A 230,686-nucleotide genomic window follows, 5' to 3' on the forward strand; every position below is an offset into this window, starting at 1 on the left:
AGCACTGTCGTTCTTTTTCAGCGCACCAATGGATGCATTACCTGCAATGGTTACACCATACGCACTACCGATACCTGACAAACCAACCATAATCGCAATGCCAATGTAGGCAATCAAAAGATTCATTTCCATAATAATTATTTGTTTTTTAGTTTTTAATTACTTTGTTATATTAATTCTTGAAAGGTTTATATTCCTTTCCTCCTCCTTCGTACCCAGCATTCTTGAAGAATTCCACGAAGGTCAGACGCATCGGATGCACCATGGCACCCAACACATTCATAAAGATATTGATGGCATGGCCGATGACAAATATCAGTACCATGACGATAGGACCGGCAATCACATTGTCCGGGCTCATTCCGACAGCCAGACTGTTGAATACACTGGCCAGAATGCCACCGGAAAGGCCCAAAGCAAACAGACGGACATACGACAAGACATCACCCAGCAAGCCGGTAGCCATATTGTAGCTGTCCCACAGCCCTAAACCGATATTGACAAACACATTCTTATCCGGACTATTATACAGATAAGCCATCAGTACGCCAATACCCAGAAAGACCAGATGCAGCGTACCTCCCATTGCCATTACGCCCGGAGCCGCAAAAGCAACCGCCGTGCTGACCAGAATCAAAATCCATCCGATAGTGGAAATGGCATATTTCACACCAAACTGAATGGTCTGATTAACAGCTTTCAAAATCATACCGAAAATAATCTGCACTCCTCCCAAAATCAGTGAAAGATTGAACATCTGCTGGTTATCCAGCGAAATGGATTCTTTCAAAGTCTGGAAAAACGGCAGTTGGATATCATACAGATTAAATCCGAAACAGGTACCCGTCAGCAAACCGCACACCATGGTCGAAGCGCCCAGAATCTGCACCAAAGTCAGAATCGGCTTCATGGATACGCTTAGTTTCTTGGCAAACAAACGATACAATGTAACGGCCAGCAACATGAACAAGCCATATCCGGAATCTCCCAGGCAGAGACCGAAAAACAGCATAAAGAACGGAGCAAAGAACGGTGTCAAGTCCAGTTCGTTGTACTTCGGCAACATATACAGCCGCATAATCGGCTCAAACAACCGGAAGAAACCTTTATTCTCCAAAAGGATAGGTACATCATCTCCCGGTACAGGGGCAGCTGTCTCATAATAGACTTCCTGCGAACGGAGATACTCGGTCATTTCCGCTACACGCTCCGTTGGAATCCATCCTTCCAGCAACATCAGCTTATTGTCGGCCAATACGTCGGTACTCAATACTACCTTCGAGAACTCAATCTGCGAATGTACCCGATGCTGGGCAGCCTGCAAATCCGGAATTACAGTTCCGGCCAGTTCCTTCAATTTATTTTGAAGCGTTTCCTGCTGCGCCTTCAAATCGGTGACGGTTTGTTGCAAGACGGAAAGTGAATTTTCCGGTAACTTGGCTGTTTCCACTTCCAGTTCCAGCACAGCATCACCTTTCGTAATCGTTACAAAATAGAGTTTCGAACCAACCCGGTTAATGACCGTAGCATGATACAAGTCCGTCCATTCCGGCTTGAACTGCTTTTCCGAACAGATATAAAAACCTGTCTGATAACCGGCAGCCTGTAAGCGGGAAATATTTTGAGGGTCGAAATCGCCCCATGGTTCCAATACGGCCGTCTCTTTTTCCACCGCCTGAAGGCGATGGGCAAGTTGCTGTGACTGATGAAGCAATTCTTCCGTTTGCCGCAAAGCTTGTTCTCCACTATCCGCGTTCCCTTCACAGGCTTCAACAGAAGGCACTCCCATTCCCTGCAACAATTTGATGGCAGAAGCATATCGGGCCGACAAGCGGATACTTTCCTGTAAGGAAGCATTCTCGGCCCCTCCTTGTGCCTTTGTCACCACATGTACGACTCCCAGGTCACGGATACTTTTCAAAAAACAATCATACTCTTTATGGTACACCAAAAAAGTAACCTTTGTCATTTTTGCAATCATACTTCCGCCTCCTTTCTTTTCTCCTGAATAGACTTCAAAATCTTCTGAGAGGATTTTGACAAGTTCTCCTCATCTTCCATAAAGCGTTTGATTTTCCGCAGCGCATCCTGATAACCCGGTATCTGCACCTTTTCAAACAAGTTCACCTTCTGAGTGGTTTTCTTTCGTGCATGTTCCAACAAATCGAGTTTAGCAAGCGTAAACTCTCTTTCGATAGCTGTTTCGGCAAGTTTCTTCAACAGATGAATACCGTCGGCATACCACTTCGGGCTACAGAATAAGCTAAATGGCCGGATATCAAACTCCACCTCATCCAGCAACGGAACACGGACACCTGCAATCTTCCGCACACCCAGATGCACATCTTTTACCCTTACCAATGAGGCATCAAACTCATTCCAAAGGGCATGCATGTGCTCGTATGAGGAGATTTGCGCTTCCAGTCGTTCCTCCAGCCCGGCAGCTTCTTCCTTACAGCGTTTCACTTCCATGCGCAAGGCACTCTCCTTATTCTTAATGATAGGGAGCGTACGCACACGGACCTTCAACTGCTTTTCAAGCTGTTGCAAAGAGGTCTTGTTATACTGAAATTTTATTGCCATTTTAAAGTCTTATATTTTTATTTCTTCCAATACTGATCTACGAATTCTTTCTTGATGTTCACCTCTTCCGGCTTGAAATATTTCCGGAACAGTCCCCAAGTCACATCCAACATTTCGGTCGTGTTCAGGTTCACATCGATGGCCAGCAACTGGTTGGCATAATCCTTGGCAAAAGCCAACGCACGTTCATCGTAATTGGTCAGGTCGAAACCGTTTTCCATCTTGGTCTTGGCATTGGCTGCATCGGCATACAGACGTACGGCGGCATTCATCACCTGCGGATGATCTTTACGGGTCTTCTTACCGCTTACCAGCTGTTTCAAACGTGACAATGAACGGAACGGATCGACAATTACCTTACCAATGTCGCTGTCACGACGCAAGAAGAGCTGACCTTCCGTGATGTAACCTGTATTATCCGGCACTGCATGCGTAATATCTCCTCCCGAAAGGGTGGTCACCGCAATAATCGTGATAGACCCTCCACTCGGGAACTGTACAGCTTTTTCGTAAATTTTCGCCAAGTCGGAATAAAGTGAACCCGGCATAGAATCCTTCGACGGAATCTGGTCCATACGGTTGGACACGATAGCCAACGCATCGGCATACGAAGTCATATCCGTCAGCAATACCAATACCTTTTCATTGTGCTCCACTGCAAAATATTCGGCAGCAGTCAATGCCATATCCGGAATCAGCAGACGTTCTACCGGCGGATTCTCCGTGGTATTCACAAAACTGATGATACGATCGAGAGCACCTGCGTTCGAGAATACATTCTTAAAATAAAGGTAGTCATCGTTTGTCATACCCATACCACCCAAAATAATCTTATCGGTCTGCGCACGCAGGGCCACATTGGCCATTACCTGATTGAAAGGCTGGTCTGGGTCGGCAAAGAACGGAATCTTCTGTCCGGACACCAGCGTATTGTTGAGGTCGATACCGGCAATACCCGTTGCAATCAGCTCTGAAGGCTGCTTACGACGGACCGGATTCACCGACGGACCCCCGATTTCCACTTCCATACCTTCCACCTCCGGTCCTCCGTCAATCGGTTCACCGAAAGCATTGAAGAAACGTCCGGCCAGCTGCTCGCTCACTTTCAGTGTAGGAGACTTACCTAAGAAAACGACCTCTGCATTGGTCGGAATACCTTCCGTACCTTCAAAGACCTGCAGGGTCACCTCATCTCCGGCAATCTTCACCACCTGCGCCAGCTTGCCGTTTACCATAGCCAGTTCATCATAACCTACCCCCGTCGCTTTCAGCGAACAAGTGGCCTTGGTTATCTGGCTAATCTTTGTATATATTTTTTGAAAAGCTTTTGTCGCCATTTTCTACCCATTTATTGATTTCACTTATTTTACTTTTCGTTCATCCACCAAATCCTGCAACTGTTTCCGGAACTCCGTGTACTGAGGAGAACGGAACGGTGAATAGTTCATCTGCTTGCAGATATTGATCATCTTCTTGAAGTAGTCCATTACTTCCACAAAATTGTCGAAGCTGAAATCCGTATGACAAATATCAATCACCATATTCACGATTTCTTCCTGACGTTCCATCGGAGTCACTGCATCCACCTCGTCAAACGCATCCTGCTGCAAAATCACAAAGTCAATCAGTTCCGATTTCCAGAAAATCACATGATATTCCACCGGTACACCGTCATCACCCAAGATGTTAATCTGCTCGGCGATTTCCTTACCACGCAACAGACGAGTCTTCAGTTCTGTCACCTTGCCAATCCATTCTCCATTGATATGCTCTGTGATATAGGACTCAAATTCAGGATATTCCAGATACTTTGAATAAGAATCAATCGGGTTTACAGCCGGATAACGCTTACGGTCGGCACGTTCCTGCTCCAAAGCGTAAAAACAGCGGGCCACCTTCTTCGTATTTTCGGTCACTGGTTCCTTCAAGTTACCTCCGGCCGGTGATACCGTACCGATAAAAGTAATAGAACCCGTCTGTCCATTGTTCAGGTGTACAAATCCCGCACGACCGTAAAAGTTGGAGATAATGGCAGAAAGGTCCATCGGGAACGCATCCGGTCCGGGAAGTTCCTCCATACGGTTGGACATCTCACGCAAAGCTTGTGCCCAACGAGAAGTAGAGTCGGCCATCAACAAGACCTTCAGTCCCATGGCACGATAAAATTCAGCCATCGTCATAGCCGTATACACAGATGCTTCACGGGCAGCTACCGGCATATTGGAAGTATTGGCCACGATAATTGTACGCTCCATCAGCTTCCGTCCTGTATGCGGGTCTACCAGCTCCGGGAACTCTGTAAAGATTTCCACTACCTCATTGGCACGTTCACCACAAGCTGCAATAATCACGATATCCGCCTCAGCCTGTTTGGAAATCGCGTGCTGAAGCACCGTCTTTCCTGTACCAAACGGTCCCGGAATAAATCCCGTACCTCCTTCCACAATCGGGTTCATCGTATCAATGACACGTACACCCGTTTCCAGCAATTTATATGGACGCGGCTTCTCCTTATAATTGGTCATCGCCTTCTTCACCGGCCATTTCTGAATCATATTCACCGGAATCTCGTTGCCTTCCGCATCCGTCAAGACTGCGACTGTATCTTCTATCGTATATTCACCTTCCGCTACAATGGATTTCACCTTATAAGTGCCCTGAAGCTGGAAAGGTACCATAATCTTCAATGGCTGATGGTTCTCTTCCACTTCGCCCAACCAAGCAGAAGGGCCCACTTCATCACCGGCTTTCACAATGGGTTTGAATAACCATTTCTTCTCCTTGTCCAGCGGATAAGTGTACTGGCCACGTTTCAAGAATACCCCCTCCATTTTGTCAAGGTCATTCTGCAAACCATCATAATTTTTCGAAAGCATGCCCGGTCCTAATGTCACTTCCAGCATGTGGCCCGTAAATTCGGCTTCCGCACCCACTTTCAGTCCACGTGTACTTTCAAAAACCTGTACATACACATTTTTTCCCACTACTTTGATGACCTCAGCCATCAGGCGGTCGCCTCCGGTCGAAATGTAACAGATTTCATTCTGTGCCACCGGACCGTCGACTGTCAATGTAACCATATTGGCGATTACGCCTATCACAGTTCCTTTTGTTGCCATTCTATTTTATTTTTACTATTTTCTAAACTCTTCCGGAATCTGTACTTCCTCCTTCAAATGCTGAATCATCTGACGGAACAGTTCGCTTCCCTTTTCTTTATCCAGTGAAATCCAGCGTTCAATCATCTCCAGCTGTAACAAGAAGACAAACAAACGCTCTACCGTGAAATAATTGAAGAACGACTCGTCTTCCAGCCACTTCCAAGCCAACAAATCTGTTTTCTTTTCCCGGTCCACCAGTTCATCCATTTCTGCAATACGTTGCAAGTCTTCCATATACTCCAACTGCTCGCCCAAGCCGAAATCACGCGCATTCGACATTCTCAACAGTTCACAGACCTCGGTATCTCCCACTATTCGTGGAGCTACTTCCAGTTTATATTTACGAGAGATAAAAGCAGAAAGGATATTGTTCACATTCAGACTGAACTCAAACCAGCGGCTCACAAAGCGATTACCACATTTCATGGCATACGCATAATAGGCAGCCGCAAGTGCCTCCTCAGCAACGAAATGTTCTTCACCTGCATTCTGAAGATACAATGCTACAAAATCATACAAATAAGAAGGGAATTTTTTCTCACGAGCATCCCCCTGCCGAACGGCCTCTATCAGGAGAAGCAAATCTTCGGCAGAAAAATTTCCTCGCCCGTCCACTCCCGAGTCCTTATCCTTTAATAATTTGAGTAGATTTATATTATCAAATTTCAGGTAAAACAAATCAATCAGTTTTTTGTCCTTATTAGACAACGAAGGATAAAGTTCAGATTTAAAGTTTTCAACGGTATAGCTCAGCTTGCCATCGTCTAAAGACAAAGAAGGCAAACCGGCTACCAAGTAATAATAGCTGCTCATGCCATTGGATTAAAACAACATTTTAACTAACTGAGGACGAAGGAATTCTTTAAAATAATTTTCAAACTCTTCCTCTCCGAAATTCACTTTATAAGAGCCATCCGCAGGCGAAATAGAGAACAGCATCTTCATTCCATTCACCTGGTTAATCGTAACCCCCTTATCCAGCAAAGCCTTAGCCTTTACGGTGAAATATTTCTTCAAATCCTCCGCATCTTTCACTGAGATTTCAATAGGCTCATTGGCAGACCATTTTTCAGCCAATGTCAAAATAAATTTATAAAGGAATTCTTTGTCCGTAGTAAAACCTTTCACTGCCTCTTCCACTGTCTGGTTAGTCAGCAGATTAGCGACTTCGGTCCTTAACGCATTCAACGCCTGACCTGCAAAAAGTTTTAACTCCGATTTCGTGTTTTCAGTCAATTCATCAGCTGATTTTTTTGCCTCGGCCAGTATCGATTCGGCCTGTTTCTTCGCATCTTCAATCAACTTCTCCGCCTGAGCCTGAGCTTCACTTACCAAGCGTTGAGCTTCCTCATTTCCTTTCTCTACCCCTTCACGGTAGATTTTATCGGTTAGCTCTTGAATCTTGTTTTCCATGATGATATATATTTATTAAAGTTTACTGCTAATATAAGATTTTTTTCACAGTCCAAATATAGCAACTTTTTTATTCAAAGCAATTATATTCATCATGAATATTTGACTGAAATATCTCTAAAAAAGACCAATACAGAATATCCTACCAGACTTTGTAAAGAACTGAACAGGACACAAAATAAAGCCCCGAGATATTGCTATCTCGAGGCTCTCTGTAAAACGGCGACTACCTACTCTCCCACTTGTACGCAGTACCATCGGCGTGGCGAAGCTTAACTTCTCTGTTCGGAATGGGAAGAGGTGGAACCTTCGCGCCATAGTCACCTTAATATCCTTTCAATTAATAATGAATAATGAATAATGAAAACCTATCCATTCTCCTTATCAATCATATTTTATCATGACTCACAAGCAAGCAATCTCAGCACTCGGCTGAACGTATATATCATCCTTTGATGCTTTTTCCATCCGCCCTGCGCGGATAAGGAAAGCCTTCGGGCAATTAGTAATGCTCGGCTTTGCTGTCTCCAGCTTTACACCTGCATCCTATCAACGTTGTCGTCTTCAACGACCCTGAGAAATCTAATCTTGTGGCCGGCTTCGCACTTAGATGCTTTCAGCGCTTATCCGATCCCGACTTAGATACCCGGCGATGCGCCTGGCGGCACAACCGGTAAACCAGAGGTCGGTCCAACACGGTCCTCTCGTACTAGTGTCAGAGCCACGCAAATTTCATACGCCCACGATAGATAGAGACCGAACTGTCTCACGACGTTCTGAACCCAGCTCGCGTGCCACTTTAATGGGCGAACAGCCCAACCCTTGGGACCTTCTCCAGCCCCAGGATGTGACGAGCCGACATCGAGGTGCCAAACCACTCCGTCGATATGAGCTCTTGGGAGGGATCAGCCTGTTATCCCCGGAGTACCTTTTATCCTTTGAGCGATGTCCCTTCCATACGGAAACACCGGATCACTATGCTCTAGTTTCCTACCTGCTCGACTTGTCTGTCTCCCAGTCAAGCGCCCTTATGCCATTACACTCTGCGGACGGTTACCGATCGTCCTGAGGGCACCTTTAGAAGCCTCCGTTACGCTTTTGGAGGCGACCACCCCAGTCAAACTACCCACCAAGCAATGTCCTCCTGCCTGGAGTTAGAACTCAAACAAACGAAGGGTCGTATTTCAACAGCGGCTCCACGAACACTGGCGTGCCCGTCTCAANTTGCGCGCTCCGACCGCTTGTAGGCGCACGGTTTCAGGTACTCTTTCACTCTTCTGTTCGAAGTGCTTTTCACCTTTCCCTCACGGTACTGGTTCGCTATCGGTCTCTCGGGAGTATTTAGCCTTGCCGGATGGTCCCGGCGGATTCACGCAGGATTCCTCGTGTCCCGCGCTACTCAGGATACCGCTACGCTTCCTCTCGCTTCATGTACCGGACTCTCACCGTCTTCGGTCTGATTTTCCAAACAGTTCCATTCACGAGATTTCTTGCGATGTCGCGGTCCTACAACCCCTCAGATGCCGTAACATCTGAGGTTTGGGCTANTGAGCCTTAGGACCCGACTTACCCTGATCCGATTAGCGTTGATCAGGAAACCTTAGTCTTTCGGCGAGGGGGTTTCCCACCCCCTTTATCGTTACTTATACCTACATTTGCTTTTCCATACGCTCCAGAGTGGCTCACGCCACGCCTTCGACGCTGAATGGAATGCTCCCCTACCAACCATTGCTGNTCCATCTGAAGATGGATGTTATCTCTTCAAGATAACGGGTTGTCCCATTCGGAAATCCGCGGATCAAAGGTTATTTGCACCTCCCCGCGGCTTATCGCAGCTTATCACGTCCTTCATCGCCTCCGAGAGCCAAGGCATCCGCCATGCGCCCTTTCCTACTTTCCTTATCACGTGCACACTCCGTTTTTCAACGGGTGCGGGATGATATATACTTTTAGCTTTCGTACTAAAATTACTTTTTGCTTGTTACATCATGTCATAGACCGTTTTTCAGTTAAAAGTTAATAGTTAACAGTTAAAATCACTTTTAATTTTCAACTCTTGCCTTTTAACCCTTCAAGTGGAGAATAACGGATTCGAACCGTTGACCCCCTGCGTGCAAAGCAGGTGCTCTAGCCAGCTGAGCTAATCCCCCAAGATTCATGCTTCATTTTTTTCAAAGCGGCTGCAAAGGTAGTCATTTCCTTTCAAACCTGCAAATAAAAAGCGAAGTTTTTTCTGAGGTAGTCCCAGGCAGAGTTGAACTGCCGACCTCTACATTATCAGTGTAGCGCTCTAACCAACTGAGCTATAGGACTGTGTCAGTTAATAGTTAAAGGTTAACAGTTAAAAGCGAAAACCAAACTATTGACTGTGTGATTCAGTTCAACCTCGTCCGTTCCGACTCGGCTTCATCTTTCTCTCTTCTTATATCGAAAAACAAACTCATCTGCAGTACAAGGCAAGAACCTTCGTCGGTTCCTCTCCAGAAAGGAGGTGTTCCAGCCGCACCTTCCGGTACGGCTACCTTGTTACGACTTAGCCCCAATTACCAGTTTTACCCTAGGGCGCTCCTTGCGGTTACGCACTTCAGGTACCCCCGGCTTTCATGGCTTGACGGGCGGTGTGTACAAGGCCCGGGAACGTATTCACCGCGCCGTGGCTGATGCGCGATTACTAGCGAATCCAGCTTCGTGGAGTCGGGTTGCAGACTCCAGTCCGAACTGAGAGAGGCTTTCGGGATTGGCATCCGGTCGCCCGGTAGCTGCCTTCTGTACCCCCCATTGTAACACGTGTGTAGCCCCGGACGTAAGGGCCGTGCTGATTTGACGTCATCCCCACCTTCCTCACATCTTACGATGGCAGTCTGTCCAGAGTCCTCAGCACTACCTGATAGTAACTGGACACGAGGGTTGCGCTCGTTATGGCACTTAAGCCGACACCTCACGGCACGAGCTGACGACAACCATGCAGCACCTTCACAGACGCCTTGCGGCTTGCCTGTTTCCAAGCAATTCGTCTGCAATTCAAGCCCGGGTAAGGTTCCTCGCGTATCATCGAATTAAACCACATGTTCCTCCGCTTGTGCGGGCCCCCGTCAATTCCTTTGAGTTTCACCGTTGCCGGCGTACTCCCCAGGTGGGATACTTAACGCTTTCGCTAAGCCGCTGACAGTCTATCGCCAACAGCGAGTATCCATCGTTTACCGTGTGGACTACCAGGGTATCTAATCCTGTTTGATACCCACACTTTCGAGCCTCAACGTCAGTCGCGGCTTAGCAGGCTGCCTTCGCAATCGGGGTTCTTCGTGATATCTAAGCATTTCACCGCTACACCACGAATTCCGCCTGCCTCAACCGTACTCAAGGACGCCAGTATCAACTGCAATTTTAAGGTTGAGCCTCAAACTTTCACAGCTGACTTAACGACCCGTCTACGCTCCCTTTAAACCCAATAAATCCGGATAACGCTCGCATCCTCCGTATTACCGCGGCTGCTGGCACGGAGTTAGCCGATGCTTATTCATAAGGTACATACAAACACCCACACGTGGGTGACTTTATTCCCTTATAAAAGAAGTTTACAATCCGTAGGACCTTCATCCTTCACGCTACTTGGCTGGTTCAGGCTCGCGCCCATTGACCAATATTCCTCACTGCTGCCTCCCGTAGGAGTTTGGACCGTGTCTCAGTTCCAATGTGGGGGACCTTCCTCTCAGAACCCCTATCCATCGTCGACTAGGTGGGCCGTTACCCCGCCTACTATCTAATGGAACGCATCCCCATCGCTTACCGATAAATCTTTAATCTTATTTGCATGTGCGCTTAAGATACCATCGGGTATTAATCTTTCTTTCGAAAGGCTATCCCCGAGTAAGCGGAAGGTTGGATACGCGTTACTCACCCGTGCGCCGGTCGCCATCAAACTTAGCAAGCTAAGTTCATGCTGCCCCTCGACTTGCATGTGTTAAGCCTGTAGCTAGCGTTCATCCTGAGCCAGGATCAAACTCTTCATTGTAAAATATTTTTCACTCTTTCGAGCATTGTTGTCTCTGTTTCAGGAAACCGATTTCTATATCCTTTTCAGGTTATTGACGGTTCTTGTTTCATCCCATATATACATTATATATAAGACTACTTCTTGTACTACATCTTCGTTTGTTTATCTAAAGTCTTTCAAAGAACTATCTTTCTTTCGTGCTCCCGTTTCAGCGGGAAAGCGTTTGCAAAGGTAAGGCGTTTTTTCTTTCCCTCCAAATTTTTCCGGAAGTTTTTTTTCGAAAAAGTTTTTCAGGGTGACCTCGCGGGGCTTATCCCTTTCTCGCTCCCTTGCGTTCTTGCAAGGTAAGATACTCGGGTGCAGCGCCTTTGAAAGTCTGCCTCTCTTCACCAGTCTGTCATCTTCAGCGGCTCTCCCTCTCGAAAGCGGTTGCAAAGGTACGCACTTTTTCCGCTTCCGCAACTTTTATCACACTCTTTTTTTCAAAAATTTTTGAAGATTTTTATAAGTCACTGAAACAGAATGTGTTGCAGGACATATTTTTCCGACGCCTCCGGAAACGGACGGGAACATGCCTACATTATGTATTTCGCGCGGGCGCGAGCGTATACATTTGATATGTATAAACCTATGCTGCATATAAACCGAACATCTTCCTAAAGAAAGGAATACATATATACATAAAGAAGAGCGCACAAGAAAATCCATGAAGACTTTTGAAGACTTTTGACACCCACAAAAAAACGCACTTGCGTTTCAACTAAAACGCCAAAGAGTTTTGAGTCAAACACACTTGCGTTTTAAATCAAACGCACTTACGTTTTGAGTCAAACTCAAATACAGTTTCCCAGCCTATAGGGAAAAACCTATAACAAATTGATATACAACATATTTCAAAATGACAGGATTTAAACTTGCCCATTAGGAAACAACCAGACATTGACAATACAATATCTTATGATAAACTCCTCTTTCTCAACAAAGGCACCTTCTTTTCAAAAAAGGCTTTTATATTATCTGATATAGCGTAAACTCGTATATCTTTGCAGAAAAATATAAAACAATGAGAAAAACACCCTTAATCGCACTCGCAGGACTTTTAATAATAGGCAGTACATCCTGCGTAACCAAGAAAAAATTCCTTATCGCCGAAAACGGCAGAATAGAAGCCCTTTCTAGAGGAGATAACCTGCAAGGCCAGCTGAATGAATGCCACAATGAAATGGAAAAGATGCGTGAGCAAATAGACAAATTGCAGCAAGACACCAACCGCCAGGGAAACTCCATCCGGCATTATCAGCAGCTGTTGTCCAGCAACATGAACGAACAGGAAAAGCTGAATTCTCTGCTAGGAGAAAAACTGAAAGAACTGGACGAACGGGAAAAAACCATTCAGCAACTTCAAGGAATGATTGACCAGCAGAATGCCAAAGTACAAGACCTGCTCAGCAGTGTAAAAGATGCATTGCTCGGCTTCAGCAGTGACGAACTGACAGTACGGGAACAGAACGGGAAAGTGTATGTAGCCATGTCGGACAAACTGCTGTTCCAGTCCGGAAGTGCCAAACTGGACAAACGAGGTGAAGAAGCCTTGGGGAAACTAGCCGAGGTATTGAACAAACAGACGGAAATAGACGTATACATTGAAGGACATACTGACAACAAGCCCATCCACACTGCACAATTCAAGGACAATTGGGACTTAAGCGTTATCCGAGCTACCTCCGTAGTGCGTATTCTGATTGAAAAATACCAAGTCAATCCACTTCAGATACAACCCTGCGGACGTGGTGAATTCATGCCTGTTGCCGACAACGAAAGTGCTGAAGGACGGGCAAAAAACCGCCGGACAGAAATTATCATGGCCCCGAAACTGGACAAACTGTTCCAGATGCTGCAAAAATAAAACTACAAAACATATCACTCATAAATAAGCTGAAAGTCCCGCCCCCTTCCCAAAGAAGCCTGCCGGGACTTTTCAATTCTCCACATTATCATAGACTCCTCACCCACAGCCATCACCTTTCCAATATTAAAGAAGCTCTCCCCCCTCCCGCACACTATAAGACAACAAGTAAAAGCCGGGGAAACTGCAAAAACCCACATAAACTCCCCTACTTCCCTCCCTTAAAAGTTAAAACCGGAAGAGAAACAAAAAAAACGAAGAAACATGCTCTAAAACATGAGAATTTATTAGTGTAATTTTACACTTATCCGTAATATTGCAGTCGAATTAGTGTTACTAATACACTTTGAAAAACAAATGAAATAACAGGAACTTTTGATAGCCACGGAATCAATACACAAATCATTAAAATACTTACAATTATGAATTGGAATTCAACTGAGTTTATTTGGCTCGACTGGCTGGTTCTCGCCGTCGGGGTCATGGCTATTGTATGGGCTGTTTACCGTACAATCAAAAAAGATCATGAAAAGATGAAAGGTGCCGACAGTCAGGATTACCTTTTCGGAAAAGGAGAACCTTGGTATATCATCGGTGCTGCCATTTTTGCAGCCAACATCGGCTCTGAACATCTGGTAGGATTGGCTGGTACAGGCGCAAAAGACGGTGTGGGAATGGCACACTGGGAGATGCAAGGCTGGATGATTCTTATCCTTGGATGGCTGTTTGTTCCTTTTTACCAGTTGTTGAATAATAAAATGGGGAAAATTATCACCATGCCGGACTTCCTGAAATTCCGCTATACCCAGCGCACCGGTTCATGGTTGTCCATCATCACTCTGATTGCCTACGTGCTGACAAAAGTATCCGTAACAGCCTTCACCGGCGGTATCTTCTTCGAATACCTGCTCGGACTTCCATTCTGGTGGGGTGCACTCGGTCTTATCTTCATTACAGCCGTATTCACAGTTTTCGGCGGCATGAAAGGAGTCATGACACTATCTGCCATCCAGACCCCGATATTAATCATCGGCTCATTTCTCGTTTTATTCCTGGGTTTGAACATGCTCGGTGACGGCAGTATTTCGGAAGGATGGTCACAAATGATGGCCGCATGTAACGCCGCACACGACGGTTTCGGTACAACCCACATGTTCCACACCGACCCTGCCGACCCCATGTATCCGCAGTTCCCTGGCTACGTAGTATTCCTCGGAGCATCCATCATCGGTTTCTGGTACTGGTGTACTGACCAGCATATCGTACAACGTGTACTCGGACAAACTAAAGGAGAAGACAACCGCAAAGTCATGGCCCGTGCACGCCGCGGTACAATCGCAGCCGGTTATTTCAAACTGTTGCCTGTATTCATGTTCCTGATTCCGGGTATGGTGGCTTTCGCACTCTCTCAAAAGACCGGCAGCAGCATCGTCATGGATATCACCAACACACACGACACAGACGGCGCTTTCGCCATGATGGTAAAGAATATCCTGCCGGCCGGTGTGAAAGGTATCGTAACCATCGGTTTCATCTGTGCCCTTGTAGCTTCTTTAGCTGCCTTCTTCAACAGCTGCGCCACCTTGTTCACAGAAGACTTCTACAAGCCGATGAAAAAAGGCATGAGTGAAAGCCATTACGTAATGGTAGGACGTATCGCTACCGTCGTAGTCGTACTTTTGGGACTGGCTTGGATGCCTATCATGATGAACATGGGTAACCTGTATTCTTATCTCCAAGATATCCAATCACTGATTGCTCCTGCCATGGTGGCTGTATTTACCCTTGGTATCTTCTCGAAGCGTATCACTCCGAAAGCCGGAGAATGGGGACTTATCGGTGGCTTCCTTATCGGTATGGTACGTTTGCTGACTAATGTAATCACCGACTCAGGCAAAGCTGTCATGGACGGTGCATTCTGGGAATACACCTCTTGGTTCTGGCAGACCAACTGGCTGATTTTCGAAGTGTGGTTGCTTGTATTCATCGTCATTCTGATGTACGTGGTATCCATGTTTACTGCCAAACCGACATCTGAACAGATTGCTGCCATCACGTTCACAGGCGACTACAAGAAAGCCATCCGTGAAAGCTGGAATATGTGGGATGTCATTGCCACATTGGGTGTTGTAGTCCTGTGTGCATTGTTCTATGCATATTTCTGGTAATCCGAAAAACAACGGCTTATAATGGAAGAGGATATGCAGGAAATTGTATATCCTCTTCCACGTTTATAGGGAAACTACCGAAAAACATGCATTCTATGTTGAAAAACATTTGAAAAAATGAACAAGTAATTGTTTTAAGTGTTACTTTTACACCATACAAATAATATTAAAGATAAATTTATGAAAAGCATGAAGAAATCACTTCTAGGCATGAGTGCTGCATTGATTTTTTTCTGCGGATGCAGTCAAAAGCAGGAAGCTCCCAAACTGACCTTATCGGGTTTGGACCCAGCTAATTTTGAAACGCTTGTAGATAGTGTAAAACCTGTAAAACTTTACACTTTAAAAAATCATCAAGGGATGGAAGTCTGTGTCACCAATTTTGGAGGACGACTGGTTTCCATTATGGTTCCAGACAAAACCGGCAAGATGACCGATGTAGTTCTCGGCTTCGACAGCATTGCTGACTACCAGCATATTCCGAGTGATTTCGGTGCAGCCATCGGGCGTTATGCCAACCGAATCAACAAAGGTAAAATCACTCTTGACGGACAAGAAATCCAACTTCCGACAAACAACTTCGGTCACTGCCTGCACGGCGGTCCTACCGGATGGCAATATCAGGTATATGAAGCCAATCAAACCAATGACAGTACCCTTGTGCTGACCATGAAATCACCGGACGGAGACAATAACTTCCCGGGCAACGTAACGGCTCATGTAACCTATTCCCTGACAGCCGACAATGCCATCGATATCCAGTATGATGCCACTACCGACAAGACGACTGTCATCAACATGACCAACCACTCGTATTTCAACCTGAGCGGTGATCCTTCAAAACCGGCTACTGACCACGTGCTTTATGTGGCTTCCGACAGCATCACACCGGTAGACAGCACCTTCATGACCACCGGCGAAATGATGGCAGTAAAAGATACTCCGTTCGACTTCAACACGCCGAAGACCATCAGTCCGGATGTCACAGACTTTACCAACGAACAAGTGAAATTCGGTAACGGATTCGACCATAACTGGGTATTGAAGACCAAAGGTGACATCAACCAGCTGGCTGCCAAACTGACTTGTCCTACCACAGGTATCAGCCTGGAGGTCTACACCAATGAACCAGGTATCCAGGTGTATACAGGAAACTTCCTGGACGGAACGGTGAAAGGAAAGAAAGGCATCGCCTATCCGCAGCGGGCTTCCGTTTGTCTGGAAACACAACACTATCCCGACAGCCCCAACAAGCCCCAATGGCCTTCTGTTATTCTGGCTCCAGGACAAACTTACCAGAGTCACTGTATCTTCAAATTTACAGTGGAGAAATGACAGGCCCCACAAGAAACCTAGTTGAAAAGAACAAAAAGTCAAAAATTGAATGACCACTTACTATAATCATAATCCCAAATTCTACGTCGGCATCGACTGCATCATTTTCGGATTCGAAAAAGGAGAACTGAACTTATTGCTGCTGAAACGAAATTTTGAGCCGGCAATGGGCCAATGGTCTCTGATGGGAGGATTCATCCAGGAAAATGAAAGTGCGGACGATGCGGCCAAACGGGTACTGAGCGAGCTGACGGGTCTGGAAAATGTGTACATGGACCAGATTGGAGCCTTCGGTGCCGTAGACCGCGATCCGGGAGAACGCGTAATTTCACTGGCCTATTATGCGCTTATCAACATCAACGAATACGACCGGGAACTGGTGCAGCAGCACAATGCGTACTGGATAAACATCAATGAAATTCCCGAACTTATCTTCGATCACAACGAGATGGTGGAGAAAGCACGTGCCATCATGCGCCAGAAGGCATCGAGAGCCCCCATCGGCTTCAACCTGCTTCCCGAGCTGTTCACCTTGACTCAGCTGCAAAGCTTATATGAAGCCATCTACGGAGAACCGATGGACAAGCGCAATTTCCGCAAACGTATCGCAGAAATGGGATTTATTGAGAAAACTGATAAAATAGATAAAACAGGATCCAGAAGAGGCGCCTCTCTTTATAAATTTAATGACAAGGCATATCAGAAGGACCCGAAATTTAAACTTTAATCACATGTTAGAAGCACTAAAAGAAGAAGTTTTCCATGCAAACCTGGATTTGGTAAAGCACGGACTGGTGATTTTTACGTGGGGAAATGTGTCTGCCATCGACCGTGAAAGCGGACTGGTAGTCATCAAACCTAGCGGAGTGTCTTACGATGAAATGAAAGCTGAGGATATGGTAGTAGTCGATTTGGAAGGAAACGTGGTGGAAGGCAATCTGCGCCCTTCAAGTGACACCCCTACCCATCTGGTTCTCTACAAAGCTTTCCCTGAAATCGGCGGAGTGGTACACACCCACTCTACTTACGCCACTGCCTGGGCACAGGCCGGATGCGACATTCCGAACATCGGTACCACTCATGCAGACTATTTCCACGAGGCAATTCCCTGCACAGCCGACATGACAGAAGAGGAAGTGAAGGGTGCCTACGAACTGGAAACGGGAAATGTCATCGTGAAACGCTTCGAGGGCATGAATCCGGTACATACTCCGGGAGTACTCGTAAAGAATCACGGACCTTTCTCATGGGGTAAAGATGCACACGATGCCGTACACAATGCCGTAGTCATGGAACAAGTGGCAAAGATGGCCAGCATTGCTTACGCTGTCAACCCGCACCTGACCATGAATCCGCTGCTGGTAGAAAAACACTTCAGCCGCAAGCACGGTCCGAACGCTTACTACGGACAAAAGAAATAACAACAAAGCCAACCAATTAATTATAAAATACAATCACTATGAACACATTTGACCAATATGAAGTATGGTTCGTAACCGGAGCTCAGCTCCTTTACGGAGGCGATGCAGTCATCGCAGTAGACGCACACAGCAACGAAATGGTAGCAGGTTTGAACGCCAGCGGCAAACTGCCTGTGAAAGTGGTATATAAAGGAACAGCCAACTCTTCAAAAGAAGTAGAAGCCGTATTCAAAGCAGCCAATAATGACGAAAAATGTATCGGTATCATCACTTGGATGCACACTTTCTCTCCGGCCAAGATGTGGATTCACGGTTTGCAGCAATTGAAAAAACCGTTGCTCCACCTGCACACTCAGTTCAACAAAGAAATTCCATGGGACACAATGGACATGGATTTCATGAACCTGAACCAGTCTGCTCACGGCGACCGCGAATTCGGTCATATCTGCACTCGCATGCGTGTCCGTCGCAAAGTGGTAGTAGGTTACTGGAAAGAAGAATCTACTCAGAAGAAGATTGCTGTCTGGATGCGTGTATGTGCTGCATGGGCTGACGCTCAGGATATGTTGATTATCCGTTTCGGCGACCAGATGAACAACGTAGCCGTTACCGACGGTGACAAAGTAGAAGCAGAACAGCGCATGGGATACCATGTAGACTACTGCCCGGTAAGCGAACTGATGGAATACCACAAGGCTGTAAAAGACGAAGATGTGGATGCATTGGTAAAAACTTACTTCAGCGAATACGACCACGACGCAGAACTGGAAGACAAATCTACAGAAGCCTACCAGAAAGTATGGAACTCAGCCAAAGCTGAACTGGCTCTCCGTGCCATCCTGAAAGCAAAAGGCGCCAAAGGTTTCACGACTAACTTCGACGACCTGGGTCAGACAGACGGCAGCCACTTTGACCAGATTCCGGGATTGGCTTCTCAGCGCCTGATGGCAGAAGGATATGGTTTCGGAGCAGAAGGCGACTGGAAATCAGCTGCTTTGTACCGTACCGTATGGGTAATGAATCAGGGCTTGCCTAACGGATGCTCTTTCCTGGAAGACTACACACTGAACTTCGACGGTGAAAACAGTGCCATCCTGCAGGCCCACATGCTGGAAGTTTGCCCGATGATTGCTGCCAAGAAGCCTCGTCTGGAAGTACACTTCCTGGGTATCGGTGTCCGCAAGAGCCAGACTGCACGTCTTGTCTTCACTTCCAAAGTAGGTACAGGATGCACAGCTACTGTAGTAGACCTTGGCAACCGCTTCCGTCTGATTGTAAACGATGTAGAATGCATCGAACCGAAACCGCTGCCTAAATTGCCGGTTGCTTCTGCCCTTTGGAAACCGATGCCTAACTTCGAAATCGGTGCTGGTGCATGGATTCTGGCTGGTGGAACACACCACTCTTGCTTCTCATACGACCTGACTGCAGAATACTGGGAAGACTATGCTGAAATCGCCGGTATTGAAATGGTACATATCAACAAAGACACTACCATCGGTGAATTCAAGAAAGAACTTCGCATGAACGAAGTATACTACATGCTGAACAAAGCACTCTGCTAATACTTTGTCAGTTTCATTAAAAGTGCTGGACAGAAGATTTCTTTCTGGCAGCACTTTTAATTTTTCCTATCGCTTTATTTCTTAACTTTAAATTGTTGATTTTGATATGAAATCAGATGCTAAGTCAACCATTGAGGCAGGCAAGGCCATTCTGGGTATTGAATTCGGTTCCACCCGAATCAAAGCTGTCTTGATTGACCAGGAAAACAAACCCATCGCACAAGGTAGCCACACGTGGGAAAACCAGCTGGTAGACGGACTCTGGACCTACAGCATTGAAGCTATCTGGGCTGGCGTGCAAGATTGTTACGCCGATCTCCGCGCCAACGTAAAGAAACAATATGGCATAGAAATAGAAACGCTTGCAGCCATCGGCATCAGTGCCATGATGCACGGCTACATGGCTTTCAACAACAAGGAAGAGATTCTGGTACCTTTCCGCACTTGGAGAAATACCAACACGGGAAAAGCTGCTGCCGAACTGTCTGAACTGTTCGTCTACAACATTCCTTTGAGATGGAGTATCTCTCACCTTTATCAGGCCATCCTGAACAAGGAAGAGCACGTAAAAGACATTACGTTCCTTACCACACTTGCCGGCTACGTACACTGGCAGATTACCGGTGAAAAGGTACTGGGCATCGGCGATGCTTCCGGTATGCTTCCTATCGACCCTGCCACAAAGAACTATTCTGCCGAAATGGTAGCCAAGTTCGACAAGCTGGTAGCTCCTTACGGATTCAGCTGGAAACTGACCGACATCCTGCCCAAAGTCTTGCTGGCCGGTGAAAATGCCGGTTGCCTGACCGAAGAAGGTGCCAAGAAGCTGGATGTATCAGGCCACTTGAAAGCAGGCATACCCGTATGTCCTCCGGAAGGAGATGCCGGCACTGGAATGGTAGCTACCAATGCTGTCAAGCAACGCACGGGTAACGTATCGGCAGGTACCTCTTCCTTCTCCATGATTGTATTGGAAAAAGACCTGTCAAAACCGTATGAAATGATTGACATGGTGACTACCCCCGACGGTAGTCTGGTAGCCATGGTACACTGCAACAACTGTACTTCCGACTTGAATGCATGGGTCAATCTGTTCAAGGAGTATCAGGAACTGATGGGCATGCCGGTAGACATGGATGAAATCTTCGGCAAACTGTATAACAACGCGCTGACAGGCGATGCAGATTGTGGCGGACTGATTTCTTACAACTACTTCTCAGGCGAACCTGTGACAGGACTGACAGAAGGACGCCCGTTGTTCCTGCGTACAGCCAACGACAAATTCAACCTGGCCAATTTCATGCGGGCCCACCTGTATGCTTCTGTAGGCGTACTGAAAATTGGGAATGACATCCTCTTCAACGAAGAGAAAATCAAAGTAGACCGCATTACGGGGCATGGCGGTTTGTTCCGCACCAAAGGCGTGGGACAAAGAGTACTTGCCGCTGCCATCAATTCTCCGATTTCTGTCATGGAGACAGCCGGTGAAGGTGGAGCATGGGGTATCGCCCTGCTGGGTTCTTACCTGGTAAACAATGACAAGAAGCAGTCGCTGGCCGATTTTCTTGACGAAAAAGTATTCGCAGGCAATGCAGGCGTAGAGGTATCACCTACGGCAGAAGACGTAGCCGGATTTAACGCCTATATTGAAAAATACAAGGCTTGTCTGCCTGTAGAAGAGGCCGCAGTAAAATACAAGAAGTAAAAAAATGTAAAATAAATAACTTACTTCCACTTTGTAATTTACATATAAATGTCATACCTTTGCTCATAATTTCAAGAAGCAGGCACCCATAGCGGTGTCTGCCTTATGTAGCATACAAATTAAAAAATTAATAATATGAACAGTAAACAAGTAATGAACCATGCCGCTGACAATATTCGTATTTTAGCTGCATCAATGGTTGAAAAAGCGAAATCCGGTCATCCCGGAGGTGCAATGGGTGGAGCCGATTTCATCAATGTACTGTACTCTGAGTTCCTGCAATATGACCCTCAGAACCCGAAATGGGAAGGACGCGACCGTTTCTTCCTTGACCCGGGACACATGTCTCCGATGTTGTACTCACAATTGGCACTCATTGGAAAATTCACATTGGAAGAATTACAGCAACTGCGCCAATGGGGTTCTCCTACTCCGGGACATCCGGAAGTGGACGTGATGCGTGGCATTGAAAACACATCCGGTCCGCTGGGACAAGGTCACACTTTTGCCGTAGGTGCCGCTATCGCAGCCAAATTTCTGGCAGCCCGCACAGGCAATCCTACCTTTGCAAAAGAAACCATCTATGCGTATATTTCAGACGGAGGTATTCAGGAAGAAATCTCTCAGGGTAGCGGACGTATTGCCGGATGCTTGGGACTGGACAACTTGATTATGTTCTACGACTCCAATGAAATCCAGCTGTCTACAGAGACTAAGGACGTAACCACGGAAGATACAGCCATGAAATACCGCGCATGGGGATGGAATGTCATCGAAATCAACGGTAACGACTGTGAAGAAATCCGCACGGCCTTGAATGCCGCCAAGGCAGAAAGCAAACGCCCGACCCTGATTATCGGTAAATGTATCATGGGTAAGGGTGCCCGCAAAGCAGACAACACTTCTTACGAGCACAACTGCAAGACTCACGGAGCTCCGTTGGGTGGTGATGCTTACAAGAATACCATACTCAACTTGGGAGGTGACCCGGAAAATCCGTTCGTTATCTTCGACGACGTAAAAGAAATTTACGCCAAACGTGCAGAAGAGCTGAAAGCCATCACAGCTGCCCGCCACGAAGAAGAAGCTGCATGGGCTGCCGCCAATCCGGAAAAAGCCGCACAGCTGAAAGAATGGTTCAGCGGTGCCGCACCGAAAGTTGACTGGGCTCACATCCAGCAAAAGGCAAACGATGCAACCCGTAATGCTTCGGCTACCGTATTGGGCGCATTGGCACAGCAGGTTCCCAATATGATTTGTGCATCTGCCGACTTGTCAAACTCTGACAAGACCGACGGTTTCCTGAAACAGACTCACGCCTTCACCAACGGTGACTTCAGCGGTGCCTTCTTCCAGGCCGGAGTAGCTGAGCTGACCATGGCTTGCTGCTGCATCGGTATGGCTTTGCATGGCGGTGTGATTGCTGCTTGCGGTACCTTCTTCGTATTCTCCGACTACATGAAACCAGCTGTACGTATGGCTGCTCTTATGCAGTTGCCAGTGAAATTCATCTGGACACACGATGCATTCCGCGTAGGAGAAGACGGACCGACACACGAACCGGTGGAACAGGAAGCACAAATCCGTTTGATGGAAAAACTGAAAAACCATCACGGAAAGAACTCCATGCTGGTTCTCCGTCCGGCCGATGCCGAAGAAACGACTGTATGCTGGAAACTGGCTATGGAAAATACCGACACTCCGTCTGCCCTGATTCTGTCACGCCAGAACATCAACATGTTGCCGGAAGGCACAGACTACGCACAGGCTGCCAAAGGAGCCTACATCGTAGCTGGTTCTGATGAAAATCCGGATGTCATCATGGTAGCTTCCGGTTCTGAAGTTTCTACCCTGGTAGCCGGAGCTGAACTGCTGCACAAAGACGGTATCAAGACGCGCATCGTATCTGTCCCGTCGGAAGGCTTGTTCCGCAGCCAGAGCAAGGAATATCAGGAAAGCATCCTTCCTGCCGGAGCCAAAGTATTCGGTCTGACCGCCGGTCTGCCGGTGAACTTGCTCGGACTCGTAGGTGCCAACGGCAAAATCTGGGGGCTGGAATCATTCGGTTTCTCTGCTCCTTACAAGGTGCTGGATGAAAAACTGGGATTCACCGCAGAAAATGTGTATAACCAAGTAAAAGAAATGCTCTAATGAAAACAATAGGACTTGCATCCGACCATGCCGGATTTGAATTGAAACAATACGTAAAAAAATGGCTGGAAGCTAAGGGATGGGAATACAAGGATTTTGGTACTTATTCTACTGAAAGCTGCGATTATCCCGATTATGCACACCCATTGGCGTTGGCCGTAGAAAAAGGTGAGTGCTATCCGGGGATTGCCATCTGCGGAAGCGGAGAAGGCATCAGCATGACGCTGAATAAACATCAAGGTATCCGCGCGGCACTTTGCTGGATTCCGGAAATCGCCCATCTGGCCCGTCAGCACAACGATGCCAACGTATTGGTCATGCCGGGACGTTTCATCGACGAGGCCACTGCCGACAAGATTATGACGGAATTCTTTACGACCGACTTTGAAGGCGGACGTCATCAGGCAAGGATTGACAAGATGCCGGTTCGGTAACCATTCTTCTGAGGTTATTCAGAGAAATCTTATTCATTGAGACAAAATAGAAAATCCCGTTTCCATCCGATTTGGAAACGGGATTTTTTCATTTCTCCGGTTGGTTCCGCCGAAAAAAATCCAACAATTCCTGATTGGCCCGGCTATCAAGAGCAACTTCTTGCTTCTCTTTGAAAATATCCAAGGTGGTAGGACACTCTCCACAGATATCAACACCTATCACCTGCTCCTGATGAAGCACCACCGACAGCAGCTGCTCCAGTTCCGGCAGCGACAGCTCCCCCTGATCCCAGTTGGTCGCAGCAGAATGTGCATCCAACACATCCTTATCAATTGACAAGTACACCGGCCCCTCCACATGTTGTGCAGAGAACCGTTTCCAAGCCTCTTCATGCGAAAGTTCCTTCTCGCCATAAAAAATCACCCGCTCCCGATAAGCCTCCGGAATAACCTCCTTCAATTTTTCCGACACCCCTGCCAGAATCACATTCCGTAAGTAAGGATTGGTATCCATCACATCCTTCACCCATCCTCCACAAGAGATTACACCTTCAAACAGCGGAGGCTGCATGTCAGGATGATGGTCAAACACCACCAATGAGAAAGGCTGCCGAATCTTGTCGGTCCAGAACTTTGTCAAATAATGATAGTTGCCGGAATCAATAAAATGAATGGCTTTGACGGGATAATCGGCTATCAATTGCTTCAAAGTGTCGGCCCCTTCTTTGTCACAATAACATTCCATACCCTTCAGATGCGTGCAATCCACCCACGTGTAATTCCTTTCATGGGAAAAACGTTCCCAGTCGTACACACCCGTGAAATTCATAATCACCACTCTTCCGTCGTTTGCTGTATTCATATCACTCAAAATCTTTTTATCCTGACAAATTCCACAAATATCATACCTAGCGCACAAATGACAGAATGACAGCCGTTCACAAAAAAAATGATAAGAAATCCTATTCTAGTCTTTAAGAGAAAAAAAATGGCTATCTTTACAAACAATATGGCAGGCATTACCATATTCAGCCAACGAAATTAAACTGTAAACTAGTATACGAATCATGAAAAAACTGTTATTCATTCTATTGACCTGTCTGCCCTTGCTCGGCATGGCCAAGGATAAAAAAGAAAACTCCGACCCAAAGTATCTGGCGGGAGCCATTACCCTGGAAGAGGGAAAAGTGACTTTCACTCATGAAATCAAGGCTCCTTCTCTCTCCAAAGAACAACTGTACCAGCAAATGCTTGACTGGGCCAACAACCGCTTCAAACCCGATGGAAAGCTGCAGAGCCGGGTGGTTTATACGAGTGAAGAAGAAGGTGACATTGCCGCTTCGGCTGAGGAATACATTGTGTTCTCCTCCTCCGCCCTTTCACTGGACCGCACCCGTATCTATTATCAGTACCTTATCCATGTGACCGACGGCGTATGCCAGATGACCATGACCCGCATCCGCTACTGGTATGACGAAAACCGTGACGGAGGACAGAAATACACAGCCGAAGAATGGATTACCGATGACATGGCACTGAACAAGAAGAAAACGAAACTTGCCCCCATCTGTGGAAAATTCCGCCGCGAGACCATCGACCTGAAAGACCAGCTTTTCCAATCGGCTACCGATGCACTGGGACAAAAAGTACTGGCTAACGAGGCAACTCCTGCCACAACCGTACCTGCCACCCCACTGGCTCCGGCACTGACCGGCGAACTGAAAGATGTGGATGTGACAAAACTTACTGACAATTGGAACAGCCAGCTGCAGAACGGACGCATTACCCTGACGGCCAATGAGGAAGAAATCGAAATCAAACCGGAAAACTGGGGAGGCTTCGGAAAAATGTTCAACAAGAACGTGGCCTACCTGCTGATTGCACAAGACCGCATCGCCCTCAGCGCCCTGATGGAACAGTGCACGGAATATAAGATTACCTTCTACGCACAGGGAAGCACCCAACCGGCTGCAGTGATTGAGTGCAAGAAGTCCATGAGCCAGAAAATGACGGCTGACGACCTGAAATCACTTAATATCCAAGCAGATAGCAGCAAATCATACACCATGTACACTGGTGAAATCACACGTACGCTGCTCCGCCAGTAACCCCATAAAAAAACGTCCTTACGTTTTACTCAAAACACAAGGACATTTTATCTAAAACGCAAGGACGTTTTAAAGAAAACGCAAGGACATTTTTTTTCAAACGTCCTTGCGTTTTTTTTATGCTATTTCCCCGCAAAGGTTCATGGTTTCTGAAGCTGGCGGTTCATGGCTGCTGCCGCACGACGTCCGTCGCCCATAGCCAGAATCACGGTAGCTCCACCGCGTACGATATCCCCTCCGGCATAGATGGTCGGGATGGACGACTGCATGTCCTCGTTCACTGCGATGGTACCCTTACGTCCCAGTTCCAAGCCCGGAATGGAATGAGGTACAATCGGATTCGGCGAAACTCCCACACTGACGATGGCCATGTCAATGTCCAATGTCACCGTAGCCCCCGGGATGGGTACCGGACTGCGACGACCAGAGGCGTCGGGCTCGCCCAACTCCATTTTCTGCAACACCACTTGTTTCACCCGACCCTTCTCGTCGGCAATGTATTCAATCGGATTGTGCAGGGTCAGGAATTCCACACCTTCCTCCTTGGCATGTTTCACTTCCTCCAGACGGGCCGGCATTTCTGCTTCCGAACGACGGTAAATAATCATCGCCTTCTCCGCTCCCAGACGGCGGGCCGTACGCACAGAATCCATAGCCGTATTTCCACCTCCAATCACAGCTACCCGCTTACCGAAGGTCACCGGAGTGTCGGCGTCCTCACTGGCCGCATCCATCAGATTCACACGGGTCAGGTATTCGTTGGACGACATGATGTTGATGGAATTCTCGCCCGGAATGTTCATGAAATTAGGCAATCCGGCACCCGAAGCTACAAAGATTCCCTTGTAACCTTCGTTCTCCAAATCGTCCACACTGAGGGTCTTCCCGATGATGCAGTCCTTCACAAAAGTGACACCCATCTTCGACAGGTTATCGATTTCCACGTCCACAATCTTGTTGGGCAGACGGAACTCCGGAATACCATATTTCAACACACCGCCAATTTCGTGCAGGGCCTCGAACACGGTCACGTCGTACCCCATCTTGGCCATGTCGCCCGCAAACGACAATCCCGCGGGTCCCGAACCGACCACCGCCACCTTGATACCATTCTTGGCCGCAATTTCCGGGACCGAAACCTGTCCGCTTTCCCGCTCGTAATCGGCTGCAAAACGTTCCAAGTAACCGATGGCCACTGCTTCGTGCCCCATCTTCAAGTGGATACACTTCGACTCACACTGCTTTTCCTGCGGGCAGACACGTCCGCACACAGCCGGAAGTGCACTGGTTTTCTTCAACGTACGCGCCGCCTCCAAAAATTCTCCACGCTCAATGTTCTTGATGAAGCCCGGAATATCAATACCCACCGGACAACCTTCCATACAGGAAGGATTGGCACAGTCCAGACATCGCTTGGCCTCCGTCAGCGCCTGTTCTTCGTTCAGCCCCAAGTTCACTTCCTCCTTGCGGCTGTGTGAACGGTATTCCGGGTCCAGTTCGTTCATCTTCACCCGCGGAATCAGGGTACGTTCTTTCGGCTTCATCCGCTTGCGCAACGCTTCGCGCCACTCCGCATTCCGGCCCGAAGCACTCTGTTCCGCTTCACATACTGCAGGATGCTCGTCCAGCTTATGGATTTCCTCCCGTTCGATGTCCTTGAAAGCACCCATACGCTTGAGCATCTCGTCAAAGTCCACCTGATGGCCGTCAAATTCCGGACCATCCACACACACGAACTTCGTCTTTCCTCCCACGGTGATACGGCAGGCACCACACATACCCGTTCCATCCACCATGATGGTGTTCAGAGACACATCGGTCGGGATGTCGTATTTCTTCGTCAGCAGGCAGACAAACTTCATCATAATGGCCGGACCGATGGCAAAGCATTTGTCCACCTTCTCGCGCTTGATGACCGCTTCCACTCCTTCCGTCACCAGTCCTTTCTGTCCGTAAGAACCGTCGTCGGTCATGATAATCACTTCGTCGGAGCTTTCCCGCATTTCCTTTTCCAGGATAATCAGTTCCTTGGTACGTCCGGCCAATACGGTAATCACCCGGTTGCCGGCAGCTTTCAATGCCTGTACGATGGGGAGCATCGGAGCCACTCCCACTCCTCCTCCGGCACAGACCACCGTACCGAAATTCTCAATATGAGTAGCTTTTCCCAACGGACCAACCACATCCGTAATATAGTCGCCTACATTCAGTTCGCATAAACGGGTGGACGAAAGCCCTACCTCCTGTACCACCAGTGTGATGGTTCCTTTCACCGGGTCGGCCGCAGCAATGGTCAGCGGCATGCGTTCTCCCTTTTCCCCTACACGGACAATCACAAAATGCCCGGCCTTGCGCGATTTCGCAATCAAGGGAGCCTCAATGACCAGCTTAAAAACTTTTTCGGAAAAATGTTCCTTCTGAAGAATTCTGTTCATGATTTTATCTGATAAAGTTAATTATTAGTTGTTTCTTTATGAATAAATTGCCACAAAGTTAAAAGAAATAACGACACTTTCAAAGATTTTTCAACCTTTCAGGAAGATTCTGACAAGAAGTCAAAAGAAAAGCCTCATCGGCTTCCGCCTTGCAAATGGTTGATTATGCATCTTTTTCAGATGAAACAAAAACAAGTAACATATATACATTTGATTATCAGTTAAATGCAATTACTCAAAAAAATTTTTTTCAGAAAAAAATGCTATTTATTCCGCAAAAATGACGCTTATACCAAATTAAAGACTATCTTTGTGAGGTTACAATATGATATAAAAGCTCATGAATGAACGACTGAATCACATCAGACAACTGATAAATGAAGGAAATGTAGACACCGCTATATCCTGCCTGAATGATTTACTCCTCACGGCTTCTTCCCCCCTTCCGGAAGCTTATTATCTTCTGGGAAACGCCTTTCGGAAAAAAGGCGACTGGCAAGGTGCGTTGAACAATTATCAGGAAGCAATCTCTTTGGACCCGGAGAGTCCGGCATCCGAAGCCAGAGCAATGATGATGGATATACTTAACTTTTATAACAAAGATATGTTTAATCAATAAGATATAAAACTATGGCTAAAATGAAAGGTGTGGTTGTAGTAAATACAGAACGATGCAAAGGATGCAACCTGTGCGTGGTAGCTTGCCCGTTGCACGTGCTGTCACTCACCCCAAAAGTAAATCAAAAAGGATATAATTTTGTACAGCAGGTAGTGGAAGATACCTGCAACGGATGCTCTTCGTGCGCCATTGTGTGCCCGGACGGATGTCTCACCGTATACAGAGCAAAATGTGAAGAATAAAAAATGCCCAACAAGCAAAAATTAAGAATTATGGCAGAAGAAGTTGTTCTTATGAAAGGTAACGAAGCTATAGCCCATGCCGCCATCCGTTTCGGCGTGGATGGTTACTTCGGTTACCCTATCACTCCCCAATCTGAAGTATTGGAAACGCTTGCCGAACAGAAACCTTGGGAAACCACCGGAATGGTAGTGCTTCAGGCCGAAAGTGAGGTAGCGGCAATTAATATGGTGTATGGAGGCGCCGGTAGCGGAAAAATGGTCATGACATCCTCATCCAGCCCTGGTGTCAGTCTGAAGCAGGAGGGCATCTCCTACATTGCAGGAGCCGAACTGCCTTGTCTGGTGGTGAACGTCATGCGAGGCGGTCCGGGCTTGGGTACCATCCAGCCGAGTCAGGCCGATTATTTCCAGACCACCAAAGGTGGCGGACACGGTGACTATCACCTCATCGCACTGGCTCCGGCTTCCGTACAGGAAATGGCCGACTTTGTAGGTCTGGCTTTCGACCTGGCATTCAAATACCGCAACCCGGCCATGATTCTGGCCGACGGCGTCATCGGTCAGATGATGGAAAAAGTGGTGCTTCCGGAATTCCGCCCCCGACGGACAGAAGAGGAAATCCTGGCACAATGTCCATGGGCTACCACCGGCTGCAAAGGACGCAAGCCAAACATCATCACTTCGCTGGAACTTGACCCGGCGGTAATGGAACAGCGTAACCTGCACCTGCAGGCCAAATACGCGGAAATCGAAGAAAAAGAAACGCGCTATGAAGAGCTGGACGCAGAAGATGCGGAATACCTGATTGTAGCCTTCGGTTCGTGTGCCCGTATCGCCCAGAAAGCCATGGAACATGCCCGCGAAGAGGGAATCAAGGTCGGTCTGTTCCGCCCGATTACCCTGTGGCCTTTCCCCAGCAAGGCTTTGAAAGAAAGAGCCAAACAAGTGAAAGGTATCCTGACCGTGGAACTGAACAGCGGACAGATGATTGAAGACGTCCGTCTGGCCGTAGAATGCAAAGTACCGGTAGAGCACTTCGGACGCTTGGGCGGTATCGTTCCCGATCCGGATGAAGTAATCGAAGCCATTAAAGAAAAACTGATCAAATAAGTTATGGATACCGACAGAATAAGAGCCGTCTTAAACGTGTTGTTTATGATCGGTGCACTGATTTCCGTAATTCTCTACTTCACTTTGGGCGACGACAAGACCGTATTCTTCTACGTGTGCGGTGCCTCTCTTTTCCTGAAGATGATGGAGTTCGTGTTCCGTTTCTTTCTATGATAAACTACAGGAGAACCAATTATGACAAAAGAAGATATAATCAAACCTGAAAATCTGGTTTATCAGAAGCCTCGATTGCTGAACGATAACCCGATGCACTACTGTCCGGGATGCAGCCACGGAGTAGTCCACAAACTGATTGCCGAAGTCATCGACGAAATGGGTATGGCCGAGAAAGCCGTCGGAGTAAGTCCGGTGGGATGCGCCGTATTCATGTATAACTACCTGGACATCGACTGCCAGGAAGCCGCACACGGACGTGCGCCTGCCTTGGCCACCGCCATCAAACGCCTCTGGCCCGACCGCTTGGTATTCACTTACCAAGGCGACGGTGACTTGGCCTGCATTGGTACGGCAGAAACCATCCACGCATTGAACCGTGGCGAACACATTACGATTATTTTCATCAACAACGCCATCTACGGTATGACCGGTGGACAGATGGCCCCGACCACACTGGTGGGAATGAAGACCTCCACCTGCCCTTACGGACGTGTGCCGGAAATCCACGGCTACCCGCTGAAGATGACGGAAATTGCCGCTACCCTGCAAGGAACGGCCTACGTCACCCGCCAGTCCGTACAGTCAGTGGCTGCCATCCGCAAGGCAAAGAAAGCCATCCGCAAAGCCTTTGAATGCTCCATGCAGAAAAAAGGCTCCAGCCTGGTAGAAATTGTGTCTACCTGCAACTCCGGATGGAAAATGTCACCCGAAGCCGCCAACAAATGGATGGAAGAGAACATGTTCCCGTTCTACCCGCTGGGCGACCTGAAAGATACTACAGATATTAAATAATCATTCGCATACCTATGAAAGAAGAAATTATCATCGCAGGATTTGGAGGACAAGGGGTACTTTCCATGGGAAAAATCCTGGCATACTCCGGGTTGATGGAAAACAAGGAAGTGACTTGGATGCCTGCCTACGGTCCCGAACAGCGTGGAGGTACGGCCAACGTCACCGTCATCGTCAGCGACGAACGTATCTCTTCCCCGATTCTCAGCAAATACGATACAGCCATCATTCTGAACCAGCCTTCGCTTGCCAAGTTTGAGAGCAAGGTAAAACCGGGCGGCGTACTGATTTATGACGGCTACGGCATCATCAATCCCCCGACCCGCAAGGACATCCATGTGTACCGCATCGATGCCATGGACGAGGCAAACGAACGGAAAATGGCCAAGACCTTCAACATGATTGTGCTGGGTGGCCTGCTCAAGATACGCCCTATCGTATCCATTGACAGTGTAATAAAGGCACTTCGCAAGACGCTGCCCGAACGTCACCATCATTTGATTCCGATGAACGAAGAGGCCATCAAAATCGGCATGGAAATCATCAAGGAAGTCTGATTTCCCTCGGAAACCGATATATCTCTGAAACCAAAAGGCTGCAAAGAAATTTACCTGTAGAATTTCCTTGCAGCCTTTTGGTTTCCTTGCAGCCTTTTGGTTTCCTTGCAGCCTTTTGGTTTCCTTGCACCTTCAGAATCCACCCGACTCACCTACTTTTTGAAAGATACAACCGTCCGTTTTCGCTTTTTTATTGTATCTTTGTCCCATTATGAAGAAAATACTTTTTACAGCCATACTCCTGTTTCTGTGCGGCACATTGTTCGCTCAGAACACCATTTCACAATACGGACAAGGAATGTCTGCCACGGGAATGGACAACAACAGGTATGACCGGAATGGAAACCCGATAGATACAACCTCCGTCATCGACGCCAATACGGTACCGGTAGGATTGAATGCCTGGAAAATTGACACACGCTTCGGCGAAATGACTCCAGTTCCAGTAGATACACTGCAACACGGATTCCAGAACTCCAACGACACGGGAGGACCTACCGGACACTACACTTATCTGGGTAACCTGGGTTCTCCACGTATCTCGCACGTGTTTTTTGAACGGAAAGAAAGCAGCCAGTTTTTCTTCACTGATCCGTACGATTTCACCGTAAGGAAGCCAAACGACGTGATTTATACCAACACCAAATCCCCATTCACCAATCTGACCTATTTCAAACAAGGCGACGGTCGCTATGGAGAAGAACGTTTCAAGGCGTATTTTGCCGTCAATGTCAACAAACGGATGGGATTCGGCTTCGACATCGACTATACCTACGGACGTGGTAAATATGCCAGCCAATCGACTGCCCTGTTCAACGGCAACCTTTTCGCCTATTATCACGGCGACAAATACGACATGCACTTCAGTTTCATCAATGACAACCTGAAAGTGGCTGAAAACGGAGGTATCACAGATGACCGTTACATCACCAACCCGCTGGAGATGGCAGAAGGAAACCGTACGTATGAAACTTACTCCATCCCGACCAACCTGTCGGACATCTGGAACCATAACACGGGATATCACGCCTTTCTGACCCATCGCTACAACTTAGGGTTCTATCGTGACGTAACCACGGAAAATGATACCATCACCAAAACAGAGTTTGTTCCGGTGACCAGCTTCATCCATACCGTCAATGTGGATATCAACCGAAGAAAATACATTTCTTACAATACCACTCAGAACGAGGCGTATTTCGAGCACAACTATCTGGGAAAGGATTCGCTGGATGTCACCAAGAACTTCTCCATCAAGAACACCGTGGGTATCGCCCTTCGGGAAGGATTCAACAAGTGGGCCAAGGCCGGACTGACGGTGTTTGCCAGCTTCGAACACCGTAACTTCACCTTGACGGATACTATTACGGGAACAGCGGGCCGGCGTATTCCTACCAGCCACAAGGAAAACGTGCTCTCCATCGGAGGCCAGCTCATCAAGTCACAGGGAAAGACACTCCACTATAATGTGCTGGGCGAAATCGCCATGATTGGCGAGGATGCCGGACAGTTCAGCGTGGAGGGACAAGGCGACCTGAATTTCCGCCTGTTCAATGATACGGTACGCTTGGAGGCCAATGCCTACATCAAGAACCTGAATCCGACTTTCTACTATCGTCATTTCCATTCCAAACACTATTGGTGGGACAATGACCTGAGCAAAATCATGCGCACCCGCATTGAAGGCAAACTCAGTATCGACCGCTGGCGGACCCAGCTGAAAGCCGGAGTGGAAAACATCACTAATTATACTTATCTGGACAACACATCGGTGAAATACACCAACTCCAATGAGGTGACCAGTTATAAGAACAACATGGGCGTAAGCCAATATTCCGGAAGCATCCAGGTGTTCAGCGCCACCTTGCGGCAGGATTTCAAGCTGGGTATTCTCCATCTGGACAATGAAATTACCTACCAGAAAACCAGCAACGAAACCGTACTGCCTTTACCGGAGCTCGTGCTTTACCATGACCTGTACCTCCAGTTCGGACTGGCCAAGAACGTACTTCAGATTGAAATGGGAGCAGACATGCGCTACTTCACACAATACTATGCTCCCGACTATGCACCGGCTATCGGACAGTTCTACCTACAGAACCCGGATACACGCTACAAGGTGGGAGGCTATCCGCTTATCAACGGATACATCAACCTGCACCTGAAGCGTACGCGTATCTTCGTGCAAATGTACAATCTGCTGCAACGCACCGGCGAGAAGAGTTATTTCCTCGCCCCTCACTATCCGCTCAACCCTCGTATCCTGAAGGTGGGCATTTCATGGAACTTCTTTGATTAATGCCCATGAAGAGAAGCAAACTTGTTTACCTGTCTGTCGGAGTCGTCATCTTGCTGGTCCTGATCCGTCTCTGTTCGCACCACGAACCTCATCCGGAGTTCACTCCCCGTGATTATCCCGACATTCTCCGTTCGGGCGTTCTACGTGCGGTAACAGAGTATAACTCCATCAGCTACCATGCCGACCAGGACAGTATTTCCGGCTTCGACTACGAACTTTTAAATGCCTTTGCACAAGCCAAGCATCTCCGGTTGGAAATTACTCCCGAAATGAGTTTTGAAGAACGCCTGAAAGACCTCACCGAAGGGAAATATGACCTGATAGCTACAGGAACCGTCGTCACCACCCGTTCGAAAGATACCTTGCTCTTCACCCACCCCCTGCTGCTGAGCAAACAAATCTTGGTACAACGCAAACAAGAGAAAGGGAAAGACAGCCTGTACATCCACAACCAACTGGAACTGGGTGAAAAAACGCTTCATGTAGTCAAAGGTTCTCCGGTTTTGTTGCGTCTTCACAACCTCATCAATGAAATAGCCGATACCATCTATATACAGGAAATCGACCAATACGGCCCCGAACAGCTCATGGCGATGGTTTCAGGAGGAGACATCGATTATGCCGTGTGCGATGAGAATATCGCCAAGGCCAACATTGAGCTGTATCCTAATCTGGATATTGACACCGATATCAGCTTCACTCAGTTTTATGCCTGGGGAGTGCCCAAACACGCCCCTGTACTGCTCGACAGTCTGAACGTATGGCTCGACCAGTATATGAAAAGTGAAGACTACCGGAAACTATACAAAAAGTATTTTCATTAAAAACACTCATCTATGATCAAACTGGATAAAGTAAACTGGGGATTCATCGGATGCGGTGAAGTCACCGAAAAGAAAAGCGGCCCGGCCTTCAACATGATTGAAGGTTCCAAAGTGGTAGCAGTCATGAGCCGTGAAGAAGAGAAAGTGAAATCCTACGCCATACGCCACCAGATTCCCCGGTGGTACACCGATGCGCAAGAACTGATTGGAGATGAAGATGTGAATGCCATCTACATTGCCACACCTCCCTCTTCGCACGCCACTTTTGCCATCATGGCCATGAAAGCCGGAAAACCGGTCTACATCGAGAAACCGATGGCCGCCAGTTACGAAGACTGTGCCCGCATCAACCGTATCTCCAAGGAAACAGGTGTGCCTTGTTTCGTAGCCTACTACCGCCGCTACCTGCCTTATTTCCAGAAAGTACGGCAACTGGTCGATGAAGGAGAAATCGGTAACGTCATCAACGTACAGATTCGTTTTGCACAACCGCCTCGGGCACTGGATTACAACAGCAAGAACCTGCCATGGCGTGTGCAGCCCGATATTGCCGGCGGAGGGTACTTCTACGACCTGGCTCCCCATCAGCTGGATTTGCTGCAAGACATGTTCGGCTGCATCCTCGAAGCAGAAGGCTACAAGAGCAACCGCGGCGGACTGTATGAGGCGGAAGACACCATCAGTGCCTGTTTCAAGTTCGATTCCGGTCTGCCCGGTTCCGGTTCCTGGTGCTTCGTGGCACACGAGTCGGCCAAAGAAGACCGCATCGAAATTATCGGAGATAAAGGCATGATTTGTTTCTCTGTCTTCACCTACGACCCGATAGCCTTGCACACCGAACGTGGACGCGAAGAGATACTTCCTCCCAATCCTCCTCACGTACAGCTTCCACTGATTAAAGCTGTAGTGGAACATCTGCAAGGCAAAGCCGTCTGCACCTGCGATGGAATCAGTGCCACCCCCACCAACTGGGTCATGGACCGCATTCTGAACAAACTGTAAAAACAAACTTATAGAGTGAAACAACTCTCCTTGTTGACCATACTGCTTGTTTTTCTTCTCTACCCGTCCCATCTTACGGGCCAAGTAGAGAAGCAAGACAGTGTGGGTATAACCGAACCTACTCCAATATCTGCACCACGACTTTCATTGAGCAGCTTGACCGACGGTATTGTACGTACCATCAAACTGACCGGACAAGAAATCAAAAAAGCCGGCATTAAACTGAATACGGTAGATACCACCTACATTTCTCCCAACAAATATAATCTGGCCTTCATGCTGGAACAAAGTTCCTGGTATGAACATTACCGCTTGGGAAGCAACGATGGACAAAGCTTGAGTTTTGCTCCTCACATCAACACCAAACTGGGGGTCTATTTCGGATGGAGATGGATTTTTCTGGGAGTCTCCTTCGACATCAAAGACCTCTTGGGGAAAGGAAAGAACAAGGCTCCCCGAAAGGAGTTTGTATTCAATCTGTATAGTGCCAAATTCGGAGTAGACATTTACTACCGGAAAACAGGCAGTGATTTCAAAATTTCTTCGTACGAAAATTTCAGTCTGAGCAAGGACTATACAAACACGCAGTTCAACGGCTTCCAAAGCAACATCAAAGGACTGAATGCCTACTGGATTTTCAATCACAAACATTTTTCCTATCCGGCAGCCTACAGCCAGTCAACCAACCAACGCAAAAGCTGTGGCTCTCTGCTGGCCGGATTCTCTTACTCACAGCATAACATTTCTTTCGACTATACCCAGCTTCCCGACGAGATGCAGCAACAACTCAGCTCTTCCCTGCAATTCCACAGCCTGCGTTACACTGACTACAATCTTAGTGTGGGATATGGTTACAACTGGGTCTTTGCCAAGAACTGCCTGCTGAATGTGTCTCTGCTCCCGGCCGTAGCTTACAAGAAGTCACGTATCAACGACCAGCCCACCCAGAGCGGTACCAGCTGGGCACAATGGATTAGAGACATTAACTTCGACCTGATTACCCGTGCCGGCATCACGTGGAACAACAGCAAATATTATGTAGGAGCTTCACTCGTACTCCACACCTATGATTACCGGAAACCCACCTTTTCCATGACCAATTCCTTTGGCAGCCTGCGTATCTACATGGGATTCAATTTCTGGAAAAAGAAAGAATATCGCGACAAAAAAGAATAAAAAAAGGAGCTGCCCCAGTGAATAAAAGCAACTCCCTATTAAAATAAAACAAACACAATGAACGCTTAGAAGTGAACGCCTAGCGTAAGCAACAGCTGATGACGTTCGTTGGTGACCTTTGTAACAGGTAAAGCCTCAGAACTGAAGGCATAAAAGTCAGACTTATACACATCATATTTATAAGCCAAATCCGTATAGAACCATTTTCCTCTATAGCCTAAACCTACAGTGACCGTATTGCGGGAAAGGTCATTCATATATTCTGTATCGGTACGTATATCGTTTGCATTCAGGGATTTGTATGCCCCGTCCTTAAACGCTGAAGTAGAGAAGTTATAACCCGCTCTTACACTGAAAGCAGAGGCAATACGCGCTTCCGCCCCAATACGTACCGTATGTTGTCCTTTCAGGATAGACTTGGTGTACTGATTCTGGTTCTCCATTGGAGTCCCGTCATTGTAAGACATCCGACAAGCGTTATAACCGGCATACTCATATTCCGCACCCAATGCCAATGCACTTCCCAAAGTAGTTCCCGCACTGACATTAAATTTCCACGGAGTCACCAAACGGTAATCCTGCAAAGACTCTCCTGCATAAGTCGTCGTCCGTTCATCAGCCTTGAACTGCATATTGTCAGCTTCATCCTCGAATTTATAATTCAGTTCCGAATAAATCTCCGAAGAATGTTTGTCAGTCAAACTGTACCAGGTAGGTGTATGAATGGCCAGACCAAAACGGAACGGAGAATCTTCTATCGGACGGAAAATAGCACCCAGTTTCAAGTTCAATCCAGTTCCTTCCGTACGGAATGCATTCCGCAATTCATAATAACCTGAATGATTCCCATCATACACATCTTCCGAATAATAGGTACTGCGCGTATAGTTTACATCGTTCACACCCAGCGTGATACCGAAATACATCCGGTCCTCCACATTAAAGGCCACGTTGAAATCATACTCATTGATTCCACCTTCTTCCCGGCTGCGGAAACCGTTTGCATTACCGTTCCAGCCCATCGGTGCTTGCTTTCCATTGGACAATGTTCCCACTCCGACCAGTTCCGTACGGATACCCATGACGCCCAGATACGGATAATTGGAATAATAAGGATCATACGGATTCGAAAGACCACTATGCCCTTCCAGCCCATAATTATAAATATCATCCATATCACTGATGGAGTGGATGGAACCACCTACCAGATTGGCCATCTGCTGCGTCTGTGAGAGTCCGCCCAGCATACCTCCAGCTGCAAGCACACGGTTGAAGTTCCGACTTTTATGATAGTTAAAACCAAAATTCAAATAACGGAGTGTCGTCCGGTTTCCGATTTTCGTGGAATACACGAAACCAATCTGGTCAAACGAAGCCTTATTCCGTTTGTCATTCATCACACTCCCATTAAAGTCACTTTCCGCCTTTGTGATATTCATCCCGAAAGACGTAGACACATCGTGGCCTCTGAAAAGACCGATACCTGCCGGATTGGTACCAATAACCGAAATATCTGCCCCCAAGGCACTCATGGCTCCACCCATTCCGACAAAACGAGCGGTACCATTCAATTCATCACCTGCATAGCGGGCCGCATCATACGCAGTCTGCGCCATGGCCTGTGCACTGCACAGCACTGAACAGGCCACCGCATACATATATCTCTTTTTCATCTTTAATTTCATTTTATTTACACATTTATCTTCTGCGAGCGCCACCGCCGCCACCGGTACTTACACCTCTGGAAGAACTGCCGCCACCCGTAGTGGAACGATAGCTACCTCCTCCAAAATTACTGTAGCTCCTGACAGAAGAATTTGAATTTGTCCGTGAATTATTGAATCCGTTCGTCCGGTTCGAGTTCTGATTCATCCGATTGAACACATCCGTATTACGATAGGAATTCGGACGTGTGCTGCTGGGACGAGAATAAGTGGACTCACCTAATCCCTGCGACGGACGCGTATATCTTGTGCCCGTACTCCGCACTCTGGAAGCACCATCCGGACGGATAGAACGTATACCGTCAGTACCGGTTACGACACGACCTCCCGTTCTTCCATTACGGTCGAACACAGGGCCTACAGTACCTCTCCGTGCTACATTCTCCGCACGACGGTTGTTATAGGAATAAGGACGCCCCTGATAAGCACTACCCCATCCATAATGCGGATAATGGTGATGCCCGACGGCACCCCAATAACCACCCCAGTAACCTCCCCAATAGCCACCATACCAATAAGGAGAATACCATGGAGAGTACCAGCTGCTATAGTACCATGGAGAATACCATCCCCAGCCAAAGCTCGGTCCGGCAATGCTCCAGTTCCATCTCCAATCCCACCACAACGGATTGCTGTAAGTAGGGAACACGTATGCATACAGTCCGTCGTCATATACGTTCCAGTCCCAGGAAGGGAAGGCTCCGTATACCACGTCCCAGTATAAGGGGCTGCTCACCGGAATGGCATAGCGCGGGCTCCGGAAACGGACGATGCGCATGGCATACTCATAATCATCTTGTGAACCTTCAAAGCCGTTCACCCATTCTCCCCGCTCTCCATACGGTTTTTCCTGTATGTAAAGCGTATCGTTCTGCATGGAGAACGTGTTCTCCCGTGAAGTGTACCGACGGTTGTACTCGTCCACATCACGCGTATTTCCTGCCGCATCCTTCACCACCACCGGAGTGGAAGTAGACGATGCAGAATATACCGCTGTCCCCTGATTCTGCTTCGGGGCTACTACGGTCTCCTTCTTCGTTTCTGCCTTCTTCTTAGGCACGAAGTAAAGGTCGTCGTTACTCTGGGCCGCCACAAAAAGCGGTAAACTTGCCCATATCAACGAAGCAAATACTTTCAACTTCCTCATAGTCATATCTTTTAACGGTTTTACCTTTTTATTCTGGTACAAAAATAGGAAGATATTTCTCCCCATCAAGCAGGAAATCCCTATTTCAAGGTAGGGATTTCCCTAAACTTGCCGTTCAAGGAGCATCACGCTCCACTTTTCTTTTCTGCCCAGTACACCCCGCACAAAATACAAGCTGCCCCCACTGCCGAAGTGAACGTCAGTACTTCCCCTAAAATCAGCATGGAAGCGCCCAGCGTAACCAGCGGACTCAGGTAAATATAATTGGAGGTATGCATCACCCCTATCTTTTTCAGCGCAACGTTCCAAGCCACAAAACAGACCAGCGAGGCCACCAGCGCCAGAAACAACAGATTCATCCACACAGCCGGTTGTGACAATATCCCCACATTGCCACGAAACGGAAAGATAGCGAACATCGGCAAGATAGTGACCAATCCGTAGAAAAACACTTTCCGGGTGATGAACGACACCGGATAATGCGACAATCTGCGAATCACCAGACTGTAGCAGGCCCATGAAAAAGCCGCCGACAGTATCAGCAAATCTCCCCATGGAGACACTTTCAATCCTTCTTTTCCTCCGAAAACAATCAGACCGACCCCACACAAGGCCAGTACCGAGCCCGCCAACAGGTGTACTCCCAGACGTACCTCTTTGTAATAAGCCGCCGAGAGAAAAGCCGTCAGCAAAGGAGCCGTACACAGCAAAAAAGCCACATTCGATGCCTGCGTCATTCCCAACGCCGTATTCTCCGTATAAAAATAAAGCGACCCGCCAAAGAAACCGGCCAATGCCAGCAACCCCTCTTCCTTCCAGCTATTAGCCAGCAACCGACGAGGAGCAATCAGCCAGATACCTGCATACGCCACCAGAAAACGGTAGAAAAAGATTTCATGCGGATGCAGCCCATGCTGAATCAGTACCTTGGTCGAAATATAGGTCAGCCCCCATACCACCACCACGGCAATAGCCAGTAAATGATAATACCCCTGTTTCACTTTCTTCCTTTTATTTATTACCTAAAAACGGAATCACCACGAACTCTGCTTCCGGATATTCCCGTTTCAGCAAATCGCGCATGTATTCCTCCGTATCCCGACGGATAATTTCATCGTCTTCCTCCGGGAAAAGATTGTAGGCCAGCGTATGCAGACGGATGCCCCGGCGGCTCATCGCCTCCAAGCTCAGCAACGTATGGTTGATGCTTCCCAGTCGTCCGGAAGTCACGAACACCAGCGGATACTGTTTCTGCGCTACGTAGTCAATGGTCAGCAGGTCGCGCGTCAAAGGCACCATCAGTCCCCCGGCCCCTTCCAGCAGCACCGCATCGTAACGCTCACTCAACGCCTGCGTAGCCCGTTCAATCTTGTCGAAGTCAATCGAACGCTTGTCAATCTCTGCAGCCAGGTGCGGAGAGCAGGGATAAGAAAAAATCTCCGGCATCGTCAACCGTTCCTTATCCTCCGGCAACAAGCCTGTACCCATAATCCGACGGTGCAGCTCGATGTCTTCCGACAAGTCCGTATTGCCCGTCTGAATCAGTTTCTCCGTAATGGTGCGAATACCCCGCTCGTTCCATGTCTTGGCCAGATAGGCCGTGGCATAACTCTTTCCGATGTTCGTGTCGATGCCACTCACAAAATATACATTTTTTTTCATTTCCGTATCGCTTTTAGTATTTTATTTTCTACATATCATATAAATAGGATGAAAGGTGAGATACACCCTGCCCCGCTCATCCGAAAACCGCTCCGTATAATTCCGGCAAAACTCCTGCAGCCTGCCACGCGTCCAGGCCTGTGCCGCCGTACCCGTCACTCCCGTCTCTTTCAAGTGCCGCAACACCTCCAGCGGGGAAGCGAACGAAAGGCGCAACTGCTCCTCGTGGGCATACACCACCTCGTAACGGGCAGCCAGCATCTTCCGCAGTGCCTCCAACGACGGATACGAAAGCCCCGCCGAAGCCAGCGTCGCCACCTCCTCCGTGTTGTGAGGGCCGAAAGTACTGAAAGCCAGGTAGCCCCCCTCGTGCAGCAGCCTTCGGCACCCTGAAAAAAAACGCGGCAGGTCGTCAAACCACTGCACCGCCGAGCACGACACAATCAGGTCCTGCCCTTCCGGGAAAGCCAGCGTCTCCGCATCCTTCGCCACGAAATGCACCTTCTCACCCAGCACATCGGCCAGATAGGGTTTCACCTCCGGACAAAGGTCGTTCAGCCACATCTCTTCCGGAGTTGCCTGTTTCAGGTACATCCGCGTGAACATGCCCGTGCCGCAACCAATCTCCAGCACCCGTTCCGGTACGTCTGCCGGAATATAACGGCCCGTCAGTTCCGCCATCCGCGACGCCACGTAACGCTGCACGTCAGCCTTGTCCAGGTAAGTACCCACGGCCTTCGCAAAACGCCGACTGATCAGGGTCTTGTCCATAAACTACTTTCTCCGCTCAGCAACTGCCGGAACAGCTCCTCGTCATAGTGTTCCACATCTTTCTCTTCCACCGGTACGCCTTGCCAGGCTTCCCGCTGGTTCTGCGGCGGGAAAATCTTGTCCGAGGTCCCGACAATCGCCTTGTCCCAGCTCCACTCCCACACCGGAAGGGCCTTCACCATCGTCCATTCGTCTGCCAGTTCCTGCTGCAAATCGTCCAACGTCCGATAAGGATGATGTGCCAAAAACAGTTTCACCTGCGCCGCCGACCCGCAAATCCGCCGACGGAAACGTACCAGCACCGGTTCCGAGAAATTCTCCAGCGTTCCCCGGAAGATGGCTTCCGGAATCCCTTTGGTGTCATGGATGGGATAAGGGGTACCGTTCACAGCCAGCCTCATCCCGTAGGGATAATCCTTCCCTGTCAATGTCTGGCAGGCCACCCATACGCCCATAGACCAGGCCAGGACCCGTATCTCCTGATAGCCGTCCAACAGGCTGTAGTCAAAGTCCATATTCTTGTAATCAAAACACAGCAAGTAATCGCACCCTTCCGGGACCGGACTGCCAAACAGGTTTTCGTCCGAACCCCAGCCCGCAAAGAAAAGCAGCAACACCGGGTTTCCTTCCTTCTTGATAAACAGTTGTTTCATACCTTCAATTCTTTCCGATTCATTCCTTCAATTCGTGACACAAACGCGCCACTTCATCCTCTTCAATCAACGCGGTCAGCGAGAAACGTAACCGTGCCGTCCCTTCGGGTACCGTAGGCGGACGCACGGGCAATACATAAAAGCCGTGTTCCTGCATCTGCATGGCCTTCCAGATGGCCTTCTCGTTGGCTCCTACCACCAAGGGAATGATGTGGCTTTCCGACGGGCAATCGGCCCCGCTTTCACGGATAGCCGCCCGCAGAAGCCCCGAAATCTGTGCCAGGTGCTCCCGCCGTGCCTGCATCTCCTCCAAGCGCGACAAGACGAAGCGCGTCCAAGCCACGTTGAGAGGAGGCAATGCCGTAGTGAAAATCAACGTCCGCATCCGGTTCACCAGGTAATCCCGAATCACTTTCCGGCACACCACATACGCCCCGACAGAAGCCATCGCCTTGCCGAAGGTACCGCACAGGAAATCAATCTCCTTCAGGCAGCCTTGTTCCTCGGCCACCCCCAGTCCGTGCGCCCCCCGCACCGCAATGCCATGCGCCTCGTCCACATACAGGATCACGTGGTCATAACGACGCTTCAGTTCCACCAGGCGGTCGAGCGAAGCCACATCACCGTCCATGCTGAACACACTTTCTGTCACGATGATAATTCGGTGATACGAACCGTGATACTTAGCCAGCAGATTCTCTAACTGTGCATAGTCCTGATGGCGGTAGCGGATGCACTTGGCCGCCGACAGGCGGATGCCGTCAATCAGGCTCGCATGCACCAGTTTATCGGCCAGAATCAAGGTATTCGCATCGGTCACCGCCGGCAGAATCCCCGTATTCATGTGATACCCGCTGCTGAACACCAGTGCACTCTCCGCCCCGAAGAGCGAAGCCAGCAACGTTTCCAATTCCCGATAAGCAGGGAAGTTGCCCGTCAGCAACCGTGAGGACGAGGAAGAAAAGCACAAGTCCCTCTCCTTCACCGTCCGCAGAAATTCCTCGCGCAACGCTTTGTCCGAAGCCAGTCCCAGGTAATCGTTCGACGACAGGTTCAGCATCCGCCGTCCGTCGGCTTCAATCCATTTCCCGTCACAGCAGGTTTCCGGCAACACACGCAAATTGCCGCACGCCTCCAGCTGTTCCAGTTCCTGCTGGAAATCCCTTTCCCATCCGGGTTGTATTTCATTTTCCATGATGTTTCTCCTTGTTTTTATTCCGGCATTTCGCCCACAATCTTACACAAACCGCTCGTCAGCTTGGTCAGCTGCTCCGGACGGATGATGAAAGGCGGCATAATATAGGCCAACCGTCCGAACGGACGTACCCAGATACCTTCTTCCACAAACCGCCGCTGCATCCAGCCCATGTCGACCGGCTTCTTGGTCTCAATCACCCCGATGGCTCCCAGTACCCGGACGTCAGCCACCTGTGGCAACGCAGCCGCCGGTGCCAGTTCCTCCTTCAACTGTGCCTCGATGCGGCGCACCTTCTCCTGCCAGCCAGACGACAACAACAGCCGGACAGAAGCCAGTGCTACGGCACACGCCAGCGGATTGCCCATGAACGTAGGCCCATGCATGAAAGCGCGCGGTTCCTTGGAAGAAATGCAGTCGGCCACCTTTTCCGAAGCCAGCACCGCCGAGAAGGTCATGTACCCTCCGGTCAGTGCCTTGCCGATACACATGATGTCCGGTTCCACCTGCGCATGTTCCCACGCAAAGAGCTTGCCCGTACGCCCGAAGCCCGTGGCAATCTCGTCAAAAATCAGGAGCATACCGTGCTCCCGGCAGAGGCGTGCCGCCTCCCGCAAATACTGCGGATGGTAGAAACGCATCCCTCCGGCTCCCTGTACGATTGGTTCCAGAATCAGGGCCGCCAGCTCGCCGTGGTGCTGCGTGATGACTTCCCGCAACGGCTCGATGTCTTTCTCGTCCCATTCCGCGCCGAAACGGCACTGCGGGGCCGGCACGAAATAGCGTATCGGAAGGGCCGAGCCGAACAGGCTGTGCATACCCGTCACCGGGTCGCATACCGACATGGCGTTCCACGTATCTCCGTGGTACCCCGAACGGATGGTCACGAAATTGTTCTTCTCCGGATGGCCGGCTGCAAACTGATACTGTACCGCCATCTTCAAAGCCACTTCCACGGCCACCGACCCACTGTCGGCATAAAAAATATACTCCATGCTGGGAGGTACGATTTTCAGCAGTTCCTTTCCCAGTTCAATGGCCGGTTCATGGGTCAGTCCCCCGAACATCACATGCGACATCCGGTGGAGCTGTTCCTCCACCGCCCGGTTCAATACCGGATGATTGTATCCATGCACGGCACACCACCACGACGACATACCATCAATCAGCTCCGTGCCGTCGGCCAGGGTCAGCGTACAGCCCTCTCCCCGCTCTACCTTGTACGTCGGCAGCGGATTCGAGGTCGAAGTGTACGGATGCCACAAGTGGTCCCGGTCAAATTCGTCAAACAGTTTCTCACAATTCATATCCTGCTCCTTTTATACGTTCTTTGTCTTTTGATACTTTGGAACCAAGGGTAGTCAGCAAATCGCCCACAATGGCCGAATTGATGCCCACATACAAGGCACGGTCTACCGTCTCCTCACTCAGCTGCGAACGTCCTCCGGCAAAACGGAGGAAAGCCGTCGGGTTCACCATGCGGAACATGGCTACCGTACGCAACACCTCTTCCGCCGTCAGCGGTTTCGCATGTTCCAGCGGTGTTCCCTTGATGGGCTGCAACAGGTTCAGCGGGATGGACTGTACCTCCAGTTCCCGCAAGGTCAGCGCCAGTTCCACCCGCTGGGCCGGCGTTTCTCCCATGCCGATGATGCCTCCGCTACACACGTCCATACCCACCTTTCGGGCTGCCTGCAACGTGTCTATCTTCTGGGATTGGGTATGCGTGGAGCACAGGTTCGGGAAAAACGAAGGCGCCGTCTCCAGGTTACAATGATAACGGCTCACTCCCGCACGGTGCAGCGCCGCAAGCTGTTCCTCCGTGGCCAGTCCCAAAGATGCACACAACTTGATGCCGCTATGCGCCCGCACATACTCAAAATGCGCACACAATTTCTCCAACTCTCCTGCCGAAGGTCGGCGTCCGCTGGTCACCAGCGAGAAGCGCGATACCCCCTGGTTTTCGTTCATCTGTGCCTGACGTAAACATTCTTCTTCGCTCACCAGTCCATATTCCTCCACGCCCGTGTGATGATGTACCGACTGGGCACACCATTTGCAGTTTTCCGGGCAACGTCCCGACTTGGCATTGATAATGGAACACATGTCAAACTTCCGGGAAGCGTATGCCACCGTGATGCGATGGGCCGTTTCACACAATGCGTCAAAAGGTGCTTCCTCCAACAGCCACAAGGCCTCTTCTGCGGTCAGCACCTGTCCTTCTTTTATTTTCTCTTCCAGTTTCTGTAATCTTTCCATACGTATTTATTTAAAAAAAGAAGGGGTGTACCCGCTTCAGTAAAGTCTGTCAGACTTTACCTGAAACGGGTACACCCCTTCCGGTTATTGTTATTTTATTTAGTTCATCTAAAAGCAGCGGCGCAGACACTTCTTCTCTTTGCGGCACCAGCAGACACCACAATCCTTTCCGGTCCATCTCGAATAAACTTCCTCCGAGTCCCGGTCCTCCGCTTCCAAAGAGTGCATCCTCCTCTGAAAAACCAGTCCATGACATCCCTTCCGTTTTCTTTCCCTCGCACACTGCCGTTTTCTGCTTGCCCAGTGAGGCATCCGCAATTCCCCGTCCCACCTGTCCGATGGTGACATGGCGATGCAGGCTCACGAACGCAGCATATTCCTTCCGGCTCCAACGACGGAAACGAAGCATGACTTTGCGTGAATAGGAAGCGATACGATGCATCTGTTTTTCTCTTTGTTTAAATGTACGGCTGCAAATGTATATAAAAATCTACAGAAAATGCAAGGATTTTGGAGAATCCGGTTTGATAACAATCAGGCTGAAGTGTTTATTTCAGATGCTTGTCAAGAAATTTCTCCATGGCACGGTAGAAGTCGAACTTATTCTCTTCATTATAGAATCCGTGTCCTTCATTTTCCTTTACCATGTATTCCACTTCCACACCTCGTTTCTTCAAAGCTTCTACCATCTGGTCAGATTCGGCTTTGTTGACGCGCGGGTCGTTTGCACCCTGGGCGATGAACAGCGGAGCCTTAATCTGGTCTACATGGAATACAGGCGAATATTTTTCCATCATTTCTTTGTCGGTTGCGGGGTCGCCCACCATTTCGTGCATCATGTCGAGCAACGGTTTCCAGTAGGGAGGAATCGTATTCATGAACGAGAGCAGGTTGGACACTCCTACGTAATCGACGGCGCAGGCATACAGGTCGGGAGTAAAGGTCACTCCTGCCAGGGTAGCGTAACCTCCATAGCTTGCTCCATAAATGGCCACCCGCTTCGGGTCGGCTATCCCTTTCTTGATCAGCCATTCTACTCCGTCGGTAATGTCATTCTGCATGGTCTGTCCCCATTGTTTGTAACCCAGTTCGGTAAACTTGCGGCCGTATCCAGTTGAGGCACGGAAGTTCATCTGCAGTACGGCATAGCCACGGCTGGCAAGGAACTGTACTTCCGGATTGTATCCCCAGGTGTCGCGTGCCCACGGTCCTCCATGCGGATTGACCACAACCGGCAAGTTCTTTGCATTTTCCATGGTATAACCTTTCGGCAGGGTCAGGTAACCTTCTATGGTGAGTCCGTCACGGCTGGTATAGGTAATCGGGTTCATGGCGCACATTTCCTCTTCTTTGATCCAAGGCGCTATGTCGGCCACCTTGGTGAGTTTGTTTTCCTTCACATTATAGAGGTAGTAGCTTCCGTATGTGCGGTCATTGCCGGCATGGATCAGGCGGATATTCTCGTCTCTGCTCTGGCTGGTGATACTGACGTTATAGCCCGGAAGCTGAGCTTCCAGTTTCTTACGTATCCCCTCTTCTTCTTTGTCGAAATAGTGGCGAATCATGTCCTTGTGCCCTTCACAGGCTACTACTGTCAGCCGGTTCTTCTTTTCGGAGTAGCTGAAGCCCGAGATGTCGTACTTGTCGTTCATGTACAGGACCTCCTTCTCTTCGCAGGTTTTCGGATCCATCAGAACCAGTGCGGTCTTGTCGCGTCCGACGTTGGTCAGTGCATAGACCATCTTGTTGTCGGGCGTAAAGACAGCGAAACCGACGGTTTCCTTAAAGTTGGTGGTCAATACCGGTTGGAACGGCTGGCCTTCCGTTTCACGGTATAGTATCTGCTTATTGACCCCATCTACTATGGCAATGGCTACACGCAGCTTGCCGTCGTGGTCGGTCATCCATCCCTGTATATTGCCTGGGTTCTCGGCCAGCAGGGTCAGTTCTCCTGTGTTCAGGTTCAGGCGATACGGGTCGAAAACCTGAGGGTTACGTTTGTTCATGCCGATGATGACCAGTGAATCGATTTTTTCCAGCGGGTCGATAATATTGGTTCTGACTTTCGGAAAATTGGTGTACGATTTCAGGTCAGAACCGTCGATGTTCACGCCATAGAGCTGGTAATTCTCGTCGCCCCCCGTATCCTTGACGAAAAGGATGCGGTTATTGCCGGCCCACATGCTTGCGGCGATGTCACGTTCCGTTTCAGATGTGATGCGGATGGTCGTATCCGATCCGATTTTCTGTACAAAAAGGTTCATGCGGTTCTCGTAGGGAGCCATGAATGAGAAGTAGGTCCCGTCGGGCGATACCTGATAGTCTATCTTTTCCGGGTTCTTGAAAAAGTTTTCCAGCGGAATCTGTGTCTGTGCGCCGGCAGTAAAGCAAATTCCGGCCATGAACAGACCGGCTGCCAGCATGTTTCTTAGATTTTTCATTATGTCTTATTTTTGTTTATATTAATGTACGGCTGCAAATGTATAGAAAAATCTACAGAAAATGCAAGGACTTGGAGAATACGTTTTTTCGGTCTACAGATTCGCTTTTATCTTCTTTTCAATCTCCGTGTCTGTTGTCTTTTCTGCATAGCCTTGAAACTTTGCAATTATCGTGCGGTCTTTACCTATCAAATAAAACTGCGGAACTCCGCTACCAGCCTGATAATCATTTATAAGTTTAGCTATTGTTTCCTTCTCGGCAGTCAGAAAACTGTATTCTATTCCCTGGTTTTTCACATAGGCTTCGCAAGACGACTTCGACCTTCCCCACGTTTCCACAGCCAGCACTTCAAGCTCGTTCACTGCATATTCTTTTTTCAACCTGTTCAAGAAAGGAATCGAAATCTTACATGGTCCACAGCCTATCCCTGTGAACTGCAACAAGATGACCTTCGACTTTATACCGCTTAAAGAAACCTTCTGACCCTTCATATCAGTAAGCGTCCAGTCTGGAGCTTTTTTACCCGTCATATCCACTGTCGCCTTCTGAGAATTCTCTCCTTTTATACGCCGCACATAATCTGCCGGATAATAATCTTCCGCTACAATTTTTCCCTTTCCTGCAGGATTATACACAAAATCGGAACAAATATTCTCACTGATGCTATGCTGCATCTCCCTGCGATAACGATAAGGCATGTCATCTTCTTTTGAAATCCAGATTTTGTAAATAGATGTCGGATCATATATATACGGATTCTCCGGCATGTAACAAGCCTTACCAAAGAACTCCACCTGATACGGTGTATGGATACTCAATTCCATCAGATAATCTTTCCCCTCATCCTTCAAGCTAAGGACTATGCTATCCTGAGTATTCAATGCATACTCAAGAATGGATTTCATGCAACCAAAAGCTTGCGGCATAATAACTCTGAACGGAAGGGGACTTTTCTGAGTGAAATCATCTATCCGTACTTCTTTTTCCTCTTTCTCTATGTAAGCAAACACAGTTCCGTCATATACCCAAAGCGGTTGCCTGAATTCCTTATCCGAGGCACACAAGAAAGAATACCCCACAGCCGTATCCTGCGGATTCACATGCTCATAAATTTCTCTTGGCACACTGTACACCGGCTCTGTGTCTCCCGGTTCCCATGCCTTTATCACACAATGATAGGTCACCGATTCCACGGCATTCATTTTCTCCAGTACATGCGACAGATAGTCCGTCTCTCTATTTTGTCCGTAACCCGGCAAAGCCAATAAGATAGAGGAAAATAATATTGCGGTAATTTTCATGGTATTCTATTTTTATAAAAATGAGCCCGCTTTCAAATGCGGTTTCTTCCTTTCAACTTCTCTCAGAAGTACATAAAGCATACGTAAAACCCATTTGAAAGCGGACTCAAAAAAGCAAATTACTGAAGCTTGAACGCAACAGGCACGGTGTATTTCACTCTTACGGCCTCTCCCCTCTGCATGCCCGGTTTCCACTTAGGCATGGTCTTCAGCACGCGCAAAGCCTCTGCATCCAAATCCGGATTCACCGCACGAACCACATTGAACTCGGTAGGGGTTCCGTCTTTTTCTACCACAAACTGCACGATTACCCGTCCCTGCAAATTGTTCTTCATGGCACTTTCCGGATATTTCAGGTTATCTTGAAGGAATTTCAACAATTCCTTCATTCCTCCCGGAAATTCAGGCATCTGTTCCGCTACCATAAACACTTCGTCCTTTGCCACGCTGTCAGTAGGAACTGCTACCACGGAATCCGGTGCGACGGTTTCTTCTTTGGCATCCTGTTTTTCGGATGCTCCCTGCGAGCAGGAGATGTTTCCGGCAACGAGTAGAGCAAAGGCCGGAACCATGAACAGTGCATATTTGATACGCCCTGTTCCGTTTGATTTTTTCTTGTTCATCATAATGATACGTTTTTTAAGATGAGAGAAATTGAAATTATTGGATAATCCATACTTGTGGCCATAAGCCAACCCAAGCAGGTGATATTGATAACTCTTGGTGGCGAATCCCGCTTCCACGACTCTCTTGTCGGCCAGGAACTCCAGATTGAGCCGGACTTCCCGTTTCAGCAGCCAGGCAAAAGGGTTCATCCAGCAACAGATGCTGACCATCTCGGCAAGAAGCACATCGACGGAATGTCGCTGCTTTACGTGCGCCATCTCGTGCGTCAGGATTTCGTCCAGTTCGTCTTCCTTCACCGTCGCCGGATTCAGGAAAATCCACCCAAAGAAAGAGAAGGGTCCGGACGAGCCATTCAGGCATTTCACACGGATGCCGTTTATCGTCTTCTCCGGTGTACGCAAGATCAGATGCCACAAACTGCACGCTTGCACGAGAAACCGGGCAGACAGCACCAGCACTCCGGCGAGGTACAGGTATTTCACCCAATCAGTCAACACCCACACGCCGTTTCCCGCTTCCGCTGTTTCACTTCCCACCACTATTTCCGGCAACACTACCGAATAGTCAAAATGCGTCAGCATGATCAGGCTGCCACGACTTTCCAGCCATTCCCGCACGTCGACCAGCGGCAACACGAAAGGCAACACCAGCGCCAGCAGCAGAATGAATCTTCTGGAACGGAAAAAGGTGTCCCGCGTACATACCAGCTTGTACAAGGCGTAAAACAGGACCAGTCCGAAATTGACTTGAAGAAGATATAGCATAATAAAAAGGAATTTAAAAGGTGAGTAAATATAATTCTAAAATGCCCTATTTGTCTTTCCGCTTCTCAATCAGGTCGATAATCTCGTTCAGCTCGTCCTTGGAGATTTTCTGCTCCTTGGCGAAGAACGACACCATCTCCTTGTAAGAGTTGGCGAAATAGTTGCGCACAAGATTGCCCACCGAATTGCGGGTATATTCCTCCTGCTCCACCAGCGGCGTATAGCGGTAAGTGTTCCCAAACTTCTCGGCCTTCAGGTAGCCTTTCCGTTTCAGGTTGTTCACAATCGAAGCCACCGTGGTGTAAGGCGGTTTCGGCTCGTCATAACGGGCCACGATTTCTTTCACAAAACACGGACCCAAATGCCAGATGAAGCGCATGGCCTCTTCTTCCTGATAAGTCAGTTTTTCCATATCGAATCAGTTTTTTCTACGAACTTTTCGCAAATCTACGAATTTATCGTAAACCTTATCCATTCAAATGGTTAATTTATTTAAAAAAGGAAACATTACCATACATTCAGACTTAGAATGCCATATTATTTATTCAGAATACGCCCGTTTGTTTTCAGAAGAACGCCATAGATTCTTTTTACGTTTCCCTTCCCCAAAACGTACGTTTTCCGCCCCGGAAACCTATGTTTCTCAATTGCGAGACATAGGTTTCCGGGGCGGAAAACATAAAAAACTCTTCGGTATGAAAATCTTTTCTCCAAGAGAATCTGGAAACAAAGACAACCTCCAGGGGGGTCTCTTTTTCCTTATCTGCCTTCCCTGTCAGTCGCCTCTGTAATAGTAGAGCAATGAATGGCGGGCTATGAAGTCAGCATTCAACTTCACCAGCATCTTCTCTCCCACCTCAGGCAATTCGGCATCCGGCAACAGGTTCTCACAGATACAGTACGTCAGCAAATCGGGCGGACATAGCATTTCTTCGGTCAGCATACGGAAAGCATTGTGCGAAGCCTCTTCCTGATTGTAAAACGGATTCTCCGCATCGGCAATATACTCACACACATCCTTTGCCAGCAAAAGCCCTTTCTGCTCATCTACCATCAACACAAAATTACGGTTGGCCTTCATCTGTGGCAAAGTGTGATTCTCATCGTCCGGCCATTGGAGTATTTCTACCAGAAAACGCTTCAATGAATCATATCCATTCAGATAGATAATCCGTCTACCACCTGTCCACAACGTAAACAGGCGGTAGATTTCCGCATTCTTTTCCAATACCGCATCCGGTACAACCGGCTCTTCCGGATACAGCCCCGGTATGGATGCCCATATTTTCGAATTCTTGCCGGCCAGCAGGTCAATCCATTCATGCAAGAACAACGCCAAAGGCCCCACCGGCACAATAAAGCGGTCGGTCGGTGTCACCCGGTCGATATACGGCCACATGGAAGGTTCCGTGAGATACGTATGCCCGAACAGCCAGGTCAGTTTCCGGTCGGCTTCTTTATCATCCGTATACCCCGCAAAATACGCTTGCAGCCACTCGTTCTCAGGAGCCTGCTCATAAGCCTCCTCCATCAGCGGCAGAAAAGCCTTTGCCTGCCGCAAAATACGTCCATCCAGCGGATTCACATACGGATGTTTGAACAAAGCCTTCTGCCACGTGTTCCAAATCAGGAAACAGAGGTCTTCTTCATTGACCTCCCCCTTCACATAATTCTTCCCGATGGGATAAAAAGGAAGACATCGTCCATACAAACGGGTGTGAGCCGTCAGGAAAGCCTGCCACAGGCCCAATCCCGACACAATATCTTCCAAATACGCAGCCGCATACAGACATATTTTCTTCCGGTACGACTCCGGCACCTCCTCCAAATCACACACCGTATAAAGCCGGTTGGCCAGTTCCACATAGAACCCGTCCGAAGGACACACAGTCGTATAAGGATGGATAGCCAGCCAGTCGTTCAGATAAATCACATTCTTTTTCATCTTACATTTCTCCTATTAAAGTCAATTCCGGGAAAAGAGCGTAATCAGCAGAGACACTGCCGCCAGCCCGATTCCAGCCCCTGTCACTCCCGCCCAGCCAAATGCATGCCAGCATGTCCCGGCCAGAAAAGTCCCCAGTGAGCCACCCACGAAATATGTTGTCATAAAAATCGTATTCACCCGATTGGTCGCTTTCGGTGCCAACGACAGGGCACACGTCTGATTGCTTATCTGAATGCATTGCATACCAATATCTATCACCACAATGCCCACGATAAAGCCCAGATAGAAATTTTGGAAGACATACATCACCGCCCAGGCCAGCATCATCAGCACACAACCCAGATAAGTGAAGAAACGTACCCCCAGCTTATGCACCAGACTGCCCACAAAAGAAGCCGTCAGCGCTCCCGCAATGCCACACAGTCCCAGCATTCCAATCACATTGTTTCCGGCATGAAAGGGTTCCCCACTCAACTTGAAGGCAAGGCATGCCCACAAAGCCAGAAAACTTCCGAAGCAGAAGCCGGCCCGCGCAGACACCATCCGGATGGTCGGATGGTCACGGTAGAGTGTAAACAACGACTTCATCAGGCCGCCATAAGTACCTTTGAAATTCGACGGCATGTCGGGCAATACCCGGAGCACAAGAAAAATGCACAGCAACATAAGAAGGGCCGCAATATAATACATGGTACGCCATCCCCAGTATTCGCCTACAAATCCGCTGACCACCCGTGAGCCGAGAATCCCTGTCAGCAGACCGCTGACCATCATACCCACGTTGCGAGCCTTATTTTCCGGGAGTGAAAACTGTGCCGCTATCGGAATAAAGATTTGCGGCATCACCGAACAGATACCCGTCACCAGCGAAGCGGCCAGAATATAAGCCACGTTCGTGGAAGAAGCGATGCTGCACGTGGCCGCCACCAGCAACAGAAAGTTCACCACAATAATATGTTTTCGTTTATACAAATCGCCCAGCGGAATAATGAACAACAGTCCCAAGGCATAACCAATCTGGGTAGTCATCGGTATCAGGTTCGCCGTAAATTCCGAAATCGCCAGATCCTCACTGATACGGTTCAACAACGGCTGGTTATAATACAAATTAGCCACCGACAATCCGGATATAATAGCCAACATCCACAACAAGCCTGCCGGTATCCCTTTATTTTCCTCCAATTTTTGCCTCATGTTCCTATTCATACCTTTTTCTTTCGCTCGCAAAAATACGCAAAAAAACAAAAGTCAGAAAAACTGGCTTATAAATTCAAACGAAAAGTAAATGCGGAATCTATACAGTAACACGATATATAGGACTCCGATTAATTAAATAAATTACAAAACAATTACAAGCCCATCTCCCAACGTAATTCTCACACAATCAACAATAGAAAAAGAAGAGTTCATCGCAAGCACCCTCTTTTCGAAAACAAAAAAGTTAATTATGTATTGACCGATTTGTTAAAACGCAAACATAGACTCTACGGGTTGAAAAGATTTTTTAACTTTGCAATCGAAAAGTTCTGACAATCAGACTTTATTTAAGCAGAAACAACAAGTATTAAACTGACAAACACTAAAGATAGATTTACATTTTTTATTTAATTAAATTTTTATGGTACATCATTCCAAATTCCTGTTTTCAGCATTGGTCGTTTCAGCCGTAGCGGCAGGCGCAAATGCTCAGGTAACCACTTCTGCTATCAGCGGAAAAGTTCTCGATGAAACCAAAGCACCGGTCATTGGCGCTACAGTGGTAGCCATTCACGAACCTTCGGGTACGCTTTACGGTGCAGTCACGAACGTAGACGGACGTTACACCATCCAAGGTATGCGTACCGGTGGTCCCTACAAAATTGAAATCTCCTACGTAGGCTACAACAAAACAACCTACACAGGTATTTCCCTCGAACTGGGTAACACTCTCAGCCTGAATGCTGAAATGAAGCCAAGTTCAGAACTGCTGGACGAAGTAGTAGTGGTAGCCGATGCCAAGGCAAATGCCGGAGCAGCCCATAACTTCTCGACACAGAAAATCGAAAACACTCCGACAGTCGACCGTAACGTGTACGACATCGTGAAGAACATGCCGATGGCCATGACTTCCAAGAACGGAGGTATCACATTCGCTGGTTCAAACAACCGCTACAACAGTTTCCAGATTGACGGTACGGTAAGTAACGACGTGTTCGGTCTGTCTGCATCCGGAACCAACGGCGGTCAGACGGGGGCCAACCCGATTTCAATGGATGCCATCCAGGAAATCCAGGTGGTTGTAGCTCCCTTCGACGTACGCCAGAGCGGATTTACCGGAGGTGGTATCAACGCCATCACCAAGCAGGGTACCAACACCACACACGGTTCAGCCTACACTTACTTCAACAACCAGAACATGTATGGCAAGTACAGTGCCGTACGTGATTATGAAAAATCTCCGCTCACCCAGCAATACACCCGTACCTTCGGTGGAACATTGGGCGGCGCCATCGTGAAAGACAAACTGTTCTATTTCGTCAGTGCAGAAGCCAAGAAGGAATCGTATCCGTCAAGCATTTATCCGGGATACACCACTTCTTATCTGACATCTGAGCAGGCCAAACAGATTGCAGACGCGTATTACGACATGACAGGTTTCAGCGATGGATATGGACAGCGCAACATCGACAACAAATCTTTCGGTTTGCTGGCACGTATCGACTGGAACATCAACCAGAACCACAAGCTGGCTCTGCGTTACCAGCACAACAATTCATACGATGACAACTATGGCGTAGGCTCTACCAGCTACATGTTCGAAAACAGTGGTTACCGCATGAACAACAAGACCAACTCTATCGTGGCCGAATTGAACTCTCATCTGGGACAGAACCTGTACAACGAACTCCGTGCTTCTGCCAGCTTCATCCGTGACCACCGTGACGTGGCCTATCAAGGACCTACCGTCCAAATCAGCAACATTCCGGCACCGGATGGCACCAACATCACGGCCAACATCGGTACGGAATATTCTTCCGGAGCCAACTACTTGGATCAGGACATCTATACCTTCGAAGACAACCTTTCCTGGTATCTGGGTAACCACACGCTGACCTTCGGTACACACAATGAAATCTACCGGATGAAAAACCTGTTCATCCAGGCTTCCAACGGTTCATGGTATTACAACTCACTGGAAGACTTCATTGCCGACAGACCGTACAAATATTCGTACAAATATACCGACCCGGCACTGACTGGCGGTGATACCAAATGGGCTCCGGCCATGAAATCCGGACAGTTCGGATTCTATGCACAGGACAAATGGGATATCAGCACAAACTTCAACCTGACTTACGGTCTGCGTATCGATATTCCGGTCATCTTCAACAACCCGACTACAAACGAAACCTTTAACGAGTTTGCCGAAGCACAACACTTGAACGCCCGTGTGGGAGAGAACCCAAGTGCAAAGGTATTGTTCTCACCGCGTGTAGGTTTCCGCTGGTACACCGACGATTCACACAACACCCTGATTCGTGGCGGTGTCGGAATCTTTACCGGACGTGTGCCGTTCGTATGGCTGTCGAATGCCTTCAACAACACCGGTATGGAAAGTAAAGGAACAACCATCACACCGGAAGATAAAGATGGAAACTACACTTACGACGCACCGAAACTGGGACAATATGCAGACGACCCGCTGGGTGCAGCCAACTCACAAAGCGGAGCTGCCGCAAAACCTGATATCGTAACCGTAGACAAAAACTTCAAATACCCGCAAGTGTTCCGTGTGAACCTGGCATGGGAACAGAAACTGCCAGGCGACGTGAAGATGACTTTGGAAGGTATCTACTCAAAGACCATGAACAACGTCTTCTTTGAAAATCTGGCATTGACCCAGAGTGGGAACAAGGTATATGCCGTAGCCGGCAATGAAGCTTCTGCTGCTCCTTACTACCAGTTCAACTCAGGAAACTACTACAGCATCATCAACCTGAAGAACACCAACAAGGGATATACTTACGCATTGTCTGCCTTGCTGGAGAAACACTTCAACTTCGGTCTGGACTTGTCTGCATCTTATACTTTCGGACATGCCAAATCTGTAAACGACGGTACAAGCTCTGTAGCCTACTCTAACTGGAAATACAATTATTCAGTAGACACCAACTCTGGAAACGAACTTGGTTTCTCTAAATTTGATATTCCTCACCGTGTAATGGTTCAGGCTTCTTACAACAGCCCGAAATACTGGAACGGATGGACCAGCACTACTATCTCTGTCATCTACAACGGATTCTCCGGCAGCCGCTACAGCCTGACCATGAACGAAAAGTCTGATTACAACGGTGACAAATGGTCTGGTAACTCACTGCTCTACATCCCGACCGATGCCGAATTGAGCAAAATGAACTTCGTAGACATTACCGACAAAAATGGAAATGTAACCATGAGTGCAGAACAGAGCCGTCAGGCCTTTAAACAGTGGATTGAAAACGACAGCTATGCCAAGAACCACAGAGGCCAGTATGCAGAACGCAACTCTAACCTGAGCGACTGGGAACATGAAATCGACTTGCACCTGGCTCAGACCATTTACAATGTGCAGGGTGTCGGCAAACTGGAATTCACTTTCGATATCATCAACTTTGCCAACATGCTGAACAAGAAATGGGGAGCAAGCTACAGCTCAGCCTACAACTTGTCACCGTTGACAATGAACGGCCTTTCTACTGATGCAGACGGCAACAAGATTGCCTCTTTCTCTTACAATAAGGCCGAAATCCAGAAGAGTGACATCAGCTCACGCTGGCACTGCCAGGTGGGTGTAAGACTGACTTTCTAATGAAAGACTGACCCTTCTCATAAAAGGTGTATTGCCCACAAGGAAAAGGCAATACACCTTTCTTTTTTCATTCTCAAACAAAAAACAGATTCATGAAAAAATTCATCTCCCTGTGCATCGCTTGGTGTTTCTGCCTCACTCTTTGGGCCGGCAAACACTATACCGTGATTGTTTCCCTCGACGGCTTCCGCTGGGATTATCCTAAAATGTACGACACCCCGTTCTTCGACCAGATGGCCCGTGAAGGGGTGAAGGCCACCATGATTCCTTCTTTCCCGTCGAAAACCTTCCCCAACCATTACACCATGGCCACGGGACTGGTGCCCGACCACCACGGCATCGTGGCCAATACGTTCTGGGACCCGGAACGCAAGGAACTTTACAAAATGACCAAGCCGGAAACCCGCAACAACCCTGCCTACTACGGCGGCGAACCTATCTGGATTACGGCACAGAAGCAAGGCATCAAGACGGGCAATATCTACTGGGTAGGCTCCGACATCGCCGTCAAGGGGCAGCACCCCACCTACTACCGTGTGTACGACCAGAAACCGCGGCTCACACAGACTGAACGTGTGGCCGAGGCATTGAGGTTACTGAAATTGCCGGAAGAAGAACGGCCTCAACTGATTATGATGTACTTTGAAGATTCCGACACGTATGGCCACAGCTACAGCCCGCACAGTAAGGAAACACGCCGCTGCATTGAAGAGCTGGACGGACTCATGAGATACTTGTGGGAGGGATTGCAGAGCCTGCCTTTCGGAAAGGACATCAACCTGATTGTGACAGCCGACCACGGCATGGCCACGGTAAGTGCCGACCGCTTTGTGCCCATCAAGCACCTGCTGAACGAGAAATGGTACATGCTGATTGACGGTAACCTGCCGGCACAGATTTATACGAAACCGGAATACCGCGACTCGGTGTATCAGGCCTTGCAGGGACTGGACCACGTGCGGGTATGGAAGAAAGAAGAGATTCCGGCTTACCTGCACTACGGCAGCAATCCACGGGTGGGCGACGTCCTCGTGCTGCCCGACTTGGGCTGGCTGGTGGAAGAAGGTACCCGGACGCTCCCGGGAGCCCATGGTTTCGACCCGACCTACGATGACATGCAGGTGATGTTCCGGGCTTGCGGACCCGACTTCAAGAAAGGCTATGAAGCCCCGAAGTTCCGCAACGTATCGCTTTATTCCCTGCTGGCCCGCCTGCTGCACGTCACTCCCGAAAAAACGGACGGCAGTCTGGAAGAAGTGGAAAACATGCTGGTTCAGTGAGGTTTACCCACCGCCCCAAAACGCACTTGCGTTTGAGCTTAAACGCAAGTGCATTTACACAAAAACGCTTCGACGTTTCATCCCGAACGTCGAAGCGTTTTTATACATTATATAAACAGCTGAAAATCAGTCTTCCATCAACTTGCGGTAGCGCACGCGTTTCGGCTCTACATTGCCCATGCGCTTCATCTTGTTTTCCTCGTATTCCGTATAGGAACCTTCGAAGTAGAACACCTGACTGTCTCCCTCGAATGCCAGGATGTGCGTACAGATACGGTCGAGGAACCAGCGGTCGTGGCTGATGACCACGGCACAACCGGCGAAGTCTTCCAAACCTTCTTCCAGCGCCCGGAGCGTGTTCACGTCAATGTCGTTGGTCGGCTCGTCGAGCAACAGCACATTGCCTTCTTCCTTCAGGGCCATGGCCAAGTGCAAACGGTTACGTTCACCACCCGAAAGCATGCCGCAAAGCTTTTCCTGGTCGGAACCGGAGAAATTGAAGCGGCTCAGGTAAGCACGCGCGTTCACGTCGCGGTTGCCCATACGAATCAGGTCGTTGCCTCCGCTGATAACCTGATACACACTCTTGTTCGGGTCGATGTCCTTGTGCTGCTGGTCCACGTAGGCAATCTTGACGGTATCACCCACCTCAAACTCGCCCTTGTCCACCGTTTCCAGTCCCATAATCAGGCGGAACAGTGTGGTCTTTCCGGCACCGTTCGGACCGATAACTCCCACAATGCCGTTAGGCGGCAACATGAAGTTCAGGTCGTCAAAGAGCAGCTTGTCGCCATACGCCTTGGCCACGTGCTTGGCCTCGATGACCTTGTTGCCCAGACGCGGACCGTTCGGAATGAAGATTTCCAGTTTCTCTTCCTTCTCCTTCACATCCTCGTTCAAGAGTTTGTCGTACGAATTCAGACGGGCCTTACCCTTGGCCTGACGGGCCTTGGGAGCCATGCGCACCCACTCCAGCTCGCGTTCCAGCGTCTTGCGACGCTTGCTGGCCGTCTTTTCCTCCATCTCCATGCGCTTGGTCTTCTGCTCCAACCAGCTGGAATAGTTTCCCTTCCAAGGAATACCTTCACCACGGTCGAGTTCCAGAATCCATCCGGCCACGTGGTCCAGGAAGTAACGGTCGTGTGTTACCGCAATCACCGTTCCCTCGTACTGCTGCAGGTGCTGTTCCAGCCAGTCGATGCTTTCCGCATCCAGGTGGTTGGTCGGCTCGTCGAGCAACAGGATGTCGGGCTTCTGCAACAGCAGACGGCACAAGGCCACCCGGCGGCGTTCACCTCCGGAGAGATTTTTCACCAGCTGGTCTTCCGGCGGACAGCGCAGGGCATCCATCGCCCGCTCCAGCTTGCTGTCGAGGTTCCACGCATCAGTAGCATCAATGATATCCTGCAGTTCAGCCTGACGCGCAAAGAGGGCGTCCATTTTTTCCGGATCTTCGTAATACTCCGGCAAACCGAACTTCTGATTGATTTCTTCGTATTCGGCCAGCGTGTCTACCACCTGCTGCACCCCTTCCATCACGACCTCCTTCACGGTCTTCGTGTCGTCGAGCTGGGGCTCCTGTGCCAGATAGCCGACACTGTATCCCGGCGAGAACACCACCTCGCCCTGGTAATTCTTGTCGAGTCCGGCAATGATTTTCATCAACGTAGACTTACCGGAACCATTCAAACCGATGATTCCGATTTTCGCGCCATAAAAAAAGGATAGGTAGATGTCTTTCAATACCTGCTTGTTGTTCTGGAATGACTTGCTCACTCCCACCATTGAAAAGATAATTTTCTTGTCGTCTGCCATATTCTTTATATTGGTTAAGTTATCTGTTTTTCATTCGTCGCACGAAATAGCGGTGAATAGCTACCTGATAGACCAGCAGTCCCACCATGCAGACCAGCAAGGCCAGCAGGTACTGCCGTTTCATGGAGTCCTCCACGTATTTCCCGAGCACTACGCCCAGCATCACGCCCGACTCCCACAAAAGCTGGTAAGTGTGGTAACCCGTCCCCCGCTCACAATGCAACGGAAGATAAATCATCATCCGCAGGAACTGCAACAGAGACAGTCCCATGCCCAGTCCGAGCAGGAATCCGGCCCCCCACAGGGAATCGCGGCCGTCCGAGAGGTAAAGCATCAGCAAGGCAAGGCCCATCAGCACAAGACCTGCGGCATTCAGGAAGCGTCCGTCGGCCTGGCTGCGGAACATCCGGTCGAGCAACAGGAAGACCACAAATCCGGCCATTGCACAAATGTAGAAAAAACTATCGAATATCGTGCTGAATACCACCCCCAAAATGAAGGGAACCACCATCATGTTCAGTCCCGGAAGCAGGGTACGGAACAACAGAAAGCGGTCGAACGACATCAGCGGCAAATCCAGCGGCGCACGGAAACAGACTTCCACCATCGATACCAGCAGGATAGGTATCACACACAGAATGGCAAACAGGTACAGTTCGTGCTGGAAGGAAAGGAAGTCCCCCAGACTGTATCCACCCCAGATGCCACACAGCATGCCAAGTACACCCGACCAAGTGAAAGTGAGGTTGGCCCTGTTCCTACAATGGCTGGGCGTCACGTCGATGACCAGCGTACTTCCCATCGACATCAGCACAACCCCAAACAAGGCTCCCTGCAATACCCGAAGGCAGACGATGGTCCCTATTCCCGGAGAATAAGGATAAATCAGTCCCACCAACGCCAGCAACAGGATACTGCGTGTGCATACAGCTTTACGCTTGAACGTATCGACCAGATAATTGTTGAAAACGCCGAAGATGTACAAGGAAATTCCGAAAATGGCAATGGTACCTCCGGCCTGAAGGTTGGTATAGCCTCCCTCGCCCACCATCCACCGATGCAGCACCGGGAAAAGCATATACACCGCCGTGTACAGGAAAAAATTCGCTGTAAGTAAAAGATTAAAATTACGATTCCACATTCTTTTTTTCTTTTCTCGTCTCTATCTTGTCTAAAACACAGATGCACAGACTGTACCACCTGCCGGAAACTGACCGCCCGGTCCTACAGTCCATGCACCTTTATGCTTTGTCAAAAAACAACAGGCTTAATACTGCTCCGACTCATTGGGGAAGTCGCTCGACTTCACATCGGCTACGTAATGCCCGATAGCATCCGTCATCACCGTATTCAGGTCGGCGTATCGCCGCAGAAAGCGCGGGCTGAATCCTTTGGTCATACCCAGCATATCGGTCACCACCAGTACCTGTCCGTCAACTCCACCTCCGGCACCGATACCAATCACGGGAATGGTCAGTTCCTTGGACACACGGGCTGCCAGTTCGGCCGGAATCTTCTCCAGCACCAGTGCGAAGCAGCCGGCTTCTTCCAGCAGACGGGCGTCTTTCATCAGTTTCTCGGCCTCAGCCTCTTCCTTGGCCCGCACGCCGTAGGTACCATACTTGTTGATGGACTGCGGCATCAGCCCCAGGTGTCCCATCACCGGCATACCGGCTCCGATGATGCGGCGAATCACATCGATGACTTCTTCTCCGCCTTCCAGCTTCAACGCATCGGCATGCGTCTCTTTCATGATACGGATGGCATTGCGTACCCCGTCGAACGGGTCGGCCTGGTACGAGCCAAAAGGCATGTCCACTACCACCAGTGCGCGCTTCACGCCGCGCATCACCGATTTGCCATGATAAATCATCTGGTCCACCGTGATAGGAAGGGTGGTCACATTCCCGGCCATCACATTCGAAGCCGAATCTCCTACCAGAATCACGTCCACTCCGGCACCGTCTACAATCTGCGCCATGGTATAGTCATAAGAGGTCAGCATGGAGATTTTTTCACCTCTTTGTTTCATTTCAATCAAACGGTGAGTCGTCACTTTGCGAGTATCACCTGAAAGATATCCTGCCATAATTCTTTTTCCGATTTAGTAAAATTTCCGCAAAAATAGCCGATTTTTCTGAATCAGACAAGTGTTACAGCAAGTTCATCATGGCCTCGTAGGTAAAATGGCGGAAATCCGGAATCACCAAAGCGCACTGATTCTGAATGGCTTCCGCCGGATTGGTCGTGCTCAGCCCCACGACAGCCATCCCTGCGGCATTTCCGGCCTGAATGCCATGGAACGAGTCCTCAAAAACGACACAGTTCTCCGGTACCGTCTCAAATACCTCTGCCCCCAGCAAGAAGCAGTCGGGTTCCGGCTTCGACTTATGGAACATTTCGGCCGTCAGAATCCGGTCGACCAATCCCTTCAGTTCGGGATGTGAGGCATAGACGTTAGCCATCTTCTTCTCGTTCGAGCTGGTCACGATGGCAATTTTCACGCCATGGGCACGCAGGCTGCGCATGAACGCTTCCACTCCCGGCACGTATTCATACTTCATCTCCGTCTCAAAACGGTTCAGACGGTCGGTAATTTCAGCCTGTTCCTGCTCCATACCCTGAAAATGGCGGTCGTAAATCTGCTTGAGGGTCTGTCCCTTGATAACCCGTCCGAATTCTTCATATTCCGGATGATATTGTTTCCCTACCTTGTTCCAAAAAAGACTGTACTGCGATTCGGTATCCATCACCACCCCATCGAAATCAAAAAGGGCGGCTACACATTTCGTTATGTCCATTCGATGTTTAGTTTGATTTAACGGTGCAAAGTTCTGAAATATCGGTTCATATTCCTAACTTTGAGAATTAAAATAAACAAATTTCGCATGAAAGAGAACAATCCGCATATCCTGGGAGAGGCTCCCATCGGGAAACTGTTGCTGGAATATTCCATCCCGGCCATCATCGGCATGACGCTGACCTCGCTCTACAACATCATCGACAGTATCTTCATCGGACACGGTGTGGGGGCACTGGCCATCTCGGGACTGGCCATCACCTTCCCGCTCATGAACCTGCTGGTGGCGTTCTGTACGCTGGTGGGTGTGGGAGGTGCCACACTCTCCTCCATCCGTCTGGGACAGAAAGACAAGAAAGGGGCCGAAGACATTCTGGGCAATGTGGCGATTCTCTGTGTCATCAATGCCGTGTTCTACGGGGGATTGGCGTTCATCTTTCTGGAACCGATTCTGTTTTTCTTCGGGGCCAGCGAAGCGACCATGCCCTATGCCCGCGACTTCATGCAGGTCATCTTGCTGGGCAGTCCCATCTCGTATGTCATGATCGGACTCAACAATGTGATGCGGGCCACGGGCTATCCGCGCAAAGCCATGCTCTCATCCATGCTGACGGTGGGATGCAACATCATCCTGGCCCCCATCTTCATCTTCGTGTTCGACTGGGGAATCCGGGGAGCGGCACTGGCCACAGTCTGCTCACAGTTTTTCGGCATGATTTGGGTGCTCTATCACTTCTGCAGCCCGAAAAGCTATATCCGTTTCCACCGGCCCAACCTTCGCCTGCAAAAGAAAATCATAGGAAATATTTTTGCTATCGGCATGTCGCCTTTTGTCATGAACGTGTGTGCCTGCTGCATCGTCATCTTCATCAACAACCGCCTGCTCAACTACGGGGGTGACATGGCCATCGGGGCTTTCGGCATCCTCAACCGCATCCAGATGCTGTTTGTCATGATTGTGATGGGTATCACCATGGGCATGCAACCCATTACGGGCTATAACTACGGAGCCCGTCATTTTAGTCGGGTGAAACGTACCTTGAAACTGGGTATTACAGCGGCTTGTATCATCACCACCGTAGGATTCGCCTTGGGAGAACTGTTCCCCGGACTCTTCGTGGGAATGTTTACCGACAGCCAGGAATTGATGGACGACGCCATCCTCGCCTTGCGAATCGGTATTCTGGCCTTCCCTGTGGTCGGGGCACAGATTGTCATCACCCAGTTCTTCCAGTCCATCGGAAAAGCCCGGATTTCCATCTTCCTGTCCCTCTCCCGCCAACTGCTCTTCCTGCTTCCGGGACTGGCATGGCTGCCGCCTGTCTACGGACTGAAAGGGGTATGGTTCAGTATGCCGCTGTCCGACGGACTGGCCTTTGCGGTAGCCGCCCTCATGCTGATGTATCATTTCAAAAAGAAAATGATGGAACTCGCTCCACACGAAGCCTAAGAAATATTCACGAAAACAACAGTGCAAGGTTCAGCACTGACACCACCACCGCCATGGTATAGAGTACCCACGTACTCCAGCGAGAATTGACATACGAACCCATTACACGCCGGGAGGAAGTCAGCCACACTTGCAAAAAAATGGTAAACGGCAACTGGATGCTCAACACCATCTGTGAGAGAATCAGTCCCTGAAACGGGTTGTCAATGAACAGAATCACCACCAAGGCTACTCCCAGGGAAAGCAGGATACCTACCCGCGAATGGATGTCTTTCACGTGATACGACTCGCCGAACATCCCGGCAAAGATGGAACCTGCTGCCATACCACTCGTCACCGTCGACGAGATACCGGCCATCAGCAGGGCCAAGGCAAACACCAGGGCCGCCTGACTGCCCAGCAAGGGTTCCAACAGACTTTTGGCCTGCTGCAGTTCTTCCACTTCCACCCCATGAGCAAAGAACGTAGCCGCCGCCAGCAGAATCATCGCACTGTTGATGGCCCAGCCCACTCCCATGGAGAACAGAGTATCATAAAATTCATATTTCAGCAGCTTGCGGATGGAAGCATCGTCCTGCTTGTTGTACTCGCGGCTCTGCACCACCTCCGAATGTAAGAACAGGTTGTGGGGCATGACCACTGCTCCCAATACGCTCATAATGACCAGCAGACTCCCTTGGGGAATGGAGGGAACTACCCACGAACGGGCCGCCAGCGGCCAGTCAATCTCCACCAGCAACAGTTCATAGAGAAAAGACAATCCGATGACGGAAACAAAGGCTATGATGGATCTCTCAATCCGTTTATAAGAATTGGTGAAAAGCATGATGACGACAAACACCGTTGTCAGCAAGGCTCCCCAGATGATGGGGATATGAAACAGCATTTCCAAGGCGATGGCCCCTCCCAGAATTTCAGCAAGGGAAGTGGATATGGAAGCCAGCACCGCCGTGCCCAGCACGGGGCGCGACACCCATTTGGGCGTGTATTTCGTGGCTGCCTCGCTCAGGCAAAGCCCAGTAACGATACCCAAATGTGCCACATTGTGCTGAAGCACAATCAACATAATAGTAGATAGGGTAATGACCCACAGGAGCGAATAACCAAAATCGGCCCCTGCCGCAAAATTGGAGGCCCAGTTGCCCGGGTCGATGAAACCGACGGTCACGAGCAAGCCCGGACCGATGTATTTAAAGAAATCTAGTCCACCCAAGTAACGCGGGTGGTCTTTCCGACGTAACTCTTTGATAAAATTCCACATAACGATAAATCTGCTTAAACTATAAAAACAAATTTAGCACACAGAAAGTTTACACAAAGCGTCAAGAAGTCAGCAATTATCAGGTTAGTTCAAGGCATCCCAGCCTGCCGCACGATACCAAGCGATAGATTGTGTATAGTAACTGTTCCAAGAAGTTTTATTCGTCACATATCGATTATACTCTCCCGGAATGTACATGCCGATTCCACAGAAACGAGTATCGTCTATCACCACCCCATCAAACTCATACTCAGGCCCTGCCAGACATTCCTTAGCAATCACCGCCTGATTCAAAGCGGTCTGTACAGAAGCAATTTCCGTATTCAAATCCATTTCAGCCACTCCATGTTTCCGGCCCAATTCCCGAAAGAAATCAAGCACATCGTATGAGAAATACCGATAACTGTTCACCCCATACTGCTGCACATTTTCCAGACCGACAGAAGGTAAGGCATCCTGCCATTCTACCAATTTATTCTTTACCGCCTCGGCCAAGTTTTCCATCTGGCTGCAATCGACTGCCGCACAGGTTCCCCACAGGTTATTAATCTTATTAAAGGAAATAAACTCATGACATACAGCCGAATAATCCACGTCGTCTGTATATAAATAAGAAAGCAGCTGGTCGTAAGGGAATCCATAGACAGGAGTCTCCAAAACAGAAGCCACACAATGTGAAGTCACGTCTTTTAATTCGTAACACACTTCTGCAGTACCCATCATGCAGGCATCAAACAGTACAAAATCAAGTTTCTTCGCAAAACTATTTTTCAGAACATCTGCCAACTCCGGTATATTAATATGATAGCCACTATCGTCGCCAAAAGCTTTGGTCGGCACCGAATTTCCCTTCATCCAGCCGGTACCATGTGAACCGAAAATCACCCCGTAACTGTCGGAAGGAGCTACTGCCTGCATATCCTTAAATACTTCTTCCATCATTACAGGATCAGTAGCTATCTGACTGTTCATCGTATATTCCTTTTTCTCTGCTACCTGACAGATACCAAAAAAGGTCAGACTCTCCCCTGTCAATGCCGGCACATTATTGATATTTCCACGCCCGTCAGTATAAAAACTCATTAAAGTAGGATTGCCCAAGGGAGTATCATTCGAATTAGGGCGATAAAACACCAACAGCGTACACGATTCATTCATATTTCCTAACGCCGTGTACATATCTATCACATTATTGCGCAGGTAAGTATCCAAGGAACCTGACTGATTGTTCGATATCAGATAAGCCAGCACAGTACGTCCAGAATGCTTGGCCGGCTGTTGTTCCGGTATCTCATTGGAACATGCTACCAGAAAGACTACCAACAGGCCATACAGCCATTTCTTCATCTGCCTCATTCCACGTCGGGTTTTTCAAACTTAAACTCCGGATTTACCTCCTGAAGGAACAGCGAACCTCCCTTGGTATATTTTTCCTTCAGTTTTTTCAGTTCTTTCTGCACGTTTTTCTTCTTCCGGCTAAAGAACATAAAGCAAGTACGATTCTTCCCGTTCTGTTTCTGCTCCAGATAATCTTTCAACTGGATGCTGTATAAAGCACGCCCCACCAGCATGTCCTTGTCATCCACAGCTGCGCTGTCCAAAAACTGCACATCAGTGAAATACACCAGCGAGTCCGTAAACGAAGCAGAAACACCGGCCAGATATACCCCATACTTTTTTTTATCTTTCGGCTGCTTGCTGAATGCCGAAGCAGCAAATACCATCATAAACAGGAAACAGAAAAATTTTGTGTAACGCATAATTCATCAATTTATGTGGGCAAAAGTACACAATTATGCGTAAAAACAGAAAGAAGACATATAAATTAACAAAGAAAAAGCCTTTATACATACAAAAAGAGATGTATCAAGACTGAGCCTATCTTCATACATCCCTTCTGTTTTTTCGGAAATCAATCTCTACCTTATCCCAAATAAGATTTGAGCAGCTTACTACGAGAATTTTGTCTTAATCGTCTAATTGCCTTTTCCTTAATCTGGCGAACACGCTCACGGGTGAGCCCAAACTTGTCGCCGATTTCTTCCAACGTCATTTCCTGCGTGTTAATACCGAAAAACATCTGGATGATATCCTTCTCCCTTTCGGTCAACGTAGAAAGTGCCCTGTCAATTTCCCTCGAAAGTGATTCATTCACCAAAGAGCGGTCGGCCATCGGAGAATCATCGTTCACCAGCACATCCAGCAGACTGTTGTCCTCTCCTTCCACAAAAGGAGCATCCACGGAAATGTGGCGACCGGAAACCTTCAGCGTATCCGAAATCTTGTCTACCGGAATTTCCAGTTCATCGGCCAGTTCCTCCGGCGACGGACGACGTTCGTTTTCCTGTTCGAACTTAGAGAATGCCTTACTGATTTTATTCAATGAACCAACCTGGTTCAACGGCAGACGCACGATACGTGACTGTTCTGCCAATGCCTGCAAAATGGACTGACGAATCCACCAAACGGCGTAACTGATGAATTTAAAACCACGGGTTTCATCAAACTTTTCAGCGGCCTTAATCAAGCCCAGGTTACCTTCATTAATCAAATCCGGTAAGCTCAAGCCCTGGTTCTGATACTGTTTGGCTACAGACACCACAAATCGTAGGTTGGCACGTGTAAGTTTCTCTAATGCCGCACGGTCACCTTTACGGATACGTTGAGCGAGTTCTACCTCCTCTTCTACAGTAATCAAATCTTCACGACCGATTTCCTGCAAATACTTATCCAAAGAAGCGCCCTCTCGGTTAGTGATACTTTTAGTAATCTTTAACTGTCTCATTCTATATAAAATGATTTGGGTACAAAAGTACATAAAATTTTTTATTCTGACAGCGATTTTCCGAAGAAAGAATCTATAAATTTCTTAAACCTGCCTTCATTCTCTCTTTTTGTCAACCGCGCGTCAAAAAGGAAACAGAGCAGACGGTCCGATTGTTCATTCCACGTACGGATTGTCCGCTCCTATAGCCAGAAGCCAAAGAAGGCGCTTCGGAGGTTCGAAGCGCCTTCATGTGGAAAAATCTTTCTACCTTAATTATGTTATTCTGCCTGTGACAAATCTACAGCATAGTTGGCACGTTTGCCTGACGGATATACACCTGTCATGAACAGTACCTGATCGGCTGACTGGGAAGCGGCTTTCATCACGTTTTCCAAATCCTGTACGCTACGCAACTGCTTGCCATTGGCTTTCAGGATAATAAATCCTTTGCGGATACCGCTGTCTTTCATTCTTCCGTCACTGACACCGGTTACTTCCACCCCATAGCCCAGGTTCAACTGTTCCTTCAGTTCTTTCGGCACAGCACGGAAGGCAGCACCCAGGATTTCCATATCTGCCTGTTTTACTACTTTAGTCGTTCCCTGAGAATTCTTCAAGGTAATGGTAAAGGTCTTTTCTTTCTTGTCACGCAAAACAGTCACCTTCACTTTGTCACCCGGACGATACTTAGCCAGCATACCTTGCAGGTCGGCCATGGTCTTCACCTTGCTGTCATTCAGCTTCAGGATAACATCGTTCTTCTGCAAGATTCCGTCGGCTGAACCGCCTTCGGTTACTTCTACCACCTGTACACCTTCGGTAGCACCCAGCTCCTTCTGTTCCTTACGGATTTCATCCGGATAAACCTCGTTACCCATGTCACGACCGCCGATACCCAGCAATGCACGCTGTACGGTACCATATTGCTTCAAGTCGGTTACCACCTTGGTCATGATGCTTACCGGAATGGCGAAACCATAACCGGAATACGCTCCTGTCGGAGAATACAGCATGGCGTTGATACCTACCAATTCACCCTTGGCATTGACCAGCGCACCTCCACTGTTACCTTGGTTGATGGCGGCATCTGTCTGGATGAAGGATTCCACCTGATTGGCACCCAAACCACGGGATTTCGCACTGACCACACCGGCGGTCACTGTAGACCCCAGATTGAACGGGTTACCGACTGCCAGTACCCACTCACCTACTTTCAGGTTGTCGGAGTTACCGACCACGATAGCCGGGAAATCATCTCCTTCAATCTTGACCAATGCCAAGTCGGAAGTCGGGTCCGTACCGATGACACGACCTTTCATCTCGCGTCCGTCGTGCAGCTTCACGTTGATTTCATCCGCTCCGTCAATCACATGGTTGTTGGTCACGATGTAACCATCCTTGGAGATGATGACGCCTGAACCGAAACCTCTCTGTTCCGGAGTCTGAACTTGTTGCTGGCGGCCTCGTCCGTCACCAAAGAAGAAATCGAATATATCGGGCTGTTGAATTGTCTGAATCTTGCTACGCTGAATAGACATGATATGTACCACGGAGTTCAACGTGCTTTCCGCCGCTTTTGTCAAATCGACCGGCTGCATGCTGGATGCGTCGAACGCTGCCGTACGCAAAGGAGATGCAGTGTCAAAAGCTTCATAAAAAGACGCGTTTGCCTGATTTTTCTCCATCATGGCATACGCCGTAACGCCGGCCACTCCGGCACTCAGTGCAATGACTGCTACTGAACCTATCGCAAACTTAGTTGTTGTTTTCATATCTTCTATTGTTTAAAATGTTAATTTCGATATTGTTTTAACTTTTCATTTGCTAAAGTAGAACAAATTCCATACGAGTGTACTCTTCCCCGGTTCTTTTTTCCGTCTTTTAACAATGCCTAGAAAAGCATTAACCGCAGTTAACTGCCAAATCTGCCAAATTTACATTCATTACCAGTGGAATAGTGACACCGCTGACAAATCGTCCTGCCCGCCAGATTCCATTCAGAAGGGTCCAAATGAAAGAATCCCGCCAATTATAGCACAAATTCCGTTTATTTGCGTACCTTTGCACAGAGAAAGCAGCTGGTCGGTCTGTCGCTGATACTATATATAGGTAGAAGAGGAAAGTCCGGGCAACACAGAGCATCCTACTTCCTAACAGAAAGCCGCCTGCAAAGGCAGAGTAATGCAGAAGAAAATAACCGCCTCCACCCGGAGGTAAGGGTGAGAAGGTAGGGTAAGAGCCTACCAGCCGTATAGTGATATGCGGGCTGTGCATCTTAGGAGTTGTAAGGTCATGTAAACCGGCATCAACGAGGGTTGCTCGCCCCACGTCGGAGGGTGGACCGCTAGAGCCTGCCGGTGACGGCAGGCGTAGATAAATGACAGGCTCCCCTGCACCTGCAGGGTGACAGAACCCGGCTTATAGACCGGCTGCTTTCTTTTTCACCATAAACACACGAACCATGAATGCCCGAATTAAAGCGCTGATTCATTTCCTCGACGATGGAATATGGCGCATCCGAGAAGATGAGGTGTCTCACCTCCAGTGGAAACTCTATACTTATCTCAAGATTGTCTATCTTTCCATCATCCAGTTCATCAACGACCGCATCGTGGTACGTGCCTCCGCACTGACCTACAGCACCCTGCTTTCCATCATCCCCATCCTGGCCCTGCTGTTTGCCATCGCCCGCGGCTTCGGATTCGACACCCTCATCGAGTCGCAGTTCCGGAGCGGAATGACCGGTTCGCAGGCCGAACTGATTATCAGCTGGATCAATTCCTACCTGGAACACGCCCAAAGCGGTGTCTTCATCGGCATCGGCCTCATCATGCTGCTGGGCACCATCCTGCTGCTGATTGACAATATCGAGCGCAGCTTCAACGCCATCTGGCAAGTCAAGAAACCCCGCAGCGTATTCCGGCAGATTACCGACTACTTCTCCATGATTCTACTGCTTCCTATCCTGCTGGTAGCCTCCAGCGGCCTCACTATCTTCATGACTACCTACGTGAAGGAAATGCAAAACTTTATGGTACTGGCCCCGATACTGAAATTCTTTGTCCGCCTCATCCCCTACGCTCTTATCTGGGGAATGTTCATCGGACTCTACACTTTCATGCCCAACACGAAAGTCAAACTGACACACGCCTGGCTGCCCGGCATACTGGCCGGAAGTGCGTTCCAAGCCTTCCAGTACTTTTACATCAACAGCCAGATATGGGTATCGAATTACAATGCCATCTACGGAAGTTTCGCCGCCATCCCTCTATTCCTGCTGTGGACACAGATTTCCTGGAGCATCTGCCTGTTTGGCGCCGAAATGAGCTACATCAGCCAGAACGTCTCCACCTTCAATTTCGGAAAGGAAACAGCCCACATCAGCCGCCGCTTCCACGACTTTTTCTGCACCATCATCCTGAGTTCCATCTGCAAGCGGTTCGCCACGGGCGGCAGACCTTACACGGCAGAAGCCCTCAGCAAAGAACATAAAATCCCCATCCGGCTGACCAAAAGCATCTTATACGAGCTTCAGGACATGCGGCTGATTTACGAAGCGGGGGCCGGAGGGGAAGAAAAGTCGCGCGAACCTCAATACCTCCCCGGCATCGACATCAACCAGCTGAGCGTAGGCACCCTCCTCAGCCAGCTGGATGCCAACGGGGCCGAGGATTTCAAGGTAGACCCCACCCATTATTCGGCTGCCTGGAAAACCCTGATAGACGCCCGCAAGGAGTTTACGGAAAAAAACAGTCAGATTTTACTCAAAGACCTATAAACGATTCAGGCGCAGCTTCCGGAAGTGCTCCGGGAACTGCGCCTGAAAAGCAAGAACCTCACTGGCCCTTATTTCGTGAGCTGCATCATGCGACTCAAATACTTTCCGATAATATCGAATTCGATGTTCACCACACTGCCCACCTTAATAGTATGGAAGTTGGTATGCTCGTAAGTGTAAGGAATGATGGCTACCTGAAAACTGTCGGCCGTCGGGTTGCAGACAGTCAGGCTCACCCCGTTCACCGTGACGGAGCCCTTGTCTACCGTAAAATAGCCGCGCTTGGCCATTTCCTTGTCAAAATCATACTTGAACGTGAAGTACCAGCTACCCTGCGCATCGTCGATGGCCGTACAAACCGCCGTCTGGTCTACATGCCCCTGCACGATGTGTCCGTCCAGCCGTCCGTTCATCATCATGCTGCGTTCCACGTTCACCTTGTCACCCGGAACCAGCAGGCCGATATTGGAACGTTCGATGGTTTCCTTCATGGCCGTCACCGTGTAAGTGCCGTCCTGAATGCTCACCACCGTCAGGCACACGCCGTTATGAGACACACTCTGATCAATTTTCAACTCGTCGACAAACGAACACTTCAGCGTCAGGTGGAGGTTTTCCTGATCCTTTACCACCTTCACCACTTCCGCATATTCTTCTACTATTCCAGAAAACATAAATTCTTATGGTTTTAATGATATACTACACACGTTCTCACTTTTTCTTGGGCGGTATCGGACTGCTCCATACCACTTCTCCATCGGACGCCACAACCGAGATTGTACCCCCGGCATAATCGTCAATGTAACTGTTGCCTTTCACCAGCATATCTTCCGCCATGTGGATGGCCTTTTCGGGAGTCTTGATGGAAAACCCCTTATTGTCGCTCGAACTTCCGTCCGAGAAATAAATATCATACGTTTTCATGACTTTTTCCTTTTTCTGATTGTAGGCGCAAATATATCAAATTCCTTATAATACCCGCAATAGATATTCAAAAAAATCCACACTAGAAAACGCATAAAAAAAGAGAAAACAACTGGCGCTGTCTTCTCCTCCGAGCGGAAAACGAGACTCGAACTCGCGACCCTAACCTTGGCAAGGTTATGCTCTACCAACTGAGCTATTTCCGCAAATTTTCAGTAAACAAATTGGAGCGGAAAACGAGACTCGAACTCGCGACCCTAACCTTGGCAAGGTTATGCTCTACCAACTGAGCTATTTCCGCAATGTAGTGCCCAGAACAGGACTCGAACCTGCATGCCTCTCGACACACGCACCTGAAACGTGCGCGTCTACCATTCCGCCACCTGGGCATTACGGCCTTTCGACCTTCTCGCATCAAAAATGCTTGAGCGGAAAACGAGACTCGAACTCGCGACCCTAACCTTGGCAAGGTTATGCTCTACCAACTGAGCTATTTCCGCAATTTCTGTGAAGGAAATGAGACTCGAACTCACACGACATAAACTGTCACCACCCCCTCAAAGTGGCGCGTCTACCAATTCCGCCATTCCTCCAAAAAGAAAAAGAAAAGAATTGTTTTTTCGTGGTGCCCAGAACAGGACTCGAACCTGCATGCCTCTCGACACACGCACCTGAAACGTGCGCGTCTACCATTCCGCCACCTGGGCATTTGCTTAGCGCAACTCTTTTCTTTTTCACTGAGCGGAAAACGAGACTCGAACTCGCGACCCTAACCTTGGCAAGGTTATGCTCTACCAACTGAGCTATTTCCGCATCATTTCTACAACCGTTCATCATTTTCCCGATTGCGAGTGCAAAGGTAGTCCTTTTTTTGAAACTACCAAAACAATCGGGTATCTTTTTTTGAAAAAAGTGATATTTTTAAGTGAAGGCATTTTGCCGTTCCAAGGTACTCCTGCCTTATTTCCGGTCGGAAGAAGTTGGAAATGAAGACTTTTTGAAAGGAAAAAGAAAGGTTCTCCAACCTACAAAAAAAACGCAAGGACGTTTGAACGAAAACGTACTTGCGTTTCAATCCAAACGCACTTGCGTTTTGCTTCAAACGTAAGTGCGTTTGAAGCAAAGCGTCTAAGCGTTTTCCAACCAACGCCTAGACAGACTCCACAACAGACTCAGCACATGCGGTCGCGATAATCCTCGTAATGGAAGGTGCGATACACCTCCAGCTCGCCGTCGGTATGCAGAATGGCAATCGACGGGTGATGAATACCATTAAACATATTCGTCTTGACCATAGTATAGTGAATCATGTCTTCAAACACAACCCGCTCACCCACCTGCAGCTCATGGTCGAACTTCCAGCTGCCCATGTAGTCACCGCTCAGGCAACTGTTACCGCCCAACCGGTACACATGCTCTTCTTTCGAAGCGGTTTTTACGGCATCGGCAGGTAACGATTCTGCATCACGCACCCGTGGCTGATAAGGCATCTCCAGGCAGTCGGGCATGTGGCAGGTGAAGCTGACATCAAGAATGGCTGTCCGTATGCCCCGGCTTTCCACCACGTCGACCACCGAAGCCACCAACGGTCCTGTCTGCCAGGTGAAGGCCGAGCCTGGTTCCAGAATGATTTTCAGGTGCGGATAGCGCGACCTCAACCCTTGCAACAGGCGAATCAGATGGTCCACATCATAATCGGCCCGTGTCATCAGATGGCCTCCTCCCAGATTCAGCCATTTCAGCTGCGGAAACCAGCGGCTGAATTTCTCCTCAATGTGCTGAAGCGTGCGTTCCAGTTCGTACGAGCTCGATTCGCAATGGCAATGGCAATGAAATCCTTCGATTCCTTCCGGCAACTGCTCCGGCAGCAAATCGGCCGTCACGCCGAAACGGGTACCCGGTGCACAAGGATTGTACAGCTCCACCTCCACTTCCGAATATTCGGGATTGACACGGATGCCGCAGGACACCGGTTCCGGATTCGCCTTGGCCATCGGATAGAACCGTTCAAACTGTGACAGCGAGTTGAAGGTGATGTGGCTGCTGTATTTCAGGAAAGCCGGAAAGTTCTGTGCCGTATAGGCGGGTGAATAGGTATGTGCCTTGCTACCAAACTCTTCGAAAGCCAGACGGGCCTCGTATTCGGAACTGGCCGTAGTGTATCGGATGTATTCCCGGAAAATCGGGAATGATTTCCACATGGCGAAGGCCTTAAACGCCAGAATAATTTCCACCCCTGCCGTATCGGCCACGTGCTTAATCAATGTGAGATTCTTTCTCAGCAATTCCTCCTCCATGACATAGCACGGAGAGGGTATCTTGTCCCAGTCTTTTATCATTGTCTTTCTTATTTATTTTGTTTCATCGATTACTTTAAAACGGGCGAACTTCAGCAAGAGCTGCTTTACCCCGGCATGCTGGAACTGCACCGTTGCCTTGCAGTTGTCTCCACTGCCTTCCACCTTGGTCACTTCTCCCTTGCCGAAACGTTCATGCTCTATCCACATGCCGGCCGACAGTTCCCCTGCCGACGGACTAGAAGAAGCAGTGGAAGGAGTAGCATCCGGAATACGGCGCAACGTGCGAGGAGGCACAAAACGATGGGGCTCTTCCGGCATCGGGCCTCCGTCGAACATCGACGGTCCGCTTTCACGAGGCTCTCGTTCGTAGGAAGCGCGACTGGCCTCTTTCCGGAAACGGCTGGCCTTTTCCTCGATGCGCCCGACCATCAGTTCCTCCTGCGGCAGTTTCAGGTAACGCACATCGATGTCTTTCAGGAAACGGCTCGGGTTGCAGAACTCCATCTTACCATACTTGAAACGGCTCTTGGCATACGACAGGTAGCAGTGGTCTTCCGCCCGGGTGACGGCCACATAAAACAGGCGGCGTTCTTCTTCCAATGCCCGATAGGAAGCCGACGACAGCGGACTGGGAAACAGATTCTCTTCCATCCCCACCACAAACACGTTGCGGAACTCCAGTCCCTTGGCCGAATGGATGGTCATCAGTGTCACCTTCGACTGCGTTTCTCCCTTGTCTTCATCCTGGTCGGTGAGCAGGGCAATCTCCGACAGGTAATCGGCCAGCAGCAGATGAGGATTCCCCTCTTCCTGCCGTCCCTCACAGAAATCACGCATGCCGTTCACCAGTTCCTCGATGTTTTCCTGTCGGCTCAGATTCTCGGGCGAGCGGTCCTGATACACTTCCGCCATGATGCCCGAACGGCGCACCAGTTCCATGCCCACCGTATAGGCATCCTTTTCCTGGGCCATCGTCACAAACTCCGCAATCAGGTCACGGAAGCCCTGCAACTTGGTATGGATACCCTTGTTCAATGTCAGCCCGTAGCTCAGCGGTTCGCACAACACCTTCCACAGACTCACCTGAAAACGGCTGGCAGCCTCCGCCAGTTTACCCAGCGTCGTATTCCCGATGCCGCGCGCCGGATAATTGATGACCCGCTTGAAAGCCTCTTCATCGTTCGGATTCACTACCATCCGAAAATAGGCCACGACGTCTTTCACTTCCTTGCGCTGGTAGAACGACAGTCCCCCATAGATACGGTACGGAATACCGCGCTTGCGCAACGCCTCTTCGAAGATACGGCTCTGGGCATTCGTACGGTAAAGGATGGCACAGTCGTGATAGGCATAGTCTTCCTTCGCATGCAACTGCACAATCTTATTGGCCACAATCTCTCCTTCTTCCACATCGCTGTAGGCTGCAAACACCCCAATAGGCTCCCCTTTGTCCTTTTCTGAAAATACATCCTTCCGAATCTGGTCGCGGTTTTTCGCAATCAGGCTGTTGGCCGCGTTGACAATGGTCTGCGTGGACCGGTAATTCTGTTCCAGCTTGAACAGACGGGCATCTTTATAGGTACGGGTAAAATTCAGGATGTTGTCGATGTTGGCCCCACGGAAGGAATAGATGCTCTGTGCATCGTCGCCCACCACGCACACGAACTGCTGTTTCTGCGTAAGCTGGAGCACAATGCTATGCTGGGCGAAGTTCGTGTCCTGATACTCATCCACCAGGATATAACGGAAACGTGCCGCATACTTGTCGCAGATGTCCGGACGCGTGTGAAACAACAAATAGGTATAAAGCAGCAGGTCGTCGAAATCCATGGCGTCACTCTGCCGGCAACGGTTCCAGTAGCGCGCATAAATTTCCCGCACCAACGGCACCTTCGCCGCCTGGTCCGCCTCCACCAGCTCTGCATTTGCCGCGTATGCCTCCGGCAGTACCAGATGGTTCTTGGCCTGACTGATGCGTCCCTGCACCATGCCCGGCTTGTACACCTTGTCGTCCAGATTCATTTCCTTGATAATGGTCTTCACCAAGCTCTTGGAATCCGTCGCGTCGTAAATCGTGAAATTGGACGTAAAGCCCAACGCCTCAGCCTCCGCCCGCAGAATACGGGAAAAAATGGAATGGAAAGTCCCCATCCAGAGATAACGGGCCCGCTCCGGCCCCACTTGGCGGGCGATACGCTCCTTCATCTCGCGGGCTGCCTTGTTGGTAAAGGTCAATGCCAGAATGGACCACGGCTCATACCCGTTGTCCAGCAGATAGGCTATCTTGTAGGTCAGCACGCGCGTCTTTCCAGAACCGGCTCCTGCAATCACCAGGGAGGGTCCCTCGTTGTACATCACCGCCTCGCGCTGACTGTCATTCAGTTCATTCAAATAATCCGTCATACAGGTCAAAATATTTCCGTCGCAAAGATAGCACAAATCCGGCAGTGTCCTAGCACTTTTTCTGCCCTCCGGCAAAACATTTTCCGCCTTCAGTTGTTATATGTAAAGAGTAAATACAATTACCATCGTATTAAGGTTATAAGAGAAAGGGAGGCTCAACGGTTGTCCAACCGGCTGAGCCTCCCTCTTATCTATCTGTTTCGATTTCAATATCAGTTCTTGAAGCTATGAATCGGTGCCGGAATCCGTCCGCCACGGTTCACGAAAGCCTCACAGCTGTAACGGTTGACCGGCATTACGGGTGCATAACCCAGCAAGCCGCCGAATTCCACCGTATCGCCCACTTCCTTGCCTACCACCGGAATCACGCGCACCGCCGTGGTCTTCTGGTTCACCATGCCGATGGCTGCCTCGTCGGCGATTACCCCCGAAATGGTAGCGGCAGTTGTACTTCCCGGTATGGCTATCATGTCCAGCCCTACTGAGCAGACACACGTCATGGCCTCCAGCTTCTCAATGGTCAGAGCACCTGCTTCAACGGCATCAATCATTCCCTGATCTTCACTTACCGGAATAAAGGCACCGCTCAGTCCCCCCACATACGAAGACGCCATCACGCCTCCTTTCTTCACCTGGTCGTTCAACAAAGCCAAGGCTGCCGTCGTTCCCGGAGCCCCCGGATATTCCAATCCGATTTCCTGCAGAATTTCGGCCACACTGTCGCCCACCGCCGGCGTCGGAGCCAGTGAAAGGTCGATGATACCAAACGGCACATTCAGACGTCGTGAAGCCTCCTGAGCCACCAGCTGTCCCACACGTGTAATCTTGAATGCCGTGCGCTTGATGGTTTCACAAAGCACTTCGAAACTCTTTCCGCGGATTTGCTCCAAGGCATATTTTACCACGCCCGGACCGCTGACACCCACGTTAATCACTGCATCCGGTTCGGATACGCCGTGGAAGGCACCTGCCATAAAGGGGTTGTCATCAGGGGCATTGCAGAGCACCACCAGCTTGGCACAACCCAACGAGTCGCGTTCCTTGGTCATTTCGGCCGTTTCCTTGATGATTTCACCCATCAGTTTCACCGCATCCATGTTGATACCCGTCTTGGTAGAACCTACGTTCACGGAACTACAGATACGCTCCGTACAAGCCAGCGCTTTCGGAATAGAACGAATCAGCAATTCATCGCTGCGGCTCATTCCTTTAGAAACAATCGCAGAATAACCGCCGATAAAATTGACCCCCAGTTCTCCGGCCACCTTGTCCAAAGTTTTGGCAATCTGCACATAATCATCCGGCGTCTTGCAGGCCGTTCCCCCCACCAATGCAATCGGTGTGATGGAAATTCGCTTGTTCACGATAGGAATACCAAATTCCTTGGAAATGTCCTCTCCCGTTCTGACCAGGTCTTTTGCCAGTCCGGTAATCTTATTGTATATATTCTGACAAAGCACCTCCAGGTTGCTGTCCGCACAATCCAACAGGTTGATACCCATCGTAATGGTACGCACATCCAGGTTTTCCTGCTCTATCATCTTATTGGTTTCCAGAACCTCTGTTATATTGATCATACCGTTTCTCCTTTTCGTTAGATACGATGCATTTTATCAAAGATTTCCTCGCGCTGGCACTTAATCTGCACCCCGATTTCCGCACCGACATTGGTCAGCTCGGTAACAACCTCTTCAAAAGGTTTTTCCAGTTTGGTCATATCCACAATCATCATCATTGTGAAATATTCCTGTACGATGGTCTGAGAGATATCCAGAATGTTCACCTTATTCTCTGCCAGATAAGTACACACCTGGGCAATGATACCCACGGTATCCTTGCCTACGACTGTAATAATAGCTTTGTTCACCATTTCCTTTTTTTAAAATTTTTGTTTATGTTTCGCAAAGGTAGAAAAATCTTTCAATATGTTATTCTTTCAGAAAGATATTTTTCCAGAAACGTCCAATCACATTAAAAGAGCAACACTTTGAAACACATTGCAGGTGCATTCCCTTGTCAGAGACCTTTCGCCTTTGCTTCGTTCCAGATGGCATCCATCTCTTCCAGCGACATATCGTTCAGGTTCTTCCCTTCCTTGATGGTATGCGCTTCCAGGTAATTGAAACGGCGGATAAACTTCTGGTTGGTCCGCTCCAGCGCATTGTCCGGATTGATTTTATAGAGCCGGGCTGCATTAATCAGGCTGAACATTACGTCGCCAAACTCGGCTTCCGCCTTGTCCTTGTCCATCTGTCCTACTTCTGCCTCGAACTCTCCGATTTCCTCTTTCACCTTGTTCCACACCTGCTCACGTTCTTCCCAATCGAAGCCTACGTTGCGAGCCTTGTCCTGAATACGATAGGCCTTAATCAGGGAAGGAAGAGCCTCAGGCACACCGCTCAAAACCGACTTGTTGCCGTCCTTTTCCTTCAGTTTAATTTGCTCCCAGTTCTCGGACACCTGTTCCGCCGTATCGGCCTTGACTTCCCCAAACACGTGCGGATGACGGAATATCAATTTGTCGCACAACTTGTCGCACACGTCCTTGATGTCAAAATCACCGGTCTCACTGCCAATCTTGGCATAGAACACCACGTGGAGCAACACGTCGCCCAATTCCTTACAGATGTTTTTCTTGTCGTCCTTCATCAGGGCATCACAGAGTTCATACACCTCTTCAATGGTGTTCGGACGCAAACTTTCGTTAGTCTGTTTGCGGTCCCACGGACATTTCACCCTCAACTCGTCCAGCACGTCGAGCAGACGTCCGAACGCTTCCAGTTTTTCTTCTCTTGTATGCATGATTTAAATCCTTTCTGTTTTTGCTCTGCAAAGGTACGACAAAAAAACAAAATCTGCGATATATTCTATTTCATCACTTCTTCATCACTTCCACCTGCCAGTTCACCTCCAGCGGATTGTTTGCCATCCGCCAGATGATGGGCAACGACGGATTGTCCCATATCCACATTTCTCCGCCCTCGTAACGGTCGACCACGTGGAGCAACGGACGTCCGGCATTCTTCTCCGACGCATCTTCCACCCGGTCATAGGTTGTGTGGTTAAAGTCCATGCTTCCCGTCTCCTTCAACTGTTTCAAGACGTTCTGCGGCACTACATACACGGTTTCCGCATCCGACAGCTGCAAGTGGTTTCCATCGTCCGGCTGCAAGAAACACAGCTGACTTCCGCTTTCCAAGGCCTTCGGAGTCATGGTGTAACTGCCCGACTGCCAGTGCATATTACGCTCTATACCCCAGTTCATCCGTAAACCACCATCCTGTTCACAGAAAACCACCTGATAACGGCGGGTCTGTCCGTGCAACTTAAACACGAACTTCAATGTGTCTGACACTACAGTCTGTGCCGGCAGCATGCCCGTACCCAGCAGGCATGCCGCAAAAAAACCGATAAGATATTTCTTTTTCATACGCGTTCCTCTATTTATCCAGTCCCATTTCCTTTCCCCAGTTTCCGGGTTTCTTTCCCATTTTCAATACTAGTTCACCACCGGCAATGATATCCTTGTGGCGCAACGTAGAATACGGATAATCCTTTCCGTTCAGTGTCACACTCTGAATATAACAGTTTTTATCGGAAAGTCCCTGTGCCACAATCTTAAAGTCCTTCCCGTCTGCGAGATGGAAAGTAGCGGAAGCCAGTAGCGGCGTGTGAATCAGGTAGTAATCCTGTCCGGCATTGGGATACAAGCCTACCATGTGGAAAGCCAGCCAGGATGACATAGCACCCGAGTCATCGTTGCCCGGCAATCCTACCGGACCGTCATTGTAATTCTTTGCAATGATTTCGCGGATACGGTCGCTCGTACGCCATGGCTTTCCGAGCCAATGATACAGACAGGAAGTCAGGAACGAAGGTTCGTTGTTGACATTGAAGAAGTCCTTGTCGAAGAAAATATCCAAGCGTTTCTCAAAAGCCTCAGCTCCCCCGCATTTTTCAATCAAGCCCGGCACATCGTGCGGAATGCTCAAGGAATATTCCCACGAACTGGCTTCATAGAAAAACATGCTCCACCACTTAGTGTACCACGGCCCTTCGAAAATGACCGGTGTATATTTGAATTTCGGCTGCACCCGGGTGGAGTGTCCGAATGGAATGGAATCCAGCCAGTTGCCGTCCTTATCGCGCGGCATGATGAAACCTTTGGCACCTGCATGCTCGTAATCACTGCGCCACAGATTCTTCCAGTTCTCAGACTGTTTCATATATTGCTGATACAAGTCTTCCTTACCCAGCCCCTTGGCCACCTGTGCAATGGCATAATCACAATAAGCATACTCGATGGTGCGGTTGCCGGCACGGTCAATACCGTGAGGAATGTAGCCCAATTCCAGGTAAGGAATCAGTCCCCCACGTCCTTCGGCTTCTTCGTTATCGCCAGGAGGAACCGTGGCATCCTTCAGCATGGCCTGCAAGCCCAATTCGTAATCAATCCCCTTCAATCCTTTTACAAACGCATCTGCAATCACGATTTCCGCATTGGAACCTCCCTGCGTACGTCCGTTGCTGTTTCCGCTACGAGAATCCGGCATGTAACCGTCACGTTTGTAGATATTAATCAACGAGCGTACGATATCCACCTGACGCTGCGGGTCAATCAATGTAATCAACGGGAACGAGCTGCGATACGTATCCCAGATGGCATAAAAATCATCGTAATAAGGTTCCGGATCGCTCCAGAGCGGGTTTTCCCCCGAACGGTCTACCGGCATCAGCATGGTGTGATACAAAGCGGTGTAGAACATACGTTTTTTCGCTTCTGGAGCAGACGGGTCGATTTCTATTTTCTGGAACAACTTTTCCCACTGCGCCAGCAAACCGTTATGTACCTCTTCGAACGACCAGTGAGGAATTTCTGAGTGAGCATTGAACCTGGCCTTCTGGCTGCTCAGGAAAGAGATACCCACTTTCAGTTGTACTACTTTGTCGGATTTCGCAAAACGCAGCAAAGCCCCAGTTTTTTCTGCTGAATCATACTGCGACTGTGCATCGGTGATGCGGTTGCCTTTCCACGTGAGCGACTGCACAAACGGACGGTCGGTTTCCGCATAGAAATACACCGTGTACGCCTTTCCATTGTTCCACCCACCACGGATACGGGTATAACCAGCCACCTCATGGTCAGACAACACCTGTATTTCGGAACCGACAAACTGCTGTGCTTCCCGCTCGTCGGGTATCGGACTTTCTCCCAGGAAGAAACCGGCATCCACCGCCAATGATTTCAAGGAATCCTCCGGATACGTGAAACGATAGAAAGAAGCCCGGTTCGACGTGGTGATTTCCGTACGGATGCCACTCTGCTTGAAACGGGTATCATAATATCCCAGCTGAATCGTTTCATACTCGCGGTAATCAATGTGACTTACACGGTCCATACCGTCACTAAAGGGAGTCACCAACACATTCCCGTATTTCGGTCCCCCTCCGGTACCGCTGACGTGCACCTGCGCAAAGCCGTCCACCCGTTCAGGCATCGGCAGCCATCCGCTGTTGGGCGAAGGCGTACAATCCGGCGAAGGTTTCACCATTCCAAACGGACACGACGGTCCGACAAACACACGCCCCAGCCCTTCCGACCCGATGCGCGGGTCGACGTATGAAGCGTATTCAAAAGAATCTCCGGGAGCCTGTCCTCCCGCTGTTCCCATACAGACTAATCCTAACAGAAACAGCCACACTGATTTCGTGTTCCACATAAGCAATTCATATAAAGTTTAACATTCTATATAGAGACGAGCAAAGCTCCAGATGGTCAAATGTCATCTGGAGCCATTGCTATTCATCTTTTTCTATCAATAACCCGGATTCTGTTTCCAGTTGGTATTGTTGTTCAACGCATCGATACTCAACGGCCACAAGCGGTATTGAGGATTCTTTGCATTCGGGTTAAACTGGTCCTTGAAGCCCCAAGGCTCTTCAAATTTTCCGAAACGGATCAGGTCGTTACGACGCCAGTGCTCGTCGAGGAATTCACGTCCACGCTCATCCAGGATTTCCTGCAGGCTCGGGTCGTGGTCCAGCAGCGGAGCGTTCACATACGCACGGATCTGGTTGAACAGGCTCATCGGGGTATCGCCGTTAGTAGCTGTACCACCACGGACAATAGCTTCACATTTCATCAGGATAATGTCTGCATAACGGAAGATTGGCACGTCGTTGTCCTGGTTACGGCTGAAGTTGTTATAGTCGTTGATGTCCGGGAAGAACTTGATGGAACGGTAACCCTGTGTCCAGCCCTTCAGGTCCGCACCGCAGTTCAGGTCGGCGTTAGGCACGATGGGAGGATTGGCTGTCAGGTCTTCCTTCAAGGTGATGGCCTTGGTGAAAGTCACGTTCTCACCACCATACGTGTTGCGGATGTTGGTCGGGTCACCGGTGGCATTGTCATACTGGTATACGTCGAAGGAAGGCAGTCCGATGTTCTCACCGGTACTACCGGCAATCACGTCGTTACGACGGTCACCCGGCAGGCAGAACAATTCTACGAATTCAGGAGTCAGTGCCATATTACCACCCACTGAGTTACTCATTTCGATGCTGTAGAAACCGTTGCTGTTCTGACCACGACGCCATGTACGGAAACGGGCGAAGGTCATACCCTGAACTGTTTCTGCATCATACGGCATGGCGTAGATGAAGTCCTTGATCTGTGAGCCGTTGGTATACATGAACTTGGTCTTGTAGTCGTCGCTCAGGTCAAAATGGCCGGAAGCGATGACACGGTCGCAGGCTTTAATACACTCATTCAGTTTCTCATTCTTGTCATTGGCGTTCCAGCTTGAACTGGTCACGTCCTTGGTATAGACGTTCCAGTTGATGTACAGCTTGGCCAGCAGGGCATCCACCATCCAGCGGGTCGGCTTGCCATAAGTGGAGGCATCCACGTTCTCGTAGCAGTTGTCGCGTACGGCAAGCAGTTCCGATTCAATCCACTTGGCCACGTCGGCACGCGGGGAACGGTCAATCTTTTCGTCGTCGGCCAGCAGGTGGTCGATGATAGGAGTATCACCCCAGTGGTCCATGATCATGAAGTGGTAGAAGGCGCGCACGGCACGTACCGGAGCCAGGTCCTCGTCGGACACACCGCCGGCGCTCAGGTCGAACAGGACACGGTTACAGTTGGTGATGGCACTCTGCAGCTCATCGAACACGTTCAGCTGGTTCTTTGAGTTGGTCGGGTCGATCATGTGCAGTGAGAAGTTTGCCATATCACGACCGTTCAGGTAGTCACCGTCGAAGCTGACGGCTGTGTACTCATCCGAGTTGCAGGATACGCCCTCGTCGAAACGGCGGCCAATGGCGTTGCGGAATCCATAGAAAGCGTTGCTCATCTGGGCCTCTATGGCGATTTCCGAATTGGGCATCTCGGTATATTGGGATTCAATATTAACGTCCAGATCGGTACAACCGAATGCGGTAAGTGCCAGANGTTTGAGTTACGGGTAGCACCCAAGATACGGTATTGTGAGGAAGTACCGTTGGCATCCACGTAAGTGAACCAGCCGGTAGAACCGTAGATAGGACGGGAATAGAAGGCATCGAATCCCAGTGAGTTACCGCTGACACCGTAGCCGACACGCAGCTTCAAGTCATCGAACACGCTCTGGTTCTTCATGAAATCCTCTTCCGTGATACGCCATGCGGCAGATACAGAGGGGAAGGTACCCCAGCGGTTGTTGACACCGAATGCGGAAGAACCGTCACGACGTACAGTGGCCTGCAACAGGTATTTGCTGTTGAAACTGTAGTTGACACGTCCGTAGAAGGAAATCATACGCAGGGTGGACAGGTTGTTGCTGATCACATCGTTGATGGAGATGTTGTTGGCCACGCCCAGATTGTGATAAGTCAGGTCATCGTTGTAGAAGTTGTACACCTTCAAACCGAAACCGTCGCTGTTGTCGGCCTGTTCCCAGGAGTAACCCAGCATGACGCCCACCTTGTGCGCATCGGCAAAGGTATGATTCCAGTTCAGGTAAGTTTCCATTTGCTTACGAGTGTTTTCCAATGTACTGCGGTCAGCTTGGCCATTACGTGAAGCCACGCTCGGCAATTCAGTCTTGCTGCTGTTGTAGTTGCTGTAGATGTACTGCTGGTTCTGGTAAGACAGGTTCAGGTTCCAGTCCAGACCGTCGAGGATGTGGAGTGTGGCCTGTGCCGTTCCCTGCAGCAGCTTCTCTTTCGTGTCATAGCGGTCTTCGCTGATCATGCGGACCGGGTTGAAGTTCTGTGAAATCTGTGTGTTGCCATACCAGGAACCGTCCGCATTTTTGACGGGAACCAGCGGGCTGNAAGGCACCAGTCAATATATTTCTTGTTTTCATATCTTAAAATCTCCTGTGTTAAGGGTTAGAAATTCACGTTTACGCCCACCATGAAGGTACGTGTACGCGGGTAAGTGGTATTACGCCAGTCCATACCCGGTTCCAGGCCGCCCAGACTGATTTCAGGGTCTACACCTTTGTAACCGGTGATGGTGAATACGTTGTTGCAAGTGGCATACAGGCGCAGGTTGTTGACCCAGTTGCCCAGTTTGCCGAAGTTATAGCCTAAAGTCAAGGTAGACAGACGGAGGTAGGAACCGTTTTCCAGGTAGCGGTCGGACGGAGCCTGTGCACGTGAGTCGTGTGCGTTCTGTCCTTCAGCCACTTCTGCCAGCACGTTCTTACCGTTGCTTACCAGGCTCACGTTGTTGTAGTAGCAGCGGGTGGCGTTGAAAATCTTGTTACCGGCCACACCCTGGAAGAAGGCGGTCAGCGTCCAGTTCTTCCATGTGAAGTCGTTGTTCCATCCGTAAGTCAGTTTCGGCTGGGCTGATCCGTGAGGACGGCGGTCTTCGTCTGCCGGAGCGTCTGTAGTACCGATCAGGTTGCCGTCGGCATCGTAGTCGTTGAAGATGGAGCCTCCGTTTTCATCATAGCCGGCCCATTCATACAGGTAGAACTGTCCGAGCGGGGCACCTTCCATGATACGCTGTACCTGTGTGCTGGTGTAACCACCTACATCCGGATTGGCACGGTCGCTGTATTCTACAGAATATGTGTCGTTTGAAAGTTTCTCTACCACGTTCTTGTTGTGAGACAGGTTAAGTGTGGTGCTCCATGTGAAGTTGTGTGTCTTCACCGGAACGGCGTTAATGGTGATTTCCACACCTTTGTTGCTGATGTCACCTACGTTGGCAGTCATCCATCCGTAAGGATAACGGTTGGTGGAAACCGCATAGTCGAAAATCAAGTCGCTGGTACGCTTGTCATAATATTCGATGGTACCGGTCAGCCGGTTGTTCAGGAAGCCGAAGTCCACACCGATGTTGAACATGCCGGTGGTTTCCCATTTCAAATCCGGGTTTGAGTTACGGGTAGCACCCAAGATACGGTATTGTGAGGAAGTACCGTTGGCATCCACGTAAGTGAACCAGCCGGTAGAACCGTAGATAGGACGGGAATAGAAGGCATCGAATCCCAGTGAGTTACCGCTGACACCGTAGCCGACACGCAGCTTCAAGTCATCGAACACGCTCTGGTTCTTCATGAAATCCTCTTCCGTGATACGCCATGCGGCAGATACAGAGGGGAAGGTACCCCAGCGGTTGTTGACACCGAATGCGGAAGAACCGTCACGACGTACAGTGGCCTGCAACAGGTATTTGCTGTTGAAACTGTAGTTGACACGTCCGTAGAAGGAAATCATACGCAGGGTGGACAGGTTGTTGCTGATCACATCGTTGATGGAGATGTTGTTGGCCACGCCCAGATTGTGATAAGTCAGGTCATCGTTGTAGAAGTTGTACACCTTCAAACCGAAACCGTCGCTGTTGTCGGCCTGTTCCCAGGAGTAACCCAGCATGACGCCCACCTTGTGCGCATCGGCAAAGGTATGGTTCCAGTTCAGGTAAGTTTCCATTTGCTTACGAGTGTTTTCCAATGTACTGCGGTCAGCTTGGCCATTACGTGAAGCCACGCTCGGCAATTCAGTCTTGCTGCTGTTGTAGTTGCTGTAGATGTACTGCTGGTTCTGGTAAGACAGGTTCAGGTTCCAGTCCAGACCGTCGAGGATGTGGAGTGTGGCCTGTGCCGTTCCCTGCAGCAGCTTCTCTTTCGTGTCATAGCGGTCTTCGCTGATCATGCGGACCGGGTTGAAGTTCTGTGAAATCTGTGTGTTGCCATACCAGGAACCGTCCGCATTTTTGACGGGAACCAGCGGGCTGTAGTAGTACATGGCATCCAATACGCTCTGGCCTTGTCCGCCGGTAGGACCTGTAGAGCTGTTACGTACGCTGGCATTGACGCTGAAGGCCAGTTCCAAGCGGTCGTTCAGGGCCTTTGTCTGTACGAAAGAACGGGCATTGAGACGGTCCATGCTGGTGCCGCGTACCACACCCTGGCGGTCCATGAAGTTGATGGAGGCGCTGTAGCTGGTCTTCTCGTTACCTCCGTTGATGGATACGTTGTGGTTATGGCTGAAACCGGTGCGGAGCACTTCGTCCTGCCAGTTGGTATTGGCCGGGTTGTTGACGTCATAATACGGAGACAGGTCGATGTTGTTCTTGCTTGCAAAGTCCAGCAGCTGGTCTGCCGACATCATGTCGAGAGTGTTCATCGTCTTGTCCCATGCCACGTAGCCGCTGTAGCTTACGCTGGTATGTCCGTCCTTCTTTCCTTTCTTGGTTGTCACGATGATTACACCGTTGGCTGCCTTCGAACCGTAGATGGCGGTGGCAGAGGCATCGCGGAGCACATCGATGCTTTCGATGTCATCCGGGGCGATGAGTGACAGGCTGGCGCCCGGCACACCGTCGATTACATAGTACGGCTCCATGGCTTCACCTGCACGCAGTGAGGAAGCACCACGCAAAGAGATGGAAGCTGAACCGTTCGGGTCACTGGTGTTGGCCACTGTCAGTCCCGGAACTTTACCTTGCAGCATCTGTGCAGGGCTGGTTACGACACCCACGTTCAGGTCTTCTGCCTTTACGGAAGTGATGGAGCTGGTCACATCCTTACGCTGCATGCTACCGTAACCGATGACTACCACTTCATCCAAGGTTTCCGTATCATCTTTAAGCGTTACATTTACCACGTTTGAATTTACTTTTATTTCTTGTGTTACAAACCCGATAAAAGAAAACACCAGTGTTTTTCCTTTCGGTACATTTACAGTATATTTTCCGTCAATGTCTGTCACCGTACCGTTGGTGGTTCCTTTTTCAAGTACATTCACCCCGATCAAAGGCTCACCAGTCGGGTCGGTTACGACACCTCTCACCTGGTTCTGAGCAAATGCCAAGGTACTACTCAATAAAAACAACACAAAGAACAAGCCTTGTGTCAATGTTCTTTTCCTTTCTGATTGTACATTAAGCATAATACAAATTTTTAGTTAGAAATAATCTATTTTTTCGACGGCAAAGGTAAACCGACGGTATTACAAAAATATTTCCAGACGATTAAATTTGTATTTAATAAGCTAGTATTCAGCAATTTACATACACAACCATCCCTACCTTATTACTTTACAATGATAAGGAACGGTCAGATTCATTCGGGACTTTCCCTAATGAACCTGACACAAAATTAGATAAACGTAACGTAACAAAAGAGGAAAATAATGCAAACCAGGAGGGAAATAGTACACTTTTCGGTCTATTCCGCTTCTATTTCCTCATTTTTCAGGTTAATCCGGAAATTCACGCACGGTTCCCCGTTCAGGAATGCCTGGAACAAGACCGACAAATCCCGTACATATTCCACCGCTGGTGAAGCCGATGCAGAGGTCTGCGTGCGGTCAAACAAATAACGATAAGCAGCCAAACGCTCTGACGGAATATCTCTCAAGGCAAGCCGGTCGGCATAACGCAAGCGATAAAGGTCGAGAATCATGTCTTCCATGCGCCATTGCGTCCATTCGGCCTCCGCCGATTTGTCCTCCCCGGTCACTTCCTGTAGCAAGCGGGCCCCCGTAAACTTCAAGTAAGGCTTCCAGCTTTCCGGCAAATCGCGCGGAATGAAACGCACACGTACCAAGTCACGGAACTGATAATCGCAAAATTCACGATATGTGCAGGAAGAAAGAATTTCTTTGTTCCACACCGGCGAACGGCCTTTCAAGGAATCCGAACGGTATTCAGCCTGATACAAAGGAAACAACTGAGCGAATCCTGCCACCGAATCGAGCGTCACCGTTTCCACCCGGAACTCTTCCGGATGCTCAATGGTCAGAATTTTGTAGGCCGGCATATAGGTAGCCAGCGAAGGTATCTGTATGTTATAAAGTTTCTTTCCATCCTTTCCTTCCCAGATGCCCGTGTCATTCACGTGCATGTGTCCGGCAAAATGCAGACGAATACCCGCTTCCAGAAAAGCTTCGCTCACCTCCGCTTCCGGCACACGATCCAAGTCGAAACGACGGTTGCCCCATATCTTCTTCACGTAGTCCGACACACCGTCGTTGAAATCCACCAGCGGATAATGTGAGAAGGTGACCAGCGTTTTATGCAATCGCCGGGCTTCGGCCACCACCTTCCGTACCCACGGCAATAAAAAGGCTTTATGTGCCAGTACATTATTATATCCTATACTGGAACCTTGGTACACCATCTTTCCCTCTTTCATACCTTTCGGCAGATAGGCTCCCCCGTCGATGGCCAGCAACCAGAGTCCGTCTACCGGCTCCACCAGATAACTGGCATCTATTGCAGTCAGCGAATCGCACAAGGTATAGGTTCTTCTTTCGAGCCCCCCTTCCTTTTGCGCCTCTTTATAGCTGTATTTTTCATACGTGTAGGAAGTAAATGGGGTTTCCCAATATCGGTATTCCTTTTGTGGGAAAAAGCCGAAGGTCGCGTAACACTTCATCTGGTCGGCATAGCCGGCACATGAATCTTCCCGCGTTACTCGAGTGCCGTCGGCAGCCAGATAGTTCACATTCTTCTGTTTCAGTCCAAACGGAAGCGCCGGATCATGATTGCCGGTGGTGACAAAAAACCGCATTCCCTTCCGACGAGTATAACCGTCGAGAATCTCTTTCATCTTTTGCTGGTTGAAAAACTGCCCATTGTCGGTCAGGTCACCCGACAAGACCACCAGACGAATGTTTCTCTGGGCTACGTCGTTCAACGCAGTCAGAAAAGCATAATAATTTTCATTGAACAAACGAGTAGACTGTACCTGTACTTCCATGGAACGTACCCGTTCGGGATGCCCGTCAATATCCTGAATATGTGCGTCCGATATAAACGCAATCTGTGTCTGCGCGTTGCCCGTCAGCGTCATTCCCCCTAAAACGGCTGCCAGCAACAAGAAAATAATCCTATTCATAAAAGCATGATTGAAAATCAATCACAAAGATACGAATTTTCCGGGATGTGAAACCACCGCTGCTTTCTTTTCATCATCCCCGCATTTTCTTTTAAATGCTCATAAGGATTCTCTGTTCCACAGTTTGGAATTTATATCCCACACTGTGAAATATATATCCCACACTGTGGTTTTTGTATTTCACAGTGTGGGACAGAGAAATTTCCCCTTCATTTCATCTTAAATGAAAAGGGGAAAAAATTAATGGTGTGCGCACTGATGCGTTTCTCCTTCATGATGATGCGCACATTCCACTCCGGAATCCTGTATTTTTCCAGCCAGGTAATCTTCGGCTACCTGCATCACCGAACCCTGACAGCCTCGGATGACCGTAATGCCACAAGCCGAGAGCTTGGCCAGTGCACCGGCCCCCATGTTTCCTGCCAGCATCACCGTCACTCCGTCGGCCTGCAGTTTGGACGCGATATCCGACTTGCAGCCACATCCTTGCGGAGAAGGAAGCACCTGCGTACGCGTGATGCGGTTCTCTTCGTCCACCGTAAAAATCGTATAAAACTCACAATGAACGAAATGGTCGTCTACTACTCCGTTCCGAGTAGGTAAAGCTATTTTCTTCATTTTATTGATTGTTTAAAACATTCTCTATGCAAAAGTAAAGAATTATCCGATGATGTTTCCCCAAAACCACACATATCCAGCCACCATCAAAAGCACCATCCCCCCTTCGGCCAACCGGTTGATACAGATAGCCCGACGCATGTCGTCACTATTTACCGGACGAGGATTGCTGCCGATGAAAGGCTTGTAGACTGTCTCCCCGAAATACTCGTGCGGCCCGCCAAAACGACAGTTCAGGATACCGGCCAAAGCCGCTTCCGGATAACCGGAATTGGGACTGGCATGCATCCGTCCGTAATGGGCCACAAACTTCAGCAACGACCAGCGACCGGACACCAGTACCATAAGCAGGGCGGTCAATCGGGCCGGAAGATAATTGGCTACATCGTCTATACGGGCAGCCCAACAACCGAAGTCCTTGTAACGTGCGTTCCGATAACCAATCATGGAATCGAGGGTATTCACCATCTTGTATGCCAGCATACCGGGCACACCCAGCAGGAAATACCAGAAAAGAGGGGCAATCACCCCGTCGCTCAGGTTCTCGGCCAAGGTTTCCAAAGCTGCCGTACGTACCTCTTGGTCCGACAAGGCAGAAGTATCTCTACCTACGATGCGCGACACCTGTTTCCGTCCTGCTTCCAAGGAGATGTCGGCAGCTTCAAATACCCTCCGCACCTCGTCTATCAACGTTTTCCCAGCCAGACAATAGAACACAGCCACCACCGAAAGGATTACCTTTAACCAGGGATGTACCCGATTAGCTCCTTCCAGCAGGCACCAGCTTACCAGAAAGACCAGCAGAATCAGGACTACGGCTGTCAGCGCTCCGTTCCGCTTGCGATGTACCCCCTGATTACCCCGCCGTTCACACCGGACTATCAGTTTCCCAAATCCTACCACCGGATGGGGCAGCCACAAAGGGTCGCCCAATAACTTATCAAGCAAGCATCCTCCCAACAGGGGAATCAGTCCCATTTCTATCCACGTATCCATTCGCGTATGCCTTCAATTAATAAATTGTTTTCTTCTTCTGTCTGTATTGCAATGCGGAAATAACGGGTGTCCAGTCCTTCAAAGTTGGATGCATCCCGAATGAGCAGCCCATGACGTTCGGCCAAATAGGCTTTCAGGTCGGGCGCACTTCCCTTCCGCAAACGAGCCAGGAAATAGTGGGTATCCGAAGGGAGCACCTCCACCCCACCCGTAGCTTCCAACGCCTCGGCCACCCGTTTCCGTTCTGCCAGCAAGGCCGGTACCTCCATCCGGTACTCCTCCAAGTGACGCAACAAATACTGTCCGGCTTCCACGGCCAACGCATTCACCGACCATGGCATGCGGCAGCCCCGTATCCGCTGAAGAAGGTCTTCGTTTCCCGTCACAGCACCCAGTCTCAGTCCCGGTACCGCAAAACATTTGGTCATGGAATGTAACAGCAAGACATTGGGACAGGCAACAGTCTCGTCCACGGGAAGTACCTCTTTCTCCGTAAAAAGCGCATACGACTGGTCGATAACAAACAAGGTCCGGGGATACTGCATAATCAAACGACGCAGCGTATCCGCCTCCCACGTCTGTCCCGTCGGGTTGTTCGGATTGCATAGCCAGCATATCCCTTCTTCCTCCGTCAAGGCCTCCACGCTGGAAATACCTTCTATCCGATGGGCGTGCAGACGACAGGCGTCGGCATACTCGCTGAATGTAGGTATCCATACCTGGGAACGACTGCCCCGAAAAGCCTGCGCGATGAGGTAAATGGCCTCCGTAGCTCCGTTGGTCACGCACACTTCCTCCGGACGCACCCCATACAGCCGGGCCAATTCCGCCCCCAGCGTATAGGGCTCCGGTTCCGGATAGGAACGGATGCACGAGAGCCGTTCGGCCAGATAGCGGTTCAACCCGTCATGATTCACCCGGTGATACACATTCGAGCTGAAATTGGCCCGAATATGCGCATAGCGAAAGGCGTCGTCTCCGTGTCCGTTAATCATTTTTCGTCAGTATTTGGTAAAGCAACGGCAGGTTCAGGTGCTTCCGCACATAGTCTGCCAGTTTGTTGTATTGTTCCTCCTTAAAAGCGGCATAATCCAACGCCGGCTGTGCCAGCTTCTCGGCATAAGGTGCCAACAGCCACTCGATGACTGCCGGATTATCCAGTATCCCATGAATGTAGGAGCCTGCACATTTCGGGTCTACCACACATCCGTCCGGAGTTCCATCCTCCAGATAAACCAATGGAGCCACTGGTGCCCCGTCTACCGCCGAGGTACGCCCCATGTGGATTTCATACCCCGTACAGTCCGGCGTACCGGATTCCAGGAAAGAAAAACGCACCTGCCGCGTCACTTTCTCTCCCTCCATGACCGTTTCCACCGGCAGTAATCCCAGTCCCGGCAACTGACAGACATCGCCTTCCATCCCGTCGGGATCGGCAATGCGTTGTCCCATCATCTGGTATCCGCCACAGATTCCCATGACGGTTGCCCCGTTGCGGCGGGCCTGAAGAATGGCCTGTGCCACCCCGTTACGGCGCAATTCGTACAAATCGCCGAGGGTATTCTTGCTTCCCGGCAACAGGATGATATCGGCTTTCAGCAAATCCTCCACGTTGTTCGTGTAGTACAGATTCACCCGTGCGTCATGCTCCAGTATATTGAAATCGGTAAAATTGGACAGGTGACGGAGCAAGACCACCGCCACATTGACCTTTCCCTGCACCGCTTTCCGCTGCTTCAGGGAAAGTTCCACCGAATCCTCTTCCTCAATGTAAATGTCCTGATAATACGGTATCACGCCCAGTACCGGAATGCCGCAAATCTCTTCCAACATCTTCACACCCGGCTCAAACAGACGAAGGTCGCCACGGAACTTATTGACGATGATTCCCTTGATGCACTTGCGGTCTTCCGGAGTCTGCAGTGCCACCGAACCGTAAGCACTGGCAAACACACCTCCCCGGTCGATATCGGCTACCAGAATCACATCGGCGTTAGCATGACGCGCCATGGGAAGATTCACCAAATCGGTATCCTTCAGGTTGAGTTCCGAGATACTGCCGGCCCCCTCCATCACTATCGGATTATAACGGGCTGCCAGCCGGTCAAAGGCCTGATTGACTTCCCGACGCAACTCCTCACGCCCTTCAATACGGAAATATTCATACGCACTCCGGTTGCCGATGGGTTTGCCGTTCAGCACCACCTGGGTAGTCCGGTCGGAAGTGGGTTTCAGCAACAAGGGATTCATATCGGTATGACACGGGATACCCGCCGCTTCAGCCTGCACCGCCTGTGCCCGACCAATCTCCAGTCCTTCGGGAGTGGCATACGAATTGAGCGCCATGTTCTGGGCCTTGAACGGAGCCGGATGATACCCGTCTTGCAAGAAAATACGGCACAAGGCCGCAGCCAGCACACTCTTCCCCACATCACTGCCCGTACCGGCCAACATGACCGGATGCAAGCGGGGAAGCGGCAAATCGATTTCCACCATTCCCCCGTAAGGAGGCAATGCCTGCATGGCATCTTCCAGTCTCACCTTTCCCGCATAAACCTGCGCAGCCACCAGCACCCCGCCATGGGCAAAAATCAGCACCGGACCTGAGGTACGTTCCAAGTGATCCAGAAAATCAGATACCCGGGCCAGCACGTCCATGAAAGACTCTCCGCCTGTAGTACGTACCCGCAGGTAATCCTGGTACCACTCCTGAATACGCGGGTCGGTGATTTCATCAAACCGCTGCATCTCCCACTCGCCCATGTGCATCTCTTTCAACCGGTCGTCACGTTCCGCATCCGGGAAGCCGCAATAGGCGGCCAAGCGCGTGCAACGGGACAACGGACTGGCATACACACGGGTAAAGTCGATACCGATGCGCCGGATGGCTTCCCTGCACACCGCCGCTTCTTCTTCAAACGAAGCTCGCAGAGGCACATCAGTCTGACCGTAACACATACCGGAAGGCACATCGACCGAAGTATGTCGAACCAAATATACTTTCATCTTCTATTTATCCTTAAAAATTATAAGTAATCGCCACCGCTCCCAGCCAGCACACCAGCTCACACAACAGGAACAGGGCTCCGCAACAATCGCCGGTATATCCTCCCAGCCGACGCTTGAGCAAACATACCAACACGGCAAAAAGCACACAGGGAAACAACAGCATCCCCCAACAGGCAGCTGGTAGCAAACACAGAGGCAACAGTCCCCCTACCGCATTGGCCACCCACTCCGAAGTACTCATGCGGGTATAGACCACCTTGGCCTTGCTTTCTTCCACCTTCCGGGCATAGGGCAGGAACACCAGCATAAAACTGCACACAAACTTGCAAAAGGGGTCGGCCACCCACAACATCCAAGGGATAACCTGCACCGGCAAAGAAACAAGCAAGGAATACGACAACAGGTAATACAGAATCAGTCCCAGCACTCCGTAACTCCCGATGTGGGAGTCCTTCATGATACGAAGAATCCCTTCCCGGTCACGTCCTCCGCCAAAACCGTCGAAGAAATCGGCCAAGCCATCCTCATGCAGGGCACCCGTGAGGAAAAGACGGGCACACAGTGCCAGCAATACCGCTACGGGAAGCGGAAACCACAGAGAAAAAAGCCAGAAAGCAAGGGCCATCACCCCACCCGTGAGCCATCCGCACAGGCTCCAGTAACTCACCACGTGCCGAAAACACTCGGACGGCACGGAGCAAATCCGCCAGAAAGGCAAACGAGTGAAAAACATCAAAGCAGCCAACAGATTATGCATACGCTCAGAAATATTTGGTAATGGAAGCATGTGCAAAGGTGTCCATCTCGTTCAACATCCGTACCGCAGAATCGAGTATCGGATAGGCACAGACCGAACCGCTTCCTTCTCCCAAGCGCAATCCCAGGTTCAATAACGGACGGGCATGCAGATAGTCCAACAAGAGTTTGTGGCCACTCTCATCGCCCTGATGTCCGTACACGGCATACGAAAGCACTTCCGGATACAGGCGGGAAGCTGCCAGCATGCAGTTGGTCATGATGAATCCATCTACCAGAATGACCATGCGCAGCTCGGCCGCACGCAGCATGCCGCCTACGGCCATCATCATCTCATACCCTCCGAAACGGCACAGGATTTCTTCCACCGTATGCTCTCCAGGGAAATGTTGAAGGGCCTGCTGAAGCACCTTGAATTTATGGGTCATGGCTTCGCCATACAAACCGCTACCAGCACCGACGCACTGTTCCAAGGGGATTCCCGTCAGGCAGCTCATCCACAAAGAGGAAGCGGAAGTGTTTCCCACTCCCATCTCGCCAAAACTGAGGACGTTGCAACCAGCTTCCTTCACCCGGTCCACACATTGTGCACCTCGCTCCAGACACAAATCCATCTCTTCGGGAGTCATCGCATCGCCATACAGAAAATTGCGGGTACCCCGGCGCACCTTCATATTCACAATCCCTTTTTCATAAGGCAAGTCATAATCCACTCCGGCATCGACTATCACCAGTCGGAAACCGTGCTGGCGACACAGGAAATTGATGCCTGCCCCTCCGTGAAGGAAATTACTGATTTGCTGCCAGGTAATTTCTTTAGGAGATGCACTGACGCCTTCTTCCACAATGCCATGATCGGCTGCAAAAAGCAGATTGTGCGGACATTTTAAGGAGGGTGACAAAGTCTGCTGTATCATACACACCTGCAAAGCCAGTTCTTCCAAACGTCCCAGAGAACCCTTGGGCTTCGTCAGGTTGTCAATCTTTTCACGAGCTGCCTGTTCCAACTCCGGACAGGCTATAGGGGAAATAGTAAATTTACGCATGATTTATCCTTTCACTTTAAGCGGAATGCCAGAAACCATCAGTACTACCTGGTCAGCTTTGGAAGCGATATATTGATTCATCCAGCCCTGCAGGTCGGTAAACCGGCGCTGCACCTCGTTGGGGGAAACGCCTCCCATTCCAATCTCATTGGTAACGAAGATAAACGTCGCCTCCTGCGCGGTAAAGCGGTCGAATTCCCGCTTCAAGGCCTCCAAGGCTAAGGCTACATCCTGCTGCTCCACAAAATAATTCGTACACCAAAGCGTCACACAGTCGATTACTGCTACCCGGCCGGTGATGTCGTGACGGCTCAGCTCCTTTTCTTCCTCGATATTCGTCCATTCGGGTCCACGATTCTGCTGATGACGCTCCACTCGCTTCCGAAATTCCTCATCCCAGATTTTCGCTGTGGCCATATACACCGGCGATGAGGTCAGCTCATGAGCCAGCCGTTCGGCATAACTGCTTTTTCCTGAGCGTTCACCGCCTGTAATCAATATAATCTTTTTCATATCTTCCTTACTGTCGTTTGAGGCTTCCGGGGTATATAATAAAACTGCCTCAGGACAAATGCCGCACTCCGTAGCCGGAACAACGCATCCGTTTGTCCTGAGACAGTTCACATTCTTCTCACCGTACGCCGAAAAGCCGTACGTATTTCCGTTTATTCGGCCGCTTTTTCTGTTTCTACAAAATCTGTTTCTCCGTTTGAAACCAGCAGATTATACCACTGAATCAATTTCTTGATGTCGCTGGTATGTACACGGTCACGGTCGTAGTTCGGCAACACTTCTGCCATAAACGCATGCAACTCTTCTGCAGAAGCTTTCTTGTAGTCCAACGCAGTCACGTTACCGTTTTCTTTTTTCTTGACAGATTCCAGCACTTCACTCAGAGGTACTTCCTCCGCATCTGTGTACATGGCGATATCGCCCAATGAAATCACTTTATCGCTGGCATAAACTGGAACTCTTTTCTTTTCTGCACTGACAGTTTCCACAATCAGCATATTCTTTGCCTGAGAAATCAGTTTGTACAAACCAGGTTTTCCAGAAATAGCTAAAATAGTCTTCAACATAGTCTTTTCTCTATAATTAAAATTTGATTACGAGTGACAAAAATACAACGGACGAACGACATACACAAACTATCTACCCGTTTTTCTACTGGCAAGCCATGCTTCCAATGCAGCAATCTGCATCTCCAACGACATTTTTTCATCATTAAAGAGAACATAATCGGCTCTTCTTCTCTTTTCCTCGTCGTCCATCTGCGCGGCAATGCGTGCTTTTATCTGCTCTTCGGATGCTGAATCGCGAAGCATGGCCCGCTTTATACGCAAATCCAAAGGAGCATATACCATCACCACATAATCTACTGCTTTTTGGAAACCCGACTCAAACAAAATGGCACTTTCCATCGCTACAACCTCTGCCCCACTGGCAGCCTGACGGTCCGCCCACGCAAGGAAGTCCTTGAACACACAGGGATGAATAATTTGGTTGATATGCCCGGCATGCTCCGAAGAAGAGAACAAGTAATTAGCTACCAAAGGCTTGTTCAAGGTTCCATCCGCTCGATAAACCTCCGTGCCCAGCAAAGCCGAAAGCTCCTTCCGTATCTGAGGATGCGTCACAGTCAGCCGTTTGGCCTCCCGGTCAGTATCATACAACGGAATCCCTCTCTGTTCCAACAGATGGGATATGTATGATTTTCCGCTACCAATTCCTCCTGTAATTCCAATCTTGATCATTTTTCTGTTTTCTCTTTGACCTCGGCTCCTACTGTTTCCTGTTCTATCAGATAATCAACGGATGAAGGACTGATTCGGATATGTGTAGCCACATCCGGATACTGCTTTAGCATCAGTGTCAGTTTGTCGGATTTATTCTCTACCACATCCGAATAGGGAACTCCCACCAAGAAATCATGTGCTCTTACCGACTTGAAATTCTTCAAACCCACTTGAAAAGTGACTTGTACTTTTGATGGAAAAGTACGCAACACTTTTCCCTTTGGAAAGCCAATGCCTACCACGGGAACCTCAAGGGTCTTTTCCGAATACATATCCACACACGCCATCACATCTACCGAGGAGGGAACGAACTTCACCCCATGCAGTTTTTGCAAATTAAGGTGTTTTCTCAAAGTATCTGTCACATTGGTCCAATGAAAAGGCTGTGTATAAGCTGTCAGCACTGTGTTCAATACACCCTGAGGCGCATAAACCACTACCGAATCGGGAATCACACGAATCTCCGACACATAGTATTGCCTTCCAGCCGAGACCTCCCCTCCTACTGCTACCGGAACCTTTTTGGCTATCCCCTTGGAATAGATGTAATCCAACGTATCCGGATGGACAGAAAGCAACTGGGTGGAATTGTTCAACTGGGCACTGATTTTTTTCAGAACTTCTTCCTGCGGAATTCGCACATAAGGTCCCCTTTCCTGATAATCCTCAAAATTAAATGTCAGCGGAAAGAACGTTCTTCCTAGCATATAATTCAACAGAACCGTACCCCGGTCTTCTACTTTCACCCGAATCTCGCTTGGCAATTCAGAGGTCATCACCACCTCCTTGGGCACGTTTTTCAAACGGACGGGTATCTTAAATTCCGTCTGATACGTGTCGTTCATGGTTTGCAGGAACCAGAAACACAAGGACACGAAGACAAAAAACAGAAAAATCAGGAACTCCCTGCTCTTGGTACTGAGCAAGAAGTTCCTGATTTGTCGTACAAATATCAAGTAATATCTCTTTATGTTCTTTCTATCGAACATATCCATTGACAATTATTTCGCAGGCTGAGCCTGTGCGTCTGCATAAATAGAGTTCTTATCTACTTTGATTTTTACACCAGCAGCTATTTCAACTATAACTGTATTGTCTTCTACTTCTTTGATTTTTCCATAAATTCCACCTGCAGTAACCACAGACTGACCCACTTCGAGGTTTTTACGGAATTTCGCAATTTCTTTCTGCTTCTTGTTCTGGGGACGAATCATAAAGAAGTACATAATGGCAAAAATGGCCACCATCATAATAAGGAAAGAGTAATCTGCTCCTCCCTGAGCCTGTAAAACAACAGCTAACAAATTCATACGTTTTCTCGGTTTAGATTAATAATAGCCTGACAAATATATTAGTTTTTAGTCAGCTTATTTTCCTTTTTTAATTGATTAACAATCCCGTCCAATGTACCATTAATGAATCCGCCGCTCTTTGGAGTGCTGTACAGCTTGGCGATTTCCACGTATTCATTTAAAGACACATTTACCGGAATATTCGGGAAACTCAAGATTTCAGCCAAGGCAATCTGCATGATGACCACATCCATCACTGCCACACGGTCCAAATCCCAGTTCTTTGAGTTTTCACTAATCAGGTGACGGTAATAGTCGGCGTTCAAAATGGCACGACGGAACAAACGACGGGCAAAATCCTGATCTTCCTCGTCCTTGAATTCCGGAAGAAGTTCTTGCTTTTCCCCGTTTTCAGGATTGAAACGTTTAATAGTTTTCAAGACGAAAGTATCAACGATTTCCTTGTCATCGTTCCAATACAGACTCTGGTCTTCCAACACTTCATCGAGCGCTGCATTATTAAAAATGATTTTTTTGTAAAGTTTTCTCCAAAGTTCACGATCCTCGTCATAAGAAGAAGTCTCGCTGGCCATGTATTCCTTATATATATCACTCTGCATAATCTGCTCACACAGATTTTTAATAAAATCGCCTTCATTTTCCCAAGTCTTCTTCTGAGACGCTGAAAAAGCATTCAGCTGCTTATTTATTTCCAGCTGCGCGATGAAACGATTTTCCACAAACTTCATGTTGGGAGATAAATCTTCTTTGGTAGGAACTAACTTGTTTTTTGCTGCATCCAGCCGCTTGCTGGCATACTTCGTCACCTCTACCATTAAAAGCAAAAGATAGTTGTACAAATCATACGCTTTGGATAGACTGAAGAACAACTCCTTTTCTGCAGTATCCAAATTTTTACCACCGTTCTGATAATACGCATAGATTATCTGAACTATCTTCAGACGGATAAGAACTCTGTTGATCATAATATATAAACAAAACTACATTTTTAGGTGTGCAAAAATAAGCAAATTTCTTTTACCACCCACCATAAGGCACCATATTTTTTCTTTTTTTCATAGAATCGACAATTTTTCTCCGTTCTCTCTTGGCACATTGCAAAAAAATATTCAAATTTGGGCGCATTTTTATTAGTAACAGTGAGTTATGGAAGAACAAAAGAAGAAAAGTACAACTATTGAAAACGACAAGGAAATCGTATTCTCCAAAGCCATCAAGGCAGGAAAACGCATTTACTACCTGGATGTAAAGAAAAACCGAAAAGACGAGATGTTCATTGCCATTACGGAAAGTAAGAAAGTGGTTTCGCTTGATAAAGACGATCCTCAAGTGAATTTTGAAAAACACAAAATATTCTTGTACAAAGAAGATTTTGAAAAATTCATGCATGGCTTGCAGCAAGCTATCGACTTCATTGCCCACGAACAAGGTGAGTTTCACTCTGAAAGCCATACTGAAGCCTCAACCACTGAAGACACTCCGCAACAATCTGGCGAAATAAAAATAGACATCGACTTCTAAAAGAAACTCAGCTTACCAATTTCAGCTGAATTACAGGATTTTATTAGGGGAATATTTGGAAAACAAAAAAAAATGCGTACCTTTGCGCCGCTTTTTCAAGCTCATCGTGTGATATACCACATCGTGTGATGGCGAATTAAGCAAAGAAAATCAACTTAATTTAGAGTAACACAAAAATTTTTTAGAAATGAAATCAATTGAAATCAAAGGTTCTTTGAGAACTGAAACAGGTAAGAAAGCCACTCGTGAACTTCGTAAAGAAAATGGTGTTCCTTGCGTATTGTACGGAATCCAGAAAGATGAAAACGGCAACCAAGTTGCTACTCACTTTACTGTTCCAACAGAAGGCTTGCGTAATTTGGTATACACACCGCATATCTATGTAGTAGACTTGAACATCGATGGTAAGGTTGTAAATGCCATCATGAAAGATATCCAGTTCCACCCTGTAACAGACAAGATTCTGCACGTAGACTTCTACCAGATTGATGAAAACAAACCTATCGTAATGGAAGTTCCTGTAAAACTGGAAGGTTTGGCAGAAGGTGTGAAAGCCGGTGGTAAATTGGCTCTGCAGATCCGTAAATTGAAAGTGAAAGCTTTGTACAACATCATCCCGGAACGTCTGGTTATCGACGTAACTCCGCTGGGATTGGGTAAGACTGTCAAAGTAGGTGAATTGAACTACGAAGGTCTGGAATTGCTGAACGCAAAAGAAGCTGTAGTTTGCGCAGTTAAATTGACTCGTGCCGCTCGTGGTGCTCAGGCTGCTGCTGGTAAATAATTCAGTAACCTACACACTCAAAAATCCTTTCAATGAAATACTTGATTGTTGGACTGGGGAATATCGGTGAAGAATACCGTGAAACCCGTCATAATATAGGATTTATGGTATTGGACGCCTTGGCTAAGGCGTCCAATATTGTTTTTAGCGATGGACGTTATGGAGCAACTGCACACCTGTCGTTAAAAGGACAACAGTTAATCCTGCTCAAACCGTCCACCTATATGAACCTCAGTGGAAACGCTGTACGCTACTGGATGCAACAGGAGAAAATTCCTCTGGAAAATGTGCTTATCGTAGTGGATGACCTGGCCCTTCCCTTCGGGACGTTGCGACTAAAAGGAAAAGGAAGTGACGCCGGACACAACGGTCTGAAACATATCGCCGCTACCCTAGGAACTCAAAACTATGCCCGCCTTCGCTTCGGCATTGGCAACGATTTTCCAAGAGGAGGACAAATCGATTTCGTATTAGGACACTTCGACGAGGAAGCCATGAAACTGATGCCGGAACGTCTGGAAATGGCGCAGGAAATCATCAAAAGTTTCTGCCTGGCCGGACTGAACAATACCATGAACCAGTATAACAACAAATAAGCACATGCCAGAAGCAAGAATAGATAAATGGATGTGGGCCGCACGTATCTTCAAAACAAGAACGATTGCGGCCGAAGCCTGCAAAAAAGGAAGAATCGCTATCAACGGCGCGCAGGCCAAACCAGCCCGGACGGTCAAACCGGGGGATGTGGTACAGGTCAGAAAACCACCCGTTACCTATTCCTTCAAGGTGTTGCAGGCCATCGAAAAACGGGTGGGTGCCAAACTGGTTCCTGATGTGATGGAAAACGTCACGACACCCGACCAATATGAACTGTTGGAGATGAGCAAAATCAGCGGCTTCGTAGACCGCGCAAGAGGTACCGGACGTCCCACCAAAAAGGAACGAAGAGATCTGGACGAGTTCTTCACACCGGAATACATGGATGATTTTGACTTCGACTTCGAAGAAGAAGAAGAAGACAGTGAAGAAGAATAACACAAAGAAAAAACATTCAGAAAAGAATCGGGCTTCGTAAGATATTCCAATCTTGCAAAGCCCGATTCTCTTTATTCCCTATTCATTCCGCCATCTCAGGCTCAGGAACTTCCGATACCGCAAACAAAGTCTTCAGGTCTTCTTCCTCTCCTACGACCCATACCACATCACCTTTCTGCAAGGTGAAGGAAACCTCCGGTTGCCGGAGCTTGCTGTCATCTGCCGATTCGATTCCCACTACCAGACAATGATATTTATTACGGATACCGCTTTCCCGGATAGTACGTCCGCAGAACGGCGATTTACGGGACACCACAAACTGCTTCAGGTACATCTCATGTTCCTCGAAATCCTCATCCGTATGTCCTTTTGCTATCTTTTCCAGCTGGGAAGAAAAGGCGGACAACTGCTCATCGGTACCGATTACCTGCAATTTGTCGTTGGGGAAAATGCGATTCCCTCCGCCTGGAATATTAATCCGATGCGCTCCCCGGATGATGGAAGCCACATGCACACCATATTTCTTTCCAAAGTCCAGCTCCATCAAGGTTTTCCCGCCCCAAAGCGAATCGGCCGGGATGACAAAATCCGACAAGTGCAAATCTCTGTCGAGCAAGCGCCCGGCATATTCCGGCTGGCTTTCTCCCAAATACGCCTTACGCATCTCTTTCGAACGTAAGTTCTGTACAAACGTACGTTCCAGCCCGATGGACTGCTTTTTCAGGAAACGGGAAGCAATCATGAGCAATACAACCAAAATGGCGATACCTGCCATCAGTGCTACGGAAGCCTGGAACAAATGTTTGATGATGTAAATTACAAACAATACGGCCAACACAATACGCAGCAACACGATGGATATCAAGGGAGCATGATTGAAACGGCTGTCCGCCCACAACGCTTTAAACTCGATGGAATGGTTTTTCTTCATAATCATGGCCCGCAGGAAAGGCGCAATCAAGGCAATCGTCACCACGGCTCCTGCCACCTTTCCCCAGAAATCTCCCGCAGCAGATACCAGCAGCGGAAGGAACAGATTGAAAGAGAGTACCACCATCGCCACAGAAAGCACCAGGTAAATCAGGGTGATACGCACGATGGATATCAGGAGTTTCTTCCAGTTATTCTGATGGTTCACCGGTTGCACACCAGCCGTGTAGCGTTCCAGCAAATGCCGCCAGAACACCGGCAAATGACGGTCTATGAAAGTATAGGCAGGACCCGACAAACGAATCATGTACGGAGTAAGGAAGGTCGTAATGACGGATACCGCCACCACAATCGGATACAGGAAATGACTCGTGACGTGCAGGCTGACACCCAATGCGGCAATGATGAATGCAAATTCACCAATCTGCGTCAGACTGAATCCGCACTGCATGGCAATCTTCAACGGCTGACCGGACAGCAACACACCTCCCGTACCGAAAATGGTCTGTCCTACCAGAATGGCCACCACAATAGCGAGAATCGGCCAGATATATTCCACAATCATGTTCGGGTCGACCATCATGCCGACCGATACAAAGAAGATGGCCCCAAACAAGTCTTTCACCGGAGCCACCAGCTTGTCGATATGCTCCGATTCAATGGTCTCGGCCAAAATAGAACCCATGATAAAGGCCCCGAAAGCAGGAGAGAATCCCACCCTCGCCGCCAGCACCACCATGCCGAAACACAAGGCCAACGACACAATCAGCAACGTTTCATCACTCATCAGCTTGCGGGACTTCTTCAGGAATAACGGAATGAGGTAAATCCCCACCACAAACCACAGAATCAGGAAGAACACCAGTTTGCCGATGCTGTAAATCATCTCACTGCCTTCAAAGTTCTTGCTCACCGCCATTGTGGACAACATCACCATCAACACGATAGCCAAAATATCTTCCAGAATCAGGATACTGAGCACCAAGCCTGCAAAACGTTGCTGCCGCAATCCCAAATCATCGAATGCCTTATAAATAATGGTCGTGGACGACATGGCCAGCATACCTCCCAAATAGATACAGTCCATCTGCTTCCAGCCGAACAGCCATCCCACAAAAATCCCGACCATAATCATACAGAAGATAATGGTACAGGCCGAAATGACCGCCGAGCCCCCCACCTTCATCAGTTTCTTAAAACTGAACTCCAGTCCTAAGGCAAAGAGCAAGAAAATCACGCCAATCTCCGACCAAGTCTGGATATTGTCGGCATCTGCCACCGAAGGAGTAAACGTAAAATGAGGACTGCACACAAAACCCGCTACGATATATCCCAATACAAGGGGCTGTTTTAATTTTTTAAAGATCAATGTGATAACTCCGGCACTAATCAATATTAATGCCAAATCACTGATAAGAGGGGCCAATTCCGACATAATAGTTGTATTTTATTTTTGCGCAAATGTAACTAATTCTGTTCAAGAATCGTTCCTTCTCTTGATAAATAAATATGAAACAGAAATTTTTGAATCCGATGGGAATGTTGTAATTTTGTCCCATTCTAAATAAAGGACCAATGAATACCACTAAAACTACGCAAATATTTCCCGTATTAGAGATGAGCTGTGCCGCCTGCGCTGCACGAGTAGAAAAGACCCTGAACCGTCAGACAGGGGTGTATCATGCCAGCGTGAACTATGCGGCTGCCACCGCCACCGTGGAGTACAATCCCGAGAGCTGCTCACCGGAAGCGCTGAAGAGTGCCATCCAGGCAGCTGGTTACGACCTGGTCATCGACACCCACGCTAACAAAGAAGAAATAGCAGAAGACGCGCACATACAGAAATACCGTAAACTGAAGTTCCGCACTCTCTGCTCCCTGGCCTTGTCCATTCCGGTAGCCGTCATCGGCATGTGCTTCATGGACTGGAGTTATGCCAACTATGTGATGTGGATACTTGCCACTCCCGTTGTCTTCTGGCTGGGGCGGGATTTCTATCGCAATGCCTGGAAACAGCTGAAACACCGCACGTCGAACATGGACACGCTGGTAGCCGTCAGCACGGGCATCGCATATATCTTCAGCCTCTTCAACCTGTTCTGGCCGGAATTCTGGATGAGCCGCGGCATTCATCCCCATGTCTATTTTGAAGCCGCCAGTGTCATCATCTCGTTCATTCTGCTCGGACGACTGCTGGAAGAAAGAGCCAAAGGCAACACCTCCGAGGCTATCAAGAAACTGATGGGCCTGCAACCGGCTACCGTTACCCTCCTGAGTCCGGACGGCACCCAAAAAGAGATTCCCGTGGAACAGGTACAAGCCGGACAACGCCTGCTGGTGAAACCCGGTGCCCGTATACCCGTAGACGGTACGGTAGATGAGGGACGTTCGTATGTAGACGAGAGCATGCTCACCGGCGAACCGCTTCCCTCGGAAAAAGTCCCCGGCGAAAAAGTCTTTGCCGGCACCATCAACCAGAAAGGAAGTTTCAGTTTTACAGCCGACAAGGTAAGCAGTGAGACCGTGCTGGCCCACATCATCCGCATGGTGCAGGAAGCGCAAGGCAGCAAGGCCCCCGTACAACAGCTGGTCGACCGCATTGCCGCCATCTTTGTTCCCACCATCCTGAGCATCGCCCTACTGGCCTTTCTGGCATGGGTGCTGCTGGATAGTCAGAACGGATTTACCCATGGACTGCTGGCCGCTGTCACCGTGACCATCATTGCCTGCCCCTGCGCGTTGGGACTGGCCACGCCGACCGCCATCATGGTGGGCATCGGGAAAGGTGCTGAAAACGGTATCCTGATCAAAGATGCCGACAGCTTGGAGACCGCCCGCAAGGTCAATGCCATCGTCCTCGACAAGACCGGTACCCTGACCGAAGGACACCCGACCGTGACCGACCTCTCCGCCGGCCTGTCGCAAGCCCCCCTGTCACGCATCCTTTTCACCCTGGAAAGTGCATCGGAACATCCGCTGGCACAGGCCATCGTACACCATCTCGCTGCGCAACCTCTCCCCATGGAAGGGTTCGAAAGCCTGACGGGACTGGGTGTCCGTGGAAAAATCAACGGTACCTATTATTATGCCGGCAACCGTCGCCTGCTGGAGCAACACGGACTTGCCATTCCCGCCTCTCTGGCCGAAGAAGCTACCCGCCTGAGCGAGGAAGCCAAGACCGTCATCTGGCTGGCCGATGAGAAGCAAGCCTTGGGAGTGGTGGCCATTGCCGACCGCATCAAGCCGACCTCCAAAGAAGCTGTGATGCAATTACAGGAAATGGGAATCTCCACCTACATGCTAACCGGCGACAATCCGGAAACCGCCCGGAAGATTGCGGAACAATGTGGCATCACCCATTTCCAGGCAGAAGTGCTTCCCCAGCAGAAAGCCCAGTTCATTCAGGAACTGCAACACCAAGGGAAAGTGGTAGCCATGGTGGGCGACGGTATCAACGACAGTGCCGCACTGGCCCAGGCCGACCTCAGCATCGCCATGGGAAAAGGCAGCGACATTGCCATGGACGTGGCCAAGATGACCCTGATTTCCTCCGATTTGAACAAAATCACCGATGCCATCCGCCTTTCCCAAGCCACGGTACGCACCATCCGCGAAAATCTGTTCTGGGCATTCATCTACAACCTGATTGGCATCCCCGTGGCGGCAGGTATCCTGTATCCCCTCAACGGCTTCCTGCTGAACCCGATGATAGCCGGCGCTGCCATGGCCATGAGCAGTGTGAGTGTGGTAAGCAACAGCCTGCGGTTGAAACGGAAAAAATTAACACACACCCAAGCATCGGCAGCCGTCGCGGAAGCAATACAGTCCGTGGAAGTACAACCGGTGGAAACACGACCTATGGAAGAACAGGCGAAAACCACACAGCCGGTAACCTCCCCCTCACCTGCCTCAGCCACTTCCAGTGTCCAAAAGACCTACCTGGTGGAAGGCATGATGTGCGACCACTGCCGCACCCGGGTAGAAAAAGTGCTGAATACCGTAGAAGGCGCTACCGCCCAAGTCACTTTGACTCCTCCGGAGGCTGTCATCACCTTCCAGGGAAAAGTATCATCGCTGGAAGAGTTGCAGCACCTGATTGACGAAAAAGCGGGCGACTATAAGCTAAAAGAAAAGAACTGATTGAAAGCATTTTATCTGATTTCAGTACTTCCTTGGCAGTACTGCAGTACTGCTAAGGAAGTACTACAGTACTGCCAAGGGAGTACCAGAGTACTGCAAGAGAAGTACTCAGACACTCACGGTCGCTTTTACATGAAGAAGCCAGACAGACTAACCTTAGTTTTTGCTACATACCCTTCACAAATCCCAAAAAAGTCGTATATTTGAAGCAAGAATTCAACTATACGACTTATGAAACTCATGCAATTTATTCAAGGAATGTTCCTGACAACCTGCATCCTGCTCTTCGCAGCCTGCAAAAACGATAATGGTCCGATTTACCTCGTCAGCGTGGACAACCAGCAAAAAATAACCGACGGTACGATAGAACTCAGTCTGTTCAGCACAGGCGAAAAATTCTTCATCCGGGGAGGAGATGGGAACTACACTCTCAAAAACGGAGATGCCACCATTGCGGACTACCGCTACGATGGAGAAACCCTGACCTTCCTTCCGGTCAGCATCGGCCAGACCTCTACCACCATTTCCGACCGGAAAGGAAACAGCTACACCGTATCCATCTTGGTCAGCAATCCTACAGATGAATACCGGGTGAAAAGTCTGGAAGCAGAAGTGGAAGGCGATAACCTCACCAAAGGAGATGAATCGACCTTAAAGGCACGCATCGTAGAGGAATCCCCTCTCCAGACAGAAGGACGCTTTTCCCTCATCTATTCAGATGCTTCCCAGTCGTATGGGGAACTGAGAATTTTCCCGAACAGCACCGGCAACTATCAGCTTGGCATTTTTGAACGTACCCTCAAATACACGGAAGATACAGGAGAACCCTATCTGCGCATTGAGGCTACCATGGCAGGAAGTACCAAGCAGCAATATACCTTCATGCTGTTTGAAAACGAAACGACAGCTGAAGGGACAACAACGTCCGAATCCGCTGAAGGTACAAACACAGTTTGCCTCATCAAGGAAGACGTGACCGACCAGTACAAAGGAGAATTCAACGGACTCACCAAGGCTTACCGTATCTATCACTTAATCAAACAGTAACGCCGGCCTTCCCTTTTCGCACATGTCCCGTATCGAACTCCAATCTTTCGATTTGTTCCGTCGCATCGAACAGATTCACCGTCAGCCGACGGCCGCTCCCGACAATTTACAAGCCAAATACATCCTGCTCCACAAAGTGCTGGAGCAGGCTTGTTATGAACTGACCACGGGGGTCACCCTCTCCTTTGCCAACTTGTTTTCCCGTCTGGACTACATCTGCAAGGAGAAAAAAATGACTCCCTCCGACCGATATGCCATCCAGACCATGCGCCGCAACTGCAATGCTGCCATGGGCGACCGTTTTCAGGCCGACATGCAGGAATACCTTTACGACCTGCGTGCCCTGGTACGCTTTGTCTCGCTGGGCTTTGAAGAAGATATTCCGGCTTCCATCCTTCCGGAAATCCCTCACTCCAACCGTCCCTATCAAGGCACACGCCTGTCGCACATTCCCTACGTGCGGGCTTCCGTAACCAGCTGGAACGACACCCAGATTTTTGCGGCGACCGACAGCGAGACCGACCCTTTCATTATCATCAACTATGCCAAGGGAGGGTATCAGGGCGATTTGCTGTATCTGAAGGAACTGCTGAGGGAAAACCTGCCCCTGAACCTGCTCGATGTGCGGGTGGACGAAGAGAACCATTACATTCCGAACCTTATCGTCATCCATCCCGATTACCTGATTGACATCAGTTCGCTGGCGGCCTGTTTCCGGGAATACGGACATCATCCGCTCAACTATTTCATGAATAAAATCAAGCCGAGAGCCCATACGGCTCCCATCCTGATGGGTAACCTGGCCAGCCAGTTTCTCGACGACTACATCAACGAACAGCCCCAGGAGCCGGTCACCTACCCGCGTAGCATCCAGAAATTCTTTGCCGCCTCGGCTCTCGATTTCTGTACCTGCTCACTCCCAGCCGACTTCCATGCGCAGGCGCAGGCCCAGATGATGAACATCCGTTCGTTTGTACATGATGTATTGCCCCGCAACATCCGGCATTTCAACAAGAAAAGCACCCTGCTCGAAGCCTCCTTCATCTGCGAAAAACTGGGGCTGCAGGGACGTGTGGACATGATGCAGAAAGACTTTCAGGTGCTCATCGAACAAAAGGCCGGGAAGCGCGACGAATACAACCACCGCCACAAGGAAGACCATTTCATCCAGATGATGCTCTATCAGGGCGTGCTACGATACAATTTCGGACAAGAAACGGAACACATGCAGACCTTCCTACTCTATTCCAAGTATGCCGACGGACTGCTGCTGGAGCATTTTTCCGAAAACCTGTTCCGGGAAAGCATCAAGCTCCGCAACTACATCGTACACAACGAGATGCAGCTGGGCGAAGGAGCTATCGGCGAGGTGGTGGATTCCCTCAGCACCGACCTGCTGAACGAGCTGCAGGTGAGCGGAAAGCTGTGGAACGATTACCAGGAACCGCAGTTGCAGACAGCCATCAATACCCTGAAACGCTGCACCCCGCTGGAACGGGCTTACTTCAACCGCTTCTTCACGTTCGTGGCAAAGGAACAGATTCTCAGCAAGACTGGAGGGAACAGTGATGCCTCGCACGGATTTGCCGGCAACTGGCACATCCCGCTGCACGAGAAACTGGAGGCCGGCAATATCCTGCTGGGACTGACCATCCTGCAGAAACAAAGCAGCGGACCGGGCAAAGGATACGACCTCATCGAACTGCACATTCCGACTCAGGAAGAAGATTTCCTGCCCAATTTCCGGACAGGCGATATGGTGATTCTGTATTCCTACCAGGGAGAACCCGACCTGCGAAAACAGATTCTCATGAAGGGAAACATCCTGGCACTGCGCCCGGACCGCATGACACTGGTCTTGCGCAACGGACAGCAGAACAAAGATATTATCGGGGGCAGAGACGACCTTTTCGCCATCGAACATGATTTTTCCGATACCTCGGCCAACAACGGGTTCCGCGGACTATACGCCTTTCTGTCTGCCCGGGCCGACCGGAAAGAACTTTTGTTAGGAGTACGTACCCCCGAACTGAAAGAGGAGGAAGTCACTCTGAATGGTGAATACGGCCGTTTCAACGAACTCATCCGGAAAGAGAAACAAGCCAAGGATTACTTCCTGCTGGTAGGCCCTCCGGGTACCGGAAAGACTTCGTGTGCCCTGCGCTACATGGTGGAAGAAGCTCTGAGCGAACCGGATACGTCCATCCTGCTCCTGTCGTACACCAACCGGGCGGTGGACGAAATCTGCGGCATGCTTCTCGATTCCGGCATTGCCGGGAAAACTCCGTTCATCCGCATCGGCAGCGAACTGTCGTGCGACAAGCGTTTCGTACCTTACCTGCTGAAGCACAGCCTGGCCGACTGTCCCAAGCTGACTGACATCCGGCAGAAAATCGACCGCACCCGCATCTTCGTGGCCACCACGACCTCCCTCAACAGTCGCCTCAACCTCTTCACGTTGAAGCATTTCCAGCTGGCGCTTATCGACGAGGCCTCGCAGATACTGGAGCCTGACCTGCTCGGTATCCTCTCGGCCCGCTATCAGCAGCATAACGCCATCGACAAGTTCGTACTGGTGGGCGACTACAAACAGCTTCCGGCCATTGCCCAGCAAAGTGCCGAAGAAGCTGCCGTCACCGACCCCCTCCTGCGACAAATTGGACTGGAGGACTGCCGCAACTCCCTCTTTGAACGCTTGTATAAGTCGAGTCCCGACACGTGCCGCAGTGTGCTCCGTCGGCAAGGACGCATGCATCCGGCCATTGCCGAGTTCCCCAACCAGACCTTCTACTACCGGGAACAACTGGAGTGTGTGCCGCTACCTCACCAGCTGGAAGAAATGCCCTACGAAGCTGGATTAGCTGCCCAAGACACCATCGACCGCCTGCTGCTGGAACGGAGAATGGTCTTCATCCCGGCAGAAGTTCCCGAAAGTCTCAGCGGCTCCGACAAGACCAACCCGCACGAGGCCCGTATCGTGGCCACCCTGCTGGCTCATATCTACCGCCTGACAGAGTCACGTTTCGACCCCAACCGGACGGTAGGTGTCATCGTGCCCTACCGCAACCAGATTGCCATGATCCGGAAAGAGATAGCCTGCCTCCAACTACCTGCCTTACTGGACATCTCCATCGACACGGTGGAACGCTACCAGGGGAGCCAGCGGGATGTGATTATCTACTCGTTTACCGTACAGAATTTCAGTCAGCTCAATTTCCTGACGGCCCACACGTTCCAGGAAGACACCTTCCTGATAGACCGCAAGCTGAACGTGGCTCTGACCCGGGCCCGCAAGCAACTGCTGCTGACCGGCAACCCACACATTCTCGGGGCCAATATCACATTCTACAAACTGCTGGAATACATCCGCCTGCACAACGGTTACCTGGAAACGGATTCCGAATCGTTCTGTCAAGGCAATTTCACCCTCCCGTCTTACCGCCGGAACTGGGAACTAGAGGAAGGCAGCTATTCCTTGCCCGCCCACTTCCAGCAGGTTTTCGAGCAACTGGTTCTGCCTCCGCAGGATTGGGAGGCAAACGAGGCGCACTACCGTGAAACCACGGCTTACGGTCGGTGTGACTTCCGTGCCTTACCCGAGGAGATGACTCCGCAGACTTTCTGCCAGGCATACAACTATTTCTATCTGCGGAAACAATATGCAGCAGCACAGGCCCTCTTCACCGGAAGCGGCAACTGGCTGTACAACCTGATTCGGAAAGTCTCCGGCCGGGTGGTATTCTGTGACCTTTCCTGTGAGGCAGGTGCCTCGGGACTGGCCTTTGCCGATGTGTGCCGTTCCCTGCCTCACCTGGACCTGACCTATGTGGGTATCTATCCGATGCAGGAGATGGGGGAAACCGCCGAAGCCTTCTTTCAGACCCCGGCCTACAAGCACATTCAGACAAGCTCGTATCCCCGCTTGTCGGCCGTGAGACCGATGTTCTGGCAGACTCATTCGGTACTGACCGAGCTGGTGATTTTCAACCTCTCCAGCCTGTTCGACCGCATTTCACCACGGGAAGCGCGCGACCTGGCCCTGCAAATCAACCAGCTGGTGCATGCCCGTCCCCTGAACCACTACGTATTGGTGTATCGCGACGATGCAGGACCTTGCAGGAACAACCACTCCTATACGGCCTTCTGCAACCACCTTTCCCCCGAGCTGAAACCGCTCCAGCCGCAGATGCCCCTATGCGGAAAAATCCATTGTAACCCTACTGAAGGACTCCCGCTTTCGCAGGAATTCCTTTATGAAATACGTACTAACTGATGAAAAAGAAACCTATCCAGCGGGCCCTTATCGTAGGGGCCACTTCCGGCATCGGAAAAGAAACGGCCTTGCAACTGCTCCAGAAGGGGTGGATACTCGGACTGGCAGGCCGACGCGAAGAAAAACTGAAAGAATTGCAGCAGCTGGCTCCGGACCGCATCTACATCCGAGCCATCGACATTTGTCAGGCAGAGGCACCCGACCGCCTGCAGGAATTGATTGATGAAATGGGAGGCATGGACCTCTACCTGCACTGTTCAGGCATCGGACACCAGAATTACGCACTGTCACCGGACATCGAACTCCAGACACTCGAAACCAACGGAACGGGGTTCGTACGGATGGTCACCGCCGCGTTCCGCTATTTTGCCCGGCAACAAGGAGGACATCTCGCTGTCATCAGCTCCATTGCCGGTACCAAAGGACTGGGAGCCGCCCCGGCCTACTCCGCCACCAAGCGTTTCCAGAATATCTACATCGACTCCCTGGAACAGCTGGCCTACATGCAGCATCTCCCCATCCACTTCACCGACATCCGGCCCGGATTCGTGGCCACCGGCTTGCTGAACGACGGCAAGCATTATCCCATGCTGATGTCCACGGAGAAAGTAGCCCGTCACATCGTGCGAGCCCTGGAAAAAAAGAAACGCATCGCCCTCATCGACTGGCGCTACCGCATCATGGTAGCCCTCTGGCACCTGATACCGCCTGCCGTCTGGAAACGACTGCCCATCAGGAATTGACGGGCACCCGTCTTTCCTTTGCCACAATCTCCTTCAAGCGACGGTACACATAGATGAAAGCCGGCACCAGGAACAGGTTGGCAAACAGCCAGGCCGTCGGGTCGCCGAAGCAGACGCCCCAAAACTTCCAGGCCGGTACGAGGAAAAGACTGACCAGCACACGGGCTATCATTTCAGCTACGCCCGAAAACATGGCCAGCCGCGTATAACCTGCCCCCTGAATGGTGTAGCGGAGAATACTCAGCGACCCCAGCAGGATGAAGAAAGACGTGTTGATGTGCAAGAACAACACGGTATCTTTCATAATCTCCGTCTCCTCGGGCGAAATGAACAGCAAGGCAAACTTGTCGGCCAGTCCCCACATTACAATGGCAATCGCTACGGAATAGACCAACATCATCAGCGTGGCCGACTTGATACCCATCCAGATGCGGTCGGGCTTTCCGGCACCATAGTTCTGTCCGGAATACGTAGCCATGGCCATACCCAGACTGTCCAGCGGACACATCACGAACATCTTGATACGCATGGCCGCAGTGAAGGCAGCCACACAGGCCGTACCCAATGCATTGTTCGCACTCTGCAACATGATACTGCCGATAGCCGTAATGGAAAACTGCAAGCCCATCGGCACCCCGATAGACAAAAGCTGACGGGCCAGGTCTTTCCGGAAACGGCGGTCGGACGGCTCGGTTTTCAGGATGTCAAACTTGCGGTACATATAGATGTAGCACAGCAAAGCCGAAAGTCCCTGAGAGAAGACCGTGGCGATGGCCGCTCCGGCTACACCCCATCCCAGCGTCAGGATACAGAACAAATCGAGTACAATGTTCAGCAACGTGGAGAACAACAGGAACCAAAACGGGGTCTTGCTATCTCCCAACGCACGGATGATGCTGGAAAGCAGGTTGTAGAAAAACGTACACGGTACGCCGATAAACGTGATGAGCAAATAAATGTAAGCCCCCTCAAAAATATTCTCAGGTGTCTGCATGGAACGTAGGATAAATCCGCAGAGCAGACTCGTGACAATGGCCACCGCCACCGACATCACGGCCGCCAGCTTCAGGCTGACCGACACATAACGCCGCATCGTGACATAATCGCGGGCCCCAAACTTCTGGGCCACCGGAATGCCGAAACCACCACAACACCCGTTGCAGAATCCCAGTATCAGGAAAACCACCGATGTGCTGGCTCCCACGGAAGCCAAGGCATTAATACCTAAGAATCGCCCTACAATGGCCGCATCCACCAGCGAATACGTCTGCTGAAGCAGGTTGCCCAGCAACAAAGGAAATGTAAAATTCAAAATCAGCGGCAGACTTGGCCCTGATGTCATCTCTCTAGACTGTGCCATAAATATCCTCTCGTTATCCTCAAAAAATAATAAGTGTACAAAAGTACACTAAAGTTGTGAAACGAGAGAGAATCAAGGCGTTAAATAAGGTAATCCAAGGCGCTTTTTTACCTTAAATCATCCCTGAAAAAACACAAAGACGTTTTCGGAACACCCCTTTTCAGGCAGTAATTTATTATCATTTGTGAATTTTTTAATGCTGGAATTGACTTACCTTCGCAGCCAAATTCAAGAAACAGAGAAAAGACATGAAAGACAGTATTGACTTCGGAAGCATGGACATTCCGAAATTGTTCCGAAAATTACTTATCCCTACCGTACTGGGAATGATTTTCTCGGCCATCTTCATCATCACCGACGGCATCTTCGTGGGGAAAGGCATCGGCAGCGACGCCCTGGCCGCCGTCAACATCACGGCTCCCCTCTTCCTGATTAATACGGGCGTGGGACTGATGTTCGGTATCGGTGCCTCGGTCGTGGCCTCCATTCACCTGTCGCAAGGGAAAGTAAAGGTGGCCCGCATCAATATCACGCAGGCTGTCATAGTTTCCTCCTTATTGCTCATCGCCTACGCCGCAGTCATTCTCTGCAACGTGGAAGAAATAGCCTTACTGCTGGGAAGCTCACCCCGCCTGTTGCCTCTCGCCGCCGAATACATGTACTGGTTCGTGCCCTTCCTGGTGTTCAGTGCCCTGCTGAGCTCGGGCATGTTCTTCGTGCGACTGGACGGCTCACCCAACTACGCTATGGTGTGCAACATCATCCCTGCCCTACTCAACATCGGTCTGGACTACCTGTTTATCTTCGTCTGCAAATGGGGCATGTTCGGAGCCGCCCTGGCCACCAGTCTGGGCTACATCGTCGGTGCCCTGATGATTCTGGTTTATCTGATGCAGCCTCAGCACATTCTCCGTTTGTGTAAAGTCAAACTGTCTTGGAAAAGCCTGCGGCTCACCCTCCGCAACACCGGCTATATGTGTAAGCTGGGATTGTCCAGTTTTCTCTGTGAGGCAGCCATCGCCACCATGATGTTTGCCGGGAACTACGTCTTTATCCACTACCTGGGTGAAGACGGGGTAGCCGCCTACAGCATCGCCTGCTATTTCTTCCCCATCATCTTCATGGTGTACAATGCCATTGCCCAGTCGGCCCAACCTATTCTCAGCTACAACTTCGGAGCCGGACACCCGGAACGCGTGCGGGCAGCCTTCCGATTGGCCCTGCTGACCGCCATCTCCTGCGGCATCATCGTTTTCGCCGTCACGGCCTTGTTCTCTTCCCAAATAGCCTCCTGGTTCATCGACAGCCGCTATCCGGCACACGACCTCGCCGTAGAAGGACTTCCTCTGTTTGCCTCCGGCTTCGTATGCTTCGGCATCAACATCGTATCCATCGGCTACTTCCAGAGTGTGGAACGCGACCGCCCTGCCATGGCCATCACCCTGCTGCGCGGATTTATCCTCGTGTTACTCTGCTTCTGGCTGATGCCGCTGCTATGCGGAGTGCCGGGAATCTGGCTGGCCGTCCCCGTTTCCGAGCTACTGACCTTTCTTTTTGTCCTCACTCTCTATTGCCGCGGCAAACGAAACTAAGATTTTATTACCTTTGTAGCGACATAGATACCCAAAGGAATGAAAACTTTTAGCGAGATACTGCACGAAAAATATGGACTGAGTGCCTCGGAATCCGAGCAATTGCTGGCACAGATGGAACGACTCACCTACCGAAAAGGGGAACACATCGTACGGGAAGGAGAACGCAACAGCAGTCTCTACCTGGTGGCCAGAGGAATCTGGAGAGGACATTATCTGCGCGACGGAGTGGACATTTCACTCTGGTTTGCTTCTGAAGGAGACACGCTCTTCTCTTCGTGGAGCTACGTGGCCGACCGTCCCTCTCTTACCTCCATCGAAGCCATGAGCGACAGCACGGTCTTCCGCATCTCCAAGCAAAAGATGGAGACTTTTTTTGCCTCTTCCATCGCCTTTGCCAACATCGGAAGAGTCATTTTCGAACGGCAGTTTCTGGACATGGAAAACTGGATGATAAACGGAGGAGCCGCACAGGCGAAACAACGTTACCTTGCCCTGCTGGAGCAGAATCCGGAATTGCTGCAGCATGTCCCGCTAAAGCACATCGCCTCTTATCTGATGATTACGCCTCAGTCGCTCAGCCGCATACGGGCGGAACTGAGCAGAAAGAAATAACGAAGTAGAATTAATGAACGCCAGTGATGGCACCAATCCAATATCTGCCTTCTTGGTATGTAGTCTGAATATTCATTTGATGTGTGTACTTTCCTGCCTGATAAGTAACCTGGTAATTATCAGTGTCCAACGGAAGAACTTTCAGACTCTTGAACCACATACTGTCGAAATCAAAATTCGTCACCAAAAGGTCATAGCCCTCGAAAGTATCCTGCAAATACTCCTGTTCTGCTTTCTTGAATTGTTCCAAAGCTGTGTGAGACAGATTGGACAGACGTAAAGACTGCAACTTGGCATTCAAATCGCCGCACATACTGCAATAGGTAGCCAAATAAACTTTATAAAAACTTTCGACCAATGATTTTCCCGACGAACTATCTATTTTATAAGAAGCTACATTTTCAAAACAAGACAACCACTCATCTCCATATTGGGTATCGCTTTCAATCGGGGTAATATATACAATCTTACATTGGTCATTCACATATCCCACTTTCAATGGAATCTCTACCAGACTGGTACTATCTTTTTTATCCCAAAGATAACTTACCATACACCAGTCGTCTGCAATTTCTCTTACATTCAATGTCTTGATTGCATCTGAATTCACATCTTGTGCCCGTATAATCGGATTGCCTCCAGTAGCATAAGCCATTCTATGGAGTTTGGCAGCCAATTCTTCGGTTAAATACTTCTTACACAATGCTTCATTATTCGAATCTACATTTAAAAGGTTCGTCATATAATTCGTATAAAATGTACGCACTTCATCTATGCATGCACCAGAACAGATTGAGCTGCAACAAAGCCACAAGACCGGTATAAATAAGAGTTTCCTTTTCATTGTTTAATAGTTAACGTGAGCGTAAAACAAAAAGTATTAGATTTATAACGTCCAATTATAACCTTTAAATGATTACCATAAGACTTTTCAGCGCCTAAAGTACAGAAATTTATGATATGACTAATGATTTTTGTAAGAAATTTGCATTACAAGAGGAAAAACGACCACTTTCTCCATACTGATTTATAACCATATCTTATCAGGAATACACTCATTTCATCCTGATTCGAAAAAACTTTGTATACTTTTGTGGCACTGTAACCTGAATGTATGATAGAAATAGATGAGAGATTAAACCAAAAGTTCCATCAACAAATGGATGGAGTACACGCACAAGACGAGGAACAACGCCTGTGTCTTATTGCACAGTCCTACTCTATCTGCGAAAACTCCATTGCCGTATTAAGTAATTTGCGTACGGGGAAAAGCCATATCTTCTTCGGAAAGTCCTGTAAAATATTGGGACTAGGTAAACCAAGCACCATTCAAACGGTGGATTCCGTATGGGAAGAAGAGATTTACAACCGGATTCATCCGGACGACTGGAAAAAACGATGTCTGCAAGAGTTGACTTTCTTCCGCAAGATATCTTCCTCTCATTCAAAAGATATATTTTCCTGGTATCTTGAAAATACCATGAGAATGTGTGACAAGGAGAGTGAATACCACTATTGGAAGCATCGTATCTTCTATTTCGCAGGAGACGGGCAACAAGGGATAAGCTATTCTCTCTGCTTATACAATCTGACCTCAGAAGATAGTGAAGCTGCTTATCTGATAAATACGATGACAGGCGAGAAAAAAATTCTTCTCACGGATAAGAGTCAACTTCTTTCTGATCGGGAAAAAATCATATTGCAAATGATACAAAATGGGAAATCCAGTAAAATGATTGCAGACAGACTGGCAATCAGCAAACATACGATAGACCGTCACCGGCAGAATATCATAGCCAAACTGCAAGTGAACAACACCACCGAAGCATGCCATAAAGCAAAAAAGCTGGGATTAATTGATTAAGCAAACAGCCGAAATATTGCTCAGAAGGCAAAAGATACCACCATCTCCACATTGACGCGATGGCGACATCCGCATCTCTTCTATATAGACGATACTACTATTTTATACGGATATAAGAACATTTTAATCACTTACTTAAAATAAAACCTACCAAAACAAAAATGACAGAATGGGATAAAATGCAGGCGCATCAAATCTGCAATGACTTTGATGCGGATTTGTTTGAACGAAGAGTGAAAGCCAAAAGACTATTCAAGGAATTTAACCGTACCGAAGACCACGAAATTGAACGCCGTCAGGAAATCATGCGTCAACTCTTCAAGAAAGTGGGTGAACGTGTTTGGCTGGAACCAAACTTTACCTGCGAGTTCGGAAAAAACATTACGATTGGGAGTGATGTCTATATTAATTTTGGATGTACCCTGCTTGATTGCGGACAGATCACAATAGGCAATCACACGTTATTAGGACCGAATGTAAGTGCATACTCCGCCAATCATTCACTTGATCCGGCTGAACGGATAGCCGGTGCCTTAGTTCCGAAACCGATTACGATAGGAAATCGCGTTTGGATTGGAGGTAGCAGCATACTCCTCAGCGGCGTTACGATAGGCGATGATACCGTGATTGGTGCTGGAAGTGTGGTCACTCATGACATACCTTCAGGGGTCGTGGCCGCCGGAAATCCTTGCCGTGTCTTACGAAAAATCACCGAGCAAGACAAAGTCGGTTTTCCTGTATAAATCTCAGCATAAAGTGAACATGTACCCAAATAACGACTTTGAAAATAGAAAGCCCTTTCTCAGATTGAATAAATCATAAACTTTTAATATAAACAAGTATCATGAAAAAATATCTTTTTTTAGCCATGGCTACGATAATGACAGCCGCTTGCTCGCATCCAACAGCAGACAAAACCCAACCAATTGCAGAAAGCTCCAGACTGACAGATTGTAACGTCTCTTTAAATGGCCTTCATTTTACCAAATCGCTCAACGGAGCCGAAAAACAAGTGAGTGATTCAGCAGGTATCGTCACCTTTCGTGCCAAACCTCAAGCAGACTTTTTCTGTGATCCTAACGGAAAAATATCACAAGATGATGCCGCCATCCTTTTTATGGAAATAGACAACCAGAAACCTTTCACATATTCTGCCAAGGTCAAAACGGGTTTCATTCCGGAAGGAACCTACAACGCAGCTGTCCTCTTTGCGTATGCCAATGACACACTGTGGCAGAAGTTGTGTTTTGAGCAAGATGAAAGAGGAACCCATCGGGTGGTAAGCGTACGAACCATCGGTACCTCCGATGACAACAACCATGAGGTGGTAAATGAGGATACAGAATCCATTTATTTTAAAATATCATCCGACACGCAAACCATAGCCAATTACTATTCGTTGGACGGCAAGACATGGCAGATGGTCCGTCTCTATAAAAACGAATATGGGGATAAGATTTATCTGGGTATCTGTAGCCAGGCTCCTCAATCGAACGAATGTGTCTCAACTTTTGAAAATTTACAGCTGACTGCTGATTACGTGAAAGATTTCAGATTGGGAGAATAAATATAAATTTCCATCTCCCTATCATTCTTCGTAAAAAACGAAAACAGGATAAGCCACTGAAATACATAAATCACACCACATCTACCCCCAATATTTATGGCAAAGCCAGAGAATATTTGTACATTTCGTGACTTATTTACTAATCTATAAATTACCAATATGAAAAGACTAAAAAAGATAGTTTTATTGGCATATGGTGTATGCTGTCTGTCAGGTGCCGTATGGGCACAAAACGTCAAACCTTTCGTTATTCCGGAACTGAAGGAATGGAAAGGAGGCGACGGTCAATTTACACCCACCGCCTCATCACGGATTGTATGTACCTCGGGAGAAACGGAACTGCTCCGTGTGGCACAAGCTTTTGCAGCCGACTATGAAGAAATGTTCGGTGTGTATATGCCAGTGTCCGTAGGCAAGTCCACAGCCGGCAACTTTGTATTCCAACTCAAACCCGACCGCAAGATGCCAAAAGAAGGTTATGACATCCGGATTACCGACCGGGTGCTTGTCTCTGCACCGGAAACTTCAGGCGTTTTCTGGGCCACCCGTACCCTGTTACAGATGACAGAGCAGTCGGATACCCGCAGTTTGTTCAAGGGAACCATGCGCGACTTCCCGAGCTATGCCGTGCGTGGTTTTATGTTCGACTGTGCCCGCAAGTTCTTTACCATCGACTTCCTGCGTGACTATGTGAAGTTCATGGCTTACTACAAGATGAACACCCTGCAGCTTCATCTGAACGACAACGGCTTCAAACAATATTTTGACAACGACTGGAACAAAACTTATGCCGCCTTCCGTCTGGAGTGCGACACTTATCCGGGCCTGACCGCCGAGGATGGTTTCTACACCAAACAACAGTTTATCGACCTGCAGAAACTGGCTGAGAATAACTATGTGGAAATCATTCCGGAAATTGATGCTCCGGCTCATTCCCTGGCTTTCACACACTATAAACCTGAGATTGGCAGCCAAACTTATGGCATGGACCATCTGGACCTAGACAATCCGGAGACTTATAAATTTATGGACGGACTGTTCAAGGAATATCTCGAAGGCGATAATCCGGTGTTCTGCGGCAAGCGGGTAAATATCGGTACCGACGAATACTCCAACAAGGACAAGAAAGTGGTAGAGCAATTTCGCGCCTTCACCGACCATTACATTAAATATGTGGAGAAGTACGGTAAGCAGGCATGTGCCTGGGGTGCCCTGACACATGCGCAGGGTGACACTCCCGTGAAAGTGGACAACGTGATTCTGAATCTGTGGTACAATAATTACGCACAACCTCGTGAGATGAAAAAGCTGGGTTACAAGATGATTTGTATTCCTGACGGACTGGTTTATATCGTACCACAGGCCGGTTATTACAACGACTATTTGAACTGCCAGTATCTATACGAAAACTGGACTCCGGCCATAATAGGCGATGAAGTATTCGACGAGAAGGATCCGTCCATTTTGGGCGGTATGTTTGCCGTATGGAACGACCATGTGGGAAACGGTATCTCCATGCAGGATGTACACCATCGTGTATTCCCAGCCATGCAGACTATGGCCGTGAAGATGTGGACCGGCAAAGACACCAAGCTGCCTTATGCCGAGTTCAATCAGAAACGCATCACTCTGAGCGAGGCTCCGGGAGTGAATATTCTGGGCCGCATCGGAAGCGGTAAAGAACTCGTTTATGAAACAGACGTTGTATATCCGAACATGAAGACTCCACATCGCGAAATTGGCTACGATTATACCGTAAGTTTTGACATCGAAGGGACCAATGAAACTAAAGGTACCGAGCTGTTCCGTTCACGCGATGCTGTATTTTATCTGTCAGACCCACTCAGCGGTATGTTAGGTTATGCCCGCGACGGTTATCTTTATACTTTCGACTATCGGGTAAAACCGGGTAAAGCAAACTTGGCCATTGAAGGCGACAGTCAGTCTACCCGTCTCTACGTAAACGGAAAGCTGGTAGAAGAACTAGGCAAGCAGACTTTATACTATAACGAAGGTGGAAAGGACAAAATGTATCGCTCATGCACCTTGGTATTCCCATTGGAACAGGCCGGAAAGTTTTCCAGCCGCATCAATAATTTGAAAGTATATAATTACAAGCTACATTAATCTCCTCCTAAAAAAATGAACTGCACCCCAGAAGTTTTGTGTCTAACTTTTGGGGTGCAGTTCATTTTGAGACAGTTTTTTATTGAAATCACAAACCAAATTATAAACATCTATTCATTTATAAATTTGCAAATGAACCATTCCTTCTACTATTTTGTTATCATAAAAATAATAAGTTCCTTGAATCACCAAGAATCCAGTGCTATAAAGAACCATATTTTTTACCAACCTGAACATTATGAAAAAATCTCTATTAATTATTTCATTGTGTGCATTTATTTTTTCTTGTTCTAAGGATTTACCAGAAAATCAAAGTACACAAAACTCTACGAGGCTTATAGGAAAAACTTTTAGTACTCAGAGTCTTTCCCTCACCTTTACAAGCAGTGATTCTGTTTCTTTCCAAACCAAAAATACGTTATATCTTTTGAAAGGAAAATCAAAATATGAAATGAATAATGACACCATCGTCATAAAAAGTCCTTATGGAAAAAGACTGAAGCCCAATGAAACTACCGATAGTTATATACTTAGCTTCATCGGTTACTTACGGAATGATAGAATAGAAGCTACGTTTTTCATCATTGGCCCAGAGGAAAAAGAACAGTAATTAGGACATGATGTCACATTGTTTATGGAATAAAATCCATAATAAAGTAAGCACTATCTATAGCATACATACTCTAATAAAAACAAAAAAAGGTGTGAAACCACTTGGGTTCCATACCTTTTTTTATGGATGTTTATCGTTGTTTATCGATACTTATTTCACTTCCTCAAAGTCAGCATCCTGTACATTATCATTGTTCTTGCTGTTTGAACTCTGACCGTTGTTTGCCTGACCTGCATTAGGACCTGCCTGAGCACCGCCTTGTGCACCCGTCTGAGCGTACATTTCTGCACTTGCAGCCTGGAAGGCAGTCTGCAATTCAGCGCTTGCTGCATCGATACCAGCCAAATCCTGAGCCTTGTGAGCATCTTTCAGTTTCTGGAGGGCAGCTTCGATAGGAGCTTTCTTGTCGGCCGGAATCTTATCGCCAAGGTCTTTCAACTGATTTTCAGTAGTAAAGATCAAGCTATCTGCCTGGTTCAGCTTGTCGATACGTTCCTTTTCCTTCTTATCAGCTTCTGCGTTAGCTTCAGCTTCAGCCTTCATACGGTCGATTTCTTCCTTGCTCAAACCAGATGAAGCTTCGATACGGATGGCCTGTTCCTTACCCGTAGCCTTATCCTTTGCAGATACCTTCAAGATACCGTTGGCATCGATATCGAATGTAACTTCAATCTGAGGTACACCACGACGAGCCGGAGCGATACCTGTCAAGTTGAACTGACCGATTGACTTGTTCTGAGCAGCCATCGGACGTTCACCCTGCAATACGTGGATGGTAACTTCCGTCTGGTTATCAGCCGCAGTAGAGAAGACTTCACTCTTCTTGCACGGAATAGTCGTGTTGGCATCAATCAGCTTGGTCATTACTCCACCCATTGTTTCAATACCCAATGTCAACGGAGTGACATCCAGCAATACGATGTTACCTACACCGGCTTCCTTGTTCAAAACGGCACCCTGGATACAAGCACCTACGGCTACTACTTCATCCGGATTTACACCCTTAGAAGGAACTTTGCCGAAGAAGTCTTCAACCAGCTTCTGTACAGCCGGGATACGTGAAGAACCACCTACCAAGATGACTTCATCGATATCTGCGTTGTTCAGACCAGCATCGCTCATGGCCTTCTTACAAGGTTCCAGACAAGCCTGAATCAAGTTGTGAGCCAAAGCTTCGAATTTTGCACGAGTCAATGTCTTTACCAAGTGTTTAGGCACACCGGCAACCGGCATAATATACGGCAAGTTGATTTCAGTAGAAGTGGAAGAAGACAATTCAATTTTTGCCTTTTCAGCAGCTTCCTTCAAACGTTGCATAGCCATCGGATCAGTTGTCAAGTCGGCACCTTCGTCGTTCTTGAATTCCTGAACCAACCAGTCGATGATTACTTGGTCGAAGTCATCACCACCCAGGTGAGTATCACCGTTGGTTGACAATACTTCGAATACACCACCACCGAATTCCAGGATAGAGATATCGAATGTACCACCACCAAGGTCGAATACGGCTACCTTCATATCTTTATTAGACTTGTCCACACCGTAAGCCAATGCAGCTGCAGTCGGTTCGTTCACGATACGTTTTACATCCAGACCGGCAATCTGACCAGCTTCCTTAGTGGCCTGACGCTGAGAGTCTGAGAAGTATGCCGGAACGGTGATGACAGCTTCAGTAACTTCCTGACCCAAGTAATCTTCAGCAGTCTTCTTCATCTTCTGCAGAATCATGGCTGAGATTTCCTGCGGAGTGTACAGACGTCCGTCGATATCTACACGCGGAGTGTTATTGTCGCCTCTTACTACTGAGTAAGGTACACGAGCAATTTCTTTCTGAACCTGATCGTAAGTTTCACCCATGAAACGTTTGATAGAATATACCGTACGTTTCGGGTTTGTGATAGCCTGACGTTTGGCAGGATCACCTACCTTACGTTCGCCACCGTCAACGAAACCTACTACTGAAGGAGTGGTACGTTTACCTTCGCTGTTGGCAATTACCACCGGTTCGTTACCTTCAAATACTGCAACACATGAGTTTGTTGTTCCTAAGTCAATACCAATAATCTTTCCCATAATTGTATCTATTTTTATTATTTTCTAATCAGTTAATTCTGTAGCGCCGAAGCGTTACGCCCTATAAAAGACAAATGTCATGCCAGAAGAAAAAAAAGTCCGTGCCAGCATTTTTTTCTGACACGGACTGCCATTTTGGCCGTTTTATGTGACATTCTTGTCTCCAGACACACTATGGAGACTGACAAAATCAGAGGAACTCTCCCCAAAAAGGAGTAGTCAGAAGGGGTTCCGTCAGGAAAGGCACCTGGAAGAACAACACGATTCCTACGGCCAGGGCCACCATCCACAACAGCACCAGCACCACTTTAGCAGAGGTACCCATGGGCTTCCAGCTTCCGAACGACTGCATGACGGCCTGAATCAGTCCGGCAATAGGGATACCCACTACCAGTAGTCCGCACACGGTCAATCCGACAATCACACCTGGAATGGTATGCACACTGCTCCAGTCTACCCAAGGTATGATATTATATATAAAGGTAGGCAAGCTGACAATCATTCCCGTAGCAGCCATCAGCAAGGCAAACAGCACGACCAAACCGACCAATAGGAAAGGCGCGCAGCAAATCAGCAACAACACCAGACACAGTTTCAGCAAGAAACCGAACACAGCTACCACCCCGTTTCCCAATTTATGCAAAGCCGAACGGGGCTTCTCGGAATGTACGTAGTCGTTCACTTTCTCAAAACCGTCGGTCACTGTTCGGCCGATGTTCTCCACATTGATGGGCTCCCCCCGCATCTGCAATTTCTCCGTAGCCGTTTGTGCCAGCGGAATGATAATCCAAGCCAGCAGATAAGCCAGAATCAGTCCATGAATCAGGAAACCGGCCAGAATAAAGACGATACGGGTCCAGGTCACGTCCCAGCCGAAATAGGCTGCAAGGCCGGATACGACTCCACCCAAGACACGGTCGTCCGGGTTACGGAACAAACGACGGCTGGTTCCCGTCGATTCGCTGCCATAAGCCTTCTCGCCCGAGGCGGATGCGTTTTCCTCCTCCCCGTCATTCAGCTCTTCGGGCTTGCCCATACGGGCAATGACCTCTTCCACCTCTTTTATCGTAATCACCTGCAAGCCGCCGCGCAAGGCTTCGTCAAACAGTTCGGCGATGCGGGCTTCCATGTCGCGCACAATCTCATCCGCCCCTTCTTCCTTGCGGAAATGATAACGGAGGTTATTCAAATAATTATCCAGCAGGATATAGGCATCCTCATCGATGTGATATACGGTGCCTCCTAAATTTACAGTCAGTGTCTTTTTCATGTCATGCAGGTTTTAAATGTTCTGTCTTAAATGGTTTACCGTATCGGAAAGTCCGTCCCAGGCGCTTTCCAGTTCTTTCAGGAAATTCTCTCCTTCCGGAGTCAGTCCGTAATACTTGCGGGGAGGTCCCTGGGTAGACTCCACCCACTCGTACGACAGGAGTCCGTCGTTCTTCAGGCGGGTCAGCAACGGATAGAGTGTGCCTTCCACCACAATCAGCCGGGCCTCCTTCAGCTTCTGGATGATGTCGGAAGAATAGGCAGACTCCCGGTGCAACAGCAGCAGGATGCAATATTCCAACATCCCTTTGCGCATCTGTGATTTTACATTGTCTACATTCATTTCATCTCATTTATCTTGTATGACACAAATATAGGCTTTATCTAGATACTATGTATTGCAAGGTATTATAATTTTAGAACATTTAACAAGATTCTATCTCCATAAAAGCAAAGCAATCGAAAGAAAAAGTACTTTTGTAGAAAACACACTTATTTTATTACAAAACGCCTATGTTTAATATCAGAAAAGCGACAATCGAAGACATTGAGATTATCCGGGCACTGGCCAAGCAGACCTTTCCGGTCACTTACCAGAAGATTCTAACCCCGGAACAAATTGATTACATGATGGAGTGGATGTATTCTGCCGAGAGCCTGAAGAACCAGATGGAGAAGGAGCACCACATTTACTACCTCGCCTACGAGGAGTGCGAACCGGCCGGCTACGTGTCCATCCAGCAGGAAGGGCCTGACCTCTTCCACTTGCAGAAGATTTATGTGCTTCCCTACTTCCAGAAATACAAACTCGGACGGCAACTGTTCGAGCAGGCCATCAAAGGCATCAAGGAACTTCATCCCGAACCTTGCCGGATGGAACTGAACGTGAACCGTCACAATCCGGCACTGGGATTTTATGAGCACATGGGCATGAAGAAGGTACGCGAAGGTGACTTCCCCATCGGCAACGGGTATTACATGAACGATTACATCATGGGGCTGGACATCTAGCGGCTGCCCCGTTCTGTTCATCTCTTTGCGCGGCGGGCAAGAATCAGGTTCTTACAGCTTGCAGAACAAAGAGATGAAGAACGGAACGGACATATCCACCAGGATGCCGTGGAAAATGGCAATCGGCACCACCTCCTTGCCGGACACCCGGATGATGGAAGGCAGGGCCACATCGACAGAAGTCACCCCGGCTACCGAAATAGGGGCCAGTTTTCCGAAATACTTGCAAATCAGCGGGGCTCCCACCAGCGCCACGAGTTCGCGGATGACATTCGTCAAGAGGGCAATGGTAGCTAGTTCCGTGGCCAATTGTGTCCCGATGACCGGAGCCTTCAGTTCCACAATCAGAATGGAGGCCAGGGAATAATATCCCAGCCCGCTACCGATGGCCATGCAGTCGAACACGCTCCAGCGGGTCAGCAGCACACTGACCAAGGCAGAGAACAACAAGGTTCCTCCAATCGTAGCCAAAGGAATCAGCAGCATCTTCCACCGGAAACCGTGAATCAGCGCCTTGAAATCTTCGCCTCCTCCAATGCTGACACCGACCTGAAACATCAGGGCATACAGGATATACAGCGACAACTGGTGCATATCTCCCATTTCCCAACCGGACACATTCCACACGTAACCTAACAGACAGCCCATGAAGAACATGGACAGTACCAACAGACTTCCTTTCATTTCTCACCTCCTTCCTTGAAAAACCACAGATACACCAGCCGTGCCAGCAGCACGCTTCCCGTAATGCCGGCCACACTGAGCAGCAGGGCTTGTCCTCCGAACGAACCCAGATTCTTCACAATCAACGGGTTATAGCCTACTGAAAGTCCCAGTACAAACAGCATCAGGCAAATGGTGACCGAAATGGTCTGATTCACTTTCTTCAAAAAATCACACGTACGAAGGACATATCCCAACAGAACCCCTGCCAGGACAGTCAATATAATACTCCACATAAAAAATCCGAAATTAAAAGTTTACAAGCAATTTCCACCATGCGTCAGAAACGGCGCAACTCTCTGTCTTACAAACTTTCGTGAAGGAATCCGCTGAACCAGTGTACACGTGACAGGCGCAGCCGGTACATCGCCGTACCCGCTTTCCGCTGAATAATCCTATATGTTCCGTACACTCTCATACTTTACTCTTTTATGATTTCCAAACTCTCCCTGCATCATGAGAAAAACTTCTGCCCCCCTTCTATGTTTCTCGGCGCGAAAACGTACGTTTCTGCACCCGGAGCCGTACGTCTCCCAAGTGGAAAACGTACGTTTCCCTCACGGGAAACATAAAAAAGGCCTTGAAGGCTGTCTCTCTTCTCCAAGGGATTCTTTACTTTTTGTGACGAACCCTTCGCAAGCAAGCGGACTCATCCGCTCCCTCGGGTTCCGAATCACGGTGCAAAGGTAAGCCATTTTAAATTAATATGCAATTAATATGCAATATTTTATAAAGAAAGGCCGCTAGAAGTACTTCCAGACGGCCTTTCGCACCAAGAAAAAACAATCAACGGCGCCCCGTGACTTGCAGATATTCCCGTTTTTTCAGTTCATAATCCGTGTAACTTTCCACGTATTTGTCACAGCTTTGCTGAAACAAGGTCTGCGCATCGAGCAAATCACTCATCGTACAGGTGCCCGACTTGTAATAATCGGTGTTCAAACGCAGGTTCTCCGTGGCCTGTTCAATGGACAGACGGGCAATCTTCATCTGTTCGTAGGCCTCATTCACCCCGTTCCACGCATTTTTCATGCGGATAACCAGCAGCTCTCCCTGGTCGGCCAACTGGTTTTCCGTGTTCTTCACTTGGAGTTTCTCCTTCTTGAGGGCATGGCTGCCTCCCCACCATCCGGTCAGAGGCACGGTCACCGTGGCAAACCCCACCCAGAAGCGCTGGTCTTCCGGTAAGAAGTTATGATACACATACCCTCCGCCAATGGCCACCGTAGGCAGATTCTTGCCCAACTCCATCTTGTATTGCAGACGGCTGGCCTTCACATTCTGTTGCAACAGCGCATATTCACTGGTCAGTCCCAAAGCCGACTCCGGATCGCAGTAAAGACTGTCCGGACGAGAAGGCAGCTGGTCGTCGACGGAAAAGGCCACTGCCAGGGAATCGGAGCCAAGGCCCGTATATTGCGCCAGCATGTTCCGCGAAATGGACAAAGCATTCTCCAGCTGCAGGCGGCTGCTTTTGGTCTCGTTCCGGCGAAGCTGCATCTGCAACAAATCGTTGCGTGTCACCACGCCTGCCTCCACCGAAGCCTCCACATCGCGCAAGATACGCTCCAGTTGCGTTTCCACCTTGCCCAAAGTCTTGAGTTTCTCCTGCAGAGTGACCACCCGCCAGAAATACTGTTCCGTGGTCAGCGTCACCTCGTTGTCGGACAAGTTCTGCTGCAGGCGTTTCACCTCTACCCCCACTTTGGCCAACTGGTTCCCGTTGACAATCTGTCCGCCGGTAAAGAGCGGCAGGGAGGCACTCACTCCTCCCGCTATTCCGTTCTTGAGCATCGACATGTGCATGTCCGGAGCCAGATCCATCTGCATCAGCCCTTTATCAGCCATAAAGCCGGTACCCGCCGCCATGACACTCGGGAAATAATTGGTAAACGCCTTCTTCTTGTCCTGTCGGGCCATTTCCAGTTCGTTACGGGCATTCTTCATCTTCACATTGTTTGTCAAGGCAGCCTGAATACATTCATCCAAGGTGTAGGCTTTCTGCCCGAAGGCCAGATTCACACACGCCCCACCTATCAATAGAAAAGCTATGATTCTGTTTCGATTCGTTTTCATAATGATTCTTCTTTATCTTGATTCCTAATTGCCCCGTCAGGCATTTTCCAAGGCCTCCAACCGGGCACGTTTCCGGGTACTTCCCCTGAATATCACCAGATAAGCCACCGGAAGCACCGTCAGCAGGAAGAGCATGGTAATCAGCGTACCGTAGCAAATCACCGTACCCATCGGCATCCAAAGTCCGCTCTTGCCCAATATCATCGGGATGACTCCCATGGAAGCCGCAGCCGAAGTCAGGAAGATAGGCCGCATACGGCGGCGGGCCGAATGGTAAATGGCATCGCGCACACAGAGTTTCTCCGTAGCCCGCAACTCTTCGGCATAGTCAATCATGATAATGCCGTTACGTACAATGATACCCATCAGGCTGATGATACCCAGCGTACAGGTCACACCAAAGTCTACCCCCTGAATCAGCACACCCACAGCCGTTCCGAAAAGGCAGAGCGTCAAGCTGGCAAAAATCAGCAGGGCAATGCTGATGCGCCGGAAATGGGCCAGCAGGATGAAGAAGATGATGAAGGCGGCAATGGCCAGCGCTCCCATGATGGGAGGAAGATTCTCGTTGTCCTGCTCGTCGTCACCCCCGTAAGTCAGTGTCACTTTCTCCGGCAAAGGGATAGAAGCCAGTTTTTCCTTGATGACGCTGGTCAGGGAAGCCACATTCACATCCCGGCACACATCGGCCATCACCGTAATCGTATAGACTCCGTTCCGGCGGACCAGCTGCCCGTCTTTCACAGAGGGCACGACTTCTGCCACCTGACGCAAAGGCACCTGCGTACCTCCCAACACCGGAATCAGTTCGTTTTCCAGGTCGGAGAAACCGGCACAGTCGGCTTTCTCGCTTTTCAGGGCTACCGGAATATCATAATCGCCTTCCCACACGTGGGCCACCTTCAGTCCGTCGCCGTAGCGCATGGCCAACGTAGTTTCCAACTGGGCGTTCTGGATGCCCAGGCGTGAAGCCTCATCTTCTTTCAGCACCACCTTGGCCGATGTCTGCGGCTCACTGAAATTGGTCTGTGCCAGCCGTATTTCCGGCATCTGGCGCAACAGGCTCAGGTATTTTCCGGCTACGGTTTTCAATGAATCCAGGTTCTCACCACTCAGACGAAGCTCAATCGGATAAACCGCCTGGCTGAAACTGATTTGCTTGAATCTTACCCGCACATCGGGGAAGGCATCGGTGTAACGTGGAGAATATTCATCCAGCAGTTCCTCGGTTTCCTTGTTGCCCTTGGTGTTCACAATCAGCTGGGCATAGTTGGTTCCTCCCAGCTGAGGGGCGTATGCCGTATGGAAACGAGGCGAAGAACAGCCCACAAACGAAGTGACGGAAACCACCCTCGGGTCCTTGCGGAACACCTGTTCCATCGTATCGGCCGCCCAGGCGGTCTTTTCCACCGCCGTTCCCGTAGGCAGATAAATCTCCACGGCAAACTGGTTACGGTCGGCCACCGGCATCAGTTTCTGCGGCAGTTTTCCCATCAGGAAGATACCGATGACGACGGAAGCCACCCCTCCCATCAGGGTGATATAAGGATGGGCAAAACATTTGTCCAATAGTTTGTTGTAATAGGTCTGCAGAAACTCCATGAACGAGAAGCCCTTTTTGTGCGAAGGTACCGGCTTCCGGATGAACCAAAACTGCATGAACGGTACCAGCAGCATAGCTACCAGCAGAGAGATGCCCAGAATCAACGTAATGGCCCAAGGGAAGCTCAGCAGGAAGTCGTGTATCATACCCCGAATCACAATCAGGAAGGGGAAGAACGTGATACTGATGGCCAGCGTAGCCGAGAAGATGGATTTGAAGAAATGCGTGGCACTGTAAATGGACGCATGCCAGCGCGACATCCCCTCTCCAATTTTCTCCAGGTAGCTGTCGATAATGACGATGGAATTGTCCACAATCATTCCCAAGGTCACAATCAGGGCCGCCAGCGTCACGGTATTCAGTTCGATGCCAAAGGCATAAAAAAGTCCCAACGAAATAAAGATGGTAATCGGAATGGTGGAAGCGGCTACCAGTGCCACCCGCAGCGGCAGCAGCAGCATCACCACAATCACTACGGCCACAATGGCAATGACCAGCTCACGCAAAAAAGTATAGACACTGTCGCCCACCACCTGCGCCTGGTCCGTGATGCGGTACATGTTCACTTCCGAAGGCAGTTCTTTCTTGAACTCTTCCAGCACCTGGTTAATGTCATCGCCCATCTGTACGATATTCTTGCCTTTTTTCATCTCCACACTCAGCAAGATGCATTTCGTACCGTTGTTCTTGATGTAACTGTCGGCATGAGGGTATTCCTTCACCACGCGAGCCACATCCTGCAGGCGTACCACATTGCCCGAGGGGTCACTGTACACAATCTGCTGCTGCACGTCGTAAAGCGTGTTGAACGTCTTCTCCACGTGTACCGGCAAGACATACTGAGGAGTCTGTATGCGTCCGCCGGTGATCACAAAGCCCTTGGCGAACAACTGTCCGGCGATGAGCTGTTCGTTGAGCCCGTAATGCGACAGACGTTCCGGATCCAAGTAAATAGAAATCTGCTCCTGCCTTTCTCCGCTCACACTCAGACGGCCCACACTGGGAATACGGCGCAGGCGGTTTTCCAGTTCGTCCATGTAGTCCGATAGTTCCCGATAGGTCTTGTCCTTGCTCTCCATGGTAATCAGCAGTGCTGAAGTATCGCCGAAATCATCCATTACCTGCACGGCCAGCACATTCGGCGGCAGTTCCGACTTGAACGCGGCCACTCCGTGCTTGAACTTGCTCCAGAACTCATCCTTGTTGTTCAGGTCGTCGTTCAGTTCCACCTGCACAAAGACAATTCCGTCGCGGGTGGTCGAAAAAGTCTTTTCCTTCTTCACCTCCTTGTAGGTAAAGATATAGTTTTCCAATGGCTTCGTCACCTGTTCCACCATCTCATTGACCGTGTTCCCGGGAGCCACGGCAATCACCATTCCCTGTCGTATGGTAAAATCCGGGAACTCATTTTTCTGCATCTGCGGCAGACTGTATATACCGAATGCCACCAGGCAGCATGTCACCAGTATCACAATCTGGCGATAATGCATGGCCCACTCTACTATGTTCCGTTTCTTTTCCATGTGCTTAACCTATTTATATAGCCAACGGCGTGCCTTCACACACCTTCTGCTGGCCTTCCACAATCACTTCCTCTCCTTCACTCAATCCGGCCACCACCGTTACTCCGCTTGCCGTGAACTTGCCACACGTCACCACGCGCTTGGAGGCTTTGCCGTCTGCCCCCTTCACCCACACGAAATAATGGTTGCTTTCATCCAGCTGAATCACGCTGGCAGGAAGTACGCAGGTCTGACTCTTGTCGGCATCCTGCAGCCATACCTCCGTCACCATACCGGGAAGCAAACCCGTATTCGGTGTCTGAATACCGATGTTCACCTCGTACGACCGTGACAGCGGATTGGCTTGGATACCTTTCTCCATCACCACCCCTTCTGCCTGTCTGCCGTTCAGCACCGGAGCCTCTATCACTGCTTTCTGACCTTTCGTCACGTGCATGATCTCCGTTTCTGGCACGGCAATCCGTACTTTCAGACGGTCGTCGGACACCAGCTTCATGACCTGTACCCCGGGCACCACATTCTGCCCTACTTCCAGGTTCTTTTCGGCAATCACCCCGGCAAACGGAGCCACCAGCCGACAGTCTGTCAGGTTCTTCCGGGCCACTGCCTCCATGGACTGGGCCTGCTGCAACTTGCTCTGCACTTCCACCCACTTCATGTCGGCCAGACTTCCTTTTTCATGCAGCTCCTTCATACGCCGGTAGGCATCTTCCGCCTGCTTCAAGGCCGCCTTTGCCGCCTGATACGTACTTTCTACGGACGCTTCGTCCAGGGTAGCCAGCAACTGTCCCTGCCGCACCCGGCTTCCTAAATCCACCTGTACCGACTTCACTCTTCCCATCAGCGGAAAACTCAACGCGCTCCCGTTTTCCTCTTGTACCGTACCCGAAAAACGGACGGTTTCATTCCGAACTGATGACGCTACGGTCATGACTTTTACCTTTACAGGTTCCACCTGCTGCGAAGCCTGCTCTCTGCTTCCGCATCCTGACATCAAGACCACCAATGAGCCTATGGCCATCCAATGCAATTCTTTCATAAATCTTATCCTATTTAGTATGTCTACGATTTGTGAGCGCAAAGAAAAAGGCATTACACACTACATAGGATAGATAGAACACCTTAGAAGTGTTCCATTTTTCCGTCTTCCTGCGAAATACACCAAATAGAATACTCCTAAAGAAAAATAGAACACCGATAAATGGAAAACATTCTGTTCATTTGCATCCGAATCAGAACTAAAGGAGTTATGGAAAAGGAAATCGAACTTATCAGGATGTCCAGCATCGAAATTATGGAGAAAGTAGCTGCCTACAAGGACGAAGAAATCATCAGAATGAACCAAACAAGCGAACAGAATGGAAACAAATCAACCTCAATGATAAGAGCCGGGTTCTTTTTAGCCATCCTGTGCCAAAAAGGGACAGCCTCCCTGTCCATCAATAACCAATCTTATGATATACGTCCCAATGACCTGCTGATATGTCATCCGCAGACTTTACTCAAACACGAAACCGTAGACAAAGATTTTATTTGCTATGGTTTCTGTCTTTCCTCTGAATATGCCAAACGTATCTTTGTCATGTCATCTTCCACCAGCAACTGGTGTTCACGGTTGTATCTGGAACAGCATCCCATTCTTTCGCTCAATGAAGAAGAAAGCCAGCTCTTTTATCAATACTACAACCTATTGTATTCCAAACTGACCGGAGCTCCCCATCGCCACCAGAAGGAGCTCATCAATGCCCTCCTGCAAGCCTTCATTTATGAGTTTCAGGATGCCATGGAAAAATACATCCAATTGCCACCCACCAACTTCAATTCCTCCAGTAATTTGTTCAATGCTTTCATCGAACTGCTGGTTGCGTCCTATCCCAAGGAACGCGCTGTGAGCTACTATGCCAGCCGACTGTTCGTCACCCCCAAATACCTGTCGGCCATCTGCAAGGAGAATTCCGGGGAAACCGCCTCCGACCTGATTACCAGCTATGTCATGAAAGACGTGGAATATCTGCTGAGACGCCCCGAAAAAAGTATCAAGGAAATTGCCAACGAACTGAATTTCGCCACGCTGTCGTTCTTCGGCAAATATGTGAAAAGGAACCTAGGCATCTCTCCTAAAGAATACCGGGAAAAGCTGTCACAGCAAAACGAAGAGGCACAGTAAAAATAAAGAACCAGTATACAAGAAGACAAAAAAAGTCCGCCCGTCTTACGCAGACAAGCGGACTTTTTTATGATTCAATCGGTCTATCCCAATTTATTGATGCTGTTCACGCAGCAAATCGTTCACAGTCTTTACCGGATTGAAAGTGCTCAAAGGAACTTCTACGAACACGGTATTCCAGTCGCTCATTGAACCGTTCCACAAGCCCGGCAATTCGAGTGCCTTCAAGTCTTTTCCATTCTTTGACTTGTAAGAAATGAAGCCGGTAGCCTTATCCACGTGTTCCAGCAAGTTGAACTTGCGGCCTTTATAATCGCGGATGGCGCATACCAAATCCACCGGATTGAAGTGGGTACCCTTCTCGAACATGGCCTTCTTTTCCGGGTCTTTCATGTCAATCTGTGAGCTTTCCAGAATCTGGAGAGAGATGGTTCCATCCGGATTATAGGCCAGGAACGGACCACCGCCCGGTTCACCCACGTTCTTCACCATACCGCACACACGCATCGGACGGTTCAGTTTCTTACGCAGATAGATAACCAGGTCCGCATCTTCCAGTTCTTTCAAATCCGTTCTGCGGCAACGCAACTGCTGCTGTACGAAACGGATGATGGTTTCCAGCTGTTCGTGGCTATAGTGACCGCTATCCAGCAGTTCCAGGTATTCGAAAGCCTGCTTCTGCAAAGTCACCAATACACCGGCCAGCAATTTCTTGTAAGTCACGGTATCTGCCTTCAGCCGGTCGGGCACCACGTTGTCGATGTTCTTGATGAATACGATATCGGCATCCAGGTCGTTCAGATTCTCAATCAAGGCCCCATGACCACCCGGACGGAACAACAGTTTGCCGTCTTTGTCGCGGAAAGGTTTGTTCTCCATATCGGCTGCCACCGTATCCGTGCTCGGTTTCTGTTCTGAGAAACTGATGTGATATTTCGTGCCGTATTTGGCTTCATACTCGCCCACCTTGGCAGCCACCAGCTTTTCAAACAAAGCCCGGTGTTCGGTAGACACCGTGAAATGTACATTCACTTCACCTGTCTTTCCGGCTGCATACAACGCACCTTCTACCAGATGTTCTTCCAGCGGTGTACGTACACCGTCGGCATAACGGTGGAACTTGAGCAGTCCTTTCGGCAGGGCACCGTAGTTCAACCCTGCAGCTTCCAGCAAATTGGACACAATTGCTTTGTAGTTCTGTTCCGACAGCAAAGCGTCGATGTTCTTACCCGTATTGTCCATGCAAGCCGCATTCAGGTCGTTGTAGAACGCAAAGTCATGGATATGGTCGAAGAACTTCTTCTCGAAATCCGTCGTCGGTTTGTCATAGTCCGCCCCTAAGAACTCAAACATATTCTTGAACATACGGCTGGCAGCTCCCGAAGCCGGTACGAACTTGACAATTTTCTTCTCCCCATCCTTATAAGCATCCCATGCCGCAAGATACCGTTCGAAATCTTTGTCTTCAGCCTTCATGATGCCTCCGTTTTCTACAGAAGCCGCTGCCGACAATTTCAGGAACGGAAAACCTTTCTCAAAACAAGCCAACTGTTCGGCAATTTTCTCTTCCGAAATGCCTTTCTTGGCCAACAATTCTTTGTCTTCGTGTGTTAACATATTGTTTTATTTAGGTAATGAATATTCTTTCTGCATTCAGAATCATGCTCAAAAATAGAAAAAATACGGTAAGAATGCACCATATCGATGAAAAAAAAGTAACTTTACCCACAAACAACAAAACGAGGCATTATGGAGAACAATGAATTTTTCACGCCGGAAGAGCACAAACAACTGATTCAGCTTTATAAAAGGCTGTTATTACTATCAAAAGACACGTTACAAAAAGATGACTGCCACAAGCTGAAGAACCACCTCATAAAAGCCATGTCGGAAGGAACCATTCCGCGGAATGTCTTCCAAATGAACCCCATCATCAAAGACATGCAGACGGCTGTTATCGTAGCCGAAGAAATCGGTATGCGCCGTGCCTCGATTCTGGGCATCATGCTTCATGAGTCTGTGAAATACAACTTGTGCAGCCTGGAGTCTGTCAAGGAGGAATACGGAGAAGACGTGGCCGGCATTATCCGGGGACTTGTAAAAATCAACGAACTGTATTCCAAGAGTCCCATCATCGAATCGGAAAATTTCCGCAACCTGCTTCTGTCGTTTGCCGAAGACATGCGGGTCATCCTGATTATCATAGCCGACCGTGTGAACCTGATGCGGCAGATTAAGGACAGCCCGAACGAAGAAGCCCGACTGGAAGTGGCCAACGAAGCGGCCTACCTGTATGCCCCGCTGGCACACAAACTGGGACTGTACAAGCTGAAATCGGAACTGGAGGATTTGTCGCTGAAATACACGCAGCACGACGTGTACTATTATATCAAGGATAAACTGAATGCCACCAAACAGGCGCGCGACCGCTACATTGACGCATTCATCGAACCGATACAGAAAAAACTGGAAGAGGCCGGACTGAAGTTCCACATGAAAGGACGTACCAAGTCCATCCACTCCATCTACCAGAAGATGAAAAAGCAGGGATGCCCCTTCGAAGGCGTGTACGACCTGTTTGCCATCCGCATCATCCTCGATTCTCCGCTCGACAAAGAGAAGCAGGAGTGCTGGCAGGCCTACTCCATCGTAACCGACATGTACCTGCCCAACCCCAAACGTCTGCGCGACTGGCTGTCCGTACCGAAGAGCAACGGATACGAGTCTTTGCACATCACTGTCATGGGACCGGAAGGTAAATGGGTGGAAGTACAAATCCGTACGGAACGTATGGATGAGATTGCCGAAAAAGGCTTGGCCGCTCACTGGCGATACAAAGGCATCAAGGGTGAAAGCGGTCTGGACGAATGGCTGAACTCCATCCGGGAAACGCTGGAAAACTCCGACAACGACTTGGATGCCATGGACCAGTTCAAACTGGACTTGTACAAGGACGAGGTGTTTGTGTTCACTCCCAAAGGCGATTTGTACAAACTGCCACAGGGAGCCACCGTACTCGACTTTGCCTTTTCCATCCACTCCAACCTGGGATGCCGGTGTACGGGTGCCCGCGTGAACGAAAAGAATGTGCAGCTCCGCCAGAAACTGAACAGCGGTGACCAGGTGGAAATCATGACCTCGAACACTCAGACGCCGAAACGCGACTGGCTGACCTTCGTCACCACGGCGAAAGCCCGCAACAAAATACGTCAGGCACTGAAAGAAATTGCAGCCCGCCAGACCGAATTCGCCAAGGAAACCCTGGAACGGAAATTCAAGAACCGGAAAATGGAATACGATGAAGCCATCCTGATGCGCCTCATCCGGAAACTGGGCTTCAAGACCGTAACCGATTTCTACCAAAGCATTGCCGACGAGTCAATCGATGTGAACGACATCATCGACAAGTACCTCGACATGCAGAAGAAGGAGACCGAGCAGCGCGAAGAAATCAGCTACCGCAGTGCGGAATCGTTCAACATCCAGCAGCCGACCGATGCCAAGGACTACAAGGACGACGTACTGGTCATCGACCAGAACCTCAAGGGACTGGATTTCACTCTGGCCAAATGCTGCAACCCGATTTACGGCGACGAAGTGTTCGGCTTTGTAAGCATCAACGGAGGTATCAAGATTCACCGTTGCGACTGTCCGAATGCCAAGGAAATGCGCTCCCGCTTCCCCTACCGTATCGTCAAGGCACGCTGGGCCGGGAAGAGCCAGGGAAAGCAGTATCCCATCACCCTCCGTATCATCGGACATGACGATATTGGTATCGTGACCAACATCACGTCCATCATCAATAAGGAAAACAACATCCTGCTACGGTCTATCAGCATTGACTCTCACGACGGACTGTTCTCGGGCATGCTGACCGTGACGGTGGACGACAACGCCAAGCTGGAATCGCTGATCAAGAAGATAAAAACCGTGAAAGGGGTAAAACAGGTAAACAGATAACAACACTTCAAGTATGTTAATAAAACTGCACAAACATACCCCTTTAGCATAAAAACACTATCTTTGCGAAGTTGTCAAGAGTAAGGATTAAAAACAAAAGAAAATGAAGAAGATTTTATTTACTACCTTGTTGTGCGTAATGAACATCCTGTTCGTCATTGCACAGGGAACAGCACAGATTACGTTTGAAAAGACTACATACAACTTTGGCTCTTTCTCGGAAAACAGTCCGAAAGTGACTTGCAAGTTCAAGTTCACCAATACGGGCGACGGACCGCTGGTGATTCATCAGGCCATCGCTTCGTGCGGATGTACCGTACCTCAGTATCCGAAAGAACCCATCAAACCGGGTGAAAGCGGTGAAGTGACAGTGACTTACAACGGAGCCGGCAAATTCCCCGGACATTTCCGCAAGACCATCACCCTGCGCACCAACTCCAAGAACGAAATCACCCGCTTGGTAGTAGAGGGAGACATGACACCGGCATCAGCCGATGCAAACAACTAAAAAACAACCGTTTTTCATACTCATTCAGGAGAGACATCCACGGGGTGTTTCTCCTGTTTTTTTATGCCTCAGAAAGGGGGCCGGAAACGTCCTTGCGTTTGGTTTGAAACGCCAAAGAGTTTTGATTAAAACGCAAGGACGTTTTACTTCAAACGCACTTGCGTTTTCCTACAGCGCAAAAATAAGGTGCCTTTTGCATGAATATGAATGATTTTTACTACTTTTGGACACCCGAAAGAATATTAATCAAATCATAATGCAATATTATTCATGAAAGAGACACAAGAAAAACCGACGGGATTGCCCGACAACGCGTTCCGTCCGCTCAAACCGGGAGAAAAATACGAACCACTCATGTCTCCCGGAAAAACGTATCCTGAAGTAAACCTGTGGTCCGTGACATGGGGACTTGTCATGGCCGTCATCTTCTCGGCTGCCGCCGCTTACCTGGGCCTGAAAGTGGGACAGGTGTTCGAAGCAGCTATCCCTATCGCCATCATTGCCGTGGGCATTTCCAGTGCGACCAAACGAAAAGGCGCACTGGGTGAAAATGTCATGATTCAATCCATCGGTGCCTGCTCGGGCGTCATCGTGGCAGGTGCCATCTTTACCCTGCCGGCCCTCTATATCCTGCAGGAAAAATACCCGGAAATGACGGTCAACTTCATGCAGATGTTCATCAGCTCCCTGTTGGGAGGCGTGTTGGGCATCCTGTTCCTGATTCCCTTCCGTAAATATTTCGTAAAAGACAAGCACGGCGAATATCCTTTCCCGGAAGCTACGGCCAGCACCCAGGTGCTCGTGTCGGGTGAAAAGGGAGGCGACCAGGCCAAACCGCTGCTCATGGCCGGATTGGTGGGTGGTCTGTACGACTTCATTGTGGGTACGTTCGGCTGGTGGAACGAGAACTTCACAAGCCGTATCTGTGGATGGGGCGAGACCATTGCCGACAAGTTCAAACTGGTTTTCAAAATCAATACGGGCGCTGCCGTGCTGGGACTCGGTTACATCGTCGGCCTGAAATATGCGGCCATCATCTGTGCCGGCTCTCTGGTGGTATGGTGGGTCATCGTACCGGGTATCTCCCTGTTCTGGGGCGACCAGGTGCTAAATGCCTGGAATCCGGACATCACCATGGCCGTGAAAGACATGTCGCCCGAACTCATTTTCAAGGAATATGCCAAGAGCATCGGTATCGGAGGTATCGCTATGGCAGGTATCATCGGTATCGTACGTTCATGGGGCATCATCAAGAGTGCGGTCAGTCTGGCTGCCAATGAGATGAAAGGAAAGAAGACCGAAGAAAGCGTGGAACGCACACAGAAAGACCTGTCCATGAAAATCATCGCCTTCGGTTCTTTGTTCACCCTGCTGCTCGTGGTACTCTTCTTCTATTTCGACGTGATGCAAGGTAACATCCTGCATACCGTAGTAGCCATCCTGCTGGTAGCGGGAATCTCCTTCCTCTTCACCACCGTGGCGGCCAATGCCATCGCCATCGTCGGTACAAACCCGGTATCGGGTATGACCCTGATGACCTTGATTCTGGCTTCCGTCATCATGGTGGCCGTAGGCCTGAAAGGTGCCACGGGTATGGTGGCCTCCCTGGTAATGGGTGGCGTGGTTTGCACCGCATTGTCCATGGCCGGCGGTTTCATCACCGACCTGAAAATCGGTTACTGGCTGGGTAGCACACCCAAGAAGCAGGAAAGCTGGAAGTTCCTCGGCACACTGGTTTCGGCAGCTACCGTAGGTGGCGTCATCATGGTACTGAACGATTCGTATGGATTCACCAGCGGACAACTGGCTGCCCCACAAGCCAACGCCATGGCAGCTGTCATCGACCCGCTGATGAACGGAGTAGGTGCTCCATGGTTGCTCTATGGCATCGGTGCGGTACTGGCACTCGTACTGACCTTCTGCAAGGTGCCTGCCCTGGCTTTCGCGCTGGGTATGTTCATCCCCTTGGAACTGAACCTCCCGTTGCTGGTGGGTGGTGCCATCAATTGGTACGTGACCTCCCGCAGCAAGGACGAAGCCATCAACACGGCACGCGGCGAGAAAGGTACGCTGCTGGCTTCCGGATTCATCGCCGGAGGTGCCCTGATGGGAGTGGTAAGCGCCATCATGCGCTATTGCAACATCAACCTCATCCACGAGGAATGGCTGAACAATCCGATGAGTGAGCTGGTATCACTGATTGTCTATCTGCTGCTGATAGCCTATCTGGTCAAGGCCAGCATGAAACTAAAAAAATAACCTCTGACTCATACGACACATGAAAAAACTACTGCTCATGGGGTGGCTGCTGATATCCAGCCACCTCTTTGCCCAAAAAGGCATTGAAATCAAGATATGGCCCGACGGTGCCCCTAACACCAACGAAATGACCCAACAAATCAAAGACGGACCGCTCTACGTGGATGCTCCCGTGCTGACCGTCTATCCGGCTGAAAAAAGTAACGGGATGGCCATCGTGGCCTGTCCCGGAGGAGGATACTGGACTTTGGCCATGGGACACGAAGGCCACGATATGGCGGCTTGGTTCAACAGCCAAGGCATCACTTATGCCGTGCTACGCTATCGCATGCCCAACGGACATCACGAAGTGCCGCTGAGCGATGCCCAGCAAGCCCTCCGCATCATGCGGCAGCACGCCACAGAATGGAATGTGAAAAAACTGGGTATCATGGGGTCGTCGGCAGGAGGGCATCTGGCCAGTACGGTAGCCACTCATTTCACGGATGCAGAAACCCGCCCGGATTTCCAGATTCTGTTCTATCCGGTCATCACCATGGATCCGAGTTACACACATATAGGCTCCCATGATGATTTGTTAGGCAAGAATCCTTCGAAGGAACTGGAACAAAAATATTCCAACGAACAACAGGTCAGCCCACAGACCCCACCGGCTTTCATCCTGCACAGCAGCGATGACACGGTGGTCCCCGTGGCCAACAGCATAAACTACTACACCGCCCTCGTCAACAACAAAGTCCCTGCCAGCCTGCACATTTATCCGGTGGGAGGACATGGCTGGGGATATAACGACAGTTTCCCTTACAAACGCCAATGGACAGGCGAATTGGAAAAATGGCTGCGCGAAATCAATAAATAATTGGCGCAACTATTTGTAGAACAAAAGAAAAGTTGTACCTTTGCACCCGCTAATACGGGTTATTAGCATAATTCAAATCATTTACATTAAAAAACTAATAAAAAAAATGGCAACTAAAATCAGATTGCAAAGAAACGGACGCAAAGGATATGCGTTCTATTCAATTGTTATTGCAGACGCAAGAGCACCACGTGATGGTAGATTTACTGAAAAAATTGGTACTTACAATCCGAACACCAATCCTGCCACAGTAGATTTGAATTTTGAACGTGCATTACACTGGGTAATGGTAGGTGCACAGCCTACTGACACAGTACGCAACATCTTGTCTCGTGAAGGTGTGTACATGAAGAAACACCTGCTGGGCGGTGTAGCTAAAGGCGCATTCGATGAAGCACAGGCTGAAGCTAAATTCAACGCTTGGAAAGAAAACAAACAGTCAGGTCTGGCTGCTTTGAAAGCTAAAGAAGAAGAAGCTAAGAAAGCTGAAGCTAAAGCACGTCTGGAAGCTGAAAAGAAAGTAAACGAAGAAATCGCGAAGAAGGTAGCTGAAAAGAAAGCTGCTGAAGCTGCTGCAAAAGCTGAAGCTGAGGCTGCTGCCAAGGCAGAAGAAGAAGCTGCTGCTCCTGCTGAAGAAGCTGCTACTGAAGCTCCTGCTGAAGCATAATTCTTCTTTCAGAAAAAGACAAACAAAAGACTGTCCTTGCAAAAGGATGGTCTTTTTTTATGCAGAATTATCGTATCTTTGCACTACATTTCCCCATCATCTGATACCCGTTTTTTATGCATACGAAATATACCAACCGCGAAATATGGAAGGTGACCTACCCCATCCTGATTAGTTTGCTCATGGAACAGCTTATCGGCATGACCGATACGGCCTTCATGGGACGGGTGGGCGAAGTGGAATTGGGTGCTTCGGCCATTGCGGGCGTATATTACCTTGCCATCTTCATGCTGGGATTCGGTTTCAGCATCGGCTCGCAGATTCTGATTGCCCGCCGCAACGGAGAAGGTAATTTCTGGAAAATCGGTTCCATTTTCTATCAGGGAATTTATTTCCTGCTGGCCATGGCACTAGTCATGTTTACCCTGTCCCAACTGTTTTCTCCCTGGATATTGTCGCACGTAGTAGCGTCTCCCCGTGTCTGTGAGGCAGCCGTGAGCTACATCAACTGGCGGGTGTTCGGCTTTTTCTTCTCGTTCGTGGCCATCATGTTCCGAGCTTTCTTTGTAGGTACCACCCAAACCAAGACGCTCACGCTCAACTCCATCGTCATGGTCACATCGAACGTGCTCTTCAATTATATCCTCGTATTCGGGAAACTGGGATTTCCGGCGTTGGGCATTGCCGGGGCGGCCATCGGTTCTTCACTGGCAGAACTGGTATCCATGCTCTTTTTCATCGTCTACACCGTTCGGCGGGTTGACTGTACCAAATACGGACTGAACCAACAGGTGACGTTCCGATGGGAAGAACTGAAACGCATCATGGGCGTATCACTATGGACCATGATACAGAACGCAGTATCCATCAGCACTTGGTTTCTGTTCTTCATCTTCATCGAGCACCTGGGCGAACGTTCACTGGCCATCACCAACATCGTACGCAACGTGTCGAGCGTGCCGTTCATGACCATTACGGCTTTTGCCTCCACCTGTAGCGCTCTGGTCAGCAACCTGCTCGGAGCTGGAGAAGCACGCTATGTCATGCCGACCATCCGGCAGCACGTACGGCTCTGCACCTGCATTGTCTGGCCTGTCATCCTGCTGATAGCCTGTCTGCCTACGTATGTGCTCCGTATCTACACCGACATGCCCGACTTGGTAGATGCCGCCGTCCCTACGCTTTGGGTGCTCTGCTCCAGCTACCTCTTCCAGTGTGCCGGATTTATTTTCTTCCAATCTGTATCGGGTACAGGCGATACCCGGGCTGCTTTTCTGCTGGAGATGATTGCCCTGACCTGCTACCTGATTTTCATCGTCCTCATCATTCTGCTCCTGAAAATGGACGTAGCCGTATGCTGGTTCTCCGAACATGTATATGCCGGAGCCATCGGCCTGTTGAGTTATATTTACCTGAAAAAAGGAAGCTGGCAAAGGAAACGAATTTAAGGATATAAAAAATACTCATTAAATGTTATAAAATCAGCCAACTAATTCACGCACAAAGCATTGTGAGTTAGTTGGCTTTTTGTATCTCTAGATATTCTCCCGCAAATAAGGTTTGGCAGCCCCAAAAGGGGAAATGCCGGCTTCGAATTCAATTTATGCTTTTACAACGGGACAATAGAATGCCAATCAACGATATAATAAATGTACTATATTTCATAAGTTGTCTTTCATTACCTTTTCTTCCGAAATCTGATTGTCTATAGGAAGTTCTCCCGTCTTTTTCTCCTGAGGAAGTTTCAAGGTATAAAGGGCAGCATTCAGTTTACGAATCTGGTCACGTTTCAGTTTGCCCGGATTATAAACAAAACCTTCTACTACGACAATCCGACCGTTCGTACGGTCAACACGAACATGTGAAACGAAAGGGCCTCCCATAGCATCGTTCTCTATCTCCCACAAACCGCGTGCTTCATATGCATAATCACCCTGCACTGCAATATTACGAGCTTCTACAAAAATAGAATCGGCAGTCACCATATACATACCTTCTTTTGCTCCCGGAATGTTGGCTTTCATCACAGAATCTCGTTTTTCTATGAAATATGCCTTTGTAAAAGTTCCCTTGCTGGTATACGGATAAGTGTAGATAACAAAGTTCAAATCATTCAGGTTGCTGGAAGCCCACAAGAACTGTTGGCCAACCCTGTACGAAGCCAGTTCTACCGGCATCCAGATATCACAATCAAACAAACTTTGTACCTTGGCAGACAAGACATCATTATGCTTCTTCTCCAATAGTTTTACTTCTCGGTTCATTTCTGCCCGGGTAAAGAAATCAATAATCACCTGTCCATTCTTGGATACATATTCGGCAAACTCTTCCTGATTCGGCGACTGGATAGTCATAATCATCTGTGGAGAAGAATATGCATCACGGATATACTTGAATTTGGTTTGCGTATAGATGTCCTGAATATCCGCAATAATAATGTTGCGGAACAGACGAGTACTACGGTCAAAATACTCCGGACGAACTCTCGAAATCCGGAAAGAACGTTCCGGTTGGGGCAATCCCGGTACATCGGTATCAAGTACATGGAAAAGCGCACTATCCGGACTGTTCCAACATCTGTCATCCGCAACTACCAGTACCTCATAAGGCCTACCACTGGATACCGGAGTAACAATGCTTTTACCATCCTTCTGACAAGAAGCAAACACCGATACAACGAATATAAGACTTAAATAAAAGGAAAAAGGTTTCATAAATTTTAAAACTAAGTTTTCAAATACAGACTATTACACGAATCAATTCTAAAAACCACTCATAAGATTCAGTTTAAGCATATATCCGTCACGTAATGCCTGCTTGATATCATATACCACCCCTTCAGAAGCATCTGAAGGTATCTTTAGCGAAACGGAAAGGTTTTCAGCCTTATTTCCCTCACATAACTGCTTGATTTTCGAAGAAAGTTCATCCAGAGAAAAATCCTCCAACTCACCTACTATCACATTATCTTTCAAAAATCGGACTTCATATCCCGGCAACGGAACATTCTTATCGGCCACACCCGCCGGTACATCCGCATATGCTTTCGGAGAAGCATAATAGAAACGGGAAATCAAACATTCATTCACCAATTCCTGAGGATAAGTTTTCGTAAGCTCCCGTCTGACCTCATCATACGCTTTTACCAGTTTCTGTTTGGCAATAGTTATCGCCCCCATCTTTGTATTGCGGTCTGCTACAATACGGACAACGATAGGAGACATTTCCTCTTTCTGCTCAGAATACAATTTGACGAAAGAGTCTTTCAATTGCTTCTTGGCCTCGTCCATCATGGTTCCATAATCAACAAACTTCTTCTTTGAAATATGATTTTCAGGCCCGAAAAGAAACTGATTCCGCTGGTTACAATACAATTCCAGCACATACGCCTTTTCCGACGAAATATGATCCAGCATCAGATTGTCTGCATTCCGCTGCTGTACTGTGTCCCTCACCATTAATCCGGATTTTTCTTTTCCTTGATGCTTTGTTTGAAGAGCTGCACCATAATCCGCTACCGTTTCTTTCACTTCCGGCCTCGCAAAGGCATACACGACCCCTGCAGCCAAAGGTACGGCTAACAAGACACGCAGCCGGACCCACTTACTGTTTCTTTTTTTCGACATCATAGATATACGTTTTTTAAGTGAACTGTGAGTAAAACCGCAAGCCATAGAGTAGAGCCTTGAGCCCACTGCTTTCCTCACCAATAATAATTGATATGTTTTTACATCGATGCCTTGATTCAATACACCTTCATCGGCCTGATACTCATGAACACCATTAAGTTCATACCTCAGTTTCCACACCAACGGATTCCACCAATGAAAGATTAAGATAAACTGTATCAGCAGATTGTCATAACAATGTCCATACCGGCAATGCATCTCCTCATGCAAACGGACCGGAGAATATTCTTCATACTCCTGACTGTTCATGACGATATACGTTCCCCAACTAAAAGGACGGACAGGAATATCATACAACACCCATCGTAATCCATTACATTCTTTATATTCCTGCCCGTTTATCCAACGGAACAGACGGATATAGCCTACAACCCATTGCAAAAGAATGAAGGCACATCCCGACAGATAAGCCACCATCAATAACACAAGCCAATCCCAATAATTGGCTTCCTTCTGAGTAATCTCCACCATACCTGTAGCAGAAGCAGATATTACATCAACAGGCTGTTTCCATTCCTCCATAAGACTAAAAGGAGACTGCACTAAAGGTTCATGCTCTAATTCCAGAGAAACGAAAGGCAATAACAGACAGGTCAACATTCCGCCCACCAACACCCACCGGTTCAAGGAAAAGCGAGTGGTCGAAGCACAAAGTAGCTTATAGAATCCATAGAACAATGTCAGGCAGAAAGAGCTTTTCAGTAAATAGATTAAAAGGACTACCATAGGTTCAAGATTTACGATTATTCTTCCCCTCCTCTATCTGAGCTATCAACTGCTTCAGTTCCTCCAAGTTCATTTTCTCATCTTCAATAAACTGAGAAACAACCTTGGTATAAGAATTATCAAAATATTGAGAAACAATCTCTCCGATAGCCGAACCCTTGTATTCATTTTCTGTTATTTTTGCTTCATAACGGTAGGTGTTTCCAAACGCACGATAACTGACAAAGCCTTTTTCTACCAACAGCTTCACCAGAGTAGCTACTGTATTGTAATGTGGTTTCGGCTCCGAATAGAATGCCAACATTTCACGGATAAACAAAGGACCATGGGTCCATAAGATATTCATTATTTCTTCTTCTTTTGGTGTCAGCTTCTTCATAAACAGCTCATTTAAGATTAATACTATACGAAGATATGAAAATTATCGGACAAACAACTAAAAGTTTTAGTAGAACTACTAATATTAATAGTAATTAATAGAGAGGATAAAAAATACAAAATATTCAAACGATTTATGGAAAACACAAGCAGATTTTGACCGACACGCCAAAACTAAAAATAGAACATTCAGTAAATATCCCAATTTAAGGATATAAAAAAGGCAGGAAAGCGATAATTCACTTTCCTGCCTTTTTATATGTTTATATCTTATCTTCTTTAGAACTCGCTGGTGAAATGGAACTTGATGTGCTTGAAGTCCATCTGTGCCATCTGAAGCACATAACCGCTGTCGGCCAGGAACACATCGCGTCCGTCGCGGTCTTTGGCCATATACTGGTACTTACGCTTCTTGAAGGCTTCCAGTTCTGCCGGATCGTCACTTTCAATCCAGCACGCCTTGTAGAGGCTCAACGGTTCCCAACGGCATTTGGCATTGTATTCATTCTCCAGACGGTACTGAATCACTTCAAACTGCAACTGGCCTACCGTACCGATAATCTTCCGGCCATTAAATTGGTTGACAAACAGCTGTGCCACACCTTCGTCCATCAGCTGGTCGATACCCTTGTTCAACTGCTTGGTCTTCATCGGGTCGGCATTCTCAATGTACTTGAACATTTCCGGAGAGAAGCTGGGCAATCCCTTGAAATGCAGGATTTCGCCCTCAGTCAGCGTATCGCCAATCTTGAATGTACCATTGTCCGGCAGACCGATGATATCACCTGCCCAGGCCTCATCCACCGTAGTCTTGCGCTGGGCCATGAACTGCGTGGGTGAAGAAAAACGCATGGTCTTGTTGTGACGCACGTGCAGATACGGCGTGTTACGGGTAAACTTGCCGGAACATACCTTGCAGAAAGCTACACACGAACGATGGTTCGGGTCGATGTTGGCCGTAATCTTGAATACGAAACCTGTGAACTTAGGCTCTTCCGGCATCACGATACGTTCCTCAGCCTGTACCGGACGCGGACTCGGCGCAATCTCCACAAAGCAGTCGAGCAATTCCTGCACACCGAAGTTGTTCAAGGCCGAACCGAAGAACACTGGAGCCAGTTCCCCTTTCAGGTAATCGTCCACATTGAATTCCGGATAAACCCCCTCAATCAGTTCCAGTTCGCTGCGCAGCTTGTCTGCCAGCGGCTTACCGATATGATTGTCCAGGTCTTCCGTATGGATATCCACTTCCACCTTCTCCGTCACCACCTGCTTGGACGGCTGGAAAAGATTCAGCTTCTGTTCGTAGATGTTGTATACTCCCTTGAAACGCGGACCGCTCTCAATCGGCCACGTCAGCGGGCGCACGTTGATAACCAGCTCTTCTTCCAGTTCATCCAGCAAATCAAACGGGTCCTTGGCCTCACGGTCCATCTTGTTCACGAAGATAATCACCGGCGTGTTGCGCATACGGCAAACCTCCATCAGCTTACGGGTCTGCGATTCCACACCCTTCGCTCCATCCACCACGATGATGACACTGTCCACCGCCGTCAGCGTACGGTATGTATCTTCGGCAAAATCCTGGTGACCCGGCGTATCGAGGATATTAATCTTATAGTCATGGTAGTCAAACTCCATCACGGAGGTAGTCACCGAAATACCACGCTGCTTCTCGATGTCCATCCAGTCGGACGTGGCCGTTTTCTTGATTTTGTTTGATTTTACGGCTCCGGCCACCTGAATCTGCCCACCGAAAAGCAACAGCTTTTCCGTCAACGAGGTTTTACCGGCATCCGGATGCGCGATAATCGCGAATGTTCGTCTTCTTGCTATTTCCTGATTTGCCATATTTATTGTTTTAATTTTTCAATACATTCTGCCAGACTGTCCATCCAGTAGGGCACCTCCACTCCGTAGGTCTTCTTCAGCTTCGTCTTGTCGAGCACGGAATAGTGCGGACGACAAGCCTTGGCTGGATAATCTTCCGTGTGAAGCGGCAACACGTGACAACGGGTAATACCTGCCAACCGGTGAATGGCTTTGGTAAAATCATACCAGGAACAAACCCCTTCGTTGCTGAAATGATAAATACCGGGCACAATCCCCTTCTCCAATGCCACAAAGATAGCCTGAGCCAAATCGCGTGCATACGTCGGTGTTCCAATCTGGTCGAAAATGACGCCCAGCGTCTCTTTCTCCTTCCCCAGCCGAATCATTGTCTTTACAAAATTGTTGCCGAAGCTAGAATACAGCCATGCCGTACGGATAATCATCGTATTCGGGCAATACTTCAAGGCCTCCTGTTCTCCTCCCAATTTGGTAGAGCCGTACACGGAATTCGGACAAGGAGTGTCTTCTTCCCGATAAGGGATGTGAGCGGTTCCGTCGAACACATAGTCCGTAGACACTTGCACCAGCCAACCGCCGCGGCTCTGCACCGCCTTGGCCAGATAACCCGGCGCTACACGATTCAGTTTGTCGCAGAGTTCCACATTGTCCTCCGCCTTATCGACCGCCGTGTAAGCCGCACAATTCACAATTCCGTCAATCTGATGCGCCGAAACAAAGTCCATAACGGCCTTTTCATCGCAGATGTCGAGTTCCGCCACATCGGTAAAAAAATACTCAAAATCTTTGTGCTCTTTCGCCAGCAGACGCATTTCATTACCCAGCTGTCCGTTGGCTCCCGTCACCAATATCTTTTTCATTTTCAGTATATGTGTTTTAATCCAAGTCCAAATCGCCTTCCTTATCCTTTATATAATAGCCGGCCAGCATAGCCAGCAAATCACTGATGGCTTTCACTGCCTTGGCCGTTCCTTCGCTGATTTCCTTTTTCTGCAATTTCAGCATCAGCACCCCATACATGGCGTCAAAGCAAGTCTCCAGCTCGGGCACGTCCTTGTCGCCCCCTTTGGCTCGCAGCTCAACGATAAAAGGCAATACCTTGTAATAAGCCGCCGTGTAATACGGGAATTTAGGTGAACGCAACAGACGCAAATGCAGGTCGGTCAGCCAGACAATGACATTCTTGTTAATCTGCAGATGACCCTTTTCCATCACTCCCTCCTGCTGCATCATATTAATCAGGTCTTCATACCAACGGGCCAGCTCCAGCTTCTGCTCGTCCGTAGCCGGATAAGGCTCAATGATGTTCTTCCGGATTTTCCCCATATCGCAGCCATTGGCCCGAATCAAATCCTCCACCTGCCACATATACAACAGGTATTCGGCAATATTCTTTTTTTTAAGTTGCTGAGAAATATACATATTCTATCAAGAAAAAGATTTGCCGGCAATGGCCAGGACGATTCCTACCACCGCCGCTATCATGACCACGACACCGATGATGCGGTTGAGCACCCAGATGCCGCGCAAATTAAATCGCGAACGCACCTTATTAACGAAATACGTAATGCTGAACCACCAGCCCAATGCCCCTGTAATGATGGCCAGATAGCCTACCAGCTGAAAGCCGATGGGACTGCCCGGCATGACAAACGAGAAACGGGCAAACAGACCGATGAACAGGAAAATGATGAGCGGATTGGACAGGGTGACAAAAAAAGCCGTCACGAAATTATGCAAGTATGTACCCCTCGTGCCCGAAGCCGGACGAAGGGACTTCACCGGATTGCTACGAAACGTATAAATACCAAATGCCAGCAACATGATACTTCCCACCACTTGCAGGAAAATATGATGTTTCAGAATCAGTTCATCCATGAAACTCATTCCGTATCCGGTTATCAACGCATAACATATATCGCTCAACGCCGCTCCTATTCCCGTGACAAAGCCATACCAGCGCCCCTTATTCAGCGTACGCTGGATACAGAGCACACCGACCGGGCCCAAAGGAGCAGAAACCACGATTCCGATAATCAATCCTTTCAGCAACAAATCAAGTATAGTAACCTGTTCAATCCAATTCATACTGCAAAGATGCTACTTTTTTACGAAAGTACCTACATTTTTATGCGATTATCATTACATGTATAGCAGAAAAAGAACAAATCGGGAAAAGCTCAAAGCGATAAATTATCAGCCTTTAATTCTTTTTTACGTCTTCCAAGGCGGAACCCTACGTTTCCCGACTGAGAAACATACGTTTTCCGGCAGAGAAACATACGGTTCACACAAAGAAAACATAGAATGGATGAGTCCGTTTCCCGCATCACATCCTTATACTTTTATTTTCGCATGCGCATTACACGAAAAGTACCGCCAGAATGCCCAACCCTACGGCCACAAAAGTGGAAATCAGTCCCGGCATCATAAACGAATGGTTGAGCACATACTTCCCGATACGGGTCGTGCCCGTAGTATCGAAATTGATGGCGGCCACCACCGTCGGATAGTTCGGGATAAAGAAATATCCGTTTACTGCCGGGAAAAGAGCAATCAGCATGTAGGGCGAAATGCCCAACGCCATACCTAAAGGAAGCAAGGCACGAATGGTAGCTGCCTGACTGAACAACAGGATAGACATGACGAACAGAGCCACTCCGAAAAGCCAGGGCATATCGGTCACCATGCCGAAGATTCCATCCTTTATCACCGCAATGTTGCCCGAGATGAAAGTATCGCCCATCCAGGCAATGCCGAAGATAGCCACCACTGCCTGCATGCCCGCATTGAAGACCGAACTCTTGGCTGCCTTCATGCCACTGGTGCCGGTCAGCAGCAGAATCAATGCGGCTACCGACAACATGAGCACTTCTATGATGTGCGCCATCTGCATCATTACCACACCTTCGGAAGTTTGAAACGACGGGCGGAGGCCATCGATGGAGCCAAACAGCACAATACCCACCGTGGCAGCCAGAAATAACAAAACAGAAGTCAGCGCCTTGCCGGGATGGAGTACCTCGGCCGTACAATAATTCGCGCCCGAAAGTTCCCCCGACTTCAAACGGGCCTGATAGACAGGATCATCCTCCAGTTCCTTGCCCACCCGCATGGAATACAGCGCGCCAGCTAATACCCCCACCAAGGTGCAGGGGATGGAAATCTTCAGTATATCAAACAAAGTAATGTCGTATCCGGCCAGCATACTCAAAAGAGCGACCGTGGCCGCGGAAATAGGACTGGCCGTAATAGCCTGCTGGGAGGCGATGACGGCAATCCCCATCGGACGTTCCGGACGGATACCCGTCTCACGGGCCACTTCGGCAATGACCGGGAGCACGGAATAAGCCACATGCCCCGTCCCGGCAAAAAAGGTAAAGAGGTAAGTCACCAAGGGACTCAGCAAAGTGATACGCTGAGGATGGCGGCGCAAGATTTTCTCCGCCCATTTCACCATCAAATCCAATCCTCCGGCAGCCTGCATGCAACCCGCCGCTGCAATCACGGCCACAATCATCAGCATCACATCAATAGGAGGAGCGGTCGGTTCCAGACCGAACACAAACGTAAGAACAGCCAGACCGAGGCCTCCGAACACACCCAATCCAATGCCCCCAACCCGTGCACCGACCACAATGGCCAACAAGACAAACAGTAATTGTAACCACATAAAATAGAAACAGTTTTTTGATTTGAGGTGCAAAGATAGGCATATTCCGCGGAATGTGAAAACAACACAGTCCTTCCACCCTACAAGCGATAACATTACTTCTATTTTTTTCGTTTATTCCGAGGATTTTCCCTACCTTTGTACCACTTTTAAAAGCGCATTGAATATTCATTATAACATACAAGTGCTATGATTCTATTTTTCAGAACACCCACAAACAGTGTGATTGCCACAAAATGCAATCAGGAGCTGAATGCTGAAGACGTCAAGAAACTATGCTGGCTTTACAGCGACGCTACTGTGGAAAATGAAGACAACCTGAAAGGATGGTTCATCGGTCCACGTCGTGAAATGATTACCCCCTGGAGTACAAATGCAGTAGAAATCACCCAAAACATGGGCCTCACGGGCATCCGCCGTATCGAGGAATATTTCCCGGTAAAGGATGAGAACGCCGACCATGACCCGATGCTGCAACGTATGTACCACGGACTGAATCAGGACATTTTCACGGTGGACATCAAACCGCAGCCTATCATATACATCGAAAACCTGGAAGAATACAACGAAAAGGAAGGTCTGGCGCTGTCACGCGAAGAAATGGACTATCTGCTGAAGGTGGAAAAAGACCTGGGACGCAAGCTGACCGACTCGGAAGTATTCGGCTTCGCACAGATTAACTCAGAGCACTGCCGCCACAAAATCTTCGGCGGTACATTCATCATCGACGGACAGGAAATGGAATCTTCTCTGTTCCAGATGATCAAGAAAACCACTCAGGAAAACCCCAACAAGATTATCTCGGCCTACAAAGACAATGTGGCCTTCGCCGAAGGTCCGGTGGTAGAACAATTCGCTCCGGCCGACCACTCTACTTCTGACTATTTCATTATCAAAGATATCAAGACCGTCATCTCACTGAAAGCGGAAACTCACAACTTCCCGACTACCGTAGAACCGTTCAACGGAGCGTCTACCGGTACCGGTGGCGAAATCCGCGACCGTATGGGTGGTGGTAAAGGTTCCTGGCCGATTGCCGGAACTGCCGTGTACATGACCTCTTATCCACGTACGGACGAAGGACGCGACTGGGAAAACATCCTGCCGGTGCGTAAATGGTTATACCAGACTCCGGAACAGATTCTGATCAAGGCTTCCAACGGTGCTTCCGATTTCGGTAACAAGTTCGGACAGCCGCTGATTTGTGGTTCTGTACTGACTTTTGAACACGAAGAGAACAACGAAAAATATGCTTACGACAAAGTCATCATGCTGGCAGGAGGTGTAGGTTACGGTACACAGCGTGACTGCCTGAAAGGCACCCCGGAAGCTGGAGATGAAATTGTCGTACTCGGTGGTGACAACTACCGCATCGGTCTGGGAGGTGGTTCCGTTTCTTCTGTAGATACCGGACGTTACTCTTCTGGCATCGAGCTGAACGCCATCCAGCGTGCCAACGCCGAAATGCAGAAACGTGCCTACAACGTAGTACGTGCCTTGTGCGAGGAAGATGTGAACCCGATTGTGTCTATCCACGACCACGGTTCTGCCGGACACGTGAACTGTCTGTCTGAGCTGGTGGAAGACTGCGGTGGTCTGATTCACATGGACAAGCTTCCTATCGGCGACGAAACCTTGTCGGCCAAGGAAATCATCGCCAACGAATCACAGGAACGTATGGGCTTGCTGATTGAAGACGAGGCCATCGAACATGTACGCAAGATTGCGGAACGCGAACGTGCCCCGATGTACGTGGTGGGTGAAACGACCGGCGACCATCGCTTTGCCTTCGAACAGGCTGACGGCGTGCGTCCGTTCGACTTGGCCGTAGACCAGATGTTCGGTTCTTCTCCGAAAACTTATATGGTAGACAAGAGTGTGGAACGTCACTATGAAAACGTTTCTTACGATGTGACCAAACTGAATGAATATTTGCGCCGTGTGCTGCAGCTGGAAGCCGTAGCCTGCAAGGATTGGCTGACCAACAAGGTAGACCGTTCCGTCACAGGTAAGATTGCCCGCCAGCAGTGCCAGGGCGAATTGCAGTTGCCGTTGAGCGACTGCGGCGTGGTAGCCCTCGACTACCGTGGCGAGAAAGGTATCGCTACTGCACTTGGACACGCTCCGCAGGCTGCCTTGGCCAATCCGGAAGCAGGTTCCGTACTGGCTGTATCGGAAGCACTGACCAACCTGGTATGGGCTCCGCTGGCCGACGGCATGGACAGCATTTCTTTATCAGCCAACTGGATGTGGCCTTGCCGCTCACAGGAAGGAGAGGATGCCCGTCTGTACAAGGCTGTGAAAGCGTTGTCTGATTTCTGCTGCGAACTGCAAATCAACGTACCGACCGGTAAGGACTCCCTGTCCATGACACAGAAATATCCGAACGGAGAAAAAATCATCAGCCCGGGAACCGTCATCGTTTCTGCCGGTGGTGAAGTTTCCGACATCAAGAAAGTGGTTTCTCCGATCATGGTCAACAAACCGAAATCAACCTTCTATCATATCGACTTCAGCTTCGACCAGCTTCGTCTGGGTGGTTCTGCCTTCGCACAGTCACTCAACAAGGTGGGCGACGACGTGCCGACCGTACAGAACCCGGAATACTTCCGCGATGCCTTCATGGCCATCCAGGAACTGGTCAACAAGGGATTGATTCTGGCCGGACACGATATCTCTGCCGGTGGTCTGATTACAACCCTGCTGGAAATGTGCTTTGCCAACGTGGACGGCGGTATGGAAATCAACCTCGACAAGATTAAGTGCGATGACATCGTGAAGATTCTGTTTGCTGAAAATCCGGGTGTAGTAATTCAGGTAGCCGACAAGCACAAGGCAGAAGTCAAGAAGATCCTGGAAGACGCCGGTGTGGGTTACGTGAAGATTGGTGTGCCGACCGAAGAACGTCACATCCTGGCTACCTTCCACGATGCGACTTATCAGTTCGGCATCGACTACTTGCGCGATGTATGGTATTCTACTTCTTACCTGCTCGACCGCAAGCAGAGCATGAACGGCTGTGCCAAGAAACGTTTCGAAAACTACAAGCAGCAGCCGCTGGAATTCGTATTCGACAAGTCGTTCACCGGCAAGCTGTCACAGTTCGGACTCGACCCGAACCGCCGTACACCGAGCGGCATCAAGGCAGCCATCATTCGTGAAAAGGGAACCAACGGTGAACGTGAAATGGCTTACATGCTGTATCTGGCTGGCTTCGACGTGAAAGACGTGACCATGACCGACCTGGTCAGCGGACGTGAGACACTGGAAGACATCAATATGGTAGTTTACTGTGGTGGATTCTCCAACTCCGACGTACTGGGCTCTGCCAAAGGATGGGCCGGAAGCTTCCTGTTCAACCCGAAAGCCAAAGCAGCCCTCGACAACTTCTATGCCCGCGAGGATACACTCTCACTGGGTGTCTGCAACGGCTGCCAGCTGATGATGGAACTGGGACTGATTACTCCGGAAGACAAGAAGAAAGGAAAGATGCTGCATAACGATTCCCACAAGTTTGAATCTGCCTTCCTGGGCGTGACCGTACCGATGAACCGCAGTGTGATGTTCGGTTCACTGAGCGGCTCCAAACTGGGTATCTGGGTGGCTCACGGAGAAGGTAAGTTCTCATTGCCTTATCCGGAAGACCACTACAACGTAGTACTGAAGTATTCTTACGACGAATACCCAGGCAACCCGAACGGTTCAGACTACAGCGTGGCCGGTATTGCCAGCCAGGACGGACGTCATCTGGCTATGATGCCTCACTTGGAACGTGCCTGCTTCCCGTGGGAAAATGCCTACTATCCACTCGACCGCAAGAACGAAGACCAGATTACTCCGTGGATGGAAGCCTTCGTCAATGCCCGCAAGTGGGTGGAAGCCAACCGCAAGAAATAACCCGGAACTACCGGAACATGATACAAAATGGAGGTGCGCTTGAAGTGTACCTCCATTTTTATATCCTTTCTCCCGACCGAAGTCAGGAATCCCCCTCCTCTCTACACCCGAATGGATTTCTTCATTCATTCCATAAAAAAACGGTGCACAAATCCGACTGCTCAGATTCATGCACCGTCCGTATTCGGAATCCCTTACAGGATTTCCGTATCAGATTCTTGCTTTATTCAACATTTACTGAAAAAGCTCTTTCAATTTCGTAGCCAAAGCCTCACCGCGCAGGTTCTCACCCACCATTACTCCATCGGCTGTAATCAGATACATGGTCGGTACGAATTTCACCTTATAAAGTGCGGCTACTCCTGTTTCGTCCAGGAAATTCGGCCAAGTCAGTCCTTCTTCCTTCAAGGCCTTTTCCCAGTCGGCTTTCTTCTGATCGATGGAAATGCTCACAATCTCAAAACCTTTTCCGCTATATTGCGCATACAGTTTCTTCAGGTTCGGGATTTCTTTCCGGCACGGGTTGCACCAGGAAGCCCAGAAATCAATCAGCACATACTTCTTGCCCTGACGTAATGCAGAAAGCGACACTTCCTTTCCGGTTTTGTCTTTCACCTTGAAATCGGGAACCTTCGTTCCTTCCTTTCCTGCCGGATAAAGCTCCTCTTTCACCTTCTGCCCGTAATAAGACTGTTTGGCCGCAGGAGAAAGTGCTTCATACCACGGTTTCATGTCCTCACTCAGGTAGCTGGTAAACGAAATCATCATCAAAGGTCCCCAGAAAGAATCCTTGTTGGCCATGACTACCTGATGATACAATGAGTCTACCGTAGTAAAAAATTCCTTATCGGCAGCTGCTCTGGCCTTACCCTCCTCGCTCTGCCGCAGTTCCTGAATCTTCGCCTGATCTTTGACCTGATAAGCCGCCATCATCAGGCTGTCGAAGGCGGCAAATTTACGGCCATTAAGCGCATACAACGAGTCCAGATACGTCCGCGCAGACAGCAACGAATCATAACGCGCACTCAGCGGAGAGCCCTTTACCGTCAAAGAAGAAAGATTATAGGAAACTCCCCCGTCAGATTCCTTCTTGGCCACCAGCTTTCCCGTAACCTCCATCTGGGCATTTTCCAACATAAGATTACGCGAACCATACGCATCTTTCACCAACAGATGGAAAGCTCTCGGCTCTTCCATTTTTCCTGTAAATACAAACTGTCCGTTGACCACCGTCGTATCGGCAAAAGGCAGCTCACTGTCATGGCTGACCGGCACCAGTTGCACATGTGTACCGTCGGGCAAACCTTCAATATTACCTTTCAACACATAACCATCTACCGCAGGCTGGCTGGTACATGCCATCGCCATCAACCCCATAGTGGCCATACAAAAGAAATTCTTCGTTTTCATAATTCGATTTTATTTAGTGACGTTTTGTTCGATTGTTCCGTTTCCGGGATTATTGAGTGCCCCGGCCGGGAAAGGCATGGTCCACAAATGAGATGTCGGGCTCAAGGTATACTCCTTCCCCTCATAAGTCTTGGTCAGCGTCCGGGCATACGTACCTTCCAGATTATAACGGCGGGCATCCGCAAAAGGCACGATAGAGAAAATCAGTTCATTGTCCTTGGTGCGGCGAATCTGCGACAGCGCCTCCTCCAATGTAGAAGCCTCAGCCGGACGATAAACCTCAGGACGGATACGGGTAATCCGTACGGTATTCAGTGTATTCATCGCTTCGGAATAATCGCTGCCTTCAGCCAGCCGTGCCTGGCACTCCGCCTTGATGAGATACACCTCACAGGTGGTCAGTCCCCCATGATTGAAATAGCCCGACTCCAATGCCTTGTAATACGTATCATTATTATCCGTCTTCAACTTCCAGCGCGACAGAAAACGGGCATCCCCTTCCTCGAAACGTGCCGCTCTTTCCACCGGAATATTCTTTTCGTAACTATCGTACACTGATTGTTCCCCAAAGCGCAGGTAATAGTTCTCCACATAATCGTATTGCATAGGGGTGGCAATCTTGTCATAATTGTCCGGATCATCAATTGCAGCCTTATGCTCTTCATAAAATGCGTTCCAGTCGTAAAGCTGGTCATTCTGTGCCAGAGCCAGGTTGGCATAACGCAAAGCCTCACTGTAATTCTGCATCTGCAAGTACACACGGGCCAACAATGCATAACCTGCCCCCAAGTCAGGATGAATGGCTGTCATGGACTGGGCCGGCAATCCCATCTCAATGGCCTCCTTTACATCTTGGATAATGAAGTCATACATATCCTGAATGGAAACCTGCGTGTAAGGCGCATCAATCTCCGCACTGGTAATTAGGGGTACACTGCGCTTTTGGGCAGCCGTTGCCGCATCGTACGTATCGGCATAATAATTGACCAGCACATCGTAGCAAAGCGCACGTATCACCTTGGCATACGCCATCACCTCGTTCCGCTCGGCATCTGTCGCCTCAGTGGCCGTAGGCACATTCTCTACAATCAGATTACAGCTGGAGATGGCTCCATAAAGCACGTAGTAAGTTCCCTCATCGGAGTTATTCAGCACAATACGGTCGGCCGATTCGTCCCACATATAGTTGGCACGGCTCAAGCTCGGCGTGTTCACCTGCGAATTGGTCAGATATACATCATTCAGCAGATACAACGCATTGGTCACAGGAGTCCGGCCGATAGTATACTGGTCGCGCAGCAAAGCCTCAAAATCGGCCAGCGTGGTAGGAATCTTGTTCCCTTTCGGCGCTATATTCAAATAATCATTGCATGAGCTGAGCAACAGGCAAACCAGCGCAGCCCCCAAATATAATATCTTATTCATACGTTTCATACTATAAAAATCGAGGTTAGAAATTCAGATACACACCGCACAAGTAGTTAGGTCTGGCATAACCGCCCAGCAAGTATTTGGCATTGCTGCTCTTGGCCACCATAAACACGTTTTCCATACCCAACATAATGCGCGCATTCTTTACATACAGTTTGTGGCACACACTGACCGGAATGCGATACGTCAACGACAGGTTTCTCAGCCGCCAGTTGGTGGCATCCAGCACATTGATGGAAGAATAAGCATACATACTCTCATAGTTATAGTTATAAAGCTCACTCTCTGCCGAAATATAACGCGGCACATTGGTATAGGCCTCATCCCCCGGTTCCCGCCAGCGATTTTCGATGTCTTTGCTTACCGGACTCATGCCAGAACCAATGAAAGCCACATTGGTATTCCGCATCTTGTGTCCACCTTCAAATAAGAACTGAGCTGCCAGTTCCCAGTTCTTCCAGCGCAGATTCGTGTTGACAGAACCATTGTAAACCGGTACGGTAGTTCCCAAATAAACCAAATCTTCAATTTCGGTAGGAGTCATGTCTGTGTACAAGTTTCCTTTGGCATCGTACACCTGCGGAGTACCCGTCTCACTTAATCCAGCCCATTGGTATCCGTAAATCGCATTATACGGATTTCCCACACGCGGATAAGCCGTCGGATAATCAATCACCAGATATGACACCGGTGCCTCCACATTGATATAAGTCACCTTATTCTTGTTGTAGCCTAACACTCCGCTCACATTCCAGTTCCAATCATTATTCCGGATGATATCCCCCGACAAGGTCAGTTCAAATCCCCGGTTTGTCATTTTTCCGTTATTGATGGAATAGGTGCTGTATCCCCATCCTTCCGTAGACACTCCATTGGTATTGGCCAGCAAATCCGTGCCCAGCTTGTTGTAAAATTCCAGTGAACCGTTCAACCGGTTGCCCAGCAAGGCAAAGTCCACACCGATATTCAGCGTCGTAGTCTTTTCCCAACGCAGGTTCGGATTCGGACGGCTGGAAATGGTACCCTGAATACCTCCCACCTGATTATTGGTATTATAATACGCAATCATGTAAGGAGCCGAATCTTTGGCAATATTACCTCCGATACCGTAGCTGGCACGCAACTTCAGCATATTCACCCACGGCACCTGGAAAAACTTTTCCTGGCTGATGTTCCATCCGGCACCCACCGACCAGATAGGACGCTTCTGGTACTTGGAACCCGTAGAAAACAGGTTGGTCTTATCCCAGCGGATACTTCCGCTCACCATATATTTCCCATCGTAAGTGTAAGCTGCATTGCTATATACAGACACATACCGGTTTACCAGTTCACGGATGTAGGACATATCCTGCTGTCCAAAAGAGCCATACCCCCATTGTCCGCGGAAATTGCTCAACTGCCCCGCGTCAACCAAACTGTAAGTCAGCAATTGAGGGTCGTAATTATACAGCGTGCGGTCATTGTAATCCAATTTATTTTCCCGGGTTTCCGTACCCAAAATCATGGTCACATCGTGTACCTCGGCAAAAGTCTTGCTGAAGTCCAGCTGCTGACGAAAATTATACGCATGCGTCGTATTGGCAGAAGTGAAAAAGATGTTTCCATACGGCAGAGCAAACGTCGATGTCCCATCATTGTTGGAAATAGAGAAGGTGTTGACCTTATTGCGCACCTCGTACGAATCCTTGCTCTTCAGCTGTTCAGTCTTGTATTCCGCATATTCGTACTGGAAAGAAGCCGTATATTTCAACCAGTCGGTAAACCTGAACGTCAGACGGGCAAACGTACGGTTGCTGAAATCCTGATTTTTGGTCTGATTCATCTTCATCTCATCCAGCGGTGTGATATCCAGATTATACAATCCGTTATTGTGCAGCAGGTTCAAGTCATATACGCTATAACGGTCGGCTTCTGTATTGGTGTAATACGTACCATCACCGTTTACCAGTCCATCGTATGGCATATAAGTATATCCCGGTGAGAGAAGGCTGTAAGACTGTGTAGTACCTTTACCGTAGTTCAGATACGTCCCTACATCCAGTGTCAGCCAAGAAGTCATTTTCGTAGAGTTCTGCAAATTGATGCCGATGGTTCTGTTTTCAGAAAATTTATCCTCCAGCTGATTGTTACGATAAGAAACAGAGGCATTAAACGTATTCTTTTCCGTTCCCTTCCCGATATTCAAGTTATACTGCTGGGAAAAAGGATTACGCTTACCATACTTCTCCACGTCCCGATAATAACGATATCCCTGAGATGCCAGCCCTGCCAGGTTGCTTTCCATCTGCTCCTTTGAAATATGCCCCGCATAATAATTCAGGATGTTACGGATACCTTGTGTAGGATAAGACATGTTATCGAGTACCGTCTGTGCATAACTTTGTGCATCGGCCCCACTCAGATGAGGATTCTGGACAGCCCATTCCCTTTCCAGTTCCACCATTGTGGCCGAACCAGCCAGATATTTATCCGCATACGTAGCGTAAGGCTGTACGGTAAGTGTAGCAGAGAAAGACACATTCAGTTCGTCCTTTTTGGCCCGCTTGGTCGTAATCACCACCACACCGTTGGCCGCACGTGCTCCATAAATAGAAGTAGCCGCCGCATCTTTCAGGACCGTTATGCTTTCGATGTCCTCCATATTCAGGTCGGGCACGCTTTCCACCCAGTTTCCATACCCGTCGTTCGTGGTTTTTTCCACAGGAAAACCATCAATCACATACAACGGAGTAGTCAGCCCGTTCATGGAAGTCACTCCTCGGATTTTCCCGTCGCTGTATCCAGCCACACGCCCCTCCAATACGGAACCCATGTCACTGAGACGCTGCGTCTCCAACTTCTGGGCATCCACCTTTGAGAATGCCCCGGTAGCACGCTCCTTCGAGATAGTCTGATAACCGGTCACTACCACCTCATCAAGCAATTCAGTCGAAGGTTGAAGGGCTATGTAATAATCATTGTCTGAAGTCAGCTGTACACGCTGAGATTTGTACCCTAAATAAGAAGCCTCTATCTCCTTCGTACCCCGCGGAAGTGTCAGCGTAAAATGCCCCTGCATGTCTGTGATTACAGCAGCAATGGAACCTTTCGGGTCCTCATTGACCTGCCTTACATGTGCAGCAGGAAGCGGCTCCTTGTTTTCATCCACTACAATGCCATGAATGGTGCGCTCATGCTGGGCATAAGCCGGAAATGCGGACAAAGCCAGCATAGCACACAATAGCAGAAAGCTCATTTTGAGCCGAATGTCGTGCAATACGTTTTTTCCCATACTTATATCTTTTTTGAAGTTATGAACTGATGTCTTCCTACATTCTTTGCAAATCTCCTATGTGCAAAAATGTAAAAAAAAGATATAACATTGATATTAAACGCGTATCCAAATTCGACAATTGCCGCATTTGAATAACATTTTGTTAGAGAAAGAGACTTTCAAGCATTTTTATGCATCGACATCACCTTGTTACGGTACTGTTTGGGAGGAATACCCACTGTATTCTGGAATATCTTATAGAACGTACTCATGGAATTAAAACCGACTTCCGAGGCCACAGCTTTGAGCGGAATGTCAGTTTCCGGGTCGCTCAGCAGACGGATGGCCTCATTAATCCGGTAATTATTGACATATTGTGTGAAATTCTGCTGTGTCTGCTCATTGATGACTTGTGACAGATATGTCCGGTTCGTCCCCAACAAGTCGGCTACCCGCTCCTTAGTCAGCAGATTTTCTTTATAAACCTCTTCTTCCTGCATCAATTTTTCCAAACGCTGGAACAAGGAGTTCTTCTTTTCGTTTGTCAACGAAGAAGCCGCATATTTCTCCCCCACAGAAGACACCGGTGCAGCAGACGCTTCCTGTTGTTGCCTCCGAAGTGAGGAAATGACCTCTTTCAACTGCTGCTCCTTCCGAATCGCCTCCTGATGCTGACGGACAATACTAGTGTACAGCTGGTTCTGCCGCTTGTAACGATACCATAAGGCAAAAACCACCGACAGTACAAGGACCAGAATCCCCACGAGAGCCTGCTCCTTTTTCTCTTTTTGCAACAGAATCAGCTTGTTTTTCCGAATTTCATTTGCCTGATGTTCCGTATCATACTTGATACGCAGCTCACTCAGCACCTTTTCTTTGTCCGTATTGAAAATACTGTCGGTCTCCTGCTGAAGTTTACGCTGCCACGCCAATGCCTCGACATACTGTCCCATATTCTCATAGCAGACCGACAAGGTATTAATCACCCTGTTCCGATAAATCTCACAATTCTCTTCTTTGGTGAACGACAACGCCTTGAACAACAAGTCGATGGCCTGCTGATTCTTCCCCTCCTCAGCCAGAGCTATAGCGTATTCATTCAGCAACAACACCTTATACGAGGTCTGGTTCATGTCATTCAAGGCCAATCCTTTCTTATAGTATTCTATGGCCTGTTGCCGGTTGCCTTTGGCAAACTCAATCATCCCATAGATGGCATACACATTTCCCTGATTGTAATACTCGTTCTGCTTCATGATAAACTCCGCCTCCTTTATGTAGGGCAAAGCCTTGTCATAGTCATGCAACAGATAATACATGTACGAGGCATTCAAAGCCCCAATAAAGATAAGGTAGGCCGAATTCTGTTCGTGCCCCATCTCATAGGTCTGCAACGAATAAGTTAGCCCCGCCGGATCTTCTTTCAAAAAATAAATACTCGAAATATTCCCGAGCAGAATAGCTTCCAGTTCTTTATAGTGACACCGGTGTGCCGCTTCTATCCCTTCAAAGAAGTAGTGCAAGGCAGAATAGTAATCTTTATGGATGTTGCTGGTATAAAGTCCCATCCCATTATACGCAGAACACAGGGCGGAATCATTCTTCTCACTCTTAGCCAACAACATGGCCTGTCCCAGATGGTTTATCGCCGAGGTATCCCCCAGCATGACGTATGCCTGCCCCAACCCGATATGGGCGTAAAGGATACTGAACTTATAGTCTTGTTTTTTATACCCCAGTTGGAAAAGCTTCTCCCCGTATTCAATCGCTTTCCGATAATCAGACTTATATAAATAAAGGAAACACAATTCTTTTAAAGCCTTTGTATCTTCAGGATGGCACTTCAATATCTGTTCCTGCTGTTGAATGGCAGGAAGAATAGTTTCCTGTGCAAAAGCCCGCACATGCATGCATAAAAACAAGAAAATAAATAATATATGTTTCACTTGCAGATTCATCCGAATTTACTTCCTTTCAAAATGACATTTTTACAAAATAAAAAACGACTTCTGTCGCATTTTGATACTATATAAACAAATCCAAATTCCATTTGCCGAATTTAGATATTATTTTATTCCATGCAAACTTACGAAAAACTTTATTTTTACACCGATGATAAACTGAAAAAAACAGAGGAGACACAGAATTAATCTCTTCTGCTCTTCCCTGTTTATTTGCCCAAAACACCGGGTTACAGCCACATACCTCTTTAAAACCAAGTTTTTCTTTTTCAAAAAGAGGAGGTATCGTGATATTCTCTTTATTTATGTCAAAAAAGAAAGGTTTTAAATTGGAATTTGTAAATATAAACCGTACTTTTGCTTGCTAGTTTATAAAGACATTCAAAAAACTTATAAAAATAGATAACCATGAAAGAAATAGACTGGTCGAATCTATCCTTCGGATACATGAAGACAGATTACAATGTACGTTGCTATTACCGCGACGGAAAATGGGGAGAGCTTGAACTCTGCTCAGAAGAAACACTGAACATTCACATGGCTGCCACTTGCCTGCACTATGGACAAGAAGCCTTTGAAGGGTTGAAAGCCTATCGGGGAAAAGACGGTAAAATCCGTATCTTCCGCCCGGAAGCCAATGCCGAGCGTTTGCAGAGTACTTGCCGCGGCATTCTGATGCCGGAACTCCCGACCGAAACATTCTGTGAAGCTGTAAAGAAAGTAGTAAAAGCCAATGAACGCTTCATTCCGCCATACGAAAGCGGTGCTTCTCTTTATATCCGTCCGCTGCTGATTGGTACAGGTGCACAAGTGGGTGTACATCCAGCCAATGAATACCTTTTCGTCATATTTGTGACTCCGGTAGGCCCTTACTTCAAAGGTGGGTTTGCTACGAATCCGTATGTCATCATCCGCCAATATGACCGTGCTGCTCCACTGGGAACCGGTACATACAAGGTAGGCGGTAACTATGCAGCCAGCCTCCGTGCCAACAAAATCGCACACGATGCCGGATATGCCAGTGAGTTCTATCTGGATGCCAAGGAAAAGAAATATATTGACGAATGTGGTGCCGCCAACTTCTTTGGTATCAAAAACAACACTTACATCACTCCGTTGTCTACTTCTATTCTGCCTTCCATCACTAACCGCAGCTTGATGCAGCTGGCTGAAGACATGGGATTGAAAGTAGAACGCCGTCCGATTCCAGAAGAAGAACTGACCACTTTTGAGGAAGCCGGTGCCTGTGGCACAGCCGCCGTTATCAGTCCTATCGAACGCATTGATGACTTGGAGAATCACAAATCTTACGTAATTGCTAAAGATGGAAAACCAGGTCCTATCAGTGAGAAACTGTACCACAAGCTGCGCGCTATCCAATATGGAGACGAAGCTGACCCATACGGATGGGTAACAGTGCTGGATTAAACAATCACGCAGACAAAATACACAAAAGGTCCGAAACTTCTCTCACATAGTTTCGGACCTTTTGTTTTTACATTGACTCAAGAATTATTCAAAGCACAAAAAAAGCCACAACTTTTTCAAGTTGTAGCCTTTGGCACGGGAAGAGAGGCTCGAACTCTATGGAAACTTTCTCCCTCCTTCCCCATCTTGATATTCAAGCTGTTACGTTTTCGAATTATGTGATTATTTTATATTGTTTGTCCCAAATCCGTCCGACTTTCAGTGGAGTTAACCAGCTGATTCATTTGCTCTAAGAGTAGAATTCTTTTATCTTTCTCTTCAAGCAGACGCTCCAGCAATTCGATTTTTTCTTTGTACTGCTGCTCATTATCTCCATGAGCTGATGGATAAGCCTTGAAAGGTTTCTCCCGTTCAAAGAACACGTCCATCGACACCCCGAAAAAATCCGCCACTTTCTCCAGACGTTTCACGGTGGGATTCCCGTTGACAATCTGAGCCAAAGAAGCATTGGCTTCAGTACCAAGGTATCTTAAAAGTTCCTTGTTTGTAACCTTCTTATCTAACAATAATTGTTTGATAACATTACCATTATACATTGTATTATCATTTTTATCTCTTTCAAAAAATATATCTATAGATGCATTGAAAAAATCAGCAATCTTCTCTAATGTATTGCAGTTAGGAACGTTTGTTCCTTTTATTATATTATCAAGAGTGGCTTTTTGTATATCAGCATAACGATAAACATCAGCTTTCTTAACCTTCCTCTCTCGTATTAATTGTTCTATGATATATCCTTTGAACATACTTGCTTTAATTCTTATTTAATAGAATTTGTATTGTACGTTCCTTTTCAGACAACAATTCTTTAAGATGTTCAATTTCCCTTTGACACTCGTTCAATCTTATATCTCCTGAAACTAGATTTCCATTACCATTTACACTATGACCTATACTTGAATGAGGCATTTTCTCATTATCAAAGAAGTAATCTATTGATACTCCGAAAAATAATGCTATCTTTTCTAATCTCTTTGAACCTATATCTGAGCCTTTTAAAACGTTTTCTAGAGTTTGCACAGATATACCAACCTTTTCACAGAAACCCTTCTTAGTCAATCTGTTGCTCTCTATTAATTCAACTATTCTTTGAGGTACAAGCATATATTATTTAATTTTTAGTCATTCTAAATATCAATAAATATTGAATATACAATAAACAATACTTTGATTATTATCAATAAATCTTTAAGTTTGCACTATAAAATTAATAATTAAATCAATAGCAAATAATATAATCATCTAAAAAGTAACAGAAATGGTAATATCTAACTATTATTTATCTCTATCGGGTAAAGTGAAAAGTAAGTTCATTCAAGATGTGATTGAATTGTGCGGAATATCCTACCCTTCTTTCTTCTACAAGATGAGAAACAATTCATGGACCAAACTTGAACGCGAAGCGATAGAGAGGTTTATTCAAGAAAATGAGAAATCAAGTTGAGTTCTACAACACGCCATCAGGCTATGTAATGTGTGATGACGGCAACTATACGACTCGGCTATCAGAATCCAGCCGGGAAGTAGTGGATGAATTGCTTGATACCATACGAGAGTGTTATTCCGATGCGTACCGCGCACTTGAACAATGCTATTCCAAGTCAAGCAAAAATTCCAGATACCAAAAATTCAGAATAGTGAATCGCTTCATACGATGTAATTGTGGAGAACTGGATACCCAAAAGATAGATTTTATCGACGGGAATATCAATATCGAGCAAGTACATTGTCCTCTGAGAGGTTCCGGTGACTGTCAGTATGAGAATGTGATATGCAATCCCAAACGTACATCAGCCCTTACCGTAAGACAGCTACAAATAGCAGCTGCACTAGCCGAAGGACTGACCCCGCAAGAAGTATCAGACAGATTATATATCTCAATCCATACGGTACACAATACCATACAGGCAATTAAGGTAAAACTAAACCTCAAAAATACTACCCAGATAATCTCCTGGTACAACAATATGAATAAGTAAAATATTGATTAGTAGAAAATAAAATTATGGAATACGTCACTTCACCCAACCTAAAATCTCCAATGCTTCTTAACAAATACATAGGATTTACATTAGAAGAAATGGACCTTGCCGGTGAGATAATAACAAAGGCATTGGAAAAAGAACTGGCTAAAACAAAGAAAAGATATAAGAAATACCTGAGCATACAAGAAATCGGAGAAGCCACTACACGTCAGCAGACAATCTTATATAATGTTGAGCAAAGATACAATGAATTGGATACTCTTGTACACGACCTGAAAGGACTGATAGATTTGAGCAAAAAACTGAGAGACCCAAATCGATTAAAACCAAACATGGGAGAACAAGGAGGTCACATATGAAAGAAGGAGATTTGGTCATGGTTTCTGCCGAAGCCACAGGCTTAGGAGAGCCAATGGAAGCAATTATAGACAAGATAGAAACATTCATGGGACAAACCCTTGTCACGGTTACTTATACACGACCGACCGCATTATCCGGCCTCGGTGGTTGCTTTGTGGATGTACATATAACCTTAAAAGAATATTGAATTATGACAAGAAAAAAAGATATAGTAAAACTCAATAAACTGCACCTGATTAAACGTAGAAGGATGCAAAAGTTTCATGCTAGGAAATATATTAGACTATGCAAGAACTATGGAGGGAATCAAGAATCAATACGATGTCTTCAAATGTTTGTGTCAATTAAATATTTAAATCTCGATTCTGAATTAAGAAGATGTGTTGGCACTTATAAAATCAGATTTCAGGAAAAAAAATAAAAATTATTATGCAGATTAGACAGTGGTATTATGGGAAACATGAAATTACACAAAATGGAAGAATGGGAATCCGTCTTCCATACAAAACAAATTGAGCACGTCTATTACACTTCTGACATGCTGGTACGTAAGGTGACCGGTTACATCATAATATGCCGAAAATCGTTGAACAACGGTATCTCAAAAAATACCCCCAGACGAAAACGAGTCCGATGGGATGGCTATGGACGTTGTTACAACATCAACAACAATACCCGTCTGCGTGACCACGACATACACTTCTAATCTATCTTTTATAAAGCCGGCAAATGCCTGATATTTGCCGGTATCCAAAACACTCTAAAACATGATTTCCAACTCAGACATAGAAAAGATTCTTGACCGTGCCGACATAGTAGACGTAGTAGGACAATTTGTCCAGCTGCAACGGTCCGGAGTCAGATACAAGGCATGCTGTCCGTTCCATCAGGAAGACACCCCTTCCTTCATGGTAGACCAGGCACGCGGCTTATGGTACTGCTTCGGTGCTTGCAAAGAAGGTGGCAACGTCATTAAGTTTGTGGAGAAAATAAATAACATGAACTTCCCAGAGGCATGTCACTGGCTGGCCGACAAATACGGTATCGATATAGAAGACAAGAAAGAAGAGAAAAATCCGGAAGAGCTAAAGGCAATTCGCAAACGTGCGTCCATGTTCGCAATAAATGAATTTGCGGCTCAATACTTTCTTGCGAACCTGCAAAAAACAGAAGCTGACGCCGCACGGGCCAAAATCAAACAGAGATGGGGTGAGCAATATCCTCAGGAGCAGGGTATCGGTTATGCACTTCCTTCCTGGTCCGCTTTTGCAGACGCAGCCATCAAGGCCGGATACTCTGCCGACCTGATGGTAGAGTGCGGACTGATCCGGAAGCGCAAGGAGGGTGACGGGTACTATGATTTCTATCGTGACCGTATCATGATACCCATCCGCGACCGGTTCCGGAACATCATCGGGTGGACTGCCCGCGACATGAGCGAAGTGGATGGCACTCCCAAATACCTCAATTCTTGCCAAAGCGATATATATGACAAGTCCGACAGCATATTCGGTATTGACAACGCCATCAGACAGGCTGCCAAAGAAGAAAAGTTTTATTGTGTGGAAGGTGCCCCCGATGTAATGCGCCTGCAATCCATCGGAATAAACAACACCATTGCCTCACTGGGTGCTGCCTGGACAAAGAAACAGTTCTACCAGATTAAAAGGTATGCCACTTCCCTTTGCTTTCTTCCGGACGCGGACGCCATCAAACCAGGCGAACAATACGGTACCGGAATAGCAGCCGTCATCAAGTCCGGCCAACTGGCTATGGAGTGCGGTTTCTCCGTATCCGTAAAGGAGATTCCCTGTGGTGAAGGAAATACGAAAAATGATCCGGACTCTTACTGCACCAGCCGTACCAAGTTCAAAGACCTTGACGAAGTAGATTTCATCACTTGGTATGCCGGATATGCCTTCAAGGCTGACGGTTCCACCGAAGACAAAAGTTCAGCCGTATCCAAGATTGCCCAGATGGTGGCCATGGTTGGCGATGAAGTCACAGAACAAATGTACCTGGAGCAGCTGAAGAAAATCTATAACCATAAGAATCTTTGGCTGACGGCCATCAACCGTGAAAAGAAGAAAATTTCCGAATCCAGGGCAGACAAGACACAGACCATCAACCGGGATTTGCTGGCCAAATATGGGTTCTTTGAGTCCAACAACTGTTATTACTCGACCAACGACGGGAAAGAATATCAGTGGTCAAACTTCGTGATGCAACCGATGTTTCACATCAAGGACTCTCTTAACCCCAAACGACTGTACCGCATCAAGAACCAGAACCGCCAGGAGGAAATCGTGGAGATGAAGCAGGAAGACCTGGTGTCGTTATCAAAGTTCAAACAGAAGGTCGAAGGACTGGGTAACTATATCTGGCTGGCTACCGAAAAAGAAATGACACGCCTGAAGATGTATCTCTATGAACAGACGGAAACCGCAGTGGAGATTACCCAGTTAGGGTGGCAGCGTAAAGGATTCTATGCGTTCGGCAATGGAGTATTTGACACCGAATGGCACCCGGTAGATGATTATGGCATCGTTCGCCTGGGCGATAAAGGAAACTACTACCTTCCGGCCTCCAGTCTGATTTACCGGGACGATGACAAGCTGTTCCAGTTCGAACGACGATTTGTCCACCTGAACTACTCCGGCATCTCCATGAGAGACTACTTTTCCAAGCTGGTAGGAGTTTTCGGAGATAATGCAAAAGTGGGTATCTGCTTCCTCCTGGCCACATTGTTCCGCGATGTGATTACCGGTTATACCAAGAGCTTCCCCATCCTGAACCTGTTCGGGCCGAAAGGTTCAGGAAAGTCAGAGCTCGGTCACAGCCTGATGTCCTTGTTCATTATCGACAACACACCTCCCAACATTCAGAATGCCACTATCCCGGCACTGGCCGAGCTGGTAGCACAATGTTCAAACGCCCTGGTACATATTGATGAGTTTAAAAATAACATTGACATCGACAAACGCGAATACTTGAAAGGTTTATGGGATGGAGCCGGGCGCAGCCGTATCAACATGGACAGAGACAAGAAGCGTGAGATAACAGCCGTTGACTCAGGAGTCATCCTTTCCGGACAGGAGATGGCAACAGCTGATATAGCTCTCTTCAGTAGACTTATATTCCTGACGTTTTCCAAATCAGAATTTACCGATGCGGAAAAGAAACGATACAGCGAACTGGTAGACATTCGCAAACGAGGCCTGTCACACCTGACCCTTCAGATATTGCGTCATCGGGCCAAGATGGAGCAACAGTTCGTCAGCAACTTTCATTCCTGTTTGTCAGACATTATTGAAGGACTGGGGGCGGAGAAAGTGGAAGACCGAATCTTGCGTAACTGGATCATACCGCTGGCAGCCTTCAGAACGCTCGAGGGTGTACTTGACTTGCCGTTTTCATACCAGGATATTTGCAAGGTTACACTGGATGGCATAGTCCGTCAGAACGCAGAATGTAAAAGCAACAATGAACTGGCCAACTTTTGGAATGTGGTATCTTATCTGCAGCAGGATGGTGAGATATTTATCGAAGGTGACTACCGTATAGAATATGTCAATAAGTTCAAAAGCAACCTGATAAAGATCGAGCAGCAGTACCAGGAACCCAAGGCCATCCTGATGATGCGCAAGAACCGCATCTTCATGCTGTATAAAAAGTTCGGCAAGCAAGTTGGCGATTCAATTCTTCCGGAAGGCTCGCTGGTGTACTACCTGGAGAACTCCAAGGAATACATGGGTAAAAAGAACTCAGTCCGGTTCAAAAACATACAGCGTGGTGTGGAAGTTCAGAAAATAGAAACGACTCCCACTGGAGGAATATCCTACAAAAAGACCTCGACACCGGACATTGCCCTGTGTTTCGATTACAAGATGATTAAGGATACTTATAATATTAACCTCGAGGTAGAGGTGGAAGGCAATGAGACCACAAGTGATGATTTAGATGAGTAATAAAAATGGTTTTAGAGTTGTAGAAAGGCGTGGCGTCGTGAGGACGCTGCGTCTTTTTTATATGCCCGGAGCAGTACTCACCCTTTTTCAAATGGGGTGAAAAAGGCTTCTACACTTTCTACACCTTCTACAATGTTAATAATGAGATATTTATATATTCTACATACATTCTACAAACCTTCTACAAAATTCTACAAAATGCTGTTTTTGTTAAAACCTTCTACAAATTACTTCATTTTCTACATAATTTCTACAATTGTAGAAGCCTTATAAAATTATAAACTATTGATTACCAGTATATTTTATTTTCTGTAGAAAGTGTAGAAGGCGTAGAAGGCAAAAAGTATGTCATATCTGGAAATATACTTTTTGCTTTTGGAGCAGATTAATGACAAATTTATTTATCTAAAAAGTAATATATATATTATATTTATAATAAATAATCAATTCATTATGAGCCACATTGTGTTTTATATCAAACTGGAGCCTTATTTAAAGCAATGGCTTCACAATAGCCTGGGAAATCCGGTGGTATTTCCACCGCAGAGTAATGAGAATGCTGTCATCCGCCGGTTCCTCCGGAAAAGACCACCGGAAGTTCAGCCGGAAATGGCAGAAGACGAATTGACAGCCATCGTCATTCCCGACAGCAAAGCCAAACCGCCGCAATATTATAACTACCTGGGCAAAAAAGCCAAGGCAGCTGTAAAGGAGACCATCGAAGACCTGTTCCGGGCGAACCTCTGGAATGAGATGAGCGACCTGACTAAGCGCGATTGCGGCCTGAACAAGACCATCGCTGCCTGGTGTGAAATGCACGGCATCGATGACGACTATTCGGAGACTGTCAGACAGAAATACTACCGTATGAGGACCAGTTATAGCCGGAGAGGTATCTTTTTAGGTTCTTTAACCAGAAAACACTCGGATGAGTAGGCCGTTTTTGTACAAACCCAAACAACACCGAACACACATAATCCAATAACAAAAATCATGGTACATCTGATTCAGAACATTAGAAAAGTAGAATGCATCGAGGCCTATCACCTTCAGCATTCAGACATCATAGCCGACCGGGGAGTATGGCTGAATGTCTACCAGCAATTCAGCCCAATTTCGACCATCGGGCTGAGTTCAGTCGAGATTTCCGACAAAATCGAGAACAAACAACGCATTTTCACCACCAAACTCACCATGTTCCGGTCAAAGAAGCTGCTACCTGGTGCCAAAAAGTTCTGCTTCAAGGTAACAACCGTCACCGGCTCCCAGTTCCTGATTGGTTCATCCGAAAAACCTTACCCCGTCATACAAAACGAAGAGACTTTTCCGTCCGCAGCCAGTGGACGGGCAGGTGTTACCGTCACAGTAACCCTGACCTCCCCTATTCCAATGCTTGCCATATTAGATTAGAGTCTTTTTATGCAATATATATAAGGTATAATATTGCGTAGACTAATTTTCGACAACATGGATTATAGTATTAGTATTGATTCACACATCGGTCCTTGGGGATATTCAAAGAACTATATCCGAAGCCAGATGTCAGGTTTGAAAAACAAGCCTGTCAATGTGCGTGTATCGTCCCTCGGTGGCTCGGTGGACGATGCGCTCGACATCCGGCAGCAGTTTCTTGATCACGGCAACGTGACTTGCTACCTGTATGGATACGTAGCCAGCGCGGCTACCATCCTGGCTACCGGTGCCAAGAAAACCTGCATGTCCAGATATGCATTCTACCTTATTCATAAGGTGTCAAACTGGGTGGATGCCTGGGGTAATTACAATGCCGACCAGATTCAACAGCTCATTGATGATCTGAAGGCTAACAAGCTGGAGAATGATAAGATGGATTTGGTATTGGCCAATCTCTACGCCAACAAGTGCAAGAAAAAGGTAGATGACATTCTTCCTATTTTAAAAGAGGGCCGCTGGCTTACTGCACAAGAAGCACTTGAATACGGATTCATTGATGAAATCGTAGAAGAAGGTTCAAAACTGAACTTCGACGATGCCATGAAGACCCGTTTCAACATGTTCCATCTTCCGGCTTTGCCTGCGATGGAGGACAAGACCGAAAGTCCGGAAGCAGAAACCGCACCCAGTTGGTTCAACAATTTCGTGAACAAATTCTTCAAGGGACACCAGCCGGATACTCCACAGGCACAAAATAAACCACTCAATCATTCAACAACACAAATGAAAAAGGATTATCAGAAAGTCAATTCCATCTTGAAAATCGAGGGTGTGGAAGTTGACAAAGATGGTAAGGTGATGCTTACCGAAGATCAGGTCAAGGCCCTCAATGACCACATCGCCCATCTGGAGCAGGAATCTTCTGATAAAGACAATCAGATTTCCGATCTGAAGAAGCAGAATGAAAACCTGCAAAAAAATGATGGTGAGGAAACCACACACATCAATGGTGATGAAGGTGAGGATGACGACATTGCAAAACTAAACACTGCTAAAGAATTGTTTAACGACGTAAAAGATTTGTTATAAGATGGCAGACACAACTGGATACGTAAAAATTACGGATGAGCAGCTGGCCAAGTCGGCTGTTCGTTATCGAAAAGAATTACTGATGATGCCGGTACTGGCATTGGGTACAACTTTACAGCACATGACACAAAGACCGGGTGTTCGCGGTAAAGAAGTGGTAGGCGAATTATCTGGCGATATTGAGCTGGGACCTTATGACGAAGGACGTGAAGATACTGATGGAGTATCTATCAATCCGCGTACATTAGAAACCTTTCTCGGTAGTGTAGTAAAGAAGTTTTCTCCTAACTCTGTATGGCAGACCATTTACGGTAATCTGATTACAAAAGGAGAGGCTTTGAAAAATGTAGATATTGCCCGCCAGGTGCTGGCTTTCCTGACTGCGAAAATGGGTGGTAACTTGAATGCTTCTATTTGGAACGCGAAACGTAACGACAGTGGAACCAAGACCAAAGAACTTTTCAATGGTTTTGACACCATTACCAAAACTGAAAAAGACGCAGCTAAAATCTCTACTGATTTGGGTAATATGTTCACCATCGAAGCAATCAGTAAAGATAACGCCGTAGATGTCTTGAAAGCATTTTACCGTGCAGCTGATCCGGTTTTGCGTGAAACGCAAACTAAATTGTTTATTCCTCAGGGAGTGTACGATAATTATGTAGACGATTACCAGGCGACTGTGGGGCATGTACCTTATAACACCAGTTTTGAAAAAACGGTACTCGAAGGTTCCAATGGCCGTTGCGAATTGGTTCCGCTGGCGAATAAGGCAGGTTCACCGTTCATCCACCTGACAACCAAGAGCAATATGCTCGTAGGTTTTGGCAATGGTGCCGATGCGGAGAACATTACCGTTGAGAAGCATCATGCATTCAAACTGGATTACATCGCTACAATGTACTTCGGTACAGAATTTGAATCAATTTCTAAAGAGCGTCTGCTGGTTGGTACCGTCGACGGTACAACTCCGGTTCTCGCTGGCATAGGAGGGTAAATTATGGCAGTAGATTGTACAAGCAAAGGGATGTACGAATCCCTTTCCTGGTGTCCAGGTCAGACCTCACAGCCAGGTATCAGACGTAAGGTTTTCTTCATTCCGAAAAGCTGGATTGAAAAATGGCCGGTGCTTCCTGACATTGACGGAGCGGAGAGCATGGCTGCATTAGCCACATACGAAGGCGACTTTGTGCTGGCGGCAGACAAGAAATGGCAGTACCTGGAGGTATTGACCACCAAATCCAACATTGCCTCTGATTCACAAGGTGAAAAGCCTTCCAAAACGATTCTTAACAAAGCCACATTGTTATATGCCGGTACAGACGAAGAAGCATCAGGATTTTGTCGACAGGCAAATAATGATGAGATGATTTATCTGTGCCAGCAGCGTAACGGAAAGTTTCGCGTGGTAGGTTCAGAAGCTTATGATCCTGATACAACAATTTCCCAGACCTCCGGCGAAGGAGAAACAGGTACAGCGGGAACTACCCTCACGGCACAGTGTACGGACATTTGCCCGTCACCGTTCTACACAGGCAAAATCGAAACAGAAGATGGCGATATCTCCGGAGCGGATGGTAGCGCAATCCTTCCGAGTGGATAATAATAGGAGGCTACAGTTATGTACATAGATGAACAGTTCACCATAAACATGCAAGGCTGGCTCAATACGGAGCCGGCCAAGCGTGACCTGATGAAAGGTGCGGAAATGGTGCTCAAGCTGACCCGTAACCGCATCCTTTATCAGAATATTTCCCACAATCCGCAGAAGTTTGCAAGCAAGATTGAGTATGAGCTGAAGAAACACCTGGCCATCCGCCTGGACCGAAAGACGATTCAGGACGTGGTCAAGATGGACAAAGAGCTGGTTCCAGCCGTAGCTGAAACACTGGCCACCTTCCAGCCTGAAATCAGTTCCGATGACGACACACCGCAAGAAGCTACCATCGCAAAGGGTAAACGCGCGGATCACGATTCATTGCCCGAAGAAATTCGTCAGCTGTGGGAAGACAACAAAGACATCTATTTCCGCTTGAAGCAGACTTTTGAGACTTTGAAAACCATGAAGGATGCTCTTCCATGCGACAGGTACGAATACTTGAAGCTACTGGAAGAGCTGGATGCCAGATATCGGGATAACATGAACAAGTACGACCATTTCAATCCGGACACTCAGGGTGCCGGCGGAGCAGAAGGTGAATCACCTGAAGACCCCGCTGAAATGGCCAAAAAAGTCAGTGCAGCCCGCGGCTATCTGTCAGACAACAAGAAGAAACTGGCAGAGCTGAAGGAATCCGGAGACCAGGAGAAGTACGAGAAGCTGCTGGCCAAAGTACAGCAGAGATACGACTTCCTTATCTCCACCGGAAACAACGTAGGAGAAGACCAGGTGAATGCCTTACGTGAATTAGGGTTGAAAGCATGAAACATGTAAACCGATTGCTGAAGCCGTTATCCGATGTGCCGTTACAAGCATACCTGGATAACCGGCTTCAGCTTTTTGATGTTCTTGAGTACATCCTGTCACAGACCGGACCGGCTAAGGTCTATGTATCCACCTTTTCTACATCCGAAGAGTTCTTGCGCCGGTTGTTTTCGCTTCGCAAACGGAAGATGATCCTTCACTCCGTTCTGCTTGCTGACCTGAAGGCAGCTCGAAAGACCGTCAACTTGTATACCTTTATGTCTTCCGTATTCGATGACGTGTACCTCACGGAAAACCATTCCAAGGTATTGCTTATCGAGAACGATCGCTGGATGGTTACAGTCGTTACCAGTCAGAACCAGACGCGAGGCAACCGGACAGAATGTGCGATGATCACGACACAGCCTGACATCTTTCTCACTTTGCGAGACCAGTTTTCAGAGATTATTAATACCCGAAGCCTACACCTCAATGGAATTCACTTCAACACAGATTAACAGAATTAAGGAACTTGCTGCGATGCTCACTCCAGTGTCGGATATCGCTGTTCTGATGGACGTAGATGAACGCCGTCTGCGAGAAATCATATCCGACAAGTCCCATCCGGTCAGTATTGCTTACCGTAAGGGGAAAGCCGAAAGAGCTTTGCAGATCCGGCAGAATGAGCTGGAACTGGCCGAAGCCGGTAGTCCGCTGGCGGTACAGCTGGTAGGTTCTTATATCCGAGATATGGATTCCGATGAAGATTTATAACTATGCCATTACCCGCAACAATTGATATTGCAAAAGAAAATCTCTTTGCCTCGGTCGACGAGATGAAAGAGCGTAACATTCCCGAAGTCATTCAGCAGCGTCTGCTCAGACTTCGGGACATGTATAATTATTGGCTCCAGTACCCGCGCATACGAGAACAGGAAATCGTTTTGGAACTTCAGAAGCGATACCAGATACAGAAGTCAGCTGCTTACGAAGATATTCGGATCATCAAGTATCTGCTGGGTGATTTGAACAAAGCCACCAAGGACTACCATCGCTACCGCTTCATCCAGCGCAACGAAGAGAGCTACGAGATGGCCAAGCGAATGAAGGATGCCAGGGCGATGGCCGCTTGCGACAACTATTACGCCAAGTACATGCAACTCGACAAAGAGGACGCCAAGGATTTAGGCTACGACAAGATTGTGGTGCAACCCTTCCAGCCGGACAGCGACCCGACGATTATCGGAATTAAACCGATACCGAACATCCGGCAGCGCATTGCGGATAAGATAAAGCAGTACATGAATGAGGATGTCCAGGACATCCAGTTCGAAGATGCAGACTTCAACGAAGACGACATTTTCAACCCTAAAAAATCACAGGAGGCACTCGAACCATGAGAGAATACTTCCATGACACCCAGCAGCAGGTTCTATTCACCCCGGCAAAAGACATAGTGCTTTGTGCCGGACGTGGTTGGGGTAAAGGTCCGATTCATGCCGCCATCAACCTGCGTAACATGCAGCGTATGCCCGGAAGCATCACCGGTTTTGTGGCGGCCAACTGTAAACGTGCCCTCACCAACACCATCCCGTCCATGCTGATCCACTGGCAGCGATGGGGATTCAAACGTGATGTGCACTGGACCATCGGAAAGAAGCCGCCGAAGTCGTGGGGGTGGGGTGAACCTATCTTCCAGCCTGACAACTGGGAGAATGTGATTTCATTCTACAACGGATCCATCGGCTACATCATCAGCCAGGACCGTTCCGGAACCTCCAACTCCTTCTCTCTTGATTATCTCGACATCGACGAAGCAAAGTATATTGACTTCGAGCAGTTGAAGGATGAAACCCTTCCGGCGAACCGAGGTAACAAACAATACTTCGGTCATCACTACTTTCATCACGGCATGCTGATTACTTCTGATATGCCGGTGACGAAGAAAGGTTCCTAGTTTCTGGATTACGAGAAGAAATGCGATCCGGAACTGATTGAAGTCATCCAGGCGACAGTGCATGAGATTTGGCGAACAAAGAAACGAATCCGTGACCTTCAGGCTAAATCAGAACCTGTACCTTTATATCTGAAAGACTATCTGCGCACCCTGAACCGTGATGTATGCCGGATGGGTTCTGTTGCTGTTTTATATCGTGAGTTCTCCACGATCGAGAATATGCAGCTGCTGGGCGAAGCATTCATCAACCAGATGAAGCGTGACCTTCCTCCGCTTACCTTTCAGACGGCCATCCTCTGCCGACGTATCGGTATCAGTCGAGACGGCTTCTACTCCAGCATGACGGAAGGGCACAAATACAATGCGACTGACTTCAGCTACCTGGACAGCCTGGAATATCAGTTCGACAAAATCAAGGAGCCTTCCTGCCTGATGGATGCAGACCTCGATAGGGATAAGCCCATCTGCATCGCCTTTGACTTTAATGCCAACATCAACTGGCTGGTAGCCGGCCAGCCGGACCGGAACCGGCTGAAGGTGATTAAATCTTTCTGGGTAAAGTATGAACGTAAGCTCGAGGCCCTGGTGGATGACTTCTGCAAATATTACCGGCACCAGCGAAACAAGCTGGTTAACTTCTATTACGACAGCACGGCCCTGGGTTCCAACTATGCAGTAAATGACGAAGACTTTCATTACGTCGTCGAGCGTGCTTTCAAGGACAGAGGTTGGGAAGTTAATTCCGTCTATATAGGCCCCCCGATGAAACACATAGAGAAGTGGCTGCTAATCAATCGTATGTTTGCAGGGAAGGCAAAGCTCATTCCATTCTTCAACGAACAGAACAACGAGGATCTGCTTATCTCTGTACAGACAGCTGGTGTGTACAATGGTGGTAAGGATAAGAGAGGGGAGAAGTTGGCTGAAACAGAAGAAGACCAGCTTCAGGCGAGAACGGACGGTTCGGATGCTTTCGATACGTTGTGTATCGGTTGTGAGCGTTTCCCTCAGATGATCGACGATATCTTCGTGACATCATCAATGTAAGTTTCAATAGCTAATTAGTTTTATATTAAGGTGTAGCCCTGGCGACCGTGCGAATGGTTGTCGGGGCTGTTTTTTTATGCGTGCGATAGCGTGTACCGTGCGTGTGGACGTTTGTGCCGTTACATATTCCGCTTTTATCAAAGGTGCTAATTAGGTTTATGGCGTAGGGCGGTGGGGGGTCGGAAAACCGACGCCCGCATAAAATGCGGTATTTTGAGGGGGTAATCGATTGATTGTGTGCTGTTTTTGTATCGGATGAGCGGAAATTCAGAATAAATCCGCCTGTTTAAGCCTGTTTTTGCTTGCTAATTTACTGTTACACAATCTGCTGGCACCCGAGAAATTCCCAAAATTTATCGGGTAGAAAGGTAGAAAGACACTCGATAGTCTTTCTGGCTGGCGATGGCGTTCACGCAGCGGCCCACCCGCCCCGTTGCTCTCCCTACTGGCGGTATAGCTAAAGCTATGTATTGTTTGACTGCTCTTCTTTGTCTGCTCTTCGCCAATAATTCGGTATCACTTCCGCTATGGTTTATGCCTTTTGTACCTGCAAAGGTAAATGTTCCGCTTCGTATGCCAAGTTCAGGCGCTGTTCTCGAAAAAATCTCCACCCTCACAAGACTCAGGTAGTATTCAAGGCTCTGCTTTTCGTGAAAACTTGTCTTTATACGCTTCGGAACACCTTTGCTGGCAGGTGTAAAAGGCGAAAACAAACCGTAGCGACAGCGAACGGAATAAAAAAAAGCTCAGAGCAGGAAGAGCAGAAATAAAGGCTCAACTCCCGAGCTCGGCACCAGAATAAATTTTAAGACCATGAAAACCTTTACCGAATCCATGCTAAACCAGTGCAGAAAGTACATGTTCAACTTCTTTGACTATCTGCCGACAAAGTACAAAGCCAGTTCAAGAGATTGGCAGGTGAGAAACTTTGTATGGGCTTTTAAGGATGGGAAATGTGCCGTTTCTGCCGCCCAGCTTGTTGCCAAGAAAATCCGTGAGCAGTACGGTAACGAAGCGAGTGACATCGTGTTTGCTTGCATTCCTGCCAGTAGCCAACGGAAAAATGAAATCCGATATAAGCAGTTTTCAGAGGAAGTTGCACGGTTGTCGGGCGCAGTCAGTGCATACGACCATATCACGGTAGAAGGTGAACGGCTGGCAATCCATGAAAGCAAGTCAGGAAAGCACGTCAATAATGTGCAGGTAGTCAATTTCGACAAGGAGTTTTTCAAGGGAAAGAAAGTACTCGTTTTTGACGATGTAATTACTCGAGGTTATTCCTACGCCCGTTTTGCTTGCCATCTTGAAACGCTGGGGGCTTCAGTTTTGGGAGGTATGTTTTTAGCAAAAACCTTATTTGTATAACAATTTAATAACCAACATTATGAAAGATTTATTTGAACTTTGTGGAGAGTGCAGACATTTGTCAGATAGTGAAGTAGTCTATCAGTTGACGAACAACAGAGAAACCAGTAAACGAGTTAATGAGATGTTATTGCGTGGCGACAATGTGTCGATAGAAGATGTTTGCCAGCTTTTGACACCGGCACGCAGGGACATGGCTCTCGCCGTGATTGAACTTTACAAACGTATCATAGACCGTAGAAGCAGCAGGGTAATTATCCGGCATAGTGAGGACATCTATAACCTGATGAAACCCTATATGGAAGATTTGGAAGTAGAGGAATGTTGGGCTATTTACTTGAACCAGTCTAACCGTGTTGTGAGGAAACAACGTATCTCTGTAGGAGGTATAACCAGTACGCAGGTAGATGTAAGAGTCATTTTGCGTGAAGCTCTGAAATGTAACGCCACGTCGCTGATACTTTGCCACAATCACCCGTCAGGAAACAGCCGACCCAGTAATGACGATAACCGTCTGACTGAATGTTTGAAGAATGCAGGCAATACTATGAATATAAAACTCTTAGACCATATCGTTTATGGTGATAAGGAATACTTTAGTTATGAGGATGAGGAACGCTTGTAGGGGTTGTAATCGGCTGTAGAAACGTTTTAGGGAGGTGGGTAGCGTAACAGCCGCCCGCCGCCCGATTTTACCGCTTTGTCACTTCGTTGGCGGCAAAAATCGGGCGGCGGGGAATAAGGTATTTGTTTTTTAACGCCTAAAATCGGCGAAAATGGATTGGATTTTTTCTAAAAGGTAGAAAATTTTCTATCAATTCTTTGGAAATGGTAGAATAATTACTACCTTTGCATTGCTGAACCAAAACAGAAAGGAGGAACAATGATAAAAAGTTCAGAATTTCATCGCCAACTGATTAAACGCGGAAAGAGGCGTGGATGGCATTGGGTGCAAGGAGAAGGTGACGGAAGTCATCGGATTTATGAAGACAAAAATGGGATCCGATATCCGGTCCCGTATCATGGAAGCAAAGAAATAGGCGAAGGCCTGAGGAAAAAAATCATTAAGGATATGGAGCTTGAATAAGCTCCTTCCTTAATGTTAAAATATAAGCTAAATAGAGCTTAAAACATAAAACCTGAATGGCTATGTTTACTATTAATGTTACAATCGAAAAAGGCGCTGATTTATTTAGTGCCTGGGCTGAAAACATCCCTGGAATTTATGGTGAGGGTGAATCAGTTAAAGAAGTGAAGGAAGATATTCTTAAATCAATTTCTTTGTTTAAAGAATATAATGATGAAAAGAATATTCCTGAAGAACTCAAAGGTGACTATGAAATCGAATGGCATTTTGATGTACAGTCATTTTTACAGTATTATAACGGCATATTTACAAAAGCTGCTTTAGAGAGAATTACCGGTATTAATCAAAAACAATTAGGACATTATGCTTCTGGTTTGAAAAAACCGCGTAAGGCACAAGTTGAAAAAATTGAAACAGCCTTACATAATTTTTTTGATGATATGCGTATGGTACATCTGGTATAAATTGTTTTTAGATCACTGTTTAATTCAACACTTTACTTTGACTGAAAAATAGGAGGAGCCTCTTTACAGGCTCCTTTTTTTATCCATTTCTTTGTCTGACTCTGAATATTTTGTAAGTTTGCGACTATTAAAATAATAATAAAAATTATAATGCCATGCCGAGAAATAATCAAGAAGCAGAATTAAACAAAATAAAAATTCCTGCCTACATTTCAGAGCCTGTAACAAGCCCTGTAGAAGTTGTTCATACTTATGCAGAAATGGTAACAAATATGGTTCATAAAATAGACTCATATAATAATAGGGATAACGAACATAAGATAGGGTCGAAACTACGTGGGAAAAGTATAACTAAACAAATACACCACATTGATTTTGATGTATATCAGGATGGGGATATTCCTGTAATCTTACTAAGAATATCAGAGAAGAAGAAGGGATTTACAGACTTAGCACTGGAAGCAGCTGAAAGAGAAAATCCATCTATCATTTCTCAAGAAGATGCTTTGGCCACACAGTATAATTGTGCTGTTTTATATCCCAATATTGATAATCGAGGAGAAGAAATATCAAATAACTGGATTACATTTGTATATGTAGATCCTGGCAAGACAGACAAGGATGTTATTAGTACTGTTAAAACGACACTACAGAGAGTATTGAAATTAAAAATTAAGAATGTCAAATCTAATGCCGCAAATGAGATGATTCAACGGGAAGGCTTGATTTCATGTCTAAAGGTTCAATATGTTGTAGTCTCAAACAATGAGAATGAAAATCTGGATATAAGAGGACAACAAGTCCGGGCAACTGTAAAAAAAATAAAGAATTTTGAATATCAAGACATACCATCAGAAGATGTGGAAAGATTCGTTAATAGACAGAATGAATGTCAATATTCAGAACGAAAAATATCTGTATCACTTGCAGAAAATCAAGAATTGAAGTATATTCACAAAGTTAATGAAGAGCAAGTTATAGCAGATGCTATTGAACAAGTTTATAATTATGAAACTGATATGTTGGCAAGAGATTTTCCTCGAATGTATAATTCTGATTTTATTTTAGAAAAAGTTCGGGGGGCTGCTCGTCAATTCTTTAGTAATGAATGAACTTATTATCATATTATTAAAAAACATTGGTTCCTTTTCAATAACAATGTTTGGGGTGGAGATAACTATTTTTACAGTCATCTACTCTTTTATTGTTTCCAAACGGTCTTACTACAAAGCAATAAGTCACGATGCAAAAATTCAACAAAGCCCATCAACATATTTATATACTGAAATTAAATTTGCAGTTAAATACATGAAAAGCTTAAAGAAGCTGAATCTATTTGTTCTGGCTTTGGCTACTGTTTCATTGATATTGTATGGATGGTCTTTGCTTATCTCTCCTATTCCAGATGAGAATTCGGATATTTTACTTTCACACAAAATATTAGGTTATTTTTCTGTTTTCTACATTATTGCAACATTAATACTACTTATCATTTACATTATTAAATATTTTAAGGAAGTTAAATTATAAAAGAACTGTATATAATGAAAATTAATATTCAAAATGACAAATATGAAATAATAAATGCAGGTAACATTATATTACCTAAAAACGATTATATAGAATTCAATTTTGAAAATTTGAATTTTAGAGTAATTTGCAAAGAAGAAAAAAAAGAAGATGGAACTCCTTCAGACTCTAGATATCAGACTCGTTTAGTTAAAGATGATAGCGGAAATATACTTTATATGGAACTAAGTATATACAATATTACTGGCAATATTTTTTCCGCAACAGAAGATATGATAGAGTTAGGCTTTTTAAGTAATCATTCATTGAGACTAAATTTTGCAATAAATGAAATAAGCAACGGCACTTACCTATTTGTATATACTTGGTATTTGTTTAAAGAAATAGAAGGAGAGAAAAATGAAAGAAAATAATAATTATGTAGATATACCAGATAATTCTTATAGAAACTTAAATTTACCAGCAAAGCTTCTTCATGAGCAGATGATAAAAAGAGAGGAGCATAAGTTTGCTTTGGATAAGTTCGACAAAGAAAATGCTCATCAGAAGGATCTTCTCAATAAGAAGTTAGGACGTGTAGGATTATTTTTTGGTGATTCAAAAAATTCGGCTAAAAATATTACTGCAGTTATAGTGTTATCTTTAATTATTGGCGGTAGTATAGTATCAGCCGTCATTTATTGGATAAAAAATGATGATGAATTATTATCACAAATATGGTCAGGTATATTCCCTATTATAACACTATCTTTAGGATATCTTTTTGGCAAATCAGGATATAATGAAAATAATACTGAAGGATAATTATTGATTTTAAATTATAAAACTAAAAGTCAACTTTATGATTCGAATAAATCGTTATGATTTGGATAATATTCATTGCAGCACTGGTTGGACTTGTATTCGTATCATATCTTAAAAAAACAGAGAGAAGCTCATCCTCAAATATAGATAGTAAAACAAGTACCACGAATGATTATAGAAGTAACTCCCAATTATCTGATTATACCTCTAATACGCACACACATATTCCAACACCTTCCACTGCAAAAAAAGTAAATTTTGCAGTGAAGGGTACATCCTATCGCTCTCAAGCCGATATTAATGCAGCAAGAAATGTTCATGTAGGCGATGAACTGACTTTAATCCATGAACCACACAATGATCATGACACATTTGCAATGATGGTATTAACTTCCGATGGGCATCATATTGGTTATGTAGAGAAAAAATATTCCATGTGCTTTTTTGTTTACAAAGACAATATCCATAAATGTGTCGTGACCAAAGTGACCAGTGACAATATTCCTTTTATCTATGCCGACGCTTACCTTCCATCAGACGCAAGAATTCCTGAGGATGATTTGAACGTTCAAAAAATGATGTCGAAAAACGGACAATATGTTGGAAATGGAGTTTCAGTTAAAATTATCACAGAGAGTAGCCTTGCCCATGAAGCCAATCCTGATTTGGTATTTGCTGAAAAATTAAAATATAGTGAACCAGAGAAAGCTGTTGAAATATTCTTGTCATGCGCTTCAAATGAATCTGGTTTGTATTCTTTACATCAGGCTTGCTTTTGCTATCGTAAAATGAAAGCCTATGATAAGGAAAAAGAATTGATTCAGCAAATTATAGCAATTTGTAAAGACGAAGGCAAGGAAGAATGCATTCCTGAATATGAATCACGACTAAAATCTGTTGAATATTGCATCAACAAACAGAACGAGAAAGAAGAACTTGATAAAGCGTATTCTCTTCAAAAGGAAGGTAAATATAAAGAGGCACTTGACCTTTATCTTTTTTACTTCAATAAGGATAAATTTGTTTTAAACTTAACAGACAGAATTATCCAATGTTATCGGAAGTTGAATGATAAATCAAATGAAAAAAGAATGCTTGAATATGCTCTAAAGAATAAACTTTCAGAATCTAATAGATTAAAGTATGAGAAAAGCCTAGAGAAATTAAAGAATTAATAACGACATTACAAATTATAGCATATGAAAATAAAATATCTTATTTTAATTACATGTAGTACCATTATTTCTTCTTGTAATAATGGGGAAATGGAACGTAAAATTCAAAGTTTGACATCTGAGGTTACTTTGCTCAAAGATTCTTTGAATAAGGTAATGCCAGAACTAGAAGGCTATAGAAATAGTCCAGAAAAATTATGCTCAAACATTGATGAGTTGTACAAATCAGGCGATATTTATGAGCTCAAATCTATTAAGAGTAAATTGGAAAAATATCATCCCGAATCCAAGGAATATGCTATGGTGAAAGATTTGGTTTCTAAGTACGAAAAAGAACAACAGGAGAAGGCCGAAGCTGAGAAGAAAGAGCGATTGCAAGCTGTAAATAAATTAAGAAAAAAATATGACGACATAAACCATATTACTTGGTATGAAAATCCATATTTTAGACATTATACAAATACTAATTATACATCAATATATATAGGTCAAGATGATAGTAGTATTTGGTTAAGGTTGATGATGTCTTATGAAGGAGAAGATTGGATCTTCTTTGAATCTGCTTATCTTTCGTATGATGGCAACACATTTGATATACCATTTGATAAATATAGAGATAAAAAGACTGAGAATGATACACGAGTATGGGAATGGATAGACGTTCGTGTGAGTGATGATTTACTTGCATTCTTAAGAAAAATGGTTAATGGTAAAAGTGTAAAAATGCGTTTGAGCGGAAAATACACTAACACACGAAAACTTACTAATACAGAAATAAAAGCAATTAAAGATGTGTTATTAGCCTATGATGTATTGGAAGCAGAAATGCATAAAGAAGCAAAAGACGAATTAGTAAAATCCCTCAAAGGAGAGTGATAACCTAAACTTATTCTTTCACAGTACTCTTTAGCCACGCATACTGAAAACATAACTCAAAGGCTCTATAAGAAGCGGAAACCCAAAAAGTTTCCGCTTTTTCTTTTGCCATTCCAAAATAAATCCTCATATTTGCAATGCTGTACATTTGAATCAGGCGAGATGGCTCGCCAAATAACTTTGCTGCGGGCATTTTTTATGTCCAAGGCATAGCCTATTATATCTTATAGTTCCGTCCCGTGTGGAGTCTTAATGGACCCACGGCCTGATTCAGGTGTACAGCAGCGGGGAGCGGAACTTTTTTTGTTTCCTCTCCGTTCTTTAACCAACATATTGTTTCATTTTAAACTGCTGTACAAAAATGAAAAATCAAATTGCATTGCCTGCAAACCAGGCAAGAGAAAGCCGTATATCGTTATGGCTGAACCGTAAGAATTGTATCTTTTCCGCTCTTATGGAAGAGAGAGTATCAAACCGTCAGGCTGTGCTTGTTTCTCAAGTACTTGCTTCCTTCAGCATTCTTAGCTGTTCCTTTTTTATTCATTGGCTGGCTGCCGTTGCTTGCCTGTGCTGGTTTATTTGTTCCGTTCTGCTTTGTAAGAAAGGAGGTTTGCGATGACCGATTACACGCCACAACCCGCAACGTTTCGCGTAGACAAATATCAGGCATACGAGGATGGTAAAGTTCTGTTTGAACAATACACTATTCTCATGTATGTGCCGAAAACGGAGCATACCCACCCACTCAGAACGGCTTAATCCACCCACAATTATTGCTAAAATGGCCTTGAAAAGTGCCTGAAAAACGGAGTATATCCGTTCATTTCAGCTAAAAACGCCACAAAACGCCATAAAAAAACGGAGCATATCCGTTCAGTGGTTTTTGATTACGATAAAATGTCCGTTTTAGTATACAGAAATCGGAGTATATCCGTTCAGAGATAAGAATGTAATGATACAATAATCAGTTGTTTACATTCGAAAAACGGAGCATATCCGTTCACCTTCTCACAGAAACGACAATGCCTGCATAAAAAACGTGGTATGTCCGTTCACTTTCCACTCTTTCCCGTATCTTGTATGCAGAATATAATCTTCATACAATACGACTATGGCAGGAAAAAGTAAGAATATGAGCCAGATCAAACAACTTCTTCTACTAAAGAAGAGCGGAATCTCCAACCGCAAGGCTGCTGATATAATCGGCATGAACAAGGAGACAGTGAACAACTACATGAATAAGGTCAACGCTGACAGCCTGAGCCTTGATGAACTTATCAGGTTGGATGATCCCATTCTTGAGCACCGTCTCAAGGGCGGCAATCCTGCATATAGCGACAAGCGTTTTGAAACATTCAAAGCCCTTCTTCCATATCTTCAGGAGGAGATGAAGCGCAAGCATGTCACGCTGAAGCTGCTTTGGGAGGAATACCGTAATGAGCATCCGGATGACCACTACAGCCTGACACAGTTCCGTTTTCATTACAATCAGAACACAGAGGCCGGAAAGGAATCGCCATCTACCATACTTGCCGACATGCGTACTGGCGGCGAAAAGCTTTTCCTCGATTTTGCCGGTGATACCATGGGGTACGTTGATATGGAAACCGGTGAGGTCGTCCAGTGCCAGGCTTTTGTAGCCACTCTGCCTGCAAGCGACTACGGTTATATCCTCTTCGTACGTTCACAGCGCACGGAAGACTTTGTATATGCCATAACGCAGTGCCTGAAACATCTTGGCGGCGTACCAAAGATGCTTGTCCCTGACAACCTTAAAGCTGCTGTTGTCAAGACCGACAGATATGAGCCTTCACTTAACCGTGTAATGGAGGATATGGCCAATCATTACGGTACGGTCATCATACCGGCACGTCCCGCACACCCAAAAGATAAAAGCAACGTGGAAGGGACCGTGAGGCTTGTCTATATGCGTGTGTTTGCCGAACTCCGCAATGAAACCTTCCATTCACTGGAAGAGCTTAACCGGGCAGCCTCGCTCAAAATGAAAGCGCACAACCAGAAACGCATGCAGAAGCATCCTTATACGCGTGAGGAACGGTTCCTTGCCGTAGACAGGCCTAATCTTATGCCGCTGCCTGACAGGGATTTTGAGATTGTGTCATATACCGATTTGAAGGTGTCAACCAACTGCTGTATCTATCTCGGACGTGACCAGCACTATTATACAGTACCCTATCAGTATATATCCAAAACTGCACATGTTGCATATACACGCACATTGGTAAAAGTATATGTGGACGGTGAACTTGTAGCCACTCACATACGTGATTACAACAGGGGAAAGTATACTATCGTAAAGGAGCATCTTGCAAGCAACTCCCGGGAATACAGAGGGATGAGTGCAAAATCATACATAGAGCGTGCCGAGCGTGCATCCGGCATACTTGGAGATGTAATCCGCCGCATATTTTATTCTTCCACAATGCCTCCGGAGACTCATTACAAGACCTGCGACGGGCTTCTAAACCTGCAAAGGAGCAGTGATCCGGCCGTTTTCCAGAAAGCCTGCGAGACAGCCCTGAATGTAGACAGATGCAACTATCGCTTTATCCGTTTACTGGTAGAGAGCAAGTGTGCCGGTGTGGGGCAACCTTCATTTTCCTTTGCTCCTCCGCAGCACTGTAATATCCGTGGGAAATCACAGTTCAAATGACAGACTTCTAACACTCAAAACAAATAACGATGGATGAAATTATCAATGCTCTAAGAAACCTTAAGATGCCCGGAATGGCCCATTACTGGGCTACCATGCAGGAGACGCGACAGGCAGAGTCGCTCTCCTTGAAAGACGGTCTGCAACTGCTTATACAGGCTGAACTGGATAACCGGAATCAAAGCCGGAATGCCCGTCTGATAAAAAAAGCACACTTCCGTTATCAGGCTTCCATAAGTGAAGTTATCTATGACTGCAAGCGTGGCGTGGACAAGCAGAAAGTGCTTAATCTTGCCACTTGTGACTATGTGAAAAACGGGGTGTCCATACTTATTACGGGAGCTTCCGGTACAGGTAAAAGCTGGTTGGGTACAGCGTTTGGTCATCAGGCCTGCATGAACGGATATAAAGTTGCTTATTATAACCTGTACAGGCTCTTCGAGGAAATAAGCCTTGCCCGCATATCCAGTACTCTGCATCGTTTCTTCGCCAAGCTGGCACAGACTGACCTGCTTATACTGGACGACTTCGGAATGAAAGTTCTTGACGGACAACAGTTGCTTGACTTTATGGAGATTATAGAAGACCGCCATGGACAAAAAGCTACGATTATCATATCACAACTGCCGGTTGCTAACTGGTACGATGTGATGAAAGGCAACACGACTGCAGCTGATGCAATATTAGACAGGCTGGTACACACAAGTGTGCGCTTCGAGCTACAAGGCAGCAGTTTACGTCAAAAAAGACATCAAAACTGCAACGTTACAGACGAAAATCAATAAATTTGCATCGCCATAGGTAAAGAGTATGAAAAGTGAACGGATATCCCCGTTTTGGGTGAACGGATATCAACCGTTTTCAGCACATGTATGGAAGTGATAAATTATGCTGTACACGTCCGGAGATGGAGCAGCTCAGTGAATTGATTCAAACCGCATTGAACGATAGAAAGGAGGCAGATCATGGCAAATAAAAAAGTAGAATTCGACAAATATATTCTTTATCGTTACTTTCAGGAATATCTTCCTGCCGATAAAGTAACAGATGATGTAATCTATAAAACTTCACAGCAGATCCAGGATGAACTGTCTGATATGGCAGAGATCAGCATTAACGATATCGCTAGGGCGATGGTGGATTTGGGCTATGAACTAACCATTTCCCCCGATGGCCGTCCGGCGTGGATCATGTTGCGCAAGTAGCTGTATGTATAAAAAAGGTGTGGTGTCGTAATGATGCTGCACCTTTTGTCTTTTTACCCATTTCCGGGGCTGGGTATCTTTGAGAAAAACAAAGATGTATGCTCACTATTCCTCAAGATATACCCGATTTTGTGCTGTCTTCCCAGCTGGACAATTTTACGATCAGTGCAGACAAACAGGTGGATTTTGTCCTGAAGCAAGGCGATACCATCATATTGCAGGAAAATTATACGCCGGATGCAAGCAATCAGATACGGATACTCGATATGTTCTCCCTGATGGAACCTTATCTGATTGCGTCACCGTTTCTTCAGTTTAGTTATACGGTTTCCGCTTCCGGAGAAACTTCCATTTCTAAAACCTTCACAGTCTTGTTGTGTCGTTCTGTTGTTCCTTGTTCCGCGGAAGATTTTGTGAATGGCTATTTTCTTACTACACTGGCGGGACGTGACAAAGTTACTTCCTTTGGCCGGACAGAGACTCTGTACTTCGTCAATGGGCTATTGACTGAGGAAGAGGCAACTACTGGAGTTACGGCTGAATGTGTATTTGTAAATGATGACAATCGGCTATTAAAGAGAATTGTTCCGTTAAGTCTTGTAACTAAATACGGTATTTATTCGGTCGACGTATCTCCTTCGAGATTTAACTTGTCAGGATATCATTTGTTACGTTACGCTGTAATAGCTGCTTCTCGGAAACAGGTTTTCCATGTGGATCAGTCAGAACCGGAGGCCATTGGTCTGAAGTTCCGTAACTCATTTGGATTGGTAGAAACTTTCTACTTTATCGGTGGCGATACGGTAGAACCGGAGCTTACCCGGAGTGCGTCATACTTTGCCGGTCAGTACAAGACCTATTACGTAGACGAGCAGCGTAAGCACACGCTCAATACAGGATATATTCCAGAATCTATGTTTGCTTTGGCAGATGATTTGGCGAGAACTACGGAAGCCTGGTTGATGGACGATTCCGGAGATATCCCGATAACCATTATAGAAAGTGATACCAGCCGGAGCGATGAAGACGATGGCTTGTTTTCATTTACCGTTACATACATCTTGGCTTCTCGCTGTCAGCAGCGGATTCATTTGCTCCCGGAAGTGTTCGATGATTCTTTCGATGATACTTACAATTAAAGCCTATGAACGTAATACATATCAAAGACGCATTGAGGTTGCTCGAGTCGGGGCAGCCTTGTAACCTGAAGTTATGGAAACTCAGTACAGGCGACATTCTGGAATACCGTGGTGCAGTGTGTGTCGGCTCACATTGGCGCCGGGGTGTCCATCGTGTTCGTCTTCCGGCATCCGGCTTGATCCGGGCTTTCCGCGATATATCTCTTTTCGAAATAAACAACATGACAATTTATCTCTAATATGGACAAAACAATTTCACAATACGACGACAACTTCATTCCTGGTGAGATATTCAACATCGAGGTTTCCAATGTAGCCGCCGAAATGGCATCCGTTGAGGACAGCAGCTTGGTTTTTGACGAAGACGCGAATATCAGAACGACACCTGTTCCGAATCGGAAAGGCATGGTATATGTAAATTTCGGTGAAGACAATCAGCTCCCTTTTAATATTATCAAGATGATTGGTGTTGATGAAGTGATGAGCCAGAACAAGCTGTTCAATGTCATTACTTGTTATGGTGCCGGACTGAAGTATATGGACGTTGATACCAAACAGCCGACAACCCATCCCGAAATCAAACGCTGGCTGGTTCGCAACAGCTTGCCGTTGTTCCAGCTCGAGCAGGCAACAGACATGAAATACTTTTTCTTTTGTGTGTCGGTCATTATTCTTTCTCAGGATGGCAAGCGAATTAACCGTCTGGTGCATAAAGAAGCCTGCTATTGCCGTTTTGAAAAGGCGAGAAATGGCAAAATCAATCATGTGATTTATGCCAATTTCCGTGATAATGTTTCACTCCGTCCGGAGGATTACGAAGTCATTCGTTTGCTTGATCCGCGCGACCCGATGGGTGATCTGATGGTACTCATGGGGCGTGAACCTGGGCGCGATGGCGAAACAAGGATTCGTACCGGCGAACGGAAATTTGCTATTCTGGTACGCTTCCCGACGCCGGGGTTCCAGTATTATCCAATTCCTTATTACACCAGCATCTTCCGGGGCGACTGGTACGATATCAAGCGACTGATCGGGAAAGGCAAGAAGGCTAAGCTCCGCAACCATGCCAGCGTAAAATATCAGGTCGAGGTTCACAAGGATTACTGGCGAAACATCTGTGAAGAAGATCATATCACCGAACCGCTGAAAAAGATGGAGCGCATCAAGAAAGAAAAAGAAAACATCAAGAACTTCGTTTCCGGCATTGAGAACAGCGGTAAGGTTTGGATCACCGGTTACTACATCGATCCGAACGGCCGTGAAGTCCGTATGGTTCGCATCAACGTGATTGAAACCGGCAAGGAGGGTGGTGACTGGAGCGAAGATATTCAGGAAGCCAGTAACATCACCTGCTATGGCGACAACATTCATCCTAATCTGGTAGGTGCCACTCCGGGTAAAGGGCAGAGCAACAACTCCGGTTCAGACAAGCGCGAGCTGTTCACGCTCAAGCAGGCACTGGAGATACCTTTTCATGATCTGATGAACATTCCGCATAACATCGTCATCGAGTACAATGGCTGGAGCGAGAAGGTCTATCCGGATGTTCCCATGGTGCTACTCACTACACTCGACCAGAACACCGATGCCAAACAGAAGACAGCTTCGGATCTTGAAAGCAAATCTTAAAACGAATCAATATGGCTATTACATTTTCACAAGAGATTTTCGAGAAGATATGTTCCTCTGCCACCAATTCCACGGCAGAGGTATACGATATGATTGCTCCTCACCTGGACGATACCCTTCAGAGCATTAATCATGTGTTGCTGGGTGACATGGCAGATAAATTAGATACGGTTCCTGGACTCGAGCAGGCGGTCACAAAGCTGGTTTGTCTGCGTACCTATCAGGAGCAGATTCCGCAGCTCGATCTGGTATTGACTCCGACCGGTTTCGGTGTGGTGTCTAATCAGAATCTGGCTCCGGCTTCGGCCGACAGAGTCAAGAACCTGTTGCAGCAAGTTACCAATGCAGCCGAAGATACCTACGATCGGTGTTTGGAGCTGCTGGTCGGTACCGACTGGGCAGACACAGCACAGGCCCGTATCAATATCCCCAACCTGATATATACCGCCCGACAGCTGAAGATGTATGTTGAATTTCCTTCTTCAGACGTACATCGTTCCAAGCTGAATGAGTTTCGCACGAGAATGTATCAGGCGGAAGAAAAGATCCGGCAGCATGTGTCGTCAGAGTTTTTCGATCATATCCTCGAACAGGCTCGGCATAACGCTTTCACAAAAGAAGAAACCGCCATGGCAGACTATATGTGCAAGTTTATCGGATTTTGTATCATGGGACACTGGCCGGCTGCAAAGAGCATGCTGGAACGTATCGAGAATTATGCGGAATCCAAGGTAGAGGTATTCACAAGTTATAAGGACTCCGAGGCATACAAAGTCAAACATTTCCAGACTTACCAGAATGAAAAAGAAGATTCCGTATACTTTTGGGGGTAGAATCCTCAATTTTCGTTTTCCCACTTCCTGGAAGGAACTCAACCAGGAACAGCTTCGATATGTGTTCCTGGTCATCACGCTGTTTCCTCCGGCCAAGGCAAAGACCTATGTCTTTATGCGATTTACTGGAATACGTGTTCGCAGGAGGATTAAAGAAGGCTGGCTGTGTACTTTCCGTTTGAACTGGCACAAGAAATTGAGATTCATTCTTCAGGACTGGCAGATTCGCAGCTTTCTCCGGCAGATTGATTTTATTTCCGAACCCAATGCTTATCCCGTCAGACTGGACAAGATCGGCGGTCGGTGTGCCATCGATGCGATGTTGCACGGCCTGAGCTTCGAAGATTACCTTTGTTGTGAGAACTACTATCAGGGCTACCTGTATTCGCAGAACGTTTCCCAGCTTAAATCCCTGTATAGTTATCTCTATAAGAAAAAGCCGGGCATAAAAGGTTCGTTGCAGGCAGCCTTTTCCCGGATCAAAGAATACGAATTGGTTTCCGTGTTCCTTTGGTGGGGTAGTATTAAGCTGTACTTCACTTCTCTGTTTCCGCATTTCTTTCAGCCGTTTCACCGTTCGGCCGACGCTGATCAGCCTGAACTACCCGACCTGATGGGTGCGATGAACGCCCAAATCCGGGCACTGACAGGTGGCGATGTAACGAAAGAAAAGGAAGTTTTGCAGATGGATTGCTGGCGGGCCTTGACAGAACTGGACGCCAAAGCACACGATATTCAAATCCTAAAATCAAGACAAAATGGACACAAGTAAATTCTTCGACGGGCACACCTATTTCAAGGAGCTGACCGAGAAAAACAAGCTGGCCAAGGCCAACGCCTTTTTCCCATGTTCCTGTAGCGGTATCAATTCACTCCAGGATGTGCTTGACAATTTCCGGAAACAGTCCGCTTTCGTCTGCATCGACGATACCAACGATGCAGCCACCGAACAGATCGGGGGAGGATGGTTCAAGAAGCGTACCTTCACGGTGTTTCTTCTAATCCGTTACCGCTACGATGACATGACTGATCGTGCGGCAAAGCTGGATATCTGTCGGCAACTCTTCCGACAATTCCATTCTCGTATGATCCGTGATAAATACATATACGAAGATCTGGACTTATCTTTCCTGAATGTATCCAGAATCTACACCCGTGAACTGGGTGAGTATTTCATATCCGGCTGTACCGGCTTGTACTTCATGGCCGAACTGACTGAACCGACTGATCTGTGTTATAAGGAGGACGAATGGGATGGCTAAGACAGACAATAACAGACCGGCAGCAACTGACGAAGATCGTAAGAAATATCAGGAAGCCTGGGCGGAAATGATGGTGACAATCTGGCGTGAGAAAATCGAACGACTGCACGTCATAAATACCTACTCATTGCATCAGCAAATTCGGGATAACGTGATATCATCCACCGACTCTGTATCTACTATCCAGCACAAGTTTCTTGAGTACGGTATCTACCAGGACATGGGTGTCGGCAAAGGGTATACTAAGGGTAATGGCGGTGACTTGCAGATTTTAAATCCTATATATAGAGAGGAACACGGACTTAACGTCCCTCGAAAAGTAGGTCCTAAGCCTGGTGGATATTATACATCTGGCAATCCCCGTAAACCTCGTGAATGGTTCTCACGTCCTTACTTTGCGTCGATCATGGTGCTGAAAGAACAGATGGCGTACATGTACGGAGAAGAGTTTTGCGGTTTGCTGGTCGATAAAATCGAAGAAGCTAACCATAAGCGCAGCACAACACTCAAATCACGTTTGTATGGGACTCGCAAACGTAAATAAACTTATGTCTTTTTGTAGTATAACTCGGTAAGTTTACTTCGTAAAAAACTCAAGATTATGGCAACAAAAACATTCGAAGAACTAAAACAACTGGCAATACAGATTCGTGATGAGAAAACCAACAAACAGAATACTGCTACACGTATCGGTACACAAATGCTCGAGCATCTTGACAAGCTCGAACAAGACTATTATGACAAAACAGCGACTGATGAAGAGCTGAAAGAGCGGGATGAAAAACTTACCGAGCTAGAAAATTCACAACGTATACAGAATAAATTCTTGTTATCTACGATTACACCACCTATAAAAAGTAATAATACTATAATAGGAGAAATAAATAGTTCTTTTCCTGCTTATTATAAAGTTAAAGCAAAAAAAGGAGATGTTTTTAAGTATAAACAATTAGCCAATTTTTATCTTGCTATTGGAAACAGTTATTATATAATAATAAATGAAAATGGAGATGAATTACTTCGTAAAGATGCTTCGGGTATTGATATTCCTGTTAATGCTAATGTAGAATATACTATGCCCGAAGATGGATATATCAGTGTTACTTTTACTAAAAATGATATAGTCGAATTATTAACAAAAGAAGCTGGCGTACTTGAAGGTATTGAAGAAATAAATACAAAAATTAGTGAACAATCAAAAAAATACACTACAACGGATTGGAAAGTAGATATTAGCCCTGTAAAAATTGGTGATGTATTTACAATAACTTTAAATAAATATAATGGAACAAATGATATTAACATATTTGGCTTAATAGATGAAAGTGGAACTGAATATGATGCTTTATTTAGAGGCTTACGAGTAGGTCAATCAATTAAAGTTGTTTTAGAAAAAGAATACAAGGCATTGCGTGTTTTTAAAGGGGCTGGTGATGATGAAATTAATTTTACACTTACTAGTTACGGTGATATATTAGATAAAATTTATGCAAATCAAGAGAAAAACGATAAAAATATAGCTGAATTATCACAAGATAATAAAGATAAATTTGCTAAATTAGAATCAAATATAGATGAATTGCGCAATACACAGAACAAATTTTTGCTATCTACAATTACTCCGCCTATTAAAAATAACAACACTGCGCCCGGAGAAATAAACAGCTCTTGGAATGCTTATTATAAAGTTAAAGCAAAAAAAGGAGATGTTTTTAAGTATGTTCAAAATGTAGATTTTTTCTTAGCAGTAGGAAATAGTTATTATATTATTATTAATAATGAAGGAAAAGAATTACTTAGAAAGGATGCTTTAGGTCTTGACACTCCTATTGACGTTAATACATCATATACTATGCCCGAAGATGGATATATCAGTGTTACTTTTAATCCTTTAGATAGAGTAGAATTGACTTCTAAACAAGCAGGTATTATTGAAGATGTTGAAAATAATAAACAAAGTATATCTGATATATCTAAAGGAATAATCAATATTACTAAAGAATCTTTTTTAAGTATATACAAATTTGGTGTTATTGGTGATAGTCTTACTGTAGGTTATATGACTAATCCTATTAATGGTGAAAAGAAAAATAGAAATATACATTTTTCTTGGGGGCAAATACTAGCAAGAAAAAATGGTCAAAAATGTTTAAATTTTGGTTTCTCAGGTGCAACAGCAACAACATGGTTTACTGATACAAGTAATAAATGTCCTGAATTGATTTCTAATCCTGATAATCTTTGTCAAGCATATATAATTGGAATGGGAACAAATTTAGATACTGGAGGTATTGGTACTATTGATGATATTAATTGGGATAACAAAGATGAAAATGCTTTAACATTTTATGGCCAATACGCTCGTATTATTCAACTTATTAGAGAAATTGCGCCTGAGGCTATTATATTTTGCCTTACAATTCCTTATCCTCACGTTGATACGCGTTTAGAAACAAATGAGGCTATAAGAAATATAGTAAAAGATACTCACATATCTTCTCATACATTCTTAGTAGAAATGACTGAATATAATGAGATAATAAAAGACTATATAGCAGGAGAAGATAAAGGAGATGGTATTAAAACCCTTAATAAGTTTTTTTACGAATGGCATTATGTACCTGCTGGGTATGCTATGATGGCTGAGATATATCAAACTGCAATATCTAATGTTATTAACAACAATGCTGATAATAATGTTGTACTAAGTATTGGACAAACACCTTATGGTAATAATGATATAATAGAATAAATAGTAGAATAACTCGGTAAGTTTAGTGAACTCATCATTCCTTAAATTTATTCTCAATAAACAACTTATTCTATACGATGTTTCAAAGAATCAATATGAATTAACTTGCCATGAAAAAAATATATGATTACATTTGCTCAAAAATAAGAGTTATGAATAATTGGTTAAGCATTTTAATAGATCGGGCTACATCACAAGGATATAAATCTAATGTATTGAGACCTATAATTAGTATTGTTGCTGTTATATTAGCATGTTCTATATATTATTGTTACGTTGACGCTTTATTATTAGCTTTTATAGCTCTTATAATAGTTGTTGTATTTGCATTGGTTTTCATTGGCGTTTTTATTTATTGTATAATAAAAAAGCCAGACTTATTAAGATCTGAGAGGTATAATCTACAGATGAAAGCAATGGAGCAAAATATTTCTTCATCTGGGAATAGCGTAAAAGAGAAACCATTAAGCGAAAAGCAGAAAGTATTTGTTCGAGGAGTAAAGAGCGATTCAGGATATATATTTTTTAGTTCTAATGGCAATTCTAAAACACACAAGGAGGAAACTAAATGAGAATATATATAGTTATTTTAAGCGATATAAAATCAGTTGAATGTGATCAGAAATTTTCTGATTTGGTAAAAAAAAATAACTGGGAATGGTGGAGATACACAGCTTTAAATTGGATTTTAGCAACCCCGGATACTGTATCAACAAATGAGGTATTGACTAACGCAATAGAGTCTTATGGAGTTTCCTTTATTACTATATTAGAAGTATCTATTAATGATGTTGCAGGATTATTCCCTAGTAATGAAATCCAAGATCAACCTTTTGTGTGGTTTAATACAATAAAAGATTCTACTTATGTTCCTAAATGGGAGCGGGTAAAAACAAAGAACTCAGGAGAAAGTAAGTAAATAAATATTAGAAAAGGAATATTTTAAATTTCATCAATATAAAAAGCCAACACTTTTATAAAAAAAAGATGTTGGCTTCTTTTATTTTAAATAAGCCAATTAGATCTCTCTAGCTTGGTAAGTTTAGAATAAGTAAAAATAAATTTTATTGATTGATACTTGAGTCTTGCAAGATATCTTGCAAGACTTTGTCTTTTTATGCTACCTTATGGCACTATACTTTTGAGAAAAACACAAAATAAACATGGAAAAATATGTAGAATTTATCACACAAGACATCCGCTCAGGCGTGATGATCATCTTTATTTGCTTAGTACTGATTTGCAGCGTTTGTTTGCTGGATTTATGGACAGGGATCGATGCAGCCCGGGCTAACAAAGAAAAAATCTGTAGTCGGCCACTGCGTAAGACCGGTACTAAAATTGTCGATTACTTCAGGTTATTGTTGTTCTTCATTATGATTGATATACTGGGATTGTGTTTCCCTTGGTATAATCTACCCTATGGAGCAATCATTGGGACTCTTGGCGTGATGATTGTAGAAGGTTTATCCATCATTGAAAATCTTCGAAAGAAAAAGAGTCATGCAGCCGAAGTTGCAGATATGGCCGTTCGCATCATGGAATGTGCTACACCGGATGAAGCTCAAAAGATTATCAAAACGATTAAGGAGGGCGTGAAAAGATGAAACAGTTACCACGAGGCCTACGGAATAACAATCCAGGCAATATCCGCAATTCAGATGCTACCGACTGGCAGGGTGAAGTTCCTGCATCTAAGAAACAAGACAACACCTTCGAAGAATTCGAAGACATGTCACATGGTTATCGGGCTTTGATCAAGCTGCTGCAGAACTACCGTCGTAAGTACGGATGTCAGACGATTGCAGACTTCATCAGCCGTTGGGCACCCAGAACCGAAAACAACACATCCGGATACATTTCTCGCGTATGCAAGGAAATGCAGGTACCGACTATCTACGTTCCGGATGTAGAGGATAAGGCAACCATGTGCGCTTTTGCAGCTGCTATATCCCAGGTAGAGAACGGTGTTCCTGCCGTAATGTCGGATGTTGAATCAGGCTGGAATTTATTATGAGATCATTTATTCTTACATTCTTTACAATTGTTTTTTGTTCGGTGTTTCTCGGTTGCAAGACAGGGAAACACCTTACTTCCGACAATCACACGCAGATCATCGTACATGATAAGCTGATACCGGTATTCAAGCCTGCGGATTCCGCATCCATCCGGGCTTTGTTGGAGTGTGATTCAAATGGTAGGGTTGTGCTTTCCTGGTTGGATATGGTACAGTCGGAAAACGCACGCCTCTGGTTCAAATTGGATTCTATGGGTAATCTGATGGCGGACTTTAAGGTTCCTTCAGATACAGTATTCATACCAGGCAAAGACAGTACAATTATCCAAAAGACTGTGCAAATGGTAGAGGTGGAGAAAGAGCTTACGTCATGGCAAAAATTCTGTGTGGCGTTCACCGTTGTAGGGCTGATTCTCATTGTGTTGTTTGCATTTTTCAAAGTTCGTTCAATCTTAAAAAGCATAATATGGCAATAGACCAGATAGCGACCGTAGAGGTCCGGGTAAATGGCGAGGAAGCCAAGCAGGAACTCAAGAATCTGGAGGCGATAGCATCCGGATTAAAAAAAGAACTGGCTGATGCTTACGAAGCTGGTGATACGTCTAAGATTAAACAGGTTACATCCGAGCTTCGTAAGACTGAAGCGCAGATTAAGACGTTGAAAAAAGATACTACGGCGCTTACTGAGGTGATGAACAACCTTGATAAAGCGACGCCGAAAGAACTTCGTGCTACTCTGACGGCCATTAATCGACAACTAAACAGTGGTCACATCAAGCGAGGATCTGCGGAATGGAAATACTATCAGCAGCAGGCTAAACTGGTGACGGCCGAACTCCAGAAGATCAAGACGGAGGTGCAGGAAACCGAGAGCTGGATTTCTCGTTTCAATAACGGGCTGACGAAGTGGGGAGGTTTACTGGCGACTGGTGCTGCTACACTCACCGGAGTTTCCATGGCATTGAACACCCTTCGTAATAACCGTGACTCCAAGGAATCCTCTCAGGCTGAGCTAAAAGCCTTGACTGGATTGGATGATTCATCTATTCAGTGGCTTACCGAACAGGCAGAGAAACTGTCTACTACCATGGATGAATCTGGCTTACGTATCCGTCAGTCATCCGACGAGATTCTTCAGGCATATATGTTGGTCGGCTCTAAGAAGCCGGAACTGCTAAAAGATAAAGAAGCCCTAAACGCCGTTACTATCGAAGCCATGCGTCTGGCGGCGGCTGCAAAAATCGACTTGAAGGATGCTGTAACGGCTACTACCGTTTCTCTGAATATGTATGGCGAATCTGCTGATCAGGCGGCGCGTTACGTGAACGTACTGGCTGCCGGTTCTAAAGAGGGTGCAGCTGATGTATCGGCCCAGGCTGCCGCAATCAAGAATGCAGGTGTGGCTGCCTCCGGAGCTGGAGTAAGTATTGAACAGCTTCAAGGTACAATCCAGATGCTGGCGGAGAAAGGGCTGGAGGCAGAGCCGGCAGGTACCGCACTTCGTAAGTTCTTCCTGGTATTACAGACTGGACCGGATGAAACGAATCCGAAAGTGGTTGGTTTACAGACTGCGCTCGAGAATCTGAATAAAAAGTCATTGTCAGCTGCACAGATCCAGACTATGTTCGGCGAAGAAGCCTACTCTGCCGCTACCATCTTGATAGATAATGCAGATAAGGTGCGTCAATATACCGAAGCCGTGACGGATACCAATATCGCTATGGAACAGGCAGCTATCAACTCTGATACCAACGAAGCTAAGATGGCGCAGTACCGTAATAGTATCAAGGAGGCAGGTATCGAGCTGATGGAGCGGCTTAATCCATCGTTATCACTCCTGACCGGATGGACAACAAAGATCATCGTGGCTCTTCCAAAACTGATAGATTGGTTTATAAAGTACAAAGGAATTATCATTACATCAACTGCTGCTATAACTGCATATACAGTTACGGTAAACGCATCCACAATAGCTACCAAGCTGTACGAAACCTGGACAAAATTGGCAACAGTAGCAACACGAGGTTTCAATACGGTACTAAAGGCAAATCCTTTTGGGTTAGCTGTAGCTGGTTTGACGGCTATTGCAACGGCTCTGATGACTTACGTGATTCCGAATACTCGGAAAGCCAAAGACGAGCAGAAGTCATACAATGAAGAATTGGAGAAAATGACTAAAATTTCAGATTCGTTTGTTGATATAAATAAGCGTGCTGATAATTTAAGCAAACTGAATGATCGTCAGAAACAGAATCTTAAAACGGACGCTCAAGAGGAGTTGGCTATTATAGAGGATAAACTTACAAAAGAAGAGATTGCTTACAACGAACAGTTTGAAAAAGAAAAAAAACGTATTCAGGAGCGTGACGATATAAATGAAACTACTAGAAAAGTTCTGCTGAAGGGACTTGATGGTAAATTCAAAGCGCAAAGACAAGCGATTGAAGCTTTGGCTAAACAAAGGACAGAACTTCAAAATATCATTGATAAAATTCCTGATATAGTAACTCCGGTTGTGGATTCAGACCCAAATCCAACTGAAGGCGGAAGCAATAGTTCTCCTGCGACAAAAGAAAATCCTCAGGTAACGGCAGAGAATAAACGGTACTACGATGAACTGGCAGACCTGAAGAAGTCGTACCTCGCCAGCGACGAGATGACACAGCAGGAATATAGTCAGTTTATGGAAGATCTGGAGATGCGTCACCTCGAGAACATGCTGGCCATTGCCGGACTGGAACCAGAGAAACGGCAACAGATCGAGCAGAAGATCCTCGAAGCACGAATTAAGTACAAAGAAGAGTGTGAGAAATTGGATGAAGAAGATGCTAAAAAATCATCCGAAGAAGCGTTCACAAGGCTGGAGAAGCAATACCAGTTGGAGATAGAGAAAGCTACGCAAAAACATTATGACGGTTTGTCATCCGAGCAGGAATATCGTCAGCAACTGATGGACATTCAGAATGAATATTATGATCAGGTACTTTCTTCTTCCGAAATTTCCGAAGAAAAGAAAGCTGAGATTATTGACAAAAAACAGAAAGAGAGTCTTGAAAAATCTCGTAAAAATTATGAAGAAAATCAGCGTAAGGTAAGAGAGCAGCTTTCATTTGCGCAAAACATCGGACAACAATTTGGTGAAGCGTTTGCGGAAATGTTGACAGATTCAGAAACTTCTTTGGGCGACTTTATGAAGGAAACTCTAAAAATCATACTGGATAGTCTTCAGAAGATGATGATAGCTTATATTGCTGAAACACAAATGAAGAATATAGCTACTTTGGGACTGGTCGGGATTGTTAAAGCTGCTGCTGAAATAGCATTGATAACAGCTGCATTTCAGAGTGCAAAGGCTATAATCAGTGGATTTGAAACGGGTGGTTATACCGGTACCGGAAGACATGATGAGCCCAAAGGTATAGTCCATGCTGGTGAATTTGTCGCTAACCGTTATGCCGTGCAGAATCCGGCTGTTCGTCCGGTTCTGGACTTAATTGATCAGGCGCAACGGAACAATACCATCGGTAGCCTGACTGCAAAAGATGTTTCTGCGGTTTTATCAGGTGTTGCATCAACAACAAACAATACCTACTATCAGCAAAGTGTACCTGCTGATAACGGAATGTCTGTTATTATGCTGAAGGCGGTAAAGGTTATTGATTCACTTAATAAGAGATTGGATGAACCGATCTATACATATACTCGGGCTACTGGCAAGATGGGAGTAAACGAAGCTCAAGACTTGGTGGCTCGTATGAAAAACAATGTATCAAGGAGGATTAAATTATGACCAGATTATTCATCGACGGTCAGGAGGTTGTACTTTCTGAAAATTTTGAACTCGAATTGATAACAGAGAATCCGTATTTCACCCGCAATGGAGAATATACTTATGATATAGATATCGATTTGAGAGATCCTGGTAATCGGAGAATCTATCAGAATATCAACAGGTCTGATGTCACAAAAGGACTAAAGAACCGTAAGGCGACATTAATGTCAGGAGCCCTTGAAATAATATCAGGTGTGGAGGTTGTTCTTTCGATTGAAAATTATACCGCTAAAATTCAGATCGTAGCTGGTAATTCCCAGTTGAATTACGAAGGGGGTGATACGGATATACGAAGTATGGTTCTTGATGGGATTTCAATGACTTCGCAGCAGGCTATTGATACGTTATTCGGTAAATTTCCGGAAAACAACGTCGTATATCCGCCGGTGGTTAATTACACTGAATCGGACGGAAGTTTTTCGATATTAAACAACGTAGAGGTGGGCGAAGATATATCCTTCACAGATGTAGAAAACATATCTCCTCAGTATTATCTGTTGTATGTGATAGAGAATTTGATAACGAAGTTAGGATTCACAAAGGGAATAAATGAGCTGGAGGATGATCCTGTATGGAGCAGATTATTTATCGTTAATCCATATAAGGATTCAGTACTACAAGAGCTGCTGCCTGACTGGACGATAAATGAGTTTATTGAGCAGATTGAATTATACCTTGACTGTATCATTGTTATAGATAAGATAGATAAAAAATTCAATATAATCAGTTTAAATAAATATTTTGAAAATCAGGATATTGTTTATTTAGACGATGTTGTTGATGACAGTACCGAAAAGACATACGACGTGGATACGAATTATGCGTTTGCATATACTTATGTATCTTATGATTTACCCAGTGATGAATATTACAATTACCTGAAATTGAAAGAGGGTGTAAGAGAGAATTGTTCTACTGTTTCCAGTCCTGAGTGGGATGATTTTAAAACCAAGTATGATCAGTATTATTCCGGCCCCTATATCTTACATTCAGAAGACTATGGGCTTGATTATGTTGTTACCGATTATTCTGTTTCTGGAGAAACCAAAAAAGGTCTGATAATCGTTGACCGATTCAAGGATGCGGGTAATTTAGATTCACGGGATAAAAGTTCATTCCAGATTGTACCTGCTGAAGTCGAAAAAATAGAAATACATAGTACTACAGGTGGACGCTACCTGATTGGTCCGGCTGTAAAAAAGTTAAGAGTGGATCCTGAAAGCACTGCCATTAATGATTTGATAAATAGTTCTGGCAATAATACAGATATCCCTGACAGGCTGTATGTCGGTATTTATTATGGTATACAAAAAGCATTAAATCGAGGTCCTAATGAATACCCAGGTGAGTATTGGGATAAAATGCCAATGGGTTCGAATGATAGATATTTCATTCAAAAACCGACTACGCTTGGCGGTGATCAGAGTATTCTTACCTTGCCCGATTATACAATTACCCTGGATGGAGATAATGGTTTGTTTAATAGAGTCTATAAGAATAAACGTGAGATAGATACTTCAGTCGAATATACTTTTCAGTTTTTGACGAATAAAGTATATGACCTAAATAGGATTTTTGTCATACGCAATAAAAAATACTACTGTAAAGAAGTACACTATAAAATAACGCCTAAAGGTATGGATAAAATAGCAGAGGGCATTTTTTATCTTGCAGATTCTGAATAGAGTTTTCTTCATATTTTTTGTAGGTATTCGTTGTGAAACGGATACTCTACTAAAATTCTCCTTCAAAATGCTTGGTCTCTTCATGTACCGTCATATTGCTACCCTTCAGATACTTATTGGTTGTGGAGATATCCGCGTGGCGCGCCTGGTCACGGGCAATGACAATACCTTCAGCATTGGCCAGGTCACGTATTCCTGAATCTTTCAGGGAGTAGAATTGATAACTGTCTGGGAATCGAAGTTTTTCACGTACCTTATTAAAGTAATTTCTGTAAACTTTAGTGGTTACTTTATTTTTTGAGGGCTTGAAACCTTTACCGAATAGATAATAATTTCCAGGGTTGCTGAAAACATCAAGATCAAGCATTGCTTTAATGAGTTTGTCATTCAAACCGACCATGCCGTCTTTGCGGTTCTTGCTGATGCTCGATGCGATGAATACCTTTTGTTCCTTCAAGTAGATGTCGGACAGCTTGATGTTGGTTATTTCGTCCGGACGGATAAAGGTATAATAAGCGAACTGGCACAAGAACAAAAAGTACGGATTCTCTTTCTTGAGGTATTTCTTCAGCTTTTGTATATCGGTAGACGATAGGGCAGACCGTTTTTTTTCCTCTTCCTGTAACATGCGGATATTCTCTACCGGATTCTTGATAAGGTACTGCTTTTCCATCATCCAGCTGCAAAGTGAAGACAGCCAGGTACGATAATTGTTTCGGGTTCTGGCTGATGAATCACGGTCGAGCAGTACATAATCTAAGAAGTCAGATATAAAAGACTGGTCAATCTGATATGCATATACGATTGCTGGGATGTGCTTCGCCGTGTATTCTTCAAATACTCGCAGGCGCTTCTCGTAATCCTTCAGAGTGTTCTCTTTGATGGTACCAGCCGCATACAGTTTTTCCAGATATATATGATACCTTTGGATAATATCTACATACGGGGTGTATTGCCTTGAATTCTCGACATCCGCCCATGGGTTCCATCCGGAACGGAGTTTGACATTAAGATTGGTGATGATTTCATTAGCTCGACGACGGCGGTCTGAAACTTTGGCGATGCCATTAAGCATATACTTTTTTCTTTTCATTTTCTGCTCCAATGGGTCATAAGAATAGAAATCAATATACCAGTTATTACCTGTGTGGAGCTTGGGTTCTGTATAAGAAATTATACAAAAAACCGATGAACTTTTTCTTTTTGAAGAGTACATTTTTTTATTACGTTTTTCGAATTCGAAAGCGTAATACGGTTTGACATTCAGAAAATTTGCGTCCCGATTTCGTCCTGGGGATAAACGAACAAAAGCTGCAACTTTTTGAGTTACAGCTTTTTATCTCGGCACGGGAAGAGAGGCTCGAACTCCCGACACTCGGTTTTGGAGACCGATGCTCTACCAACTGAGCTATTCCCGTGTTTGCGGTTGCAAAAGTAGTACAAATTTTGGAAACCGCAAGAGATTCTGCCAAATATTTTACCTTCTTTTCCTCACAACAAAGATAAACGGCTGAACATAAGGCGATAATATTCTGCTTTTTTTTCCAACTTCAATGGATAGGCACGACTGGAAGAAGGCATCCGAAACAAAGATAATTTACGATCCCTGAAATAAAACGTGCTCTCTCCTCCCACCGTCGGCTCTTTTGCCTCCATTTGCTCACACAATACATCCGTTGCTTTCTGCCCGGTAGTGACTACTGCCCGACATGCAGGAAGTTGCTGAAGAAGCAAGCCTATATCGGTAGGAGTAACCACTTCCAGAAACTTATCAGAAGCATTGTCTTGCAATCTGCGGACACACGAAGCTGTATCATACAAGGCAATCCCCTTTTCTTGCAGAAAACTTACAATACGTGCCTTGTCAAATACTTTTTCCGGACTGAGAAAATACTCCTTATCCTCAAAAAAGATAAGCCCGAAAATACGCCACATATCATTCTGGAGATTCGGATAGAAGAAATCCATGCTCCACCGTTTCTTCTGTGGAGGAAAGCTTCCTAACATCAACAAGACCGCATTCTCCGGCAGAAAAGGTTCCAGCGGATGACATTCCACTCCTGAAAGCAGATTCTCGTTCACTGTCATGCCTTCGGTTTCGGTTCTTTTTTAGCCAGCAATACAATCTTATAAACGTATTCCGTCATCCATGCCTCCGAATAACCGAGCGCATGCTGATACTGACGAATATTTCCACACGTTTTACGTACACCATCATCTTTCCAATCCACTTTGGTCAGAATGTCATGTACTGCTTTTTCCGTCATGTTACGCAACAACTTCTTGAAAACTCCAGGTGTGCGGAACTTCCATTGCATCAGGTTTCCAATCACCATCATCAAATCCTGACTGAACCCTTGGAACATGAAAAGATAATTCTTTATATCGTTCACATTGCGGCAGTTACGCTTAATAGACCCATCTATTTCCTTAAAGAAAGATTCCTCCAACCCATAAATATCCATCAACATCTTACGGCAACGTGCACGCTCTGCAATCCCTAACTTATTGTTCTGAGTTGGTACCTTCAACGTACGTTTAAATACAGCCAAATCCGGTAAGAAATGAATATTACTAATACCCAACTGAGCCGCCATGACTGCCTGATAATACACACGGATTAAGGTCATGAAATCTTCCATGCCACCGACACGTACCGTTTCGTCAGCTCCATCGGTAGTTTTTTTACCAAAAAGTTTCGAAAATATACTCATAATGTCTTTTTATTAAATTCTACGGATGCAAAGATAATACAAAAAACCGACAACGCAATCACCGGCTTACTTCCGGAAACAGGGAATCTTCCCACACGGCATCTTCTTTTAGGCGGTAAAAGAATGTATGCTCCTGAAAAACTTGCTCAACAAGTCCAAAACGAATAAAATCGGCCAACAACTGACATGCTTCCGGACGAGAAAGACGGGTCAGGCGACTACACCTATTCAATGTAAGCAGCCCCTGGCTACCCAATACCTCCAGCAAACGCTTTTCCCTGTCGGTATAGGTCATTACCACTTCGTCCTTTTTCTCATGGTTCCAAATTCGAAGATGAACAGGTGATGCCAAAATGTTCTCATCGGCAATACGCACATACGCCCAGGACTTACCCTCTTCATCGACGGCTAAAACCGGTTTGCACGCACACTCTTTCACTTCAACTTCCAGCACATCTTTTCCTTCCACCCTGAACACACGATTTTCCGTGATTACCGGAGGACGACAATACATCGTGGCAGCCGCTTCTATCATATAGATTTCTTCTTCCGAACGAATCCCGGCAATCCTACCGTTATCCTTCACTCCCACCAATAACCGTCCTCCTTCGGTATTTGCAAAAGCAGACAAACTTCTGGCTATTTTCCTCGCATCGGATATGGCAAATTTAAAATCCTGATGTACATGCTCACCCTCCGAAATGAGCTGTTGTATGTAGTCTGTTTCTGCAGTTTGTTTCATTCCCAGTTACTCAATCACAATGTTTGTGAGTCATAATGTCCAACACCAGCTTATCGGTTTCGTTCATTCCCTCCGAACCAATCTTGGTCAGGTTACGGATACTGAAATCCACATTGTCTTCAATGATGCCTTCCACAGAAGTCACACATTTTCCTTCCATCGCCAGAATCGCAGAAAAGACTGCCGTTGAGACCCCGCTGGTCAGTTTTAATGCGCAACTCGGCTTGGCTCCATCACAAATCATACCTGTCAGATTGGCAATCATATTCTGCACGGCATAAGCCACCTGCTTATACTCGCCTCCCATCAGATAAGTGATTCCGCAACTACTGCCTGTGGCAGCTACCACACAACCGCACAACGCGGACAGACGGCCTAAATTCTGCTTGATATAAATAGCTGTAAGATGGCTCAAAATCAGAGCACGAATCAGCTCCTCTTCTGATTTATGATTCTCTTGAGCGAACACTACCACAGGAAGTGTGGCTGCGATACCTTGGTTTCCACTTCCGGAATTACTCATCACCGGTATCATAGCACCAGCCATTCGGGCATCGCATGCGGCAGAGGTATAAGAAAGGATATGGGTAAACGTATTGCTACCCATGATATGCTGTTCCTGCTGACTGCTACGCAACATTTTACCCAACTCATGACCATAGTTCCCTTGGAAAGAACGTTCCGCTGCCTGCAGATTCAGACGCTTTGCCTCAAGGATGAAACGAATTTCATCCAACGGAGCAGTCGTAGCAAAATCATACACCTTCTTCAAATTCAAATCGACTTCTTCCACATCAGCTTCAGCTCCAGTCTTTTCTCTATGGTCAAACAAGACATCACCATTCCGTTCTGCATATACAAAATTCGTATGCCCTCCACTGATGATAGCCGTAGCAGTATCCTTCCCGGCAGTACAAGTCACTTCGATGTAAAGTTTCTCCTCAATATCTTCCTTGAGTTCTATTTTTATCCCTTGTCCGGCAATCATCCGTTTGCCTTCTTCCACACTTTCGGGAGTAATGTCCTTCAACACTTCCAACCCATATTCGGATTTTCCTTTCAAAGCTCCCAACGCAATGGCAATGGGCAAGCCAATCATTCCCGTACCAGGGATTCCTACTCCCATCGCATTTTTCAATATATTCGCACTAAGCCGTGCCGTAATGGTTTCCGGACAGCACCCCAAGACTTCTGTGGCCTTAGCCACACATAGAGCCACGGCCACAGGTTCCGTACAACCGATAGCCGGAACGACTTCCCGTCGAATGAGTGCGATAATACGTTCTCTTTCTGACTGTGAAATCATGATTATATTTATTTTTTATAGTTTTTTAATCCAGTTTGCAGGAATTCCACATACTTCTGAATGTCCTCGTCATACGAATAGGATTTGTTCAACGGCATTCCTTCATTATCGAGTAATACATAGAAAGGCTGAGCATTGGCTCCGAATTTAGAACGCTGCAGGTAACTCCATTTGTCACCTACCGTACGCAATGTACGTTCCGTGCCATTCTCTGTCACCTTCACAGGTTCCGGTAATTTCGTTTTCTCATCCACATACAGGGTTATCAGTACGTAATCTTCATTCATTATCTTGCTTACAGTAGGATCTGTCCATACCGCCAGCTCCATCTTACGGCAGTTCACACAACCATATCCTGTGAAGTCAATCATTACCGGCTTTCCCTGCTGACGGGCATATTCCATACCGGCATCAAAATCATTGAATTTCGCATGCACCTCATTCTTATACAAATTGAAATCCTGTGTCTGCATAGGCGGTGCAAAAGCGCTGACAGCCTTCAACGGAGCTCCCCACAATCCAGGAATCATATATACAGCAAATGCCAATGAGAAAAGCGCCATAAAGAAACGGGGTACACTCACCTTGGTCTCGTCATCGTCGTGTGGGAACTTGACTTTCCCTAACAGATACATACCCAGCAAACCAAAAATCACAATCCACAATGCCAAGAAAGTCTCACGGTCAAGCAAACGCCATCCGTACGCCAAATCGGCCACAGACAGAAACTTCAACGCAAATGCCAGTTCCAAGAATCCCAGCGTCACCTTGATGACATTCATCCATCCTCCAGATTTCGGCATGGACTTCAGCCAAGAAGGGAACAATGCGAACAAGGTGAAAGGCAAGGCCAATGCAATGGCAAATCCCAGCATACCGATGGCCGGAGCCACAATACTTTCAGAAGTAGAAACTTCCACCAGCAAGAAACCGATAATCGGACCGGTACAAGAGAAAGAAACCAATGACAAGGTGAAGGCCATCAAGAAAATACTCAGCAACCCGGTGGTCTGCTCTGCCTTGCTATCTACTGCATTACTCCACTTTGAAGGAAGTGTGATTTCGAATGCCCCGAAAAAAGAAGCCGCAAAAACCACCAGCATCAGGAAGAACAAGATATTAAAAATGGCACTTGTGGATAAGTCATTCAAAGCACTGGCCCCAAAAATCAACGTAATGGCCAATCCCAATGTCACATAAATCACCACAATAGAAGCTCCGTATGTCCACGCGTCCCGGATTCCTTTCCGTTTATCCTTCGCACGTTTCAGGAAGAAGCTTACCGTCATCGGAATAATGGGCCATACACAAGGAGTGAACAGTGCCAGCAATCCACCTACGAAACCGGCAAAAAAGATATAAAGCCAGGAGCGTGATTCATTATTCACATTCTCACCAAACGATTTCAGTTCCTCGATAACGGGCTTCCAATAATCGGAAGTCCCCACATTATCAGAGTCCGCACCAATCTGCAACGGAGTGAATGCCACCGAAACCGAATCAGCCGTCTCCGATGTCGACGGTTCTTTTTCAATGGCCGTAGAGGCAACAGCCTGTCCCCCCGCAGCCTCTCCCTTGAAAGAGAAGTCCACATTGGTAGGAGGCAAACAGTTCTCATCATTACAAGCGCCATATTGCAAATAACCGCTCACTTCGTATTTTCCTCCTTTTAGTTTGAGCTTCTGCACAAACGTGGCTGTTCCTTCGAAAAAACGGACCTGCATGCCAAATATCGGATCCATTTTGTCAATTTCCTTACCTGCGGGTTTCAACTTTCCCACCAGTTCCACTCCTTCCAGCTTGTCTACATTAAAAGTAGCTGATACCGGACCTCCGTCAGGCAATTCCGTGGAATACACATGCCACCCTTTTTCCATTTTTCCGGTGAACACAATTTCTACTTCGTTAGCGGATACAGATTTCCACTCGGTTTTAAACTTCACCGGTTCTTGTATTTGGGCGAATACCGGCAAACTTAAAATGGCCATTAACAGCCAGCTAAGAAAAATCTTCTTATTCATAAATATGCACTTGGTGATGTGATAAAACTATATTCTGTAAAAAGTAGCGCAAAGATAATCATTTTTCGAAAGGGAATGCAGGACTACCTATTATTCCATCTTGTTTTTTATTTCAAATACGACAATTTTTACATTCGGAATACTCACTCACCCTGTTCCATATTCTCATCCGGACGATTTTTTTCAGAAAATATTTGCTAAATAAAAAATAATGCCTATCTTTGCACCGCCTTCAAAAAACGAGGTACTCCTAAAAAGAGTTTTGGAGAGGTGGCAGAGTGGTCGATTGCGGCGGTCTTGAAAACCGTTGTACCGCGAGGTACCCGGGGTTCGAATCCCTGTCTCTCCGCAACAAACGCTGAAAATCAGCAAATTGCAAAACAAACACCCAGTTTTACACCCAAGAATGTAAAGTCGGGTGTTTTTGTTTTATTTAAGATAATACAACCACTACATAATAAAAGAGTAGCGATATTAAAAGAATCCGATGAGAAAAGACTAATATTTATCTATCCATTCAGTTTGATTTTTCAGGACTTTACATCGTCCTGAAAGTATTTGTTATTGTATTCCAACGTCAGGAGTGGATTATAATACAAGTTTTTTGTGTGGATAGAATTTCGTTTTGCTTAATGTACGAAAGTACTTATCTATAAACGCATGAAATATTAGCACAATGAATCATTGGAAATCAACTTTGGCCGTGATAGGAATAGGCCAACTCATATCTATTTTAACAAGTACGATTGTTGGCTTCTCCATTATTTTTTGGATTAGCAACGAATTTAAATCCCCGACAGCTTTATCTCTGGCTATTTTAGCTGGATTTTTACCACAATTTGTATTAGGCTTGTTTGCCGGGGTCTATGTTGACAGATGGAATCGAAAGAAAACGATGTTTTATTCGGACTTGTTCATCGCGTTCTGTACCCTATGTCTTTTTATTGTGATAACCAAGGGTTATAAAGACCTTTCTTTTTTTTATCTATTGACTGCTTGTCGTTCAATAGGCAGTACGTTTCATGCACCTGCTTTACAGGCAAGCATCCCTCTACTGATTCCCAAGCACCATCTTGTCAGGGTATCAGGTTTGTACCATTCCATTCAATCCTTCAGTGAGGTGATAGCTCCCGTTGTAGGGGCAAGCCTCGTTGTTTGGCTTCCCATACAGTATATTCTGCTCATAGATGTGATCGGAGCTGTTGCTGCTTGTCTGACCTTACTTTGTGTCCAGATTCCTTCTCTTCAAAAAACGAAAGTTCTTCCAGATTTCAAAAAAGAACTGACGGAATGTTGGCATACCTTGCGGCGTACAATGGGCATTTTGCCTTTATTCGTATGCTTTACGCTGGTGACTTTTGTCCTTATGCCTGTTTTTACGTTATTTCCTTTTATGACGCTTCTGCATTTCAACGGAAACATTTTGCAAATGGGAGTTGTGGAAATGGGTTGGGGCTCAGGGGCATTGTTGGGCGGTTTAGTACTTGCCTGTAAGGCTTTGAAAAGCAAGCAAACATTAGTGATGCATACGGCTTATGTGATATTGGGATTGTATCTGATTAGCGCCAGTTATTTACCATCAAGCGCATTTATAGGTTTTGTTTGCCTAACATTTACAGGAGGCATAGCCTATTCCATTTACCATGCGCTTTTCATCGCTATTATTCAGCAGAACTTGGCTTCGGACATGCTTGGACGGACTTTTTCTCTCATCTTTAGTTTGAGTACCTTTCCATCAATGCTGGGTATCGTAGCTTCAGGATATTGGGTGGAAGCATGGGGTATCACATCCGTCTTTATGATCAGCGGATGGGTTATCTTTCTGATTGGAGTGGGTGCAAATTTTATTTCTTCAATCAAGCAGTTGGATAATTACGCATAGTATTATTTATTAAAGAATTATTATATGACAAAGAAAGAACACACTACGATTACAGAGTTATTTCAAGTTTTGGACTTGTTGGAAAGCCTGGACATGCAGTTTTGGTTGGATGGAGGCTGGGGAGTGGATGTCTTGTACGGACAGCAAACCCGCTTGCATAGAGATATTGACATTGATTTTGATGCCAATTATACAGACCAACTCCTTGATCTTTTGCAGGAGAGAGGATATCAAATTGAAACAAATTGGTTGCCCACCCGTATGGAACTGTATAGCAAAGAATTAGGCTATATTGATATCCATCCTTTTGTCTTGAATGCGGACGGCACTTCCAAACAAGCCGACTTGGATGGAGGCTGGTATGAATTTCAACCGGACTATTTTGGAACAGCAGTCTTTGAAGGCAGAAGCATCCCTTGCATTTCTGCAAAAGGGCAACAAGTATTCCATTCGGGCTACGATTTAAGAGAGAAGGATATTCACGATTTATCTATAATTAAACAATGTATAACAACAATGAGCCTAACAATTAGATAAGAACAAGAAAATGACAGAAAAACAAATTGTCTGGTATATCTTACTTACAGAAGTAAAGATAGACAGTGACACCCAGTCTGTCACATCCCTGAGTGTAGCTCCATTGGCAGTCTTGCCGGAATTCCAGCGTAAGGGAATTGGGGGGGATGTTGATTCAGTAAGCCCATCAGAGGGCAGCACTTTTGGGTTACGGCACAGCAGTCGTATTGGGGCATAAAGAGTATTATCCTCGATTTGGCTATCGCAAGGCTATCGATTTAGGAATTGAATTTCCTTTCGAAGTCTCTCATGAATATTGCATGGTGGCTGAATTAATACCTGGAGCTACTGAGAATGTGAAAGGTATGGTTTGTTATCCAACTGACTTTAAATAGTTTAACAAGTAAAATTCATTATATAACTCGGACTGGGTATTTCAATTTCCCAGTCCGTATTCTGATAGTACTTATTCAATTGGAAGATTGTGTTGCTTCAAGAATGAAAGTTTATCCCAATACCCTCTTTGAAAGACGATTTTGTTATCTTTTACATGAAAAAATCCGCATCCACGAAGTCCAAGAGAGTCTTTCCATTCCATGATAGCCCATTCGCCATCTTCAAAAATATTTTCCACCATACAAACCATTTTAGCAGTGGCAAATTCATTCACAAACATTTTGTAGATTGATTCTTTACCTATTATTGGTTCGTTTGCGACTTGATGATTTACTGCATTAGTAGCATACAGCTCTGCTATATGATAAGCATCTGCTTTGTTAAAGCAATCTATCCATTTTTCCAAAACTTCTTTAGGCTTCATTTTTTATAAATTCTTAGGATTTTGATTCTGTAATAAAAACAATCTGTTTGGATGCATAGATACTTGATTTTATTAATAATAGGCTATTCTATATTCTAAATCCTCTGGATTTTTGCTCTCTCTGCACCGAGTTACGTAGATTCTGCTGTAACTTTTCCCATTGTTCCTTAAACCATTGTACTATGGGTTGTCGGTTTATGGTCAGCATAAGCTTACCACTATCCATCGGATGTTTCTCAACCCTAAAAATATCATTCTTGATGTCAAATTTCCACCTGTGTTCTTCGGAATAAATTTTGCCACTACATTGTATGGATTCTTTCTTTGTCAAGAGGTTTTCTATCATGTCTTTGGTAAACCCGATAACAGCGCATAATTTTTCCATTCTCAACATCTCTTTGAACATGGGAAACCATTTGTGGGCTTTTTCAAGCAAGGTGCTCAATCGTGATATTTCCTTGTCTTTGGCTTCAAGTTCTTGATTATGTATTCTTTGAAGATTACGAATTTGTCTGCTATGCTGTTCCTGTATTTGTTGTATCTGAATTTTTAATTCATCAGTAGCTTTGTCCCGTTTGGTAATTTCCTGATGTAGCTGCTCGATGTGATGTTCCAGTTCTTTCAGCTTACCGCTTCCGAAAAGAGAACCTACACCGCTTGCTATGGCGGTAGCAGCATTGGTGGCTGTTTTCTTTAGTTTGTCCGTGCGTATCTCTGCTTTTACCTGTTTGAGTTCCTGTTCGGCAAGGCTTACTTGTTGTTCCTTGTGTCGCTTGGTTTCCTCTATACGTTGCAGTTCGGCTTTCTGCTTCTCAATGATGAAATCATTTCGTTCCAGATGCTCTTTACCTGTGACAGCTTTTGCCTGTCCACGTTCCATCAGGAGAATATCGGAAGCAAGGGTCTGCATGGTTGCCATATCCTCGTCATTGAGCTTTCGGCTCTTTCCAGTTTCATGGTTCATCCAGTCGAATACGACATGAGCATGATAATTTGGTTTGAACCATCTGTTACCGACTTGGAAGCTCTCCTTGTCTTCTGCTTCCGGCTGACCGTTCAGCCAATGCCCTTCGTCTTTATGCAGGAAAATCTGTAGCGGAGTGATGCCCCAGCGTCTTTGGCACTCTTCACCGAATTTGCGTACATCAGCCAGTGTGGTGTCCGGTCTGATAAGCAATACTCCTTCACGGATGGGTGAGCATCCCGCCACCTTGATAATCTTTCCATTCTTTCCCTTGCGTTCCCTTTCCTTTTCCTGCATGGCACGTCCGGTCTTTTCCTTGACCATCCGTTTGATATTTTCATAGTGCGCCTGCAGGTCAGGACTGCCGAAGTCCGGGTTTATCCACTGCTCGTTATCGGCAGTAAGTTCGGGCACGATGTAGATTTGAGATTTGCCGATATTGCGCATATACTCGGCAGTTCTCCGGTTATGAGCCCCGCTTGATGTAACTCTGCAGGGCTTGATATGTATGCTTGACTTTGTTGCCATATTCTTAAATTTTGATTCGGATTGTTGATAAAATATTCTGTTGTCTGCTCATTGCCGCACAGGGTTCTTAGGGGTGTAGCCCATAAGCGGAGATTGCAAAGAGAGGGTCACTCTTTGCTCGGGGTTCTCAGGGGAGAAACGCCCTGAGTGGGTCATTAGGGCAAAGCCCTAATCCCCTCGGGAGAGCCCACAACTACGTAAGCGAAGCGTGTAGTTATAGTGGGCTATAACCGGAAGCTTTTCGGTTTCTTGGATAGCGTATCATTCCTCTTTTTGACAGATTGCGATTGCTCTTTCCTATCGGCTATTCGTTTCTGTAAATATTCGTTCAGATCTTTACATCCACTGTAGATTTGCGAGGCGTCACGTATATACCGAGTAGCATCATACTCCTTTCGGATTTGCTGTATTGCTTCCATTCCTGCACGGTCATTGTCAAAGAAACAGTGGATGCGCTCATAGCTTCCCAACGGATAGAGTGCCTTGGGAACATTGGCTACGGAATTAAGAACTATGTAATCCTGTCTGTCGAAGTCGGGTGATTGCGGACAGTTTTCCAGCCTTAAGGTAAGAAAAGAAAGGTAATCCATAAATCCCTCAAAAACGTAACATGCACTCCTTGGCTTTCCTGACTGTCTGATATGGGATATTTCTTTTGGTGCGATACATCCCTTGAAATATCGGTTGCGGATTTCATAACCTCCAGATATGTTTGGAAAGGCAATGGCGAAATACCGTTTGCCGTTGTGGGTGAAACGGGCTTCCTTACATTCTCTTTTCGCCAGTGCCGTGTTTATCCCTCTTTCCTGTAGGTAGGCAAGCAGGGCAGGAGAAGCCAGCAGCACAATGTCCAATTGCTGAAAACTCGGTTCGGAAAATGATTGCTTGCCAAAAGAGAAAGACACGGGATGTATGTGTGGTGTCTGTTCCTCGATTTTCTGTAGAAGATAAGGTACATAGTCGGAACAGTAAAGTTCCTGTGCCAGTGCAATGATATTTCCACCTTTACCAATTGCAAAATCATACCATTGGTTGCGCTCGATATTCACTTTGAACGAGGGCTCTGTCTCTTCCCGTAACGGGGATTTATACCACAGGTTGATACCTTGCTGCTTGACGGGAGAATGTCCCAAACTGTACAGAAAATCCGCTATCCTGATTTGTTTTGCTGTTTGTATATCCATAATAAGATGAGTGTTTGAATAATGGTTGGAATATTTATTTCTCTTTTCGCCCGTACCTTTTTATGAAGTACGGTCTGTATAATCACTTCACTTTATTTTCGTATATATAGAATACGGTAATAAAGTGAAGCGGTTTTACATTCTCTGCAACCGCTTCGCTTTATCCTTAATATATAGACCTGCCGAATAAAGTGAAGTGATTACAAGTTAGACGGTCTAATAGTGAAAGTCCGGCTTGAACGTGTATTTCCTGCCGTTCTCCTGTACTATCATCCGTTTGTTCCGGAGCATGATGATAAGTGATACCGCCTTTTGATGGTTCAGTTTTACACCTACCGACATATATGCCTTGACTAAGGCGGTTTCCAGATCCTTGTAGCCGTATTCCTCTTTTAGCCCGAAAGCCGCTTCCAGTGCTATGCGGTGCTGTTGTTCGGTAATATGCCTGTAAGGGTCGAACTTTTCCTCTTCCGGTCTTCCCGGTTTCTTCGCTTCGGGTCTGTACCCCTCTATGAGTTCAGGCAATGCATTGTCGTTGATACGGAAAGCGAAAGGCTCGAAATCCATTGCACGGATGTGCATGGCTGAAACATTGCTTATATCCCCGTTGCTCTTGTCCTTTTCCACCAGCAGAACGGTTTCCGCCTTGTTGTTCAGCTCCGTACCGATATGCCCTCTTGCGTTTTCATCGCCTTTGTTCTGGTGGAGTATCGTATGGATGTGTATCTGCCTGTCATCCGTCCACTGCATCAGTTTGGATATGATGCGTGTCGATTCTCCCGGACTGTTGATGTCATATACCATATCACGGATGCCGTCTATGATTACAAGCCCTATGTCCGGTGTATTATAGATAGCCTGTTCGACAATCCTGATGCGCTGCTCGGGCGTGTATTTCCTCAAAGCGAGAAACTCCAGATGTTCATTGTCCCTGTCATCAGGAAGACCGGCCAGCCGTAAAATACGTTTCATGACTTTCAGACAGTGATAATGGCTTTGTTCTGTGTCCACATAAAGAATCTTCCTTTTATCTTCCGGAAGTTCTGCCACATACCGCAGTACCGTACCGTTTTTCAATGCGGCGGCTACGATAGCCGATACATTGAAAGTCTTTTTACTCTTGGCTTTGCCGATGGATGCACTGAAATTGCCCAGTGTACCAATGACCGAACCTTGCACTTTTAGAATCTCAGGTGCTTTCTCGTAGATTTTCGACAGGCTCAGGCGTGAAGCTTGCCAAAGGATTATTGCCTGTTCTGCCGAAATCTCCTTTATTTCTTTCATATAGTCCATAAGCATACCTCCCATTATTTCCGTCCTCCTGTTTTCTTCCCGGCAAGCTCAAGAGCCAATTCCGCATCTACGATAATCTTGCGCCCTATCTGGGTAATCGCCTTGTCTATCTTTCCGCTTTTCTTTATGCGGTTGGCGGTAGGCAGGCTGCACCCGAACAGCTTGGCTATGCCGAGTATTCCGTACACATACTTCCTGCCTGTGTCCGTTACGGGCTGCGGCTGCGCTTCCGGCTGACCGGATGCGTGCCTGCTTAACATGATGAACTCTTCGCCTGTCATCTGCCAGACGGGTTTGGATAATAATTCTTGGATATTTGTCATAGTCCAATCTAATTAGTCGTTAAACAATCAGCCCTGCGCACTGGCTGTTATTTCTGTTCTCGAACGATGCAAAATTAGATATGGATACGGGTGGTAAGGATGGGGATGATATAATCTGAATTTCGTTGTATCTTATTGAATATCAGATAATAAAAATACCACTCAAAAATTAATTTGAGTGGTAAAAGTGGAACTTTCGTAAAGTATCAGGATATATCACGGATTATCTGAATATATGTTCCATTTCCTTGGCGAAATTTTGGTTGCTGTCACTGGGGAAATCTGAAACAGGCTCCTTGTACTTGGATTTGTAGTAGCTGTCGTCAATATCCAGCAGTTTCAGTATTCTGTCTTTCCATTTGTCCCTGTCCTGTTTGGAGAGTTTCTCGCTCATCAGGAATATCAGATAGCATACACGTATTTTCTCTCTCGGTTTTATTTTCAGCTTACAGTTGCAGGGGTGAAGATTCATATTGGCATAGAAATCCAGTGCGGAAATTTCTTCGAACTGTTCTCCTATGCACACCTCATGAATGAGCGAAAGTAATTTCATGCTGAAATATTCCTGTTGTTCTTCTGTCGTTTCCTGCTGACTGATTGGCTCGCTTGATTTATTCTCTTGCTTTCCGTCAGGAATGTATTTCTTCAATATATCCAGAAAAAGGCAGCTTTGACGGTATATGTCCGCACAACAGTTCTTCATGTATTGGAATGCCTCTGTTCTTGCAGCCTTTTGCTGATCATAGAGTTTGTTCAGTTTGGCTTTTTCCCTGTCATATTCAGCCTTGCAGCGTTCATATTCTTTCTCTGCCTGTTTTTCCTCTTCGGCTGTATGCTCCCTGTAACCAATGGAATCATACCTGTTGTTGGCTTCATTCAGCGGCTTGCTCAGACTTCTTGTAACATCCAGCTGGGCTTCAATTTCCTGAGAATACCTTTCCATGTGCTGATAGCAAGCATGTTCTATGGCTCTGTCACTTAACGGGCGTATCTCATAAGCCTGTATGCTCTTTTCTATTTCAGTTTTCAGGCTGTTGAGTATCAAGGTGTATTGCTCTTTTTGCTTGTCAAGCACCAGTTCAAGGATAGCGGCTTCAAAGGATTTCATGTCATTATACTCCTGATAGAAATCCGATATGAATTTCTGCCTGTCAAAAGAAAAAGCGTAATTATCTATATAGTCTCTGTATATTCTGTTGAGTTCTCCATATTGGGGAATCATCGTCTGTATCTTTCCTGCCATATACTTTATATTATGGGTTCTTGTCCTTGTCAAGGAATAAGGTCAGTTCTTCTTCCACTTCTTCTATACTCGGTAGGGCAGATTTCAGATTTTCGGGTACTGCCTTGCTCAATTGATAGTCGCTGATACCTATCGGCTGGTCATATCCAGCCAAGGCATATTGTGCCACGACCTCATCCTTACCCCTGCACAGCAAAAGACCGATGGTCTTGTTATCATTTTCTCCCCTCAGTTTATCATCTACAACATTGATATAGAAATTTAACTGCCCTGCATATTCCGGTTTGAATGGCGTTGCTTTCAATTCCACGACAACATAGGCGTGGAGCTTGATATTATATAGGATCAGGTCGGCGAAAAAGTCACTGTCCCCAATCTGGAAATGTTTTTGTCTGGCAACAAAAGCAAAGCCGTTACCCATTTCCAGCAAGTAACGGGTTACATGCTTTACCAACTGTTCTTCTATATCCCTTTCGTCAGCCTTTTCCTTTGCTCCTGCCAAGTCAAAGATATACGGGTCTTTTAACAGATAATTGGCAAGATCGCTTTGAGGTGCCGGAAGTGTGGCAGTGAAGTTGTTTACCTTGTTACTCTTGATTTGTCTGTCATACAGATTGCTTTCAATCTGCATTTTCAACACATTACTGCTCCAGCCCATTTCTACCGATTGTTTCATGTACCAGTATCTTACACCCAATAGAAGCGGATTATTGAGTATGACCACATGGCTTGCCCAATTTATCCTTGCAACAGGTGATGATAGGAATATTCTTTCCATATCTTCAATTGCTATTTGGCAAATTCTGGATATTGTTCCGGTAACATCCGGAATTTGTGCAAGAGGTTCTTGCATAATTGTAGTTTCCTTATTGTCTGCCGGTTGTATTTGCGCAAGAGGCTCTTGCGTAAATACAGTATTGTTTAACTCCTGGACTGATTCTGTAATATTCTGTACACTTGTGATAGTGGACTTTGTATCCGTTTCTATGAGTTTCCTCAATACACTTAAAGGATAAGCCTTTGCAAACTGACACATATAGGATAAATTTCTGACAGAATATCCTTTCTTCTCAGGATAGTTGAAGCGGATAGCCTGAGCCAATTTATTGATAATTTTTCCTCCCCAGCCATATAAGTTCTGCTGATACAGGATATAGTTACCCATCTTCCAATAATGGAACAACATCTGGGCATTGGCAGCTGTAATGAGACGGACTTGCGCCTGTTCTATTTCCGAACCGACAGCATGGACAAAAGCGTCAAAATTCCTTTTGTCTATATTATGATTATTGTCACTTTCCATATTAATAAATCTTGTCTGACAAAGATAACTTTAATAAATGATAATCTATGAAACTGACTGATACTTTTATAGTTGGTTAAACTTGTTCATTGCATTAGCCTTAATATCATCGGCTATATCAATGTAAGGTTTCATGGCTTTGTAATCACTGTGCCCTGTCCATTTCATTACAACCTGTGCAGGAATACCTAGAGCCAGCGCATTACAGATGAATGTCCTTCTTCCTGCATGCGTGCTGAGCAATGCGTATTTCGGTGTAACTTCATCTATACGTTCATTTCCTTTGTAGTAGGTTTCACGTATAGGTTCGTTAATTTCTGCCAGTTCTCCCAGTTCTTTCAGATAATCATTCATTTTCTGATTGCTGATAACAGGCAATGCCATGTGGTTTTCAAAATGGATGTCCTTGTATTTTTCAAGTATGGCTTTACTGTACTTGTTCAGCTCAATACTCAGACTGTCTGCCGTTTTAACGGTGGTGACTTCTATATGGTCGGACTTGACATCACTTCTCTTTAGGTTACGAACATCTGAATAACGCAGACTGGTAAAGCAACAGAACAGGAAAACATCCCGGACACGTTCCAGATACTGCTTGTCCTTGGGTATCTGATAGTCTTTCAGTCTGTTCAACTCTTCCCATGTCAGAAAGATTACTTTCTTGGGGGTGGTTTTCAATTTCGGTTTGAACGTATCGTATGCTATATTCTGGTGATAGTCTTTCTTGAAGCTCCATCGCAAGAACCATTTGAGGAATCCCATTTGTTTACCGATGGTACTGTTTCTCATATCTTTCTTGTCACGCAGGAAATTGACATATTCGTTCAGTCCGAACTCATTGAAATATTCAAAGGTTAAATCTTCCTTGAAGTTTTTAAGGTGATTTTTTACGGCTGCAAACTTTTCGTATGTGGATTCAGTCCAGTTATTCTGATTGCCGCATTCTTTTACAAATTCATCGAATATCTCCCAAAAACTTATCTTTACGTCTTCCTGGTCTTCACTTGTATCTTTCATTCGCAGGTTGAATGCGTCCTTTAATTGTTGGGTAGTGGGCATGGCTTCCTGTACCTCAAATTCTTTGAATACGTTTTGAATTTCGGTATAGTATTTCAGCAGATCGGCATTGATTTCAGATGCACTTTGCTTTAATTTGTTGGTACACCCGTTCTTCACTCGCTGCTTGTCAGCATCCCACTTGGCTACATCAATGCGGTAACCCGTTGTAAACTCAATGCGCTGGCTTGCGTATATGACACGCATACGGATGGGGACATTCTCCACGATTGGCACACCGTTCTTTTTCCGGCTTTCCAATGCAAAAATGATGTTTCGTTTGATATTCATAATTGGGTGCGTTTGAAATTCTACACCCAAATATACACCCAATATTTGGAATAGCAAAAGATATTCAGAAAGATTTGGATTTACTATGCACTTCAAACAATATTTGATTATCAATAATTTGCATTTTTATGATATTTCTTGAATGTATAGGTTCGAGAGCCTGTCTCTCCGCTGGAACCTAAGACATCAGGTAGACAATTTAAGACAAGAGGCTGTCTCAAAATGAATTGAGATGGCCTCTGTCGTTTCATATCAGACTGAAGTCGTTTGGATTTTTCTCAAAAAAAGGAATTTACAAGTTTCTTTCTACAGATTTCATCGCTTTAAACGGTTTTTTCTTGGTCAGAAGCCTCCTAAGAGGCTACTTTTGCAAGATTATGCGCTATGGCCAGCAGGCCAAATTCAATTTCCACCTTCTTCAGTCCACGGAGATGGAACCTCTTGAAGTGCTTGTTGTTCTTGAGGTTTCCAAATACGGCTTCCACATCCTGCGGCCGCTGGCTCCGGTATTTAAGACCTTCCGCAGAAAGGAGTTTCTCACGTTCCCTTTCCTTGATTTTCCTCAGCCTGTGGTTTACCTGCACAATCCTTTCCGACCGGCTTCTGTGACACCGGCATCTTAACGGGCAGCCCTTGCAGTTCCGGGCCCTGTACCTTGAGATGGTCTGTACAAAACCGTTGTCCGTCGTCCGCTTTACATCGGAGAGTCTTTTCATCCTCTGTCCCATCGGACAGTACATCCCGTCGGTTTCTTCATTATAGTAAAAGTTGGCAGACAGGAACGGGTCATTCCTGAAGCTCCTTTTCTGTTCCTTGTGGAAATAGCTGTACTTTATGAAGGTTTCAATGCCATGCCTGAAGGCGTACAGGTAGTTCTCCTCGCTTCCGTATCCGGCGTCACAGACGGACACGTCAGGATATCTGCCGTACAGGGAATGGAAGTCTTCCATGTGCAGGGGATAGGTGGAGGTGTCACCGGCACACTGGTGGAGGGTATAGTTCAGGATGAACTGTCTGTTGGTACTGACCTGCGGGTTGTATCCGGGCTTGAGCTGCCCGTTCCTCATGTGGTCCTCCTTCATCCGCATGAACGTGGCGTCGGGGTCTGTCTTGGAGTAGCTGTTGCGCC

General features: G+C 47.1%; 195 protein-coding genes, 11 tRNA genes, 2 rRNA genes, 1 other RNA gene, 2 pseudogenes and 1 other annotated feature (2 of these 212 cut by a window edge). Of the genes and pseudogenes, 98 read left to right on the plus strand and 113 right to left on the minus strand.

Features of this window, described 5'->3' with window-relative positions; all coding sequences use genetic code 11:
* The 11 genes from BQ7480_RS11215 to BQ7480_RS11265 all read right to left on the minus strand — a co-directional run.
* On the minus strand, nucleotides 1-132 hold the 5' portion of the coding sequence (locus tag BQ7480_RS11215; RefSeq protein WP_022353285.1) for a hypothetical protein. 330 nt of this gene lie to the left of the window's left edge; only the first 132 of its 462 coding nucleotides appear in the window; the start codon lies at nucleotides 130-132; its stop codon lies beyond the left edge, outside the window.
* A 40-nt stretch (nucleotides 133-172) separates the two neighbouring features.
* The gene (locus BQ7480_RS11220; protein WP_072542927.1) at nucleotides 173-1,981 is read right to left on the minus strand and encodes a V-type ATP synthase subunit I; all 1,809 of its coding nucleotides are present in this window, start codon (nucleotides 1,979-1,981) and stop codon (nucleotides 173-175) included.
* Entirely contained in the window at nucleotides 1,978-2,583 is a 606-nt protein-coding gene (locus tag BQ7480_RS11225) for a V-type ATP synthase subunit D (protein ID WP_072542928.1), read from the minus strand. Before BQ7480_RS11225 ends, BQ7480_RS11220 begins: the two co-directional genes overlap by 4 nt.
* A 17-nt stretch (nucleotides 2,584-2,600) precedes the next feature.
* The gene (locus BQ7480_RS11230) at nucleotides 2,601-3,920 is read right to left on the minus strand and encodes a V-type ATP synthase subunit B (RefSeq protein WP_072542929.1); all 1,320 of its coding nucleotides are present in this window, start codon (nucleotides 3,918-3,920) and stop codon (nucleotides 2,601-2,603) included.
* Nucleotides 3,921-3,944: 24 nt separating this feature from the next.
* Nucleotides 3,945-5,702 carry a V-type ATP synthase subunit A gene (locus tag BQ7480_RS11235; protein WP_072542930.1) on the minus strand — a complete coding sequence of 586 codons (1,758 nt, stop codon included), beginning with the start codon at nucleotides 5,700-5,702 and terminating at the stop codon, nucleotides 3,945-3,947.
* A 15-nt stretch (nucleotides 5,703-5,717) separates the two neighbouring features.
* The gene (locus tag BQ7480_RS11240; protein ID WP_072542931.1) at nucleotides 5,718-6,557 is read right to left on the minus strand and encodes a DUF2764 family protein; all 840 of its coding nucleotides are present in this window, start codon (nucleotides 6,555-6,557) and stop codon (nucleotides 5,718-5,720) included.
* Nucleotides 6,558-6,566: 9 nt separating this feature from the next.
* The gene (locus tag BQ7480_RS11245; protein WP_072542932.1) at nucleotides 6,567-7,157 is read right to left on the minus strand and encodes a hypothetical protein; all 591 of its coding nucleotides are present in this window, start codon (nucleotides 7,155-7,157) and stop codon (nucleotides 6,567-6,569) included.
* 217 nt (nucleotides 7,158-7,374) lie between these two features.
* Nucleotides 7,375-7,485: ribosomal RNA gene (gene rrf / locus BQ7480_RS11250) — 5S ribosomal RNA — on the minus strand.
* A gap of 154 nt (nucleotides 7,486-7,639) precedes the next feature.
* Nucleotides 7,640-9,057 (minus strand) — a sequence feature (23S ribosomal RNA rRNA prediction is too short).
* 176 nt (nucleotides 9,058-9,233) lie between these two features.
* Nucleotides 9,234-9,307, minus strand: a tRNA-Ala gene (locus tag BQ7480_RS11255).
* Between the two features lie 89 nt (nucleotides 9,308-9,396).
* Nucleotides 9,397-9,470, minus strand: a tRNA-Ile gene (locus BQ7480_RS11260).
* A gap of 171 nt (nucleotides 9,471-9,641) precedes the next feature.
* Nucleotides 9,642-11,169: ribosomal RNA gene (locus BQ7480_RS11265) — 16S ribosomal RNA — on the minus strand.
* Between the two features lie 1,045 nt (nucleotides 11,170-12,214).
* On the opposite strand from BQ7480_RS11265, the gene BQ7480_RS11275 reads away from it, so the two are divergent.
* The 9 genes from BQ7480_RS11275 to rpiB all read left to right on the plus strand — a co-directional run bounded on the left by BQ7480_RS11275 (nucleotide 12,215) and on the right by rpiB (nucleotide 23,836).
* The gene (locus tag BQ7480_RS11275) at nucleotides 12,215-13,057 is read left to right on the plus strand and encodes an OmpA/MotB family protein (protein ID WP_072542934.1); all 843 of its coding nucleotides are present in this window, start codon (nucleotides 12,215-12,217) and stop codon (nucleotides 13,055-13,057) included.
* A gap of 422 nt (nucleotides 13,058-13,479) precedes the next feature.
* Complete coding sequence (locus BQ7480_RS11280) at nucleotides 13,480-15,225, plus strand: sodium:solute symporter (protein WP_072542935.1); 1,746 nt, start codon at nucleotides 13,480-13,482, stop codon at nucleotides 15,223-15,225.
* 180 nt (nucleotides 15,226-15,405) lie between these two features.
* Entirely contained in the window at nucleotides 15,406-16,560 is a 1,155-nt protein-coding gene (locus BQ7480_RS11285; RefSeq protein WP_072542936.1) for an aldose epimerase family protein, read from the plus strand.
* A 49-nt stretch (nucleotides 16,561-16,609) separates the two neighbouring features.
* The gene (locus BQ7480_RS11290; protein ID WP_072542937.1) at nucleotides 16,610-17,287 is read left to right on the plus strand and encodes an NUDIX hydrolase; all 678 of its coding nucleotides are present in this window, start codon (nucleotides 16,610-16,612) and stop codon (nucleotides 17,285-17,287) included.
* A 4-nt stretch (nucleotides 17,288-17,291) separates the two neighbouring features.
* A complete protein-coding gene (locus tag BQ7480_RS11295) occupies nucleotides 17,292-17,981 on the plus strand; it encodes an L-ribulose-5-phosphate 4-epimerase (protein ID WP_072542938.1) in 690 nt (229 codons plus the stop codon).
* A gap of 38 nt (nucleotides 17,982-18,019) precedes the next feature.
* Entirely contained in the window at nucleotides 18,020-19,546 is a 1,527-nt protein-coding gene (gene araA, locus BQ7480_RS11300; RefSeq protein WP_072542939.1) for an L-arabinose isomerase, read from the plus strand.
* 106 nt (nucleotides 19,547-19,652) lie between these two features.
* Nucleotides 19,653-21,251 (plus strand): xylulokinase, encoded by a 1,599-nt coding sequence (locus BQ7480_RS11305; protein ID WP_072542940.1) that lies wholly within the window; start codon nucleotides 19,653-19,655, stop codon nucleotides 21,249-21,251.
* A 135-nt stretch (nucleotides 21,252-21,386) separates the two neighbouring features.
* Nucleotides 21,387-23,402 (plus strand): transketolase family protein, encoded by a 2,016-nt coding sequence (locus BQ7480_RS11310; protein WP_072542941.1) that lies wholly within the window; start codon nucleotides 21,387-21,389, stop codon nucleotides 23,400-23,402.
* On the plus strand, nucleotides 23,402-23,836 hold the full coding sequence (rpiB, locus tag BQ7480_RS11315) for a ribose 5-phosphate isomerase B (protein ID WP_022352623.1): 435 nt from the start codon (nucleotides 23,402-23,404) through the stop codon (nucleotides 23,834-23,836). Before BQ7480_RS11310 ends, rpiB begins: the two co-directional genes overlap by 1 nt.
* An 88-nt stretch (nucleotides 23,837-23,924) precedes the next feature.
* On the opposite strand, the gene BQ7480_RS11320 is transcribed toward rpiB, so the two are convergent.
* Nucleotides 23,925-24,698, minus strand: a complete 774-nt coding sequence (locus BQ7480_RS11320; protein ID WP_072542942.1) for an arginase family protein — start codon at nucleotides 24,696-24,698, stop codon at nucleotides 23,925-23,927.
* Nucleotides 24,699-24,903: 205 nt separating this feature from the next.
* Here BQ7480_RS11320 and BQ7480_RS11325 point away from each other — a divergent pair, with 205 nt between their 5' ends.
* Nucleotides 24,904-25,944, plus strand: coding sequence for a DUF4468 domain-containing protein (locus tag BQ7480_RS11325; protein WP_072542943.1), 1,041 nt, complete (start codon nucleotides 24,904-24,906; stop codon nucleotides 25,942-25,944).
* Nucleotides 25,945-26,084: 140 nt separating this feature from the next.
* Here BQ7480_RS11325 and BQ7480_RS11330 read toward each other — a convergent pair whose 3' ends face one another.
* A complete protein-coding gene (locus BQ7480_RS11330; protein WP_072542944.1) occupies nucleotides 26,085-28,379 on the minus strand; it encodes a bifunctional dihydroorotate dehydrogenase B NAD binding subunit/NADPH-dependent glutamate synthase in 2,295 nt (764 codons plus the stop codon).
* A gap of 340 nt (nucleotides 28,380-28,719) precedes the next feature.
* Here BQ7480_RS11330 and BQ7480_RS11335 point away from each other — a divergent pair, with 340 nt between their 5' ends.
* From BQ7480_RS11335 to BQ7480_RS11375, 10 genes are all read left to right on the plus strand, one after another.
* Nucleotides 28,720-28,998 carry a tetratricopeptide repeat protein gene (locus BQ7480_RS11335; protein WP_072542945.1) on the plus strand — a complete coding sequence of 93 codons (279 nt, stop codon included), beginning with the start codon at nucleotides 28,720-28,722 and terminating at the stop codon, nucleotides 28,996-28,998.
* An 11-nt stretch (nucleotides 28,999-29,009) separates the two neighbouring features.
* Nucleotides 29,010-29,240 (plus strand): 4Fe-4S binding protein, encoded by a 231-nt coding sequence (locus BQ7480_RS11340; RefSeq protein WP_022354230.1) that lies wholly within the window; start codon nucleotides 29,010-29,012, stop codon nucleotides 29,238-29,240.
* A 30-nt stretch (nucleotides 29,241-29,270) separates the two neighbouring features.
* A complete protein-coding gene (locus BQ7480_RS11345; protein ID WP_072542946.1) occupies nucleotides 29,271-30,350 on the plus strand; it encodes a 3-methyl-2-oxobutanoate dehydrogenase subunit VorB in 1,080 nt (359 codons plus the stop codon).
* A gap of 45 nt (nucleotides 30,351-30,395) precedes the next feature.
* On the plus strand, nucleotides 30,396-30,524 hold the full coding sequence (locus tag BQ7480_RS18305) for a hypothetical protein (protein WP_262483167.1): 129 nt from the start codon (nucleotides 30,396-30,398) through the stop codon (nucleotides 30,522-30,524).
* 21 nt (nucleotides 30,525-30,545) lie between these two features.
* Nucleotides 30,546-31,319: a thiamine pyrophosphate-dependent enzyme gene (locus BQ7480_RS11350; RefSeq protein WP_072542947.1), complete on the plus strand. Its 774-nt coding sequence runs from the start codon at nucleotides 30,546-30,548 to the stop codon at nucleotides 31,317-31,319.
* 14 nt (nucleotides 31,320-31,333) lie between these two features.
* A complete protein-coding gene (locus BQ7480_RS11355) occupies nucleotides 31,334-31,876 on the plus strand; it encodes a 2-oxoacid:acceptor oxidoreductase family protein (RefSeq protein WP_072542948.1) in 543 nt (180 codons plus the stop codon).
* 211 nt (nucleotides 31,877-32,087) lie between these two features.
* A complete protein-coding gene (locus tag BQ7480_RS11360) occupies nucleotides 32,088-34,175 on the plus strand; it encodes a putative porin (protein ID WP_072542949.1) in 2,088 nt (695 codons plus the stop codon).
* Nucleotides 34,176-34,180: 5 nt separating this feature from the next.
* Nucleotides 34,181-34,999 carry a transporter substrate-binding domain-containing protein gene (locus tag BQ7480_RS11365; protein ID WP_072544004.1) on the plus strand — a complete coding sequence of 273 codons (819 nt, stop codon included), beginning with the start codon at nucleotides 34,181-34,183 and terminating at the stop codon, nucleotides 34,997-34,999.
* A gap of 12 nt (nucleotides 35,000-35,011) precedes the next feature.
* The gene (locus tag BQ7480_RS11370; RefSeq protein WP_072542950.1) at nucleotides 35,012-36,001 is read left to right on the plus strand and encodes a Gfo/Idh/MocA family protein; all 990 of its coding nucleotides are present in this window, start codon (nucleotides 35,012-35,014) and stop codon (nucleotides 35,999-36,001) included.
* A gap of 30 nt (nucleotides 36,002-36,031) precedes the next feature.
* Nucleotides 36,032-37,177, plus strand: coding sequence for a DUF4421 domain-containing protein (locus BQ7480_RS11375; RefSeq protein ID WP_072542951.1), 1,146 nt, complete (start codon nucleotides 36,032-36,034; stop codon nucleotides 37,175-37,177).
* A gap of 65 nt (nucleotides 37,178-37,242) precedes the next feature.
* Here the strand turns inward: BQ7480_RS11375 and BQ7480_RS11380 are convergent, their stop codons facing one another.
* The 16 genes from BQ7480_RS11380 to BQ7480_RS11455 all read right to left on the minus strand — a co-directional run bounded on the left by BQ7480_RS11380 (nucleotide 37,243) and on the right by BQ7480_RS11455 (nucleotide 54,864).
* Nucleotides 37,243-38,850, minus strand: coding sequence for an OmpP1/FadL family transporter (locus BQ7480_RS11380; protein WP_072542952.1), 1,608 nt, complete (start codon nucleotides 38,848-38,850; stop codon nucleotides 37,243-37,245).
* A 25-nt stretch (nucleotides 38,851-38,875) separates the two neighbouring features.
* On the minus strand, nucleotides 38,876-40,048 hold the full coding sequence (locus tag BQ7480_RS11385) for a hypothetical protein (protein ID WP_072544005.1): 1,173 nt from the start codon (nucleotides 40,046-40,048) through the stop codon (nucleotides 38,876-38,878).
* 125 nt (nucleotides 40,049-40,173) lie between these two features.
* The gene (locus tag BQ7480_RS11390) at nucleotides 40,174-41,049 is read right to left on the minus strand and encodes a DMT family transporter (RefSeq protein ID WP_083581805.1); all 876 of its coding nucleotides are present in this window, start codon (nucleotides 41,047-41,049) and stop codon (nucleotides 40,174-40,176) included.
* A gap of 10 nt (nucleotides 41,050-41,059) precedes the next feature.
* A complete protein-coding gene (gene bioD / locus BQ7480_RS11395) occupies nucleotides 41,060-41,710 on the minus strand; it encodes a dethiobiotin synthase (RefSeq protein WP_022354242.1) in 651 nt (216 codons plus the stop codon).
* A gap of 21 nt (nucleotides 41,711-41,731) precedes the next feature.
* Nucleotides 41,732-42,481, minus strand: coding sequence for a malonyl-ACP O-methyltransferase BioC (gene bioC / locus BQ7480_RS11400; RefSeq protein ID WP_072542954.1), 750 nt, complete (start codon nucleotides 42,479-42,481; stop codon nucleotides 41,732-41,734).
* Nucleotides 42,466-43,134: a DUF452 family protein gene (locus tag BQ7480_RS11405; RefSeq protein ID WP_072542955.1), complete on the minus strand. Its 669-nt coding sequence runs from the start codon at nucleotides 43,132-43,134 to the stop codon at nucleotides 42,466-42,468. Before BQ7480_RS11405 ends, bioC begins: the two co-directional genes overlap by 16 nt.
* 19 nt (nucleotides 43,135-43,153) lie before the next feature.
* On the minus strand, nucleotides 43,154-44,329 hold the full coding sequence (locus tag BQ7480_RS11410) for an 8-amino-7-oxononanoate synthase (protein WP_072542956.1): 1,176 nt from the start codon (nucleotides 44,327-44,329) through the stop codon (nucleotides 43,154-43,156).
* A gap of 17 nt (nucleotides 44,330-44,346) precedes the next feature.
* The gene (gene bioA, locus BQ7480_RS11415; protein ID WP_072542957.1) at nucleotides 44,347-45,636 is read right to left on the minus strand and encodes an adenosylmethionine--8-amino-7-oxononanoate transaminase; all 1,290 of its coding nucleotides are present in this window, start codon (nucleotides 45,634-45,636) and stop codon (nucleotides 44,347-44,349) included.
* On the minus strand, nucleotides 45,626-46,588 hold the full coding sequence (bioB, locus tag BQ7480_RS11420) for a biotin synthase BioB (protein WP_072542958.1): 963 nt from the start codon (nucleotides 46,586-46,588) through the stop codon (nucleotides 45,626-45,628). The genes bioA and bioB overlap by 11 nt, the downstream gene beginning before the upstream one ends.
* 49 nt (nucleotides 46,589-46,637) lie before the next feature.
* Nucleotides 46,638-47,030 (minus strand): hypothetical protein, encoded by a 393-nt coding sequence (locus tag BQ7480_RS11425; RefSeq protein WP_072542959.1) that lies wholly within the window; start codon nucleotides 47,028-47,030, stop codon nucleotides 46,638-46,640.
* Nucleotides 47,031-47,136: 106 nt separating this feature from the next.
* Complete coding sequence (locus tag BQ7480_RS11430; RefSeq protein WP_072542960.1) at nucleotides 47,137-49,029, minus strand: S9 family peptidase; 1,893 nt, start codon at nucleotides 49,027-49,029, stop codon at nucleotides 47,137-47,139.
* 93 nt (nucleotides 49,030-49,122) lie between these two features.
* On the minus strand, nucleotides 49,123-50,331 hold the full coding sequence (locus BQ7480_RS11435) for a TlpA family protein disulfide reductase (RefSeq protein WP_072542961.1): 1,209 nt from the start codon (nucleotides 50,329-50,331) through the stop codon (nucleotides 49,123-49,125).
* 119 nt (nucleotides 50,332-50,450) lie between these two features.
* Nucleotides 50,451-51,722, minus strand: a complete 1,272-nt coding sequence (locus BQ7480_RS11440; protein WP_083581806.1) for a M56 family metallopeptidase — start codon at nucleotides 51,720-51,722, stop codon at nucleotides 50,451-50,453.
* Between the two features lie 46 nt (nucleotides 51,723-51,768).
* The gene (locus tag BQ7480_RS11445) at nucleotides 51,769-52,134 is read right to left on the minus strand and encodes a BlaI/MecI/CopY family transcriptional regulator (protein ID WP_072542963.1); all 366 of its coding nucleotides are present in this window, start codon (nucleotides 52,132-52,134) and stop codon (nucleotides 51,769-51,771) included.
* A gap of 363 nt (nucleotides 52,135-52,497) precedes the next feature.
* Entirely contained in the window at nucleotides 52,498-53,667 is a 1,170-nt protein-coding gene (locus BQ7480_RS11450) for a DUF3843 family protein (protein ID WP_072542964.1), read from the minus strand.
* A gap of 21 nt (nucleotides 53,668-53,688) precedes the next feature.
* The gene (locus tag BQ7480_RS11455) at nucleotides 53,689-54,864 is read right to left on the minus strand and encodes an MFS transporter (RefSeq protein ID WP_072542965.1); all 1,176 of its coding nucleotides are present in this window, start codon (nucleotides 54,862-54,864) and stop codon (nucleotides 53,689-53,691) included.
* Nucleotides 54,865-55,288: 424 nt separating this feature from the next.
* Here BQ7480_RS11455 and BQ7480_RS11460 point away from each other — a divergent pair, with 424 nt between their 5' ends.
* Together BQ7480_RS11460 and BQ7480_RS11465 are read left to right on the plus strand one after the other, a co-directional pair.
* A complete protein-coding gene (locus BQ7480_RS11460) occupies nucleotides 55,289-58,498 on the plus strand; it encodes a TonB-dependent receptor (RefSeq protein WP_083581807.1) in 3,210 nt (1,069 codons plus the stop codon).
* 92 nt (nucleotides 58,499-58,590) lie between these two features.
* Nucleotides 58,591-59,778 (plus strand): alkaline phosphatase family protein, encoded by a 1,188-nt coding sequence (locus tag BQ7480_RS11465; protein WP_072542966.1) that lies wholly within the window; start codon nucleotides 58,591-58,593, stop codon nucleotides 59,776-59,778.
* 126 nt (nucleotides 59,779-59,904) lie between these two features.
* On the opposite strand, the gene ettA is transcribed toward BQ7480_RS11465, so the two are convergent.
* The 4 genes from ettA to BQ7480_RS11485 form a co-directional block, all read right to left on the minus strand.
* A complete protein-coding gene (ettA, locus tag BQ7480_RS11470) occupies nucleotides 59,905-61,593 on the minus strand; it encodes an energy-dependent translational throttle protein EttA (RefSeq protein WP_022354919.1) in 1,689 nt (562 codons plus the stop codon).
* A 19-nt stretch (nucleotides 61,594-61,612) separates the two neighbouring features.
* On the minus strand, nucleotides 61,613-62,734 hold the full coding sequence (locus BQ7480_RS11475) for an MFS transporter (protein WP_072542967.1): 1,122 nt from the start codon (nucleotides 62,732-62,734) through the stop codon (nucleotides 61,613-61,615).
* Nucleotides 62,735-62,860: 126 nt separating this feature from the next.
* Nucleotides 62,861-63,682 (minus strand): 3-methyl-2-oxobutanoate hydroxymethyltransferase, encoded by an 822-nt coding sequence (gene panB, locus BQ7480_RS11480; RefSeq protein WP_072542968.1) that lies wholly within the window; start codon nucleotides 63,680-63,682, stop codon nucleotides 62,861-62,863.
* 64 nt (nucleotides 63,683-63,746) lie between these two features.
* Entirely contained in the window at nucleotides 63,747-64,394 is a 648-nt protein-coding gene (locus BQ7480_RS11485) for an HAD family hydrolase (protein WP_072542969.1), read from the minus strand.
* Between the two features lie 87 nt (nucleotides 64,395-64,481).
* Here BQ7480_RS11485 and BQ7480_RS11490 point away from each other — a divergent pair, with 87 nt between their 5' ends.
* Nucleotides 64,482-65,843, plus strand: a complete 1,362-nt coding sequence (locus BQ7480_RS11490; protein WP_072542970.1) for an MATE family efflux transporter — start codon at nucleotides 64,482-64,484, stop codon at nucleotides 65,841-65,843.
* A 7-nt stretch (nucleotides 65,844-65,850) separates the two neighbouring features.
* Here the strand turns inward: BQ7480_RS11490 and BQ7480_RS11495 are convergent, their stop codons facing one another.
* From BQ7480_RS11495 to BQ7480_RS11515, 5 genes are all read right to left on the minus strand, one after another.
* The gene (locus tag BQ7480_RS11495) at nucleotides 65,851-67,104 is read right to left on the minus strand and encodes an Nramp family divalent metal transporter (RefSeq protein ID WP_072542971.1); all 1,254 of its coding nucleotides are present in this window, start codon (nucleotides 67,102-67,104) and stop codon (nucleotides 65,851-65,853) included.
* A gap of 84 nt (nucleotides 67,105-67,188) precedes the next feature.
* The gene (locus BQ7480_RS11500) at nucleotides 67,189-68,460 is read right to left on the minus strand and encodes a clostripain-related cysteine peptidase (protein WP_235816678.1); all 1,272 of its coding nucleotides are present in this window, start codon (nucleotides 68,458-68,460) and stop codon (nucleotides 67,189-67,191) included.
* Nucleotides 68,457-68,864 carry a hypothetical protein gene (locus BQ7480_RS11505; protein WP_072542972.1) on the minus strand — a complete coding sequence of 136 codons (408 nt, stop codon included), beginning with the start codon at nucleotides 68,862-68,864 and terminating at the stop codon, nucleotides 68,457-68,459. The genes BQ7480_RS11500 and BQ7480_RS11505 overlap by 4 nt, the downstream gene beginning before the upstream one ends.
* A gap of 164 nt (nucleotides 68,865-69,028) precedes the next feature.
* The gene (locus BQ7480_RS11510; protein WP_072542973.1) at nucleotides 69,029-69,889 is read right to left on the minus strand and encodes a sigma-70 family RNA polymerase sigma factor; all 861 of its coding nucleotides are present in this window, start codon (nucleotides 69,887-69,889) and stop codon (nucleotides 69,029-69,031) included.
* Between the two features lie 260 nt (nucleotides 69,890-70,149).
* On the minus strand, nucleotides 70,150-71,643 hold the full coding sequence (locus BQ7480_RS11515) for a trypsin-like peptidase domain-containing protein (RefSeq protein ID WP_072542974.1): 1,494 nt from the start codon (nucleotides 71,641-71,643) through the stop codon (nucleotides 70,150-70,152).
* Between the two features lie 302 nt (nucleotides 71,644-71,945).
* On the opposite strand from BQ7480_RS11515, the gene rnpB reads away from it, so the two are divergent.
* An RNA gene (rnpB, locus tag BQ7480_RS11520) (RNase P RNA component class A) lies at nucleotides 71,946-72,308 on the plus strand.
* Between the two features lie 24 nt (nucleotides 72,309-72,332).
* Entirely contained in the window at nucleotides 72,333-73,649 is a 1,317-nt protein-coding gene (locus BQ7480_RS11525) for a YihY/virulence factor BrkB family protein (RefSeq protein ID WP_072542975.1), read from the plus strand.
* Between the two features lie 68 nt (nucleotides 73,650-73,717).
* Here BQ7480_RS11525 and BQ7480_RS11530 read toward each other — a convergent pair whose 3' ends face one another.
* The 33 genes and pseudogenes from BQ7480_RS11530 to nusB all read right to left on the minus strand — a co-directional run bounded on the left by BQ7480_RS11530 (nucleotide 73,718) and on the right by nusB (nucleotide 103,115).
* Complete coding sequence (locus tag BQ7480_RS11530; RefSeq protein WP_022354909.1) at nucleotides 73,718-74,323, minus strand: riboflavin synthase; 606 nt, start codon at nucleotides 74,321-74,323, stop codon at nucleotides 73,718-73,720.
* A gap of 37 nt (nucleotides 74,324-74,360) precedes the next feature.
* Nucleotides 74,361-74,573: a hypothetical protein gene (locus BQ7480_RS11535; RefSeq protein ID WP_072542976.1), complete on the minus strand. Its 213-nt coding sequence runs from the start codon at nucleotides 74,571-74,573 to the stop codon at nucleotides 74,361-74,363.
* Between the two features lie 133 nt (nucleotides 74,574-74,706).
* A tRNA-Gly gene (locus tag BQ7480_RS11540) sits at nucleotides 74,707-74,779 on the minus strand.
* Between the two features lie 19 nt (nucleotides 74,780-74,798).
* Nucleotides 74,799-74,874, minus strand: a tRNA-Gly gene (locus BQ7480_RS11545).
* Nucleotides 74,875-74,881: 7 nt separating this feature from the next.
* Nucleotides 74,882-74,962: transfer RNA gene (locus BQ7480_RS11550), tRNA-Leu, on the minus strand.
* Nucleotides 74,963-75,000: 38 nt separating this feature from the next.
* Nucleotides 75,001-75,073: transfer RNA gene (locus tag BQ7480_RS11555), tRNA-Gly, on the minus strand.
* A gap of 8 nt (nucleotides 75,074-75,081) precedes the next feature.
* Nucleotides 75,082-75,166: transfer RNA gene (locus tag BQ7480_RS11560), tRNA-Leu, on the minus strand.
* A 30-nt stretch (nucleotides 75,167-75,196) separates the two neighbouring features.
* A tRNA-Leu gene (locus BQ7480_RS11565) sits at nucleotides 75,197-75,280 on the minus strand.
* Between the two features lie 33 nt (nucleotides 75,281-75,313).
* Nucleotides 75,314-75,386, minus strand: a tRNA-Gly gene (locus BQ7480_RS11570).
* 359 nt (nucleotides 75,387-75,745) lie between these two features.
* A complete protein-coding gene (gene nspC / locus BQ7480_RS11580; protein WP_394332627.1) occupies nucleotides 75,746-76,912 on the minus strand; it encodes a carboxynorspermidine decarboxylase in 1,167 nt (388 codons plus the stop codon).
* Nucleotides 76,913-76,924: 12 nt separating this feature from the next.
* The gene (locus tag BQ7480_RS11585) at nucleotides 76,925-79,276 is read right to left on the minus strand and encodes an ATP-dependent helicase (RefSeq protein ID WP_072542978.1); all 2,352 of its coding nucleotides are present in this window, start codon (nucleotides 79,274-79,276) and stop codon (nucleotides 76,925-76,927) included.
* A gap of 212 nt (nucleotides 79,277-79,488) precedes the next feature.
* Nucleotides 79,489-80,853 (minus strand): PFL family protein, encoded by a 1,365-nt coding sequence (locus tag BQ7480_RS11590; RefSeq protein WP_072542979.1) that lies wholly within the window; start codon nucleotides 80,851-80,853, stop codon nucleotides 79,489-79,491.
* A 17-nt stretch (nucleotides 80,854-80,870) separates the two neighbouring features.
* The gene (locus BQ7480_RS11595) at nucleotides 80,871-81,143 is read right to left on the minus strand and encodes an ACT domain-containing protein (RefSeq protein WP_072544009.1); all 273 of its coding nucleotides are present in this window, start codon (nucleotides 81,141-81,143) and stop codon (nucleotides 80,871-80,873) included.
* A gap of 149 nt (nucleotides 81,144-81,292) precedes the next feature.
* The gene (gene mazG, locus BQ7480_RS11600) at nucleotides 81,293-82,078 is read right to left on the minus strand and encodes a nucleoside triphosphate pyrophosphohydrolase (protein ID WP_072542980.1); all 786 of its coding nucleotides are present in this window, start codon (nucleotides 82,076-82,078) and stop codon (nucleotides 81,293-81,295) included.
* Between the two features lie 73 nt (nucleotides 82,079-82,151).
* Nucleotides 82,152-82,706 carry a hypothetical protein gene (locus tag BQ7480_RS11605; protein ID WP_072542981.1) on the minus strand — a complete coding sequence of 185 codons (555 nt, stop codon included), beginning with the start codon at nucleotides 82,704-82,706 and terminating at the stop codon, nucleotides 82,152-82,154.
* A gap of 10 nt (nucleotides 82,707-82,716) precedes the next feature.
* Nucleotides 82,717-84,996, minus strand: a complete 2,280-nt coding sequence (locus BQ7480_RS11610) for a GH92 family glycosyl hydrolase (RefSeq protein WP_072542982.1) — start codon at nucleotides 84,994-84,996, stop codon at nucleotides 82,717-82,719.
* A 96-nt stretch (nucleotides 84,997-85,092) separates the two neighbouring features.
* Nucleotides 85,093-86,664 carry a RagB/SusD family nutrient uptake outer membrane protein gene (locus BQ7480_RS11615; protein ID WP_139255766.1) on the minus strand — a complete coding sequence of 524 codons (1,572 nt, stop codon included), beginning with the start codon at nucleotides 86,662-86,664 and terminating at the stop codon, nucleotides 85,093-85,095.
* 65 nt (nucleotides 86,665-86,729) lie between these two features.
* Nucleotides 86,730-87,590, minus strand: a pseudogene (locus BQ7480_RS11620) (SusC/RagA family TonB-linked outer membrane protein); the annotation flags it as partial.
* Between the two features lie 59 nt (nucleotides 87,591-87,649).
* Nucleotides 87,650-90,664, minus strand: coding sequence for a SusC/RagA family TonB-linked outer membrane protein (locus tag BQ7480_RS11625; protein ID WP_072542985.1), 3,015 nt, complete (start codon nucleotides 90,662-90,664; stop codon nucleotides 87,650-87,652).
* Between the two features lie 278 nt (nucleotides 90,665-90,942).
* Nucleotides 90,943-92,616, minus strand: coding sequence for a metallophosphoesterase family protein (locus tag BQ7480_RS11630; protein WP_072542986.1), 1,674 nt, complete (start codon nucleotides 92,614-92,616; stop codon nucleotides 90,943-90,945).
* Nucleotides 92,617-92,856: 240 nt separating this feature from the next.
* Nucleotides 92,857-93,234, minus strand: a complete 378-nt coding sequence (locus BQ7480_RS11635) for a NifB/NifX family molybdenum-iron cluster-binding protein (protein WP_072542987.1) — start codon at nucleotides 93,232-93,234, stop codon at nucleotides 92,857-92,859.
* A gap of 42 nt (nucleotides 93,235-93,276) precedes the next feature.
* Complete coding sequence (gene cbiB, locus BQ7480_RS11640; RefSeq protein ID WP_072542988.1) at nucleotides 93,277-94,230, minus strand: adenosylcobinamide-phosphate synthase CbiB; 954 nt, start codon at nucleotides 94,228-94,230, stop codon at nucleotides 93,277-93,279.
* Nucleotides 94,215-95,225 carry a threonine-phosphate decarboxylase gene (locus tag BQ7480_RS11645; RefSeq protein ID WP_072542989.1) on the minus strand — a complete coding sequence of 337 codons (1,011 nt, stop codon included), beginning with the start codon at nucleotides 95,223-95,225 and terminating at the stop codon, nucleotides 94,215-94,217. Before BQ7480_RS11645 ends, cbiB begins: the two co-directional genes overlap by 16 nt.
* Nucleotides 95,218-96,726, minus strand: coding sequence for a cobyric acid synthase (locus tag BQ7480_RS11650; RefSeq protein WP_235816735.1), 1,509 nt, complete (start codon nucleotides 96,724-96,726; stop codon nucleotides 95,218-95,220). Before BQ7480_RS11650 ends, BQ7480_RS11645 begins: the two co-directional genes overlap by 8 nt.
* A pseudogene (gene cobC, locus BQ7480_RS18400) lies at nucleotides 96,727-97,236 on the minus strand (alpha-ribazole phosphatase); the annotation flags it as partial. It abuts the gene before it with no gap.
* Between the two features lie 13 nt (nucleotides 97,237-97,249).
* A complete protein-coding gene (locus BQ7480_RS11655; RefSeq protein WP_072542991.1) occupies nucleotides 97,250-97,996 on the minus strand; it encodes an adenosylcobinamide-GDP ribazoletransferase in 747 nt (248 codons plus the stop codon).
* 4 nt (nucleotides 97,997-98,000) lie between these two features.
* Nucleotides 98,001-99,041 (minus strand): nicotinate-nucleotide--dimethylbenzimidazole phosphoribosyltransferase, encoded by a 1,041-nt coding sequence (cobT, locus tag BQ7480_RS11660; RefSeq protein WP_072542992.1) that lies wholly within the window; start codon nucleotides 99,039-99,041, stop codon nucleotides 98,001-98,003.
* Nucleotides 99,042-99,044: 3 nt separating this feature from the next.
* Nucleotides 99,045-99,554 (minus strand): bifunctional adenosylcobinamide kinase/adenosylcobinamide-phosphate guanylyltransferase, encoded by a 510-nt coding sequence (gene cobU / locus BQ7480_RS11665; RefSeq protein ID WP_072542993.1) that lies wholly within the window; start codon nucleotides 99,552-99,554, stop codon nucleotides 99,045-99,047.
* Nucleotides 99,555-99,706: 152 nt separating this feature from the next.
* Entirely contained in the window at nucleotides 99,707-100,120 is a 414-nt protein-coding gene (locus BQ7480_RS11670; protein ID WP_072542994.1) for a DUF5606 family protein, read from the minus strand.
* Between the two features lie 69 nt (nucleotides 100,121-100,189).
* Nucleotides 100,190-100,795 (minus strand): dephospho-CoA kinase, encoded by a 606-nt coding sequence (coaE, locus tag BQ7480_RS11675; RefSeq protein WP_072542995.1) that lies wholly within the window; start codon nucleotides 100,793-100,795, stop codon nucleotides 100,190-100,192.
* The gene (locus tag BQ7480_RS11680) at nucleotides 100,792-101,826 is read right to left on the minus strand and encodes a CdaR family protein (protein ID WP_072544010.1); all 1,035 of its coding nucleotides are present in this window, start codon (nucleotides 101,824-101,826) and stop codon (nucleotides 100,792-100,794) included. The genes coaE and BQ7480_RS11680 overlap by 4 nt, the downstream gene beginning before the upstream one ends.
* Before the next feature lie 12 nt (nucleotides 101,827-101,838).
* Nucleotides 101,839-102,147, minus strand: coding sequence for a preprotein translocase subunit YajC (gene yajC, locus BQ7480_RS11685; protein ID WP_072542996.1), 309 nt, complete (start codon nucleotides 102,145-102,147; stop codon nucleotides 101,839-101,841).
* Between the two features lie 41 nt (nucleotides 102,148-102,188).
* On the minus strand, nucleotides 102,189-103,115 hold the full coding sequence (gene nusB / locus BQ7480_RS11690) for a transcription antitermination factor NusB (RefSeq protein WP_072542997.1): 927 nt from the start codon (nucleotides 103,113-103,115) through the stop codon (nucleotides 102,189-102,191).
* Nucleotides 103,116-103,296: 181 nt separating this feature from the next.
* Here nusB and BQ7480_RS11695 point away from each other — a divergent pair, with 181 nt between their 5' ends.
* The 4 genes from BQ7480_RS11695 to BQ7480_RS11710 all read left to right on the plus strand — a co-directional run bounded on the left by BQ7480_RS11695 (nucleotide 103,297) and on the right by BQ7480_RS11710 (nucleotide 105,490).
* Nucleotides 103,297-103,671: a PUR family DNA/RNA-binding protein gene (locus BQ7480_RS11695; RefSeq protein ID WP_072542998.1), complete on the plus strand. Its 375-nt coding sequence runs from the start codon at nucleotides 103,297-103,299 to the stop codon at nucleotides 103,669-103,671.
* Nucleotides 103,672-103,858: 187 nt separating this feature from the next.
* Nucleotides 103,859-104,455 carry a 50S ribosomal protein L25/general stress protein Ctc gene (locus BQ7480_RS11700; protein WP_072542999.1) on the plus strand — a complete coding sequence of 199 codons (597 nt, stop codon included), beginning with the start codon at nucleotides 103,859-103,861 and terminating at the stop codon, nucleotides 104,453-104,455.
* A gap of 32 nt (nucleotides 104,456-104,487) precedes the next feature.
* On the plus strand, nucleotides 104,488-105,051 hold the full coding sequence (gene pth / locus BQ7480_RS11705) for an aminoacyl-tRNA hydrolase (RefSeq protein ID WP_072543000.1): 564 nt from the start codon (nucleotides 104,488-104,490) through the stop codon (nucleotides 105,049-105,051).
* Between the two features lie 4 nt (nucleotides 105,052-105,055).
* Nucleotides 105,056-105,490 (plus strand): RNA-binding S4 domain-containing protein, encoded by a 435-nt coding sequence (locus BQ7480_RS11710; RefSeq protein WP_072543001.1) that lies wholly within the window; start codon nucleotides 105,056-105,058, stop codon nucleotides 105,488-105,490.
* Between the two features lie 82 nt (nucleotides 105,491-105,572).
* Here BQ7480_RS11710 and BQ7480_RS11715 read toward each other — a convergent pair whose 3' ends face one another.
* Nucleotides 105,573-107,855: a cation:proton antiporter domain-containing protein gene (locus BQ7480_RS11715; RefSeq protein ID WP_072543002.1), complete on the minus strand. Its 2,283-nt coding sequence runs from the start codon at nucleotides 107,853-107,855 to the stop codon at nucleotides 105,573-105,575.
* 140 nt (nucleotides 107,856-107,995) lie between these two features.
* Between BQ7480_RS11715 and BQ7480_RS11720 the strand changes: the two genes are divergently transcribed.
* The 4 genes from BQ7480_RS11720 (at nucleotide 107,996) to BQ7480_RS11735 (ending at nucleotide 116,623) form a co-directional block, all read left to right on the plus strand.
* Nucleotides 107,996-110,560, plus strand: coding sequence for a heavy metal translocating P-type ATPase (locus BQ7480_RS11720; protein ID WP_072543003.1), 2,565 nt, complete (start codon nucleotides 107,996-107,998; stop codon nucleotides 110,558-110,560).
* Between the two features lie 231 nt (nucleotides 110,561-110,791).
* Nucleotides 110,792-111,607: a hypothetical protein gene (locus tag BQ7480_RS11725; RefSeq protein WP_072543004.1), complete on the plus strand. Its 816-nt coding sequence runs from the start codon at nucleotides 110,792-110,794 to the stop codon at nucleotides 111,605-111,607.
* Nucleotides 111,608-111,629: 22 nt separating this feature from the next.
* Entirely contained in the window at nucleotides 111,630-115,880 is a 4,251-nt protein-coding gene (locus tag BQ7480_RS11730) for an AAA domain-containing protein (protein WP_072543005.1), read from the plus strand.
* Between the two features lie 14 nt (nucleotides 115,881-115,894).
* Nucleotides 115,895-116,623 carry an SDR family NAD(P)-dependent oxidoreductase gene (locus tag BQ7480_RS11735; protein ID WP_072544011.1) on the plus strand — a complete coding sequence of 243 codons (729 nt, stop codon included), beginning with the start codon at nucleotides 115,895-115,897 and terminating at the stop codon, nucleotides 116,621-116,623.
* Here the strand turns inward: BQ7480_RS11735 and BQ7480_RS11740 are convergent.
* Nucleotides 116,613-117,983, minus strand: a complete 1,371-nt coding sequence (locus BQ7480_RS11740; RefSeq protein WP_072543006.1) for an MATE family efflux transporter — start codon at nucleotides 117,981-117,983, stop codon at nucleotides 116,613-116,615. The genes BQ7480_RS11735 and BQ7480_RS11740 overlap by 11 nt on opposite strands.
* A gap of 248 nt (nucleotides 117,984-118,231) precedes the next feature.
* Here BQ7480_RS11740 and BQ7480_RS11745 point away from each other — a divergent pair, with 248 nt between their 5' ends.
* Nucleotides 118,232-119,575 carry an MATE family efflux transporter gene (locus BQ7480_RS11745; protein WP_072543007.1) on the plus strand — a complete coding sequence of 448 codons (1,344 nt, stop codon included), beginning with the start codon at nucleotides 118,232-118,234 and terminating at the stop codon, nucleotides 119,573-119,575.
* 39 nt (nucleotides 119,576-119,614) lie between these two features.
* Nucleotides 119,615-120,190 carry a Crp/Fnr family transcriptional regulator gene (locus tag BQ7480_RS11750; protein WP_072543008.1) on the plus strand — a complete coding sequence of 192 codons (576 nt, stop codon included), beginning with the start codon at nucleotides 119,615-119,617 and terminating at the stop codon, nucleotides 120,188-120,190.
* Between the two features lie 10 nt (nucleotides 120,191-120,200).
* On the opposite strand, the gene BQ7480_RS11755 is transcribed toward BQ7480_RS11750, so the two are convergent.
* Nucleotides 120,201-120,932, minus strand: coding sequence for a hypothetical protein (locus BQ7480_RS11755; RefSeq protein ID WP_072543009.1), 732 nt, complete (start codon nucleotides 120,930-120,932; stop codon nucleotides 120,201-120,203).
* Nucleotides 120,933-121,349: 417 nt separating this feature from the next.
* Here BQ7480_RS11755 and BQ7480_RS11760 point away from each other — a divergent pair, with 417 nt between their 5' ends.
* The 5 genes from BQ7480_RS11760 (at nucleotide 121,350) to BQ7480_RS11780 (ending at nucleotide 126,358) form a co-directional block, all read left to right on the plus strand.
* Complete coding sequence (locus BQ7480_RS11760; RefSeq protein ID WP_161946433.1) at nucleotides 121,350-122,054, plus strand: response regulator transcription factor; 705 nt, start codon at nucleotides 121,350-121,352, stop codon at nucleotides 122,052-122,054.
* 161 nt (nucleotides 122,055-122,215) lie between these two features.
* The gene (locus BQ7480_RS11765) at nucleotides 122,216-122,797 is read left to right on the plus strand and encodes a sugar O-acetyltransferase (protein WP_072543010.1); all 582 of its coding nucleotides are present in this window, start codon (nucleotides 122,216-122,218) and stop codon (nucleotides 122,795-122,797) included.
* 101 nt (nucleotides 122,798-122,898) lie between these two features.
* Entirely contained in the window at nucleotides 122,899-123,621 is a 723-nt protein-coding gene (locus tag BQ7480_RS11770; RefSeq protein ID WP_072543011.1) for a DUF1349 domain-containing protein, read from the plus strand.
* 159 nt (nucleotides 123,622-123,780) lie between these two features.
* Nucleotides 123,781-125,748: a family 20 glycosylhydrolase gene (locus BQ7480_RS11775; RefSeq protein ID WP_072543012.1), complete on the plus strand. Its 1,968-nt coding sequence runs from the start codon at nucleotides 123,781-123,783 to the stop codon at nucleotides 125,746-125,748.
* Nucleotides 125,749-125,986: 238 nt separating this feature from the next.
* On the plus strand, nucleotides 125,987-126,358 hold the full coding sequence (locus tag BQ7480_RS11780; protein ID WP_072543013.1) for a hypothetical protein: 372 nt from the start codon (nucleotides 125,987-125,989) through the stop codon (nucleotides 126,356-126,358).
* Between the two features lie 153 nt (nucleotides 126,359-126,511).
* Here BQ7480_RS11780 and dnaK read toward each other — a convergent pair whose 3' ends face one another.
* The 3 genes from dnaK to BQ7480_RS11795 form a co-directional block, all read right to left on the minus strand.
* On the minus strand, nucleotides 126,512-128,434 hold the full coding sequence (gene dnaK, locus BQ7480_RS11785) for a molecular chaperone DnaK (protein ID WP_072543014.1): 1,923 nt from the start codon (nucleotides 128,432-128,434) through the stop codon (nucleotides 126,512-126,514).
* A gap of 190 nt (nucleotides 128,435-128,624) precedes the next feature.
* The gene (locus tag BQ7480_RS11790; protein ID WP_072543015.1) at nucleotides 128,625-129,704 is read right to left on the minus strand and encodes a PspC domain-containing protein; all 1,080 of its coding nucleotides are present in this window, start codon (nucleotides 129,702-129,704) and stop codon (nucleotides 128,625-128,627) included.
* A gap of 12 nt (nucleotides 129,705-129,716) precedes the next feature.
* Nucleotides 129,717-130,046 (minus strand): PadR family transcriptional regulator, encoded by a 330-nt coding sequence (locus BQ7480_RS11795; protein WP_072543016.1) that lies wholly within the window; start codon nucleotides 130,044-130,046, stop codon nucleotides 129,717-129,719.
* Between the two features lie 170 nt (nucleotides 130,047-130,216).
* Between BQ7480_RS11795 and BQ7480_RS11800 the strand changes: the two genes are divergently transcribed.
* The gene (locus tag BQ7480_RS11800) at nucleotides 130,217-130,714 is read left to right on the plus strand and encodes a GNAT family N-acetyltransferase (protein WP_072543017.1); all 498 of its coding nucleotides are present in this window, start codon (nucleotides 130,217-130,219) and stop codon (nucleotides 130,712-130,714) included.
* Nucleotides 130,715-130,765: 51 nt separating this feature from the next.
* Here BQ7480_RS11800 and BQ7480_RS11805 read toward each other — a convergent pair whose 3' ends face one another.
* From BQ7480_RS11805 to BQ7480_RS11825, 5 genes are all read right to left on the minus strand, one after another.
* Entirely contained in the window at nucleotides 130,766-131,398 is a 633-nt protein-coding gene (locus BQ7480_RS11805) for a LysO family transporter (RefSeq protein ID WP_072543018.1), read from the minus strand.
* A complete protein-coding gene (locus tag BQ7480_RS11810) occupies nucleotides 131,395-131,673 on the minus strand; it encodes a LysO family transporter (RefSeq protein WP_072543019.1) in 279 nt (92 codons plus the stop codon). Before BQ7480_RS11810 ends, BQ7480_RS11805 begins: the two co-directional genes overlap by 4 nt.
* Before the next feature lie 550 nt (nucleotides 131,674-132,223).
* Entirely contained in the window at nucleotides 132,224-133,513 is a 1,290-nt protein-coding gene (locus BQ7480_RS11815) for a TolC family protein (protein WP_072543020.1), read from the minus strand.
* A 36-nt stretch (nucleotides 133,514-133,549) separates the two neighbouring features.
* Nucleotides 133,550-136,639, minus strand: a complete 3,090-nt coding sequence (locus BQ7480_RS11820) for an efflux RND transporter permease subunit (RefSeq protein ID WP_072543021.1) — start codon at nucleotides 136,637-136,639, stop codon at nucleotides 133,550-133,552.
* Nucleotides 136,640-136,652: 13 nt separating this feature from the next.
* Nucleotides 136,653-137,678, minus strand: a complete 1,026-nt coding sequence (locus BQ7480_RS11825) for an efflux RND transporter periplasmic adaptor subunit (protein WP_235816680.1) — start codon at nucleotides 137,676-137,678, stop codon at nucleotides 136,653-136,655.
* A gap of 210 nt (nucleotides 137,679-137,888) precedes the next feature.
* Here BQ7480_RS11825 and BQ7480_RS11830 point away from each other — a divergent pair, with 210 nt between their 5' ends.
* A complete protein-coding gene (locus tag BQ7480_RS11830; protein ID WP_072543022.1) occupies nucleotides 137,889-138,806 on the plus strand; it encodes an AraC family transcriptional regulator in 918 nt (305 codons plus the stop codon).
* Nucleotides 138,807-138,899: 93 nt separating this feature from the next.
* Here BQ7480_RS11830 and BQ7480_RS11835 read toward each other — a convergent pair whose 3' ends face one another.
* On the minus strand, nucleotides 138,900-140,423 hold the full coding sequence (locus BQ7480_RS11835) for a DUF4301 family protein (protein WP_072543023.1): 1,524 nt from the start codon (nucleotides 140,421-140,423) through the stop codon (nucleotides 138,900-138,902).
* A gap of 132 nt (nucleotides 140,424-140,555) precedes the next feature.
* Here BQ7480_RS11835 and BQ7480_RS11840 point away from each other — a divergent pair, with 132 nt between their 5' ends.
* The 6 genes from BQ7480_RS11840 (at nucleotide 140,556) to BQ7480_RS11865 (ending at nucleotide 148,507) form a co-directional block, all read left to right on the plus strand.
* Nucleotides 140,556-142,766 (plus strand): RelA/SpoT family protein, encoded by a 2,211-nt coding sequence (locus BQ7480_RS11840; RefSeq protein ID WP_072543024.1) that lies wholly within the window; start codon nucleotides 140,556-140,558, stop codon nucleotides 142,764-142,766.
* A 103-nt stretch (nucleotides 142,767-142,869) separates the two neighbouring features.
* Nucleotides 142,870-143,274, plus strand: a complete 405-nt coding sequence (locus tag BQ7480_RS11845) for a DUF1573 domain-containing protein (RefSeq protein WP_072543025.1) — start codon at nucleotides 142,870-142,872, stop codon at nucleotides 143,272-143,274.
* A gap of 270 nt (nucleotides 143,275-143,544) precedes the next feature.
* Nucleotides 143,545-145,533, plus strand: a complete 1,989-nt coding sequence (locus tag BQ7480_RS11850; RefSeq protein WP_072543026.1) for an OPT family oligopeptide transporter — start codon at nucleotides 143,545-143,547, stop codon at nucleotides 145,531-145,533.
* Nucleotides 145,534-145,552: 19 nt separating this feature from the next.
* The gene (locus tag BQ7480_RS11855) at nucleotides 145,553-146,392 is read left to right on the plus strand and encodes an alpha/beta hydrolase (protein ID WP_072543027.1); all 840 of its coding nucleotides are present in this window, start codon (nucleotides 145,553-145,555) and stop codon (nucleotides 146,390-146,392) included.
* 106 nt (nucleotides 146,393-146,498) lie between these two features.
* Nucleotides 146,499-147,059: a 30S ribosomal protein S16 gene (locus BQ7480_RS11860; RefSeq protein WP_022353329.1), complete on the plus strand. Its 561-nt coding sequence runs from the start codon at nucleotides 146,499-146,501 to the stop codon at nucleotides 147,057-147,059.
* Between the two features lie 116 nt (nucleotides 147,060-147,175).
* Nucleotides 147,176-148,507, plus strand: a complete 1,332-nt coding sequence (locus tag BQ7480_RS11865; protein ID WP_072543028.1) for an MATE family efflux transporter — start codon at nucleotides 147,176-147,178, stop codon at nucleotides 148,505-148,507.
* Between the two features lie 213 nt (nucleotides 148,508-148,720).
* Here BQ7480_RS11865 and BQ7480_RS11870 read toward each other — a convergent pair whose 3' ends face one another.
* The 8 genes from BQ7480_RS11870 to BQ7480_RS11905 form a co-directional block, all read right to left on the minus strand.
* Complete coding sequence (locus BQ7480_RS11870; RefSeq protein ID WP_072543029.1) at nucleotides 148,721-149,773, minus strand: DUF4837 family protein; 1,053 nt, start codon at nucleotides 149,771-149,773, stop codon at nucleotides 148,721-148,723.
* A 48-nt stretch (nucleotides 149,774-149,821) separates the two neighbouring features.
* Nucleotides 149,822-151,474 carry a M56 family metallopeptidase gene (locus BQ7480_RS11875; RefSeq protein ID WP_072543030.1) on the minus strand — a complete coding sequence of 551 codons (1,653 nt, stop codon included), beginning with the start codon at nucleotides 151,472-151,474 and terminating at the stop codon, nucleotides 149,822-149,824.
* Nucleotides 151,475-151,478: 4 nt separating this feature from the next.
* A complete protein-coding gene (locus tag BQ7480_RS11880; RefSeq protein ID WP_072543031.1) occupies nucleotides 151,479-151,853 on the minus strand; it encodes a BlaI/MecI/CopY family transcriptional regulator in 375 nt (124 codons plus the stop codon).
* A 278-nt stretch (nucleotides 151,854-152,131) separates the two neighbouring features.
* On the minus strand, nucleotides 152,132-153,703 hold the full coding sequence (locus BQ7480_RS11885) for a peptide chain release factor 3 (protein WP_022353331.1): 1,572 nt from the start codon (nucleotides 153,701-153,703) through the stop codon (nucleotides 152,132-152,134).
* 2 nt (nucleotides 153,704-153,705) lie between these two features.
* A complete protein-coding gene (gene rfbD, locus BQ7480_RS11890; RefSeq protein ID WP_072543032.1) occupies nucleotides 153,706-154,563 on the minus strand; it encodes a dTDP-4-dehydrorhamnose reductase in 858 nt (285 codons plus the stop codon).
* Between the two features lie 16 nt (nucleotides 154,564-154,579).
* Complete coding sequence (locus BQ7480_RS11895; protein WP_072543033.1) at nucleotides 154,580-155,125, minus strand: DUF4924 family protein; 546 nt, start codon at nucleotides 155,123-155,125, stop codon at nucleotides 154,580-154,582.
* Nucleotides 155,126-155,131: 6 nt separating this feature from the next.
* Nucleotides 155,132-155,791, minus strand: a complete 660-nt coding sequence (locus BQ7480_RS11900; protein ID WP_072543034.1) for a LysE family translocator — start codon at nucleotides 155,789-155,791, stop codon at nucleotides 155,132-155,134.
* A 274-nt stretch (nucleotides 155,792-156,065) separates the two neighbouring features.
* Nucleotides 156,066-157,376: an anaerobic C4-dicarboxylate transporter family protein gene (locus tag BQ7480_RS11905; protein WP_072543035.1), complete on the minus strand. Its 1,311-nt coding sequence runs from the start codon at nucleotides 157,374-157,376 to the stop codon at nucleotides 156,066-156,068.
* Nucleotides 157,377-157,565: 189 nt separating this feature from the next.
* Between BQ7480_RS11905 and purL the strand changes: the two genes are divergently transcribed.
* Nucleotides 157,566-161,273 carry a phosphoribosylformylglycinamidine synthase gene (purL, locus tag BQ7480_RS11910; RefSeq protein WP_072543036.1) on the plus strand — a complete coding sequence of 1,236 codons (3,708 nt, stop codon included), beginning with the start codon at nucleotides 157,566-157,568 and terminating at the stop codon, nucleotides 161,271-161,273.
* A 234-nt stretch (nucleotides 161,274-161,507) separates the two neighbouring features.
* On the opposite strand, the gene BQ7480_RS11915 is transcribed toward purL, so the two are convergent.
* The 4 genes from BQ7480_RS11915 to BQ7480_RS11930 form a co-directional block, all read right to left on the minus strand.
* A complete protein-coding gene (locus BQ7480_RS11915) occupies nucleotides 161,508-162,683 on the minus strand; it encodes a TlpA disulfide reductase family protein (RefSeq protein ID WP_072543037.1) in 1,176 nt (391 codons plus the stop codon).
* A 9-nt stretch (nucleotides 162,684-162,692) separates the two neighbouring features.
* The gene (locus BQ7480_RS11920) at nucleotides 162,693-164,108 is read right to left on the minus strand and encodes a RagB/SusD family nutrient uptake outer membrane protein (RefSeq protein WP_072544014.1); all 1,416 of its coding nucleotides are present in this window, start codon (nucleotides 164,106-164,108) and stop codon (nucleotides 162,693-162,695) included.
* 25 nt (nucleotides 164,109-164,133) lie between these two features.
* Complete coding sequence (locus BQ7480_RS11925; protein WP_072543038.1) at nucleotides 164,134-167,388, minus strand: SusC/RagA family TonB-linked outer membrane protein; 3,255 nt, start codon at nucleotides 167,386-167,388, stop codon at nucleotides 164,134-164,136.
* Nucleotides 167,389-167,549: 161 nt separating this feature from the next.
* A complete protein-coding gene (locus tag BQ7480_RS11930) occupies nucleotides 167,550-169,316 on the minus strand; it encodes a helix-turn-helix domain-containing protein (RefSeq protein ID WP_235816681.1) in 1,767 nt (588 codons plus the stop codon).
* A gap of 423 nt (nucleotides 169,317-169,739) precedes the next feature.
* Between BQ7480_RS11930 and BQ7480_RS11935 the strand changes: the two genes are divergently transcribed.
* Nucleotides 169,740-170,759 (plus strand): branched-chain amino acid aminotransferase, encoded by a 1,020-nt coding sequence (locus tag BQ7480_RS11935; protein ID WP_072543039.1) that lies wholly within the window; start codon nucleotides 169,740-169,742, stop codon nucleotides 170,757-170,759.
* Between the two features lie 227 nt (nucleotides 170,760-170,986).
* Here BQ7480_RS11935 and BQ7480_RS11940 read toward each other — a convergent pair whose 3' ends face one another.
* Together BQ7480_RS11940 and BQ7480_RS11945 are read right to left on the minus strand one after the other, a co-directional pair.
* Nucleotides 170,987-171,565, minus strand: a complete 579-nt coding sequence (locus BQ7480_RS11940) for a helix-turn-helix domain-containing protein (RefSeq protein ID WP_072543040.1) — start codon at nucleotides 171,563-171,565, stop codon at nucleotides 170,987-170,989.
* Nucleotides 171,566-171,572: 7 nt separating this feature from the next.
* Nucleotides 171,573-171,923 (minus strand): helix-turn-helix domain-containing protein, encoded by a 351-nt coding sequence (locus BQ7480_RS11945; RefSeq protein WP_072543041.1) that lies wholly within the window; start codon nucleotides 171,921-171,923, stop codon nucleotides 171,573-171,575.
* 533 nt (nucleotides 171,924-172,456) lie between these two features.
* On the opposite strand from BQ7480_RS11945, the gene BQ7480_RS17940 reads away from it, so the two are divergent.
* The 45 genes from BQ7480_RS17940 (at nucleotide 172,457) to BQ7480_RS12180 (ending at nucleotide 211,371) form a co-directional block, all read left to right on the plus strand.
* Entirely contained in the window at nucleotides 172,457-172,798 is a 342-nt protein-coding gene (locus BQ7480_RS17940) for a response regulator transcription factor (protein ID WP_161946434.1), read from the plus strand.
* Between the two features lie 26 nt (nucleotides 172,799-172,824).
* On the plus strand, nucleotides 172,825-173,163 hold the full coding sequence (locus BQ7480_RS11955) for a hypothetical protein (protein ID WP_072543043.1): 339 nt from the start codon (nucleotides 172,825-172,827) through the stop codon (nucleotides 173,161-173,163).
* The gene (locus BQ7480_RS11960) at nucleotides 173,160-173,351 is read left to right on the plus strand and encodes a hypothetical protein (RefSeq protein WP_072543044.1); all 192 of its coding nucleotides are present in this window, start codon (nucleotides 173,160-173,162) and stop codon (nucleotides 173,349-173,351) included. The genes BQ7480_RS11955 and BQ7480_RS11960 overlap by 4 nt, the downstream gene beginning before the upstream one ends.
* A 288-nt stretch (nucleotides 173,352-173,639) precedes the next feature.
* The gene (locus BQ7480_RS11970) at nucleotides 173,640-173,870 is read left to right on the plus strand and encodes a hypothetical protein (RefSeq protein ID WP_139255769.1); all 231 of its coding nucleotides are present in this window, start codon (nucleotides 173,640-173,642) and stop codon (nucleotides 173,868-173,870) included.
* Between the two features lie 61 nt (nucleotides 173,871-173,931).
* Nucleotides 173,932-177,132, plus strand: coding sequence for a DNA primase (gene dnaG, locus BQ7480_RS11975; protein WP_072543047.1), 3,201 nt, complete (start codon nucleotides 173,932-173,934; stop codon nucleotides 177,130-177,132).
* A 453-nt stretch (nucleotides 177,133-177,585) separates the two neighbouring features.
* Nucleotides 177,586-178,068, plus strand: a complete 483-nt coding sequence (locus BQ7480_RS11980; protein ID WP_072543048.1) for a hypothetical protein — start codon at nucleotides 177,586-177,588, stop codon at nucleotides 178,066-178,068.
* Between the two features lie 57 nt (nucleotides 178,069-178,125).
* The gene (locus tag BQ7480_RS11985; RefSeq protein WP_072543049.1) at nucleotides 178,126-178,542 is read left to right on the plus strand and encodes a hypothetical protein; all 417 of its coding nucleotides are present in this window, start codon (nucleotides 178,126-178,128) and stop codon (nucleotides 178,540-178,542) included.
* Nucleotides 178,543-178,599: 57 nt separating this feature from the next.
* Entirely contained in the window at nucleotides 178,600-179,634 is a 1,035-nt protein-coding gene (locus tag BQ7480_RS11990) for a Clp protease ClpP (protein ID WP_072543050.1), read from the plus strand.
* 1 nt (nucleotide 179,635) lies between these two features.
* Nucleotides 179,636-180,631, plus strand: a complete 996-nt coding sequence (locus tag BQ7480_RS11995; protein WP_072543051.1) for a hypothetical protein — start codon at nucleotides 179,636-179,638, stop codon at nucleotides 180,629-180,631.
* 3 nt (nucleotides 180,632-180,634) lie between these two features.
* The gene (locus tag BQ7480_RS12000) at nucleotides 180,635-181,237 is read left to right on the plus strand and encodes a hypothetical protein (protein ID WP_072543052.1); all 603 of its coding nucleotides are present in this window, start codon (nucleotides 180,635-180,637) and stop codon (nucleotides 181,235-181,237) included.
* A gap of 18 nt (nucleotides 181,238-181,255) precedes the next feature.
* On the plus strand, nucleotides 181,256-182,059 hold the full coding sequence (locus BQ7480_RS12005; protein WP_139255770.1) for a hypothetical protein: 804 nt from the start codon (nucleotides 181,256-181,258) through the stop codon (nucleotides 182,057-182,059).
* A gap of 35 nt (nucleotides 182,060-182,094) precedes the next feature.
* Nucleotides 182,095-182,556, plus strand: coding sequence for a C4-dicarboxylate ABC transporter (locus tag BQ7480_RS12010; protein WP_139255771.1), 462 nt, complete (start codon nucleotides 182,095-182,097; stop codon nucleotides 182,554-182,556).
* The gene (locus BQ7480_RS12015; protein ID WP_072543055.1) at nucleotides 182,531-182,812 is read left to right on the plus strand and encodes a hypothetical protein; all 282 of its coding nucleotides are present in this window, start codon (nucleotides 182,531-182,533) and stop codon (nucleotides 182,810-182,812) included. The genes BQ7480_RS12010 and BQ7480_RS12015 overlap by 26 nt, the downstream gene beginning before the upstream one ends.
* 2 nt (nucleotides 182,813-182,814) lie before the next feature.
* Complete coding sequence (locus BQ7480_RS12020; RefSeq protein ID WP_072543056.1) at nucleotides 182,815-183,438, plus strand: hypothetical protein; 624 nt, start codon at nucleotides 182,815-182,817, stop codon at nucleotides 183,436-183,438.
* Nucleotides 183,435-183,995, plus strand: a complete 561-nt coding sequence (locus tag BQ7480_RS17795; RefSeq protein WP_139255772.1) for a hypothetical protein — start codon at nucleotides 183,435-183,437, stop codon at nucleotides 183,993-183,995. The genes BQ7480_RS12020 and BQ7480_RS17795 overlap by 4 nt, the downstream gene beginning before the upstream one ends.
* A 57-nt stretch (nucleotides 183,996-184,052) precedes the next feature.
* A complete protein-coding gene (locus tag BQ7480_RS17800; RefSeq protein WP_139255773.1) occupies nucleotides 184,053-185,042 on the plus strand; it encodes a hypothetical protein in 990 nt (329 codons plus the stop codon).
* An 813-nt stretch (nucleotides 185,043-185,855) separates the two neighbouring features.
* Nucleotides 185,856-186,407 (plus strand): phosphoribosyltransferase, encoded by a 552-nt coding sequence (locus BQ7480_RS12035; RefSeq protein WP_072543058.1) that lies wholly within the window; start codon nucleotides 185,856-185,858, stop codon nucleotides 186,405-186,407.
* Nucleotides 186,408-186,426: 19 nt separating this feature from the next.
* On the plus strand, nucleotides 186,427-187,032 hold the full coding sequence (locus BQ7480_RS12040) for a JAB domain-containing protein (protein WP_072543059.1): 606 nt from the start codon (nucleotides 186,427-186,429) through the stop codon (nucleotides 187,030-187,032).
* Between the two features lie 258 nt (nucleotides 187,033-187,290).
* Nucleotides 187,291-187,494 (plus strand): type II toxin-antitoxin system HicA family toxin, encoded by a 204-nt coding sequence (locus tag BQ7480_RS18405; RefSeq protein ID WP_072543060.1) that lies wholly within the window; start codon nucleotides 187,291-187,293, stop codon nucleotides 187,492-187,494.
* A gap of 56 nt (nucleotides 187,495-187,550) precedes the next feature.
* Nucleotides 187,551-187,958, plus strand: a complete 408-nt coding sequence (locus tag BQ7480_RS12050; protein ID WP_210436331.1) for a DNA-binding protein — start codon at nucleotides 187,551-187,553, stop codon at nucleotides 187,956-187,958.
* Nucleotides 187,959-188,113: 155 nt separating this feature from the next.
* A complete protein-coding gene (locus tag BQ7480_RS12055) occupies nucleotides 188,114-189,070 on the plus strand; it encodes a hypothetical protein (RefSeq protein ID WP_072543061.1) in 957 nt (318 codons plus the stop codon).
* Nucleotides 189,063-189,488, plus strand: coding sequence for a hypothetical protein (locus tag BQ7480_RS12060; RefSeq protein ID WP_072543062.1), 426 nt, complete (start codon nucleotides 189,063-189,065; stop codon nucleotides 189,486-189,488). Before BQ7480_RS12055 ends, BQ7480_RS12060 begins: the two co-directional genes overlap by 8 nt.
* Nucleotides 189,489-189,502: 14 nt before the next feature.
* Entirely contained in the window at nucleotides 189,503-189,901 is a 399-nt protein-coding gene (locus tag BQ7480_RS12065) for a DUF6864 domain-containing function (RefSeq protein ID WP_072543063.1), read from the plus strand.
* Nucleotides 189,888-190,292: a hypothetical protein gene (locus BQ7480_RS12070; RefSeq protein ID WP_072543064.1), complete on the plus strand. Its 405-nt coding sequence runs from the start codon at nucleotides 189,888-189,890 to the stop codon at nucleotides 190,290-190,292. The genes BQ7480_RS12065 and BQ7480_RS12070 overlap by 14 nt, the downstream gene beginning before the upstream one ends.
* Before the next feature lie 56 nt (nucleotides 190,293-190,348).
* Entirely contained in the window at nucleotides 190,349-191,467 is a 1,119-nt protein-coding gene (locus BQ7480_RS12075; protein WP_083581814.1) for an HIRAN domain-containing protein, read from the plus strand.
* 24 nt (nucleotides 191,468-191,491) lie between these two features.
* Nucleotides 191,492-192,343 (plus strand): hypothetical protein, encoded by an 852-nt coding sequence (locus BQ7480_RS12080; RefSeq protein ID WP_139255774.1) that lies wholly within the window; start codon nucleotides 191,492-191,494, stop codon nucleotides 192,341-192,343.
* A gap of 361 nt (nucleotides 192,344-192,704) precedes the next feature.
* Entirely contained in the window at nucleotides 192,705-192,962 is a 258-nt protein-coding gene (locus BQ7480_RS17805; protein WP_072543068.1) for a hypothetical protein, read from the plus strand.
* A 492-nt stretch (nucleotides 192,963-193,454) separates the two neighbouring features.
* Nucleotides 193,455-195,017, plus strand: coding sequence for an IS21 family transposase (gene istA / locus BQ7480_RS12095; RefSeq protein ID WP_072541497.1), 1,563 nt, complete (start codon nucleotides 193,455-193,457; stop codon nucleotides 195,015-195,017).
* Between the two features lie 29 nt (nucleotides 195,018-195,046).
* Entirely contained in the window at nucleotides 195,047-195,802 is a 756-nt protein-coding gene (gene istB / locus BQ7480_RS12100; RefSeq protein WP_072541496.1) for an IS21-like element helper ATPase IstB, read from the plus strand.
* Between the two features lie 180 nt (nucleotides 195,803-195,982).
* Nucleotides 195,983-196,222 (plus strand): hypothetical protein, encoded by a 240-nt coding sequence (locus BQ7480_RS12105; protein ID WP_072529767.1) that lies wholly within the window; start codon nucleotides 195,983-195,985, stop codon nucleotides 196,220-196,222.
* 98 nt (nucleotides 196,223-196,320) lie between these two features.
* Entirely contained in the window at nucleotides 196,321-197,361 is a 1,041-nt protein-coding gene (locus BQ7480_RS12110; RefSeq protein WP_072543069.1) for a hypothetical protein, read from the plus strand.
* 5 nt (nucleotides 197,362-197,366) lie between these two features.
* The gene (locus BQ7480_RS17810) at nucleotides 197,367-197,600 is read left to right on the plus strand and encodes a hypothetical protein (RefSeq protein ID WP_072543070.1); all 234 of its coding nucleotides are present in this window, start codon (nucleotides 197,367-197,369) and stop codon (nucleotides 197,598-197,600) included.
* Nucleotide 197,601: 1 nt separating this feature from the next.
* Entirely contained in the window at nucleotides 197,602-198,990 is a 1,389-nt protein-coding gene (locus BQ7480_RS12120) for a hypothetical protein (RefSeq protein ID WP_072543071.1), read from the plus strand.
* 11 nt (nucleotides 198,991-199,001) lie between these two features.
* Nucleotides 199,002-199,823 (plus strand): DUF6712 family protein, encoded by an 822-nt coding sequence (locus BQ7480_RS12125; protein WP_072532385.1) that lies wholly within the window; start codon nucleotides 199,002-199,004, stop codon nucleotides 199,821-199,823.
* The gene (locus BQ7480_RS12130) at nucleotides 199,789-200,595 is read left to right on the plus strand and encodes a hypothetical protein (protein ID WP_072543072.1); all 807 of its coding nucleotides are present in this window, start codon (nucleotides 199,789-199,791) and stop codon (nucleotides 200,593-200,595) included. Before BQ7480_RS12125 ends, BQ7480_RS12130 begins: the two co-directional genes overlap by 35 nt.
* Nucleotides 200,582-201,085, plus strand: coding sequence for a hypothetical protein (locus tag BQ7480_RS12135; RefSeq protein WP_072543073.1), 504 nt, complete (start codon nucleotides 200,582-200,584; stop codon nucleotides 201,083-201,085). The genes BQ7480_RS12130 and BQ7480_RS12135 overlap by 14 nt, the downstream gene beginning before the upstream one ends.
* A complete protein-coding gene (locus BQ7480_RS12140; protein WP_072543074.1) occupies nucleotides 201,078-201,629 on the plus strand; it encodes a hypothetical protein in 552 nt (183 codons plus the stop codon). The genes BQ7480_RS12135 and BQ7480_RS12140 overlap by 8 nt, the downstream gene beginning before the upstream one ends.
* Before the next feature lie 57 nt (nucleotides 201,630-201,686).
* On the plus strand, nucleotides 201,687-203,837 hold the full coding sequence (locus BQ7480_RS12145; protein WP_072543075.1) for an SGNH/GDSL hydrolase family protein: 2,151 nt from the start codon (nucleotides 201,687-201,689) through the stop codon (nucleotides 203,835-203,837).
* 152 nt (nucleotides 203,838-203,989) lie between these two features.
* Entirely contained in the window at nucleotides 203,990-204,409 is a 420-nt protein-coding gene (locus BQ7480_RS12150; protein WP_072543076.1) for a hypothetical protein, read from the plus strand.
* Entirely contained in the window at nucleotides 204,406-204,756 is a 351-nt protein-coding gene (locus BQ7480_RS12155) for a hypothetical protein (protein ID WP_072543077.1), read from the plus strand. Before BQ7480_RS12150 ends, BQ7480_RS12155 begins: the two co-directional genes overlap by 4 nt.
* Nucleotides 204,757-205,000: 244 nt before the next feature.
* Nucleotides 205,001-205,444, plus strand: coding sequence for a phage holin family protein (locus BQ7480_RS12160; protein ID WP_072543078.1), 444 nt, complete (start codon nucleotides 205,001-205,003; stop codon nucleotides 205,442-205,444).
* Nucleotides 205,441-205,854, plus strand: coding sequence for a structural protein P5 (locus BQ7480_RS12165; RefSeq protein WP_072543079.1), 414 nt, complete (start codon nucleotides 205,441-205,443; stop codon nucleotides 205,852-205,854). Before BQ7480_RS12160 ends, BQ7480_RS12165 begins: the two co-directional genes overlap by 4 nt.
* Entirely contained in the window at nucleotides 205,851-206,330 is a 480-nt protein-coding gene (locus BQ7480_RS17945) for a hypothetical protein (RefSeq protein ID WP_072543080.1), read from the plus strand. Before BQ7480_RS12165 ends, BQ7480_RS17945 begins: the two co-directional genes overlap by 4 nt.
* A complete protein-coding gene (locus BQ7480_RS12175) occupies nucleotides 206,321-209,644 on the plus strand; it encodes a phage tail tape measure protein (RefSeq protein WP_072543081.1) in 3,324 nt (1,107 codons plus the stop codon). Before BQ7480_RS17945 ends, BQ7480_RS12175 begins: the two co-directional genes overlap by 10 nt.
* Nucleotides 209,641-211,371, plus strand: coding sequence for a hypothetical protein (locus BQ7480_RS12180; RefSeq protein ID WP_072543082.1), 1,731 nt, complete (start codon nucleotides 209,641-209,643; stop codon nucleotides 211,369-211,371). The genes BQ7480_RS12175 and BQ7480_RS12180 overlap by 4 nt, the downstream gene beginning before the upstream one ends.
* 49 nt (nucleotides 211,372-211,420) lie before the next feature.
* Here the strand turns inward: BQ7480_RS12180 and BQ7480_RS12185 are convergent, their stop codons facing one another.
* The 7 genes from BQ7480_RS12185 to BQ7480_RS12215 form a co-directional block, all read right to left on the minus strand.
* On the minus strand, nucleotides 211,421-212,464 hold the full coding sequence (locus BQ7480_RS12185) for a tyrosine-type recombinase/integrase (RefSeq protein WP_235816682.1): 1,044 nt from the start codon (nucleotides 212,462-212,464) through the stop codon (nucleotides 211,421-211,423).
* A gap of 252 nt (nucleotides 212,465-212,716) precedes the next feature.
* A tRNA-Trp gene (locus BQ7480_RS12190) sits at nucleotides 212,717-212,789 on the minus strand.
* A 73-nt stretch (nucleotides 212,790-212,862) separates the two neighbouring features.
* Nucleotides 212,863-213,459, minus strand: a complete 597-nt coding sequence (locus BQ7480_RS12195; protein WP_072543084.1) for a uracil-DNA glycosylase family protein — start codon at nucleotides 213,457-213,459, stop codon at nucleotides 212,863-212,865.
* Complete coding sequence (locus BQ7480_RS12200) at nucleotides 213,456-214,085, minus strand: hypothetical protein (protein WP_022353345.1); 630 nt, start codon at nucleotides 214,083-214,085, stop codon at nucleotides 213,456-213,458. Before BQ7480_RS12200 ends, BQ7480_RS12195 begins: the two co-directional genes overlap by 4 nt.
* A gap of 58 nt (nucleotides 214,086-214,143) precedes the next feature.
* Entirely contained in the window at nucleotides 214,144-214,827 is a 684-nt protein-coding gene (locus BQ7480_RS12205; RefSeq protein ID WP_072543085.1) for an AlbA family DNA-binding domain-containing protein, read from the minus strand.
* Between the two features lie 10 nt (nucleotides 214,828-214,837).
* Nucleotides 214,838-216,133: an L-cysteine desulfidase family protein gene (locus BQ7480_RS12210; protein WP_072543086.1), complete on the minus strand. Its 1,296-nt coding sequence runs from the start codon at nucleotides 216,131-216,133 to the stop codon at nucleotides 214,838-214,840.
* A gap of 8 nt (nucleotides 216,134-216,141) precedes the next feature.
* The gene (locus BQ7480_RS12215; RefSeq protein WP_072543087.1) at nucleotides 216,142-218,154 is read right to left on the minus strand and encodes a protein-disulfide reductase DsbD family protein; all 2,013 of its coding nucleotides are present in this window, start codon (nucleotides 218,152-218,154) and stop codon (nucleotides 216,142-216,144) included.
* A gap of 264 nt (nucleotides 218,155-218,418) precedes the next feature.
* On the opposite strand from BQ7480_RS12215, the gene BQ7480_RS12220 reads away from it, so the two are divergent.
* The 3 genes from BQ7480_RS12220 to lnu(AN2) all read left to right on the plus strand — a co-directional run bounded on the left by BQ7480_RS12220 (nucleotide 218,419) and on the right by lnu(AN2) (nucleotide 220,573).
* Nucleotides 218,419-218,503 (plus strand) — tRNA-Ser (locus BQ7480_RS12220).
* Nucleotides 218,504-218,830: 327 nt separating this feature from the next.
* Nucleotides 218,831-220,036, plus strand: a complete 1,206-nt coding sequence (mef(En2), locus tag BQ7480_RS12225; RefSeq protein WP_072543088.1) for a macrolide efflux MFS transporter Mef(En2) — start codon at nucleotides 218,831-218,833, stop codon at nucleotides 220,034-220,036.
* Between the two features lie 24 nt (nucleotides 220,037-220,060).
* Entirely contained in the window at nucleotides 220,061-220,573 is a 513-nt protein-coding gene (gene lnu(AN2) / locus BQ7480_RS12230) for a lincosamide nucleotidyltransferase Lnu(AN2) (protein WP_009038171.1), read from the plus strand.
* Between the two features lie 445 nt (nucleotides 220,574-221,018).
* Here lnu(AN2) and BQ7480_RS12245 read toward each other — a convergent pair whose 3' ends face one another.
* From BQ7480_RS12245 to BQ7480_RS12285, 9 genes are all read right to left on the minus strand, one after another.
* A complete protein-coding gene (locus BQ7480_RS12245) occupies nucleotides 221,019-221,372 on the minus strand; it encodes a nuclear transport factor 2 family protein (protein WP_004308780.1) in 354 nt (117 codons plus the stop codon).
* Between the two features lie 88 nt (nucleotides 221,373-221,460).
* Nucleotides 221,461-222,864, minus strand: a complete 1,404-nt coding sequence (locus BQ7480_RS12250; RefSeq protein ID WP_072543089.1) for a mobilization protein — start codon at nucleotides 222,862-222,864, stop codon at nucleotides 221,461-221,463.
* Between the two features lie 224 nt (nucleotides 222,865-223,088).
* Nucleotides 223,089-224,048: a toprim domain-containing protein gene (locus tag BQ7480_RS12255; protein ID WP_072543090.1), complete on the minus strand. Its 960-nt coding sequence runs from the start codon at nucleotides 224,046-224,048 to the stop codon at nucleotides 223,089-223,091.
* A gap of 216 nt (nucleotides 224,049-224,264) precedes the next feature.
* Nucleotides 224,265-225,341 carry an AAA family ATPase gene (locus BQ7480_RS12260; RefSeq protein ID WP_032596724.1) on the minus strand — a complete coding sequence of 359 codons (1,077 nt, stop codon included), beginning with the start codon at nucleotides 225,339-225,341 and terminating at the stop codon, nucleotides 224,265-224,267.
* A 14-nt stretch (nucleotides 225,342-225,355) separates the two neighbouring features.
* Nucleotides 225,356-225,664, minus strand: coding sequence for a DUF3853 family protein (locus BQ7480_RS12265; RefSeq protein ID WP_008145895.1), 309 nt, complete (start codon nucleotides 225,662-225,664; stop codon nucleotides 225,356-225,358).
* A 223-nt stretch (nucleotides 225,665-225,887) separates the two neighbouring features.
* A complete protein-coding gene (locus BQ7480_RS12270) occupies nucleotides 225,888-226,907 on the minus strand; it encodes a hypothetical protein (RefSeq protein ID WP_008145896.1) in 1,020 nt (339 codons plus the stop codon).
* 10 nt (nucleotides 226,908-226,917) lie between these two features.
* Nucleotides 226,918-228,210, minus strand: a complete 1,293-nt coding sequence (locus tag BQ7480_RS12275; protein WP_008145898.1) for a PDDEXK nuclease domain-containing protein — start codon at nucleotides 228,208-228,210, stop codon at nucleotides 226,918-226,920.
* 66 nt (nucleotides 228,211-228,276) lie between these two features.
* Nucleotides 228,277-229,557: a site-specific integrase gene (locus BQ7480_RS12280; RefSeq protein WP_008145900.1), complete on the minus strand. Its 1,281-nt coding sequence runs from the start codon at nucleotides 229,555-229,557 to the stop codon at nucleotides 228,277-228,279.
* A 353-nt stretch (nucleotides 229,558-229,910) separates the two neighbouring features.
* A protein-coding gene (locus BQ7480_RS12285) for an IS1182 family transposase (protein WP_083581892.1) crosses the window boundary here: on the minus strand, nucleotides 229,911-230,686 show its 3' portion. 736 nt of this gene lie beyond the right edge of the window; only the last 776 of its 1,512 coding nucleotides appear in the window; its start codon lies beyond the right edge, outside the window; the stop codon is at nucleotides 229,911-229,913.

The sequence above is a fragment of the Bacteroides mediterraneensis genome (assembly GCF_900128455.1).
GTDB lineage: Bacteria > Bacteroidota > Bacteroidia > Bacteroidales > Bacteroidaceae > Phocaeicola > Phocaeicola mediterraneensis.

Coding starts and splice junctions, on each gene's coding strand:
- BQ7480_RS11335 (WP_072542945.1), top strand. CDS start 28,720: ATGAATGAACGACTGAATCACATCAGACAACTGATAAATGAAGGAAAT.
- BQ7480_RS11750 (WP_072543008.1), top strand. CDS start 119,615: ATGAAAACTTTTAGCGAGATACTGCACGAAAAATATGGACTGAGTGCC.
- BQ7480_RS11340 (WP_022354230.1), top strand. CDS start 29,010: ATGGCTAAAATGAAAGGTGTGGTTGTAGTAAATACAGAACGATGCAAA.
- BQ7480_RS12020 (WP_072543056.1), top strand. CDS start 182,815: ATGCCATTACCCGCAACAATTGATATTGCAAAAGAAAATCTCTTTGCC.
- BQ7480_RS11625 (WP_072542985.1), bottom strand. CDS start 90,664: ATGCTTAATGTACAATCAGAAAGGAAAAGAACATTGACACAAGGCTTG.
- BQ7480_RS11495 (WP_072542971.1), bottom strand. CDS start 67,104: ATGTGGAATTTTATCAAAGAGTTACGTCGGAAAGACCACCCGCGTTAC.
- BQ7480_RS12200 (WP_022353345.1), bottom strand. CDS start 214,085: ATGAGTATATTTTCGAAACTTTTTGGTAAAAAAACTACCGATGGAGCT.
- BQ7480_RS11280 (WP_072542935.1), top strand. CDS start 13,480: ATGAATTGGAATTCAACTGAGTTTATTTGGCTCGACTGGCTGGTTCTC.
- BQ7480_RS12205 (WP_072543085.1), bottom strand. CDS start 214,827: ATGAAACAAACTGCAGAAACAGACTACATACAACAGCTCATTTCGGAG.
- BQ7480_RS11490 (WP_072542970.1), top strand. CDS start 64,482: ATGAAAGAGAACAATCCGCATATCCTGGGAGAGGCTCCCATCGGGAAA.
- cobU (WP_072542993.1), bottom strand. CDS start 99,554: ATGAAAAAGATTATATTGATTACAGGCGGTGAACGCTCAGGAAAAAGC.
- BQ7480_RS11485 (WP_072542969.1), bottom strand. CDS start 64,394: ATGGACATAACGAAATGTGTAGCCGCCCTTTTTGATTTCGATGGGGTG.
- BQ7480_RS11915 (WP_072543037.1), bottom strand. CDS start 162,683: ATGAAAACGAAGAATTTCTTTTGTATGGCCACTATGGGGTTGATGGCG.
- BQ7480_RS11245 (WP_072542932.1), bottom strand. CDS start 7,157: ATGGAAAACAAGATTCAAGAGCTAACCGATAAAATCTACCGTGAAGGG.
- BQ7480_RS11425 (WP_072542959.1), bottom strand. CDS start 47,030: ATGCATCGTATCGCTTCCTATTCACGCAAAGTCATGCTTCGTTTCCGT.
- BQ7480_RS17810 (WP_072543070.1), top strand. CDS start 197,367: ATGAACGTAATACATATCAAAGACGCATTGAGGTTGCTCGAGTCGGGG.
- BQ7480_RS11405 (WP_072542955.1), bottom strand. CDS start 43,134: ATGAAACAACTGTTTATCAAGAAGGAAGGAAACCCGGTGTTGCTGCTT.
- BQ7480_RS12040 (WP_072543059.1), top strand. CDS start 186,427: ATGAAAGATTTATTTGAACTTTGTGGAGAGTGCAGACATTTGTCAGAT.
- BQ7480_RS11860 (WP_022353329.1), top strand. CDS start 146,499: ATGGCAACTAAAATCAGATTGCAAAGAAACGGACGCAAAGGATATGCG.
- dnaK (WP_072543014.1), bottom strand. CDS start 128,434: ATGGGAAAGATTATTGGTATTGACTTAGGAACAACAAACTCATGTGTT.
- BQ7480_RS11290 (WP_072542937.1), top strand. CDS start 16,610: ATGACCACTTACTATAATCATAATCCCAAATTCTACGTCGGCATCGAC.
- BQ7480_RS12120 (WP_072543071.1), top strand. CDS start 197,602: ATGGACAAAACAATTTCACAATACGACGACAACTTCATTCCTGGTGAG.
- BQ7480_RS11530 (WP_022354909.1), bottom strand. CDS start 74,323: ATGTTTTCTGGAATAGTAGAAGAATATGCGGAAGTGGTGAAGGTGGTA.
- BQ7480_RS11360 (WP_072542949.1), top strand. CDS start 32,088: ATGAAGAAAATACTTTTTACAGCCATACTCCTGTTTCTGTGCGGCACA.
- BQ7480_RS12265 (WP_008145895.1), bottom strand. CDS start 225,664: ATGACAAATATCCAAGAATTATTATCCAAACCCGTCTGGCAGATGACA.
- BQ7480_RS12065 (WP_072543063.1), top strand. CDS start 189,503: ATGAAAATTAATATTCAAAATGACAAATATGAAATAATAAATGCAGGT.
- BQ7480_RS11805 (WP_072543018.1), bottom strand. CDS start 131,398: ATGAAAGGAAGTCTGTTGGTACTGTCCATGTTCTTCATGGGCTGTCTG.
- BQ7480_RS11285 (WP_072542936.1), top strand. CDS start 15,406: ATGAAAAGCATGAAGAAATCACTTCTAGGCATGAGTGCTGCATTGATT.
- BQ7480_RS11835 (WP_072543023.1), bottom strand. CDS start 140,423: ATGTTAACACACGAAGACAAAGAATTGTTGGCCAAGAAAGGCATTTCG.
- BQ7480_RS11240 (WP_072542931.1), bottom strand. CDS start 6,557: ATGAGCAGCTATTATTACTTGGTAGCCGGTTTGCCTTCTTTGTCTTTA.
- istA (WP_072541497.1), top strand. CDS start 193,455: ATGGCAGGAAAAAGTAAGAATATGAGCCAGATCAAACAACTTCTTCTA.
- BQ7480_RS11525 (WP_072542975.1), top strand. CDS start 72,333: ATGAATGCCCGAATTAAAGCGCTGATTCATTTCCTCGACGATGGAATA.
- BQ7480_RS11825 (WP_235816680.1), bottom strand. CDS start 137,678: ATGAAAGAATTGCATTGGATGGCCATAGGCTCATTGGTGGTCTTGATG.
- BQ7480_RS12015 (WP_072543055.1), top strand. CDS start 182,531: ATGGAATTCACTTCAACACAGATTAACAGAATTAAGGAACTTGCTGCG.
- BQ7480_RS11475 (WP_072542967.1), bottom strand. CDS start 62,734: ATGTGGAATCGTAATTTTAATCTTTTACTTACAGCGAATTTTTTCCTG.
- pth (WP_072543000.1), top strand. CDS start 104,488: ATGAAATACTTGATTGTTGGACTGGGGAATATCGGTGAAGAATACCGT.
- BQ7480_RS11955 (WP_072543043.1), top strand. CDS start 172,825: ATGGAATACGTCACTTCACCCAACCTAAAATCTCCAATGCTTCTTAAC.
- yajC (WP_072542996.1), bottom strand. CDS start 102,147: ATGAATTTGTTAGCTGTTGTTTTACAGGCTCAGGGAGGAGCAGATTAC.
- BQ7480_RS18405 (WP_072543060.1), top strand. CDS start 187,291: ATGATAAAAAGTTCAGAATTTCATCGCCAACTGATTAAACGCGGAAAG.
- BQ7480_RS11875 (WP_072543030.1), bottom strand. CDS start 151,474: ATGGTAGTCCTTTTAATCTATTTACTGAAAAGCTCTTTCTGCCTGACA.
- BQ7480_RS11960 (WP_072543044.1), top strand. CDS start 173,160: ATGAAAGAAGGAGATTTGGTCATGGTTTCTGCCGAAGCCACAGGCTTA.
- istB (WP_072541496.1), top strand. CDS start 195,047: ATGGATGAAATTATCAATGCTCTAAGAAACCTTAAGATGCCCGGAATG.
- BQ7480_RS12275 (WP_008145898.1), bottom strand. CDS start 228,210: ATGGAAAGTGACAATAATCATAATATAGACAAAAGGAATTTTGACGCT.
- BQ7480_RS11585 (WP_072542978.1), bottom strand. CDS start 79,276: ATGACGGATTATTTGAATGAACTGAATGACAGTCAGCGCGAGGCGGTG.
- BQ7480_RS12260 (WP_032596724.1), bottom strand. CDS start 225,341: ATGGACTATATGAAAGAAATAAAGGAGATTTCGGCAGAACAGGCAATA.
- BQ7480_RS11345 (WP_072542946.1), top strand. CDS start 29,271: ATGGCAGAAGAAGTTGTTCTTATGAAAGGTAACGAAGCTATAGCCCAT.
- BQ7480_RS11870 (WP_072543029.1), bottom strand. CDS start 149,773: ATGAAACCTTTTTCCTTTTATTTAAGTCTTATATTCGTTGTATCGGTG.
- purL (WP_072543036.1), top strand. CDS start 157,566: ATGATTCTATTTTTCAGAACACCCACAAACAGTGTGATTGCCACAAAA.
- BQ7480_RS11505 (WP_072542972.1), bottom strand. CDS start 68,864: ATGCGTTACACAAAATTTTTCTGTTTCCTGTTTATGATGGTATTTGCT.
- BQ7480_RS12140 (WP_072543074.1), top strand. CDS start 201,078: ATGGCTAAGACAGACAATAACAGACCGGCAGCAACTGACGAAGATCGT.
- rfbD (WP_072543032.1), bottom strand. CDS start 154,563: ATGAAAAAGATATTGGTGACGGGAGCCAACGGACAGCTGGGTAATGAA.
- BQ7480_RS11465 (WP_072542966.1), top strand. CDS start 58,591: ATGAAAAAATTCATCTCCCTGTGCATCGCTTGGTGTTTCTGCCTCACT.
- BQ7480_RS18305 (WP_262483167.1), top strand. CDS start 30,396: ATGATCGGTGCACTGATTTCCGTAATTCTCTACTTCACTTTGGGCGAC.
- BQ7480_RS11350 (WP_072542947.1), top strand. CDS start 30,546: ATGACAAAAGAAGATATAATCAAACCTGAAAATCTGGTTTATCAGAAG.
- BQ7480_RS11590 (WP_072542979.1), bottom strand. CDS start 80,853: ATGATCAATATAACAGAGGTTCTGGAAACCAATAAGATGATAGAGCAG.
- BQ7480_RS11230 (WP_072542929.1), bottom strand. CDS start 3,920: ATGGCGACAAAAGCTTTTCAAAAAATATATACAAAGATTAGCCAGATA.
- BQ7480_RS11500 (WP_235816678.1), bottom strand. CDS start 68,460: ATGAGGCAGATGAAGAAATGGCTGTATGGCCTGTTGGTAGTCTTTCTG.
- BQ7480_RS11935 (WP_072543039.1), top strand. CDS start 169,740: ATGAAAGAAATAGACTGGTCGAATCTATCCTTCGGATACATGAAGACA.
- BQ7480_RS12070 (WP_072543064.1), top strand. CDS start 189,888: ATGAAAGAAAATAATAATTATGTAGATATACCAGATAATTCTTATAGA.
- BQ7480_RS11410 (WP_072542956.1), bottom strand. CDS start 44,329: ATGGAAAATGAAATACAACCCGGATGGGAAAGGGATTTCCAGCAGGAA.
- BQ7480_RS11900 (WP_072543034.1), bottom strand. CDS start 155,791: ATGAATTGGATTGAACAGGTTACTATACTTGATTTGTTGCTGAAAGGA.
- BQ7480_RS11830 (WP_072543022.1), top strand. CDS start 137,889: ATGGAAAAGGAAATCGAACTTATCAGGATGTCCAGCATCGAAATTATG.
- rpiB (WP_022352623.1), top strand. CDS start 23,402: ATGAAAACAATAGGACTTGCATCCGACCATGCCGGATTTGAATTGAAA.
- BQ7480_RS12210 (WP_072543086.1), bottom strand. CDS start 216,133: ATGATTTCACAGTCAGAAAGAGAACGTATTATCGCACTCATTCGACGG.
- BQ7480_RS11940 (WP_072543040.1), bottom strand. CDS start 171,565: ATGTTCAAAGGATATATCATAGAACAATTAATACGAGAGAGGAAGGTT.
- BQ7480_RS11920 (WP_072544014.1), bottom strand. CDS start 164,108: ATGAATAAGATATTATATTTGGGGGCTGCGCTGGTTTGCCTGTTGCTC.
- BQ7480_RS11755 (WP_072543009.1), bottom strand. CDS start 120,932: ATGACGAACCTTTTAAATGTAGATTCGAATAATGAAGCATTGTGTAAG.
- BQ7480_RS17805 (WP_072543068.1), top strand. CDS start 192,705: ATGAAAAATCAAATTGCATTGCCTGCAAACCAGGCAAGAGAAAGCCGT.
- BQ7480_RS11235 (WP_072542930.1), bottom strand. CDS start 5,702: ATGGCAACAAAAGGAACTGTGATAGGCGTAATCGCCAATATGGTTACA.
- BQ7480_RS11840 (WP_072543024.1), top strand. CDS start 140,556: ATGGAGAACAATGAATTTTTCACGCCGGAAGAGCACAAACAACTGATT.
- BQ7480_RS12135 (WP_072543073.1), top strand. CDS start 200,582: ATGGACACAAGTAAATTCTTCGACGGGCACACCTATTTCAAGGAGCTG.
- BQ7480_RS11700 (WP_072542999.1), top strand. CDS start 103,859: ATGAAATCAATTGAAATCAAAGGTTCTTTGAGAACTGAAACAGGTAAG.
- bioA (WP_072542957.1), bottom strand. CDS start 45,636: ATGAATTGTGAGAAACTGTTTGACGAATTTGACCGGGACCACTTGTGG.
- BQ7480_RS11630 (WP_072542986.1), bottom strand. CDS start 92,616: ATGAATAGGATTATTTTCTTGTTGCTGGCAGCCGTTTTAGGGGGAATG.
- BQ7480_RS11325 (WP_072542943.1), top strand. CDS start 24,904: ATGAAAAAACTGTTATTCATTCTATTGACCTGTCTGCCCTTGCTCGGC.
- BQ7480_RS11715 (WP_072543002.1), bottom strand. CDS start 107,855: ATGTCGGAATTGGCCCCTCTTATCAGTGATTTGGCATTAATATTGATT.
- BQ7480_RS11605 (WP_072542981.1), bottom strand. CDS start 82,706: ATGAAAAAGAAATATCTTATCGGTTTTTTTGCGGCATGCCTGCTGGGT.
- BQ7480_RS12255 (WP_072543090.1), bottom strand. CDS start 224,048: ATGGATATACAAACAGCAAAACAAATCAGGATAGCGGATTTTCTGTAC.
- BQ7480_RS17945 (WP_072543080.1), top strand. CDS start 205,851: ATGAGATCATTTATTCTTACATTCTTTACAATTGTTTTTTGTTCGGTG.
- BQ7480_RS11460 (WP_083581807.1), top strand. CDS start 55,289: ATGGTACATCATTCCAAATTCCTGTTTTCAGCATTGGTCGTTTCAGCC.
- BQ7480_RS12105 (WP_072529767.1), top strand. CDS start 195,983: ATGGCAAATAAAAAAGTAGAATTCGACAAATATATTCTTTATCGTTAC.
- BQ7480_RS11970 (WP_139255769.1), top strand. CDS start 173,640: ATGGAAGAATGGGAATCCGTCTTCCATACAAAACAAATTGAGCACGTC.
- ettA (WP_022354919.1), bottom strand. CDS start 61,593: ATGGCAGACGACAAGAAAATTATCTTTTCAATGGTGGGAGTGAGCAAG.
- BQ7480_RS12125 (WP_072532385.1), top strand. CDS start 199,002: ATGGCTATTACATTTTCACAAGAGATTTTCGAGAAGATATGTTCCTCT.
- BQ7480_RS11455 (WP_072542965.1), bottom strand. CDS start 54,864: ATGAGGCAAAAATTGGAGGAAAATAAAGGGATACCGGCAGGCTTGTTG.
- BQ7480_RS12250 (WP_072543089.1), bottom strand. CDS start 222,864: ATGGCAACAAAGTCAAGCATACATATCAAGCCCTGCAGAGTTACATCA.
- BQ7480_RS11720 (WP_072543003.1), top strand. CDS start 107,996: ATGAATACCACTAAAACTACGCAAATATTTCCCGTATTAGAGATGAGC.
- BQ7480_RS12080 (WP_139255774.1), top strand. CDS start 191,492: ATGAAAATAAAATATCTTATTTTAATTACATGTAGTACCATTATTTCT.
- BQ7480_RS11645 (WP_072542989.1), bottom strand. CDS start 95,225: ATGATTAACGGACACGGAGACGACGCCTTTCGCTATGCGCATATTCGG.
- BQ7480_RS11765 (WP_072543010.1), top strand. CDS start 122,216: ATGACAGAATGGGATAAAATGCAGGCGCATCAAATCTGCAATGACTTT.
- BQ7480_RS12195 (WP_072543084.1), bottom strand. CDS start 213,459: ATGACAGTGAACGAGAATCTGCTTTCAGGAGTGGAATGTCATCCGCTG.
- BQ7480_RS11990 (WP_072543050.1), top strand. CDS start 178,600: ATGGATTATAGTATTAGTATTGATTCACACATCGGTCCTTGGGGATAT.
- araA (WP_072542939.1), top strand. CDS start 18,020: ATGAACACATTTGACCAATATGAAGTATGGTTCGTAACCGGAGCTCAG.
- BQ7480_RS11515 (WP_072542974.1), bottom strand. CDS start 71,643: ATGAAAACAACAACTAAGTTTGCGATAGGTTCAGTAGCAGTCATTGCA.
- cbiB (WP_072542988.1), bottom strand. CDS start 94,230: ATGGATACGTGGATAGAAATGGGACTGATTCCCCTGTTGGGAGGATGC.
- BQ7480_RS11330 (WP_072542944.1), bottom strand. CDS start 28,379: ATGAACAGAATTCTTCAGAAGGAACATTTTTCCGAAAAAGTTTTTAAG.
- BQ7480_RS11610 (WP_072542982.1), bottom strand. CDS start 84,996: ATGTGGAACACGAAATCAGTGTGGCTGTTTCTGTTAGGATTAGTCTGT.
- BQ7480_RS12245 (WP_004308780.1), bottom strand. CDS start 221,372: ATGAAGCCTAAAGAAGTTTTGGAAAAATGGATAGATTGCTTTAACAAA.
- BQ7480_RS12160 (WP_072543078.1), top strand. CDS start 205,001: ATGGAAAAATATGTAGAATTTATCACACAAGACATCCGCTCAGGCGTG.
- BQ7480_RS12055 (WP_072543061.1), top strand. CDS start 188,114: ATGCCGAGAAATAATCAAGAAGCAGAATTAAACAAAATAAAAATTCCT.
- BQ7480_RS11790 (WP_072543015.1), bottom strand. CDS start 129,704: ATGAAAAAGACACTGACTGTAAATTTAGGAGGCACCGTATATCACATC.
- BQ7480_RS12215 (WP_072543087.1), bottom strand. CDS start 218,154: ATGAATAAGAAGATTTTTCTTAGCTGGCTGTTAATGGCCATTTTAAGT.
- BQ7480_RS12075 (WP_083581814.1), top strand. CDS start 190,349: ATGATTTGGATAATATTCATTGCAGCACTGGTTGGACTTGTATTCGTA.
- BQ7480_RS11295 (WP_072542938.1), top strand. CDS start 17,292: ATGTTAGAAGCACTAAAAGAAGAAGTTTTCCATGCAAACCTGGATTTG.
- bioB (WP_072542958.1), bottom strand. CDS start 46,588: ATGGAAAGATTACAGAAACTGGAAGAGAAAATAAAAGAAGGACAGGTG.
- BQ7480_RS12035 (WP_072543058.1), top strand. CDS start 185,856: ATGAAAACCTTTACCGAATCCATGCTAAACCAGTGCAGAAAGTACATG.
- nusB (WP_072542997.1), bottom strand. CDS start 103,115: ATGATCAACAGAGTTCTTATCCGTCTGAAGATAGTTCAGATAATCTAT.
- BQ7480_RS11850 (WP_072543026.1), top strand. CDS start 143,545: ATGAAAGAGACACAAGAAAAACCGACGGGATTGCCCGACAACGCGTTC.
- BQ7480_RS11355 (WP_072542948.1), top strand. CDS start 31,334: ATGAAAGAAGAAATTATCATCGCAGGATTTGGAGGACAAGGGGTACTT.
- BQ7480_RS12110 (WP_072543069.1), top strand. CDS start 196,321: ATGCTCACTATTCCTCAAGATATACCCGATTTTGTGCTGTCTTCCCAG.
- BQ7480_RS11225 (WP_072542928.1), bottom strand. CDS start 2,583: ATGGCAATAAAATTTCAGTATAACAAGACCTCTTTGCAACAGCTTGAA.
- BQ7480_RS11320 (WP_072542942.1), bottom strand. CDS start 24,698: ATGAATACAGCAAACGACGGAAGAGTGGTGATTATGAATTTCACGGGT.
- BQ7480_RS11655 (WP_072542991.1), bottom strand. CDS start 97,996: ATGCATAATCTGTTGGCTGCTTTGATGTTTTTCACTCGTTTGCCTTTC.
- BQ7480_RS11310 (WP_072542941.1), top strand. CDS start 21,387: ATGAACAGTAAACAAGTAATGAACCATGCCGCTGACAATATTCGTATT.
- BQ7480_RS12060 (WP_072543062.1), top strand. CDS start 189,063: ATGAATGAACTTATTATCATATTATTAAAAAACATTGGTTCCTTTTCA.
- nspC (WP_394332627.1), bottom strand. CDS start 76,912: ATGATAAAAGACTGGGACAAGATACCCTCTCCGTGCTATGTCATGGAG.
- BQ7480_RS11740 (WP_072543006.1), bottom strand. CDS start 117,983: ATGGCACAGTCTAGAGAGATGACATCAGGGCCAAGTCTGCCGCTGATT.
- BQ7480_RS12000 (WP_072543052.1), top strand. CDS start 180,635: ATGGCAGTAGATTGTACAAGCAAAGGGATGTACGAATCCCTTTCCTGG.
- BQ7480_RS11635 (WP_072542987.1), bottom strand. CDS start 93,234: ATGAAGAAAATAGCTTTACCTACTCGGAACGGAGTAGTAGACGACCAT.
- BQ7480_RS11810 (WP_072543019.1), bottom strand. CDS start 131,673: ATGTGGAGTATTATATTGACTGTCCTGGCAGGGGTTCTGTTGGGATAT.
- BQ7480_RS11905 (WP_072543035.1), bottom strand. CDS start 157,376: ATGTGGTTACAATTACTGTTTGTCTTGTTGGCCATTGTGGTCGGTGCA.
- BQ7480_RS17795 (WP_139255772.1), top strand. CDS start 183,435: ATGAGAGAATACTTCCATGACACCCAGCAGCAGGTTCTATTCACCCCG.
- BQ7480_RS11855 (WP_072543027.1), top strand. CDS start 145,553: ATGAAAAAACTACTGCTCATGGGGTGGCTGCTGATATCCAGCCACCTC.
- BQ7480_RS11745 (WP_072543007.1), top strand. CDS start 118,232: ATGAAAGACAGTATTGACTTCGGAAGCATGGACATTCCGAAATTGTTC.
- bioD (WP_022354242.1), bottom strand. CDS start 41,710: ATGAAAAAAAATGTATATTTTGTGAGTGGCATCGACACGAACATCGGA.
- BQ7480_RS11710 (WP_072543001.1), top strand. CDS start 105,056: ATGCCAGAAGCAAGAATAGATAAATGGATGTGGGCCGCACGTATCTTC.
- BQ7480_RS11815 (WP_072543020.1), bottom strand. CDS start 133,513: ATGAAAACGAATCGAAACAGAATCATAGCTTTTCTATTGATAGGTGGG.
- BQ7480_RS12150 (WP_072543076.1), top strand. CDS start 203,990: ATGAATAATTGGTTAAGCATTTTAATAGATCGGGCTACATCACAAGGA.
- coaE (WP_072542995.1), bottom strand. CDS start 100,795: ATGATCAAGATTGGAATTACAGGAGGAATTGGTAGCGGAAAATCATAC.
- BQ7480_RS12005 (WP_139255770.1), top strand. CDS start 181,256: ATGTACATAGATGAACAGTTCACCATAAACATGCAAGGCTGGCTCAAT.
- BQ7480_RS11945 (WP_072543041.1), bottom strand. CDS start 171,923: ATGCTTGTACCTCAAAGAATAGTTGAATTAATAGAGAGCAACAGATTG.
- BQ7480_RS11380 (WP_072542952.1), bottom strand. CDS start 38,850: ATGAAAAAGAGATATATGTATGCGGTGGCCTGTTCAGTGCTGTGCAGT.
- BQ7480_RS11770 (WP_072543011.1), top strand. CDS start 122,899: ATGAAAAAATATCTTTTTTTAGCCATGGCTACGATAATGACAGCCGCT.
- BQ7480_RS11925 (WP_072543038.1), bottom strand. CDS start 167,388: ATGGGAAAAAACGTATTGCACGACATTCGGCTCAAAATGAGCTTTCTG.
- BQ7480_RS11795 (WP_072543016.1), bottom strand. CDS start 130,046: ATGAATGTAGACAATGTAAAATCACAGATGCGCAAAGGGATGTTGGAA.
- panB (WP_072542968.1), bottom strand. CDS start 63,682: ATGGCAGGATATCTTTCAGGTGATACTCGCAAAGTGACGACTCACCGT.
- cobT (WP_072542992.1), bottom strand. CDS start 99,041: ATGCGTAAATTTACTATTTCCCCTATAGCCTGTCCGGAGTTGGAACAG.
- BQ7480_RS11450 (WP_072542964.1), bottom strand. CDS start 53,667: ATGAAAAAGAATGTGATTTATCTGAACGACTGGCTGGCTATCCATCCT.
- BQ7480_RS12130 (WP_072543072.1), top strand. CDS start 199,789: ATGAAAAAGAAGATTCCGTATACTTTTGGGGGTAGAATCCTCAATTTT.
- BQ7480_RS11880 (WP_072543031.1), bottom strand. CDS start 151,853: ATGAAGAAGCTGACACCAAAAGAAGAAGAAATAATGAATATCTTATGG.
- BQ7480_RS11780 (WP_072543013.1), top strand. CDS start 125,987: ATGAAAAAATCTCTATTAATTATTTCATTGTGTGCATTTATTTTTTCT.
- BQ7480_RS11385 (WP_072544005.1), bottom strand. CDS start 40,048: ATGAGGAAGTTGAAAGTATTTGCTTCGTTGATATGGGCAAGTTTACCG.
- BQ7480_RS11980 (WP_072543048.1), top strand. CDS start 177,586: ATGAGCCACATTGTGTTTTATATCAAACTGGAGCCTTATTTAAAGCAA.
- BQ7480_RS12165 (WP_072543079.1), top strand. CDS start 205,441: ATGAAACAGTTACCACGAGGCCTACGGAATAACAATCCAGGCAATATC.
- BQ7480_RS11615 (WP_139255766.1), bottom strand. CDS start 86,664: ATGCCCAATTCGGAAATCGCCATAGAGGCCCAGATGAGCAACGCTTTC.
- BQ7480_RS11510 (WP_072542973.1), bottom strand. CDS start 69,889: ATGAGACAGTTAAAGATTACTAAAAGTATCACTAACCGAGAGGGCGCT.
- BQ7480_RS11305 (WP_072542940.1), top strand. CDS start 19,653: ATGAAATCAGATGCTAAGTCAACCATTGAGGCAGGCAAGGCCATTCTG.
- BQ7480_RS11985 (WP_072543049.1), top strand. CDS start 178,126: ATGGTACATCTGATTCAGAACATTAGAAAAGTAGAATGCATCGAGGCC.
- BQ7480_RS11760 (WP_161946433.1), top strand. CDS start 121,350: ATGGATGGAGTACACGCACAAGACGAGGAACAACGCCTGTGTCTTATT.
- BQ7480_RS11775 (WP_072543012.1), top strand. CDS start 123,781: ATGAAAAGACTAAAAAAGATAGTTTTATTGGCATATGGTGTATGCTGT.
- BQ7480_RS11435 (WP_072542961.1), bottom strand. CDS start 50,331: ATGAAAATTACCGCAATATTATTTTCCTCTATCTTATTGGCTTTGCCG.
- bioC (WP_072542954.1), bottom strand. CDS start 42,481: ATGGACAAGACCCTGATCAGTCGGCGTTTTGCGAAGGCCGTGGGTACT.
- BQ7480_RS11995 (WP_072543051.1), top strand. CDS start 179,636: ATGGCAGACACAACTGGATACGTAAAAATTACGGATGAGCAGCTGGCC.
- BQ7480_RS12180 (WP_072543082.1), top strand. CDS start 209,641: ATGACCAGATTATTCATCGACGGTCAGGAGGTTGTACTTTCTGAAAAT.
- BQ7480_RS11670 (WP_072542994.1), bottom strand. CDS start 100,120: ATGTTGAAGACTATTTTAGCTATTTCTGGAAAACCTGGTTTGTACAAA.
- BQ7480_RS11885 (WP_022353331.1), bottom strand. CDS start 153,703: ATGGCAAATCAGGAAATAGCAAGAAGACGAACATTCGCGATTATCGCG.
- BQ7480_RS11365 (WP_072544004.1), top strand. CDS start 34,181: ATGAAGAGAAGCAAACTTGTTTACCTGTCTGTCGGAGTCGTCATCTTG.
- BQ7480_RS11725 (WP_072543004.1), top strand. CDS start 110,792: ATGAAACTCATGCAATTTATTCAAGGAATGTTCCTGACAACCTGCATC.
- dnaG (WP_072543047.1), top strand. CDS start 173,932: ATGATTTCCAACTCAGACATAGAAAAGATTCTTGACCGTGCCGACATA.
- BQ7480_RS11800 (WP_072543017.1), top strand. CDS start 130,217: ATGTTTAATATCAGAAAAGCGACAATCGAAGACATTGAGATTATCCGG.
- BQ7480_RS11535 (WP_072542976.1), bottom strand. CDS start 74,573: ATGAAAACGTATGATATTTATTTCTCGGACGGAAGTTCGAGCGACAAT.
- mazG (WP_072542980.1), bottom strand. CDS start 82,078: ATGCATACAAGAGAAGAAAAACTGGAAGCGTTCGGACGTCTGCTCGAC.
- BQ7480_RS11680 (WP_072544010.1), bottom strand. CDS start 101,826: ATGTTCGATAGAAAGAACATAAAGAGATATTACTTGATATTTGTACGA.
- BQ7480_RS12145 (WP_072543075.1), top strand. CDS start 201,687: ATGGCAACAAAAACATTCGAAGAACTAAAACAACTGGCAATACAGATT.
- BQ7480_RS11370 (WP_072542950.1), top strand. CDS start 35,012: ATGATCAAACTGGATAAAGTAAACTGGGGATTCATCGGATGCGGTGAA.
- BQ7480_RS11865 (WP_072543028.1), top strand. CDS start 147,176: ATGCATACGAAATATACCAACCGCGAAATATGGAAGGTGACCTACCCC.
- BQ7480_RS11275 (WP_072542934.1), top strand. CDS start 12,215: ATGAGAAAAACACCCTTAATCGCACTCGCAGGACTTTTAATAATAGGC.
- BQ7480_RS12270 (WP_008145896.1), bottom strand. CDS start 226,907: ATGGCAGGAAAGATACAGACGATGATTCCCCAATATGGAGAACTCAAC.
- BQ7480_RS11440 (WP_083581806.1), bottom strand. CDS start 51,722: ATGCTATATCTTCTTCAAGTCAATTTCGGACTGGTCCTGTTTTACGCC.
- BQ7480_RS11695 (WP_072542998.1), top strand. CDS start 103,297: ATGGAAGAACAAAAGAAGAAAAGTACAACTATTGAAAACGACAAGGAA.
- BQ7480_RS11445 (WP_072542963.1), bottom strand. CDS start 52,134: ATGGAAAAACTGACTTATCAGGAAGAAGAGGCCATGCGCTTCATCTGG.
- BQ7480_RS11430 (WP_072542960.1), bottom strand. CDS start 49,029: ATGAAAAATCTAAGAAACATGCTGGCAGCCGGTCTGTTCATGGCCGGA.
- BQ7480_RS12175 (WP_072543081.1), top strand. CDS start 206,321: ATGGCAATAGACCAGATAGCGACCGTAGAGGTCCGGGTAAATGGCGAG.
- BQ7480_RS12155 (WP_072543077.1), top strand. CDS start 204,406: ATGAGAATATATATAGTTATTTTAAGCGATATAAAATCAGTTGAATGT.
- BQ7480_RS11820 (WP_072543021.1), bottom strand. CDS start 136,639: ATGGAAAAGAAACGGAACATAGTAGAGTGGGCCATGCATTATCGCCAG.
- BQ7480_RS11845 (WP_072543025.1), top strand. CDS start 142,870: ATGAAGAAGATTTTATTTACTACCTTGTTGTGCGTAATGAACATCCTG.
- BQ7480_RS12050 (WP_210436331.1), top strand. CDS start 187,551: ATGGCTATGTTTACTATTAATGTTACAATCGAAAAAGGCGCTGATTTA.
- BQ7480_RS11650 (WP_235816735.1), bottom strand. CDS start 96,726: ATGGTGGAAATCGATTTGCCGCTTCCCCGCTTGCATCCGGTCATGTTG.
- BQ7480_RS12280 (WP_008145900.1), bottom strand. CDS start 229,557: ATGAATATCAAACGAAACATCATTTTTGCATTGGAAAGCCGGAAAAAG.
- BQ7480_RS11730 (WP_072543005.1), top strand. CDS start 111,630: ATGTCCCGTATCGAACTCCAATCTTTCGATTTGTTCCGTCGCATCGAA.
- BQ7480_RS11220 (WP_072542927.1), bottom strand. CDS start 1,981: ATGATTGCAAAAATGACAAAGGTTACTTTTTTGGTGTACCATAAAGAG.
- BQ7480_RS11895 (WP_072543033.1), bottom strand. CDS start 155,125: ATGTATATTTCTCAGCAACTTAAAAAAAAGAATATTGCCGAATACCTG.
- BQ7480_RS12185 (WP_235816682.1), bottom strand. CDS start 212,464: ATGAAAAGAAAAAAGTATATGCTTAATGGCATCGCCAAAGTTTCAGAC.